Genomic DNA, 172,685 nt, shown 5'->3' on the forward strand with positions numbered 1-172,685 from the left:
CTCGCAGCGCCACACGGCAGCCTCCCAGAACAACGGAGGGACGGGCAGCGCGCGGCGCGCGGCCCGGAAGTGATCCACGAGGAAGTCGGCGAGCCTGTACGTCTGGCCACTTGCGGCAGACGGAGAGCCGACGGAGCCACGAGGGCGTCTCTGGCGGTGCAGCGGGCCGCGCGCTCCCTTCACCGGTCTGGTGAGCTGCGTCAACGCCTGTTCGAGCCAGTCCTCCGGCAGCAGATCCCATTCGGTGTCGGTGAGGTAGGCCTCGGCTGCCGTAGCCAGAAAGGGGAGGGGGAGGCCGAGCGGGTGGCCCAGTCGGCGGGCGTCGATCGCCGCGTCGAGGAGGGCTCTCGGCCCCGGGGAGGCTTCGCTGTGGATGGCGACCAACTCGAATCCCGCGGCCAGGTACTGAGTGACCATGCCGTCGTGGGCGGCCCGTGCGGCTGTGACCAGCCGCGGGTCCTTCGACGTGCTGATCTCCTCGATCTGGGAAGGCGTGAAAGCGGTGGGGACGTGTAGGTCGCGCCCGGCGAGCAGGACTCGGGCCTGTCCGTACGGGTCCTTGTGTCCGGGTGGACGACGAGGGGGTCCGTCTGGGTCCATGCCGCCCGGCTGAGGGGTCTCCCGTAAGTCGTCGAAGTATCCGGGGCCAGGCCAGATGGTGCCCAGGATCAGGACAGGAGCCCGGGTGGAGTCGGCCAGCAGGGTGCGCAGTCCGGCAGAGATCGGCTCGCCATGCTGGGGGTCCAGCAGATAGTGGTGGGCTTCGTTGAGCCAGACAACGGTCTTCGGGCCGACCCTGTGGAGGCCAGCGAGAGCGGCCTGGCGCCGATCAGGGTCGATGGGATGCCACAACCGCCAGCCGTCCGGAAGCTGCCGTATGGCTTCGAAGCAGGCACGCGTCTTCCCCGACGATGACGTGCCGACCAGCATCACCAGCCGGCTGTTGCCCTCGATCGCTTCGGCGACGATGCGCCGCAATTCGATGTCGTGGCCGCGCTCCACATAGGTCGGCAGGCCGGCAGCACCTCGCAGGGTGATCGCGTGATGGACCTCCAGGTCGTACGGATCGATATCGCTCACCGGACGGCCGAGCGGCTCGGCAAGCTGTACCTGCGTCCACAGTGCAGCGGCCTCTCGGCCGGCCTGCTGCCCGTCGCCGCCCACCATGCGCGTCAGCGCGGTGACCAAGGCGACGACATCCGCCTGATCCGCGGGCGCTGTCGGGTCCCCGATCATGCGGCTGATCGTGTCCCGAGCCGGACCAGCGGTGAGTTCGTCCTCGGCGGCGATCGCTTTCGCCATGGCGTCCAGAGCGGGCGCACCAGCCGCGACATAGGCCTCGTAGATCAGCTTCTTGAGCGTCCGCATCGGCCCTGGTGGCACCACCGGCTGGGCAATCAGCCCGCGTGCGCCCACGGGCCTGCCGTCCCCCACCCCCGCTCCGTCGCGTTTCATCGCACCATCGTGCCGCAACTCGTCCTGGACCAACTGCTCGGAGGACGTCGCCGTTCCCGACGAGGACGGAGGCTTCGTCCTGCGCCGGTACGTGCACGTGTTCCTCATGAGCTCGGCCACCCGGCAGAAGATCGAAGAACTCGTGGCGGACCTTGCCCGGGATCCCGCCTTCCAGCCCTCGGCCCCGCCGCCCACCGTCCTCCCGGCGGCCGCCGAGTCCCAGGTCCAGCTGGCCGAGGGCAGCCACTCGCTGTCCGCGCTGCCCGCCACGGGCCGTGGCTTCCAGTAGACCGAGCTGCCTCGCGCAAACGAAGGGCCGCCGCCCGCCATGCCGGTCGGCGGCCCCTCGCAGGCTGGAACGTCGACCAGCAGGCCCTGCTCTGACCGGGTCAGCGGCCCAGCGCGCGCCGGGGCAGGGGAGAGGAGTACACGACGCTGGTGGTCACCGAGCCCAGCGCGCCGATCTTCCCGGAGATCTCCTCCAGGTGTGCCATGGAACGCGCGGCGACCTTGATGACGAAGCAGTCGTCGCCCGTCACATGGTGCGCCTCCAGGATCTCGGGCGTGGCGGCGACCAGGTCATGGAACGGCCTGTAGTTGCCGTTCGGGTAGCGCAGCCGCACGAACGCCAGGATCGGCAGCCCGAGTCGCTCGGGGTCGACGACCGCCGCGTACCCCTGGATCACGCCCGCCTCCTCCAGCCGCCGTACCCGTTCGGTGACGGCGCTCGGTGACATGGAGACGGCACGGGCCAGCTCGGCGTAGCTGGCCCGTCCCTCCCGCTGGAGGACCTCGAGAATGCGCCAGTCGGTGGCGTCCGGGGAATACACGGTCATCCCGGATGGATAGCAGGGAAATCCCGGCCTGAGCAAGGGGAGTGCCGTGGATTCTCCCTTCAGGGGGCGGGCTTCGGGCCGTAGATTTCCAGTCATGATCACCGAGACCGGCACCCGGACCACCGAGACCTCCCCAACCACCCGGACCTCCGCGAATCCCGTCCTGCGTGTCGCGCCCGCCGCGCCCGCCGAAGCCGCCGCCTACTTCCGGGCGAGCCTCGCCTTCCACGCCGACGTCTCCGACGTGGCCGCCGCGCTCGCGGCCGGCGGCGACCCCGGGTTCGTCGTCGTGGACTCCCGCTCGACCGAGTCCTGGGACCAGGGCCACATCCCCGGCGCCGTCCACCTGCCCACCGCGCTCGTCCCCGAGCAGGCCGAGCAGCTCCTGGACAAGTCCGTGCCGGTGGTGACGTACTGCTGGGGCCCCGGCTGCAACGGCGCCACCCGCGCCGCCCTCGCCCTCGCCGAACTCGGCTACCAGGTCAAGGAGATGCTCGGCGGCTTCGAGTACTGGGCGCGCGAGGGCTTCGCCTACGAGACCTGGCAGGGGCGCGAACAGCGCGACGCCGACCCGCTGACCGCGCCCGTCGACGGCGAGTGCGGCTGCTGACCGACTCCCGTGTAGGTTCTCTGCCCATGGCTCGATACGCGGATCCAGGCGCGCTGGAGTGGGTGGAATCGGGCGGCGGCCCACTGATAGCCGTCCCGGAGACGGTGCTGCCGTTCTGGGCGGGCGCCGACAGCGAGGAACTCGACACGGACTACGACCGGGCGTGCGAGGTCGACGGTTACGTCGGCCTGCTGCCCGTCGGCGACAGCGCGGCCCTCGTGTTCGGCGACGAGCCCGCCTCCACCTCGTATCTGCCGGACCACGCCACCTTCGTACGGTGGTCCGCCGCGAACTCCGAGGCGGAACTGCTCGCCACCGTCCCCGCCGCCCTCGACGCGGCCGTGTGGGGGAGCGAGGTGCGCTGGCGGGTGCCCGGGCCGGTGCTGCTGTTCGACTCCGCCTGGCCGGGCCCGGCCGCCGACCGCGCCGAGCACCTCCGGGTGCCGCTGGAGGCGGGCACGTACGCGGTGCGGGCCGCCTACGTACAACCGGGGCCGGAGACCTGGGTCGGACTGGTGCGGCTCAGCAGGATCGCCGCCCCCTGAGCCGTCAGGGGTTCAGGCCGTCGAAGGCAATGTTCAGATGCCGGGGGCCGCGCAGCACCGCGTTCTGCCGGTACGGCGGCGGGTCCTCGACCAGGCGGGGATTCCTCAGCTGCCGGGCCAGTTCCGCGAGCGCGATCTGGGTCTCCAGCCGGGCCAGCGGGGCGCCGAAGCAGCTGTGGATGCCGCTGCCGAAACCGAGGTGCTGGATGTCCTCGCGGTCCGGGTCGAAGCGGTCGGGGTCCTTGAACCGCTCGGGGTCCCGGTTGCCGGCGGCCAGCACCAGCCAGAGGCGCGCGCCCTTCGGGATGGTGACCCCGCGCACCTCGATGTCGGTGATGGTGGTGCGCTGCGGCACGATCTGCACCGGTGGCTCGTACCGCAGCAACTCCTCCACGATCCTGACCGACAGGCCCGGGGCGCCGCGCAGCCGCTCCAGGACCTCAGGGTGGCGCAGCAGTGTGAGCATGCCGTTGGTGATGAGATTGACGGTCGTCTCGTGGCCCGCGATGAGGAGCAGCACCGCTGTGCTGAGTACTTCCATCGTCGTCATGGCGCCGTCCGGACCGTGACTGTTCACCAGGTCGGAGAGCAGGTCGTCGCGGGGTTCCCTGGCGCGCTGCTCCACCAGCCCGTTCAGGTACATGCCGAGCTGCAACCGTGCCTCCTGCGCGGTCCGCTCGGATTCGGCGCTCGTGCGGGTGTCGGGGTCCAGGCCGGCGACGATCGGGTCGACCCAGGCCCGGAAGCGGGGCTCGTCCTCACGGGGCACGCCGAGCAGCCGGCAGATCACGGTCACCGGGAAGGGGTACGCGAACTGGTCCACCAGGTCGATCTGCCGCGCGTCCCCGAAGCCGTCGATCAGCCCGGTGACGATCTCACCCAGCTCGCCCCGCATGTTCTCGATCCGGCGCGGCCTGTGCGGTGGCCCGAAGGAGCGGTTGGCGATCCGCCGCAGTCGGTCGTGCTCCGGAGGGTCGAGTCGGATGAAGCTGGGAGGCAATCCCGTCGCCTCCGGCCCGGACAGCTCGTCGTCCCCGGCGGCGGCGAGATTGGCGGCGTCGGAGCTGACCCGGGGATCGTGCAGCAGGGCCTCGATGTCGTAGTACGAGCTGAAGACGTACGGGCCGCCCTCCTCCTCGTGCAGGACCGGGGTCTTGCGCAGCTCCTCGTACAGCGGATACGGGTTGGCGCGGTTGGCGAAATCGGTGATCTGGCGGAACAGCGAGGCCTGCGTCATGACAAGTCCTTGGAGCGTCGGGCCGGGCGGCGATCAGTGGCGGGCGGGGTGGAAGACCAGCTGCTGGTCGGCCGGTGAGTATCCGCTGAGGGTCACGGTGGGGCCGTGGGTGGGCAGCGACGGGTCGGGGAAGTCGGCCGCCACCGGCTGCCGGTTCTCGGGACGACGGTCCATCGTCGGGAACTCCACCGGGAACGGCGCGCCCCGCTCGATCTGCCGGGCGTAGAACTCCAGCCACCGCGTGTTGTCGAACGTCACGGCGGCGATGACGCGGCCCTGGTAGCCGTACACGCCGACGAAGCGGCGCTCGGCCGGCGACCCCTGCGTGATCATGAGCTGGTCGCCCATGGGCGGCACGCCGACCGACTTGATGTTCACGCCGAACATCGACGACCAGAACGCGGGCATCCACAGGTGCGGGCGCCGGTCGGCGCCGCCGCAGATCATGTTGTGCGCGGCCGTCTCCGCCTGGGCGACGGCGTTGCCCCAGTGCTCCAGCGAGAGGAACTGGTAGCCGAACAGCGCGTGCGGGGAGCGTGCGACGTCACCCGCCACGAAGACGTCGTCGGTGACGATGCCCCGGAAGTCGAAGGCCCGGCAGCCCGCGTCACAGGCGATGCCCCGGGGCCCGGCGCCCAGCCCCGACCCGGCCAGCCAGTCGGTGTTGCGCAGCGAGCCCAGCGAGACCACGACCACGTCCGCCTCGACGACACTCTCGTCGGACAGATGGACGGCCCGCACCCTGCCGACCGCGTCACCCTCCAGCGAGGTCACCGTGACCCGGGTGCGCAGATCCACGCCGTTCTCGGTCTGCAGGTCGGCGGCGACCGCGCCGATGACTCCGCCGAGCGCGCCCACCAGCGGCGCACCCGCCCGCTCCGCCACGGTGACGGCGATACCCATCTCCCGGCAGGCCGAGGCGACCTCCGAACCGGCGAAGCCGGCCCCGATGACGAAGACCCGGCGCGGCCCCGCCTTCAGCCGGTGGTACAGATCGGCCGCGTCGTCCCGCGTCCGCAGCACACAGACGCCATCCAGCCGGGCCTCCTCATCCTTCGGCCAGGGCCGGGCGCGAACGCCGGTCGCGATCAGCAGCCGGTCGTACTCCACCTCGTCCCCGTCGGCCAGCCGGACCCGCTTGGCCGTCAGATCCAGACCGGTCGCCGCGACCCCGAGCCGCCACTTGGCGTCGATCTCCCGGCGGTGCGGCAGCTCCGTGCGGTGCGGGGACGCCATGCCCAGCAGGACGGACTTGGACAGCGGCGGCCGGTCGTACGGCTCGTACGGCTCGTCGCCGATCAGGGTCAGCTCGCCGGCGAAGCCCTCGGCGCGCAGCGTCTCGGCGGCGCGAAGGCCCGCCAGGGAGGCGCCGACGATCACGATCCGGCCCTCGCGCCTGAGCCAGTCCAGGTAATCAGCGGGCATCGGACGCCCCCTGGGCGGAGCCGCCGTGCTGCTCACCCGCGTCGTCCAGCCCGTCCGCCGTGATCGCCTGCACCGGGCACGCGGCGACGGCGCGGGCCAGCCGTTCCCGCTGTTCCTCGGGTGCGAGCGGGTTGTAGACCAGGGACTCCTCGCCGTGCATGGCGAAGACGTCCGGTGCGAGGAACGCGCACTGGGCGTACCCCTGACATTTGTTGAGATCGACGACGAGCCGCATCGATGCTCCGCCCTTCCGGTGGCCAGGTCCGGTGCGCGCCGGCCGTTCCGCGCGGCATTCCCGGACGGCGGTCATGTCCCGTTTGCCAGCATGGGCGCGGCGGTGCGACATCGCCCGTCGAGACCCCCATTCGGGCCGTCGCCGTCCCCCTTCACGGACGGCGTGGGCGTGATGCGTGATCCGTCCGTCACGCACCCGCCGCGGTACGGGACCGGGTGCGGCCGCCCGAACGGAGGATGTAGGCGCCGAGCAGCAGTGACCAGGCGGGGAAGACGAGTTCCACCCAGGGCACCTTGGTGACGGCGAACAGCAGGATGAGGGCGGTGAGGAAGCCCAGGACGGTGAGCGGGCGGGGCAGGATCCCCAGCCGGCGGCCCATCACCGACATGGAGCTCGCGAAGGCGGCGGCCATCCGCGTGGCGTACTCCGTCATCAGCGTGTACACGAGATGGCGGCCGAAGTCCCAGGAGGAGGGCGGCGGCGCCGTGCCGGCGGGGTGCGTGACGGCGAGCACGGCGCTCGCCGCGGCGGCGGCGCCGAACAGTGTGGCGGTGAAGACGAGTCCGCTGCCGAGGAAGACGGTGCCGAGGAACTTGTCCTCGCGCGCACCGATGTGCGCCCGTGCGGCGCCGATGAACCACAGGAAGAAGATGCCGGCGAACGGTACGAGCGCGAGGGCGGCATGCAGCGCGCCGCGGCGCCCGGAGTCCGTGAAACCCTGCGCGGTGGCCGCGCCGGGGCCCTCGGGGATGCCCAGCCTGACCAGGACGATCGCCGCCGCGAGCAGGAGCGCGAACACCACTCCGGCCAGCCCGGCGGCTCGCGGCGTCTCCAGCACCCGCTGCCCCTGCTGCATGCCGCCCGCCTCCTCCACATCGCCGTCGGCACCAGCTAGCCGCCGCCGGGCCGCCCACGCCACCGGGGACGTCCGGACGGCCGAGGGCCTCACGGTCCGGCCGCCCGCCACCGTCTGCGCTGGGAGCGCCGCCTGTGTTCGTGCCCGGAGCCGGGATGGCGCCCGGCGCTGCAGGCCGTGCCCACCCGTCCCGCCCTGCGGGACGACTGCCCACGGCGGGGTGCCGTCTGCGCTGGGAGCGCCGTGCGGGGCGACTGCCCGCGGTGGGGTGTCGTTCGCTGGGAGCGCCCCTCTGTGCCGGGCGGTGGCCCCCGTTCGGGCGTGCCGCTGCCCAGCCTTCAGCTGTGGTGCCCCGCGGCAATGCGCTCGCTCGGTGGTGCGGTGCCCCCTAGGCTGGTCGGCCGTGTCTGATGGAGGGCGTGATGACCGGGACGGGCTGTGTCGTGATCCGTTGCCTCTGCGGGGGCGGGTTGCGCTGGTCACCGGGGCCAGTCGGCGTGGTGGGATCGGGTGTGCCGTGGCGCGGCGGCTGGGGGCGTACGGGGCGAGTGTCTATGTGCATCATCATGTGCCGCACGACCGTGCGATGCCGTGGGGTGCGGACAGTATCGAGGCCGTCGTCGGTTCCGTGCGTGAGGCGCTCGGGGCGCCCGGGGCGCGGGTCGCGGCGGGACCCGGTGACCTGGCCGACCCGGCCGAACCGGGGCGGCTGATCGACGCCGTGGTCGGTGAGTTCGGGCGGTTGGACATCCTCGTCGCCAACCACGCACTCAGCGGCTCGGACGGCGGCCTGGACGAGATCGACGCCGCGATGCTCGACGCGCACTGGGCGGTCGACACCCGCTCGGTCCTGCTGCTCGTCCAGGCCTACGCCCGCTCGCGCGCCCGGCCGGCCGGCGGTACTCCCGGCGGGCGGGTGGTGTTGATGACCTCCGGACAGGACCTCGGCGGTGGCATGCCGGGCGAGATCGCCTACGCCCTCCAGAAGGGAGCCCTCGCCTCGATCACCCGCTCCCTGGCCGGCACGCTCGCCGAGCAGGGCATCACGGTGAACGCCGTCAACCCCGGCCCGGTGGACACCGGTTACGCCACCGGCGAGGTGCACGCGGCCGTCGCCGCCCGGTTCCCCGGCGGACGCTGGGGCCGCCCCGACGACCCGGCCCGACTCATCGCGTGGCTGGCCACCGACGAGGCCGGCTGGATCACCGGGGAGGTCGTCAACTCGGAGGGCGGCTTCCGGCGTTGAGGACGGGTGGCATCAACTCGGGAGAGCTTCCGGCGTTGACGCGGGCGGTCAGAGCGGTCAGAGCCGGGACAGCTCGTCCACCAGGTCGTCCAGGCCCAGCGAGCCCTGCGACAGCGCCGCCATGTGCCAGGCCTTCAGGTCGAACGAGGCACCGTGCCGCTCGCGCGCCCTCTCCCGGCCCAGCAGCCACGCCCGCTCGCCGAGCTTGTAACCGATCGCCTGGCCCGGAATCGTCAGGTACCGGGTCAGCTCGCTCTCCACGAAGTCCGCCGGCCGGCTGCTGTGCGCGCCGAAGAACTCCTGCGCCAGCTCCGGCGTCCACCGCTCACCGGGGTGGAACGGAGAGTCGGCGGGAATCTCCAGCTCCAGGTGCATGCCGATGTCCACGATCACCCGGGCCGCCCGCATCATCTGCGCGTCCAGGTAGCCGAGCCGCTCCTCGGGATCGGTGAGATAGCCCAGTTCGTCCATCAGCCGCTCCGCGTACAGCGCCCAGCCCTCCGCGTTGGCGCTGACGATGCCGACCGTCGCCTGGTAGCGGGAGAGGTTCTTGGCGATGTGCGCCCACTGCGCGAGCTGGAGGTGATGGCCGGGCACTCCCTCGTGGTACCAGGTCGACACCAGGTCGTAGGCCGGGAAACGGGTCTGCCCCATGGTCGGCAGCCAGGTGCGGCCGGGCCGGGAGAAGTCCTCCGACGGGGCCGTGTAGTAGGGAGCGGCGGCACCGCCGGGCGGCGCGATCCGCGACTCCACCTTCCGTACCCGCTCGGCGAGTTCGAAGTGCGTGCCGTCGAGGTCCTCGATGGCCTTGTCCATCAGGCCCTGCAGCCACTCGCGGACCTCTTCCACGCCCTCGATGTGCCGGCCGTGCTCGTCGAGGTGCGCGAGCGCCACCCACGGCGTCCCGGCGCCGGGCAGGATCTTCTCCGCCTCCCGCTTCATCTCGCCCAGGATCCGGTGGAACTCCGACCAGCCGTACGCGTACGCCTCGTCCAGGTCCAGGTCGGTGCCGTTGAAGTAGCGGGACCAGCGCGCGTACCGCTCGCGGCCCACCGTGTTCGGGGTGCCCTCGATCGCCGGCGCGTACACGTCCCGCAGCCAGTCCCGCAGCTCCACCAGGGCGCCGGTGGCCGCGCGGGCCGCCTCGTCCAGCTCGGCACGCAGCGCCTGGGGCCCGGCGGCGACGAAGTCCTCGTACCAGCCGCGGCCCTGGCCGTCCGTGTCCGTCCACCCGGTGAGCTGCCCGATGTACGTCGCGGTCGGCCGGGGCGCCGCGAACAGCTTGCGGTCCAAGCCAAGTTGCAGCGACTCACGGTAGCCGGCGAGCGCGCCCGGCACCGCGCGCAGCCGCTCGGCGATCGCCGCCCAGTCCTCGTCCGTCTGCGACGGGGTGACCGTGAAGACGTCCCGCACCGAGTGGCCCGGCGTGCTCATGTTGCCGACCGCGCGCAGGTGCTCGTCCGCCTCGTGCACGGCGAGTTCGGCGGTCAGCCGCTCCCGCAGCAGCCGCCCGCAGCGCCGCTCCACATCACTGTCCGCACCGGGCTGCCGCTCCGCCTCGTCCAGCTTCGCGAGCGTGGTCCGGGCCAGTTCCGCGAGGGCTGCCTGGCCCGCGGGAGAGTAGTCGGGCAGCCGGCTCGAACTCTCCTTCACACCGAGGTAGGTACCGGTGACCGGATCGAGGGCGATGAGGCCGTCGACGTACGCGTCGGCGACCTCGCGGGGCAGCGGGCTCTTGGTCTCAGACATGCGCCCATCCTCGTACGAGAAGGATCAGTGCGTCACCCACGTTTCCGGATTCAGCTCTGGGCGTGGCCGGGCGGCAGCAGCGGTCCGCACTCCCACTGCTGGAAGATCAACCGGGTCTCCACCCGGGCCACCTCGCGCCGCGCGGTGAACTCGTCGAGAACCAGCCGCTGCAGATCGGCCATGTCCGTGACGGCCACCTGCACCAGATAGTCGTCCGGCCCGGTCAGGTGGAACACCGTCCGGGTCTCCGGCAGGGCCCGGATCCGCTCCACGAACGGCCCCACCAGCTCCCGTCGATGCGGCCTGACCTGCACCGACAGCAGCGCCTGCAGCCCGCGGCCGAGCTTGGCCGGATCGAGCCGCAGCTGATGGCCGAGGATCACGCCCGAGCGGCGCAGCCTCGTCACCCGGTCCAGACAGGTCGACGGCGCCACCCCCACCTGCGCGGCCAGATCCCGGTACGTGGTTCGGGCGTCGTTCTGCAGCAGCCGCAGCAGATGGAGATCCACCGGATCCAGTACGACAGATTCGGCCATGGCCCGAACGTAACACGGTGTGCGCATCCGGAAAACCGTTCACTGTTCACCCTTCCGCGCATGGACACAGCGACCACCGGTGCCTACGACGGCGTACGCACCGCAACGAGAGCCCTGGCCACCGAGGCCGTACACGCCGGCCGCGACGACCTCGCCCGCCAGGGCCTGCACGCCCCACCGATCGACCTGTCCACCACCTACCCCTCCTACGACAGCCGCGGTGAGGCGGCCCGCATCGACGCCTTCGCCACCGACGGCGCCGACCCCGTCGGACCGCCGGTCTACGGCCGCCTCGGCAACCCGACCGTCGCCCGTTTCGAGACCGCCCTGGCCCGCCTGGAGGGCACCGAGTCCGCGGTCGCCTTCGCCAGCGGCATGGCGGCCCTCAGCGCGGTCCTCCTCGCCCGCTCCTCGATGGGCCTGCGGCATGTCGTCGCGGTACGGCCCCTGTACGGCTGCAGCGACCACCTGCTCACCGCAGGGCTGCTCGGCACCGAGGTCACCTGGACCGACCCGGCTGGCATCACCGACGCGCTGCGCGCGGACACCGGCCTGGTGATGGTGGAGTCCCCGGCCAACCCGACCCTCGCCGAACTCGACCTGCGGGCCGTCGCGCACGCCTGCGGTTCGGTCCCGCTGCTCGCCGACAACACCTTCGCCACGCCCGTGCTCCAACGCCCGGCCGAGCACGGCGCCCGCATGGTGCTGCACAGCGCCACCAAGTACCTCGGCGGGCACGGCGACGTGCTGGCCGGAGTGGTCGCCTGCGACGAGGAGCTCGCGGGGCGGCTACGGCAGATACGGTTCGCCACCGGCGGCGTGCTGCATCCGCTGGCCGGCTACCTGCTGCTGAGGGGACTGTCCACGCTGCCGGTGCGGGTCCGTGCCGCCTCCGCGAACGCCGCCGAACTGGCCCGGCGGCTCGCCGGCGACCCGCGCGTGGCCCGCGTCCACTATCCCCGCCTGGGCGGCGCGATGATCGCCTTCGAGGTGCACGGCGACCCGCACGAGGTCATCTCCCGGGTCCGGCTCGTCACCCCGGCCGTGAGCCTCGGCAGCGTCGACACGCTCATCCAGCACCCCGCCTCCATCAGCCACCGGATCGTCGACGCCGACGACCGGCGCGGCGCCGGGGTGAGCGATCGGCTGCTGCGGTTGTCGGTGGGGCTGGAGGACGTCGACGATCTGTGGGCGGACCTCGACCAGGCGCTGGGGGAGCCCGTCCCCACGCCGGTGCCGCTGCGGGAAGCGGTGCGCTGAGGCAGCGGCCGGTGGGTGGCTCCGCTGGTTCGGCACCGCCGGATACCGCTGTCGTGGCCGAGCGCCGTTGCGGCGGATCCGACGTGCTGCCGCTTCGCAAGGGCACCGGCCCGGCTGTGGGGGCCGGGCCGGTGCGTGTGGGTGACCGGTGTCGGTCCCGGCGGGTACGCGTGCGTGACCGGCGTCAGTCCCGCCGGGCCGGGTCGCCCAGGTGCCGCAGGCCGGTGTCGTGCGCCGCCCGGCAGGCGACCGGCGTGGCGTCCAGGCCGGCGGTGATGACCAGCGTGCCCTCCTCGATCTGGTAGTGCAGCGGCAGCCCGAGGCCGCGCATCGCGGCGACCATGCCGGTGTTGGACGCCTGGGTCACGGCGTACACGCTCTCGCAGCCGGCCTCCACCGCCATCGCCACCAGCCGGCCGAGCAGCTCGCCGCCGATGCCGCGCTGCTGCCAGTCGTCCTCGATCAGCAGCGCGACCTCGGTCTCGTCGCCGTCCCAGAGGAGATGACCCAGGCCGACGATGCGGCCGGAGGCCGTCTGCGCGGCCAGCGTCCGGCCGAAGCGTGGGCTGAGCAGGTGTTTCAGATAGCGGTCCGCGTCGCCGACCGGGCCGTGGTAGCGCATGCCGAGGGTGCGCGGTGAGCAGCGCTCGTGCATCGCCTTGGCCGCGGCCAGGTCGCCGGTGCCGACCCGGCGGACGGTGATGTCGTGGCCCTCGGGCAGCGTCAGCACGTCCTGGCCGCTCGGGATCCGGGGGCCGAGCCGGTTGTCCAGCTCGACCAGCGCCCGGGCCCGCGCGAACTCGGTGGGGGTGAACGGCAGATAGGGCCGCTCCACGGTGAGCACCCCGCCCTCCGGTGCCGGCAGCCGCATCACGGTGTCCTCCAGCACGCCCTCGACCGGCACCGGTTCCGGCCCGCGGCCCCCGCCGACCGGTGTCCCGGGCAGCGAGCGGATCGTGCACCGGCCCAGCAACTGGCGCAGCGACAGCGGCAGTTCGGCGGCGTCCAGCGCGGTGCGCGCGGCCAGGCCGAGCACACGCGTGGGGGCGTCGACCAGGTCGTGGGCGTCGGCCCGCTCCATCCAGGTGGACACTCCGCCGGCCAGCGAGACCGCCCGGGTGATCTCGGCCGCGGCCAGCGAGTCCGGCGCCCGCAGCAGGAACTCGTCCACGGTCCCGTCGGCGAGCGGGTGCGTCTGCAGGCTCAGGATGTCGACGCGCCGCTCGGCCAGCGCCGTGCACAGCGCGGCCAGCGAGCCCGGCTCGTCCTTCACCGTCGTCCGCATCCGCCACAGCACACCGGTGCCGGCCACCGGGTCCGCGGTGCCGTCCGGCTGTTCCAGGGGCCCGGCCGGCCGCGTCTCGGCGGCCGGCCGGGCGCCGGTATCGCCGGCCGGCGGTGCGTGTCCGTGGCGCCGTGCCCACCAGGTGTGGAAGCCGGCCGTCGCGGCCAGCACCAGCGCCGAAATCACCAGCAGGGCGGGACCGTCGGGGCTGTGCCCGATCAGATTCGCCACCCCGTCGGCCACGGCGACGGCCGTGAAGAGCGCCGCGAGTTCGACGACGTCCCGTCGCCAGTGGTGCACGGGGCGTCCGTGCTTCGCCCGGGTCACATCAGACATCTCTGGAGTCATGCATCCACTGTGAAGGAACGGTGTTGCGTGATCACGAACTGATTGTGACCGATGGGTAAAGCATGCTCCGTCCGTTTTGTTGGTTTTTCTACGGTCGGTCGGTGCCGTGCCACCAGGCCCCGGATCGCGGCGTTGCCGTCATCCGGTTGACTACTGGCCGACGCGGCCCGGCTGGAGTGTCTGTGTGAACAGCACGGTGCCGTCGTACTCGCGCAGCCGGACCGTCAGCTCGCCGCTGTCGCCGTCGATGTCGACCTCGCCGAAGAACTGGTAGCCCTGGGCCGGAGACACGTTGGCGGCGGGGGGCGCCTTGACGAACACCCGGTCCGGGCCGAGCGTGCCGTCCAGTGCGTTGGCCGGGAAGGCGCCCGCGTTGAGCGGGCCGGAGACGAACTCCCAGAACGGCTCGAAGTCCTTGAACGCGGCCCGCGACGGGTCGTAGTGCTGGGCGGAGGTGTGGTGCACGTCGGCCGTCAGCCACACCGTGCCCGTGACGCGCTGGTGCTTGATGAAGCGCAGCAGCTCGGCGATCTGCAGCTCGCGGCCGAGCGGAGCACCCGGGTCGCCCTGCGCGACGGCCTCGAAGTTCGGCTTGCCCTCGACCGGGTCGGGCACGACGAGGCCGAGCGGCATGTCGTTGGCGATCACCTTCCACACCGCACGGGACTTGGTCAGCTCCCGCTTGAGCCATTCGAGCTGCTCGCGGCCGAGGATCCCCACCGGGTCCGTGGTCTGGTCGTCGGGGGAGTTCGCGTTGCGGTAGGTGCGCATGTCGAGCACGAACACGTCCAGCAGCGGACCGTGGTGGACGACCCGGTAGATCCGGCCGTCCGGGCGCTCGCTGATGGTGGAGATCGGGAAGTACTCGGAGAACGCCTGCCGGGAGCGCAGCGCCAGGTCGTCGAGTCGGGTGCCGGCCGGGTAGGGGGTGCCGGCGCCTATGACCTCGCCCGGGTACCAGTTGTTGCGGACCTCGTGGTCGTCCCACTGGATGATGTTCGGCACCTGGGCGTTGAACCGGCGCAGCGCCGCGTCCAGCAGGTTGTAGCGGAAGTTGCCCCGGTAGTCGTCCAGGGTGATCGCGACGTGCGACTTCTCCTCGGTGGTGACGTTCCGGTAGACGCTGCCGTCCGGCAGGGTGGCGGTCGCGGCGATCGGGCCGTCGGCGTAGATGTTGTCGCCGCTGCACAGGAAGAAGTCCGGGTCGACCTTCGCCATCGCGTCGAAGATGCGGTAGCCGCCGATGGACTCGTTGATGCCCCAGCCCTGTCCGGCCAGGTCGCCGGACCACACGAACCGCACGCCCTGACGTCGCCGGGCGGGCGCGGTACGGAAGGTGCCGGTGACCGGCTCGCTCGTGCGGCGCGGGTCGTCCGGGTCGGCGAGCCGTACCCGGTAATGGATCTGCTCACCCGAGGGCAGGCCGCGCAGCCGGGTGGTGCCGGTGAAGTCGGTGCCGGAGCCCAGCAGCGGACCGTGCCATCTGCGCGGGTTGCGGAAGGACTCGGTGGCCGAGGTCTCCACGATCATCCGGGCCGCCCGGTCCGAACGCACCCACACCAGGCCGGAGTCGGTGGTCACGTCGCCCGCCTGCACGCCCCAGCTCGCCTGGGGGCGCCCGGACCGGGCGAACGCCGGGGCCGCGCCGAGGCCGACGGGCAGGGTGAGGGCCGCCGCCGACGCGGCGAGGGAGCTGCGCAGTACGCTGCGGCGGCCGGGGAACGGACGGTCTGACATGGCTGCGCCTCCAGGGACGGGATCCGGCCAGTGTGCACAGCCACACCTACTGGGACGCTGCGGCGCGCGCGGAAACCCGAAGTGAACAAAGGGCCTTGGGGAGCGCCCGCCGAGGGGAGCGCCCGCCGACGGGGGTGCCGCGGCCGTCGGTCGGCCGGACGGCGGCCACGTGCCGTCGAGGCCCGGTGCACGAAGCCGAGCGCACGCACGCGTGCCGCGGCAGCCGGGGCGGGCCGGGGGGTGCGGTGTGCGGGAGTGTGTCCGACCCGGCGGAAGTACCGGTGACACGCACGCGTGCGTGGCGCGCGGTACCGATGGCCGGGACGAGTCCTTCGGCGCGGGCTTGAACCGGCGTCCGCCCCAGCCCGTGCCCCGAGGCGACGGCGACGTCCGCTCGCTCCGCGTCCGGTGCCGACTGCGGCGCCGCGTTCAGCGGCTGCCGTCCAGGATGACCCGCGCCACCAGCGCCGGGTCGTCGTTCATCGGGCAGTGGCCGCAGCCGGGCAGCCGCACCAGTCGGGCGTGCGGGATCATCTGCTTGGCGCGCACACCCTGACGTCGTAGGAGCAGCCGGTCCCGGGTGCCCCAGGCCACCGTGACCGGCAGGCCCGGCAGCTCGTCGGTGAACCGGACGGTGGAGCCCGCCCGCAGCGTCGCGTCGAACCCGGTGGCGCCCACCAGTGCGAGCGTCTCGGCGACCACGGCCTCCGGGGCACGGCGCGCGGGCCGGGCGTAGATGGTGCTCGTCAGCGCGGTACGGCCCGCCGCGGTGCGCGACAGCCGCTCCACCAGCGGCAGCGGGAGCCGCTGGGCGATGCCCCGCATCGCGAGCAGCACCGCGAAGGCGTACCGGCGCTCGGCCTCCGTCCAGAACCCGGCGGGGGACAGCGTCGTGACGGACCGTACGAGCTTCTCCCGGCCCAGCTCCAGGGCGAGCAGGCCGCCCAGCGAGTTGCCCGCGATGTGCGGGCGGTCCAGCTCCAGCGCCTCGAAGAAGGCGCCGAGCACCGAGTTGGTGGTGGGCAGGTCGTAGGCGAGGCCGTCCGGCAGGCCCGGGGAAGCGCCGAAGCCCGGCAGGTCCACGGCGATGACGTCGCGCTCGGTGGCGAGGATGTCCACGACCGGGTCCCAGGCCTGCCGGTGATGGCCGATACCGTGCAGCAGGACCAGCGGTTCGCCGTGCCCCACGCGCGCGTAGGACACGGTCGCGTCCTTGGGGCCGTGCGGAGTGGGGACCTTGAAGGAGACGGTGGCGGACATGGGGGGTGCTCCTCGTCTGGGTGCTGACGGACGCCGTAGACAGCTTGTCAGCAATTGCTACCTGCCGGTAGTCCCTGCTGGGCGTACGCCCAGCGCTCCCGCGACGGTCAATGCGCCCGGTGCACCTCGATGTTGAAGTCCGCGGTCCCGAACTGCCGCATCATGGTGAGCCACAGCGGCAGATACATCTCCACCGTCCGCGCCGCCCGGATCCCGCCCAGGTCCAGCACCCGCTCCGCCGGCCATCCCAGCTCCCCGAGCATGGCCGTCACCTGCTTCTTGGCCCCGGCGTCCTCGCCGCACACGAACAGGTTGTGCGCGCCCGGCACCCGCCCCGGATCCACCATCACCTGACAGTTGACCGTGTTCAGCGTCTTCACCACGCGCACGTGCGGGAAGGCCCGCTGGATCTGCTCGCCCACGCTGTCCGACTCCACCGGATCCAGGCGTGGTTCCCCGTCCTCGAAGGCCAGGGGATTGCAGACGTCCACCAGGACCTTGCCGTCGAGCTGCTCCGCTCCGGCGGCCCGCAGCGCGTCGAGCGCCACCCGGCCGCTCACCGCGTTGATGACCACCTCGCCCACCGCGGCCGCCTCCGCGAACGTGCCCGCGCGGGCCCGCTCCGCCGCGGCCGTGGCCCACTCCAGCGCCACCGGATTGTCCTTGGTGCGGGACCCGAGGGTCACCTCGTGCCCCAGTTCCACCAGCCTGCCGCCCAGCGTGCGGCCCACCTCGCCCGTGCCCAGCACCGCGTACCGCATCGGCCACCTCCCGCTCACCGGCCGCCGTCCCCCGGCGGTCCGCGGTCATTGTGATCCGGACCGCTGCCGGACGGGCCGATTCCGGGTGGACACACCCGGCGCGTGTCGGCTGGGATGGGGCGGTGACCAGCGAGACCGCCACCGACGTCTTCGAACAGCACCGTCCCCTGCTCATGGGGGTCGCCTACCGGATGCTCGGCCGGGTCGCCGACGCCGAGGACGTGGTCCAGGACGCCTGGCTGCGCTGGTCCCGCGCCGACCGCGCGGAGGTCCGCGAACCGCGCGCCTACCTGGTGCGCGTCACCACCCGGCTGGCCATCGACCGGCTGCGCCAGGTGCAGTCGCGCGGCGAGGCGTATGTCGGGCCGTGGCTGCCCGAGCCGTATCTCACCGAGTTCGGCGAGGCCGTCCCCGACGCGGCGGACCGCGCCGTGCTCGCCGACAGCGTCTCCCTGGCCGTACTGGTCGTCCTGGAGTCGCTGTCGCCGCTGGAGCGGGCCGTCTTCGTGCTCAGGGAGGCGTTCGGCTACCCGTTCGCCGAGATCGCCGCCCTGCTCGACCGCGGTGAGGCGGCGGTACGGCAACTCGCCGGGCGGGCGCGCCGGCACGTCGACGAACGGCGGCCGCGCTACGAGGTCGACCCCGCGCAGCGACGCGAGCTGACCGAACGTTTCCTCGCCGCTGCGGGCGGCGGTGACCTGGACGGACTGATGTCCCTGCTCGCGCCGGACGCCCGCCTGGTCGGCGACAGCGGCGGCAAGGCCAAGGCGCCGCTGCGGATCCTGCACACCGCCGACAAGGTCGGCCGCTTCCTCGTCGGCGTCGCGCGGCAGTCCCCGGCCGCGCTGTCCTACCGCGTCCTGGAGGTCAATGGCGGCCCGGCCGTGCTGATGCTGGCCGGCGGCAAGCCCGACAGCCTGGTCCAGCTGGACATCGCGGGCGGCCGCGTGATGACGGTGTATATCGTCCGGAACCCGGACAAGCTGCGGCGCCTCGTCGACCGCTGAGATACACGTCGCGGAACCACACGCGCCTCGCGAGCCCCTGTCCTGCGACGGGGGCTTTGCCGTCATGTCACACACACCGCCGCGTACGAACGCCTCGTGAACGCTCTGCGGCAGGTCGGCCCCGCGTCGCCCAAGGGGACGAGGATTGGTCTTGACCAAGGGTGAAGGCCGCCCTATGGTCGCAGAGAAGTGCAACAACCTTTAATAAACAAGGGCGCTAAAAACCGCCGGACCACGGCTCTTGCGGAGGACAGGGTGGGGACCACGCAGCTGGAATCGGTACCGGAACCGAAGTACTGGCATCTCAAGACCGTGCTCACCGAGGCACTGGACTCCGAGTTCTCGGTCGGCGAGATCCTGCCCAACGAGCGCGACCTCGCCGCCCGCTTCGGCGTGGCCCGGGCCACGCTCCGCCAGGCCCTCGAACAGCTGGAGCTGGAAGGCCGGCTGCAGCGCCGCCGCGGCGTCGGTACGACCGTCGCGCCTCCGCGCGTGGGCGTGGCCGTCGGCACCGAACAGCACGCCTGGCCGGGCGCCGCGTCGGACGCCTGGCAGCCCGTCGACTCCGACCAGGCGGCGCCGCCCGCGGCCGTCGCCGCGGCCCTGGAGACCGGCGCGGACGAGCCGGTCCACACCGTGCGGCGCTCCCGGATGTCCCAGGGTCAGCCGGTCGCCACCGAACTGCTCTACATCCCGGCGGCCTCGGTGCCCGACCTCACCGCGATCGACGCCCCGTCCGGCCCGGCACGCGCGCGTGCGGTGCTGCGCGAGCTGCAGCACCTGACGCTCGAGGGCCAGGACCGTGCCGTCGAACTGGGCTCCGCACGCGCCGACGACGCCAAGGAGCTGGACCGGCTGCCCGGTTCGCCCGTCCTGGTCGTCACCACCCGCTTCTTCGCCGCGGGCCGCACGGCCGCCCTGTCCATCGCGACCTACCGCGCCGACACCTGCCGCCTGACCTTCGGCGACTCACCGGACGTGGAGATACACCACGACCCGGAGCGCCGGGCTTCCTGAACCCCGGGCACCTCTTGAGCGCCGGGCCGGGGGCAGCCAACCTCGGGGGCGCGGGGCTGTGTCGATGTGCGGCTCGGCCGCGTGGACGCGACCAGCCACGACGGCACCGCAGCGACACGACGACGCCGCGCGCGGTGCGGCCGTGGCTCGGCGCCGCGTCCTGGGCCCGGCATGGCGAAGCTCAGTGCCGGTTCCGTGCCTGGCGCGGCCGAGGCTCAGCTCCGAGCCCCCTGCCCGGCGCGGCCGTAGCTCAGCTCCGAGTTCCGTGCCCGGTGCGGCTGAAGTTCAGCGCCGTTCTGCGCCCGGTCCGGCCGAAGCGCCGCGTCCCGTGCCCGGTGCGGCCGTAGCTCAGCGCCGCGTCCTGCGCCCGGCATGGCGAGGCTCAGCGACGAGTTCCGTGCCCGGTGCGGCTGAAGCTCAGTGCCGCGTCCTGCGCCAGGTGCGGCCGAGGCCCAGCTCCGAGCCCCGTGCCCAGCGCGGCCGTAGCTCAGCGCCGTGCCCCGCACCCGGCCCGGCCGGAGCTCAGCGCCGCGTCCCCGGGCCGTCCACCGTGAACAGCTGTTCCTCCACATGGTCCAAAGCCAGGCGCAGTGCCCCCGTAGCCACCGCCGCCTCTCCCAGCAGGGACAGCTTCACCTGCGGCGGACGCAGGCAGTAGCGGGCCAGTTCGCGGCGCAGGGGTTCCAGGACGCCGTCGAGACCGGCCGCCCAGCCACCGATCACGACCAGCTCGGGATCGAGCGCCAGCACCAGCGCGGCCACGTCGTGCACGAGCCGCTGGATGAACCGCTCCACGGCCGCCCGCGCCCGCTGGTCACCCTCCCGGGCCAGCGCGAACACCTCGGCGACCGCCTGCTCGTCCAGCGGGTGCAACGGCTCGTCGGTGGTGGACAGCAGCGTCTCCGGAGTCGCCTCCCGGCCCAGCAGATGCAGCGCGCCGATCTCCCCGGCCGCCCCGCCGTAGCCGCGGTGCAGCCGCCCGCCGATCAGTGAACCCGCGCCCGGGCTCAGCCCGGCCAGCACGAACACCACGTCGTCCGTCTCGGCCGCCGCGCCCTTCCAGTGCTCGGCGACGGCGGCCGCGTTGGCGTCGTTCTCCACCAGCACCGGGCACTTGAAGGACCGGCTGAGCCGTTCACCCAGCTTCAGGCCCGTCCACTGCGGCAGCGCCGTGCCCAGCCGCACCGTGCCGTCGGCCTCCACGATCCCCGGTGTGCCCACCCCCACCGCCCGCAGCGAGCCGCGCGCGACCCCGGCCCGCCGCAGCAGCTCGGCGACCGCGCCGCGCAGCCGGTCGAGCCGCTCGTCCGCCGTCGCGGTCACGTCGACGTCCTTGGCCTGTGCGCCCAGCACCCGCCCGTCCAGGTCGGACAGCAGCGCCGCGACCCGGTGCGGACCGATCTCCAGGCCCAGCAGATGCCCCGCCTCGGCCCGGAACCGGAACCGGCGCGCGGGCCGCCCCTGCCGGCGTGCGGTGCCCTCGTCGGCCGCCGTCTCCACGACGAGTCCGCCCTCGATGAGCCCTTCCACGACACCCTCGACGGTCGGCCGGGACAGTCCGGTGACCCGGGTGATCTCGGTGAGCGTCGCGCAGTCCGTGGCCCGCAGCGCGTGCAGCACCACCGCGGAATTGATCCTTCGCAGCAGCGAGGGATCGCCGCCGGTCAGCTGCCCCACCGTCCGTCCTTCCAGCTCGCGGGCGTGTTGGCCGGATCGTACTCGGCCCGGGCGCGGCCCGGCGAGTGCCGGGTTCCGCAAGTCCGGCCCGACTCGTCCCGGCCCGACTCGTCCCCCCGACTCACCCCGGCTCGACGAACCCCGACTCGTACGCCGCGATCACCGCCTGGGTACGGTCCCGCGCGCCGAGCTTGGCCAGTACGGCGCTCACATGGGACTTGACCGTCTCCCCGCCCACGACCAGCCGCGCGGCGATCTCCGCGTTCGACAGCCCCCGCGCCATGAGCCGGAGCACCTCCGCCTCCCGCTCCGTCATCCGGGCCCGCTCCAGCACGGCACGTGCCGGCCGGTCCCCGTCGCCGTACCGGGCGGCGAGGCGTCGTACGGAAGCCGGGAACAGCAGTGACTCGCCCTCGGCGACCAGCCGTACCGCGTGCACGATCTCGGCCGGGCGGGCCCGCTTCAGCAGAAACCCGTCGGCACCCGCGCGCAGCGCCTCGTACACGTACTCGTCGTCCTCGAAGGTCGTCACCACGAGGATCTTCGGCGGGTCGGCCACCGTGCGCAGCACCACGCGCGTGGCCTCGATGCCGTCCAGCAACGGCATACGGACGTCCATGGCGACCACGTCCGGCCGCAGTTGCCGCACCAGCGGGACGACCGCGGCCCCGTCGGCCGCCTCACCCACGACCTCGATGTCGGGCTGCGCCTCCAACACGGCCCGCAGACCCGCGCGGACCAGGGGTTCATCGTCGACGAGGAGTACGGTCACCGGCATCCGGCCAGACTAGATCAAGTGATCGGCAGCTCCGCCCGCACCTGCCAGTCGCCCTGGTCGGGGCCGGCCACGGCGCTGCCGCCGAGCAGCGCGGCCCGCTCCCGTATGCCGCGCAGACCGCTGCCCCGCGAGGGGGCGGGTATCGCGCCCGGCAGGGGGTTGCGCACCTCCAGGGCGAGCGTGCCGTCGGCGACCGTGACCCGGACCCGCACCGGGACGGCCCCGGCGTGCCGCAGCACATTGGTGAGCGCCTCCTGCAGGATCCGGTACCCCTCGCGGGACACCGGTCCGGGCACGGCGGCGACCGGACCCGTCACCTCGGCGTCGACGTTCGCGCCGGAGGCCCGCGCCGACTCCAGGAGCCGGTCGGCGTCGGCCAGCGTGGGCCGGGCGCTCACCGGGCGCCCGGTCTCCCGCAGCACGCCCAGTACGCGCTCCAGGTCCTCCAGGGCCGCCCGGCCGGTCTCCTCGATGGCGTCCAGCGCCCGGTTGGTGAACTCCGGATCGCCCGCCGCCCGCGCCGCGCCCGCCTGCACCACCGCCACCGTGAGGGCGTGTCCGATCGAGTCGTGCAACTCCCTTGCTATACGCGTGCGTTCCAGCAGTTGCTCGGTGCGCTCTTCCAGGGCGGCCACCCGCTCGGCCGCGGAGGGTCCCAGCAGCCGGCGTGCGCAGGCGGTGATCAGCTCGCCGAGCCCGACGACCACGCCGTACAGGGCGAGCAGCGCGAGCGGTGTCAGCAGGGCCCAGGCGCGGTGCGGAGGCAGCCGGTCCAGCAGCGCCACCCCGGAGGGCGCCCGCCCCCAGGCACAGCGGGCCAGTTCGAAGGAGGTGCCGAGCAGCCACACCGTGGCGAACATGGCCGCCGCGCCGAGGACCATCCTCAGCTCCAGCCACAGCACCGTGCGCCACCGGTCCCGCCAGGTCGCCGACGGCGCCTCGGAGATGCCCGGCTCCGCCTCGCCGGGTGTGAGCAGCAGCCGCGCCTGCACGCCCTCGCCCATGCGTACCGCGGGCACGAGGCCGAGCGGGACGAGCACCAGCGCCGGCGCCCAGGGAGTCGACATGTCGATGAACAGCCAGATGCTCACCACCAGCATCGGCACCCACAGGTGCAACAGGCGCGTGTACGTCGTCCCGCGCGTCAGCGGGCGCAGGAAGCTGAGCATGCGGGCCATGACGCCATCGTCGCAGGCGGCACCGACAACGAGCCTCCCCCGCACGGGGGAGCCGGTCTCCACCGGCGGGGGAGGACCCGGGGGCCGGCGATCGTCAGTCTGTTGGTCATGACCAGCATCGACGTACGCGACCTCACCAAGGAGTTCGGCGGACGGCGGGCCGTGGACCAGCTCACCTTCAGCGTCCGCCCCGGCCGTGTCACCGGCTTCCTCGGCCCCAACGGCGCCGGCAAGTCCACCACCATGCGCCTCGTCCTCGGCCTCGACCGGCCCACCTCCGGCACCGCCGGGATCGGTGGCCAGGCCTACGCGGACCTGCGCGAACCCCTGCGCCGCGTGGGCGCGTTGCTCGACGCCCGGGCCGCGCACGGCTCCCGCAGTGCCCGCGACCATCTGCGCGCCCTCGCCGCGAGCAACCGCATCCCGCACCGCCGGGTCGACGCCGTCCTGGAGGAGACCGGACTCGCCCAGGTGGCCCGGCGCCGGGTACGGACGTACTCCCTGGGCATGCGCCAGCGCCTCGGTATCGCCGCCGCCCTCCTCGGCGACCCGGAGGTGATCCTGCTCGACGAACCCGCCAACGGCCTGGACCCCGAAGGCATCGTCTGGATCCGCAAGCTGCTGCGCCGGCTCGCCGGGGAGGGCCGTACGGTCCTGGTCTCCAGCCATCTGATGGGCGAGACCGCCGTCTTCGCCGACCACCTCGTGATCCTGGGCCGGGGCCGACTGCTGGCCGACACACCGGTCCGGGAGTTCATCCACGCGCGCGTTCGGCCGCACGTCAGGATCCGCACCACCGAGCCCGCCGCGCTGGACGATCTGCTCGCCCACCACGGCCTCGACGCCTCCCTGGACCCGGACGGCACACGCACCGTGCGGCACGCGCGCGTGGACGACATCGGCCGGCTCATCTCCGAGGCGGGCGTCCCCGTCCTGGAACTCGCCGCGCACGAGGCCACCTTGGAGGAGGCCTATCTCGACCTGACCGCGGCCGAGGCCGAGTTCACCGCACTGCCCCAGGAGGCCTGACCATGCCGTTCGCACCCGTTCTGCACGCCGAGTGGATCAAGATCCGTACCCTGCGCTCGCTCGTCGGCAGCCTGGCCGCCGTCCTCCTCGCCACCACCGCGTTCTCTGTGCCGGCGGCAGCCGACGCCGACGGCTCGGACCCGCTGTACGCGGTGTTCTTCGGCGTCGGTCTCGGCCAGATCGCCGCGGTCGCCTTCGGTACGACGGCCGTCTCGGCAGAGTTCCGGGGCGGCGCGCTGCGGCTGACGCTGTCGGCGGTGCCCGACCGACGGCGGTGGTTCGCCGCCAAGGCCACCGCGATCGCCCTGCCCGTGCTGGCCGTCGGCCTCCTCACCGGGCTGGTCACGCTGCTGGTCGGCAAGACGGTCCTCGGCACCTCCGGCCCGGCCTGGGGCGAGGGCCTGCGCGGCGCCGTCGGCTGCGCACTGCACCTGACGCTCATGGCGCTGTTCGCGGCCGGACTCGCGGCCGTGCTGCGCAGCGGTGTCGCAACCTTGTCGCTGCTGATCCCGTTCCTGCTGATCGTGTCCTTCGTCGTCGGCGACCTCTCCGCCGGCGTCGCCGACTTCCTGCCCGACCGGGCCGGTCAAGTCGCCCTGCACAGCGCCTGGGACGGCGTCCTCGGCCCGTGGAGCGGGCTCGCGGTGACCGCGCTGTGGTCGGCGGCCGCCCTGCTGGCCGGTGCGTGGAGCCTGCACCGCAGGGATGCCTGACGGCCCGCCAATTGTCAGTGCCGCCCGCTTTACTGGATCACATGGACATCGCGAACCATCTCGCTGCGGTCGACCGGCTGTGCGCCCGGGAGTTCCCGGCGGAGCACGGCCGGTCCGAGTCGGGCACGGCAGGCCCCGGTTACGCCACCCTGGCGTTAGAGACGAGCCACGGGATGCGAGCGGGCGAGGCCTCGGTGCGGGAGCGGACCGCTGCGGACTTCCAGGCGTACCGAGAGGCCATAGCGGAGCGGCTGCACGACCGCTGGGGCCGTCAGCCGCCGTGGGGCCAGCTGACGGTGCGGCTGCGGCTGAGCCGGGGCGAGGAGATACCGGAACCCTGGGCCACCCTCAGCCTGCTCACCGACGAGCTGGACGTGTGGCAGCCGGCGGGGACCGGACGCTGGGTCGCCGTCGGCGTCGCCGACCGGGACGGCGCGGACGAGATACGGCTCCTGATCACGGTCACGGAGACACCTCCGCCGTGACCACCGGCCGCACGGCGCCGGCAGCCGGCCCGACTCCGCGCCGGGCCGCCGTCACGCAGGCCCCCGGCCGCCACCGCTAGGCCAGGGCAGCGGCCCGCAGCCGGGTGAACTCCTCCGCCATGGTCGCCGCCGTCCAGTGCGCGTTCAGCCCGCTGGGGTTGGGCAGCACCCACACCCGGCTGTCCCCGATGACCCGCTCCTGGGGTCCCACCTGCGCGCTGCGGTCGCCGAAGGCGGCCCGGTACGCGGTCACCCCGACCACGGCCAGCCACCGCGGCCTCAGCCGTGTCACCTTCTCGGCCAGCAGTCGCCCGCCCTCGACGTACTCCTCGGCCGCCAGCTCGTCGGCCCGCGCGGTCGCCCGTGCCACGACGTTCGTGATGCCCAGTCCGTACGACAGCAGTTCCCGCTGCTCGGCCGGTGCCAGCAGCCTCGGGGTGAAGCCCGACAGGTGCAGCACCGGCCAGAAGCGATTGCCGGGGCGGGCGAAGTGGTGGCCGGTCGCGGCGGTCATCAGTCCCGGGTTGATGCCACAGAACAGCACCCGCAGGCCGTCCGCGACCACGTCCGGGACGAGACGGTCGCGGGCGGCCTCCAGGTCCGCCTTGGTCAAGCGCGGTGAGCGCGGCGAACGGGGCGCGCGGGTCAGAGGATCGCTCCGGGGGTGTAACCGGCGGCCTCCGGGTGCTGCTTGACGATCTCCTCGATCCGGCCCACGACGACACCCACCTGGTCGGCGGCGGCGCCCGTGAAGGACAGCTTGTCGGCCATCAGCGCCGCCAGCTGGTCACGGTCGAGCGGCAGGCGGCCGTCGGCGGCGAGCTTGTCGAGCAGGTCGTTGCGCTCGGCGCCCTGCTCGCGCATCGCGAGCGCGGTGGCCACGGCGTTCTCCTTGATCGCCTCGTGCGCGACCTCACGGCCGACCCCGGCCCGCACGGCGCCCATGAGCACCTTGGTGGTGGCCAGGAACGGCAGGTAGCGGTCCAGCTCGCGGGCGACGACGGCCGGGAAGGCACCGAACTCGTCCAGCACGGTCAGGAAGGTCTCCAGTAGACCGTCGAGCGCGAAGAACGCGTCCGGCAGCGCGACCCGGCGCACCACCGAGCAGGACACGTCGCCCTCGTTCCACTGGTCGCCCGCCAGCTCGCCGGTCATCGAGGCGTAGCCGCGCAGGATGACCATGAGGCCGTTGACGCGCTCGCAGGAGCGGGTGTTCATCTTGTGCGGCATCGCGGACGAGCCGACCTGGCCCGGCTTGAAGCCCTCGGTGACCAGCTCGTGCCCGGCCATCAGCCGGATCGTCTTGGCCAGCGAGGAGGGCGCCGCCGCCAGCTGCACCAGCGCGGTGACGACCTCGTAGTCCAGCGAGCGCGGGTAGACCTGACCGACCGAGGTGAACGCCTGCGAGAAGCCCAGGTGCCGGGCGATCCGGTTCTCCAGCTCGGCGAGCTTCGCCGCGTCGCCGCCGAGCAGGTCCAGCATGTCCTGCGCGGTGCCGACCGGGCCCTTGATGCCACGCAGCGGGTAGCGGCCCAGCAGCTCCTCGACGCGGCCGTAGGCGACCAGCAGCTCGTCGGCGGCGGTCGCGAACCGCTTGCCGAGGGTGGTGGCCTGCGCGGCCACGTTGTGCGAGCGGCCGGCCATGACCAGCTCGGCGTACTCGCCGGCCAGCTTGCCGAGGCGGGCCAGCACGGCCACCGTACGGTCGCGCATCAGCTCCAGCGACAGCCGGACCTGCAGCTGCTCGACGTTCTCGGTGAGGTCGCGGGAGGTCATGCCCTTGTGCACGTGCTCGTGCCCGGCGAGGTCGTTGAACTCCTCGATCCGCGCCTTCACATCGTGCCGGGTGACCTTCTCGCGCTCGGCGATCGAGGCCAGGTCGACGGTGTCGAGGACACGCTCGTAGTCGGCGATCGCCTCGTCGGGCACCTCGATGCCGAGGTCCTTCTGGGCGCGCAGCACGGCGAGCCAGAGCTGCCGCTCCAGCTTCACCTTCTGCTCGGGGGACCAGAGCGTGGCGAGCTCGGCGGAGGCGTAGCGTCCGGCGAGGACGTTCGGGATGCGGGGCTTGGCGGGCACAGAAGTCACGTGTCCAGATTCTACTGGCGGTTCGTGCAGGCCAGCGCCACGCCCCCGCTCGTCTCAAGCTACGAGAGGCCCGTCACGTCGCGCACCGGCGCTACGCCTGCCCCTCGTACGGCAGCAGCTCCGGCCGCTTCGGCGGGCGGCCGTCCCCCGAGGAGCGGCCGGTCAGGCGCCGCCCGATCCACGGCAGCAGGTGCTGCCGGGCGAACCGTACGTCCGCCACCCGGCGCGTCACCCAGTCCGGCGGGGCGGTGGCCGGCATCGGCACATGCCACTCGGTGTCGTCCGGCTCGTACCCGAGCGTCTGCCACACGGCCTCGGCGACCCGGCGATGCCCCTCGGCCGTCAGATGCAGCCGGTCCACGTCCCACAGCCGGGGGTCGCTCAGCGCCGGAGCCCCGTACAGGTCGACGACGACCGCGCCGTGTCTGCCGGCCAGCTCCTCCACGCAGGCGAACAGCTCCTCCATGCGCGGCCGGAACCGCTCCAGCACCGGGCCCTGGCGGCCGGGGCTGCGCATCAGCACCAGCTGCTTGCACGAGGGGGCCAGCCGCTCCACGGCCTCGGTCAGCAGACCCTTCACCCGGCCCATGTCGCACTTGGGCCGCAGGGTGTCGTTCAGCCCGCCGACCAGCGTGATCACGTCGGCGTTCATGGCCGCCGCCACATCCACCTGCTCGTCGACTATCTGCCCGATCAGCTTCCCGCGCACGGCCAGGTTGGCGTACCGGAAGCCCGGCGTGCGGGCGGCCATCCGCGTGGCGAGCAGGTCGGCCCAGCCCCGGTAGGAGCCGTCGGGAAGCAGGTCCGACATGCCCTCGGTGAAGGAGTCGCCGACCGCGACCAGGCTGCCGTAGGGGGGAGGTGTGGGATTCGTCTGCATGGCGTGAGCGATGGTATCCCGGCGCCATACCCGTCGGTCGGTCGCCCCGTGAACGCCCGGCATCAGCCGGGTGCGGGTTGCCCGAACAGCTCCCGCAGCACGTCCTCCATGGTCACCAGGCCGGCCAGCCGGCCGTCGTCGCCGAGCACCGCCGCGAGATGCGTACGGCTGCCCCGCATCGCGGTGAGCACATCGTCCAGCGGGGTCCGCTCCCGTACGCGCGCGATGGGCCGCATGTCCCGCAGCCGGAACGGCACGTCCCGCGGCGAGGCGTCCAGCGCGTCTTTGACGTGCAGATAGCCCACGATCCGGCGGCCCACGTCGACCACCGGGAACCGGGAGAAACCCGAATCGGCCGACAGCCGCTCCAGCTGCTCCGGGGTGACGCCCATGTGCGCGTACACCACCCGACTCAGCGGCACCACGACATCCCGCACGGGCCGGCTGCCCAGCTCCAGGGCGTCGTGCAGCCGCTCCTGCGCCCGGTTGTCGATCAGGCCCGCCTGGCTGGCGTCCTTGACGATCTCGGCGAGTTCGGCGTCCGTGAAGGTCGCCGAGACCTCGTCCTTGGCCTCCACCCTGAGCAGTTTCAGCAGGCCGTTGGCGAAGGCGTTGATCGTGAAGATCACCGGGCGCAGCGCCCGGGACAGCGCGACCAGCGGCGGGCCGAGCAGCAGCGCGCTGCGCACCGGTTCGGCGAGGGCGATGTTCTTCGGGACCATCTCGCCCAGCAGCATGTGCAGATAGGTCGCCAGTGTCAGCGCGATCACGAAGGACACGGCGTGACCGGCGCTCACGGGCACGCCGAGCGCGTGGAACACCGGCTCCAGCAGATGCGCGATCGCGGGCTCGGCGACCACACCCAGGACCAGGGTGCACAGCGTGATGCCCAGCTGGGCGGCGGCCAGCAGCGCGGAGACGTGCTCCAGACCCCACAGCACGGCCTTCGCACGCCGGTCGCCCTCCTGGGCGAGCGGCTCGACCTGCGAGCGGCGCACGGAGATCAGCGCGAACTCGGCGCCGACGAAGAAGGCGTTGACGACCAGCGTCGCCAGGCCGATCAGCAGCTGTACGGCGGTCATCGCGCCCCCTCCGTCCACTCCGGGGCCTGCTCGTCGTCCAGCGGCGCGTGCAGCAGTACCCGAGCCGCCCGGCGGCCGGTGGCGTCCACCACGTCCAGCCGCCAGCCCGTGACCTCGACCGTGTCACCGGTCACCGGTATCCGGCCCAGCAGGGTCGCGACGAGGCCCGCCAGGGTCTCGTACGGCCCCTCGGGCACCCGCAGACCCACGCGCGCCAGCTGGTCGGTGCGGGCGGCGCCGTCGGCCGAGTACAGGGCCCGGCCCTGCTCATCCGCCCCGGCGGGGGCGAGGTCGGGCGTCTCGTGCGGGTCGTGCTCGTCCCGCACCTCGCCGACCACCTCCTCGACGATGTCCTCCAGGGTCGCCACGCCCGCCGTGCCGCCGTACTCGTCGATGACGACGGCCATGGTGCGCTTTCCGCCGAGCCGGTCCAGCAGCCGGTCGACGGTGAGGGACTCGGGGACCAGCAGCGGCTCGCGCATCACCTGGGAGACGCGGCGGTGGCGGCGTTCCTCCGCCGACAAGGCCAGCACGTCCTTGATGTGGGCGACCCCGATGACCGAGTCCAGACCGCCCTGGTAGACCGGGAAGCGGGACAGACCGGTGGCCCGGGTCGCGTTCGCCACGTCCGCGCAGGTCGCCTGGGCTTCGAGGGCGATGACCTGGACGCGCGGGGTCATCACGTTCTCCGCCGTCAGGTCGGCCAGGTTCAGCGTCCGCACGAACAGCTCGGCGGTGTCCGCCTCCAGCGCGCCCGCCTTGGCGGAGTGCCGGGCGAGCGCGGCCAGCTCCTGCGGACCGCGGGCGGAGGCCAGCTCCTCGGCGGGCTCGATGCCGAGGCGGCGCACGACATGGTTGGCCGTGTTGTTCAGGTGCGTGATGAAGGGCCGGAAGGCCGCGCTGAACCAGCGCTGCGGGGTGCCCACCCGTTTGGCCACGGCCAGCGGCGAGGAGATCGCCCAGTTCTTCGGCACCAGCTCGCCGACGACCATCAGGAACACCGTCGACAGGGCCGTACCGAGCACCAGGGCGACCGAACCCGCCGTACCGCCCGACAGGCCCATCGCCCGGAAGGGCCCGGCCAGCAGCTTGGCGATCGACGGCTCGGCGAGCATACCGACGACCAGGTTGGTGACGGTGATGCCGAGCTGGGCGCCGGAGAGCTGGAAGGTCAGGTTCCGCGCGGCCTTCAGGGCACCCGAGGCGCCGCGATCACCGCGCTCGGCGGCTCGCTCCAGCTCGCCGCGCTCCACCGTGGTCAGCGAGAACTCCGCCGCCACGAAGGCACCACAGGTGAGCGACAGCAGGATCGCCACCAGGAGGAGGAGCACTTCGGTCATCGGGTCACCCCCGTCCCATGATCGGACAGGGCGGTACGGGACGCGCGGCGGCGCGGACTGGGAGGCTCGCCCATGGGCGGACGCTCACAACCTTTCATAGAGGACCGGGTGCTCCCTCAATGGTAAAGGATGAGCAAAGACCGTCCGGTGCCTCAGTCGGCGAGCGGCTTCACCCAGCGCCGCCACTGCTCCTCGGCGCCGTAACCGGCCGCACTCCAGGCGTGGTGCGCGCGCTCGTTGCGCACCAGCACCATCGCGTCCGCGCGCCGCCCGCCGAGCCGTACGAACCGCTCCTCGGCGGCGGCCAGCAGCGCCGAGCCGATGCCCCGCCGGCGCCGCCGCGGATGCACCGCGAGCCGGTACAGATGGCAGCGCCAGCCGTCGAAGCCCGCGATCACCGTGCCGACCAGCTCGCCGTCCAGCTCGGCCAGCAGCAGCGCCTCGGGGTCGTGGACGACGAGCCGCTCCACGCCGTCCCGGTCGTCGCTGATGCTGGTGCCTTCGGCGGCCGCCTTCCAGAAGGCGAGCACGGCGTCGAGGTCGGCGTGGGCTGCTGGGCGTATACGCAGGTCAGTCATGTGATCATCGGAACACGCGGGGTGTGTCCCGTGCGGGGATTTCCATCATGCGGACTCTGAGCGAAGCCGCTCCATCACCGGCGCGAAGGCCTCCATGTACGGCTCCAGCACGGTCAGGTAGGAGAACCCGAACCGCTCGCGCTGCGCCCGCACCCGCGCGACGACGTCGTCCAGCGGGCCGGCCAGCACGATGGGCAGGGCCAGCGCGTCGTCCAGGGTGAGCTGCGCCTGCCGTTCCAGCAGCGGCTTCAAGGCGGGCTCGGGGTCGTAGGTGACGGCCACGAGCTGGATGAGCAGGTTCAGTTCGGCCTCCTGCGCCCGGCCCGACGCCAGGTCCCGGTAGCGCGCCACCCGCTCGTCCAGCTCCTCGGCGGTGAGCGGCTCCAGCGTCCCCGGAGCCGACCCCGGGCGGGCTCCGGGGAAGGCCGCGATGTCCGCGTGCTCGGCGGTCAGCCGCAGCATCCGGTCGCCATTGGCGCCGATCAGCAGCGGCACCCGGGACTGTGCGGGCCGGGGCTGCTGCTCGGGTGAGCCGAGCAGCCGGTCCAGTTCCTCGACCGTACGCCGGAGGTGGTCCACCCGCTCGCGCGGCGAGCCGTACGGCAGCCCGGCCGTCTCGTGCTCGGCCCGCACATACCCGGTGCCCAGCCCGAGTTCGAGGCGCCCGCCGGTGAGCGCGTCCGTGGTCGCCACCTCACGGGCCAGCAGCGTCGGATTCCAGAAGCCCGCGTTGAGCACAAAGGTGCCGAGCCGGGGCCGCTCGGTGGCCTCTGCCGCCGCGACCAGCGCGGGGAACGGCGCGACCATGCCCAGGTGATCCGGTACGAGGATCACGTCGTACCCCAGTTCCTCGGCGCGCCGGCACTTCGCGCGCCACTCGGCGGCGGGCGCCGGCGTGAGCAGATTGACCCCGAAGCGGAACGGACGCGGCATGAATTCTCCCCGGTTTGACGTGACTTGAGCCTGCATCATGATCCCTCACGACGACCGGGCACGTCATTCGTGGGCGATGGCCGCCAGCACGTTCATGCGCGACGCCCGCAGCGCGGGCAGCAGAGCCGCCACCACGCCCACCACCGCCGAGCCGATCACGACGGCGACGATCGTGGTCCAGGGGATCGCCAGCGCCGTCAGTCCGCGCAGGGCCAGCACCCGCTGCATGCACACGCCCCACACGAGGCCCAGCGCCAGCCCGAGCACCGCGCCGAACACCGCGATCACCACCGACTCCAGCCGGATCATCCGGCGCAACTGCCGCCGCCCCAGCCCGATCGCGCGCAGCAGCCCGATCTCGCGGGTGCGCTCCACCACCGACAGGGCGAGGGTGTTGACCACACCCAGCACGGCGATCACGATCGCCAGTCCGAGCAGCGCGTACACCAGGTAGAGCAGGACGGCGATCTGGTCGTGGACGAGCTGTTTGTAGTCGGTCTGGTTGCGCACCTGGACCTGCGGGAACGGCTTCAGCGTGTGTTCCAGGCGGGGGCGCAGGTCCTGCGGTTTCGTCCCCGTGGCCGCGTTGACGTAGAGCACGGAGTCCTGCGCGTCCGGCACGTACTTCTCAAGGGTGGCGAGGCCGAAGTACAGCCCGCCCTGGGCGCCGAAACCATCGGCCGTCTCCTGCTTGGTGAGGGCGGCGACGGTCAGCTCGGTGTGCCGCCCGCCCGGGAACTCGACCGGCACGGCACTGCCGACGCGCACGCCGTGGTCCCTGGCGAAGTCGGCGTCCATGGCGAGATGACCGTCCGCCAGCGCCGCCGCCGAGCCGCCCTGGGCGTAACTGATGTGCACGACGTCGTCGAGCCCCGGGCCGTACGCGACGGCGGACGTCCGGGTCCGGTGTCCGTCCGGCAGCCGTACTGCGATCTGGGTGAGCCGCTGCGGTACCACGAGCCCCACGCCGCGCGTGCGGGCCGCGCTGTCCCGCACCTCCTTGGTGAACGGGGTGAAGTTCGTGTTCTGGATGACGAAGTCGGCGCCGAGGTTCTTGTCGATCTGCCGGTCGAAGGAGGCGGACATCGAGGCGCTCGCCACCGACATCCCGCCGACCAGGGCCAGACCCACCATCAGCGCGGCGGCGGTGGCGCCGGTACGACGCGGGTTGCGCAGGGCGTTGCGCTGGCTCATCCGGCCCACCGGGCCGAACAGCGCGGGGAAGGCCGCGCCCAGCACCCGGATCACCGGCCGCACCAGCAGCGGACCGGCGACCACTGCCGCGATCAGCGTCAGGGGCACGCCGACCCCCAGCAGCGAGGCCGCCTGCGCGGTCTTCGTGGCCGCCGCGCACCCGGCCAGCGCCGCGGCACCGGCCGCCCCGACCACCGCACCGACGATCGCCCGCACCTTCAACGGCTTGCCCACACCCGCGACTTCGGCATCGACCAGCGCCGCCATCGGGGAGACGGCCGCAGCGCGCCGGGCGGGCAGATAGGCGGCCACGAAGGTGACGCCGAGACCGACGACGTACGCCGCGACGGGCGTGCCCCAGCCGATGACCATCTCTGTGGCCTTCAGGTTCATCCCGAACGCGCTCATCAGCCGGATCAGGCCCAGCGCCAGCCCGATCCCGGCCGCGAGGCCGAGCGTCGAACCGACCAGGCCGAGCAGCAGCGCCTCCGTGAGCACCGAGCGCCGCACCTGCCTGCGGTCCGCGCCGAGGGCCCGCAGCAGGCCGAGTTCGCGGGTGCGCTGGGCGATCAGCATGGAGAAGGTGTTGACGATGAGGAACACGCCGACGAGGAGGGCGACACCGGCGAAGCCCAGCATCACGTACTTGATCACGTCCAGGAACGTGCCGAGGCCGGCCGCCGCCGACTTGGCCTGCTCGTTCGCGGTCTTCAGGTCGTAGGTGCCGGTGCCGACCGCCTGGCCGACGCGCCGCTTGAGCTCCGCGTCGGGCAGGCCCTTGACCGCGTCCACCGCGATGCTGGTCGCCCGCGCGGAGGAACCGAGCAGTTCGCGGCCCGCGACCGCCGGGTCCAGGAAGACCAGGGCCGCACCGGGGTTGGTGGTGGTGAACGTGGCGATGCCGACGACCCGCACCCGGAACGTGCCCGGCTGTGCCTGCACGGTCAGCGTGTCGCCGATACGCACGTGCTTCTTGCTGGCCGTGTCGGCGTCCAGCAGCGCCTCACCCGCACCGTGCGGCGCATGGCCGGAGGTGAGCTTCACCGGGCTGCGGTGGGTGACGTACCAGGCCATCGCTATGGTCGGGGCGCCGGTGGTGGGCCCGACGGACCTGTTGTGGCTGTCGACCACGACGGCGTTCTGCACCGACACCTCGGCGCGGGCCGCCGCGACGCCGTCGACCCTCGCCACCCGGTCCCGCAGCGCGGCCGGCAGCGTCTGCACCGAACCGCTCACCCGGGCCGACCTCAGGTCCAGCTGTTTCGGCTGGACCGTCACATCGGCGGCGGTGGAGGCGAACAGCCGGTCGAACGTGCGCGTGACGGTGTCGGAGAAGATGAGGCTGCCCGCGACGAAGGCCACGGACAGGATCACGGCCAGCGCGGACAGCGCGAGCCGCCCCTTGTGCGCGAGGAAACTCCTCAGGGTCGCCTTGAGCACCCGGTCAGTCCTCTCGGGTGGTGCCGTCGTCGCTGTCGCCTTCGCCGAGCCGCCCCCGGACCACGTCGAAACGCTTCATACGCTCCAGTACGGCGTCCGCCGTCGGCCGTTCCATGTCGTCCACGATCCGCCCGTCGGCCAGGAACAGCACCAGGTCGGAATGGCCGGCGGCACCGGGGTCGTGGGTGACCATGACCACCGTCTGCCCGAGATCGTCCACCGCCTCGCGCAGAAAGCCGAGCACCTCGAGACCGGACCGCGAGTCGAGGTTGCCGGTCGGCTCGTCCGCGAAGATCAGCTCCGGCCGGGAGGCCAGCGCCCGCGCGCACGCGACCCGCTGCTGCTGACCTCCGGAGAGCTGGGCGGGCCGGTGCGTCAGGCGGTCGCGCAGGCCGAGCGTGTCGATGACCTGGTCCAGCCAGCGCGGGTCGGGCCGACGGCCCGCGATGTCCATGGGCAGGGTGATGTTCTCGGCGGCCGTCAGCGTCGGGATGAGGTTGAACGACTGGAACATGAACCCCACCCGGTCCCGCCTGAGCCGGGTCAGCTCCCGTTCCCTCAGCCCGGTGATCTCGGTGCCGCCCAGCCACACCTGGCCGGCCGACACCGTGTCCAGGCCCGCCAGACAGTGCATGAGCGTGGACTTCCCGGACCCCGAGGGGCCCATCACGGCGGTGAAACGGCCGCGCGCGATGTCCACGTCCACCGAGTCCAGGGCGAGTACGGCCGTCTCGCCGGAGCCGTACGCCTTGGTCAGCCCGCGGGCGCGGGCCGCGACGGCGCCGTCCGGCGCGTGCTGCGCAACAGGTGCAACAGGTGTGGACAAGAGCGCCTCCCGGTCGCCTGAACCGCCCGTCCCGGGCGAGCGTAGGGGACAAGCCGACCCGGCGCACCGATTCTGCGCGCCCTTGCCTTGCTAGCATCCCGGCGCTAGCGTCGAAGCATGGCGAAGACCCAGCTGAACGTGCGCGTGGACGAGGGCACCGCCCGCGCGGCCCGCGAGCGTGCCCTGGCCCGCGGCATCAGCGTCAACCGCTATATCGAAGAGCTGGTCAGACAGGACACCGGGGAGGCCGGCCGTACGTTCGTCGAGGCCGCCGCCGACTTCATGAAGCAGTACGAGTCCGTGTTCGCCGAGGAGTTCGGCGAGACCCGCGGCACCGCCATCGGCACCGGGGACGGCCGCTGATCCCTTGAACGAGTTCAGCATCGACCTCGCCTGGCTCCTCATGCTCGCCGAACAGAGAACGCCCGGGGACCCTCAGGTCACCGACTGGGGTGCGCTGATCGCCGCCGTCGCACGGCACCGCGCCGAGATATTCGGCGTGCCCGTCTACGACGACCCGCACACCCGTGCCGCCTCGCTGCTCCAGTTGCTGATCCACGTGCCGGCGCTGGAGCGGTCCAACGCGCTGTTCGCCTCCGCGGTCGCCTATGCCTACCTTCTCGCCAGCGGCGAGAAGGTGGCCACCACGGCCGAGCAGGTGCGCGACCTCGCCCGGCTGGTGAAGGAGGGCGCGGCGGGCGTCGACGACATCGCGCGCGAGCTGCGGCGCTGGAGCCTGTGATCAGATCAGCGCGCGTTCGGCTCTTGCGGCCGCCAGGCGACGCCGAGCGTGCAGTACGAGGTCGGCAGCGCGGGACCGTTCTCCGGCAACAGCACCTGCCGCTGGGGACCCAGCGTGAACCCGGCACCGCGCAGTGCGGCAACCGGTTGCCGGGCCAGATGGCAGCCGCCGGTCAGCGCGGGCCACAGGGTCCGGTCCAGGGAGCGCTGGGTGAGCGTCATCAGGTGGCCGCCGCCCCGGCCGTGCTCGAAGAACCGCACCTGGCCGCCCGGCCTGAGCACGCGCCGTACCTCGCTCAGCGTCCGTGACACGTCCCGCACGCTGCACAGCACCAGGGAGAGTACGGCCGCGTCGAAGGCCTCGCTCTTGACCGGCAGGGCCTCCGCGGCGCCCGGCACCACGTCGACCGGTACCTGGGCGCGCAGGGCCGACTCCAGCGCCAACTGCCTCAGCAGGGGCTCCGGTTCGATCGCGACGACCTCCGCGACGGTCCCGGGGTAGTGCGCGAAGTTCAGCCCGTTGCCCGCGCCGATCTCGATCACCCGCCCGGACAGCCCGGCGAGCAGCCGCTCCCGGATCCCGGCCATGCCCAGCCGGGTCTCGGCGCTCACGCTGACACGGGCGTAGTAGCGGGCGAACAGCGGGTGGTGAACGGGACTCCGGGCCACCTTGTCGGAGCCGGCGGACAGCAGCCGCATGACGAACCTCCCGGAACTGGACGACCTAGGAGCAGTCTCCCCCGTACGACCCCTCTCCCACCCTCAGCGACAGCCCTGCCCGGCGCGGCAGGTCTGGGGGTTCGGTTGGTTGGAGGGTGGGGTGACCGTCGGCTGGACCGGCGCGGAGGCTGGTCCTTCGGAGGTGCCGCGGTGCCTCTGGAGTCGGGAGGCGTGGGGTCGGCTCGACACGGTGTTTCCCGGCTCCCGCTTTGAACGTGGGTCCGGCGTGGCGTATTCCGGGGCCCTGCCCGCATGCCGATTCGGCTACGGTGCCTCCCGGACCCGGAACGCCTCCGCGTCCCAGGTACCGTCCAGGCGGGGGGCCAGCCAAGTCGGTGCTGATGTGCGGAAGTCGGACGGTGACAGTGACCCCGCCCCGGAGGGGATCGCGCCCAGCAGGGGAGCTCCCGCCACCTCTGGGAGGTCGGTGACGTTGCAGCGGGTGGCCAGGTCGGGGGAGGCGGGCCAGCTGCCGATGACCACACCGGCCAACTCCAGGTTTCGGCGCCGCAGTTCGAGTGCCGTCAGCTCGGTGGTGTTGAGCGTGCCCAGGCCGGCCTGGGCGACGACCAGCACCGGTGCGCCGAGCAGCGCGGCCGCGTCGGCCAGGGTGCCGCCGGCCGCGTCGAAGCGGACCAGCAGCCCGCCCGCCCCCTCGACCAGCACCAGATCGTGCTCGGCGGCCAGCTTGGCCGCCCGGTCGGCCACCTCGTGGGGGTGGACGGGGGCCATGCCAGCGCGGCGGGCCGCCGTGCCCGGCGCCAACGGCTCGGGGTAGCGGGCCAGTTCGGTGGCCGTCAGCGCACCCGCCAGCCGTGCGATCTCCTCGGCGTCCCCGGGCTCGTCCGGCCGCACGCCCGTCTGGGCGGCCTTCAGCACGGCCACCGAGCGTCCGGCCGCGAGCGCGGCCGCGGCGACGGCGGCGGTGGTGACGGTCTTGCCGACCTCCGTGCCCGTCCCCGTGATCACCAGTACCGGCATGTCATCCCTCCCGCGCCGCGGCGCACACCGCGCGCCCGATCCGTGCCACGTCCTCGTCCGAGGTGATGTACGGCGGCATCGTGTAGACCAGATCGCGGAACGGGCGCAACCAGACGCCCTCCCGCACGGCGGCCATGGTGGCCGCGGCCATGTCCACCTCGTGGTCGAGCTGGACGACGCCGATCGCCCCGAGGACGCGGACGTCCCGTACACCGGGCAGCCCGCGAGCGGGTGACAGGCCTTCCCACAGACCCGCTTCGATCCGCTTGACCTGCGCCCGCCAGTCCTGCCCGAGGAGCAGTTCGATGGACGCGCAGGCCACGGCCGCCGCCAGCGGGTTGCCCATGAACGTCGGGCCGTGTGCCAGCACCGGCACCTCGCCCCGCGAGATGCCCTCGGCGATCCGCGCGGTGCACAGCGTCGCCGCCAGCGTCAGATAGCCGCCGGTCAGCGCCTTGCCCACGCACATCACATCCGGGGTGACGCCCGCGTGCTCCGCCGCGAACAGCGCTCCGGTGCGGCCGAATCCGGTGGCGATCTCGTCGAACACCAGCAGCACGTCGTTCGCGTCGCACGCCTCGCGCAGCACCCGGAGGTACGTGGGGGAGTGGAAGCGCATCCCGCCCGCGCCCTGCACCACCGGCTCCACGATCACCGCGGCCAGCTCGTCCGCGTGGCGGGCGATCAGCTCACGCAGATGGTCCGCGTACGACTCCTCGTACTCGACGGGCGGTGCGTCGGCGAAGACCTGGCGCGGCAGCACGCCGGACCACAGTCCGTGCATCCCGCCCTCCGGGTCGCACACCGACATCGGGTGCCAGGTGTCGCCGTGGTAGCCGCCCTGCCAGGTCAGCAGCCGCTGTTTGCCGGGCCGGCCGAGCGAGCGCCAGTACTGCAGGCTCATCTTCACCGCGACCTCGACCGACACGGAGCCGGAGTCGGCGAGGAAGACGTGCTCCAATCCCTCTGGCGACATGTCGACAAGGTGCTTCGCGAGCCGTACGGCCGGCTCGTGTGTCAGGCCGCCGAACATCACATGGCTCATCCGCCCGAGCTGCCGGTGCGCCGCCTCGTTGAGGACCGGGTGGTTGTAGCCGTGGATCGCCGACCACCACGAGGACATGCCGTCCACCAGTTCGCCCGAGCCGTCGCCGAGCCGCAGCCGCACGCCGCTCGCCGACTCCACGACGAGGGGTTCGACGCGTCCGGGCATCGGGCCGTACGGATGCCACACATGCCGTCGGTCCAGCTCCAGCAGCTCGGGCACGCTCAGGCCGGGCAGGTCAGGCATTGGGCGCGACGTCCGTTCCGGCGCCCCGGCGGCGGACGGCGACGAGGTCCGTACGCGCCTCCTGCGCGGTCGGCGCGGCCGTCGTACCGCACGTGTCCGGCGTACTACCGCAGACGTCCGCGCCCTCGTGCGAACCGCAGCCCTCGTGCGAACCGCAGACGGATCCGCAGCCGCCCGCGGCCTCGACCCGGTGCTCCGGCAGTGTCACCTCTCCGGCGCCCTCCACCTCGAACCCGGCGTCCGCGATCATCTCCAGGTCGGCCTTGCCGGCCTGGCCCTCGCTGGTCAGGTAGTCGCCGAGGAAGATGGAGTTGGCCAGGTGCAGGGCGAGCGGCTGCATCGTGCGCAGATGGACCTCACGGCCGCCCGCGATACGGACCTCCACGTCCGGGCAGACGAACCGGACCATCGCGAGGATCCGCAGGCAGCGCTGCGGGGTGAGGTTCCACTCCTTGGCCAGCGGGGTGCCCTCGAACGGGATGAGGAAGTTCACCGGCACCGAGTCCGGGTCCAGGTCGCGCAGCGAGAAGACCACGTCGACCAGGTCCTCGTCGCTCTCGCCCATGCCCGCGATCAGACCGGAGCAGGCGGACAGACCGGCCGCGTGCGCCTTCTGTACCGTGTCCACCCGGTCGGCGTAGGTGTGGGTGGTGGTGATGTCCCCGTACGTGGACTCCGAGGTGTTGAGGTTGTGGTTGTAGGCGTCCGCGCCCGCCTCGCGCAGCCGCTCGGCCTGCCCGTCGGAGAGCAGACCGAGGCAGGCGCACACCTCGACCTGCTCGTTCTGGTCCTTGATCGCCTTGATGGTCTCCGAGACCCGGTCCACGTCCCGGTCCGTCGGGCCGCGCCCGCTGGCCACCAGGCAGACCCGCTTGGCGCCGCCCGCCAGACCCGCGGCGGCCGCCTGGGAGGCCTCGTCCGGCTTCAGCCAGGTGTACTTCAGGATGTCGGCCTTCGAGCCGAGCCGCTGGGAACAGTAGGAGCAGTCCTCCGGGCACAGGCCCGACTTGAGGTTCACCAGATAGTTGAGCTTCACCCGTCGCCCGAACCAGTGCCGGCGCACCTTTCCGGCCGCGGCCACCACATCGAGCACATCGTCGTCGGAGGTGGCCAGAACGGCGAGCGCTTCCTCGCGGGTCGGCAGCTCGCGCCGAAGCCCCTTGTCCACCAGCGTGTTCAGCAGGTCCATGAGATCCGATCCTGTCCTACGGGACCGCCCCGGGCCAAGGAGAGTTTGCACAACGGAGACGGTTCACCGTGTGGGTATTGCCACACCCTGGGCCGCTGGTCGTGCCGCTAGTGTCTGTCCGCTACCTACAAAAGCACCGGAGGGGTCATGGCGTTCGGCTGGATCGAGGAACAGGCGGAGGCGCGCCGCCGCGCCGGACTCGTACGTACCTTGCGCCCGCGCCCCGCCGACTCGCCCCTGCTGGACCTGGCCAGCAACGACTACCTGGGCCTCGCCCATCACCCCGAGGTCACCGAGGGTGCCGCCCGGGCCGCCCGGACCTGGGGCGGCGGCTCGACCGGATCCCGGCTCGTCACCGGCACCACCGAGCTGCACACCGAGCTGGAGCGCGAGCTGGCCGCCTTCTGCGGCTTCGAGGCGGCGCTGGTCTTCTCCTCCGGGTACGCCGCCAATCTGGCCGCGGTCACCGCACTCGGCCCGCACGGCTCGCTGATCGTCTCCGACGCCGGCAACCACGCCTCCCTCATCGACGGCTGCCGGCTGGCCCGGGGTGAGCGCCAGGTCGTCGGGCACGCCGACCCGGAGGCCGTGCGCAAGGCCCTGGCCACGCACGGGGGACCGGCGATCGTCGTGTCCGACACGGTGTTCTCGGTCGACGGCGACCGGGCACCGCTGACCGCGCTGGCCGAGGCGTGCCGGGAGCACGGCGCCGGGCTGGTCGTGGACGACGCGCACGGGCTCGGAGTGCTGGGCGACGGCGGCCGGGGCGCGCCGTACGCGGCCGGTCTCGCGGGCGCCGCCGACGTAGTGGTCACGGCCACCCTGTCCAAGTCGCTGGGCAGTCAGGGCGGGGTGGTGCTCGGCCCGGCGCGGGTGATCGACCATCTGGTCAACGCGGCCCGGACCTTCATCTTTGACACGGGCCTTGCCCCGGCGGCGGCCGGCGCCGCGCTCGCGGCACTGCGGCTGCTCGTCCGTGAACCCGAGCGCGCGGCGCGGGCCCGTGCGGTGGCCGCGGAACTGCACGCACGACTGACCGCCGCGGGTCTGGAAGCGGTGCGTCCGGACGCCGCGGTGGTCTCCGTGCGGGCTCCGTCCCCGGAGCAGGCGGTGCGCTGGGCGGCCGACTGCCGTACCGCGGGGCTGGCCGTCGGCTGCTTCCGCCCTCCTTCCGTGCCCGACGGGATCTCCCGGCTACGGCTGACCGCCCGCGCCGACCTGTCCGGGGCGGAGATCGAACGCGCTGTACGGGTCATCTGCGAAACGCGACCATGAGTCGGCGTGACACGGCCGTGCTTTGCGCGTGGATGGATGGCTTGTGATCGTTTTTGATCAGATGGCGGTGATGAACCCGGTCCAGCTCTCGGTGGAGAAGAGCAGCGCCGGTCCGTCCGGAGCCTTGGAGTCGCGCACGGCGAGCGCTCCGGCCCCGGGGCCGGAGCTCGGCCGGGCCGTCTCCACGCAGTTGTTGGCTCCCGTGCTGTAGCTGCTGCGCAGCCAGTCCACGTCGTGCAGGTCGGTACTGGCAGGGACGTTCCGAGGCGGTGCGGTCATGGTGCCTCCTTACGCGCCGTCACCTATCCCGGCGATGTAGTCCAACGATTCCTCGGGGGAAAGGGCGTGGAACTGAAGGGTGTCGAAGGCCTCGGAGTAGGCCATGAGGTCTTCTTTCCGTTCCAGGTAGAGGCTACTCGTCAACTGGTCTAGAACCACCACATCCAGATCAGAAGTGCTCGGAAATGAGAAGATTACGAAAGCTCCGGTGAGGCCGACATGCGCTCCGGTGCCGAACGGCAGTACCTGGAGCCGGACTTGGGGCAGCCGGGCCGCCTCCACCAGCCGCTCCAGCTGCCGGGCCATCACCCCGGGGCCACCGACCTCGCGTCGCAGCACGGCCTCGTCCAGCACCGCGCTCAGCCTCAGCGGCCGTTCGGTGCGGAGCACGTCCTGCCTGGCCAGCCGCACCTCCACCAGCGTGTCCAAGCGCTCGTCGTCCAGATCCTTCACCGCCGCCCGGGTCACCGCGCGGGCGTACTCGGGCGTCTGCAGCAGGCCGGGTACGACCGTGGTCTCCAGGGTGCGCATCGCGCTCGCCTGCGACTCCAGGCTGATGAAGTCCCGGTACGTGGGGGGCAGGACCCCGCGGTAGGCGTGCCACCAGTGGTGCCGGTCGCCTCGGTCCTCGGAGCCCGCCAGCATCAGCAGCAACTCGCGCAGGTGCCCGTCCTGGACCCCGTAGGCGTCCAGCAGTAATCGCACATCGGCTGGTTTCACGCCGCTGGCACCGGTCTCGATACGGCTCACCTTCGACTGGTGCCAGCCCACCAGCCGGGCCGCCTCGCCGCTCGTGAGCCCAGCACCGGTACGCAGCGTGCGCAGTTCGGCGCCCAGTTTGCGGCGGCGCACTGCCGGCCCGTTCTGCATGGGCTCCTCCTTACTCCTTCCGGGCCGCCCAAATACGGTCTCGCGTCGTAGAGTTCACCGCTTCGGGCGACAGATATATGCATATCTTGGTGGATCGCTCCCCGTGACCGGCCCGGTGGTGGCAGTCTGACGAGCAAGCACCAGTCCGGGACCGTACTCGAACCCATCCGCTCCGTGTCGGACTGCGGTCCCGTGGGAAAGGGACGACGTCGCCATGGCAGACCATCTGGAAGCATCCGTCACTCTGCCGAGCGATCCCGCCTCGGTCTCCGCGGCCCGCACGTATGTCGTGGGTACGCTCGCGGAGTGGGGCCTGCCGTCGGACACCGAGACGGCCGACACCGTGCGGCTCATCGTCTCCGAACTCGCCACGAACGCCGTACAGCACACCTTCGGTCAGTCACCCACCTTCACGGTTGACATCGCCCTGGACCGCGACGAACACCTCCGCATCGGCGTCACGGACAGTCATCCGCGCTTCCCGAAGAGACTGCCCGCCGCCGTCCAGCAGGACAACGGCCGCGGCATGGTCATCATCCGCTGGCTCACCGCGGAGTGCGGCGGCAAACTCCGCGTCCGCCCCACCCGCGAGGGCGGCAAGACGGTCTCCATCGAACTCCCCTGGACCACCCCGGCGGAGCCGGTCCCGGCAGCGGGCCAACAGGAACCGTAGCCCTCCGGGCGGGGCGGGGTACTGGGCCGGCATCCCTCTCCGGGTTGTCTGTTTGCGCGGGGTCCTGGGGCGATGGGTGGGTGCGGCTGGGGCGGGCCGTGGAGCGGATTGGGGCGTGCGGGTGAAGGTGGGGGTTAGGGGCTGGGCGACGTCGAGCGGGGGGTGGTGATGGGTACGGGATATCGGGGCGGCTCGTGGTGGGCGAGGTGCTGGTGGTGCCCGGGCCCGGTAGACGCCGGACGAACTGGACCGTGCTGGTGGCGGTGCCCGCGCTGTTCCGGGCGTTGCAGCTGCTGTGCTGCAGCTCGGGGTGCGCACCCTGTGGCCGCTGTACGGGACCCGAGGAGTCGGCGGGCGAGGCGGCCGCGCACCCGCTCCGGCAGGGCTTCGGCACCAACGTCCTCAACCCGAAGGCGTCGCTGACCTTCCCGAGCCTGCTGCCGCAGTTCGTGCCTGCCACGAGCCCCGCGCTGACCGTGTGCGCACTGGTGTGGTTCCAGGTGGTGGTGGCACTACTGGTGGACCGGCTGGGCCGGTGGTTGCGCCGACCCCGGCCCGCCCGTGGACTCCAGGCGGGCACCGGGGTGGCGCTGACGGTACCGGGAGCGGCTCTGTTGCTGGAGCCGCTCCTGCCCTGACGACGGGTCAGCCGGCCCTGCCGTAGCGGGCCCAGCCAGCCGCAGCCGCCGTAGCGGATCGGGTGGCCGGACCCGCCGTAGCGGGCCCAGTCAACCGCACCCCCATAGCGACTCGGGTCGCCCGAACCCGCCGTAGCGGACGGGGTCGGCCGGCCCCGCCGTAGCGGGTCGGGTCAGGCCCGCCGTAGGAGGGCGGGGCGGCCGAACCCGCCGTAGGAGGCCGGTTCAGCTGACCCGGCCGTACCAGACGCTGTTCGTCCAGATCTTCTGGAGCCGCACCACGTCCCCGGTCCTCGGCGCGTGCCAGATCTTGTTGTGGCCCGCGTAGATGCCGACGTGGTAGACGTACGAACCCGAGTGGAAGAACACCAGGTCACCGGCCTTGCGGCTACCGGCGGAGATGTGGTGCGTCTTGTTGTACTGCTGGGCGGCCGTACGCGGCAGGGTCTTGCCCGCCTTCTTGAACGAGTACAGCGTCAGCCCCGAGCAGTCGAACCTGCGCGGCCCGGTGGCCCCGTACTGGTACGGAGCCCCCTTCTTGGAGGCCGCGACCTGCAGTGCTTTGGTCGCGAGGCTCGCCGCCGAGGCATCGGTGGCGAGACCGGGCACCGCGATCGAGCCGCCGACGGCGGCGAGGGTGAGGGCCGAGGCCGTGCCGGCCCGGGCCATGAGCGACGGGACACGATTGAGCGCAGTCATGCGCAACCCTTCGTCAGCCGCCTGTGAAGGATGACCTGTCGGATTCGGGCTGGCGAAGTTGCCCGGCCGCGTTGCCGCGGCTTCACCCCAAGGGCTGCTCGGAACCTCCGGCCGTCTGTGGCGAGCAGACGAACATCCGTTCCGGCGACCCGTCTTGCCTGGGTCCTCCACTCCTGCCGATCCACTCCTGTCGACCGGTGTCCGGGCGGCGGCAGGACTCGGCGTCCGCCCGGACCGCCCCGCCGCGGTGGCGGGGGCTTGTCGTCAGACAGGGATCTTCACGCATGACTGTCTGAAAATCACAATGGAACCGGGGATTTGTGGCGTTACTCACCACTCACCCATTCGAGTGGACGACGCTGTGTTCGACGCGCCGTCAGGTCCCGGTCGTAGCCTCCGACCTGGGGCGGAGCCCCTTCCTTCCGAGCCTCGGACCCGCGCGATGCGCAAGTCGGGAGGCCCGGAGAGCGATCCGGATGTCCATCGGTCGGGGGTACGCCGTTCGGGTCGTTGCAAGTCCGGTCTGGACGGCGTGTGTCGACACCCGGGTCCGGTCCGGCTGGTCCGGCGCCCGGATCAGCCGACGCCGTCGGGCGGGAGCGCGACGCGCGCGGTCCGGCGTTCACCGTCCAGCACCCGCAAGGCCCGTGCCAGCGTGTCCCCGTGCAGCTCCGTCTCGCCCCGCTGGTGCATCAACGCGAGGGCGTCCCGCAGTTCTGCGGCCTTGCGCACCAGGCCCTGGGCCGCGCGCAGCCCGCGATAAGTGTCCCCGCCGTGCGCGGGATTGACGCGGCCCAGCAGGTCGACCGCCTCCAGATAACGGTCGATCAGATCACCTTCGGCGCGGGTCAGCGCGGGCAGCGGCGGCAGTTCCGGCAGCATCGGCGGCTCACTTCGCGTCCGGTGCGCCGGGCATGCTCCGGCGGCTGGGCACGATGCCGTCCACCAGACCGTAGGCCACGGCCGCGGAGGCGTCCAGGACCAAGTCCCGTTCCAGGTCGCGGTGTACCTGCTCGGCCGTGCGCCCGGTGTGCTGCACGAGCATCTCCTCCGTCACCGCGCGGACCCGGGTCAACTCCTCGGCATGGATGAGCAGATCGCTGGGCTGGCCCCGCACCGGCTCGGGCAGCTGGGGTTGCGCGATCACGATGCGCGCGCCGGGCAGGGCGAACCGCTTGCCCGGTGTGCCGGCCGCGATCAGCAGCGCGGCCTGGGACGCGGCCTGGCCCAGGCAGTAGGTGGCCACGTCGCAACTGACGTAGCGCATCGTGTCGTAGACGGCCGTGAGCGCGCTGAACGAACCGCCCGGCGAGTTGACGTACAGAGTGATGTCCCGCTCCGGGGCCGCGTGTTCGAGGTACATGAACTGGGCCATCACGTCGTTCGCGGCGGCGTCGTCCAGCGGGGTGCCGAGGAAGACGATCCGGTCCTCGAAGAGCTTGCCGTAGGGATCGAGCGTGCGTGCGCCGCTGCTGGTGCGCTCGGTGAACTCGGGCAGGACATGACGGGCGGACGCTCGGGACACGGGCATACCCCTTCTCATTCGCACGGCCTCCGGTGGGCGCGGCTTCTGTAAAAAATGTACAGGACGTACGTGACGTTATGATGGGGGCATGGCCTACGAGATTCCGGTGACGCAAGCCAGGGCTGAGCTCGCCGACCTGATCAACCGGGTGGTGTACGGCGGCGAGCGTGTCGTCGTGACGCGGCATGGAAAGCCGCTGGTCGCGCTGGTGTCGGCCGCCGATCTGGAGCGGCTGGACGCGCTGGACGAACCGGCCGAGGAGCAGGTCGTCAGCTCGGTCTCGGGCGTCCGGGAGGTCGGTTCCGCCGCGCGCGAACAGCAGCGGTTCGGGATCGTCGCCGAGCATCGCGGTCCCGGCGCGTCCTGACCCGCGCCGGTATCGGGGGTCCCATCGCCCGGTCATCGGACGATCAAGGTCCGGTTAACGTCACTGAAACTCCGGCGTTCTAGCCTGCCGATCGACGCCATCAGGGGCTTTTCTGCCCGGATCGAGGACGATCCGGGGATTTTGTCTGCGTGTTACACCTATCCCTGTCGCGATGGCTGTGGCAACCGGACCCCGCACGGTCCGGAGCAAGGACTGTGAGGTGGGACGTGCAACTGACCCCGCACGAGCAAGAGCGGCTGCTCATCCATGTGGCGGCCGACGTGGCCGAGAAGCGCAGGGCCCGCGGGCTCAGGCTCAACCACCCCGAAGCGGTCGCCCTCATCACGTCGCACATCCTCGAGGGCGCGCGCGACGGCCGTACGGTCGCCGAGCTCATGTCCTCCGGCCGCAAGCTGCTCACCAGGGACGACGTCATGGACGGGGTTCCCGAGATGATCCATGACGTGCAGGTGGAGGCCACCTTCCCGGACGGCACCAAGCTCGTCACCGTCCACGAGCCGATCATCTGAGGGGGCGCGATGATTCCCGGAGAGGTTCTTTTCGCGGACGACCCGGTCGTCTGCAACCAGGGCCGTGAGGTCACCCGGCTGACCGTCCTCAACGCCGCCGACCGGCCCGTCCAGGTCGGCTCCCACTACCACTTCGCCGAGGCCAACCCCGGCCTGGACTTCGACCGCGCCGCGGCCCGCGGCAAGCGGCTGAACATCGCCGCCGGCACCGCCGTGCGCTTCGAGCCCGGCATCCCGGTCGACGTCGAACTCGTGGCCCTCGCGGGCGCCCGGATCGTTCCCGGCCTGCGCGGGGAGACCGGAGGTGCCCTCGATGCCTGAGATCTCCCGCGGCGCCTACGCCGACCTGTTCGGGCCCACCACCGGTGACCGCATCCGGCTCGCCGACACCGACCTGCTGATCGAGATCGAGGAGGACCGCTCCGGCGGCCCCGGCACCTCGGGCGACGAGGCGGTCTTCGGCGGCGGCAAGGTCATCCGCGAGTCCATGGGCCAGTCCCGCGCGACCCGCGCCGACGGCACCCCCGACACCGTGATCACCGGTGTCGTCATCGTCGACCACTGGGGCGTCGTCAAGGCCGACGTCGGCATCCGCGACGGCCGGATCGCCGCGATCGGCAAGGCCGGCAACCCCGACACCATGGACGGCGTCCATCCCGACCTGGTCATCGGCCCCGAGACCGAGATCATCGCGGGCAACGGGCGCATCCTCACCGCCGGTGCCATCGACGCGCACGTCCACTTCGTCTGCCCGCAGATCGCCGACGAGGCGCTGGCCTCCGGCATCACCACCCTGGTCGGCGGCGGCACCGGCCCCGCCGAGGGCTCCAAGGCGACCACCGTCACGCCCGGCCCCTGGCACCTCGCCCGGATGTTCGAGGCGATGGAGGCCTACCCGGTCAACGTCGGCTTCCTTGGCAAGGGCAACACCGTCTCCCACGAGGCGATGCTCTCCCAGATCCGGGGCGGTGCGGCCGGTCTGAAGCTGCACGAGGACTGGGGTACCACCCCGGCCGTCATCGACGCCGCGCTGACCGTCGCCGACCGCACCGGCATCCAGGTCGCCATCCACACGGACACCCTCAACGAGGCCGGCTTCGTCGGCGACACCCTCGCCGCGATCGCGGGCCGGGGCATCCACTCGTACCACACCGAGGGCGCCGGCGGCGGGCACGCGCCGGACATCATGACCGTGGTCTCGCAGCCCAATGTGCTGCCCAGCTCCACCAACCCGACCCGGCCCTTCACCGTCAATACCGCCGAGGAACACCTCGACATGCTGATGGTGTGCCACCACCTCAACCCGGCGGTCCCCGAGGACCTCGCCTTCGCCGAATCCCGGATCCGGCCCTCCACCATCGGTGCCGAGGACATCCTCCACGACCTCGGCGCGATCTCGATCATCTCCTCGGACTCCCAGGCGATGGGCCGCGTCGGCGAGGTGATCCTGCGCACCTGGCAGACCGCCCACGTCATGAAGCGCAGGCGCGGGGCACTGCCCGGTGACGGGCGCGCGGACAACCACCGGGTACGGCGCTACGTCGCCAAGTACACGATCAACCCGGCGCTCGCCCAGGGCCTCGCCGCCGAGATCGGCTCCGTCGAGACCGGCAAGCTCGCCGACCTCGTGCTGTGGGAGCCGGCGTTCTTCGGGGTCAAGCCGCTCCTCGTGCTCAAGGGCGGGCAGATCGCCTACGCGCAGATGGGCGACGCCAACGCGTCCATCCCCACCCCGCAGCCGATCCTGCCCCGCCCGATGTACGGCGCGATCGGCCGCGCCCCCGCCGCCAACTCCCTGAACTTCGTGGCCGAGTTGGCGATGGAGGACGGATTGCCGGAGCGGCTGCGGCTCGGCAAGAGGTTCGCGGCGATCGAGTCCACGCGTGCGGTCACCAAGGCCGACATGCGCGAGAACGACGCCCGGCCCGACGTCCGGATCGACCCCGACAGCTTCGCCGTGCACATCGACGGTGAGCTGGTCGAGGCGACACCGGCCGCCGAACTGCCCATGGCCCAGCGCTACTTCCTCTTCTGAGGGCGTCCTGATGTCACGGGCAGCACTTCTCGTCCTGGCCGACGGCCGCTTTCCCGCCGGCGGGCACGCGCACTCCGGCGGGGCGGAGGCCGCCGTCAAGGCGGGCCGGATCACCTCCGCCGCGAGCCTGGAGGACTTCTGCCGGGGCCGGCTGCACACCGCCGGGCTGGTCGCGGGGGCGTTGGCGGCCGCCGCCGTACTCGGCGTGGATCCGGGGGAGTTGGACGCGGCGGCGGACGCCCGTACGCCGTCGCCCGCGCTGCGGGCCGCGGCCCGTCGCCTTGGCCGACAGCTGGTGCGAGCGGCGCGTTCCGCCTGGCCGTCGGCCGAACTCGACGCGCTGGCACGGCAGTTCCCGAAGGGGGCGCACCAGCCCGTGGTCCTCGGTCTCGCCGCGCGGGCGGCCGGGCTGGGGCCGGACGACGCGGCGCACTGCGCGGCGTACGAGAGCGTGAGCGGGCCGGCGACGGCGACCGTACGACTGCTGAGCCTCGACCCGTTCGACGCGACCGGTGTGCTGGCCCGGCTGGCGCCGGAGCTGGATCGCGTCGCGGACGCGGCGGTGGAGGCGGCACGGAGAGTGCTCGACGAGGGTGTCGATGCGCTGCCGGCGTCGTCCGGACCTCTGCTGGAGGTCGGTGCGGAGTGGCATGCGGCCTGGCCGGTACGTCTGTTCGCGTCCTGAGGGAAGTTCGCCCCCACCGCCCCTACCCGTCCCATCCCCAGGGGTCCGCCCCTTAGACCCCGCCAGAGGGCTGCACCCCCTGGACCCCGTCGGCCTGAACGGCCTCGTCCTCAACCGCCGGACGGGCTGACACATGCCGGACCTGGCTGAAAATGGAGCCGCTGTTATGCACCTCGACCACACCCACTCCGGCCCCGCCGCCCTCAGCGCGGACGCGCACCGGCCCGACGGCTCGCGGCGCGCCCTGCGCATCGGGCTCGGCGGGCCCGTCGGGTCCGGGAAGACCGCGACCGTCGCGGCGCTCTGCCGGGCCCTGCGCGACGAGCTGTCGCTCGCCGTCGTCACCAACGACATCTACACCCGTGAGGACGCCGAGTTCCTCCTCCGGGAGGCCGTGCTGCCGCCCGAGCGGATCACGGCCGTGGAGACGGGCGCCTGCCCGCACACCGCGATCCGCGACGACATCTCCGCCAACCTCGAAGCCGTCGAGGACCTGGAGGACGCGGTCGGCCCGCTGGACCTGATCCTCGTCGAGTCCGGCGGCGACAACCTCACCGCGACCTTCTCCAAGGGCCTCGTGGACGCGCAGATCTTCGTGATCGACGTGGCCGGCGGCGACGACATCCCGCGCAAGGGCGGGCCCGGTGTCACCACCGCCGACCTGCTCGTCGTCAACAAGACCGACCTCGCCCCGTACGTCGGCTCCGACCTCGCCCGGATGGCCGCCGACGCCAAGGCCCAGCGGGCCGAACTCCCCGTCGTCTTCCAGTCGTTGCGCGGCGGGACGGGCGTGGCCGACGTGGCCGCCTGGGTGCGCGAGCGGCTCGCCGCATGGACGGCGTGACCGCCACCGGGGTCCGGGCGGACGCGCGGATCGTCGCACGCGCCGACGGCCGCGGCGGCACCGCACTGCCCGTACTGGACGGCGACGGCCCGCTGGCCCTGCGCCGCACCCGCTCCACCGGCGCCGAGGCGAAGGTCATGGTGGTCGGCGCGATGAGCGGTCCGCTCGGCGGCGACCGCTTCTCGCTCACGGCGAGCGTGGCGGAAGGCGCCCGGCTGCACGTCGGCTCGGCCGCCGCCACGATCGCCCTGCCCGGCCAGACCAAGGGCGAGGCCCGCTACGACGTACGGCTCCACGTGGCCGAAGACGCCGAACTGCACTGGCTCCCCGAGCAGTTGATCTCGGCCCGGGGCAGCGACCTGCACGTCACCACCCGCGTCGAACTCGCGGCCGGCGCCCGGCTCGTACTGCGGGAGGAGCAGGTACTCGGCCGGGCCGGAGAGGAACCAGGGCGGCTCGGCAGTCGTCTGACCGTACGGATCGCGGGCCGTGCGGTGCTGGACCAGGAACTGTCCTGCGGGCCGGGGGCCCCGGGGGGCTGGGACGGACCGGCGGTGCTCGCGGGGCACCGGGCCGTGGGCCAACTGGTGGTGGTGCGCCCCGAGTTCGCGGACCATCAGGTCGAGCCCCGGCTGCTGGACGAGTGCGCCGCCCTGGTGCCGCTGGCCGGTCCGGCCGTGCTGGTCAGCGCCGTGGCACCGGACGCACTGCGCCTGCGACGAGTCCTGGACAAGGCGCTGGCCACAATGATCCCGCAGTCGGCCGGCGACAGGACATGATCATCCGGTTATCGGATTGGTAAAGATGGGCTGCACCCCCTGTTCTCAGACGGCTCACAGCCGAGAGGATCCCCCGGACTGACCACTCGCAGTGATCCTGATGTAGGGGGAGGGGCACACTTGAGGGACAACAGACCGAAGAGCCGCCTGCTGGCGCTCGGTTCGGCCGGGGCGCTCGTCACCGCCACGCTGATCGCCGGAGCCGTCTCGGCACCCGCGGCCAGCGCGGCCGGCGCGGCCGGCCAGAGCGGCCAGGACCGGGAGGCCAAGGGCGCCGCGATCGCCGCCGCCCGGGCCGCCAAGGCCGGTATCGACTGGCAGGACTGCCCGGCCGACTGGGGGATGGAGAAGCCCATCCAGTGCGGCTGGGTCAGCGTGCCGCTGAACTACGCCCACCCGTACGGCAAGCAGATCAAGCTCGCCGTGGACCGCATCGGCAACACGGGCACCAAGGAGGAGCGCCAGGGCGCCCTCGTCTACAACCCGGGCGGTCCCGGTGGCTCCGGCCTGCGCTTCCCGCGCCGGGTCACCACCAAGAACCCCGTCTGGGCCAACGTCGCCAAGGCCTACGACTTCGTCGGCTTCGACCCGCGCGGCGTCGGCCACTCCGCGCCCATCTCCTGCGAGGACCCGCAGGAGTTCGTCAAGGCGCCGAAGGCGGACCCGGTCCCCGACTCCGAGGCGGACAAGCAGGCCCAGCGCAAGCTGGCCCGTGAGTACGCCGACGGCTGCCTGGACCGCACCGGCCAGGCGATGCTCCAACAGATGACCACGCCGAACACCGCTCGCGACCTGGACGTCATCCGCGCCGCGCTCGGCGAGAAGAAGCTCAACTACCTCGGCGTCTCCTACGGCACCTACCTCGGCGCCGTCTACGGCACCCTCTTCCCGGGCCACCTGCGCCGCATGATCGTGGACAGCGTGGTCAACCCCGCCCGCGAGAACATCTGGTACCAGGCCAACCTGGGCCAGGACATCGCCTTCGAGGGCCGCTGGAAGGACTGGGAGGACTGGGTCGCCGCCAACGACGCCGCCTTCCACCTCGGCACCACCCGCGACGCCGTCCAGGCCAAGTGGCTCGAGCTGCGCGCCACCGCCAAGAAGAGCCCCATCGGCGGGGTCGTCGGCCCGGCCGAGCTGATCTCCTTCTTCCAGAGCGCGCCGTACTACGACTCCTCGTGGGTGCCGGTCGCCACGGTGTTCGGCAAGTACTTCGCCGGTGACACCAAGGCGCTGGTCGACGCCGCCGCCCCCAACCCGTCGAACACGGCCGGCAACATCACCGCGGAGAACGGCAACGCCGTCTACACGGCGGTCGAGTGCACCGACGCCAAGTGGCCCACCAGCTGGAAGAAGTGGGACCGGGACAACACCGAGCTCAACAAGAACTACCCGTTCATGACCTGGGCCAACGCCTGGATGAACCTGCCCTGCGCCACCTGGCCGGTCAAGCAGCGCACGCCGGTCGACGTGAAGACCCACAAGGGCCTGCCGCAGGTGCTGATCGTGCAGTCCACCCGCGACGCCGCCACCCCGTACGAGGGCGCCGTCGAACTGCACAAGCGGTTCCAGGACTCCCGTCTCATCACCGAGAAGGACGCGGGTTCCCACGGTGTGACCGGCCTGGTCAACCCCTGCATCAACCAGCGCGTCGACGCCTACCTGATCGACGGCAAGCTGGACGACGCGGACGTGACCTGCGACCCGCACGCCACGCCCAAGCCGTAACCGGGTTCCTACGGTGACGAGGGGCGGCCGGACTCTCCGGCCGCCCCTCGGTCGTGCCTCTCGCTCATACCGCGAACCAGGCGTCCTCGGCCGCGTAGTCGAACAGGTCCGGATACACCTGGGCGAGGAGCGGGAACCCTTCCCGCCAGTCCCGCCCGGCGAGCGCGTCCGTCAGCCACTGGACCGTCTCCGGCAGGCTCCCGGCGTACGAGACCACCGGCCGGTAGCCCAACTCCCGCTCCGCGGCGGACATGTCGAAGACGGCCGGCCGGGGAATCGACCACGGCGTCTTCCCGACGGAGCCCTCGGGAGGACCGTCGAGGAACGACGTCTCCGTCTCCACACCCATCACCGCGTCGACCGCCGCCCCGATCGCGGCGACCGTCGGTGCCTCGCCGTCACAGGCGTTCAGCACCCGGGTACCGGGCCGGGCCGCGGCCAGCCGCACCAGTTCGGCGATGTTCCGGGCGCTCGACGGGTGGAACCGGCTCTCGCCGCGGTACGAGAGCGCCCGCCTGCGCCTGCCGTCGAGATTCCGCTTCACGAAATACAGCTCCCGGGGCAGCGGGCTGTACGGCCCGTGCACCGCGCCCGGCCGCAGCACGGTCACCGGCAACTTGTCCGAGACCGCGAGGAGTTCGCGTTCCAGCGCGACCTTGCGGGTGCTGTACGACGCCTCGCCCGCGGCCACCGTGGGCTGGGACTCGGCGACCGGCACCGGGTAGGCCGGAAAGCCGTCCGGCTGGTGCAGCGTGTCGAAGTTGCGGCCGATGCCGTCGTCGTACACGGACACGCTGGAGATCACGACTGCCGAGCCGACGCGACCCGCCAGAGACGTCAACTGCCGTGCGTGCGCGGCGTCGTAGGCGACCATGTCGACCACCAGGTCGCAGCCGTCGCCGACCAGCGCCGTCAGGGCCGCGTCGTCGGAGCGGTCCAGCCGGACCGTCCGTACCCCCTCGTCCCACGCCGTGTCCCGGCCGCCGCCGCGCGAGGCGGCCGTCACCTCCCAGCCGTCCCGTACCAGCGCCTCCACCGTCGGGCGGCCGATCTGCCCGCTCGCCCCGATCACCACAGCCCTTTTCATACGGCGAGCCTAGGGACGTGGACCGCCGGGGACGCGGTTCTTCTGCCGACGGCAGAGGTGTTCAGCCGAGCGGCGCCCGCGGGAACCTGCGCTCCTTCGTGCGCTTCTCCGCGGCCTGCCGCTCCTTGACGACGGCCGCGTACTCGTCGACGTACTCCTGCTCGGACAGGGTCAGGATGGCGTACATGATCTCGTCGGTGATGGCCCGCAGGATCGCCCTCTCCTGCTCCATGCCCGCATAGCGCGAGAAGTCGAGGGCCTTGCCGAAGCGGATGGTGACGGGGTGGACGTTCGGGATGACCTTTCCGGGCGGCTGGGCCTCGAACGTGCCGATCATCGCGCACGGCACGACCGGCACCCCGGCCTTCAGCGCCATCACGGCGACACCGACCTTGCCCTTGTAGAGCCTGCCGTCGTGCGAACGGGTGCCCTCCGGATAGATGCCGAGCAGCTCGCCCCTGCCCAGCACCCCGAGGCCCTCGCGGATCGCCGCCTGTCCCGCCTCCTTGCCCGAGCGGTCCACCGGGATCTGCCCGGCGCTGCGGAAGAAGAACGCGGTGAGCCGGCCCTTGAGCCCCGGGCCGGTGAAGTACTCCGCCTTGGCCAGGAACGTGATCCGGCGCTTGAGTATGGCCGGCATCAGGAAGTGGTCGGAGAAGGACAGATGGTTCCCGGCGACGATCGCGGGACCGGAGGCCGGAACATTCTCCAGGCCCTCGATCCGCGGCCGGAAGACCAGTCTGAGCAGGGGGCCCAGCAGCACGTACTTGAGGAGGTAGTAGAACACGGCTCGCCCCTTACGTCGTCCAGGCCACCCCGCGTGCGCCTGTCGTCCATCTGTAACCGCAACCGGCCACGGTCATGCCGCACCCGTCGACCCCCTCGCCGCGGGGACCCGACCGCATGCCGACATTAAGTCGCACTCCGACCGGCCTGACCAGACCGGCATTCCATGAACTGGCCGATCCCAAACGGGCGTTGGGGTGTCACAGCCGCACGATGACCAGCGCCGTGTCGTCGGTGGCACCCCCGGTGTAGTCCGTGTGCGCCTGGGGTCTGGGGGTCGGGTCGGGGCGGGCGTCGAGCGGCGGATGGCCGGCGCTGCTGTAGGTGATCGTGTGGTCGTCGAAGTCGATGAACGTCGTGACGGCGGTGGCCGATTCGGCCCCGTCGACGACGTGCGCGTACCGCCCGAGGACGTTCAGGGCCTCGGCCGGCCCCGCGGCGACCCGGGAGGCGGCGTTCAGCGCGCTGCGCAGCCGGCCCATCACCCCGGCGGCCTCCAGACCAGGGCCGCCGCGGGCCCGGATCAGCTCGGTGACCTCCTCGACCCGGTGCACCAGCAGCACCACCTTGCCGTCCGGTCCGAACACCGGCGCGTTGACCTCGCCGGTCGCCACCACCCGGGTGGGCGAGGCGGCCAGGTTGCGCGTCCCCGACGCGTCGGCGTCGTTCGGGTTGTCCGGGAAGACGTCGTACACCAGGTCGGGCGTCAGCAGGGCCACTATGCCGGGCCATCAGGCCGGCGGGTTCGTCAGCGGCTGCTCGGCCCAGATGACCTTGCCCCCGGGTACGAAGCGGGTTCCCCACCGCTGGGTGAACTGGGAGACCAGCAGCAGCCCGCGGCCGCCCTCGTCCGTGGCGCGCGGATGACGTAGATGGGGTGCGGTGGCACTGCCGTCGGTGACCTCGCAGATCAGGGCCCGGTCCCTGATCAGCCGCAGCCGGATCTGGCCCTCCGCGTGCCGGATGGCGTTGGTGACCAGCTCGCTCACGACCAGTTCGGTGGTGAACGCCAGGTCCTGCAGCCCCCACTCGGTCAGCTGCCGGGTCGCCTCCTTGCGGGCGTCGGCGACCACGGTCGGGTCGGCGGGCAGGTCCCAGTCCGCGACCCGGTCGGCGCCGAGCAGCCTGGTGCGGGCCAGCAGCAGGGCCACGTCGTCGTGCGGCCGGGCCGGGACCAGGGCGTCGACGACGGACCGGCAGCACACGTCGAGCGAGGCGGCGGGCCGCTCCAGGGCACGGCGCAGCCGCTCGCGGTCCTGGGCGAGGGTCCCGTCGGCGCCGCCGTGGGTCAGCAGCCCGTCGGTGTGCAGGGCCAGCGTGCTGCCCTCGGCCAGGGCCAGCTCGACCGCCTCGAAGGGGCGACCGCCGGCCCCGAGTGGCGGGCCCTGGGGAAGGTCGACGAAGCCCGCGGTGCCGTCGGGCAGGACGACGGCGGGCGCGGGATGGCCCGCCGCGGCCATCGTGCACCGGCCGTCGACGGGGTCGTAGACGACGTACACGCACCCGGAGCCCACGGCCTGTTCACCGGCGGCCTCCGTGGCCCCGGGCCGCTCGCCCTCTTCGCCGACCGTCCGCGCCACCAGGTCGTCGAGGTGCGCGAGGATCTCCTCGGGCGGCAGATCGAGCGCCGCGAGGGTGTGGACGGCGGTCCGCAGCCGCCCCATGGCGGCCGCGGCGTCGATCCCGTGCCCCGGCACCTCGCCCACGACCAGCGCCACCCGCGCGCCGGACAGCGGTATGAGGTCGTACCAGTCGCCGCCGAGGCCGGTCAGTTCGTCGGCCGGCCGGTAGCAGGCGGCCACCTCCACCGCGTCCTGCTCGGGCAGCCGGTGCGGCAGCAGGCTGCGCTGCAGGACCAGGGCCGCGCTGCGCTCGCGGGTGTAGCGGCGGGCGTTGTCCACGCAGACCGCGGCCCGTGACACCAGGTCTTCGGCGAGACTCAGGTCGTCCTCGTCGAACGGGTCCTGACGGCGGCGCCGGAAGAAGGTGGTGACACCCATCGTGACGCCCCGCGCCCGGATGGGCACGATCATCACGCTGTGCAGGCCCAGCTCCAGGAAGGTCGCCGCCCGGCCGCCCGGGAGGTGGGCCGCCCACTCCTTGGCCAGCGGGTCGAGCCGTTCCTCGCGCCACGGCCGGCCCGTGGTCAGACAGCGGACCGGGGGTGATCCGGCGTGGTAGGTGGCCACCTCGCCGATCTCGACGACGGCCTCCGGGACCCCGGGGTTCACCGACTGGTGCCCGGCCCGCCGCAGCGGCACCTGCTCCGTGTCGCTCCGCGGCCCCGGCTCGGGCTCCGCGCCGCGCAGCACGGACTCCAGCAGGTCCACGCTGACGTAGTCGGAGAAGCCCTGCACGGCCACGTCGGCCAGCTCCTGCGCGGTCCGCACGATGTCCAGGCTGCGGCCGATCTGCTCACCGGCCCGGTCGAGCAGGGCCAGGCGTTGCCGGGCGCGGTGCCGCTCGGTGATGTCGACGACCGTGTAGTACACGCCCATCGGGTGGCCCTGGTCGTCGTCCAGGCGGGTGAACGACATCATGTGCGCCGTCTCCCGGTGCGGCGCGGACCGTATCTGGCCCACGTGCTCATACCCGACCACCGGCCGGCCGGTCTCCAGCACGCGTCGCATCTGGGTCTCGATGCCCTCGGAGTCGAGGCCCGGCTGGATCTCCGCGAGCCGCCGCCCCAGCCGCTCCGCCGGGGAGCCGCCGCCGTACCGCTCCAGGGCCGCGTTCGACCAGACACACCGCAGATCGGCATCCACGATGGCGATGCCGACGGGGGACTCGGTCACCATCTGCTCCAGCACCGCGCGGCTCATGTCCCATCCGCGTGCCCCGGATACGTCGGAGAGCAGAACCAGCCAGTGCGGCGCGCCTTCGGGCTCCACCGCCGGAGTGATCCGCACCATCACCCGGACCGGCCGGCCGTCCTTGCACCGTGCGGTCAGCAGCCCCGCCCAGCCGCCGTCCCTGCGGCACCGCTCAGCCAGCTCGGGCACCCGCGCGGCGTCCTCCTCGGACAGCAGCCCGGTCACCTTGGTGCCCACGACCTCGGCGGCCGTGTACGCCAGCAGGCTCTGGGCGCCCTGTGTCCAGCACGTCACCACGCCGTGTGCGTCGAGCAGCAGGGGAGCGGCGTCGGCCACGTCGAACCGCTTCCCGGTGACGTCCTGCTCCTCGTGAGTGCTCACGGCCGACCTCTCTGTAGCTGAGAGTGGTCTACCCCCTCCTGACTCAATCTTCACCCTGCGGGCATCGGCCCAGGCGTGCAAACGAGCGGTGGGGGGCGGCGCGCGGCCACCCCCCACCGAGGTCACGAACCCAGCACCTTCTCCAGCGCCGCCAGCGCGGAGCGCAGTTCCTCCGCGGTGATGGTCAGCGGGGGCGCGAGGCGGATGGTGGAGCCATGGGTGTCCTTCACCAGGATCCCCTCCCGCATCAGCCGCTCGCTGACCTCGCGTCCGGTGCCGATCGCGGGGTCGATGTCGACGCCCGCCCACAGGCCACGCGAGCGGAAGGCGACCACACCCTTGCCGGCCAGCTCGGTCAGCCCGTCCCGCAGGACCACACCCAGCTCGTCGGCCCGCCGCTGGAAGTCACCGCTCTCCAGCAACTCGACCACGGCCGTGCCGACCGCCGCCGCGAGCGGGTTGCCGCCGAACGTCGAGCCGTGCTGGCCCGGGTGCAGCACCCCCAGCACCTCGCGCCGGGCCACCACCGCCGACACCGGCACGATCCCGCCGCCCAGCGCCTTGCCGAGCAGCAGCACGTCCGGTACGACGTCCTCGTGCTCGACGGCGAGTGTGCGGCCGGTGCGGCCGAGACCCGACTGGATCTCGTCGGCGATGAACAGACAGCCCTTGCGGCGGGTCAGCTCCCGCACCCCGGCGAGGTAGCCGTCCTTCGGGATGATCACGCCGGCCTCGCCCTGGATGGGCTCGATCAGCACGGCCGCCGTGGTCTCGTCGACGGCCTCCTCCAGCGCGGCCAGGTCGTCGTAGGGCACGATCCGGAAGCCGGGCGCGAACGGGCCGAAGCCGGTGCGGGCCGTCTCGTCCGTGGAGAAGCCGACGATCGTGGTCGTACGGCCGTGGAAGTTCTCCGCCGCGACCACGATGGTCGCCCGGTCGGCGGGGACGCCCTTCACGTCGTACGCCCACTTGCGGGCCACCTTGATGCCGCTCTCCACCGCCTCGGCGCCGGTGTTCATCGGCAGCACCATGTCCAGGCCGGTCAGCTCCGCGAGCCGCTCGGCGAAGTGGGCGAGCCGGTCGTTGTGGAAGGCGCGGGAGGTCAGCGTCAGCTGGTCGAGCTGGCGGTGCGCGGCCTCGACCAGCGCCGGGTGCCGGTGGCCGAAGTTCAGGGCCGAGTAGCCGGCCAGCATGTCGAGGTAGCGGCGGCCCTCGACGTCCTGGACCCAGGTGCCCTCGGCGCGGGCGACCACCACCGGCAGCGGGTGGTAGTTGTGCGCGAGGACCGGCTCCTCCGCCTTGATCAGGTCGGCGGACGTACGGGCGCGGGCGGGTGCGGTCATCAGCGGATCTCCTGGGTGCAGCACTTGATGCCACCGCCGGCCTTGTGGAACTCCGACAGGTCGACGGGGACGGGGGTGTAACCGTGGCCGGCGAGGTTCTCGGCCAGCGCCTCGGCCTGCGGCGCGATGAAGACGTTGCGGCCGTCGGACACCGAGTTCAGGCCGAAGGCCATGGCGTCCTCACGGGTGGCGAGGACGGCGTCCGGGTACAGGCGCCGCAGCACCTCCCGGCTGCCCGCCGAGAACGCCTCCGGGTAGTAGCAGATGTTGTCGTCGTCGAGCACGAACAGCGCCGTGTCCAGGTGGTAGAAGTACGGGTCCGTCAGCGTCAGGCCGATCACCGGGTGGCCGAGGAACTCCTGCGCCTCCCGGTGCGCCTCGCGGGTGGTGCGGAACCCGGTGCCGGCGAGCACATACCGGCCCGTCCACACCAGGTCGCCCTCGCCCTCGGTCACCGACTCGGGGCGGTACACGTCATAGCCCGCCGTCTTGAACCACGTGTCGTAGTGCAGCGACTCCGGGCGCCGCTCCGGCGCGTGGAACAGGGAGCCGAAGACCCGGCCGCCGACCACGAACGCCGCGTTGGCGGCGAAGACCATGTCGGGCAGGCCCGGGACCGGCTCGACCGACTCGACGGTGTGCCCGTGGGCGCGGTAGGCGCGGATCAGGGCCTGCCACTGTTCCTGGGCGAGGTCGACGTCGACGGGCTTGTCGGGATGCATCCACGGATTGATCGCGTACTGCACGGCGAAATGTCTGGGTTCACAGACGAGAAAGCGCCGAGGGCGCTGCACACGGCTTTCGGACACAGAGGGTTTCCTCCGCTTTGCAAAGTGTCACTGGGGTGGCACCCACGGTAGAAAGGGAGGCTGACGATCGACAAGAAAGAAAAGCTGCGTAGATGCGCAGCATCGCTGCGTCCTTTACGGATCTCGCGCACTGTTCCTGCGCATACTCCGGCTCATTCCGGCGCAGCGTGGGTCGCGCCGGCCTCCGGGCTGTCCGGGAGGAGGTGGGACAGCACCATCACGCTGATCGTCTTGCGGATGAACGGCTCGACGCGGATCCGCTCCAGCACCTCCTCGAAGTGCTCCACGTCCCGCGCCCGCACATGCAGCAGCGCGTCGGCGCCGCCGGTCACCGTCATGGCCGCCGTGATCTCCGGATGGTTGCGGACGACCTCGGCGAGCCGCCGGGGCGGGGCCGCGCCCTCGCAGTACACCTCGACGTACGCCTCGGTGCGCCAGCCGAGCGCCGCGGGCTTCACCGTCGCCGTGAACCCGGTGATCACCCCGGTCTCCCGCAGCCGGTCCACGCGCCGCTTCACCGCCGTCGCGGACAGCCCGATACCCGCGCCGATCTCGGCGAAGCTGGTCCGGGCGTTCGCCATCAGCGCGGTGATGATCTTGCGGTCGAGGTCGTCGAACGAGGTCGTCCTGCTGTTCATGCGGGCACTGTAGTCAGCCCCGCCGGGCAGCGGACCTCACGACTGGGTGACGACCATGGCGAGCGTCAGCAGCCCCAGTACCACCCATCCGAACCACAGCCAGCCGTTGCCGCCGAGCGCGACCGTATAGGCGGTCACGACGACGAGCCCGCCGACCGTGAGAGCCCCCATCGCCTTGGTGGAGCCGTTCGTCGAGCCGTTCGTCGAGCCGTTCGTACCGTTCGTGGAACGGGGCATCGCGACACCCTCCTCATGGTCCGTCCATGACCATGGTGCCCCGAGAGCCGCCCGGACGGGATGGCTCCGCCCAGGTCTGTCCTAGCTCTCGCGTGCGTTCAGCGAGGCGAGATAGGCGTTGTACGCCTCCAGCTCCTTGTCGCCGTCCCGGTCGGCGGCCCGGTCCTTGCGCCTGGCCTGGCGCTGCTCGGAGCCGTACCACTGGAACAGCAGCGCGATCAGCACCAGCACCGACGGGATCTCGCTGAACGCCCAGGCGATGCCGCCGGCCGCGTTCTGGTCGGACAGCGCGTCGATGCCGAGCGAGGCCGGCGGATGCTCGAAGGTGCTCACCATCGGCGACGACGCCATCATCAGCGCGATGCCGAAGAACGCGTGGAACGGCATGCCCGCGAACAGCTCCAGCATCCGCATCAGATGCCCCGGCCGGTGCGGGCCCGGGTCGATGCCGATGATCGGCCAGAAGAACACCACGCCGACCGCGAGGAAGTGCACCATCATCGCGATGTGCCCGGCCCTCGAGCCCATCAGGAAGTCGAACAGCGGGCTGAAGTACAGCGCGTACAGGCTCGCGATGAACAGCGGGATCGTGAACGCCGGGTGGGTGATGATCCGCATGTACCGGCTGTGCAGCAGCGCCAGCAGCAGCTCGCGCGGTCCCGTGCGGCCCTTGCCGGCGGCCGGCAGCGCGCGCAGCGCCAGCGTGACCGGAGCGCCGAGCAGGATCAGGATCGGCGACAGCATGCTGATGACCATGTGCTGCACCATGTGCACGCTGAACATGATCATGCCGTAGTCGTTCAGCTTGGTGCACATCACCAGGGCGACGGTCAGCACACCGACGACGTACGACACCGTACGGCCGACGGGCCATGCGTCCCCGCGCCGCCGCAGCCGTACGACACCCCAGCCGTACAGGGCGAGCCCGGCCAGGCAGGCCACGAGGAAGAAGGGATCCGCCGACCACTGGAGCCCCCGTCCCAGCGTGAACGGCGGCAGATCCATCATCATGCCGTGCCCGCTGTGATCCATCCGGCGGCTCCTGTTTCGTGGGGGTTGTGCGAGTTGTCCGCCCCCAAGAGTAGAACCGCCCCCGGTCACGGCCGTGACCGGGGGCAGGTTGTTCCCGGGTGAACTACAGGACGCACTCCGCCTCGTCGTACCGCTCCACCGGAACGGTCTTCAGCGTCTCCACCGCCTCCGCCAGCGACACCATCACGATGTCCGTGCCCCGCAGCGCCGTCATCTTCCCGAACTCACCGCGATGCACGGCCTCCACCGCATGCCACCCGAACCGCGTGGCGAGCACCCGGTCGTAGGCAGTCGGCGTGCCGCCCCGCTGCACATGCCCGAGGATCACCGGCCGCGCCTCCTTGCCGAGCCGCTGCTCCAGCTCGATCGACAGCTGCCGGGCGATCCCGGCGAAGCGCTCGTGGCCGTAGATGTCCTTGCCGCCCTCGTCGAAGTCCATGGAGCCGGCCTTGGGCTTGGCCCCCTCCGCCGCGACCACGATCGCGAACCGCTTGCCCGCCTCGAAGCGCTCGCCGACCCTCGCCGTCAACTCCTCGATGTCGAAGGGCCGTTCGGGCACGACAATGGCGTGGGCGCCGGCCGCCATGCCGGAGTGCAGCGCGATCCAGCCGGTGTGCCGGCCCATGACCTCCACGATCAGCACGCGCTGGTGCGACTCGGCGGTGGTCTTCAGCCGGTCCAGCGCCTCCGTCGCCACGGTGACGGCGGTGTCGAAGCCGAAGGTGACGTCCGTGACCGCGATGTCGTTGTCGATGGTCTTGGGCACGCCCACGATCGGCAGCCCGTTGTCCGACAGCAGCCGGGCGGCCTTCAGCGTGCCCTCACCGCCGATCGGGATGATCGCGTCCAGACCGAGTTCCGCGACATGGCCCCTGGCCCGCTCCACACCGTCCCGCAGATGCTCCGGGCGGACCCGGGAGGAGCCGAGGATGGTGCCGCCGCGTGCCAGGATGCCGCCCACGGCATCGAGGTCGAGCTTGAGATAGTCGCACTCCAGGAGGCCCTTCCAGCCGTCCCGGAAACCGATGACCTCGTCGCCGTGGTCGGCGACGGCACGGTGCACGACGGACCGGATGACGGCGTTCAGGCCGGGGCAGTCGCCGCCGGACGTGAGGACACCAATGCGCATAGCCCGAAATACCTTCTCAACGTGGGCCGGGAAACCGGACCACGTTGTCCGGCGGATTCCCGGCCACCCTACCGGCGAGAGGGGGTGGCTCCGTAGCGGGCGTCCGCCTGATGGACGCGCCCGCACATGTGAGCGGACGGCCCGTCAGGCGGGCTCACCAGGACGCTGCCGCAGCACGCCGGACCATCGCCTCAGGCACCCTAGGCAGGCTGCTGAGCTGCGGCGATGCGCTCGTCGCGAAGTGCCTCGTACCAGCGGTCGTCGACCGGCGGCAGCGCGTTGACGTCGAGCGCCAGCTTCAGCAGCAGGTCGGCGATCTGCGGGTTGCGGGCGAGGACCGGACCGTGCATGTACGTACCGAAGACGGTGCCGTTGTACGCGCCCTCCGTGCCGTCCCCGGTGCCGTTGCCCTTGCCGATCTTCACCTGGGCGAACGGGCGGGCCGTCGGACCGAGGTGGGTGACGCCCTGGTGGTTCTCGAAGCCGGTCAGCTGGGGCAGGCCGAGCTGCGGGTCGATGTCGGCGAGCACGTCACCGACGCACCGCTCGCCCTCGCCGCGCACCGAGACCACATCGATCAGGCCGAGGCCGGGCTCGCGCTGGCCGAGGTCGTTGATGAACTCGTGGCCGAGGATCTGGTAGCCGGCGCAGACGGAGAACACGATCGCGCCGTTCTGCACCGCCCGCTGCAGATGTCCGTCCCGGCGCAGCCGCTCGGCCGCGAGCCGCTGCGGACGGTCCTCGCCGCCGCCGATCAGATAGATGTCGCCGGAGGTCGGGATCGGCTGGTCGCTGCGCACGTCGAGCCGGGCCACGTCCAGGCCGCGCTGCCGGGCCCGGCGCTCCACGACGAGGGCGTTGCCCTGGTCACCGTAGGTGCTCAGCAGGTCCGGGTAGATCCACACCAGCCGCAGTTGGTTGTCGCTCATGAGGTGATCGCCCTTCGAAGATCAGTTGCCGACGCGGCGGCGCAGGTCCTGGAACGCGGTGTAGTTCGCGATGACCTCGATCCGGCCCGGCGGGCACATCTGTACGGCCTGGTCGAGGTTCTCGCAGACCTGGAAGTGCTGGTTCGCGACCTCCAGACGGACGGCGAGGTCCAGCTTCCGGTCGCCGATCACGAAGATCGGGTGGCCGGTCAGCCGGGTGTAGTCGACGTCCCACAGCCAGGAGGTGTCGGTACCGTCGGCGCCGCGCGCGTTCACGGAAAGGATCACTGGGGCGGGCGGCGGGTCGATCAGGGAGAACGTCTCCAGCCAGCCGGCCGGGTTCTTGGCCAGCAGCAACCGCAGATCACGGTTCTGGAACTGCACGACGTCGTACCGTCCGGCCACGGCCTGCACCTGGTACATCCGCTCCAGGGCGACCTGCGGCGGCACCCCGAAGACGGCCGCGACGGCGGCCGAGGAGGCGGCGTTCGCCTTGTTCGCACGGCCCGGGAGCTGCAGATGAATGGGCCAGGCCGACCCGTGCGGGTCCAGCACGTGGTCCCCGGACAGCGCCCAGGTCGGCTGGGGCCGGCGGAAGCCGCACTCGCCGCAGTACCAGTCGTCGCCGGGGCGCTGCATCACGCCACCGCAGGACGGGCAGGACCAGGCGTCGTCCTTCCACATCTGCCCGGCCGCGACCCAGATCACATTCGGGGAGGAGGAGGCGGCCCACACCACCAGCGGGTCGTCGCAGTTGGCGACGACGACGGACTTGGAGCCCGCCAGACCCTCGCGCCAGTTCTCGGCGAGCATCCGGGTCTCGGCGGCGCGGTCGAGCTGGTCACGGGAGAGGTTGAGCAGGGCGATGCACTTGGGGTCCGTGTCCCGGGCCACTCCCGCCAGGTACTTCTCGTCGACCTCGATGACGCCGAACTTCGCGTCCGAGCCGCCCGCGAGCGCGGAGGTGATACCGGCCGGCATGTTGGCGCCGAGCGCGTTCGACACCACCGGGCCCGCGGCGCGCAGTGCCTCCGCGATGAGCCGGGTGGTCGTGGTCTTGCCGTTGGTCGCCGACACCAGGACGACGTCCAGGTTCTGCGCGAGCCGGGCGAGCAGGTCGGGGTCGAGTTTCAGCGCGACCCGGCCACCGATCACCGACCCGCTGCCGCGCCCAGCGGCACGAGATGCCGCAGCGACCGCCTTGCCGGCGGTCACGGCCAGCTTGGCCCGCGGCGTGAGCGGGTCCGAGTTGCCTGCCATCAGTTCTCGATCCTCCTTGCGTACGCGCCGCGCCTGGGGCCATCCGGCAACGTGGTGTGGTCCTCAGCCTATCGAGATCCATTCGCACACCCGAATCCCGGCCCACGCCTGTGCGGCGGGCATCAGCTGAAGGAACCGTACCCTTGCCGCTATGCGACACGGCACGATCCCGGGCGCCCACGGGCGAGTCCGGCCCCTTTCCCTGCTCGGAGACACCGCTCTGCACGAGCCCTGCGCGGAGGTCACCGACTTCGGCCCCGAAGTGGCAGACCTCGTGGAGGACTTGTTCGCGACCATGTACGCGGCGCAGGGGGTGGGGCTGGCGGCGAATCAGATCGGGGTGCCGCTGCGTGTTTTCGTCTATGACTGTCCGGATGACGACGATGTGCGGCATCTCGGACATGTGGTGAACCCCCGCCTGATGGAGGCGGACGGCGTGGTCATCCGCGGCCCGGAGGGCTGCCTGTCCCTGCCGGGGCTGGAGGCGGGGACGGAGCGCTACGACCATGCGGTGATCGAGGGTGTGACGATGGTGGGGGAGCCGGTCACCGTGCACGGCACGGGATTCTTCGCGAGGTGCTTGCAGCACGAGTACGACCACCTGGAGGGCCGGGTCTACGCGGACCACCTCACGGGGTGGCGCAAGCGCAGACTGGCCGGCCAGGTCAAGCGGGCTTCCTGGCGCCGGGCGACCGGTCCCGCCTGAGGGGGCCGAGCGGAAACCGGCCGTCAGAACCCCGGACCGCCCATTCTGTCCCCCGCGGCCGCGAGACGGCCCCACAGCAGGTCTGCCAGAGACCGCACCAACTCGGCGCGGGAGCAAGGACGTTCGCCCAGCCACCAGTCCCCGGCCGCATGCATCATCCCGACGATCCCATGCCCCCACACCCGCGCGAGCTGCTGACTGCCCGGTCCGAGATCCACCCGCTCCTCGATGACCTGAGCCAGCTCCTCGCCCATCCGCCGAAGCAGCGGAGCCGAGTGCTTGCCGACGTCGAAACCCTGGTCGGCGCCCGCGCTGCCCTCCGCCGGATGCATCAGGAACCGGTACACCTGGGGCCGTGCCTCGATCGCGGCGAGATACGTGTCCAGTGTCGACTCGACCCGCTCCCGCCGATCGGCCGGAGCGTCCAGTGCCGCCCGCAGCGAATCGAGGAGCGCATCCGTGTGCCGCTTGGCCAAAGCGGCGTAAAGGCCGCCCTTGTCGCCGAAGTGGCGGTAGAGGATCGGCTTCGTGATGCCGGCTTCCGCGGCGATCGCGTTCATCGACGCCTGCGGGCCGTCGCGCAGCACCACCCGGTCGGCGGCCTCCAGCAGCTCGCGCCGTCGGCGGTCGGCGGACCGCTGCTGATCGGTCCGCTGTGTGGTGTCCATGTGCTCTCCCCACCCGTGCTGATTCGGTGACGCCTGGGCAAACTAACACTGACTGTGCCCCTGACATCGAACGGGATGCCGGGGCGTCATCGGCGGTTGACTTTTCCTACCCACCGGTAACAGACTCGGGTTACCGCTAGTAACACCGTACCGCCGCCGCTGGAGGGGACATGGCCGAGTTCACCATGGAGCTCAACGACGAACAGAGGGAAGTCCGGGACTGGCTCCATGGCTTCGCCGCCGACGTGATCCGTCCCGCGGCCGCCGAATGGGACGAGCGCGAGGAGACTCCCTGGCCGGTCATCCAGGAGGCCGCGAAGGTCGGCATCTACTCCCTCGATTTCTACGCGCAGCAGTACTTCGACCCCACCGGCCTCGGCATCGCGATGGCCATGGAGGAGCTGTTCTGGGGTGACGCGGGCATCGCCCTGTCCATTGTGGGCACCGGCCTGGCCGCCGTCGGCGTTCTCGCCAACGGAACCGAGGAACAGATCGGCACCTGGATCCCGCAGATGTACGGCGACCAGAACGACGTCAAGGTCGCCGCGTTCTGCTCCTCCGAGCCCGACGCCGGCTCCGACGTCGCCTCCATGCGTACCCGTGCCGTGTACGACGAGGCGAAGGACGAGTGGGTGATCAACGGCACGAAGACCTGGGCGACCAACGGCGGCATCGCGAACGTCCACGTCGTCGTCGCCGCCGTCGACCCGGAGCTGGGCTCCAAGGGGCACGCCTCCTTCATCGTGCCGCCGGGTACGCCGGGCCTGGCCCAGGGCCAGAAGTTCAAGAAGCACGGGATTCGTGCCTCGCACACCGCCGAGGTCATCCTCGACAACGTCCGCGTTCCCGGTTCCTGCCTGCTCGGCGGCAAGGAGAAGCTGGACGAGCGGCTGGCCCGCGCCCGTGAGAAGGCGAAGGCCTCCGCCGGGGACCGGGTGAAGAACGCGGCGATGGCGACGTTCGAGGCCTCGCGGCCGGCGGTCGGTGCGATGGCCGTGGGCACGGCCCGGGCCGCGTACGAGGTCGCCCTCGACTACGCCAAGACCCGCGAGCAGTTCGGGCGGCCGATCATCGACAACCAGGGTGTGGCCTTCCAACTGGCGGACATGCGCACGCAGATCGACGCCGCCCGGCTGCTGGTGTGGCGGGCGTCCTGGATGGCGATCAACGGCAAGCCGTTCACCGCCGCCGAGGGGTCCATGTCGAAGCTGTTCGCCAGCGAGACGGCCAAGCAGGTCACGGCTCAGGCGATCCAGATCCTCGGCGGCAACGGCTACACCAGGGAGTATCCCGTCGAGCGCATGCACCGCGACGCCGCTATCTACACGATCTTCGAGGGAACCAGCGAGATCCAGCGGCTGGTGATCTCCCGCACCCTGTCGGGCATGCCCCTGCGCTAACGATGCTTGAGCGGCGTCAGCTGCTCGATGTCGTACTTGGCCCTCAGCGCCTCGATCGCCTCCTGGTCCGGAGGGCCCCCGCTGCCCAGGATCTCCAGCAGTTCCTCGAAGTAGCGTTCGTGATCCGGCGGCGGACTCGCCTGGAAGAACATCTTCGCGGGCGTGTCCGTCGGGTTCGCGAACGCGTGCGGGCACCCCGGGGGTACGACGATCACCGTGCCCGGGGTGGCCCGGACCACCCTGCTGCCCGAACTCGACTCCCACCTCTGCCAGGTGTCGGGGGTGCGGACGAGCGGCTCGAAGGCGAGTACGTCCAGTTCGCCCTCCAGGACGTAGAACAACTCCTCGCTGCGCGTGTGCACATGGGCGCCCACGTCGAAGCCCGGCGGGACCTCCACCTCGAAGGTGGAGGCCATCCGCGAGTGCGTGCCGGTGACCTTGAACGTCACCCGCTGGGCCGGTGTCTCCACGACACGGCCGTGGCCCGGCGGTACGTACAGTCCCTCGGTCTCCGTCATGGGCCGTTCACCAGGTCACCGGAAGGGCCTCGGGACCCCGGATCAGCGCGCCCTTCTTGAAGGGCACCCGCTCCGGCGGTACGGCCAGACGCAGCCCCGGCACCCGGTCCAGCAGGGCGTCCACCATGAGTTCCTCCTCCAGCCGGGCCAGCATGTTGCCGGGGCAGAAGTGCGGGCCGAAACCGAAGGACACATGGGGGTTCGGGCTGCGGGAGAAGTCGATCGTCTCGGGGTCGGGGAAGACCTCCGGATCGCGGTTGGCGGCCAGGTAGGAGTTGTACACCGCGTCGCCCGCGCGGATCCGCACGCCCCGGATCACCACGTCCTCCAGGGCGATCCGGGACAGGCCGACCGCGCTGCGGTGCGGGATCCAGCGCAGGAGCTCGTCGATCGCCTTCGGGCGGATCTCCGGTTCCGCGCGCAGCCGCTCCACCAGGTCGGGACGGGTCAGCAGCAGATAGAACATCTGCCCGCTGTTGTTGGTGACCGCCTCGCCGCCGATCTGGAGGAGACCGGCCAGTCCGACGGCCTCCTCCAGGGTGACCTCGCCCCGGCCCACCGCGGCGCCGAGCAGCGAGGTGACGTCCTCGGCCGTGCTGTTCTCGCGCAGGGCGATCAGATCGGAGAAGTAGGCGGCCATCTCCCGCTTGGCCTTCTCGCTGACCGCCTTGCCGTTCGAGGAGGACAGGATGAGCTGGGTCCAGGTGTGCATGGTGTGCCGGTCGGCGGCCGGGACGCCCATCATTTCGCAGATCACCGCGATCGGGAACGGGCTCAGGATCGTGGCCGTGAGATCGGCGGGCGGGCCGTCCTGCAGGAGCTCGTCGACCAGCTCGTCCAGCATGGCCCGCGACTTCTCGCGCACCCGCTCCACACCCTTCGCGGTGAACGCGGCCGCCACCGAGCGGCGCAGCCGGGTGTGGTCGGGCGGGTCGAGGAAGCCGACCGCGCCCGGGTCCGGAATGAAGTGCGGGGCCAGCCGGGTGACCGGCTTCTTCATGACCTCCTCCCGGCTGAAGCGCGGGTCGTTGGTCACCATGCGCACGTCGTCCATCCGGGTCACCAGCCAGGCCCAGCCCTCGCCGTTGGGCAGCTGGATGCGGGTGACCGGTCCTTCGCGCATCAGCTCTCTCAGCACCGGGTCGAAGTCCGTCCCGGTCAGGTCGAGCGCCGGCCAGTGCCGGATCGGGGGCAGGGTCTCGGTGAGCGTCTCTTCGGTCATGCGGTACTCAAGCCGTCTCTCGGTCTCAGCTGCGCCAGCGGCCCAGCGCCATTTCCGCGGTGATGCCGGGTCCGAACCCGGCGAGGAGCCCGCGCGCCCGGTGCTCGGCGCCGCCCTCGTCGAACATCCGGCGCAGGGCGTCCAGCACGACGCCGGACGCGATGTTGCCGTACTCGGTGAGGGTGGCCCGGCTGAACCGGAAGGCGTGCGGGTCGACCTGGAGGAACTTGCTCAGGTCGTCGAGGATGCGGGGTCCGCCGGCGTGGACGATGTAGAAGTCCAGGTCGGACGCGTCCCAGCCGTGCATGCCCGCGAGGTCCTGCAGTGCCGGGGCCAGCGGCTCCATGGTGGCGGGCACCCGCTTGTCGAGCAGGAAGTGGAATCCGGTCGCCCGGACGTCGTACATGATCCACTCCTCGGTCTTCGGGATCAGGTACGAGCCGTTGCGTTCCAGCTCGATGCCGGTGCCGCCCTTGCCGCGGACCACGGCGGCGGCTATGCCGTCACCGAACAGGCCGTTGGAGAGCAGCGAGCCGACGCCGAGGTCGGTGGGCTGGTAGCACAGCGAGCAGAACTCGCAGGCCACGATCAGTGCGTTGGCCTCGGGGTAGGCCGTGCAGAAGTCGTGCGCGCGGTTGATCGCCGCTCCACCGGCCGCACAGCCCAGCTGGGCTATGGGGAGTTGCCGGGTCGTGGAGTCGAAGTCCATCTCGTTGATCAGCCACGCCGTGAGCGAGGGCATCATGAAGCCCGTGCACGAGACGTAGATGATCACGTCGATGTCGGTGGTGAGGAGTTCCGCGTCGTCGAGCGCCCGCTGTATGACCGAGGGGACCCGGGCCTTGGCCTCGGCCTCGTAGAGCTTGTTGCGTTCCTCGAAGCCGGGGTGCTCGAGGGTCTCCGCGATGGGCTGCACTATGTGCCTGGTCTTGACGCCCGTGTTCGCGATCAGCCGCAGCGCGAGCGGCAGTTGGGGGTGGTCCGCGTGGCGGGAGCGCGCCAGCTCCAGCGTCTCCTCCATCGTGATCACGTGTTCCGGAACCGATACCGAGGGTCTGCACAAAGTCGCCATGAACCGTGCCTGCTTTCAGCCTTCCGGAAGGCTTGCGCCCACCGGTCAGATGGTCGTTCACCTCAGGAGGTGGTTCACCCACGATCACCCGTCCCGGCGACGATCTCGCGCCGGACTACTCCAGACCGGGGACCCCGTGTCAGGGTCGGAGGAGAAGCCGCACGTCCGCGAGGGAGGACACCATGACGGCCACGGCCGAGGACCTGCTGCAGACGACCACCAGGGCACTCGCCCCGGACCCGGGGGCCAACCCCTTCGTCCCGCTGACGGAAAGCGGCGAGGCGCCCCCTGAGAACCTGGCCCGCCTCGCCCTGGAACAGCAGTGGGTGATCCCCGCCGACCGCCGCGCCTTCCACCACCTGGCCCAGCGCGCCGACCCCGCCCCCGCGGCCTTCTTCACCACGCTCGCCACGGGCGAGGAACTGGCGGCACGGCACCTGACCGCCTTCGCCCGGGCCTGCGGCGTGACCGACGAGCACGCACGGACGTACGTCCCCCTGGCCGGCTGCCAGGCCTACCCCGCCTACGTCTCCTGGCTGGCCCTCAACGCCTCCCCGGCGGACGTCGTCCTGGCCCTCACGGCGAACTTCTCGGCCTGGGGCGGCTACTGCGCCCGCATCGCGACAGCCCTGCGCACCCACTACGGCTTCACGGACGAGTCCTGCGCGTTCTTCGACTTCTTCGCGGAACCCTCCCCCGACCTGGACGAACAGGCGGCGACAGCGGTACAGGCAGCCCTGGACACGGGCACCTTGGACACCAACAACGCACACACCTACGGAAGCCTGCTTCAGACATACGAGGGGATGTTCTGGAGCACGGTCGCGAGGCGGACCTAGGGCGCCCCACTGCTGTGCGCGATACAAGCCACGTCGATACGATCCGCCAGCTTGGCCAGCTCGATGGTCAAAGCCGCGACCGTATCCTCGTCCAACCCCTGCTCCCCGGCCTCGACAAGCCGCAGCCACCGCGCCCCCACGGTCCGCAGCAACTTACTCACATCGGCCGCGGCCACCTGCAAGGACCCACGGTCGTCCACGATCAGAGGCAGAGTCACTTCGCCGTTCACAAACCGGATGCTAGCCGCGCAGCGCTCACGCACCCTGCCAAACCGTGGTGATGTTGCAGAACTCGCGGATTCCGTGCCCGGACAGCTCACGCCCGTACCCGGACCGCTTGACCCCGCCGAACGGGAACGCCGGATGGGAGGCGGTCATCCCGTTGACGTACACGGATCCGGCCTCCAGATCGCGGGCGAACCGCTCCACCTCGCTCTCGTCCCGCGTCCACACATTGGAGCTCAGCCCGAACGGCGAGTCGTTGGCGATGAGCAGCGCCTCGTCCGGGTCGCCGGCCCGGTACATTGTGGCGACCGGCCCGAACGCCTCCTCCCGGTGGATCCGCATCTCCCGGGTGATGCCGGCCAGCACGGTCGGCAGGTAGTACCAGCCCGGCCCGTCCGGCCGACGGCCCCCGCACAGCACCTCGGCGCCGCTGCGCCGCGCGTCGTCGACCAGCTCCTCCAGGTCGCTGCGCCCCTGCTCGCTGGAGAGCGGCCCGACCTCGGTGTCCTCCTCCAGCGGGTCGCCGACCTTGAGCGCCTCCATCCCGGCGACGAACTTCTCGGCGAAGGCGTCGTAGACGTCGGTGTGCACGATGAACCGCTTCGCGGCGATGCAGGACTGCCCGTTGTTCTGCACGCGCGCGGTGACCGCGACCTCGGCCGCCCGGTCCAGGTCGGCGGAGGGCATGACGACGTACGGGTCGCTGCCGCCCAGCTCCAGGACCGTCTTCTTGATCATCTCGCCGCAGGTGGCGGCCACCGCCCGGCCCGCCGGCTCACTGCCGGTGAGCGTCGCCGCCTTCACCCGCTCGTCGCGCAGGATGTCGTCCACCGCGCCCGAGCCGATCAGCAGCGTCTGGAAACAGCCCTCCGTGAAGCCCGCCCGGTGGAACAGATCCTCCAGATACAGGGCCGTCTGGGGGACGTTGGAGGCGTGCTTGAGCAGGCCCACGTTGCCCGCCATCAGTGCGGGCGCGGCGAAGCGGATCACCTGCCAGAGCGGGAAGTTCCACGGCATGACCGCCAGCACGGGGCCGAGCGGCCGGTAGCGCACGCGTACCCGGGAGGCGCCGGAGTCCCGTACGTCCGCCTCGGCGGGCTCCTCGTCGGCCAGCAGTGCCTCCGCGTGCTCGGCGTACCAGCGCATCGCCTTGGCACACTTCGCGGCCTCCGCCCAGGCCTGCTTGATCGGCTTGCCCATCTCCGTGGTCATCACACGGCCGATCTCCCGCCGGTCCTCGTCCAGCAGATCGGCGGCCTTCAGCAGCAGCCGGCCGCGGTCGACGAACGAGGTCGCCCGGTAGGTGCGGAACGTGGCCTCGGCGAGCTGGAGCCGGCGTTCCAGCTCCTCCTCGCCCATGGGCTCGTACGTCTTGAGCGTCTCGCCGTTCGCCGGGTTCACCGTCGCGATGGGCATGGCTGACCTCCCTGGGAGCGGGCTTGATTCGACCTTCGCGCGCGGTACGGCCGTACGCAACGCGTGGCGTCCCTTCAGGCCGAGTGCTCCACCAGCCGGTCGAGAAACGCGGTCTGTGCCGTGATGATCAGCTCACGGGCGCGGTCCAGACCGAGCCACTCCACGCGGTCCAGCTCCGGGAACTCCTGGAGCCGGCCGGACCGCGGCGGCCACTGCATGGTGAAGCTGCCGGGGGCGAATCCCGCCAGATCCAGGTCCGCCTCCACCGCCCACACCGTGACGATCTTGCCGTTCCGCTGCGTGACCTCGCCCAGCGGTACGGCCTCCCCGTCGGGCGGCGCCAGCCCCAGTTCCTCCCGGAACTCGCGCCGCGCCGCCTCCCAGGCGGGCTCGTCGGACTCGTACTCACCCTTGGGGACGGTCCACGCCCCCGCGTCCTTCTTCGCCCAGAGCGGACCACCCATATGGCCGAGCAATACCTCCAGGCCCTCATCGGTGTGCCGGAACACCAGCAGTCCCGCGCTGCGCTTGGTCGCACGCACCGTCACGGCTTGACCTCCGGATGGGCCGCCAGCAGGGCCTCCACCGTATCGGCCTCCTCGGGGCGTTTGTCCTCGCGGTAGCGGACCACGCGGGCGAAACGGAGGGTGACGCCGGCCGGGTAGCGGGAGGAGCGCTGGAGACCGTCGTAGGCGATCTCCACGACGAGTTCGGGCCGGACCCGGACCACCCAGCCGTCGTCCTCGACCGCCAGCTCCTGGAGCCGCTCGGTCTGCCAGGCGAGCATCGCATCGGTCATGCCCTTGAAGGTCTTGCCCAGCATGGCGAAGCCGCCGTCGGGGTCGCGGGCGCCGAGGTGGAGGTTGGAGAGCCTGCCCGTGCGCCGGCCGTGGCCCCACTCGGCGGCCAGCACGACCAGGTCGAGGGTGTGGACGGGCTTGACCTTCAGCCAGGAGGCGCCGCGCCGGCCCGCACTGTAGGGCGCGTCCAGCGCCTTGACCACCACACCCTCGTGCCCGCGGCTCAGGGTCTCGGCGAGGAACCGTTCCGCCTCCGTGAGGTTCCCGGGCCCGGAGACGACCGTCCGGCGCACCCGCATCGGCTCGGGCACCAGCCGGGCCAGCTCCGCGTGCCGCTCCGTGAAGGGCAGGTCGAGCAGATCGGTGCCGTCGACCGACAGGGCGTCGAAGAAGACGGGAGAGACCGGGACCTCCCCGGCGGCCTTCGCCACGTCCGTGCGGGAGCCGACCCGGCCCGCCGTCTCCTGGAAGGACCGGGGCCGCCCGGCCGCGTCGAAGGAGATCACCTCCCCGTCCAGGATGAACCGCTCACCCCTCAACTCCCGTGCGGCACAGGTCACTTCGGGCAGCCGGTCGGTGATGTCGTCCAGCGTGCGGGTGTGTACCCGGACCGTGTCGCCGTCCCGGTGGACCTGCACCCGGATGCCGTCCAGCTTCTCCTCCACCGCGCAGGCGCCCAGCTTCTCCACCGCCTCGGCGACCGAGGACGCGCTGTGCGCCAGCATCGGCAGCACCGGACGGCCCACGGTGAGCCGGAACCGGTCCAGCGCCCCCGGCCCCTCGGCGAGCAGGGCCTGGGCGACCGTCTGGAGCGACCCGGCGAGCATCACCGCCCGTCGTACGGCGGCCGGGTCCGCGCCGGTCGCCCGGGCGAGGCCCTCCACCGCGACCGCGTCCAGCGCGCCCTGTCTGACCTCGCCCGTGAGCAGACCGCGCAGGAAACGCTGCTCCTCCTCGGTGGCGGCGCCCATCAGCTCGCCGACGAGCCGGGCCCGCTCCGCCTGCGAACCCGGCCCGGACACCTTGCCCAGGTCGGTGAGCAGGGCGTCGACCTCCCGGACGGTGAGGGTGGACCCGGTGGCCGGCGGCACCGGGCGGCTCAGCACCTTCCAGCCGACGCCCAGCCGTCCCTGCGGCAGCCGCCCGGCCAGATACGGGATGACGATCGGCACGTCGTCCGCCTCCGCGTCCCGGAACAGCTCCGCGAGCAGCGCCGTCTTGCGGGACCGGGCCGCCGTCGCGGCCACCTCCCGGGACACCTGGGCGAGCCGGGTCAGCAGCATGCGGCCATGGTCCCACGACGACCACTTCGCAGCTGTCGTACTCGGTCATGACGCGACCGTCGCTCGATGGCTGCGGGATTGACAAACCCACTTGCCGATCCTGCAATAGCGGTCATGAGCACAGACGACGTACTGGCGGACGTGGGACCGCGGCTGCGGCGCATCCGCAAGGAGCGGGAGGTGACCCTGGCGGCACTGTCCGAGGCGACCGGGATCTCCGTGAGCACCCTCTCCCGGCTGGAGTCCGGTCTGCGCAAACCCGGCCTCGAACTGCTGCTGCCGATCGCCCAGGCCCATCAGGTGCCGCTGGACGAACTGGTCGGCGCGCCCCCGGTGGGGGACCCGCGGGTGCGGTCCAAGCCGATCGTGCGGGGCGGGCGCACCCACTGGCCGCTGACCCGGCAGCCCGGCGGCCTGCAGGCCTACAAAGTGCTGGAACCGCAGCGCAGGCTCGAACCGGACCCGCGCACCCATGAGGGCTACGAGTGGCTGTACGTGCTCTCGGGCCGGCTGCGGCTGGTCCTCGGCGAGCACGACGTGGTGCTGACGGCGGGGGAGGCCGCCGAGTTCGACACGCGCGTGCCGCACTGGTTCGGCTCGACCGGAGAGGGGCCGGTGGAGTTTCTGAGCCTGTTCGGGCCGCAGGGGGAGCGGATGCACGTACGGGCCCGGCCGAAGCGTGAGTGACGCGCGCGACTGGCACATGACGCGGCCGACTGTTCCCTGATCGGCAAGCGACCGCTTAGTATGCCGTCGGACCCGGTCAGACGAAGCAGTCCCGTGGAGGCCCCGCATGCAGGCATGGCAAGTGCACGAGAACGGCGAGCCGAGCGAGGTGATGCGCCTGGCGGAGGTGGAGCGGCCCACGCCCGGTGACGGCCAGGTGCTGCTGCGGGTGCGCGCCGCCAACATCAACTTCCCGGACGCGCTGCTGTGCCGCGGGCAGTACCAGGTACGCCCGCCGCTGCCGTTCACGCCGGGCGTGGAGATCTGCGGCGAGACCGAGGACGGCCGCCGCGTGATCGCCAACCCCGCGCTCCCGTACGGCGGCTTCGCCGAGTACGCCCTCGCCGACGCCCGCGCCCTGCTGCCCGCGCCCGAGGCGCTGGACGACGCCGAGGCCGCCGCGCTGCACATCGGCTACCAGACCGGCTGGTTCGGCCTGCACCGCCGGGCCCGCCTGGAGGCGGGGGAGACCCTGCTCGTGCACGCCGCCGCCGGCGGGGTCGGCAGCGCCGCCGTCCAGCTCGGCAAGGCGGCCGGCGCCACCGTGATCGGTGTCGTCGGCGGCCCGGACAAGGTCGCCGTGGCCCGCGAGCTGGGCTGTGACGTGGTGGTCGACCGCCGCACCGAGGACGTGATCGCGGCCGTGAAGGAGGCCACCGGCGGACGCGGCGCCGATGTGATCTACGACCCCGTCGGCGGCGAGGCCTACGCCCAGTCCGCCAAGCTCGTCGCCTTCGAGGGCCGGATCGTCGTCGTCGGCTTCGCGAGCGGCACCATCCCCAGCCCGGCCCTCAACCACGCGCTGGTGAAGAACTACTCGATCCTCGGCCTGCACTGGGGCCTGTACGCCACCAAGAACCCGAAGCTCATCCTGCGCTGCCACGAGGAACTGACCGAACTGGCCGCCCGGGGCGCGATCAAGCCGCTGGTGAGCGAGCGGGTGCCGCTCGGCGAGGCCGCCGTGGCCGTGCAGAAGGTGGCGGACGGCCGGTCCACCGGCCGGATCGCCGTCGTGATGGAGGAGGCAGCATGACCGACGCCGAAGAACTGCGCCGCCGCACACGGGAGTTGCTGACCTGGCATCCCCCGGCGAGCACCGACCGCCTGGACTTCCTCAGGGCCCGCTTCGACGCCGGCCTCGCCTGGGTGCACTACCCGGAGGGCCTCGGCGGACTGGGCGCCCCGCGCCACCTCCAGGCCGTCGTGGACGCCGAACTGGAGGCCGCGGGCGCCCCCGACAACGACGCGCGCCGCAACGGCATCGGACTCGGCATGGCCGCGCCGACCATCCTGAAGTACGGCACGGAGGAGCAGAAGCAGTGCTTTCTGCGGCCGCTGTGGACGGGGGAGGAGGTCTGGTGCCAGCTGTTCAGCGAGCCCGGTGCCGGCTCCGACCTCGCCGCGCTCGGCACCCGGGCCGTACGGGAGGGCGACACCTGGCTGGTCAACGGGCAGAAGGTGTGGACGTCCGGCGCCCACAACGCCCGCTGGGCCATCCTCATCGCCCGCACCGACCCGGACGTGCCCAAGCACGCGGGCATCACCTACTTCGTCTGCGACATGACCGACCCGGGCGTCGAGGTCCGGCCACTGCGCCAGATCACCGGCGAGGCCGAGTTCAACGAGGTCTTCCTCACGGACGTCCGCATCCCCGACTCCCGCCGCCTCGGCGAGATCGGTGACGGCTGGCGGGTCGCGCAGACCACGCTCAACAACGAGCGCGTCGCCATCGGCGGCATGCGGCTGCCCCGCGAGGGCGGCATGATCGGCCCGGTCGCCAAGACCTGGCGCGAACGCCCCGAGCTGCGCACCCACGAGCTGCACCAGCGGCTGCTGAAGCTGTGGGTCGAGGCCGAGGTCTCCCGCCTCACCGCCGAACGCCTGCGCCAGCAGCTCGTCGCCGGACAGCCCGGCCCCGAGGGCGCCGGCATGAAGCTCGCCTTCGCCCGCCTGAACCAGGAGATCAGCGGCCTGGAGGTGGAACTCCGCGGCGAGGAGGGCCTGTTGTACGACGACTGGACCATGCGCCGCCCCGAGCTGGTCGACTTCACCGGCCGCGACGCCGGCTACCGCTATCTGCGCTCCAAGGGCAACAGCATCGAGGGCGGGACCACCGAGGTCCTGCTGAACATCGTCGCTGAGCGGGTCCTCGGCCTGCCCGCCGAGCCGCGCACCGACAAGGACGTCGCGTGGAAGGACCTCGCCCGATGACAACGCAGCGCACACAGTCCGACCTGCTGTACTCGGAGGAGGAAGAGGCGCTCCGGGCCGCCGTCCGCGACCTGCTCACGGACCACTGCGACGCGCCCGGTGTCATCGCGCGCGCCGAGTCCGACGCCCCGCACGACCTCGCGGCCTGGAAGGCGCTCGCCGACGGCATGGGCCTCGCGGGCCTGCTGGTGCCCGAGGCGCAGGGCGGCCAGGGGGCCACGCACCGCGAAGTCGCCGTCGTCCTGGAGGAGTTGGGGCGCGCGGTCGCTCCCGTGCCGTACCTCACCAGCGCCGTCGTCGCCACCGAGGCCCTGCTGGCTTGCTCGGACGAGGAGCTGCTGGGCCGGCTGGCCTCCGGCCGGACCATCGGCGCCCTCGCGGTCGGCCTGCACACCGCTCCGGGAGCCGCCTTCAAGGCCGTACGGCACGAGAGCGGTGTTCTCCACGGTGAGTTGACCGGGATCGCGGACGCGGCCGTCGCCGACGTCCTGCTCGTCCCGGCCGACGACGGCGGCCTGTACGCCGTGGCCGCGGACGCCGTGACGGTCACCCCGCAGACCTCACTGGACCTGACCCGGCCGCTGGCGACGGTACGGCTGGAGGGTGCCCCCGGCCGCCGTCTCGGCGACGCGGAACCCGCCGTACGGCGTGCCCTGCGTGCCGCCGCCGGACTGCTCGCCTCCGAGCAACTCGGCGTCGCCGACTGGGCGTTGACCGAGACGGTCCGCTATCTGAAGGAGCGCAAGCAGTTCAACCGCCCGGTCGGCGGCTTCCAGGCGCTCAAGCACCGGCTGGCCCAGCTGTGGCTGGAGGTCGTGAACCTCCGCGCCGCCGCCCGGGCTGCCGCCGACGCGCTGGCCTCCGGCGAGGACACGGACGTCTCGGTCGCCGTCGCGCAGGCCTACGCGGCGCCCGTGGCCGTCCACGCCGCCGAGGAGGCGCTGCAGCTGCACGGCGGCATCGGGATGACCTGGGAACACCCGATCCACCTGTATCTGAAGCGGGCCAAGGCCGACTCGATCGCCTACGGCACGGCGGGCGCCCACCGGGAGGCACTGGCCGAACTGGTCGACCTCCAGGCACCCTGACGCAACCCGGGTGAAGCCCGCCCCACCTGGGGCGGGCTTCGCCGCGTTCCGCCTCCGCAGAAGTGAACAACGCGCCAACTCCCCGCGCGACAAGGTCTCTTCGCTGGTGCGGCCACGCATACTCCCTTCGGTCCCATCCGGCACCCCAAGGGAGGCAGCGCATGGCCCTCACCACCCGTCGCAGAGCCCTCACCACCCTCGGCGCCGCCCTCGCGGGCACGTTCGCCCTGCCCATGAGCCGCGCCCTGGCCGTTGGCCAATCGCGTGGTCCGTGCCCGCTGTGGAACGCGCACGCCCACAACGACTACGAGCACCCCCGGCCCCTGTTCGACGCGCTCGACCACCGCTTCGGCAGCGTCGAGGCCGACATCTTCCTCGTCGCCGACCAGCTCCTCATCGGTCACGACAGCTCCGAGCTCGACCCGTCCCGCACCCTCGAATCCCTCTACCTCGACCCGCTCGCCGCCCTGGTCAGGGCCAACCACGGCGCGGTGTACCGGGGCCGGCGCCGACCGCTGCAGCTCCTGATCGACATCAAGACCGAGGGTTCCTCGACGTACCTCGAACTCGACCGCCATCTGCGCCGCTACCCGCACCTGTTCACCCGGTACGCGCACGGCCGCATCCACCCCGGACCGGTCACCGCCGTCATCTCCGGCGACCGCGCGGCCCGCATCCCCATGGAGGCGCAGGACGAGCGGCGCGCCTTCTACGACGGCCGGCTCACCGATCTCGCCGGCACCGCTCCCGCCTCCTTCATCTCGCTGATCAGCGACAACTGGACGCAGAACTTCACCTGGTCGGGTACGGGCACCTTCCCGGACGCCGAGCGGCAGAAGCTGCGGAGCATCACCGCCGCCGCGCACGCGCGCGGGCAGCAGGTGCGGTTCTGGGCCACCCCGGACGCCGCGGGCCCGGCCCGCGACGCCCTGTGGACGGAACTGCTCGCCGCCGGTGTCGACTACCTCAACACCGACGACCTGGCAGGCCTGGAGGCCTTCCTGGACGCCCACCCCACCGCGTAACACCACACGTTTGGGGGACACGTCAGCCGCCCGGACGAACCCTCCGCTACGCCACACTTGCGGCCGAAACGCCACTCAAGGGGCGTGGCGGAGGAGGTTCCCGGTGGTCATTCCCATCTCTGTGGTGCTGTTGCTCCTGGTCCTGGCCGTGATCTTCATTCGCAACTGCGCGCTGAAGATCTCCCACGCCGTGGTCTGTGTGCTGCTCGGCTTCTTCCTGGCCGGCACGAGCATGGCGCCCACCATCCACAGTGGGATCACCACGACCGCCGACCTGGTGAGCAGCCTGCGGCCCTGAGGTCAGCCCGCCGAGAACACCCCGATGCCGTTGGCGACCGGACGCTCGGCGCCACCGCTCGGATGGTTGCGGACCGTCACGGCGCTCGCCCCGTCGTCGCGGGTCACCAGCTCCGAGGAGCCGCCGCCGTCGAGGTTGAAGGCATTGGAGGCGCCCAGCGAGCGCATGGTGTCCGCCTCCTCCGCCACCGTCATACCGGTCCGGTAGGCGGCGGCCCCGTCCAGCGCCAGGATCAGCAGCTGCCGTCCGCCCTCGTCGAAGCCCACGACCGTGCGCACCGCCGAGGTCGCGTCGTCGAGGCCGGACAGCGCCTTGCCGTCCTTCAGGACCGGGAAGCCGCCGATCGCGAACGCGTACGGCACCGTGGACGAGGCCGCCACCAGGCTGCGCGTCACGCCCACCGTGTCACCGAGGGAGAGCTTGCGCAGCTGCTGCGCGCCCTCCTCGCGGCCCACCAGCACCGTGGTGCCCGCCGGGATCGAGCCGCTGCCCGGGGTGTCGGCGGCGGAGACCACCCGGCCGTCCTGGACCTTCACCTCGTAGGTGTCGGTGCTGCACGGCGCCGACCGCTGGGTGTCGGTGCCGCACACGGCACGCATCCGGGAGGCACTGCCCCACCGTGAGGTGAAGGCGCCGACGGAGTTCTCCGCGAGCGCGTACTGGTTGAGGCCCTTGAGCGGGAGCGTGCCGTCCGGTGTGGTCACGGCGCCGACGAGGGAGAGCCGGTCCAGGCGGGCCCGCCCGTCGGTGCCCACACCGAAGACGTCCTGCGTGCTCGTGCCCGGCGGCAGCGACGGCCCGAACCGCTGGCCGTTCGGCACCGCCGCCTTGAGTACCTCCCCGTCCGCGATCGCCGGTCCGACACTCGCGCCGGTGGCCTCCACGCCCGGGTGCTGGGTCTCGGTGATGTTGAAGAAGTCACCGTTGACCCCCGCGACCGCTCCGGCCGAGTCCGCCATCGCCGAGACGGTGTCCCGGGCCGCCACCGCGCCCGGGTGGAGCAGATCCACGCGAACGTGCGGATTGTCCAGGTCGACCGTGAGCAGATGGGCGTGTGCCGGGCCCGCGGCCGCCTCGACGTCGAACTGCCGGTAGGTGATCCCCGGTGCGATTCGCTTGCCCGCCGGTACGGCACCGGCCGGTGCCGCCCCCGCCAGGGCCGCACCGGCCAGCACACCGAACGCCGTGACGACCGTGAGAACCGCTCTGCCCGCTGCCGAACGCCTGTGACGTCTGGTCACCGTGCCCCCTGATGTCTCGTCAACTGTCCCTGTCGCAAGGGCTGTCGTACGGGTTGTAAGGGGCAGTGGACCAGAACGGGGCGACCGCGGGGCCGACTAGGCGCCGACTACGCGAGAACGGGTGAGGAAACGCACCCCCTCGGGCGCTTCCAGTGAGAACCCGCTGCCTCGTCCGGGGACGACGTCCACGATCAGCTGGGTGTGGCTCCACGCCTCGTACTGGCTCCGGGACATCCAGAAGGTGACGGGCTCGGCCACGCCGTCGACCGTCAGCTCAGCCAGCAGCACGTCCGAGCCGCCGGTGCGGAACTCGCCGTCCGGGTAGCACATGGGTGCGCTGCCGTCGCAGCAGCCGCCGGACTGGTGGAACATCAGCGGACCGTGCTCGGCGTGCAGCCGCCGCACCAGGTCCGCGGCCTGAGGGGTGAGTTCGACGCGCGGAGTTTCCTCATCCATGGGTCACCGTCCTGAAGAGCCGGGGCGCGGAGCGTCGGACGATCCAGTCTCACGGGTCGTCACCGACCCGTCCAGAACGCGTCGTCGCCCGGCCCGGACGGTTCGGCGACGGACGGCCGTCCTGGCGGTGCGCCCGCGGCCCACGCCGACCGGCTCGCCGCGGAACTCCGGCAGGCGTTCGCCGAAACGGCCGTACACGCCGGCCGCAGGCGATCGCTCCCGGCGCGCGCCTTCAGTCGGTGGAGTGACGCCTACGCCGGTTTCGCCGCGCCTCGATCAGCAGGGGCAGGAGCGACACCACGACGACCACGGCCACCAGCGGCAGCAGGTAGTCGTCGATGTGCGGGACGGAGGCCCCCAGGCTGTAGCCGGCGAGGACCAGTGACTGGGACCAGAGCACCCCGCCCACGGTCTGCCAGAGCGTGAAGGTCCGCACGGGTATGCCGAGCGCGCCCGCCACGGGGTGCAGGACCGACCGCAGGAGGGGCACGAACCGGCCGATGACCAGCGCCTTCCCGTAGCCGTACCGGGCGAGCAGTTGCTCGGCCCGGGCGGCCGACGTCTTCACCCGCCGGCTGGAGGTACGGGCCAGCAGCGCCCGGCCGCCGCGCCGCCCGATCAGATACCCGACCTGCCCCCCGGCCACCGCCCCGACGGCCGCGCACAGCAGCACCTGCCACAAGGCCAGCCGGGGCGCCTGGTGCGCAGTGCCGGCGCACAGCACACCGGCCGGGAACAGCAGGGTGTCACCGGGCAGGAAGAAGCCGACGACCAGCAGAGCGGACTCCGCGAAGATCACCACCAGGACGCCGAGCGCACCGAAGGCGGCCAGCACCGAGGCGCTGTTCATCGGGTTGACGGCAATCACCTGGCCGAGCCTCCCCGCCTGCTCGCAGCGGTACTCGCTCACCAGCATCGCCCGCCCGACGCGAATCCGCTGCCCCGAGGCCCTTCGGGGCGGTCCGATCGGCGGGCCGACGGCGGATCGGCGCCCATCAGCTTCCGGCGGGTCGGGCTCAGCCGTGGGCCTTGAGGAATTCGATGAGGGCCGCGTTCACCTCGTCCGGGCGTTCCTGCTGGGTCCAGTGGCCGCAGCCCGTCAGCTTGAGGGGCTCGCGCCACAGGTTGGGCATCAGGTCGGGGAGTTCCTCGATGAGTTCGGGTGTGCCGGGGAAGGCGGGGACGACGTCGCGGTCGCCGTAGACGTACAGGGCGGGCGGGGTGACGCGGGCGCCGTGCCACGCGGCGGTGAGTTCCCAGTTGCGGTCGAGGTTGCGGTACCAGTTGAGGGGCCCGGTGAAGCCCCGCGAGAAGCTCTCGGTGAGCGCGTCGAGGTCGTCCTCGGTGAACCACTGCGGCAGTACCTCGGGGTCCTGCATGTCCGCGAGCCAGCCGCGGTCGGGGTCGACGAGTGGCTGCCGGACCTCACCGGCGTCGGGGGCGTCGCCCGAACCCCAGTAGAAGATCTTCCGCAGGGCGGTGCGCGTGTCCGCCGCGAGCTCGGCGTCGGCGACACCGGGGCGGTTGAAGTAGTTCCAGTAGAAGCGGCCGCCGAACATCTCGTCCATGGCGGCCAGCGGGCGCCGTGTCCCCCGGAACGGGGGCGGCACGCTCAGGCCGGCCACCGCGCGCACCACGTCCGGACGCAGCAGGGCGGTGTGCCAGGCGACCGGCGCGCCCCAGTCGTGCCCGACGACGTACGCCTGCTCCTCGCCCAGAGCCTGGACCAGTGCGACGACATCGCCGACCAGGTGGAGGATGGTGTAGGCGTCGACGGCCTCGGGACGGTCGCTGCGGCCGTATCCACGCTGGTCGGGCGCGACGACTCGGAAGCCCGCGGCGGCCAGTGGGCCGAACTGGTGGTGCCAGGAGTGCCATGACTCGGGGAAGCCGTGCAGGAGCACCACGAGGGGGCCGTCGCCCTGCTCGGCGATGTGCAGCCGAATGCCGTTCACGTCAACCATTCGATGCTCAACCATGTGTCGAGCGTACGTGACGTGATCTTCGGTCAGGCGCCCTCCCGGCTGCCGCTTCCGGGCTCCCCGCCCGGCCGGAGCATCTGGCTCGCGGCCAGTTCGCGATAGAGGGCACTGCCGGCGAGCAACTCCTCGTGGCGTCCGCCGGCGACCGTGCGGCCGTCCTGGAGCACCACGATGTGGTCCGCGTGCTGCACGGTGGACAGGCGGTGGGCGATGACCAGCAGGGCGCACTCCTGGGCGACGTCCTTCATGACGGTGGTGAGCGCCGATTCATTGATCGCGTCGAGGTGGGAGGTGGGCTCGTCCAGCAGGAGCAGCGCGGGACGGGCCAGCAACGCGCGGGCGAGGGCGATGCGTTGGCGCTCGCCGCCGGAGAGGGTGCTGCCGCGTTCGCCGATGACAGCGGCCAGGCCGCCGGGCAGCCGGTCGACGACTTCTTCGAGCCGGGCCAGTTCGACGACGCGCCGGATCTCCGCCTCCGTGGCGCCCGGCACGGCGTAGGCGATGTTGTCGCGCAGGGTGCCGTGGACGACGTGGGTGTTCTGGTCGACCACGGCGATGCCTCGGCGGCATGCGTCACGGGTGAGTTCGGTCGCGGGCCGCCCGTCGAAGAAGACGGTGCCCGCGTCCGGCTCGTAGAACCTCGCCACCAGGGCGAACACCGTGCTCTTGCCGGCTCCGGACCGGCCCACCAGGGCCACCTGTCGGCGGTGCTCGACCGCGAACGACACGCCGCGGAGGACCGGTCGCTGCGGGTCGTAGGCGAAGTGGACGTCGTGCAGGGCGAGCGCGGGCTGTTCGCGGGTGCCGGACGGCCCGGTCGGCCGCGGTGCGGGTGCGCGGTCCCCCGCGATCCGGGGCGCGGGCGCGGTGGGCTCGACAGGCAGGCGGAGTGCCTCGTCGATGCGCTGGTAGGCGCCCATCCCGCGTTGGATGAGGCCCACGGCGTGGAAGACGGAGGACAGCGGCAGGACGAGGTACGAGGCGTACAGCAGGAAGGCGACGAGGTTGCCGAGGGAGCCGGAGTGGCCGCCCACGCGCAGGCCGCCGACGACGAGCACGATGAGGAAGGAGCCCTGGACGGCGAGTTCGACGGCGGAACTCATGACGGAGGCGAGCTTCGCGGTGCGTACCCCCGCGCCGTAGGCGGCATCGACACGGGCGCCGATACCGGCCGCCTCGCGCTCCTCGGCGCGGTGCACGCGGACCATCGGCAGCGCACCGAGGGCACGTTCCAGATCGGCGGCGATGGCACCGACCGAGTCCTGCATGTGTGCGGACGCGGATCTGATGCCCGTGACCAGCGAGGCGACGACCACGGCCGCCGCCGCCACGGTGACGGCGACCAGGAGCAGCAGCAGGGAGTCGAGCCACGCCATCAGGACGAGCGCCCCGGCGGCGACAAGGCTCCCCGTCACCAGATCGACCAGGGCCTGCGACACGACCTCCCGGAGCAAGGTGGTGTCGGCCGTCACCCGGGAGACGAGGTCGCCGCCCCGGTGGCGGTCGTACTCCCGCATCTCCAGCCGGAGCAGCCGGCCCACCAGCCCGTGACGGAGCTGCCGTACGACGCCTTCGCCCATCCGTTCCAGAAGGAAGCGCCCCGCGGCCCCCGTCGCCGCCTCGATGACGAACAGCGCGCCCAGGAGTCCCAGCAGCGGCCAGATGACCTGTCCGCGGCCGCTCGCGTCCACGACCTGCTTGGCGACGAGCGGCTGGGCCAGTCCGAGGGCGGAGCCCACGAGGGTCAGTACGGTGGCCACGGCGATGGCGCTCCGGTGCCCATCGGTGAGCCGGTACATCGTGGCCACCGCGAGGCGGGTGGACGTGTTGCCGGCAGCGACCGCGGCCTGACCGCCCGTCGCGCCGGTCATCGGTGCGTCGGCCGCGGCAGCGCGTCGACGGCCACCAGCCGGGCGAAGTAGCCCTCCGGCACACCCTCACCGACGGGACTGCCTTCCGCCTCGATCCAGGCGTGCGCGGTGAAGGGCGGGACGACGCGTACCCCGGTGCACCAGGTCGGCCAGGTTCCGCCGAGCCGGCAGAGCAGTGCGGCCCCCAGCGAGCGCGGCAGGCACCCCTTCGGTCCGGCGCAGCGCAGGCTGGCGGCGCACATGGCGTCGCGCGCCTTCTGGGCCTGTGCGGTGGTGGCGGGCCTGGCGCCGCGCCGCAGGACGCCGAGAACGGAGCGGAGACGGCGCGGCGGCAGCAGGGCGAGGGCGACGGCGGGGAGCAGGACGAGGCGGGCGGCCAGGCGTCGGGCCAGGGGCACACCGGTGGGCCGCTCCAGCGCGCTGGGCGTCGTCATGAGGCGAGTCCCGAGCTCCGCAGCTGCTGTACGAGGGTCTCGACGTCCCGCAGGGCCTGCGCCTGGTCGATGTCGAACTCCTTGGTCAGGGCGGCGGCCGCGGCCGCCTCGTCGCCGCCGTCGAGCAGCGTCCGCACCACCAGGGCGGCCGTCGGGTTCAACTCCCAGTAGGTGCCCGCCCGTTCGTCCAGCAGCACCGTGCCGTAGTCGGTCTCGGCCGTGGAGACGTCGTCGCCGAACCGCAGGGGCATGTGAGGACCTTTCTGACGTGTCTGACGGGGGATGCGATCAGGGCCGATCAGGGCCGTGGGACGCGGGTGCGGCGGTGGTCGACGGCCCGCAGCCATACCTCGGCGGCGATCGTGGAATAGAGGATCGCGTCGGACAACCCGGGGGAGGCGGGGCGCCGGGCGAGTCGGCGCAGCTCGGCGCCGTCCACCAGTCCCAGCTCCTCCAGCCGTGAGTCCTCCCACAGGGACAGCAGGTCGGCGCGGTGCCGGCGCAGTCCGTCGGAGGCGTCCATGGCGGCCGTGGCCTTGTTGGCCCGCCGCAGGCAGGCGTCCGGCACGATGCCGCGCAGCGCGGCGCTCAGGACGGGCTTGTACCGCCACGGCGTGACCCGCTCGCTCGGACGCACGGCGAGACACGCCTCGATGACGCGGTCGTCGAGGAAGGGAGAGGCCATCGGCAGACCGGCGCGAGCCGCCATCCGGTCCCACTGCCGGATGATGCGGGTGCACGAGCGGATCTGCTCCAGGTCGGCGTGCAGTCCACGGTCCCGGTGCAGCGGCGAGGCCGTCGGCGCGGCGGCGAGCAGGGCCCGGCGTGCCAGGCGTTCGGCCTCGGGCGTCACCCAGGCGAACAGGCGCGGGGCCATGCCCCAGCCGAGACCGGTCGCGACGGACGAAGCCAGCGGGCCGCGCAGATGCCCGGCGGTGTCGGCCAGCCAGGTGCCGTACGGCCGGGAGTCGGCGAGAGCGCGGACCGTGCCGCCCAGCGGCCACTGCCACAGCGCCCGGAACCCGCGCAACTGCCGCACGGCGAACAGTGGCCGGGTGCGCAGCAGCCGGTGGTAGTAGGCCTCGGAGCACCAGGCCACGTGGTCGCCGCCGATGCCGGTCAGGTGCAACCGGCTGCCGCGCGCGACGAGGCCGGGCAGGTGGTGCAGGACCCGGGAGCGGTCCATGACGCCGATGGTGGGCTCGTCGAGGAGGTCGTCGATGCCGAGCAGGTCCTCGTAGACCAGCGGTGAGGCGTCGGCGTCCCAGACCACGTGCTCGACGTCCGGGAGGTACCCCATGGCTCGCTCGGCCCAGGACAGGTCGGTGTCCGCGGGATCGCGCCCCGGCCAGGTACTGGCCACCACGCGGGCGGGGGAGCGGTCGGCCAGGAAGCAGATGGAGGTCGAGTCCAGGCCGCCGGACAGGTCGCAACTCACCACGCCGCCCTGGCGGGTACGCGCGCCGACGGCCTCCTCCAGCGCCTCCCGGATCAGGGGTGCCGCTTCGGCGAGCGGCCGGACCGGCTCCGGCGGCGTCCACCACCGGGTGTGCCGTACGCTGCGGCCGTCCGCGGCGACGACCACGGCGTCCTGCGGGGCAACGGCGGTGATCGCGCGCCACATCGACGTCTCGAACAGTGGATATGGGGTGGGCCAGAGCAGCCGTACGGCCAGTTCCTCCAGGTCCGGGTCGAGGCCGAGGACGGCGGCGAGCGTGTCCGCCCGGGACGCGGCCACCCGCACGCCGTCGATCTCCGCGTGGAAGACGAGCCGCAGCCCGGAGGCGGTGCCCTGCACGCGGATCCGTCCGTCGAGGGCGCCGATGAGGTGGAAGCTGCCGGGCAGGGAACGGGCGAGGGCGTCGAGCTCCGTGAGGTCGCGCAACCGCGCGGTCCGGCGGCGCAGTTCGCCGGCGTCGATCGGGCAGCAGCCGACGACTGCGAGGGAGGCGCCGCCGACGCCGGCGGTGACGACCTCGTCGTCGTGCCAGTGGCCGACCAGCCAGGGCCGGCCCGACGCATGCGCGAGGGTCCGGCTTCCGGGGCGGGCGAAGGAGCGGGCCACGGCGGCCGCGTCCGCACGGTCCGCGAAGACCGTGAAGTGCGCGTCGCCGGGGCCCGTCCCCGCACTTTCGTGCAGTTCAGTCATGACGTCGGTCAGGGACCGTGGTCGTCAGTTCTTGCTGAGGATCAGCCGGTCGTTGCCGTGGCGCCCAAGGAGCCCCGTCACCTTCCGGAAGGTACCGAGCCGGACGAGCGTCGGTGCCTCATATGCCTTCTTCATGACCACCCCTCACATATGGGTTTCCCGACCACTTCCGCCGCTGCAGGGCTCATCGGGAACCCTTGCCTGGAAGTGGGCGCGGCACATAGCTAGCTGCAGAGCGTGAGGCCAAGGCAAGAGGAATAAGGAAGTTCGGATGATATGCACAATTCGAATCCCTTGGGTTGTGCGCCCGCTCTCGTATGGGTTGTCGGCGGCACGGAATTGGTCTGCGGCCCGGTGTTCACATGCTCGAATAAACGATTTCACGTGCGCCCTGGCAGTTGCTCGTTGCATCTGCCGCCGGCCCCTGACAGCGGCCGGGGACGGGTGCCGCCGGGCGCACTCCATACCCCTGGACGTGCTCCCCTTCCAGAAGGAGCCCGGCTTCACGCGCCCAGGCGGGGTCCGCCCCGGATCGCCGCGCAGAACTCGTCGAGCTGTTCGCGGAAGTAGAAGTGGCCGCCGGGCAACGTCCTGTGCGCGAAGTCGCCGGCCGTCCAGGCCTGCCACTCCTTGAGATGGTCGTCGGTCACCCATGGATCGACCGACCCGCCGAGCGCGAGCAGGGGAACCGTGAGAGGGCCGCGCCTCGGCCGGTAGCGGGCGAGCATCAGGTAGTCCGCCCGCATGACCGGAATCACGAGGTTGGTGACCTCGTCCGCCCCGACCGGCGATCCCATCGCGACCGCACCCTCGGCCAGCTCGGCGAGCCAGTCACCGCGCCCCATCGACAGCACCCGCGCGGAGTCGAGACGGACCCGGTCCGGCGGGCGAGCGGCCGAGACGACCACCCACGCCGGCGCCCGGCCCAAGGCCGTCAGCAGCGAGGCGACCTCGTAGCACAGCACGCCGCCCATGCTGTGTCCGGCCAGGACCAGCGGCCCGGTGCTGTGCCGGACGATGTCGCGGGCGGCCTCCTCCGCCAACCCGGACAGGCTGGTGGCGTGCGGCTCGGTGCTGCGGGGACCGCGCCCCGGGTACTGGACCACCAGCGCGGTATCGCCCGGCCGCACCAGCCTGGGCGGCAGGCCGGCAAGCGAGTACGCACTGCCCCCGGCGAAGGGGGCGAGCACGAACGTCACACCCCCCGGGTCACCGTCCTCGCCGAAACGCCACAGCGACGGGGTGAGCGGCCTGCGGCTCACCACCGTCGTTCCACCGCCCGCACCACAACGGTCCGGCCGCCGCCGTCCCAGGTGCGCTCCTGGGCCTCGGCGGCGAACTCGAGCGCGACCCCGTTGCGCCCGGTGGGGGTCAGGACGAGTTCGACCGTGCCGCAACCGTGGCGTCCCGCGATCTCCACGATCCTCTGCAGGACGAGCGGCTCGACGCCACGGCCCATCACGGGGCACGAGACCGAGAACACCTCGACACGGCAGATGTCCGAGGAGAACGCCGGCGCGGCCACCGCGCCCAGACCGTAATCGCCGAACCGGTCGCGCACGTCGGCCGTGACCAGCACCCGGTCGTCCCCGCCGGCCCAGTCGTCCGGGCTGAAATCGTCGGGCACCGGGCCGAGCACGAAATCCTTGGACCGCGCGAGCAACTCGGTCACCTTCGGGGACACGGCGCCGCCCGGCTCGTCGAACGTGACCGACACGTCCAGGCTGTCCACGAACTCCTCCAGCGACAGCGTCCGGGCGGAGCCCCGCAAAGACGCCGGGACGACCGCGTCGTCCGCTCGGGGCCGCCCGCGCAGGGGCCTGTCGAAGACGCCGGCCTCCCGCAGCTGCGCCGGCCAGTTCTCGGGGGCCGAGCCGAGGAGCACCGGCTGAAGTCCGTCGATGGCGTCGGCCGCGCCGGCCAGCCCGGGGTCGGCGGTCAGCAGCAAGCCCGGCCCGAGGCGGTCGGCCACCGCGTGCAAGGGCTCGGCGCCCGCTCCCACCGTCCACTCGCCGACCAGGTAAGGCGCCAGCGCAGCCCCATCGCCGGTCAGCGCCTCCAGGAACGCGTCCGGCTCGTCCGGCGCGGCGACGGCGAGGCGCATTCCGGCCTCGGCGAGCCGGAGCAGCGGGTCGCGGAGGACCTCCGCGTGCGCGGGCGTCAGGATGTCGCCGCCCAGGACCATGGCACGGGGGACGCCGCCGAAGTGCACCCGCAGGAGCCGGGCGACTCCCAGCCCGAGCCGCCAGAACACCTCCTCGGTGTAGGGGATGCGGGCGAACGCGTACAGGCCCGGGTGGTGGGCACGCAACGCCCCGACTTCGCGCACGGCCTCCTCCGCGTCGGCAACCAGCACGTGGGGGCGTCCCGCGAGCCGGTCCCGCAGCCGCTGCCTGGCCGCCGTCGCGGCCGCCGTGATCCCGTCGGGGTGCCCGGCGTCGGCCGCCCCGGCCCTGTCCTGGGGAAGAGCGGGGATCACGAACACCAGGCATGTCTCCCCGCGGCCTGCGGCCTGCAGCGCCGCGTCCGCGACCCGCAGGAGCTCGCCCTCCTCCTCGCCGTCCGGCATCTCCTCCCAGCGAGGGGCGACGACGAGCACGTCGGGGGCGAGCCGGGTCATTCGCCCGCGGTCGTCGAGGCACTCGGGAAGGATCTGGTTGAACGGCCCGACGACGATCTCCGGGACCAGATCCGCGTCCGCGAGCGCCGTGTACAGATACGGCTCGATCGGGTCGATCGTGTAGGAAGCCAGCAGTCCTACGGTCAGGGCTGCCGGGGCGGCCGGCAGGCCCCGGCGGCGGGTCCGCACGGCGGCGGCCGCGGCCGCCAGGTCGTCCCGCTCAGCGGTCGCCGGCATCGGCACCCGCCTCCCCGCCGCGCGTACCGCCGCAGGCGGACGGGTCGCCGAGCCCGGTGGGCGATTCGAGCCCTTCCTTGATCGCCTTCAGGAACTCCACCGCGGTACTGCCGTTGACGAACCGGTGGTCGTAGGCGAGCCCGACGACGGCCACGGAGCGCGGGGTGACGGCGCCGTCGTCGGCGAACATGGCCTCGCGGCGGGTGCCGGCCAGCGCCACCGCGCACGTCTGGCCCGGGAAGACGATGGGCTGGGCGAGCAGGACGTCGTCGTTGTTGTTCAGGGACAGGAGGATGTTGGCGCCGTTGAGGTCGTCCGTCTGGAAGGCATCCCGCATCGCCTTGATGCGGTAGTCCATCAGCAGGCCGGCGATCTCGTCGAGCGTCCGTTCGCCCGCGTTCTTCACCACCGGGGCGAAAAGCCCCCGCCCGACGTCGACGGTGACGCCGACGTGCGCCTCCTCGGGCAGCAGCAGCGTGCCCTCGTCGGTGGGTGTGCCGTAGCAGAGGGGGAACCGGCCGTGCAGGCGGCCGAGCACGGCCACCAGCAGCTCGGGGAGCCCGATGAGCGCGCCCGTCCGCTCCGACAGCTCCCTGGCGGTGGCCAGGGCGGAGTCGACCGTGACGACGACCGCGGTGAAGGCGGCCGGGATCTCCCGATGGGACTGCGAAACCGCTGCGGCCACCGCGCGCTGCGCCCGGTTCGGGGTGTGGATGCGCGTCTTCCGGTCCTGCGATGCCTCGCTCAGCAGCCGGCGTACGTCGGCCTCGCGCACGACCCGCAGACCCAGCCGGGACAGGGCGGCGGGCTCGATCCCGTGCCGCTGGGCCAGGAGACGCGCGGGTTCGGTGAGCGTGGGGAGCGACTCGGCGCTGTCGTCCACGACCGCGGGCGTGGGGTCTGCGGGCCGGGCCGCCAGGAACTCCTGCCGGTCCGCCTCGGAGGCGAAGAGGTGGGCGATGACGTCGCCCTGGCCGCAGTCGGCGGGGGCGGCGACCAGCCGGTGCAGGATCCCGCCGTGCTCACAGCTCAGTTCCTCGGCGGCCTTCGAGGTCTCGATGACGACGAGCGGATCGCCCTCCTTCAGCTCCTGCCCGTCCTCCGCGAGCCATTCGACGAGCACATAGGCGGTGTCGTTGTTGTTGAGCTTCGGCACCTCGATGTCGATCACACCGGGCTCCCTTCGCCACGCAGGTCCGCGAGTACGGCCTCGCGGATCGTGTCGGCCTGCACCAGGACCTCGCGTTCCAGATGGACGGCCGACGGGATGACGCTTCCGGCCGAGTGGACGAGCCGGACGGGCCGGCGAAGCCGCCCCCACAGCTGCTCGTGCAGGACGTGCGCGACCTCCGCACCCCAGGTCCCGCCCGCCGTGCTCTCCTCGACGACGCAGACGTACGCCGCGCGCCGCGCCGCGTCGAGCAGCGCCCCGGCCTCGACCGGGTACAGCCGGGAGGGGACCACGAGCCGGCAGCTGATCTCGTGGCGCAGCAGCAGGTCGCGCATGGCGGCCACAGCGCGCTCCGCCATGCCGCCGGGCGCGATGACGAGGCAGTCCACGTCGCCGTCGGCATCGACGTACACATGCGCCGGGGCGATGTCGTCCGCGCCGAGGAAGCCGTAGTCGAACAGGTCGTCGACCTGGCCGTCCCCGGCCGCCCGGCGGGTGTAGAGCACCTTGTCCTCGATGAAGACGCACGGTTCGCCGAGTTCGAGCATGTGGGCCAGCACCGCCCGGTTGTCGTGGAACGGTGACAGCTCGAACAGGGACAGCCCGGGGATCCCGACGAAGTGCTTCAGCAGGGTCTGGCTGTGCGTCGGCCCGTAGCCGCGATTGCCGCCGGACGGGCAGCGCACGACCAGGCGCATGGAGTGCGGCCGCCCGTACATGGACACGGACTTGCCTGCGAAGTTGAGCAACTGGTCGAACGCGAGACCGGCGAAATCGCCGAACATGATCTCGACGATCGCCGCGTCCCCGGCCAGGGCGAGCCCGGCGGCGACGCCGACGATGCCGTTCTCACTGATCGGTGTGGTGATCACCCGGTCCGGGTGGGCCTGGGACAGCCCGCGGGTCACCTTGAACGCCCCTCCGTACGGATCGGCGATGTCCTCGCCGAGCACGTACAGCCGGGCGTCGGCCCGCATGCGCTCGTGCAGCGCGTGGTTGAGGTTCTCCACCACCCGTACCAGCCGCCCGGTCATGCCGCGCTCCAGACCGCCAGCGGCCTCGCGGCCACCTCGTCCACCACCCGGGCGACCCGTGCCGCCGCGACCGCGTCGGCCTCCGCGAACCGCTCCCCGAGCGCCTTTCGGTACCGCGCGTGCCAGTCGGCCTCGTGCGCCTGCCGCAGCTCCGCGTCCGTCCGGGTGTCGTCGCCCTTGCTGTGCGGCCCGAGCCGGTGCGTGGAGAATTCCAGGACCAGCGGAGCGCCGTCCCGCACCTGCTCGACGAGCGGCCCCGCCGCGGCCCGGATCCCGGCCGGGTCCATGCTCTCGACGCGCAGATGGGCGATGCCGAACGCGGCGGCGCGGGCCCGGATGGTGCCCGCCATGTGCGTACCGGTGGCCGTCGACTGGGCGATGCCGTTGTGCTCGACGACGACGAGGAGCGGCAGCCGCCACAGTGCCGCCATGTTGAGCGCCTCGTAGACCGCGCCCTCACCCCAGGTGCCGTCGCCGATGTAGGTGAGCGCGAGGGCTCCCGGCTCGTGCCGCTTGAGATGCAGGGCGGCCCCGGCGGCGACCGGCAGGCTCTCGCCCTGCACGCCGGTGGACAGGTAACGGTCGCGGAAGATGTGCTGGCTGCCGCCGACGCCGTTGCAGACGGCCCCTTCCCGACCCATGATCTCGGCGAGCAGGCCGGCGGGATCGCCGAACCTGGCGATGTAGTGGCCGTGGCCGCGGTGGTTGCTGAAGACGTAGTCGCGTTCGCCCAGCAACGGCGCCAGTGCGACCGGCACGTATTCCTGGCCCAGACAGGTGTGCGTCGTGCCGTGCAGCTCACCCCGCGCGAAGAGGTCGAGCAGGGCGAGTTCGAAATGGCGGATCAGCAACATCGTCGCCAGGTCGGCGTCCGCCGGTGGCGAGGTGCTGCCGGCGCCGTCCGGCACCGTCGCGACGGTCGTCGTCGCCGTGTAGTCGGTCACTTACTGGTCCTCTCCCGGTGTCTGCGGCGGGCGAGCGGGACGCTTCGGTCAGACGAGGGCGTTCTTCGCCCGCAGCGTCTCCCGGATGGCTGCGACGGAGGTCATGCCGCGGATCTCGGCCTGCGACAGCGAGATGCCGAAGGTGTGCTCCAGCGCCGTGACGAGCTGGATGTGCTTGAGGCTCGTCCAGGCGCCGGACCTGCCCGGCCCGGTCTCGTCGTCGATCTCCGCGGGGTCGGTCTCCAGGATCTCGGCGATGAGCCGGACCAGCGGCGTGGCGTCCGACGCGGCCTCGCGGACGGACCGCGGGCGCATGTCCGTCCACACCTCGTCGATATAGGCGAGGCACTCCTCCTTGCTCGCCGTCTTCCCGGCGTCGTGCCAGCCCGGCGGGTTCTCCTTGTGGTCCGGCCAGACGGAGTACTGGCCCTCGTCGTTCACGACCACCCGGTAGGCGGGGTCGGCCGTGGCGGCGGTGTCGGTCATGGATGGCTCCTTCCAGTGGTCGTTCAGGTGGCGAGTCTGGTGCCGGGAGTCGTCGCGGAGGGCTCGGCCTCCTCGCCGCCGTCCGGCAGGAGGGCCTCTGCGTTCCGGATGGACGGAGTGAGGAAGCCGACGAGGGCGACGACGATCGCGCCCAGGCCGGACACGACGTACAGGACGGCGATTCCGGTGCCCGGCCCGGTGCCGGTGAGGGGTCCGAAGACCGGGGCGAGCCAGCCGTGCGGCCGCATGGCGGGTTCGAGGACGTGGTCGGCGAGCAGACCGGCCGAGAGATAGGCGAGGGGGCTCGCGATGTTCTCGGCCATCTGGACCGCGGCGAACAGGCGTCCCTGGAGGTGGGGTGGGGTTTTCTCCTGCCAGATGCTCTGGTTGTAGCCGTCGATGAAGGGGAGGGCTCCCCAGCCGAGGAACAGGGCGATCGACCAGATCCAGGTGCCGTCGAAGGCGAAGAGGATCCGCCCCGGAATACCCAGGACGAGGATCGCGACGAGCATGCGGAAGATCTTCTTGTCGGTGGGCTTGAGCATGGCGAGCACAACACCCGCCCCCGTGCCGCCGATCGCCCCGATGGCCTGGACGATGCCCACCGCGTTGGCCGACCCGTGCGTGCGGGCGAGGATCAGCGGCGGGAACAGCACCCAGCCCAGCGCGGACAGGAAGCTGATCGAGAGCATGATGGACAGCAGCCCGACCAGGGGTCGTCGGCGCGCGATGTAACCGAAGGCCATGCCGATGTCCTGCCGGAAGCCGGACGCCCCCTTCGCGGTGTGGTCACGCACCGGGTTGGGCGGCAGCTTGACCGCGAACACCGCGGCGATCGCCAGCAGGTACGAGGCGGCGTCGACGGCGAGGATCGAGGAGATCCCGATCTCCGACAGCAGGGGGGCGGCGATGGCGGGGGCGGCCACGTACGGCGCCGCCCTCAGCATGGTCATCATCGCGTTGGCCCGGGTGTACCCACCCTTTTCGATCATCAGGGTGATGGCGGCACCGTACGCGGGTGCCTGAAAGGCCAGGAACGCGCCGGTCAGGAAGTTCACCACGTACAACTGCCAGAGCTGCGCGTCCCCGAACACGTACACGCACAACAGCAGCAGGGTCACGACCCCCGAGCCCACGTCCGAGGCGATGATGGTGGTGCGGCGGCTCCACCGGTCGATCAGCGCCCCCGCGACGGGCGAGAAGACGACGGTCGCGCCGAAGGCGACGAACGTGAGCAGGGTGACGTCGAGGGACGAGTGTGTCTTCTGAAAGACGTGGATGGCGATGGCGAAGTTCGTCATCCGGGTACCGACCTGCGACAGTATCTGACCGGCCCACATCACGGTGAACCCGGAGAAACCCGAAGCGCGCCTCACTGGTGACTCAAATCCTCTCGTCTCGGTTGGTCTTCGGTCAGATGTCGCGCCGGATCCGCGGCGCCCGGTACGAGGGCGGCCTGCGCGGCGATCGTGGGATGGGCGCAGAACTGCCCGGCGGTGATCGCGACACCGGCCTGGTTCGCATGGGAGGCGGCCTGGATGGCGAGCATCGAGTCACCACCGAGGGCGAAGAAGTCGTCGTGGACGCCGATCCGGGCCACCTCCAGGTGCAGCAGGTCGGACCAGACACGCGCCAGCGTCCGTTCCCGGTCGTCGCGGGGCCCTTCACCCCGCTGTTCCGCCAGGGTCAGCGGCACCGCCGGCGACCAGCCGGACGTCACCATCGGCGCGTCCAGCTCCCACCGCCCCGTCACGGCGGCCCGGGGACCGTCTCCGCCGGGAAGCAGCACCGCGCACTCGGCCGCGTCGGTACCGTCCACCCCCGTGAGCGTGCCCGGCGCCGCGTCCACGCCGCCGTCGACCAGCCGGACCCCTTCGTCGTCGCGGAGGCGGGCCGGCGCCTCGGTGTCGGGCGGCACGCAGACGACGAGACGGCGGCCGTAACCGCGCTGCAGCGCGGCAAGCCGTAGCAGGTCGGCCCGGGACCAGCCCGTTGCCGTGGTGACCACCCACTTCACCGGGGGGACGCGGAAAGCCTGGTGCAGTCTCCTTACGGCCGTCTCGCCGATCGATGCCGGGAGCGGGCCGGTGAGCACCTCCGTCGCGGGGAGCGCGGCGAGTTCCACATACAGCCGGGCGTCCATGCGGGCCTCCAGCCGGGGCTCCAGCAGGCCCTCCGAGGCTTGGGTCAGCACCACCAGCGGACGGCTCGACCTGGACCGGTACGCCCTGACCGCCGCCACGACATCGGTCACCGCGTCATCCAGGCGGCGGACGAGCGTGCCCAGGCGTCCGGGCACCGGTGACCCGATCAGATCGGCCCAGCGCAGCACGAGCACATTGATCCCGTCGGGCCCGGCCGCGAAGACTCCGGCGGGGTCGAGCAGGGCGCCGAACACCTGGGAGGTGACGGCCAGACCGGGCGCGACGTCGAAGCGGGCAAGCAGCCGCTCGGCCTCGTGCCGGATCGGCTCGGCCGGGCAGGTCGTGGCGACGGCCAGCCTCGGCACGGCACGCGGCCGGACACGAACGGGCTCCGGCAGCGATGGCCCGGGAACGGCGCCACCGGGCGCGTCGCTCATCCGGACGATGATCGACTCGAAGCGGGAGAGCAGATCGTCCACCACCTCCCCGCCGAGCCTGGTGGTGTCGTACTCGACGTCCGCGTCCAGGACGCCGTCCTGCCAGCGCAGATGGAGGAACAGCTCGAACGACGTGGTCCTCCTCGGCACGTCCAGTGTCCGCACGGACACCCCCGGCAGGTCGAGGCCGGTCGACGGCTCGTCCACCACGTTGAGCGCATGCTGGAAGACCGGGTGGTGCGACCGGTCGCGCGGCGGCCGGACCTCCTCGACGATCCTGCTGAACGGCAGCTCCCGATGCCGCTGTGCGCTCAGCACCGTCTCGTGCACGCGGCGCAGCAGCGCCCGCGACGTCGGCGCCCCTGACACGTCCAGGCGGAGCGGCATCAGGTGGGCGAATCGGCCGACGAGGTCTTGCAGTTCCGGGTGCTCCCGGCCCCCGGACGGCACGCCGAGCACGACATCTCCGCGACCGCTCTCCTCGCCCAGTAACAGGGCGTACGCGGTGAGCAGCACGACGAACGTACTGACGCCGCACACCCGGGCGAGCTCCTCGGCGCGTGCGCCCAGATCGCCGCGGAGCGGCCGAGCCACCGTACCGGCTGTCCCCGCCGCTGACGCGTCGCCGTCGCCGTCGCGGGCGCCGTCGCGGGCGTGGGCGCGGGCGTGGGCGCGGGCCAGGTCCAGCCGTGGCGGCGCGTCGTGGAGGCGGTCGGCCCAGTAGGCCGAGTCGGCCTCGGCAGCCGCGCCGGCCAGCCGGTTTCGTTCCCACACCGCGTAGTCCGCCATCTGGACGGGCAGCCGTGGCAGCGGCTCGCCCAGGCCCGACCGGGCCCGGTAGGAGGCGGCCAGGTCCCTCAGGAAGATGTGCCATGACGCGTCGTCACAGACGATGGGGTGCATGCCGATCAGCAGGTGGTGCCGGTCGGGTCCGTCCCTCAGCAGCCGTACCCGCAGCAGCGGCCCCGCCTCCAGGTCGTAGGGCTGCGTCGCGTGCGCGTCGATCGCCGTGGCCAGTTCGTCCGTCCGGCCCGCGATGTCGTCGATCCGTGCGCTGGGCCACCAGCAGTCGAGCCGGTCGTGGACGATCAGGGTGGGGCGGCCCTGCTCCGCGCCGAAGGTCGTGCGCAGGGCCTCGTGCCGCTGTACGACGTCGTCCACCGCCCCGCACAGCGCCGACTCGTCCAGTGGCCCGGTCAGGGTGGCCGCGAAGGTGACCGCCGCGGAGCCGGTGCCGAGCTGCGCGAGCGCCCACAGCCGCCGCTGGGTCGAGGTCGGCTCGATGGGCCGGTCCCGGGGCACCGGGACGAGTGCCGGGTGACCACCGGGCTCCGGCGCGGCCCCGTCCTGCGAGGCGCGCGCCAGGTCGATCGTGCGGGCGAGTGCCGCGATCACGGGGTCGGCGTAGAACTCGTGGAACGCCACGGGCACCCCGAACTCCTGGTGCACCAGAGACAGGGCCCTGGTGGCCAGCAGCGAGTGCCCGCCCAGCGCGAAGAAGTTGCTCTGCGTGCCGACCTCGTCGGCACCGAGCTGATCGGCCCACAGCGCCGCCAGCCGCTTCTCCGTCTCCGTCCGCGGCGGCACGTACTCCTGCGGATTCGCGTCCGCCGCGGGCTCCGCGGGATTCTTCGCCGCCTTCATGATCTGCGCCGCGGTGGCGAGATGGGCCTCCGCGTACTCCGCGCGTTCCGGCCCCGGTGGCCCCGCCCGCCATGCGGAGTGCATACGCCGTACGGCGAGCGTTCCGAGGGCGGCGAAGAACTCCTCGGTGTACGGGACGTGCCCGAGCGCGTCCGCGGCGGAGTCGGAGATCTCCGTGACGCCCAGCCCGGCGGCGAACTCCGCGGGCCACGTCACCTCGACGCCGGGCACACCGGCCAGTCCCCGGGCGAGCCTCTCGTCGGCCGCGCCGAAGACGCCCCCCGCCTGCGACGGGCAGACCATCACCAGCAGGGGCGCGCTCGTCCGGGCACGGAAGGCGGCGACGGCCGCGAGCAGGTCGTCGACCACTTTGGCGAGCAGGTCGACGGAGGAGTCGCCGGGGCGGTGGCGGGACCAGTCCTCCCAGCGCAGGAGGACGACCTGCCCGTCGCTCGCTTCGCCGGCCAGGAGCTGCTGGAGGACCTGGCCGTAGGGCGCGAACCGTACCTGGAACGGAACCCGTGAGAAGCCGGACCAGAACCGCATCGCCGAGTCCATCGGCTCGGCGGTGAACGACGCGGCGACCTGGACCGTGCGGCGGCGCAGCGGCACCACATCGGCGATCGGCCGGTCGGGCGTCTCGGCGAACCCGGTCAGCACGGCGACCAGGCCGTCGGCGACGTGCCGGGCGGTCTCGTCCAGGTAGAGGTCGGTGCTGTACCCGAGGACGCCGGTCAGCCCTGTGGCCCCGCGGCGCACCGTCAGGAACATGTCGAAATCGGTGGCACCCGTCTCGACGCGCTCCGGCGTGAACGTGACGCCGCCCGCCTCACGCGGCTCCGCCGCGCCGATCTCGCTGACGCTGAGCATGATCTGGAACAGCGGGTTGTACGCGAGCCGCCGGGTAGGCGCGAGCTCCCGCACGAGCCCGGAGAAGGGCACGTCCTGGTGCGCCGCCGCGGCGGCGGCCGACCGCTGGACCCGGCGCATCAGCTCTTCGCCCGACGGGCCGCCGGACAGGTCGACCCGGATCACCAGCGTGTCGGCGATGCTGCCGATCAGCGGCTCGAGCTCCGTCCGCTGCCGGCGCGCGACCGGCGTGCCGAACAGCACGTCGTCCTGGCCGGTGGCCTGCTGGACCAGCGCCGCGAAGGCCGCGGTGACGACGTTGTTGAGGGTGACCCCCGCCCGCCGGGCCACCGCCACCAGACGGTCGGTCACATCGCCGGGGAGGGCGAACTCGGTATGGGCGCCCCGCCCGCTCTGCGCGGGCGGGCGGATGCGGTCCGCCGGAATGGTCGACAGGGCCGGGGCGTCGGCCAGCCGCTCGCGCCAGTAGGAAAGCTGCGACGCGAGCCGGTCGCCGTCGGCCGCTTCCCGCAGGGCCGCGGCATGGTCGGCGAACCGCAGGCGGAGCTCGGGCAGTTCGGCGTCCTCACCGTTGCGGCGCGCGTAGCACGCCACCAGGTCGCCCAGGAAGACCTCGGTGGACCAGCCGTCGATGACGATGTGGTGGACACAGACCAGCAACAGGTGGTCGTGCGGTCCCAGAGCGAACAACGTCACCGCCACCGGAGGGGCGGCGGTCAGGTCGAACCGCGGCCGGGCCCGCTCGGCGATCAGCCGCGCGAGGGCCGGGGAGTGCGGCCCGGCCGGCTCTGCGGCGGCCGCCTCCGCGGCGACCACGGGCATGGGCGGCACGAACACGTCGAGAACGACCTGGCGAGGCCCGTCGGGAGTCTCCCGGAACACCGTTCTCAGTGCCGACTGGCGGGCGACGACGTCCCCCACCGCCGCGTGCAGGACGTCCCGGTTCACCCGACCCGTCAGCCGGACCGCGAACGTCACCGGCACCGCTCGGCCGGGCGAGAGCTGATCGGCGACCCACAGCCGCTCCTGCGCGGGCGACAGGGGCAGCGCCTCCCCGTCGCCGGTCCCGGGGGGCGGTGCGGAGGCGGTGGACCGCTGGGCCAGCCTGGCCTGGAGCAGCCTGCGTTGCTGCGGAGTAAGCCCGTCGAGCAGCTCGCCGAGGTCCTTGCTCATCGCACCGTCCGCCCTTCGAGGTCGGCGACCGCGTCGCTGATCGACGCGAGCACGAGATCGGCCATGCGGCCGGCGAGCCCGTCGCCGACGAGGTCGGGCCGTACCCGGACCATCAACTCCCAGTTCTCCGAGAGCGGCCGGCGCGCGACCGTGACGGTCATCGGGAAGTCGTTCCGGTCGGAGTACCAGAACTCCAGCGGCCGGACGTGCTGGAGGGAGGCGAGGGAATCGTAGGTGTGGAAGTCGGCATAGTTGAACAGGACGTCGAACGGCATCGAGCCGAGGGCGCCGCGCAGCGTGGCCAGGGGCAACCTGCGGTGGGGGGCGAGCGCGCGTTCCGCGGCCCAGGCCGAGGCGACCACGTCGCTCCAGCCCGCCGCGCCCCTGGTGTCGACGCGAAGCGGCACGCTGTTGACGAACATGCCGATCACCCGGTCCGCGCCGTCCGCCTCGACGCGGCCGTTGACGGTCAGACCGGTCACGACATCGGCGGAGCCGCTCAGGGCGGCCAGGGCCCGGACATGCGCGGCGAGGAAGACGCTCTTGACCGGCACGGCCAGCCGCGCGGCCGCCGCCCGCGCGCTCCGCCGCAACGTGGCGTCGAGCACGCGCCGGACGTCGACGTCGGGAGCTGCCGACGGGACCGGGGCGGGGCGCACCCGCGCCGTCACCGGTGCGGGACGGTGCCCCTTCAGCATCGCCGTGAAGTACTCGGCGGCGCCGGGATCGGCCGCCGTCCGCCGTTCGAGCGCCACGAAGTCGCGGTAGGCGCCCGTGCGCGACGGCCCGCCGGGTTCCACACGCCCCCCGGACAACCGGAGGTCGTAGGCCTCCATGATCTCGGTGAGGAGGACCGCGAGGCTCCATCCGTCCATCACCGAGTGGTGCACCGACAGCGCCAGCGTCCACGAGCCGTCGCCGTGGTCCAGCGCGTGACACCGGGCAAGCGGAGGCTCGGCGGGGTCGAACCATTCGTGCCACTGGGGCAGCCACCAGTCCCGCACCACTGCCGCGTGGCCGCCCGCCGGTCCGACCGGGGCCTGGAGCACCGTCAGCGGTAGCGGAGCGTCCCTGTGCACCCGCAGGAGTGGCCCGTCGTCGTCCAGCACGTCGAACGAGGCGCGCAGCAGGTCGTGCCGGGCCGAGACGGCGTTCAGCGCGTCGCCCAGCGCCGCGGGATCGAGCGGTCCGGCAAGGCGGACGGTGCTCAGATCGTGGTACAGGGTCGGGTCGTCGCCGACCTCGTACTCGTAGAGGATCCCGGTCTGCAGCGCCGAGGCGGGGTAGGCGTCCACCAGGCCGTCCGTCGCGCCGTCGGTCAGGCGGTCCGCCGACCCGCCCCTCAACTCCTCGCCGACCCCTGCTCCTTGGTCCTCCGGGCGGCCCGCATCGCCCGCGCCGAGCACCGCCACCAGCTCGGCGACCGTCGGATGGGTGAAGAGGTCCGCGACCGTCAACGGCAGTTCGGCGGCGCGGGCGGCGGCCACGACCTGGACGGCGTGCATGGAATCGCCGCCGAGCACGAAGAAGTCGTCGTCCTCGCCGACCCGCTCGACGCCGAGCACGTCCGCCCAGATGCCGGCCAACCTGGCGGCGGCGGACGCGTCCAGCCGCACGGCCGCGGGCCGCCGCGCCTGCGGGGCGGGCAGCGCGGCACGGTCGAGCTTGCCGTTCACGGTGAGCGGCAGCCGGTCCAGGGCGACCAGCGTGGCGGGCACCATGTGCGCGGGCAGCCGCCCCGCGAGCCGTCGGCGCAGCGCGGCGAGGTCCGGCTCCGCACCCGGCGCCGGCACCAGGTAACCGACGAGCCGTTCCGCGTCGTCGCCGTCGGCCCGCACCACCACGGCCGCCGAACGGACCTCCGGCTCGGCGAGCAGCGTCGCCTCGATCTCACCCGGCTCGATCCGGAAGCCGCGCAGTTGTACCTGCTGGTCGGCGCGCCCGCAGAACACCAGCTCGCCATCGGGGCGGAGGATCGCGAGGTCCCCGGTCCGGTACATCCTGCCGCCCGTGAAGGGATCGGGCAGGAACCGTTCGGCGGTGAGGGCGGGCCGCCCCAGGTAGCCGCGGGAGACGCCCGCGCCCATCACGTACAGCTCGCCCTGCACCCCGACCGGGACCGGTTCGAAGTCGGCGTCGAGCAGGGCCAGCCCGAGGTCGGCGAGCGGGCTGCCGATCGGGCTGCCCGCCGCCTCCGCGTCCGCGGCGGCAAGGGACCGCAGTGTCACGTGGACGGTTGTCTCGGTGATCCCGTACATGTTGACGAGGCGGGGGCACCGATCGCCGTAGTGCGCCAGCCAGTCGCGCAGCATCGCGGGTTCGAGCGCCTCCCCGCCGAACACGACGAGGCGCAGGGCCGTCGCCGGATGGCCGCGGTCGGCGGCGACCGCGGCGAGCTGCCGGAACGCCGACGGGGTCTGACTGAGTACGGTGACGTGCTCGTTCTCCAGCAGCTCCCAGAACGCCTCGGGATCCCGGCTCACGGCGTAGGGGACGATCACGACCCGGCCGCCGTGCAGCAGCGCTCCCCACAGCTCCCACACGGAGAAGTCGAAGGCGAAGGAGTGGAACAGCGACCAGGTGTCCCCGGGCCCGAACCCGAAGTCCTCGGCGGTGACGGTGAACAGCCGGGACACGTTGGCGTGCGTCACCACCACGCCTTTCGGGCGCCCGGTCGAGCCGGAGGTGTAGATGACGTAGGCGGTGTTCTCCGGGCGTACGCCGCTGTCCGACGGCGCGTCCGGCACGGCGGTGTCGTACGCGTCGGCGACGTCGACGAGGTCGGCTCCCGGGAGCAGGTCGGCGAACCGCGCATGTCCCACGACCGAGCGGCAGCCGGAGTCCTCGAGGGTCAGGGCGAGACGGGCCGGCGGGTAGCCGGGGTCGAGCGGCACGTAGCCCGCGCCCGCCTTCAGCACGGCCAGGACCGCGACGGCGAAGTCGACCCCGCGGTCCAGGCAGACTCCGACCAGGGTCTCCGGCCCCGCGCCGCGGGCCCTCAGACGGTGCGCCAGCCGGTTGGACGCCAGGTCCAGCTCCCGGTAGGTGAGCTGCGTCCGGCCGTCGCCGATGGCCACCCGGTCCGGGGCGCGGCCGGCTTGGGCGGAGAACAGTTCGTGCAGGCAGCCGCCCGGGCGGGTCGTCCGCGCGGGCAGGATCACGCCGCGTTCGGCCTCGGCGGTGAACCGCAGAGCGCCCAGCGGGACGTCGGGTGTGGCCACGGCCGTGTCCAGGAGCCGTGTGTACCAGTCCAGGAGCCGCCGGGCCGTGGCGGGTTCGAACAGGTCGGCGCTGAACTCGGCGGTGACCCGCACGCCCTGCGGCAGCTCGTCGAGCTCTAGGGTCAGGTCGAACTTCGCGGTGCCGTTGTCCAGGGCGACCGGCTCGACGTCGAGCCCCGGCAGCGCGGCCTGCGGCCGTAGCGGCCCCTGGTAGGCGAACGCCACCTGCGCGACCGGCTGCCGGGACAGGTCGCGGTCGGGTGCGACCCGTGCCACGACGGCCTCGAGAGGCACGTACTGGTGCTCGTGGGCATCGATCGTGCGGTCCCGGCCCTCCCCGACGAGCGAGCGGAAGGTCTGCCGGGCGTCCGGCCGCAGGCGGAGCAGCACGGTGTTGGTGAAGAAGCCGAGCACTTCCTCGGCTTCCGGGCTCGGCCGCCCGGCCATCGGCGCGGCCACCACCATGTCGTCCCCGCCGCCGACGGCGCGAAGCAGCGCACCGAACGCCGCCAGGTACACGGCGAACGGGGTGGCGTTCTCGGCGGCGGCCAGGCCGGCGACGGCGGCCGCCTGGTCCGCTGACAGCGTCGTGGAGACCCGGCCGCCCGCATGGGTCTGGACCGGCGGACGGGGCCGGTCGGCGGGCAGCTCGATGGTGGCGGGAGCGCCACTCAACTGCTCGCTCCAGTAGGCGAGTCCGGGCTCCAGCGCGTCGGACCGGGCGAGCGCGTCGTGCCAGCCCGCGAAGTCGGCGTAGCGCAGCGCGGGCGGGGACAGGTCCCGGCCCGCCCCGGTCTCCCGCGCGTACAGCAGGGCCAGATCGCGGTCGAAGACGTTCTGCGACCATCCGTCGGTGACCAGATGGTGCATGACGACCACGAACAGGTGGTCGTCCGGCGCGAGCCCGTACAGGGTGGCCCGTATGAGCGGCGCACGGGCGAGGTCGAAGGGGCGCGCGGCCTCGGTCGCGGCCTGCGCCAAGACCTCCTCGAGAGGACGTCCCGCCGAGTCGACCACGGTCAGCAGGGGGCCGTCCTCGACGGCTTCGGACACCACCAGGTTGCCGTCGACGAGCCGGAATGCCGCCCCCAGCGCATCGTGGCGGCCGACGAGCGCGGCGAGCGCCCTGCCGAGGGCGGCCGGGTCCAGCGGGCCACGCAACCGCAGTGCGGACGGCACGTTGTAGGCGGAGCCGGCGGCGGGATTCAGGTGGGACAGGAACCAGAGCCGGCGCTGTCCCGGCGCCGCAACCGGGGGCCCGCCCGCCGGCGTGACCTCGGGCAGGGACGCCCGTTCGTCGACCCCGGCACGGATCAGGGCCGCCAGCTCGGCCAGTGACCCGCTCGCGTTGAACTCGCGCAGGGTCGGCCGGGCCCGCAGGTCGGCCGCGATCCTCGTGAGCACGCGGGCGGCCTGCAGGGAGCTGCCGCCCAGCCGGGTGAAGCCGTCGGCCCGGCCCACGGGCCGCACGCCGAGTACGTCCTCCCAGATGGCGGCCAGGGCGCGCTCGACGGCGTCCGACGGTTCCTCGAAGGGCACACCGTCCGGCCGGGGGCTGAGTTCCAGCGAACGCAGTACCGCACGGTCGACTTTGCCGCCGTGCGTCTGCATGGGCAGCGCCGCGAGGGGCACGAACAGCGAGGGAACCATGGTCGGCGGCAGTGCGGCGGCGGCTTCGCGGCGCAGCTGGGCGGCCGAGAGGTCGGTACCGCAGACGAACGCGACCAGCCGGGCGTCGGCGCCCTCGCCTCGGGAGACCACCGCGCACTGGTGCACGCCGGGAAGGGCGGAGACCACCCGCTCCACCTCGGCGGGTTCGATCCGGACGCCGCGGATCTTGACCTGGTCGTCGGTCCTGCCGGCGAACTCCAGCTGGCCGTCGGGCAGAACGCGCGCGAGATCGCCCGTCCGGTAGAGCCGGGAGCCCGGCTGCTTGGCGAAGGGGTGCGGGCCGAAGAGCTCGGCGGTCAGCGCCGGCCGGCCCAGATAGCCGCGGCTCACCGTCGGGCCGCCCAGGTAGAGCTCGCCCACCGTCCCGGGCGCGACCGGCCAGAGGTCGGCATCGAGGACGTACGCCTCCACACCGGGGAGTGGGTGGCCGATCGGCGGCGGCCGGTCCGGCCGGCGCCGATCGCTGGTGGTGACGATCAAGGTCGACTCGGTGGGGCCGTAGGCGACGTGGAAGTCCCGTTGCCGTTCCCAGCGTTCGACGACCTCCGTGGGGACCACCTCACCGCCGACCACCAGGGTGCGCAGGCCGGGCAGCTCCGCGTCCGGCAGCACCGCGAGCACCGAGGGCGGCAGGAACGCCGTGGTGACGCGCTCCCGTTCGAGGAGCCGCGCCAGCCCGGGACCGATCAGGTCGGCGCCCCGCGGCGGAATCACCACGGCACCCCCGCTGGTCAGCGGCCCGAAGATCTCCCCGACCGTCGCGTCGAACGTGATCCCGGCGAACTGCAGCGTGCGGGTCCCCGGGCCGAAGTCGACACGGCTGCCGATCCCGGCGAGGAACGCGGTCACGCATCGGTGCTCGACCATGACGCCCTTCGGCCGTCCTGTCGACCCGGAGGTGTACATGATGTAGGCCAGGTCCCCGGGACGCGCGGCCGTGGGCGGGAGACCGCCGCCGGGCCGGGAGCCGACGGGTTCATCGACCAGCACCACGGGGCAGGCGTCGGCGGGCAGCCGGCCGACGAGATCCGTCCGGGTCACCACCAGGGCGGCACCGGCGTCGTCGAGCACGACGCCGAGCCGGCGGGACGGATACGCCGGCTCCAGCCCGACGTACGCGGCACCGGACTTCAGCACCGCGAACAGTGCGACGACGAGCTCGGGGGAGCGGTCGAGCAGAACACCTACGTAACCACCCCGACACGCGCCCAGTTCACGCAGCCGCACCGCGAGGCGGCAGGCCGCCTCGTCGAGCTCGGCGTAGGTGAGCGCGGTGCTTGCCTGGACGACCGCGACCGCGTCCGGGGTCGCCGCGACCTGGCGTTCGAACAGGCCGTGGATGGTGTCCGCGCCGTTCAGGTAGTCCTGGGCGCTGGTCATGGCTGGCTGGTCCACCTCCCTGCGGCCCGGCCGTGGACCGCAGCACCCACCTTCGCCTCGGGCTCTGGCGCGCCGCTGACGGCCCGCTGGTCCGTCACTGACGCCCTCACGCGCTGTCGGCGGAATTGCCCGCGAGGGCAGCGGACAACTGCCTCACGTCCCCGGGCTCGGGTGCCAGCTCGGCTGCGACCAGCCGGACCAGCGTGGACATCCGGTACCGCCCGTCCCGCCGCGCAAGAACGAGGTGCACGTCGGCGAGGGTGTTCAGGGCGGAGCGCACGCGAGGGAGGCTGAGCCCGGTGTGCGCGGCGAGCACGGGTGCGGCCACGCCTTCGGAGTCGATCTGCGGCCAGCCACCCAGCAGCCGGAACATCCTCCGCGCGTCCGCCGGCAACAACCGGTCGTAACCCGCCCGGATACGGGCCCGCAGGGTCAGCCCGCCGAAGGCGAGCTCGTCGAGGCGCCGCTGCTCATCGGAGAGCTGATCGGCGAGGTCCTTGAGCCGCAGCTCCGGCCGGGCGGCCAGGCGCGCCGCCACGATACGGATCGCGAGCGGCAGGTTCTCGCACCGGTGGACGACGGTTCGCGCGGACATGAGTTCCGCGTCGACCCGTTTCGGTCCGGCCGTACGGCGCAGCAGTTCCAGCGCCTCCTCGTCGTCCGGCACGTGCAGGGTGAGGTGTGCGGCACCGTCGATCATGGTGAGCGCGCGCTTCCCGGTCACCAGCGCGGCGGAGCTGCCGGCCCCGGGCAGGAGCGGGCTGACGTGGCCCAGGCCGGCGGCGCCCTCCACGACGACGAGCACGCGCCGGGTCGCGAGCGCCGACCGGAACAGCGCGGCCAGCTCCTCGCCACAGCGGGGCAGCGCGGTGACGCCCAGCATGGGCAGCCATCGGCTGAGGATCTCCGCCGGTTTCGGCGTGGTGTCGTCGTCCGCGTGCAGGTTGGCGTAGAACTGGCCGTCGGGGAAGCGCGCGGCGAGCCGGTGGGCCGCGTGCACGGCGAGAGTGGTCTTGCCTGCCCCCGCCGGACCGCTGATCATCCCGACCTGTCCTGCCCCTTCCTCGGCGAACCAGCCGCAGACCTCCGCCAGTTCGGCCCGGCGACCCACGAACGTCGAGGTGTCACGGGGAAGTTCGGCGGCCAGCCGTACCCGTCCGTCGCGGGCGGACCCGGGGCGTGCCGGGGCGGACGGCGTCCCCACGAACCAGAAGCCGTCGGCGTCCCCCGTCCTCCCGACGGTGCGCCCGGACAGGATGTCCCGCTGCAACTGCCGCAGTTGGGGCCCCGGCTCGATACCCAGGTCCTCCCGCAAACGGGCACGGACGCGCCCGTACGCCGCCAGCGCGTCGGCCTGGCGGCCGGTGCCGCACAGTGCCACCATCAGCAGCGCCCACAGCCGCTCACGGTACGGATGGGCACCCACCATGGTCTCCAGCCGGGGCACCATCGCAGCCTGCCGCCCCAGTGCGAGCGCCGCCTCGACCGCGTCCTCCTCGACGGCCATGCGCAGATCCTCCAGGCGCTGGACGTCGTCCTGGATCGCCGTGGCGGACACGTCGGCGAGGGCGTGCCCCCGCCACAGGTCCAGCGCCGCCTGGAGGGCGGCGGCCCCCTCGTCCGCTCGCCCGGTCTTGATCGCCGCGCGCCCACGGTCCGTCAGGTCCTCGAAGCGGTGCAGGTCGAGCGCGCCGTCGGGCAGCATCAGCCGGTAGCCGCCCGCCTCGGTCAGTAACGCGGTGTCCGAGTCGAACTTCAGGACCTGGCGCAGCCGGTAGACATAGGCCTGCAGCGTGTTCCTGGCCTTCGCGGGGGGAGCGTCCCCCCAGACCTGGTCCTCCAGCTCGTGCACGGGCACCGTCTGGCCGGCCCGCAGCAGCAGCACGGCCAGCACGGCTTTCTGCTTGTCGGCGGCGATGTCGATCAGCCGGTCGCCGTCCCATACCTGGAGGCACCCGAGGATCCGGAAATCCATCATGCTTCTCTCGTGTCATACGCGGGTCCGTCCCCGTCGACCGGGCTCGGGGATCAGGAGACGCCGACGTGGCGGGCGTACTCGGTGATGAAGGCGGCCAGCCGTTCGATGCCCTCGACGGCCTGCTGCCGCGTGAGGTAACTCCACGCCAGGCGGATGACGTTCTCGCCGCCGCCGCTCGGATGGAAGTAGCGCATGGGCGTCCAGATGACCCCGAACCGTTCGGCGGAGACGGCCAGCGCCGTGTCGTCGGCGGCGAACGGCACGTTCAACGCGAGGAAGAAGCCGCCCGAGGGACGATTCCAGGAGACGCCGTGCGTCGCCCGCTCGCGCTCGGGGAACAGCCGGCGCAGCGTGTCCAGGACCGCGGTCAGGTTGGCGTCGTAGGCGCAGGCCGCCTCGGCGTTCCGCGCCCGCAGCCCGAAGCCCGACTCCAGGAGCAGGCCCCCGACCACCGCCTGGCTCAGGCTCGGGGTGTTGACGGTGAGCATGCTCTTGAGCTTGGAGATCTCGTCGGCCAGGCGGGTGCGCTCGCCGCCGCGGTCCACGACCTCCTGGTCGGCGACCAGGTAACCGAGCCGGGCACCGGGAAAGGCGGATTTGGCGAAGGACCCGATGTGGATGACGCATCGCGCCGGGTCGAGGGCCTTCAGCGGCGGTAGCGGCTCGGCGGAGCCGACCACCCGGTAGGGGCTGTCCTCCATGATGAGGACGCCGTTCCGGGCGGCGGCCTCCAGCAGTTCGTGGCGCGCCCGGAGGGGCACGGTGCTGCCCGAGGGGTTGGAGTGGTCGGGCACGAGGTAGCACGCGCGCGGCCGGTTCCCCGCGGCCCGTACCTCCGCCACCGCCTGCTCGAACGCCACCGCCGTCAGCCCGTGGGGGCCCTCCGGGATCTCGGCCAGCGCGATGTCGAGCATGCGGGCCGCCCCGGTGATCCCGACGTAGCACGGGCTGGCGACCAGCAATACGTCGCGCGGCGAGGCGAACAGCGCCCGCAGCGTGAGGAACATCGCTTCCTGCGCGCCGACGGTGACCACGATGTCGGCGGGATCGGCGATGATGCCGTCGTCGGCCAGCGTCCGGGCCACCAGGTCCCGGACCGCCCCGGCAGTCGCACCGTACTGGAACAACGCGGTGCGGATCTGCTCCTCGGACCGGCCGAGACCCGCCAGGTGATCGATGTAGCGGTGCAGCCACCGGAACAGCTGCTCGACCTCGAAGAAGTCCTCCAGCGGCCTGCCTGGCGCGAAGGAGATCGCGTCAGGATGACGCATGGTGATCTCGTTGAGGAAGTTCATCGTGTCCATCACCGGCGCGGACGCGCTCGAATGCAGCCCCTCCTTGGACAACACCCCTGCGCCCGGGTCGACCGGACCGCCGGCCACCGGGCTGGAGACGGCGGGCGCTGGGACGGAAACGGGGGGAGCCGGGACGGAAGCGGCGGGCGCCGGGAGGGAAACGGGGGGAGCCGGGAGGGAAACGGGGGGCGCTGGGACGGAAGTGGCGGGCGCCGGGACGGAAGCGGGGGGCGCTGGGACGGAAGTGGCGGGCGCCGGGACGGAAACGGGGGAAGCCGCGGCGGAGACGGGAGAAGCCGCGGTGGAGACCGCGGGCGCCGGGGTGCCGAACAGCAGCGAGGCGTCCACGTCGGCCGGGCTCCGTCGGCCGGTCTGCAGCAGCACGTCGGAGAGTTCGTCGGCGAGGATGCCGAAGACGCCCGCGGCGCCCTCCTCGCCGGCCGCGGCCAGCCCGTACAGCACCGGCCGCCCGACCAGCACGGCGTCCGCACCGCGGGCGACGGCGGCCACGACATCGCGGCCGCGACGCACTCCGCCGTCCAGGAGGACCGGACAGCGGCCGTCGACGGCGTCGGCGACAGCCGGCAGCGCATCGAGGGTGGCGGGGGCCGCGTCCAGCTGGCGGCCGCCGTGGTTGGACACGATGATGCCGTCCGCGCCGGTCCCGACCGCGTGCAGTGCGTCCTCGGGCGTGAGGATGCCCTTGAGCAGCAGCGGCAGCCGGCCGATCGACCGCAGCCACTCCACGACCGACCAGTCCAGCGCCGGGTCGAGATCCGAGCGTGCGTGGACATCGGCCGAGGAGTACGCGGCGCAGGCGGGCAGATTCACCGGCCGCACGTGGTCCGGCAGGCGGAAGGCATTGCGGATGTCGCGGGGACGCCTGCCCAGCCGCGGGCAGTCGACCGTGAGCACCAGCCCGGCGAACCCCGCGGCAGTGGCACGCTCGACCAGGTCGCGCGTCAGCCCACGATCGCGGAAGCAGTACAACTGCAGCCACAGCGGGCTGGTGGCCACGGCCGACAGCTCCTCGAACGCGCGGCCGGCGAAGGTGCTGACCACGACCGGGATGCCGAAGCGGCCGGCGGCCCGTACCGTGGCCACCTCTCCGTCGGGATGAACCATCGTGTGATGAGCCATCGGAGCGACGGCGATCGGCATCGCCCACGACTGGTCGAACAGCCGCACCGAGAGATCGGTCTTGGCCACCCCGGACAGCACCCGCGGCGCGAGCCGTACGGCCTCGAACGCCGCCGTGTTGGCGTCGACCGCCCGCTCGTCGCCCGCGCCCCCGCGGACGAAGTCCCAGATCCCCGGATCGAGCGTGGCGCGAGCCAGCTCCGCGTAGTCGGCCACCATCGCCGGCGGCGTCTCGTAGCGCTGCGGCTCAGCCGGCATCGGCAACCCCGTCGCGGCTCTGCTCCCGCTCGACCGCCTCGTAGAGTCCCTTGATGTTGCCGCTGCCGAAGGTGCGCGCGCCGCGTCGCTCGATCACTTCCAGGAACAGCGTCCTGCGGGTGTACGGGGACCGGGTGAAGATCTGCAGCAGCAGGCCCCATTCATCGATGTCGGCGAGGATGTTCCGCGCGCGCAGGTCGTCGAGCTCGGCGCCGAGGTCACCGACCCGGTCCTCCACCAGGTCGTAGTAGGCATCGGGCGTCCTGAGGAACTCGACGCCCTGGTCGCCGAGACGCCGTACCGCCTCCCTGATGTCCCCCGTCCCGAAGGCGACGTGCTGAACCCCGGCTCCGCCGTGGGACCGCAGGAAGGTGTCGATCTGGCCGGGGTCGTGTGTCGCGTCAGGCTCCAGGATGGTGAGCGTGATGCCGCTGGCCGGGTCGCGCACCACCTTCGAGGACATGGCCTGCCGGCCCACTTCGATGAACTCCGCGAAGACCTCCTCGAAGCCGAAACTCTCCTGGTACCGGCTCACGGTCTTGTCCAGCTCACCGACCGGGACGCACACGGCGAAGTGGTCGATGTCCCTGAGCAGTTCACCCTCGGCGGGCGCGGGTATCGGTTTGTCGACGGGCGAGAGAGTGGGGTGCGGGAGCGGAGCACCCGCCTCGACGAGCGTGTGCACGACGTCGCCGAAGCCGCGGACCGCGGCGTTCACGACGGTGCCGCCCGGGCCGGCGTGGGACGACGGCGCGATGACCGGATCGGCGCCGTTTGCCACCGCCGTCCGATAGGCCTGTGCGACGTCGGGCACCTCGATCGCGATGTCGGCCACACCGTCGCCGTGCGCGGCCACATAGCGGGCGACCGGGTCGGCCGCGTCGGTGGTCGAGGTGAGCAGCAGGCGGATCCGGCCCTGGGCCAGCAGTATCGAGTAGGGCTGCCGGGCCGGGTTCGACTCCGCGATCGAACGGAAGCCGAAGGCCTTGCAGTAGTAGTAGGCCGCTTGGCAGGCGTCGCCGACGTACATGTGGACATGGCTGAGTCGCGAACGATTCATGCTACCCCCGCAGCAATTCCCAGGTGGCCCGCGTGGACCCGGTTGACGTCATCCTCACATCGAGGCCTGTACGGCACGCTGAACACTTTGCTGAACCCGGATCCCCCGCCCGGTGGTTGTCCGGGTGAGCCACCAGATCCAGGACGGGCAGAAATCGACCCCGGGAATTGGCTTCGGGTTAGTTGAATTGCTGGAGTGCGAGTCAGGTTTCCTCGCGCAACCGGTCCTCGACTTCTTCGGGCGACATTTCCGCGATCTCTGCGATGAGCTGAGCCATGACCGCCGGGTCCTCGGGGTTGTCCGCGACGGGCGGGAAGCCGCTCCGGCCGGCGAGCGCAACGAGCTCCCGGGGTGTCGGTGCCGAGTACAGCGCGTCGCCCGGCAGCTCGACACCCGTCGCGTCGGCCACCCTGGCGATGATGCGGGTCGCCAGCAGCGAGTGGCCGCCGAGGTCGAAGAAGTCGTCGTCGAGACCGATGTCGTCGATGCCGAGCAGCTCCCGCCAGATGCGCAGGACGGTACCGGGCAGACCTGCGACCGACTCCGTCGCGCCGGCCGGCTCCGCCCCGGAGACGGACGAGACGTGCTGCGCGCCGTGCGCTTGCTCCGCCGTGACCGCGAGGCCCAGGCCCGCTCCGGGCACCGGCTCCACCCAGTGCCGCCGGCGCCCGAACGGGTACGTCGGCAGCGGTATGCGCGACCACGTCCCCCGGCGCCACCGGTCCCAGTCCACGGATGCGCCAGCTTCCCACAGCCGGCCCACCGTACGGGCCAGGTAGACACCGTCGTCGGCTTCGCGTTCCGGATCGGGCAGCCCGCCGAGCGGCACATGGTCGTCCCCGGCCCTGCCGAGGAGCGTACGAAGGGTGGCCCCCGGACCGACCTCGAGGAACACCGATGCCGGGCCGCTCAGCAGCCGCCCCACCCCCTCGTGGAAGCGGACCGGGCTGAGCAGATGACGGATCCAGTACTGCGGGTCCACGGCCTCCTCGGGACGGATCCAGTCGCCGGTCAGGTTGGACACGAAGGGTATCTCCGGCGGGCGGAGAACGGCCTTGCGCAGCATCGACTCGAACGGCGCGGCCACGGCTTCCATCATCGGGGAGTGGAAGGCGTGCGACGTGCGCAGCCGGCGGCACGTCGCCCCCGCCGCCCGCAGCCGCTTCTCCAGCGCCTCCACGGCCGGTACGGGACCGGATACGACGCACAGGTCCGGGCCGTTGACGGCCGCGACCGTGGTCTCGGCGTCGAGAGCGGGCCGTACCTCGTCCACCGCGAGGGCGACGGTGAGCATCGCGCCGGGCGGCTGATCCTGCATGAGCCGTGCCCGCGCGGCCACCAGATCGAGCGCGGTGGCGAAGTCGAAGCACCCCGCGACGGTCGCCGCCACGTACTCGCCGAGGCTGTGTCCGATCATCGCCCTGGGCGTGAGCCCGAGCTCCATCCACAGGCGGGCGAGGGCGTGTTCGACGGCGAAGAGCGCCGGCTGTGTGCAACCGGTGCGCTCCAGCTGCTGCGCGTTCTCGGCCGGATCTCCCGCGTACAGCAGGCCGCGCAGGTCGAAGTCCAGGCGCTCGTCCGCGGTGTCGATCCAGGTGCGGAAGGTCTCCTCCGTCTCGTACAGGTCCCGCCCCATGCCCACCCGCTGGGCACCCTGTCCGGGGAACATGAAGACCACGCCACGATCGCGGGCGTCCACGGCCGGCGGCCGTACGGCAGCCAGGGCGGCGACTGCCGAGTCGATGTCCGTGCACGCGACCGTGGCTCTGCGGCGCTGGGGTGTGCGGCCGCTCTGCAACGTGGCGGCGACGTCTGCCAGTTCGGCTTCCGGATGAGCCACCAGGTGTTCCCGCAGCCGGGCCGCCAGTTCGAGCAGCCGCTCGTCCTCGCGGGCGGACAGGGTCAGCACCTCGCGCCCCCGTCCCCCGGAGGAGCGGGGAGGCGGGGGCGGGGGCTCCTCCAGGACCATGTGCGCGTTCGTCCCGCCGATGCCGAAGGAGCTGACCGCCGCTCGCCGCAGCCCGCCGTACTCCGGCCACGGCGTCGCCTCGCCGAGCAGGCGGAACCGGCCGGAGTCCAGGTCGATGTCCGGGTTCGGCCGGGTGAAGTGGCGGCTCGGCGGCAGGACGCGGTGCTTGAGCGCCAGCACCGTCTTGACGAGGCCCGCCACTCCGGCCGCGCCGGAGAGATGACCGATCTGCGCCTTCAGGGTGCCGAACGTGCACGGGACACCGTCGGTGCCGAACGCCTCGGTGAGTGCCTCGAACTCGATCGGATCCCCGAGGGACGTGCCCGTCCCGTGCGTCTCCACGTAGCTGATGGTCTGGGGGTCCACGCCCGCGACGCGGTGCGCCGCGCGGACGACGGCGACCTGCCCGTCCACCCCCGGAGCGGTGAAGCCCATACGCCGCGCGCCGTCGTTGTTCACCGCCGACCCGAGGATGACGGCATGGATGGTGTCGCGGTCGGCGAGGGCGTCCGCCAGCGGCTTGAGCACCACCACTCCCACTCCGTTGCCGAAGACCGTCCCGTCGGCCGCGGCGTCGAACGGCAGGCAGTGCCCGCTGGAGGAGAACACCGAGCCGGGGGTGTGCCGGTACCCCTCGTGCTGCGGCACATGGACCGTGACACCGCCGGCCAGGGCCAGTTCGCACTCGCCGGCGACCAGCGCCTGGCAGGCCATGTGCACGGCGACCAGGGACGACGAGCAGGAGGACTGCACGCTCAGGCTCGGCCCGCGCAGGTCGAGGTGATAGGAGACCCGGGCCGCCAGCATGTCCTTCTCGGTGGCCTGCAGCAGCTCCTGCGGACCCACGTCGGCCAACGCCCCGGGGGAGCGCAGCAGGTTGCCGAGCAGGTAGGCGTTCTGGCTGGCACTGGCGTAGACGCCCACGGACGCGCGTTCGGCGCGGGGGGCGTACCCCGCGTCCTCCATCGCGGCCCAGGCGCACTCCAGGAAGATGCGCTGCTGCGGGTCGAGCAGCGCGGAGTCCCGCGGGGTGTACCCAAAGAAGACGTTGTCGAAGTACTCGACGCCGTCGAGTACGCCGTGGACGTGCCGGTAGTCGGGACGCCGGGCCTCGTCCGGCGCCACCCCGGCGGCTATGGCGTCCTCCGCGGTGAACGACGTGAGCTGCTCACCACCGTCGAGTACGTTGTCCCAGAACCGTGCGACCGAGTCCGCGCCGGGGAAACGTCCCGCCATTCCCACGACGGCGATCTCGAGCCCGGTCGGCTCCGCCTGCTGCGCGCTCATCGCTCGTCCCCGCTCATTGCGGCGCGCCGCCGGGCACGGGCGGCTGCGGTCAGCCTGCTGCGTCCTCTGCCGTACTCCGCCTCCGCGCCGGGTGCCGTGGCCGCCTCCATATGACGCACCAGCAGGTGCACGGTCGGGTTGCGGAAGAGCGTGACCATCGAGATCTCCCGTTCGAACAACTTGACCAGTCGGGCCCTGAGCCGCATCAGCAGCAGCGACGTGCCGCCGATGTCGAAGAAGTTGTCGTGCACACCGACGCTCGCGAGGCCGAGCGTCGCGGCCCAGACCGCGGCGACCTGCTCCTCCAGACCGGCCCCCGGCGCGACCTGGTGGTCGGTTCGCTCGGCGACGGGGGCGGGCAGAGCGGCGCGGTCGATCTTGCCGTTCGGGGTCAGCGGCAGGGCGTCGAGCACCACGATGGCCGAGGGCACCATGTGCGGGGGCAACCGATCGACCGCGAAGGCGCGCACGTCCGCCTCGCTGACGCCGGATCCGGTCACATAGCCGGCCAGCCGCAGCTCGTCGGCGGTGCCGTACGGTACGACGACGGCCTGTCCCACGTTCGGGTGGCCGGCCAGGACGCCCGCGACCTCGCCGGGTTCGACGCGGTATCCCAGAACCTTGACCTGGTCGTCGGCGCGCCCGACGAACTCCAGATCCCCGGAGGGAAGGCGCCGGACCAGGTCGCCGGTCTGGTACATGCGCGCCCCGGGCGGCTCGGCGGGGCACGGTGTGAAGGCGGCCGCAGTCGCGGCGGGAGCGTTGAGATAGCCGCGGGCCACGTTCGCCCCCGAGATGTGCAGCTCGCCCGTGACCCCGTTGGGGACGGGCTCCTTGTCGGGCCCGAGGACGTAGGTGCGCACCCCCCGCAACGGGCGGCCGAGGGGGACCGTCGCGGCCTCCGGCACGTCCTCGGGTACCCGGTAGGCGAGCATCGAGACGGTGGTCTCGGTCGGGCCGTAGTGGTTCTCGACGGCCAGGTCCGGCCGGGCGGCACGGACCCGGCGCACCAGGTTCGGCCGCAGCGGCTCTCCGGCGCAGATCAGCAGGCGCCGCGGCAGCACCCCCGCGGCCATGGCGCCGTCCGCGCCCGCCAGGGCCGCGAGATGGCTCGGTACGAGCTTCATCGCGTCGATCCCGTGTTCCGTGAAGTACGCCGCGAAAGCCTCCGGATCGATCGCCTGCTCGCGGGACAGCACGTGCAGCCGGCCGCCGGTGGTCAGCGCCCCGAACACGTTGGTGCTGCCCAGGTCCGCGGAGAACGTGGACACCAATGCCCAGGACCACCCCGGTTCGGTCCGCTCGTACAGGCCGTTCAGGTAGTGGACGTATTGACGGTGCTCGACGGCGACGGCCTTGGGCTCGCCGGTGGAGCCCGAGGTGAACAGCACGTAGCACAGGGCCGAGTCGGGAGTGGGCGGCCGGACCGGACCCGCCTCACCGGGATCCTCCCCCGGCACGACCACGGGGAGCCCGGAGGTCCCGGCGCGTTCCGCCAGCTCCGGAGTCGTCACCAGGGCCGTCGCGCCCGCGGCCGACAGCAGGGCGTTGACGCGGGTGCCGGGATGCTCGGGGTCCAGCGGCAGATAGGCCCCGCCCGCCCGGAGTATGCCGAGCATCCCCACGATCATCGCTGCCGACCGGGGGACCAGCAGGCCCACGGGACGATCCACTCCCACGCCGAGCGCGGCGAGCCGGACGGCCACCCGCTCTGCCCGGCATTCGAGCTCGCCGTAGGTGAGGTCGCCGTCGGGCCCGGTGACCGCGATCCTCGACCGCGCCCTGCGCGTCTGGGCAGCGATCAGTTCGTGCAGGGTGGTTCCTTGAGTGGCTCCCATGAAAGCGATCGTCGTGTCGCACCCTGACTCAGCGCTGAACCGGCGGTGACGCGCCGGGCGGTCGTCCTGCCTTTACGTTCTTGACAAGCCAAAAACAGGCCACAATTGATGGCTCATTGATAAAACATCGAAGTTGAACTGGTCTCAGGTGTGTACAAAACCAAAGACTTTGATAGATGCTCTCATGCTAGTCTCGCGGGATCGGTCCCGTTCGACACATTGGCCGTCCTGCCATACACCGGGGGTAAAGATGAGCAGGTTCGAAGTCGCGGCCCCGTACGACACCGACATACTTTCAGGTGATTACATCCGTATTCTCGGTCCGGTGGACATCCTCGCCAAGGGCGCCCCGGTTCCCCTGGCTCGACGTAAGCAGCGCCTTCTGCTGGCATTGCTCGCATTAGAGGCCAACCGGCCCGTCCCCTTCTCGCGCATCGTCAGCGTGCTGTGGCCGACGAAAGCACCCGCTGCCGTGCGTAATCAGGTTCATGTTCACATATACGCCCTCCGCCGAGCGTTGGCAGCGATAACCTCCACGCAGAAGTGCCTGGAGACGAGGCACGACGGATACGTGCTGAACACTCCGCTTGTCGAGGTGGACCTGCACCGCTTCGAGCTGGCCGCCGCCGACAGCGAACGCGCATGGGCATCCGGTCATCTGGCCGACGCTCACCGGTCCTTGTGCGCAGCGCTCGACCTGTGGCACGGGGTACCCCTGGACGGCCTGGACGGGGTGTTCGCCCAGTCGGAGTCGGCCCGGCTGCAAGAGCGCCGGCTGACGGCCCTCGAACGGCGGTTGGACCTCGATCTGGCGGTGGGCAGACACGCCGACGCCCTGGCCGAACTGGCCAGGCTGGTCGCCGCCAATCCGCTGCACCAGGGCTTCCAGCGCCGCCACGTACTCGCGCTGTACTGCTGCGAGCGCACCAGCCAGGCCTTGTCCGCGTGCCGTGCGGCGCGCCGCCTGGTCGTCGACGAACTGGGCATCGACGCGGGTGAACGGCTCGACTCGCTGGAGATGGCCATCCTGCGCGGCGCGCGGGCGGAGGGGCTGGTGGCCGAGGCCATAGGCTGGGAGAGCCCTCGCATCCGGCCGCCCCGAAGGCCGGCCGGATGCGTGGGGTACGGCAACGGTCTGTGACCGTCCGTGGCCGCCGGCGGGCTAAGCTACTCCGGCTTACGCGCGGAGCAGGTCCACGACAGCGGGAGCGGATCGCCGGGCAGACGCCAGAATCCCGCGTCCTGGTCGTCACGGACCATGGAGCTGAAACGCTGCCGGCAGTCGACCGGCACCTCCGTGAACGTCTCGATCCGCAGCCCCGCCTCGATCAGCGCGGTGATGACGTGGGAGATGGTCCACGGCCAGCTGTACTGCTTGTACGCATCGATCTCCCGCGCACCCTCGTACTCGTCCCCGTAGGTGACGCTGACCTCGTTCTCCTGAGGACCGCTCTTGAACAGCTCCGAGCGGAGCCGCAGTTCACCGTCGACCTCCTCGAACGCGCCGAGGATCGAGTGGATCTCCACGATGTGGAAGACACCACCGGGCTTGAGGAAGTGCGCTATGACCTTGGCCCAGCCGGACAGGTCCGGCAGCAGGTTGAGCACCCCGTAGTCGGTGTAGACGATGTCGAAGGAGCCCGTCAGCACCTTGGGCAGGTCATAGATGTTGGCTTCCACGAACTTGATGTCCACGTTCAGGCCCTTGGCCAGGTCACGGCCGATCTCGAGGGCCTGCCCGGCGAAGTCCACCGCCGTGACGTTGGCGCCCTTCCGGGCCCAGGAGATGGCGTTCAGCCCGATGTGGCACTGTAGGTGCAGGAAGTCCTTACCGGATACATCACCGAGCGCGGCCAGCTCCAGCGAGCGCAGACTGCTCTTCCCCGCCCGGAACGAGTCGAGGTCGTAGTAGCTCGAGTCGACGTGCGCCAGAGCTCGCCGGTTCCAGCCCTCCTGGTTGCTCTCCATGCGCTTGCGGTCGTCGGTGGTGGTGTCCAAGGGAGGCCTCTCTTCGATGTGATGGCCAGTGTCGGTGGAGCGTCCTACCGCCGATCGTCCCCGCGGCCGCTGACTCGGTGCTGAAGTGTGGTAAGCGGCGCGCTGGAGCCCGCTGCCCTAGAAGAAACCGAGCTTCTTCGGTGAGTACGACACCAGCAGGTTCTTCGTCTGCTGGTAGTGCTCCAGCATCATCTTGTGCGTCTCGCGGCCGATCCCGGACTGCTTGTAGCCGCCGAACGCCGCGTGCGCCGGGTAGGCGTGGTAGCAGTTGGTCCACACACGGCCCGCCTGGATCGCGCGTCCCGCCCGGTAGGCGGTGGTGGCGTCCCGGGTCCAGACACCCGCGCCCAGGCCGTACAGCGTGTCGTTGGCGATCTTGATGGCGTCGTCGAAGTCGTCGAAGGAGGTCACCGAGACGACCGGGCCGAAGATCTCCTCCTGGAAGATCCGCATGCGGTTGTCGCCCTCGAAGATGGTGGGCTGGACGTAGTAGCCGCCCTTCAGCTCGCCGTCGTACTCGACGCGTTCACCGCCGGTGAGGACCCTCGCGCCCTCCTGCCGGCCGATGTCGAGGTAGGAGAGGATCTTCTCCAGCTGGTCGTTGGAGGCCTGGGCGCCGATCATCGTGTCGGTGTCGAGGGGGTGCCCAGGCTTGATGCGCCGGGTGCGTTCCACCGCCGCATCGAGGAACTCCGCGTAGTGGCCGCGCTGGATCAGCGCCCGGGACGGGCAGGTGCAGACCTCGCCCTGGTTGAGCGCGAACATGGTGAAGCCCTCGAGCGCCTTGTCCCGGAAGTCGTCGTCGTGGGCCCAGACGTCGTCGAAGAAGATGTTCGGGGACTTGCCGCCGAGTTCGAGGGTGACCGGCTTGATGTTCTCCGAGGCGTACTGCATGATCAGCCGCCCGGTCGTGGTCTCCCCGGTGAACGCGACCTTCGCCACCCGCGGGCTGGACGCCAGCGGCTTGCCCGCCTCCACCCCGAACCCGTTGACGACGTTCAGCACACCCGGCGGCAGCAGGTCCGCGATCAGGCCGACCCAGTAGTGGATGGATGCCGGGGTCTGCTCGGCCGGCTTGAGGACGACCGCGTTGCCCGCGGCGAGCGCCGGCGCCAGCTTCCACGCCGCCATCAGGATCGGGAAGTTCCACGGGATGATCTGCGCGACGACGCCGAGCGGCTCGTGGAAGTGGTACGCCACCGTGTCGTCGTCGATCTCGCCGAGCGACCCCTCCTGCGCCCGGATCGCCCCCGCGAAGTAGCGGAAGTGGTCGATCGCCAGCGGGATGTCGGCCGCCAGGGTCTCGCGGACCGGCTTGCCGTTCTCCCAGCTCTCGGCCACCGCCAGCGGCTCCAGGTGGGCCGCCATGCGGTCGGCGATCCTCAGCAGGATGTCGGACCGCTCCGCCACCGACGTACGGCCCCACCCCGGCGCGGCCTCGTGCGCCGCGTCCAGCGCCCGCTCGACGTCCTCCGCGGTGCCGCGCGCGATCTCGGTGAACGGCTGTCCGTTGACCGGCGACGGATTCTCGAAGTACTGCCCGCGCAGCGGCGGGACGTACTCGCCGCCGATGAAGTGGTCGTAGCGCGCCTGGTAGGAGACGATCGCGCCCTCGGTGCCCGGCGCCGCGTAACGAGTCATCCTGGTCTGCCTCCCGGTGCAGCGCTGCCCGCCGTCGGGCAGCTCTCGGGCGCGAGGCTAGGCGGACGGACGTTGCACGTAGGTTGCGCGGCGCCCGCGTCCCTGCACGCGGCGGGGCGGCGCCGTCAGCTCGGCCTCCAGTGCGGCGAGCCGGGCCCGCACCGGCGCCGTCGGCCGCACCGCGGCCAGCGCCCGCCACACCTCGAGGTCGTCCTCACCCCAGGGCGCGTGCGCCCAGTCCGCCAGCAGATCCGGATCGCGGTGCGCGATCAGGGCCGTCCGCAGCCCGTCGGCGAGACGGTCCCGCAGCCGTACGATCGCCGGAGCCTGCGAAGCGGGCAGCAGCGGACCGGTGTACGCCTGCGCCGCCGCGGTGACCGCCGCCGCCCGCAGCCGCCGCTCGACCACGGTGACGTCCGACTCGACCGCGGCCGTGAGCCGGTACGGCCGCGAGGCGAGCACGTCCGAGCCCAACAGCCTGCGCAGCCGGGCCAGTTCGGCCCGCAGGGTCACCGGGGTCACCGACTCGTCCGCGTACAGCGCGCACAGCAGCTCGTCTCCGCTCAGCCCCTCGGGATGCCGGGCGAGCAGAACCAGGATCTCGCTGTGCCGGCGGCTGAGCCGGATCCGGCGGCCGTCCAGCACGAGGTCGGCCTCGTCCCGCCCCAGAGCGCCGAGCAGCGGTAGGTCCGCGGCGGTCCGGGGCGGTGCGAGCAGCGCGAGCTGTGCCTCCGCGGCCCGCGCCACCGCCTGCACGAACCCGAGGCTGTGCGGATGCGCCAGCCCGTCCCCACCGGTGATGTCCACGGCGCCCAGGACCCGGCCGGTACGCGGATCGTGCACCGGTGCCGCCGCGCACGTCCACGGCTGGACCCGCCGTATGAAGTGCTCCGCGGCGAACACCTGCACCGGCCGGTCCACGGCGACCGCGGTTCCCGGCGCGTTGGTGCCGACCGCGCTCTCCGACCAGCGTGCCCCCGGCACGAAGTTCATCCCGTCCGCCCGGCGCCGGGTCGCCGGATGGCCCTCGACCCACAGCAGCCTGCCGTGCGCGTCGCACACCGCCAGCAGATGCTCGCCGTCGGCGGCGAACGTGCCCATCAGCTCCCGGAACAGCGGCATCACCCGGGCCAGCGGGTGCTCCGCCCGGTACGCGCCGAGGTCGCCGTCGGTCAGTTCCACGCTCGCGGTGCCCTCCGGCCCGACCCCGGCTCGCGCGCTGCGCCGCCACGACTCCGCCACCACCGACCGCACCGGGCGCGGCACCGTGCCCACCGTGGTGAACGTCTCGTGCGCCCTGCGCAGCACACGGACCCGCTCGGCGGGGTCGGCCCCCGGTTCCAGGGCCACCCACGGATCGGTCAACTCGCCCTCCCCGGACGGTGGGACGGTGATGTCGGTACCGGGCCATCGTCGTCCGGTCAGGCGAAGTTGACCAGTCTCAGGTAGCGGACCCAGTCCCAATTCGGGCCAGGGTCGGTGTGGTCGGTGCCGGGCACCTGGTAGTGGCCGATGATGTGCTCCCTGTCCTTCGGGATGTCGTACTTGGCGCAGATCGCGGCCGTGAGCTTCGCCGACTGCTCGTAGAGGGCATTGGTGAAATAGGAGGGCCGGTCCACCCACCCTTCGTGCTCGATACCGATGCTTCGGGTGTTGTAGTCCCAGTTGCCCGCATGCCACGCGATGTCGGCCTCGTGCACGCACTGGGCCACATGCCCGTCCGCCGAGCGGACCAGATAGTGCGCGGACACCTGCTTGTCCGGGTTGCCGAAGATCATCAGCGTTTTGGTGTAGGTCTCCTGCGTGACATGGATGATCACGCGGTCGATGTCGTAGCCGTAGGGCCGGTCGGACGCGGTGTAGTTGGAGGTGCTCGCCGGCTGCCATTCGGCGGGCGGGTAGTCGACGGCCTCGGACTGCGCACCGGCTCGGGGGTCGGGGAGCAGCGCGTAGGGCACGGCGGCGAGCGCCGCGCCCTTCAGCAGCCGTCGCCTGTTCAGGCGCGGCCGCGCCGGGCTCGCTGGTGATGCCGGCTCTCCTGGCTGTGCGGGGCCGACCGGTTCCATGTCCATCGGCGGGTGCCTTTCGGGGGTGTGGGGGATGGGGTGTGGGGAGTGTGGGTGTCGGGTTTCCTGGGATGCCGGGCGCAAGAGGGACGGAGAGGGGAGAGGGGTGGAGGGGAGTGGGGAGGAGCCGGTGAGTCGCCGGTGAGGCACCGGGATCTACGGGGACGCCGTAGGCGTCAGCTCCGCAGTACCCGCGCGGTTTCCCGCAGCCGTGCGTGTATGCCGCGGTACGTCTCGCGCGCCGGCAGCCACTCCTTGCGGAGCTTGGCCACGCACGTGTAGTTCGTGTCGCACACGTTGGCCAACGGCGATTCGACCGCCTGGGTTGCGAATTGGTACGCGTCCGGCTCACTGAACCCGTAATCGCGCACCAGCCACTGCACCAGGTCGAGCTGCGATATCCGGAACGCGTCCTCCAGCGGGCGGGCCGAGCCGGTCGAGACGATGTGAGTGTCCGACTCCAGCCGGGGCCACGGCGTGGCTACGTCCTTGAGAAGGTCGACGACCACCACGGTGTTCATCGCGCACTCCACGGCGACCCCGCAGGTCTCGCCCTCTCCCTGCCGGGCGTGCCCGTCACCGAGGCTGAGCAGGGCACCCTCGGCCTTCACGCCCAGATAGCAGGTGACGCCGGCCCTCATCTCGGGCGTGTCCATGTTCCCGCCGTGCGCGTCCGGGACCAGGGCCGAGCGCACCTCCAGATTCGCGGGGGCCACACCCACCGTGCCGTGCATGGGGTCCAGGGGCAGCTCCACCTCGATGTCACTGTCCTGCGCCTGGAACAGGGCGGTGCGCCGCACGCGGTCCAGCTGCCAGATCCAGACGCGCTCCGGCAGCGGGGGCTGCAGCGTGGCCGTGGTGTGCGTGGAGGTGAGCGCGCCGAACAGCGGGACCGTCGTCGACGCGGCCCAGTCACGGGCCGGTTCGATCGACACGAAGTGCACGGCCACGGTGTCTCCGGGCTCGGCACCCTCGATATGGAAGGGGCCTGTCTGCGGATTGAGGAAGGGGAACTCACAGACCTGGGAGACGAGGTCCTTCTCGGAGCGCACCCGACCGGCGAAGCAGTCCTCAGTGTACAGGTCGAGAATCGTGCCGGGCGCGATCCGCGCGACGGGCGGCGCACCGCCGAACGTCCAGGCGTATTCGTCCGGTTCCGGCCGCACGGTGAGGATCCGGGGGTCGGTCATCGTGGAGGCGTCCCTTCTGACGGGAGGCGGGAGGCGGGAGGTGGAAGACGGGAGACGGGAGACGGGAAGACGGAGACTGGAAGCGGGAGCGGTCGTGGGACGGAATTTCTGCGGGGCGGTGCCACGTCAGCTGGGCACGGTCCCGTCCCGCCGGTGCCCGGCCGGGTCGTACGTGTCGAGGTGCACCCGCGCGGTCTCGGCTATGCGCTCGGGGTGACGCCGTATCAGCAGAAGCAGTACGACCAGACCCACCACCATCCAGACACCGACGACCGGCCCGGCGTAGGACACCGGAGCCGTCAGTGCGGTGACGAAGTCGAAGACCGGGAGGCCCGCGGCCGTCAGCAGGGCCGGGACGAAGGCCACGACGCCGAGCACCGGGAACAGCAGATGCCGCACCGGCTTGAAGGCGGTCCGCCCGGCCCGCAGGAAGTAGCCGGCGCAGGCGAGGTTCACGACGATGTAGACACCGACGACGACCGTGACGATCACCGTGGCGAGCAGCAGGAACGCGGTCACCGGGTCGTAGCCGAAACCGAGCCCCAGCACCGCCCCGACCGCCACGAGGGTCTGCAGCGCGATACCGGCCACGGGGGAGCGGTGCCAGGGGTGGAGCGTGGCGAGCAGGCGGGGCAGCACCCGGATGCGGGCCAGCGCGAAGGCCGTACGGGTCGAGACGTTGGCGCATGCGTTGGCGTTGGCGATCGTGGAGTTGATCACCGCGAGGAAGACCAGCACCCAGAAGAGGCCGAAGGAGGCCCGGGCGACGCCGTCCCAGGAGGCCGCGCCCGAGGCACCGAACTTCGCGAACCGGTCGGGGCCGAAGTAGACGGTCATCGCATAGGTCGTGATCACGTAGAACAGGCCGATGCCCAGCGCCGCTCCGAGGACCGCGCGGTGCATCGTCCGCCGGGGGTCGCGTGTCTCCTCGGCGAGCGGCGCCGCCGCCTCGAACCCCGCGAACGCCAGCACCGTGTACACGGATCCGGCGAACACGCCGCTGATCCCGGCGTAACCGTCGGCGGTGTGCGAAGTACCGAACTCCGAAAGGGTGTTGGCGCCGCCCGCTTTGCCGATGAGCAGGACTGCGAACACCAGGAAGACGAGGATCTCGAAGAAGCCGAGGACGGTGCCGAAGCGGGCCGAGGCGCGGACGCCGAGGTAACCGGTGACGGCGATCACGCCGGCTCCCGCCAGGGACCACGGCCACCACAGATCCGCCGGCCAGGAGGACCACTCCTCGTGCAGCGTGCCCGCCGTGGTGAAGCCCAACTGCAGGAGGAGGAGCGGTGGGACCAGCATCTCCACGAAGACGTAACCCCAGCCGACGAGAAACCCGACGGCGGGATGCAGTCCGCGCGCCGCATACGTGGCCACCGAACCCGCGGCCGGCAACTCCCGGGCCAGCTCGGCCACGCACGACGCCGTGAACAGACAGGCCACCAGCGCGATCAGCACCGCCAGCGGCAGGCTGCCGCCCGCGAAGGCGGCACCGGCCGGAATCGACGCGGCCACCGCGGCCGCCGGTGCCATCGCCGTGACGCTCTGGAACAGCACCTCGCGCAACCCGACGGCGTCGCGTCGCAGCGCCCCGGACGTCTCCTCGTGCATGTGTGTCCCCCGATGTCTGTCAGCCCACTGCCACCCGATGCGTGTGAAATGACGTCAACTACGTGCGGAACTGCTTGGCGCCCGGCGACCTTGACGATCCGTCGGCCGCGCCTCGCGTGAATCACGGTACGTCGCGGTCGGGTTGGGCAGAAGGGCCCGCACCGGTTCCGTGGAGAAGCCCCCACTTGTGGAAAACCCGGCCACCCGATCGGGTGAACACCGGCCGCCATCAGGCCGCTTGCAGCTCGTCAGAGCGGCAGTCCACCCGGGTGTCGTCCGTCAGGTGCCGCCGTCGAAGAAGCAGTCGTCGGTCTCCCCACGGCATCCGGTCCGTCACCCGACCTCCCCTCACCACCCACGGGGGATGTCAGGATCGTTCCGCCACCACCGCCGGATCGTCCAGCACACCCCGGACGACCGAGTGCGCCGCGCCCAGCAGGGGGCCCTCCGGACCCAGCCGGGACACCGTCACCGGGCAGGGCGGGCCGGCTGTTCGGCTCGTCAGCTCCGTTTCCAGGGACGGCAGCAGCCAGGGGGACAGGCCGGCCAGCGCGCCGCCGAGCACCACCGTCTCGGGGTCGAGGAGGTTCACCGCACCGGTCAGGGCGATGCCGAGCGCCGTACCGGCGTCCCGCAGGGCAGCCCGTACGCTCTCGTCTCCCTGCTCGGCGCGTCCCGCGAGCAGGCCCACCAGATCCTCGCCCGGCTCCAGCCCGGCCGCGCGCAGCACCGCCTCCTCGCCCGCGTACTGCTCCAGGCAGCCCCGGCCGCCGCACGGACAGGGCGGCCCGTCCGGCCGTACGGGTATGTGGCCCAGCTCGCCCGCGAAGCCGCGGGTGCCGCGCAGCAGACCGCCGTCCACGACGACCGCGGCGCCGATGCCGATCTCGGCCGACACGTGCAGGAAGTCACCCGGGGTGCCGTCACCGAGCCACAGTTCCGCGAGCGCGCCGAAGTTGGCCTCGTTGTCCGCAGCGAGCGGCCACCCGCCGGGCATCAGGGTGCCGAGGTCGGTGTCGTGCCAGTCGAGGTTGGGAGCGCGCACGACCGTACGGCCGTCCCGTGCCACGAGTCCGGGCACGGCGACCGCGAGCCCGGCGGGCCACAGCCCCTCCCGCTCCGCCTCCGCGACGACCCGGCGCACCAGTTCCGTCAGCTCCTCGACCACCGCTCCGGGAGTGCGCCCTCGGTTCGCTCCATGCAGCACGGCCCGGGCGCGGACCGCGCCGCGCAGGTCGACCGCGCACACCGCCAGGTGGTCGACGCCGATCTCGGCCCCGATCCCGGCCGGGCCACGGCCGCTGACCGCGAGCGCCGACCCGGGCCGGCCCACCCGGCCCGGCCGCTCCGGGCCCAGCTCCTCCAGCAGTCCCCACCGGATCAGCTCGTCCACCAGCGTCGACACGGCCGCCCGGGTCAGCCCGATGCGTGAGGCGACCGCGGCCCGCGACAGCGAACCCTCGGCGCTGACGGCGTGCATCACGCGAGCCAGGTTGCGTCGGCGCATGCCCTGCTGGGTGTCCGGCAGGGCGCGGCCGGCGCCCGGCGGGCGGGCCTCGTGCAGCGGTGCGGTCATGCCTGAAGTCGATCCTCGGTCTCTGCCGCCCGGCTTCATGCGTGCGGCGTGGTCTCCGTCGCCCGCGCCAGCAGCGGGGCCGCGTCGGAGAGTACCCCGGTGATCCGGTCCAGCGTCTCCCGGTCCCGTTCCACGGCCTCCAGCACCGGTCCCGCTGCCGTGTTCCAGCGGCGGGCCACCGCGGCCGGGTCCTCTCCGGTCAGCAGCCCGGCGGCCTGTGCCGCGGCCCCGAGGGCGACCAGTTCCCTGGCCTCGGGGACCTGGACCGGCCGCCCCGACAGCCGCCGTACCGTCTGCTGCCAGGTCGTCCCCCGGGCTCCGCCGCCGATCAGCAGCAGCGGGGTGCTGCGGTCAGCGTCCTCGTCCAGGACCAGGTCGAGCGCGCCGAGCAGCGCGTGCACGGCGCCGTCGTATGCGGCCTGCAGCAGCTGCCCGGCGGTCGTGTCGTGGCGCAGACCGTGCAACAGGCCGGAGGCGTTCGGCAGATTCGGGGTGCGCTCGCCGTCCAGGTACGGCAGCAGGGTCACGGAGCCGCCGGGCTCCACCGCATCGCGGTCCAGGCCGAGCAGCGCCGCGACACGGTCCACGGCGAGGGTGCAGTTCAGGGTGCAGGCCAGGGGCAGCCAGTCCCCGTGGGCGTCGGCGAACCCCGCCACCGTGCCGGTCGGATCGGTCGGGCGGTGCCGAGAGACGGCGTACACCGTGCCAGAGGTGCCGAGGCTGAGCACCGGGGTGCCGGGCCGCAGGCCGAGACCGAGTGCCGCCGCCGCGTTGTCGCCGGTGCCGGGGGCGACCAGGGTGCCCTTGGAGAACGGCAGGTCGTGGCTGTCGCGCACGGTGCCGGCCACTTCTCCCGGGCGTACCACCCGGGGCAGCAGCGCCGGGTCGAGTCCGACGTGCGCGAGGGTCTCCGCGTCGTACGCCTCCGTCCCGGACGCCCACCAGCCGGTGCCGGACGCATCACCACGGTCGGTCGTACCCTGCCCGGTCAGCCGCTCGGTGAGGTAGTCGTGGGGGAGCCGTACCGCCTTCGTCGCGCGGACCGACTCCGGCTCGTGCTCTGCCAGCCACGCCCACTTCGTGACCGTGAACGAGGCGCCGGGCACGCTGCCGGTGCGCTCAGCCCAGGCCTTCGGCCCGCCCAGCTCCTCCACCAGCCGGAGTGCCTGCGGTGCCGAGCGGACGTCGTTCCACAGCAGCGCCGGACGCACCGGCTCGCCCCGTTCGTCCAGCGTGACCAGGCCGTGCTGCTGGCCGCCGATCGACACCGCCGCCGCCTCGTGCGCCGCGTCACCGCACTGGTCGAGTGCCTCGCACAACGCGTCCCACCACTGGCGTGGATCGCTCTCGCGGCCCGCGCCGGAGGAGACGGTGTGCGGCGCCTGGCCGCTCGCCACCACCTGGCCGGTGGCCGCGTCGACGACCAGTGCCTTCGTGGACTGGGTTGATGTGTCCACGCCGACGACGAGCGGACCCTCGGCTGCTGACATCGGGCTCTCCCTCTTTCCGCGACTCTCCGCAACTCCGCGGGACAAAGACATCTTGTCTCTTCCCAGGGGTGCGAGCGCATACTAATTTGTAAACGGCCATGACGAAATAGTCGTACGCAAGGAGCCGGCATGAGCTACCAGCCCACCCCCGAGGACAGGTTCACCTTCGGCCTGTGGACCGTCGGCTGGCAGGGAAGGGATCCGTTCGGCGATGCCACCCGCCGCGCCCTCGACCCGGTCGAGACGGTGCGGCGCCTGGCCGAGCTCGGCGCCTACGGGGTGACCTTCCACGACGACGACCTGATCCCTTTCGGCTCCTCGGACACCGAGCGCGAGTCGCACGTCAAGCGCTTCCGCCAGGCCCTGGACGCCACCGGCATGACCGTCCCGATGGCCACCACGAACCTGTTCACGCACCCCGTCTTCAAGGACGGCGCCTTCACCGCCAACGACCGTGACGTGCGCCGCTACGCGCTGCGCAAGACCATCCGCAACATCGACCTGGCGGTCGAGCTGGGCGCGAGGACGTACGTCGCCTGGGGCGGCCGCGAAGGAGCGGAGTCCGGCGCCGCCAAGGACGTACGCGCCGCTCTGGACCGCATGAAGGAGGCCTTCGACCTCCTCGGCGAGTACGTGACCTCCCAGGGCTACGACCTTCGCTTCGCCATCGAGCCCAAGCCGAACGAGCCGCGCGGCGACATCCTGCTGCCCACCGTCGGCCACGCGCTGGCCTTCATCGAGCGCCTGGAGCGCCCGGAACTGTACGGCGTGAACCCGGAGGTGGGTCATGAACAGATGGCGGGCCTGAACTTCCCGCACGGCATCGCGCAGGCCCTGTGGGCGGGCAAGCTGTTCCACATCGACCTCAACGGCCAGTCCGGCATCAAGTACGACCAGGACCTGCGGTTCGGCGCCGGCGACCTGCGGGCGGCGTTCTGGTTGGTCGACCTGCTGGAGAGCGCGGGCTACGACGGGCCGCGTCACTTCGACTTCAAGCCGCCGCGGACCGAGGACCTCGACGGCGTGTGGGCGTCGGCCGCGGGCTGCATGCGCAACTACCTGATCCTCAAGGAGCGTTCGGCGGCCTTCCGGGCCGACCCGGAGGTCCAGGAGGCGCTGCGTGCCTCGCGCCTGGACCAGCTGGCCCAGCCGACCGCGGCCGACGGCCTGCAGGCCCTGCTCGCCGACCGCGCGGCCTTCGAGGACTTCGACATGGCGGCGGCCGCCGCGCGCGGCATGGCCTTCGAGCAGCTTGACCAGCTCGCCATGGACCACCTGCTCGGCGCACGCGGCTGAACACAAGGAGGGCCGGGTGGTGCGGCACGCGCCGCAGTCCCGGCCCTCCTTCAGTCCGCTTTCCGGACTGTCCGGTTCAGGAACGTCACAGGTCCTCGGGTAGCCGGACGTACGCGACGGTCGTCTTGATCCCGCTGTCGACCAGTCGGCCCTGCGCGTCGAAGGCGCCCGGGCCGTCGGTCATCCCGAAGTCGTTGTCGTTGATGAGAGCGAGCGTGTCGTGGTCCACGCGCGCGATGCCCTCGATCTTCTGCTGCACCCCGTCGACCTTGTTCAGGTCGACCACGAGCCGCTTGTCCAGGACCGGCACACCGGCCGCCGCCGGATCGTCCAGCTGCTCCAGGGACGGCGAGGTCGTGTCGTCGTCCCAGGGCTCGCCCAGTATGTTCGACCTGCGCCCCAGCTCGACCAGCTGCAGCCGGGCCGCCTTGTCCGTGCGCTCCTCGACGAGCAGCCGGTCACCGCCCACGGCCACCACGGAGGAGATCTTCAGCTCGGAGGTGTCGTCCTCGCTCGGGTCGACCACGTTCACCGGGTCGAACCGGTAGGCGTACTCGGCGGTGACGGCCTTCTCGCGCGGCGAGAAGCGCAGCAGCCGCGTGGTGCGCGAGGCGTTCCCGGAGTCCGTGTCCGGCAATGACAGCGGGCTCTGCAGGGCCAGCACCAGGTCACCGCCGGGCAGCTGCGCCAGCCCCTCGAAACCACGGTTGATCTTGCGGTGCAGGTAGATCGACGGCAGCGCCTCCACCACCGGGTAGTCCGTCCCCGTCAGGCCGAGCCCCTTGGGTACGTACCGGGTGAGCACCTCCCCGCGCGCGGAGACGTGGACGAGCGACGGGCCGTACTCGTCGACGAGCCAGAACGTCCCGTCCTCGGCCCGCACGATGCCCTCGGTGTCCAGCCCGTTCGGGTTGTACGAGAGCGGCGTCCTCGCGTCGTAGGTGTACGGCGCCTCGTCGCGGCTCTGCTGGTCGGGCAGCCCGGTGACGGCCTTCCCGGAGGAAGTGGTCAGCGGGATCGCGTCCACAACCCGGACCGTGTCTCCGCAGACCCGGATCTTCACGATCGCGGGATCGAATCCCGGCACCGGGAACGTACGGCGCTTCTTGCCGTCCACCTTGATCTGCCCGTTGGGCCCGCGGTCGGTCACCGTCCAGTACTCGCCCTTGTGGCCGGCCGGGTACATGTCGCTGCCGATGCCGCCCAGGTTCACCCCGTGGTCGTCGTCGACGCTTCCGGGCAGCAGCGCGTTGCTGAAGGGACCGAGGGGGATCTCGCCGAGCGTCGCCGTGCGGATGACACGGGCGTCCCGGGACGGCGCCGCCGTGGCCGTTCCGGCGGCCACGAGGACGGCGGCCAATGCCAGGGGCAGCCCCGTGGCGACGGAACGGTGGACGCGGCGCCGGCCGGCGGCGTACGGGGACATCGGGCCTCCTGGGGACAAGTTCAGTGACAGCGGCCAGCGTTGGGTCCCATGAGGAACGTCGTACGTCGATGGAGTGAACAGCTGGCGTCGGCCGCTCATCGGATCGTGGTGATTCCGTGGTGACGGCTTGTCAGGGACCGTCTTCCGCGCCCGACTCGGCGTCGAGCCGTGCCGCGGCTAGTGCCGTCGCCGGATCCGGGCCCGGCCCGCCCGCGGGGAGCCAGCCGCCGGCATCGTCGCGATACGGCCACCAGCGCCCGTCCCGGCCGAGGCGCAGCTGGATCCCCTCATCCGGGATGTTCCACCGATTCCCGCTGCTGTGAACGGCGGCCGCTCGTCAGCCTCCCAGGCCGCTTCGAGCGCCGCACGCGCGCGTGCCACGCCCTCCACCTGCCAGTCCGCGTCCAGCACGGCCAGGGCCGCCACACCCCCGGCATGCCAGGCCCGGACAGCCGTCGCCGGCTCCTCGCGGGCGCGGCCCGACACCTCGGCGAGCCGCTCGGTGACGGCGTCGGGGGTCCTCCGCACGCGAGTCGCACGGCATCCTGAGCAGTGGTCACAGCCGTGCCGCCGCACGGCTTCCCGCCGAGCCTGTCAGCGCGGCGGCCAGCGCCTCGACGGGGGCGAGGGTGCGACCCTGACGGGTTCGGGCCCGGTGTGCCTGCCGTGGGTCGACCAGGACCCACCCGTCGTGCAGTCGCACCAGGGGACGCTTGGCCTCCGCGAGCCGGTCGAGCTCCTCCGGGGACAGCTCCCGCCCATCCAGAGCGAATCACCAGTTGAAGCCGACCGTGGTGTCCGACGAGAGCAGCGACGGCGGCGCCGTGGCATCCCGCGATGCGGCCGTGCCATCGTCCGGTGGGCCGACGGTGGCGTGCAGCGCGAGGTCGCGCCACAGGCCCTTCGGCCAGTGCACGTCGACTCCCGCCGCGCCCAGCGCCCGGGTGCCCTCGCCCAGCAGCTCGGTGATCTCGTCGTCGGCGAGGTCTACGGCGTCGGGTACGGCGGCGGACAGCAGTGGGGTCAACGGCGGCCAGGTGTGGGCGGCGCGGCGGCGCGGCGCAGCGCCAGCAACACATCGGCACGCGCGCGTGGCCCGACCGCTTCGTGCACTGTTCCCGCACCGGTCCACAGGGCGGCGGCGTCGAGGACGTCCGGCGCTCCATTGACGCCGTGCACCTGCAGCACCGCAGGGAACCGGATCGGAGTGTCGTCCAGCTGCCCGGTGTCGTCGAGACCGGAGGGCCGACGGTGATGCCGTCCGCCCATGCCCGCAGGGCGGGCAACCGCTGCGGTTCGAACGCCGCGTACGCGGGGCCACCGGTCACCAGCGAGGCCGGGGGGAGCGTGGAAGTACGTCGGCGACCGAGTCCAGGAAGGAGCCCAGCAGCCGCTCCCGCTCCGGCAGCCGGGGCGGTCCATCGGCCGCGAGCGGTACCGCGTGGGCCTCCGGAGGCATGGCGGCGGCGAGTTCGCGGATCAGCTCCTGGTCCCGCCCGGACAGCGGACCGACCCGCCAGGCATCGTGATCGCCAGGGGAGAGACCCGGCAGAAGGAGGCCACGCGCCAGGAAGTGCAGGGCCAGTTGGCAGGCAGCACTCCAGAAGCCGGCCGAGCGATGTCCTTCCCGCAGCGCACGCGCGCGTGACGGCAGGGCCCGGTGCACGGGCAGCAGGAGCGCGGGCGTACGGACCGGCTCGAGGCCGCCCTGCGCCGCCGGCAGCACGACGTCCAGCTCCGCCGGGGAGCCGTCGGCGACGACCGCAGGGGCCTCGCCTTCCGGTCGCCAGAAGGCGAGTCGGCCCGTGCGTGCGGGGACAGACGGCGGGAACACCGTGCAGCATCGGGTCAGTTCGGAGGGTTCGGAGGGGGTGCCATGGGGAGGTCATGCGCAGCTCTGCGGCACTCCTCAAATTTGACTACTTGGCGTCGAAGTCGCCGAGGGTACAGCGCGTAGAGGCCGAGCCCGGGATGTCGGCGTTGTGATCCGGGCCACTTCACACGCTGTTCGAATGGCGGCCAAGCGTGATGGAACGTGGAGTGCTATTACGGTCTTGTCCGGCGCGGGCGAGGCCGTGCGTCTATCCACGATGGGGAGCGAGTCTCATCCACTAGGGGATGGGTCTCAGGGATCTCTCAGGGCCGGGGTTCGGAACCGCGCGCAGCGGGCGGCCGTTCTCAGAGCAGAGAGCGGCATTGGCCGCGAAGGAGGCGACGCTCATGTCCAACAACGCGAAGATCGCCGTCGGGGGTGTGGCGGTCGGGCTGATCCTGCTGATCTGGCTGCCGTGGTGGGTGGCGTTCCTGGTCGTGGTCGGGGTTCCGGTGGCCGGGTATCTGGCACTGGACCCCTCACAGCGGCGCAGGCTCCGCAGGGTCACCCGCAAGGAAGTCGGCCGCTGAGAGAACGGTGAACGGCCCAGGGAGGCTCGGGGCGACGGCGGGAGCGGGCCGGCCTCACAGCGGGGGCGTAGTGGCCTCCAGGGGCCGCCCAGCTCTCAGGGCGAGCTTGGTGTGGGGCGAGTGCGGTTCGGGGCCCAACCCTGGGCAGGGCCCCGGCACGGCACACGGTTCCCGGGGCCGCACGGGCCACTTGGCCGTCGCGGCCCCGCGGAACCCGACGGCGGTGTCAGCCACGGATGCCGCGGGGCGTGAGGTCGGCCGTCCCGCCTCGGGCAGCGGGTCTGCGGTGATCCGGCGCCGGTCGGCAGCGTGGGGATGTACGGCCTCATGCGGCAGGCACTGAAGCCGCCCGGCCTCGGTCCTGGGGTAGGGGCCGTACGCCCTCAGAGAGGCCGTACGGCCATCTTGTCGAGTGCCTCCAGCAGACCCGGCAGCTCGGGGCCCCGGCCCACCGGCAGGACCTCGCCCGGCTCCTCGTCGAGCAGCACGAAGGCGATGTCGTCCGTGCGGGCCACGATCGACCAGCCGGGGCCGTCGGCGCGCAGCGTACGGGCGTCACCCGGGGCGAACGACGAGCGTACCCGGCCGAGCGGCGGCGGCGAGTCGACGTAGGCGCGCGCCTCCGTGAGCACCCGCCTGACTCCCAGGTGGCCGCTCTGGGGCGCGTGCGGCTCGCCGTCCGGCGACGACTCCTCGGCCTTCTCCTGCCCGTCGGCCTTCTCCGGTGCGTCGGTGTTCTCCTGCCCGGCGGGCCTGGAGAATTCCTCGTCGTTGATCTGGTCCCGCCATGCTGCCCACTGCAGCGCGATCTCGTCCGCACCCAGGCGGCGCTGCGCCGGCCCCCAGGAGCTGGTGTCCGGCGGGCTCAGCGCGGGCCGGTCCGCCACCTCGGGAGCGGGATCGTGCGGGGCGGGGACGCCGGGAGCCGAGACGGCGACCGCCAGCGGCCAGCCCGGCAGGGCGGCCACGACCGCGCGCTCGTCCGGAGACAGCTCGTACTCCATGCCGCAGTCCCAGGACGCGATCGCCACGGCGACCAGCGAGACGTCGTCGATGACGACCGTCCAGCGGGCGCCGTGGCCGTCCTGGCCCAGTACCAGGCCGTATCCGTCGGCGAGGGGCGCGAGTCCCAGCGCTGCGCACGCCTCCGGATAGTCGTCGCCCAGAACGCTCGGAAACTGCGCCGGCGTCAGCAGCACCGCCGTCAGTACGTACAGCGCATCGTCCGCGGCGGCGACGGCCTCGTCGTCGGTTCCGGCCATCCCTGCCTCCCAGTGGTTCGTCGGTCCGGCGCGCACCCTAGTGCGAGCGGAAGCCCCTTGTCACGACTCCTCACACCACGCGGAGCTGCAGGTTTCCGCCTGGACAGGGGCGAAACGACCACGGTGGAAGGGAGGCTTCCTCAGTCCGTGGGCAGCCCGAGGAGGTCACGGGCGACCGCCGCGGGTGACTCGTCGCGCTCGCGGGCCAACGCGACGACCGCGCGGCAGGCGAGTTCGCTCACCCCGAAGGACAGCGCCTCCGGCGACACCCAGGCCGCGGCCTCCTCGATCCGGTCCTGATCGTCCTCCGCACGGGCCACGACATAAGTGGCCGCCGCTTCGAACAAGTTGTGTGCACGCCTCTCCCGAGCGCCTGCCGGTTGCGCGGGCGTGGAGGTGCGGAGTCGCGCGGCGTACGTCCGTATGAGGCTGAACACGCGGATCACCTTCCCCGAACGGATCATCGTCAATCGCTCGTCTGCTGCCCTTCAACGTAGAGTTGGACTTTTCGTGGCAGAAGAGGGACGACGCGGTGAAGCGCTTCGCGCCTCAGTGGCCGGCTGCCTCGAGTGACGCGAGGGTGTCGCGCAGCCAGGCCAGTTCGGCCCGGCTCGTGGCGCGCGCGATGGTGAGGACACCGCGCCGGAACGGGTCGTCCACCTCCTCGGCGCTCAGCGGTCGGTCGCCCTCGTAGAAGAAGCTCGCCGGCTCCTCCAGGAAGGCCAGCCGGCGTCGTAGTACGACCGCCTGGGCGGCGGGGTCGTCCAGGTGCCGCAGGAACGCGAGCAGCGTGAACCAGTTGTTCTCGTCGGTGATCCCGCGCTGCGCGGGCTCGGCGAGCCGGCGCTTCAGCTCGCGCCCACCCTCCTCGGTGAGCCTCAGTACGTGGCGCGGCGCCGCCACCGTACCGGGCTCGGTGGCCCGGACCAGCAGGCCCGCCTTCTCCAGCCGTTTGATCGCCGGGTACAGCGTGCTCTCGGCCACGGGCCGCACATGGCCGGTGAGGGCCGCGATGTGCCGGCGCAGGACGTAGCCGTGCAGAGGGGCGTCGTAGAGGAAACCGAGGATGGCCAGTTCGAGCACGGCCGCATTCTTGCGCAGGGCGCCGTACCTCGCCAGCTGGATATTCCTTTGCCGCTATACATCGATACCGATGTATAGTCCTGGCCAGCTGTCGGAGGGCTCCGGGGAGGGCATCGTGAAGCAGGCCGTGTTCGACAACGAGGGAAGCCGGATCCGCTGGACCGAGGTGCCGGGGGAGGAGCCCGCGCGGGTGTATCTGCACGGACTCGGCTCGATGTCCGCCGTCTACCACGCGCACATCGCGGCCCGCCCCGAACTCGTCGGCCGCCGCAGCCTGTTCGTGGACCTGCCGGGACACGGCATCAGCGACCGGCCCGGCACATTCGGATACTCGCTTGAGGAGCACGCCGATGCGGTGGCGGCCGCGCTGGACGAAGGCGGGGTCCGTGGCGCCGAGTTGATCGCGCACAGCATGGGCGGCGCGGTGGCCATCGTGCTCGCCCACCGGCGGCCCGACCTGGTCTCCCGGCTGGTCCTCACGGAGGCCAACCTGGACGCTTTCCCGCCGCTCACGGCCGCCAGCAGCGGAATCGCCTCCTATGAAGAGGACGATTTCGTCGACAAGCAGCACGCGCGCGTGCTGGAGACCGTCGGCCCGCTGTGGGCGGCCACCATGCGGCTGGCCGACCCGCGCGCCCTGCACCGCAGCGCCGTCGGCCTGCGCCGGGGCTCGGATCCTGTGATGCGCACGATCCTGGAAAAGTTGCCCGTCGAGCGGGTCTATCTGCAAGGCGAACACAGCGGCGAACTGACGGGCCGGGAAGGCCTGGATGCCGCCGGGGTGCGGGTGCTGACGGTGCCCGGAGCCGGGCACAACGTCATGTTCGACAACCCCGACGCCTTCACGGCGGCGGTCGCCGGAACGGACTGACCGACCCGGCCCGCAGCGACACGACGCTCACGCCTCACGCCTCGCGCATCGCGAGCGCGAGGAAACGGGCGTCCTCGTCGACGTACGACGTCATGCTCCATCCTGAACGCGCCAGCAACGGACCGAGGTTCATCCGGGCTCGCAGGTCGTCGGGCGTGATCTGCCGGCCCTGGCGTGCCGCCAGGGCCGCGCGCCCGATGGGATGGAACAGCGCGAGCGTGCCGCCGGGCCGGGCCACGCGGGCCAGCTCCCGCAGGTTCTCCTCCGGGCGTGGCAGATGGGCGATCAGACCGGCCGCGAACACGGCGTCCAGGGATCCGGACCGCAGCGGCAACGCGGCGACGTCCGCGAGCACCAGCCGCCCGTCCCGGTCCCGGCCCGCCCGCACGGCGGCCTCGAGCATCGCCGGCGTCAGATCGGCACCCAGCACCACCCCGGAGGGGCCCACGGCGGCCCGCAGCGGGGGCAGGGCGCGCCCGGTGCCACAGCCCGCGTCCAGCACCCGGTCCCCGGGTCGCAGTGCGAGATCGGAGACTGCGTCCGCGTAGGCGGGACCGTCGTCGGGGAACCGGCTGTCCCAGTCGGCCGCACGGGCGGTGAAGAACTCCTGGACATGTGTGTGGTCGTCGCTCATGTTCCGCATGATTCCTCACCGTCGCGGGGGACATGTAGGTGCACATGTTCGGGCCGGACTCGATCGTTCCGTCGCATCCGCGTGTCATATTCCAACAGCTTTCGAAATGCGCCCCCTTTGTGCGCCCGTGCCCCCCTAGCGTCCCTTGGCCATGGGACACCTGGACCACGCCGCCTTCGGCTGGCTGACCCCCGTACTGTCGTACGTCATGGCCTGTACGGGCGCCGCGCTCGGACTGCGCTGCACCGTCCGCGCGCTCGCCACCAGCGGCCGCGCGCGACGCAATTGGCTCGTCACCGCGGCCTCCGCCATCGGAACGGGCATCTGGACCATGCACTTCGTGGCCATGCTCGGCTTCCGCGTCGGCGGCACGGACATCCGCTACGACGTGCCGCTGACCATCCTCAGCCTCCTCGTCGCCATGGTCGTCGTCTGCGCCGGCGTCTTCGCGGTCGGCTACAGCCGCGACCGCAACCGGGCGCTCCTCCTCGGCGGACTCACCACCGGGCTGGGCGTCGCCAGCATGCACTACCTGGGTATGGCGGCGGTCCGGCTGCACGGCGACATCACGTACGACCCTGTCCTCGTCGGAGTGTCGGTGCTGATCGCCGTCGTGGCGGCGACCGCGGCCCTGTGGGCCGGCCTCAACATCAAGTCGCCCCTCGCGGTCACCGTCGCCTCCCTCGTCATGGGAGCCGCCGTCAGCAGCATGCACTACACCGCGATGTTCGCGGTGAGCGTGCGGGTGGACCCCTCCGGCGAGCCCCTGCCCGGGGCCACGGCGATGCAGTTCATCTTCCCCCTCGCCGTCGGCCTCGGGTCCTACCTGTTCATCACCTCGGCCTTCGTCGCCCTCTCACCCACGGCCGACGAGCGAGCGGCGTCCGCCTCCGCCCAGCGGCCTGTCGAGAGCATCGCCCGCTAGCGGGAGCCCGGCCCGCGCGCCCCGACCCACGTCCCGAGCGAGGAGGCCATGCGCCCACCCCGTAAGACCCCGAAAGCCGGCACCCCGGCGCACCCGCCGCGCGGCCGCCGCGCCCACGCCGCACAGCCCGCCGACGAGGACACCGGGAGCCCGCCCGGCACAGCACCGGCCAAGGCACGCGCGCGTGCGAACCGCCGGCACATGCGCCCACGCACCGTGCGCGCCAAGGTGGTCAGCCTGCTGATGGTCCCCGTCGTCTCGCTGCTCGCCCTGTGGGCGTACGCCACCGTCACCACCGCCCAGGACGTCGCCCGGCTGCGGCAGTCCCAGCGGGTCGACGTCGAACTGCGCACCCCGGTGGCCGCCGCCGTCACCGCCCTCCAGGCCGAACGCACCGCAGCCGTACGCTATGCCACCGCCCCGGGCACGGGCGACGGCGGCGACCTCCAGAGCCTGGCCGCCCGCACCGACGGGGCCGTGGCCAAGCTGCGGCTCGGCCGCAACAACACCGTCGCCGACAGCGAGGAACTGCCCGCCGGAGTCTCCCGACGCCTCGGCGCCTTCGTCACCGGCGCCGAACACCTCCGTGCACTGCGCACGGCCGTACTCGACCACAAGGCGGGCTGGGACACGGCGTACGCGCAGTACACGAAGACCATCGGCGCGGCCTTCGCCGTGTACGGGGCCCTCACCGGCATCCAGCAGGCCGACGTCGGCTCCGACGCGCGCGTGCTGCTCGAATTCAGCCGGGCCGCCGAGTCGCTGGCCCAGGAGGACACCCTCCTCGGCAGCGCACGCACCGCGGGGCAACCGCAAGGCGAGCGGCTACGGTTGTTCGGTGCCGCCGTCGCCGCGCGCCGTACCCTCACCGAGGCGGCCGTCGCCGACCTGCCCGCCGCCCAGCGCGCCGCCTGGCGGAACCTGGCCGACAGCGACTCCTACACCACTCTGGGGGCCGCCGAGGACAAGATCCTCGCTGCCGGACCCGGCGCCAAGCCGGCCGACGCGGCAGCGCAGGCCGCCTGGAACGCCGCCCACGCGCGCGTGCAGGACGGAATGAAGGGCATCGCGACGGACACGGGCCGGGCCGTCGCGGGCCGCGCCGACCCCGTTACACGCGGCCTGCTCAGCCCCGCGGGCGCCGCCGTGCTCCTGGGCCTCGCAGCGGTCGCCGCCTCGCTCGTCATCTCCGTCCGCATCGGACGCGGCCTGGTGGTCGAACTCGTCAGCCTGCGCAACGACGCCCTGGAGATCGCGCGCCGCAAACTCCCCGAAGCGATGCGCAGGCTGCGCACGGGCGAGGAGTTCGACATCGAGGCGGAGGCGCCCGCCGGACCGCCCGCCGAGGACGAGACGGGGCAGGTCTCGGAAGCCCTGACCACGGTCCACCGCGCCGCCCTGCGCGCCGCCGTGGAACGCGCCGAACTCGCCAGCGGAATCTCCGGCGTCTTCGTCAACCTGGCCCGCCGCAGCCAGGTACTGGTCCACCGTCAGCTCAGCCTCCTGGACAGCATGGAACGCCGCTCGGACGACCCCAACGAGCTGAGCGACCTGTTCCGCCTGGACCACCTCACCACGCGCATGCGGCGGCACGCCGAGAGCCTCATCATCCTCTCCGGCGCCGCACCCGGCCGGGCCTGGCGCATGCCGGTGTCCCTGACCAACGTCGTACGGGCCGCCGTCTCGGAAGTCGAGGACTACGCGCGCGTGGAGGTGCGCCAGCTCCCCGAGGCCCATGTCATCGGTACCGCCGTCGCCGACCTCACCCACCTGCTCGCCGAACTCGTCGAGAACGCCGCGCAGTTCTCTCCGCCGCACACGCGCGTGCGCGTCACCGGCGAACCCGTCGGCAACGGCTATGCCCTGGAGATCGAGGACCGGGGTCTCGGCATGGGCGCCGAGACTCTCGCGGAGGCCAACCGCCGCATCGAGCAGTCCGAGGCCCTCGACCTGTTCGACAGCGACCGGCTCGGACTCTTCGTGGTCAGCCGGCTCGCCGTCCGGCACGAGGTCAAGGTGCACCTGCGTACGTCCCCCTACGGAGGCACCACAGCCGTCGTCCTGCTGCCCACCGCCCTGCTGCACAGCGGCGCTGCGGAACGCACCCCCCATCAAGGTGCGCAGCCCCATCACGAGCAGGAGCGCGAGTACGCGCGCGTGCCCGCCACGAACCCGCGCCAGGAAGTCGTCGCCGTTCGCCCGGACCGGCCCGCTCTCGCAGTCACCGCTCCTGGCCCGCAGGGCGCCGACGACGAGCCCGGCCCGCACGGCGGCATCGACGAAACACCCCCCGGAGTCACCACCTTGAGGCTGCACCGACCGCCCCAGGAATCCGAGACCTCCGACGACCTCCCCCGCCGGGTGCGCCAGGCGAGCCTTGCGCCGCAGCTCCGCCTGCAGCGCCCTGAAGAGACGGCGGCGGACACCGCACGGCAAGGCGACGAACGACGTACCCCCGAACTGGTACGGGACCGTATGACGGCCTACCGCGACGGCTGGGCTCGCGGCGGCGGAAGACAGCCCGGCCGCCGCGCCGCCCCGCGGGCCGAAACGGGCAGTGACAGCAGCGAAGGAGACCCGGCATGATCCAGGAACCCAACACGAGGACCGGCCAGCGCTCCGGCGAACTGGACTGGTTGCTCGACGACCTGGTGATGCGTGTGAGCGAGGTGCGGCACGCCGTCGTGCTCTCCAACGACGGGCTGGCCGTCGGCGCCTCGACCGGCCTCGCGCGCGAGGACGCCGAACACCTCGCCGCCGTCGCCTCCGGCTTCAACAGCCTCGCCAAGGGCGCGGGACGGCACTTCGGAGCGGGCGGGGTGCGGCAGACCATGGTCGAGATGGACGACGCGTTCCTCTTCGTGGCCGCTGCCGGCGACGGTTCCTGTCTCGCCGTCCTCACCGCCGTCACCGCCGACATCGGGCTGGTCGCCTACGAGATGGCTCGACTGGTCAAGCGGGTCGGCGAGCACCTCTACACAGCACCGCGTGTCGCCGCGCAGCCGCCTGCGGCCGGATGACGTCGAAGAGGCGGCACCGATGACGGAGAACCAGAACGGCGGCCCGTGGGAGCCGGGCAGCCAGTGGTACGACGGCGAGGCCGGACCACTGGTACGCCCCTACGCGATGACGGGCGGGCGCACCCAGCCGGGGCCCACCAACGTGCGCTTCGACCTGATCGCCCTCGTCACCCTCGACCCCGCCGCACCGGCGCTCGACGCCGCCCCGCTCGGCCCCGAACACCGGACCCTGATCGAGCTGTGCCGCACGGAGACACAGTCGGTCGCCGAACTCGCGGCCGACGCCGACCTTCCCGTCGGCGTCGTCAGGGTGCTCCTCGGCGACCTTCTGGAACTCGGCTGTGTGGTCATCAGCCGCCCCGTGCCCCCGGCGCACCTGCCCGACGAACGGATTCTGCGCGAGGTCATCGAGGGATTGCGAGCGCTGTAGATGAACGTTCCGAACGCGCCGTACACCGCGTCGCATCCCGATCCGTGCGCATGGCCCTCCGATCCGTGCGAGTTGCGCCTCCGACCGGACGCAAGCCGGTCACATCAGGTGCACTTCGGTCCAACCGCCCGCAAGCGTGGCTCCGTTGTCATGATGCTGACTTCACCCCGTAGCAGGCGGACGCCGACCCGCAGCAGGCCCTCCCGAGAGAAGTGATCATGGTCACCGAGCACTCCGACGCCGGCGGCGACACCTCCGCCCTGGCGCTGAAGATACTGGTCGCCGGCGGGTTCGGCGTCGGCAAGACGACCCTGGTCGGGGCCGTCAGCGAGATCCGGCCGCTGCGCACCGAGGAACTGCTCAGCGAGGCGGGGCAGCTGGTGGACGACACCGACGGTGTGGACCAGAAGGTCACCACCACCGTCGCCATGGACTTCGGGCGCATCACCATCCGCTCCGGCCTGTCCCTCTACCTCTTCGGCACCCCGGGACAGGACCGCTTCTGGTTCCTCTGGGACGAGTTGTCCCAGGGCGCCCTCGGCGCCGTCGTCCTCGCGGACACGCGGAGGCTGGAGGACTGTTTCCCCGCGGTCGACTACTTCGAGCACCGGCGCATCCCGTTCGTGGTCGCCGTCAACTGCTTCTCGGGAGCCCGCACCTACGGCGCCCACGACGTCTGCCGCGCCCTCGACCTCGACCGTGGCACACCCGTGGTGCTGTGCGACGCGCGCGACCGGGACTCCGGCAAGGAAGTCCTCATCCGGCTCGTCGAGTACGCCGGGCGGATGCACACTGCCCGGCTCCTGGACTCGGTCGGCTGAACCCGCCGCTCAGGCCGCCAGATCCTTCACGGCCACCACCTGGTCGATGGGGACGCGGACCAGCAGTTCCCCCGGAACGCCGTTGCGGGCGCCGTACTCCTCGGCGCGGTCCTCGCCCATGTACCGGGCGGCGATCCGGGTGGCCCAATGACGCACCTGGTCCAGATCCTCCGACAGCCGGGCGCGGCCGTTCAGCACCACGAAGTGGAACGGGGGTCGATCGTCGTCCACACATAGGGCGATCCGTCCGTCACGGGCGAGATTGCGCCCCTTCACCGTTTCCTTACCGGTGTTGAAGACCAGCTCGTCCCCGTCCAGCAGAAACCAGATCGGGGCCACATGGGGGCTCCCATCGGCGCGAACGGTGGACAGCTTGCCGGTCCGGGTGCCGTCCGAGACGAACGCCCGCCATTCCTCGTCGGTCATCTTCTGTGCCATGGGCCCATCCTGCTTGCCCGGACGCCGGTCGTGGGGAAGGCTGGCGGGGAGTTCCTCCAGCCAGGGGGAGACATCACACGGGGAGACGGAGATGGCGCAGAACCAGGGACTCGGCTGGCTCCTGGACGATCTGACCGAGCGGGTGGACCATGTGCGGCATGCGCTGGTCCTGTCCAACGACGGCCTCGTCACGGGCGCGAGCACGGGCCTACGCCGTGAGGACGCCGAGCATCTGGCCGCCGTGGCCTCCGGGCTGCACAGCCTGGCCAAGGGATCGGGACGCCACTTCGGCGCGGGCAGGGTACGCCAGACCATGATCGAGTACGACGACGCCGTGCTGTTCGTGACAGCGGCCGGCACCGGCAGCTGTCTGTGCGTGCTCAGCGGCGCGGAGAGCGACATCGGTCAGATCGCCTACGAGATGACCCTGCTCGTCAACCGGGTCGGCGAACACCTCGCCGTCGACGCGCGGCAACCCGAGCGAGCCCCCATCGCAGACCTCTGACCTGCGACTTTTCCTTCCTCCCGCGGAGTTATCCACAGGCTCACCACGGCCTGCGGCAGATTGGCTACGGTGTGTGCACGGCGAACGCACAGGGCGTGAGCCAACGACTCCACGGGGGAGTACGACCATGTCGGCAAGCACCTTCAGCCCGCCCCGGCCCGCGACCTGCACTCCGAGCCACGCCGCTCGGGAACTGGGCCTCAAACGAGGCGAGTTCGACCTCGCCGCACACCTCGGCCACATCCGGACCGTGCCCGACGAGGGCGGCGGCGGAGGTCGGAGGGTGGAGCGCGCCGAGATCGACCGACTGCGTGCCCAGGAGGGCTACGCGGAGGCGCTGCGTGATCGCGTGCGAGTGGTGGGCACCACCGAGGGCGCGGCACTCATGGAGATCCCGGCCGGCAGGTTCACCCGGCTCGCCCGACTGGGCCTGCTCGTGCCGGTGACGTGGTACCTGAACCGCTACCGCGCCGTGGTCTGGCTCTATCTGGCGGAAGAGCTGCGGACTTTCGCCTCGAAGACCGAGAATGCGCACCTGCTCAAGGGGCGTACGCCAGACAATCTGCGCGGTCAGCTGGAGGCCGGGGTGGACTTGCGCGCCCGAAACTGGCGGGGACGTCACCTCGGGTTCCTGCTGCGCCAGGCCGAGGAGCCATGGGCCCGCGCCGGAGCCGTGGCCGCTTTCCTCTCGTCCGTCGAGATCGCCGACGTCGTCAAGAATCCGTACGAGCGCGCCTTTCTCAACCGGTTCCGCCCCGCGTCTCCTGCGCACCCCACCCCGGGATCGCCTGCCGCGCACCTCGCCGAGCGGATCATGACCGCGCAGGATGCGGACGAGATCGAGTGGCTGCGCAGCGAACTGGCCCATGTGATCGAGGAGGCCCGCACTCTCGTGCCGGCCCCGCGCCCGGCCGCTGGCCGTGTCGCACCGGCTCTGCGCCCCCTCGCCCGGCCCATCCCGCCGATGGCCCGCACGGTCACGCACCCCATGGAGCCGTCGGCGCCCGCGTCGTCGGAAACCCGCGAAGAGCCGGCTGCGGCCCGGGCACTCGAGCCGCGGCCGGGAGGGCCCCAGCCGGAGATCGGGCCGTTGGCCGAGGCGTCCGGTCCCGACGGTGGATCGCCGCCGGAACCGCCCGAGGCGAAGGACGAGCCCGTGGTCCGAGCATTCGAGTGGCACGGCCCGCCGGTGACGCGGTCGGCTGCGCCGACGGCAGGCCGCCGAGGTCACCGCCGGACCGAGCCGGCCCCGACGCGGCCTCGCCGCGGCCTGCGCGCGTGGCTGCGGCGGAGAAGCTCTCGGCCCGCGCAGGCCTGAAGCACACGCCCCCAGGCCCTCGCCGTCGGCCCGCTACAGCGACCTGAACAGGCCTTCCTGGACGACCGAGACCAGCAGACGCCCCTGCAGGTCGTAGATGCGTCCGCGGGCCAGCCCACGCCCGCCGGTGGCGATCGGCGACTCCTGGTCGTACAGGAACCACTCGTCCGCGCGGAACGGCCGGTGGAACCACATCGCGTGGTCCAGCGAGGCCATGTCGAAGTTCCGCGGACCCCACAGGGGCTCGACCGGGATGCGGACGGCGTCCAGGAGGGTCATGTCACTGGCGTAGGTCAGCGCGCACGTGTGGACCAGCGGGTCGTCACCGAGCGGACCGACCGCGCGCATCCACACGGCGCTGCGCGGCTCGGCGCCCTCGATTTCCTCGGCGTTCCAGCGCAGCCGGTCGACATACCGGATGTCGAAGGGCTGGCGGCGCGCCATCCGCTCCAACTGCTCCGGAAGCGCGCCCAGGTGCTTGCGGATCTCCTCGGTGACCGTCGGCAGCGACTCCGGGTCCGGCACCTCGCGGGCCGGCGGCAGCTGGTGCTCGAACGGTCCTTCCTCAGGCTTGTGAAAGGAGGCGGTCAGATTGAAGATCGTGCGGCCTTGCTGCACGGCCGTGACCCGGCGCGTGGTGAACGACCGGCCGTCGCGGACCCGCTCCACCTGGTACACGATCGGCACCCCGGGGCGGCCAGGGCGCAGGAAGTACGCGTGCAGCGAGTGCACCGGGCGGTCGCCCTCCGTGGTGCGGCCGGCGGCGACCAGCGCCTGGCCCGCCACCTGGCCGCCGAAGACCCGCTGCAACGACTCCTGCGGGCTGCGGCCACGGAAGATGTTGACCTCAATCTGCTCCAGGTCGAGCAGGTCGACCAGTCTCTCGGCCGGGTTCGTCATCGGTGGGAATCTCCTTGGCTCACTACTGGTCGAAAACAGCTCAGAGCTGACCGACATCGGTGACACGGACGACCGCACGGCCCTCGGCGTCCGAGGCCGCGAGGTCGATCTCCGCGCTGATGCCCCAGTCGTGGTCGCCGTTCGGGTCGTCGAAGATCTGGCGGACCCGCCAGAGACCGTTCTCCGGCTCCTCCTTGATGACCAGCAGCTTGGGGCCGCGGGCGTCGGGACCGGTGCCGAGGTCGTCGTACTCGTCCCAGTACTTGTCCATCGCCTCGCCCCAGGCATCGGCGTCCCAGCCGGACTCGGCGTCCATCTCGCCGAGTTCCTCGACCTGGTCCAGGGCGGCCAGCTCCACCCGGCGGAACATGGCGTTGCGCACCAGGACCCGGAAGGCGCGCGCATTGGTGGTGACCGGCTTGACCTCGTCGGCCTTTTCCTGGGCCTCCTCGGCGGTCATCTCCTCTGGGTTCGCCAGCTGCTCCCACTCGTCCAGCAGGCTGGAGTCCACCTGGCGCACCATCTCGCCCAGCCACTCGATCAGATCCTGCAGGTCCTCGGACTTCAGGTCGTCCGGGATGGTGTGGTCGAGGGTCTTGTAGGCGCTGGCGAGGTAGCGCAGGACGATGCCCTCGGTGCGGGCCAGCTCGTAGAAGGACACCAACTCGGTGAAGGACAGCGCCCGTTCGTACATGTCCCGGATCACGGACTTCGGCGACAGCGGGTGGTCGCCGACCCACGGGTGGCTCTTGCGGTAGGTGTTGTACGCGTGGAAGAGCAGCTCCTCCAGCGGCTTCGGGTAGGTGATGTCCTGGAGGCGCTCCATGCGCTCCTCGTACTCGACACCGTCCGCCTTCATCGCGGCCACGGCCTCACCGCGCGCCTTGTTCTGCTGGGCGACGAGGATCTGCCGCGGATCGTCCAGGGTGGACTCGACGACGGACACCATGTCGAGGGCGTAGGACGGCGACTCGGGGTCGAGGAGTTCGAACGCGGCGAGCGCGAACGTGGACAGCGGCTGGTTGAGCGCGAAGTCCTGCTGCAGGTCGACCGTGAGCCGGACGATCCGGCCCTCGGCGTCGGGTTTGTCGAGCTTCTCCACGATCCCGCCGTCGAGCAGCGAGCGGTAGATCGCGATCGCCCGGCGGATGTGCCTCAGCTGCTGCCTGCGCGGCTCGTGGTTGTCCTCCAGAAGGTGACGCATCGCCTCGAACGCGTTGCCCGGGCGGGCGATCACCGACAGCAGCATCGTGTGCGTCACACGGAAACGCGAGGTCAGCGGTTCCGGCTCCGACTCGATCAGCTTCTGGAAGGTGTTCTCCGTCCATCCGACAAATCCCTCCGGCGCCTTCTTGCGCACCACCTTGCGCCGCTTCTTCGGGTCGTCGCCGGCCTTCGCCAGCGCCTTCTCGTTCTCGATGACGTGCTCCGGCCCCTGCGCCACGACGAGCCCCGCCGTGTCGAAGCCGGCCCGTCCGGCCCGGCCCGCGATCTGGTGGAACTCCCGGGCCCGCAGCGTGCGTACGCGGCTGCCGTCGTACTTCGTGAGGGCGGTGAACAGCACCGTGCGGATGGGCACGTTGACGCCCACGCCGAGCGTGTCCGTGCCGCAGATGACCTTCAGCAGGCCGGCCTGGGCGAGCTTCTCCACCAGGCGCCGGTACTTGGGCAGCATGCCGGCGTGGTGGACGCCGATGCCGTGCCGGACGTAACGGGAGAGATTGCGGCCGAACTTGGTGGTGAAGCGGAAGTTGCCGATCAGCTCGGCGATCTGGTCCTTCTCCTCGCGCGAGCACATGTTGATACTCATCAGCGCCTGCGCCCGCTCCACGGCCTGCGCCTGCGTGAAGTGCACGATGTACACCGGGGCCTGCTTGCTCTCCAGCAGGTCGGTGAGCGTCTCGGTGAGCGGGGTGAGCTTGTACTCGTAGGAGAGCGGCACCGGGCGGGTCGCCGAGCGGACCACCGAAGTGGGGCGGCCGGTGCGGCGGGTGAGGTCCTTCTCGAAGAAGGACACATCACCCAAAGTGGCCGACATCAGGATGAACTGCGCCTGGGGGAGCTCCAGCAACGGGATCTGCCAGGCCCAGCCTCGGTCGCCCTCGGCGTAGAAGTGGAACTCGTCCATGACGACCTGGCCGACGTCGGCGTCCTTGCCGTCGCGCAGCGCGATCGACGCCAGCACCTCGGCGGTGCAGCAGATCACGGGGGCGTCGGCGTTCACGGAGGCGTCGCCGGTGAGCATGCCGACGTTCTCGGTGCCGAACAGCTTGCACAGTTCGAAGAACTTCTCCGACACCAGCGCCTTGATCGGGGCCGTGTAGAAGGTGACCTCGTCCCGGGCCAGCGCGGCGAAGTGCGCGCCAGCGGCGATCATGCTCTTTCCGGAGCCGGTGGGCGTCGAGACGATCACGTTCGCCCCGGAGACCGCCTCGATCAGCGCCTCCTCCTGATGGGGGTAGAGGGTGAGGCCGCGTTCCTGCACCCACGACTCGAAGGCTTCGTACAGGGCGTCGGGGTCGGCGGTCGGCGGCAGCTGAGCGATGAGGGTCACGCACCCATCTTGCCTGGCCTTGGCCCAGAGAGGGGAATCGGCTGCGGGCGCGAAGATCACGGCCGCTACGCTGTGTCGCCGATGCAGCGTCAGCGCACCAGGTCAACTGGACAGCGGCACACGAGGAATGGGGCGGGAAGCGGCCATGATGGGACCAGCACACTCACTGTCGGGGGCCGCGGCCTGGCTCGGGGTCGGAGCGGCCGCCGCCGCGGCCGGGCATCCGATGCCCTGGCCGGTGCTCCTCTGCGGAGCCCTGATCTGCGCCGGCGCCGCGCTCGCCCCGGACCTCGACCACAAGGCGGCCACGATCTCCCGCGCCTTCGGACCGGTCTCCCGCTGGATCTGCGAGATCGTCGACAAGCTGTCGTACGCCGTCTACAAGGCGACCAGGAAGAAGAGCGACCCGCGTCGCTCCGGAGGTCACCGCACGCTGACACACACCTGGCTGTGGGCGGTGCTGCTCGGCGCAGGCTGCTCGGCGGCGGCGGTCGTAGGGGGCCGCTGGGCGGTGCTGGCGATCCTGTTCGTGCACATGGTGCTGGCGATCGAGGGCCTGCTGTGGCGGGCCGCCCGTGGCTCCAGCAGCGATGTCCTGGTCTGGTTGCTGGCGGCGACCAGCGCGTGGATTCTCGCGGGCGTCCTGGACAAGCCGGGCAATGGCTCGGACTGGCTGTTCACCGCACCGGGCCAGGAGTACCTGTGGCTCGGGCTGCCGATCGTGCTCGGCGCGCTGGTGCACGACATCGGGGACGCGCTCACGGTGTCCGGCTGCCCGATCCTGTGGCCGATCCCCGTGGGCCGCAAGCGCTGGTACCCCGTGGGTCCGCCGAAGGTCATGCGGTTCCGCGCCGGAAGCTGGGTGGAGCTGAAGGTGCTGATGCCCGTGTTCATGCTGCTCGGCGGGGTGGGCTGCGCGGCGGCTCTCAACGTGATCTGAGGCGCCCGTCCCGGACCGGCCGGCCGAGCTGTGGCTCAGGTGGCCTCCCCGGCCCCCGCCCCGCCGTACCGGCGCTCGAAGCGGGCGATGCGGCCTTCGGTGTCGACCGTGCGGGCCTTGCCCGTGTAGAAGGGGTGGCTCTCCGAGGAGATCTCCACGTCGATCACCGGGTAGGTCCGGCCGTCGTCCCACTCGATGGTCTGCTCGCTCTGGGCGGTGGACCGGGTCAGGAACGCATAGCCGGCGGCCCGGTCACGGAAGACCACGGCGTGGTAGTCGGGGTGCTTGTCCTGCTGCATGGCGGCTCCTCGTGCGGGGCGGTCGGGCCGGGGGCGTGCGAGTCAGCCGGACAGGGAGTCCTCGTCGACGATGTGCATCGCGGCCTCCTCGGCGGAGGCGGCGGCGCCGTCGATGCCGACGTCGGTCGCGACGAGGGCGGCCTCATCGTCCTCGTGCGCTCCCTCGTCCGGGGCCACCAGCCGGCCGGAGCGCAGGTTGCCGACCTCGTTGTCCAGAAGCTCGCCGTCGGTGTCATGGTCGCCGATTCCGTCGCCGTCGCCCGCTTCGACGTCTGGCTGCTCCTCGGCAAGCCGTTGGTCGAGGGTCTCGCCCGCCTGGCGTTCGGCCGCCGTCACGCCGATGTGCTCCACCGCCCAGGGACGCTCGGGAGGGGACCAGCCGCGGTCGAGCGGGTCGTCGACCCCGTCGAAGTCCAGTGTGTCCTCGACGTCGAGCACCCCCGAATCCTCCCGGATCTCCGAGGGATCGGGCTGGTAGACGTCGTCCCCCCAGCCGTCGGCGCTGTCCACGAGTACCTCCAGGTGGTGAGGACGGCCGTGTGCCACCCCAGGGGGCGGCGGGCCGCCGGCACGCGTGGCACGGATGTCACACACCGCGAACCGGGTGGTTTTGGGGTGTTCCCCGCGCCGGTGCCGTTTTCCAGACTTCCACCCCTGCTCGGCACCGCGCAACGGCACGGGCGCGGGTCATGGCCCGCGCCCGTCAATCGGGGCTCGGTGGGCCCCGCCGTGCACCGGCCTGCCGTGGTCCGGCTGCCACGAACGCCGGCAGACCTCACGGCGCGATCGCCCGCCACGGCCCGGCTGCCACAAGCGCCGCCGGACCGCAGTGCGCACCGGCCCGCCGCGACGTGGCTGCTCCCGGCCCCCGCCGGGCCCACCGCGAGTTGGTCCGCCGTATTCCGGCCCACCGCGAGTCGGCCCGCCGTGTCCCGGCTGCGCCAATCGCCGACAGGCTTCACCGCGCGTCCCCTCGCCGCGACCCGGCCGCCGCAAGGACCGGCAGCCGTGGCCATGACGCCCGGCGGTGCGGACCCGGTCACTGTCCGCAACGCTGGTGCGGTGATCGCGGTGGCCGGCGCCCTCGGCGGTCGCTGCGCCGCGGTGATCGGAGGGACGCGCACCGCCGGCCGGCACCGCGCCGCAGTACCCGTCCCCCCAGCGTCGGCCGGATCCTCACCCGTGCCAGGACCGCCACAGCGCCGCGTACGCGCCGTCCGCCGCGACCAGCTCGTCATGGCTGCCCAGCTCGCTGATGCGGCCGTTCTCGACGACGGCGATCACGTCGGCGTCATGGGCGGTGTGCAGGCGGTGGGCGATGGCGACCACGGTGCGGCCGTCCAGGACCCGGGCCAGGGAGCGCTCCAGGTGCCGGGCCGCGCGCGGATCGAGCAGCGAGGTCGCCTCGTCCAGGACCAGCGTGTGCGGATCGGCGAGCACCAGCCGGGCCAGCGCGATCTGCTGGGCCTGCGCCGGGGTGAGGGCAAGACCGCCGGAGCCGACCTCGGTGTCAAGGCCCTCGTCCAGTGCCCGCGCCCAGCCGTCCGCGTCGACCGCGCCCAGCGCCGCCCAGAGCTCGGCGTCCGCCGCACCGGCTCGGGCGAGCAGCAGGTTGTCGCGCAGGGAGCCGACGAAGACGTGGTGCTCCTGGTTGACGAGGGCGACGTGCGAGCGGACGCGTTCCGCCGGCATCCGGGACAGCTCCGCACCGCCCAGGGTGATCCGGCCGTCGCGGGGCGCGTAGATCCCGGCGAGCAGCCTGCCCAGGGTGGACTTGCCCGCGCCCGAGGGGCCGACCAGGGCCAGCCGGGTGCCCGGGGCGACCTCCAGGGACACCTTGCGCAGCACGTCGACACCCTCGTGGTAGCCGAAATGCACCCGGTCGGCGTGCACGTCCCGCCCGTCCGGCGCCAGCGAGGCGTCCCCGGCGTCCGGCTCGACGTCCCGCACACCGACCAGGCGGGCCAGCGAGACCTGGGCGACCTGTACCTCGTCGTACCAGCGCAGGATCAGGTTCACAGGGTCGACGAGCATCTGCGCGATGAGGGCGCCCGTGGTCAGCCGGCCCACCCCGATCCAGCCCTCCAGTACGAACACCCCGCCGACCATGAGGACCGAGCCGAGCACGATGACGTGTACGGCGTTGATGACCGGGAAGAGCACGGACCGCAGCCAGAGCGTGTATCGCTCCCAGGCCGTCCATTCCTTGATCCGCTGCTCCGACAGGGAGACGCGGCGGGCGCCGAGCCGGTGTGCCTCGATGGTGTGGCCCGCGTCCACCGTCTCGGCGAGTGCGGCGGCGACGGCTGCGTACCCGGCGGCCTCGGAGCGGTAGCCGGAGGGCGCCCGCTTGAAATACCAGCGGCACCCGGCCACTAGCACCGGTACGGCGAGCAGCACCGCGGCCGCCAGCGGCGGAGCCGTCACCACGAGCCCGCCGAGCAGCAGCAGGGCCCACACGACACCGATCGCCAGCTGCGGCACGGCCTCACGCATCGCGTTGGCCAGGCGGTCGATGTCGGTGGTGATACGGGAGAGCAGATCGCCGGTGCCCGCCCGTTCCAGCACGCCCGGCGGCAGCCCGACCGACCGGATGAGGAAGTCCTCGCGCAGGTCGGCCAGCATCCGCTCGCCCAGCATCGCGCCCCGCAGCCGCACCTGCCGTACGAACACGGCCTGCACGGCCAGCGCGAGCACGAACAGCCCGGCGGTCAGACCCAGATGAAGCTCCCGGGACCGGTCGGTCACCCGCTCGACCAGGCCGCCGAGCAGGTACGGACCCACCATGGAGGCGATCACGGCCACCGTGTTGACACCGATGAGCAGCAGGAACGCCCGGCGGTGCCGGCTAAACAGCTCGGCGACGTAGGCGCGCACGGTCGTGGCCGCGCCGACGGGCAGGGTGGTGGCGGTCGTCGGGGCCGCCGGGTCGTACGCCGGCGGCGCAACGCCGATCATGCGCTCTCCTCGATCTCTTCCCGTTCCTGGCGCGCGCCCACCAGGGCACCCTCGTCGGCCGCGGCCAGTTCGTCATCTGTCTCCCGGGTGATCACAGCCCGGTACCGCGGCTCGCTGTCGATCAGTTCGCGGTGTACTCCGACCGCCACGACCTCGCTCTCGTGGACCAGGACGACCCGGTCCGCGCGGTCGAGCAGCAGCGGCGAGGAGGTGAACACCACGGTCGTGCGTCCCGAACGCAGTCGGTGCAGTCCGTCCGCGATCCGGGCCTCGGTGTGCGAGTCGACGGCGGAGGTCGGCTCGTCCAGCACCAGTACCTCGGGGTCGGTGATCAGCGACCGGGCCAGCGCGAGCCGCTGGCGCTGGCCGCCGGACAGGGACCGTCCGCGCTCGGTGATGCGGGCGTCCATCGGATCGGCGGCGCCCAGCGATCCCTGGACGAGCGCTTCCAGCACGTCGTCGCACTGCGCCGCGGCCAGCGCGTCCGCGGCCCGTACGGTTCCGGAGGCGGGCACGTCGAGCAGTTCGCGCAGCGTGCCGGACAGCAGCACCGGGTCCTTGTCCTGGACGAGGACGGCGGTGCGGGCGCTGTCCAGAGGGAGTTCGTCCAGGGCGACCCCGCCGAGCAGCACCGAGCGGCCCGGGTCGGTCGGATGGCCGCCCAGCCGTTCCGCGAGCCTGCCCGCCGCGTCCGGGTCGCCGCAGACCACGGCGGTGAGACGGCCTGCGGGAGCCAGCAGACCGGTGCCGGGGTCGTACAGGTCCCCGCCCGGCACCTCCGCCTCGCGGGTGCCCTCGGTGGCCGTGGACCGCGCCAGCGACAGTACGCGGGCCGCCCGTTTGGCCGACGGGCGCGAGAAGGAGTACGCCATGGCGATCTCCTCGAAGTGCCGCAGCGGATAGTTGAGAACCATGACCGCGCTGTAGACGGTGACGAGTTCGCCGACGGAGATCCGCCCCTGACGGGCCAGGTGGACGCCGTGCCAGACGACGGCGATGAGCAGCAGCCCGGGCAGCAGCACCTGAATGGCGGAGATCAGCGACCACATCCGGGCGCTGCGCACCGCGGCGCGCCGCACTTCCTGGGAGGCGCGGCGGTAGCGGTCGAGGAACAGTTCCTCGCCGCCGATGCCGCGCAGCACACGCAGTCCGGCGACCGTGTCCGAGGCCAGCTCGGTGGCCCGGCCCGCCTCTTCGCGTTGCGCGTCGGCGCGGCGTGTCGCCCGGGGCAGCAGCGGCAGCACCGCGAGCGCCACCACGGGCAGTCCGACGGCGACGATCACGCCCAGGGCGGGCTGGTAGACGACGAGGCCGACGCAGACCACGACGACTGTCAGCGCGGCCGCCGTGAACCGGGAGACCGCCTCGACGAACCAGCCGATCTTCTCGACGTCGCCGGTGGAGACGGCCACTACCTCGCCCGCCGCGACCCGCCGGGTGAGGGCCGAGCCCAGCTGGGCGGCCTTGCGCGCCAGCAGTTGCTGGACGCGGGCGGCAGCCGTGATCCAGTTGGTGACCGCGGCTCGGTGCAGGAAGGTGTCACCGACGGCGATACCCGTGCCGCACAGCAGCATCAGACCGCCCGTCAGGGCGAGCCGGGTGCCGGAGCGGTCGACGACGGACTGGACGGCGAGACCGACACAGAAGGGCAGGGCGGAGACGGACACGAAGTGCAGCAGGCCCCAGACGAGCGACTTCAGCTGTCCGCCCAGCTGGTTCCGCCAGAGCCACCACAGGAATCGGGGGCCCGAACGTGCGTCCGGGACGCCCGGATCGGGGTACGGAAGGTCTTGAATCTGCATGACGTCCCAGTGGCTCGTGTCAGGGAGGAAGGGGAGGGGAGGGGAGGGGAGGGGAGGGGAGGGGAAGTGGCGAGAAGCGGTAACAGGCCGTGAAAGGTTCGCGTCGCCGCGTGGTGAATTTCAAACGGTTTTCCTGACGGAGCGGCGAAATCCACCGGCTTCCGGCCACCGGCCGTGGGACCGGGCATAGGCCGGGGCATGTCGGCCGACTCGCACGGGTCAGGCGCCCCGCCCGTCGACCTCGCGCAGGATGGCATCACCCGAATGTCCAGAAGATAGGACTATTAACCGGTATGTGATGCCACGATGGTCGGGTGCGGATCCACAGCGTGCGGCGAATGACGGTCGCGGTGACGGCTTTTGGAACACTCCTGGCGACTCTGTCGGCGTGCGGCACCGACGTGTCCGGCCCGGCCCATGCCGACGGTGTGCAGGGTCCTCGCGGACCGGCCGCGCGGAGCCCGGCCGTGTCGGCCATCCCCGCGACCGACCCGACCCGTATCCCCGGCATCGGCAGCCGCCTGTACGGGGAGATCCCCGACGATTCCGGTCAGGTCCTGGTGGTGTACGGCGAGGGCTGGGATTCGGCCGACTCCACGGTCGTGCTGTACACGAAGGAGGGTCCCGAGTGGCGGCCGGTGGGCCGGTGGGCCGCCCACAATGGCCGGAACGGCTGGACCACCGACCACCACTCGGGCGACGAGCGCAGCCCCATCGGCGTGTTCGGTCTCTCCGACGCGGGCGGCGTGCTCGACGACCCCGGCACCATGCTGCCGTACGACCAGGACGGGGAAGCCTACGCGCCAACGGTCGACGACGAGGCCTACGACCATGTCTTCGACTATGTCATCGCCATCGACTACAACCGCCTGCCGGGCACCCCGCCGCACGACCCCACGCGCCCCGAGGGTGACGACAAGGGTGGTGGCATCTGGCTGCACCTCGATCACGGCGACGGTACGAACGGGTGTGTCAGCGTGCCCGAGGAGGCGATGGAGTTCCTGCTGCGCACGCTCGATCCGGCCCGGCACCCGGTGATGGTGATGGGGGACAGGGGGGAACTGAGCGTCTGACGCGCCTCTGAGCCCGGCTGCGGCTTGGGTGGGGTTGGGTCGCCCGCCCCCTCTGGCAGGGTCCCTCTGCCGGAGGGGGTGCCCCCAGCGCCCATCCGTGCCGCCTGGGGGTCCTCAGGCTTTTGAGGCACTGGCGGAGACACGGCTGCCCGCAGCTGCGCGTGCCCGAAGCCTGATCGCGCCGTTTCCTCGAGGCCTCATTGCGAGCCGTCCCCCGCTCCCGTAGAACACCGGCCATGAGAAGACGGATAGTCATGTCCATGCTCGCCGGGGCGACTCTCTTGGTGAGCGCGCTCTTCGGTACTGGAGCCGCTGCCGCCCAAGCGGCCGACGTCCCGGCCGAGTTCGGTACCGACTGGCACGACCCGGTCACCGCGGCGCCGCCCGTCGACCGGCCGGACACGAAGTCGTGCCAGGTCACCCTCGCCGACGCTCAGTTCCGCGACTTCACGCCCTACCGAGGCGCGTACGCCCCGCCCCAGGGCTGCGGCGACCACTGGGGCAAGGTGGTCCTGCGGCTCGACGGCAAGGTGAAGGGCCGTCAGTACGACCGCCTCGGCTATCTGCACGTCGGTGGGGTCGAGATCCTGCGCACATCCACCCCGGAACCCTCGCCCGACGGCATCGAATGGCATGTCCAGAAGGACGTCACCCGCTACAGCGACACCTTCCGCAGCCCGCAGGACGTCGAGATGCTGATCGGCAACGTCGTGGACGACACCTACACCGGCGTCATCGACGTCCACGTCACTCTGACCTTCTACGCCGGCCGACCCGCGGAGCGGACCCCCGACCGCGTGCTCACCCTGGCCGACACGCCCGACGGCGCGACCCTCACCACCCCGCGCAACAGCGAGCGGATCGTCGCCGAGGTGTATGCGACCGGTTCGGGCGGCGGCTGCGAGGAGTTCTGGTATCTGACCGTGGCCGACCCGGCGTCGTACTCCTGCAAGGCCGATCACGGCCCCTACCGCGAGGTGCAGATCAAGGTCGACGGTCAACTCGCCGGTATCGCGGCGCCGTTCCCGAACGTCTGGACCGGCGGCTGGTCCAACCCCTTCCTGTGGTACGTCGTTCCGGCGCCGGGCGCCTTCGACGTCCGGCCGATCGAATACGATCTCACGCCCTTCGCCGGCCTGCTCGACGACGGGCGTCCGCACCGCGTCGAGGTCTCCGTCGTCGGTGTGCCCGCGGGCCAGTCGGGCTGGAGTGCGCCGGTGAACGTCCTGGTCTGGCAGGACGCACACCGTGCCCAGGTCACGGGAGCGCTGACCGCGGACAAGGCGACGGACATCGCCAACTCCTCCACCTACACGCCCGGTTCGGAGAACCGCGTGAACACCGAGGCCGGACACCGGCTCACCGTGTCCGGATACCTCGACACCTCGCACGGCCGGGTGACCACCACCGTCACCCGGACACTCGCCAACACCTCCGTCCATCGCTGGACCGACGGCGAGAACACGGACGGACTGGACGCGACCTGGTCCGACGACGAGACGGTCACCGCCGGCGGCCACGGTCCCGCGCGCACGACGCAGACGCATCGGACGTACACCATGAACGGCGCCACGACCGTCGGCACGGACAACCGGCTGCGCACCGTGCTGACGCTCGGCGACCGCGCGTCGCTCGTGGAACTGCGTGACGGCCGGCGCACCGCCTGGTCACGGCTCGACGACACCTACAGCGGCGACGCGGCGTACACGATCAACGTCCCGCGCGACCAGCGGCACGCGGTCGGCACGTCGAGCGAGCGGTATCGGCTGTACGGCTCCGGCGGCTGCTACGACCGTTCGCTGACCACGGTTCAGGGGATGCTGACGGAGGATCGTCGGCACTGTTGAGCGCGGCGATGTGCGACGACGTGGAGTGCGCCACGCGCAGGGTGATTTACCTCGCTGTGACACGGGCGTCTCCGTGGGGATCGACAACGCCCCGCCTGCGCTTTCGTGCTCGGCATCGTCGTCGGGAAGCCGTGGCCGGAGTCGGCCACGGCTTTCCAGCCGCTCGGCGACGGTGCTGACGGTATGCCGACGGGCCGTGCACCGAAGCCGGTGCGCGGCCCTCGTTCCTGTGAGTCGGGCTCGGTTTGCGGGCCTTGCTGCGCATCGGAGTCGGTGCGCCCTGCTCAGCAGCGCTGGCCGCCGTCCCCCTCGATCAGGGTGTCCAGCAGTACGCCGAGCACCTGGCGCTCCTTCTCCGTCAGCGGGGCGAGGATCTCCTCGGCCGCCGAGCGGCGGGCGCCGCGCAGCTCGCCCAGGGTCGTACGCCCCTCGTCCGTCAGCTCGATCCGGGTCACGCGCCGGTTCGCCGGATCTGCCACCCGCCGCACCTTCCCGTTCGCCTCCAGCCCGTCGACCAGGGTCGTCACCGCGCGCGGCACCACTTCGAGGCGCGCGGCGAGGTCCGCCATGCGCGGGGGCGAGGCGTAGTGCGCGAGGGTGCGCAGCAGCCTGGACTGAGCCGGGGTGACGCCCAGGTCGTGCTGTTCCAGATGGCGCTTCTGGATGCGGTGCACCCGGCGGGTCAGCCTCAGCAACTGCTCGGCGAGCAGGCCGTCGGGATCGGGGGTGGTCATGCGGGAACAATATCAGGATGCCGTTCATTGTGAGTATAGGTAACAATGAGCTACGATCCGTTCGTCATCGTCGGCCGACCTCCGGTCGACGCCCGTTCACCTCCGTAGGAGCCCATGCATCCCGACCGTGAAACGTCATGGACACCACCTGCCGACGCCAAGGAACAGCCCCGGCAGGTGCGTCGCATCCTGAAGCTCTTCCGTCCCTACCGCGGGCGGCTCGCGATCGTCGGCCTGCTGGTCGGCGCCTCCTCACTGGTCTCCGTGGCCACGCCTTTCCTGCTCAAGGAGACCCTGGACGTCGCGATCCCCCAGGGCCGCACCGGCCTGCTGAGCCTGCTCGCGCTCGGCATGATCCTCAGCGCGGTCCTCTCCAGCGTCTTCGGCGTGCTCCAGACGCTGATCTCGACCACCGTCGGCCAGCGCGTCATGCACGACCTGCGCACCTCCGTCTACGGCCGCCTGCAGCGCATGTCGCTCGCCTTCTTCACGCGCACGCGTACCGGCGAGGTGCAGTCCCGGATCGCCAACGACATCGGCGGTATGCAGGCCACCGTCACCTCCACCGCCACCTCCCTGGTCTCCAACACCACCAGCGTCGTCGCCACGATCGTCGCGATGGTCGCCCTCGACTGGCGGCTCACGGTCGTCTCACTGCTTCTGCTGCCGGTGTTCGTGTGGATCAGCCGCCGTGTCGGCAACGAACGCAAGAAGATCACCACACAGCGGCAGAAGCAGATGGCGGCGATGGCGGCCACCGTCACCGAGTCGCTCTCGGTCAGCGGCATCCTGCTCGGCCGCACCATGGGCCGCTCCGACTCGCTCACCACGTCCTTCGCCGAGGAGTCCGAGCGCCTGGTCGACCTGGAAGTGAAAGCGAACATGGCCGGGCGCTGGCGCATGGCCGTGATCACGATCGTCATGGCCGCGATGCCCGCCGTCATCTACTGGACGGCCGGCGTGGCCCTGCAACTCGGCGGCCCCAAGGTCTCGCTCGGCACCATCGTCGCCTTCGTCTCGCTCCAGCAGGGGCTGTTCCGCCCGGCCGTGAGCCTCCTGGCGACCGGCGTCCAGATCCAGACCTCCCTCGCCCTCTTCCAGCGCATCTTCGAGTACCTGGACCTGCCGATCGACATCACCGAGCGCGAGCGCCCGGTCCACCTCGACCAGATCAAGGGCGAAGTCCGCTTCGAGGAAGTCGAGTTCCGCTACGACGACAAGGGCGGGCCCGTCCTCGACGGCATCGACGTCACCGTTCCCGCGGGCGGCAGTCTCGCCGTCGTCGGCCCGACCGGTGCCGGCAAGTCCACGCTCGGCTATCTGGTGCCCCGTCTCTACGACGTCACCGGCGGTCGCGTCACTCTGGACGGGGTCGACGTCCGGGACCTCGACTTCGACACCCTCGCCCGCGCGGTCGGCGTCGTCTCGCAGGAGACGTACCTCTTCCACGCCTCCGTCGCCGACAACCTCCGCTTCGCCAAGCCGGACGCCACCGACGAGGAACTGCGCGCGGCGGCCAGGGCGGCGCAGATACACGACCACATAGCCGCACTGCCCGACGGCTACGACACCATCGTCGGCGAACGCGGCCACCGCTTCTCCGGTGGCGAGAAGCAGCGGCTCGCGATAGCCCGCACCATCCTGCGCGATCCGCCGGTCCTCATCCTCGACGAGGCGACGAGTGCGCTCGACACGCGTACGGAGGCCGCCGTCCAGGAGGCGATCGACGCCCTGTCGGCCGACCGGACGACGATCACCATCGCCCATCGTCTGTCCACGATCCGCGGCGCCGACCAGATCGTGGTCCTCGACTCCGGACGGGCCGCCGAACGCGGCAGCCACGAGGAACTGCTGGAACTGGACAGGCGGTACGCGGCCCTGGTGCGCCGGGACGCGCAGCTGGAACCGACGAGCTGAACGCGACCGCACCGCGCGAGCGGAAGGCGGCCGGACCGGACCAGCTGACGCAGCGATCGACAAACTGAACATATGCCGGGTTCAGGGTGATTTGCGTATTACCGTGCCCGCATGCAGACGAAAATTCCGCCGCGGAGCAGGATGCGACTGACACGCCGGGGCAGACTGGTCCTCGTCGTGGCCGGCGCCGTCGTGGCCGGCACTGCCGTGGTGGTGCCGCTGCTGACGCTGGACACCGGCCCCGAGGAGACACGGCCCGCCGCGCTGGTCGTGCCGGAGGGCTGGCGCGCGACTCAGGTGTACGACGCGATCGACAAGGCCCTCAAGCTGCCTCCGGGCAGCACGCGCAAGTCCATCGGAAGGGCCGGTCTGAAGTTGCCGAGCGAAGCCGGGGGCAATCCGGAGGGCTATCTCTTCCCGGCGACGTATGCCGTCCAGAAGGGAGCGACTCCCGAGTCCCTGCTGCGCTCCATGGTCGACACCGCCAACAGCATGATGAACGCGGCGCCGATCTCGGCCGGGGCGCAGCGCAACGCGATGAACGTCTACCAGGCCGTCACCGTCGCCAGCATCATCCAGGCCGAGGCTCCGACGCGGGAGGACATGGGCAAGGTCGCCCGGGTCGTGTTCAACCGGCTGGAGCGCGGGATGCCCCTGCAGATGGACTCGACGATCAACTACGCGCTCAACCGCAGCACCGTTCGCAACCGCCAGGACGACACCCGCATCGAGAGCCCGTACAACTCCTACCAGCGCATGGGTCTGCCGCCGACGCCGATCGACAACCCCGGCGAGGAGGCGCTGCGTGCCGCGCTCAACCCGACGCCGGGCGACTGGCTGTACTTCGTCGCGGTCAAGCCGGGGGACACCCGCTTCACCTCCGACTACGCGACGCACATGCGCAATGTGGCGGACTTCAACGCCCTGCACCAGCACACGGGCCAGGGGCAGGGGCAGAGTCCGAGCCAGGGCCCGACCGGGTCTGCGGTCCCTTCTCAGGGCCCGGCCGGGCCCGCGGTTCCCCCTCAGAGTCCGGGCGGGTCCACGGTCTCCTCGCCGGGTTCGGTCCGCTGAGCCGGCGGGACGTCACGCGGCGACCGGCTGGTCCTCGGCCAGCAGTCGCCTGATGTCCCGGACGGCTGCGCGGCCGGCCCGGTTGGCGCCGATGGTGCTGGCCGAGGGGCCGTAGCCGACGAGGTGGACGCGTGGATCGGCCACCGCCCTGGTGCCTTCCACCCGGATTCCGCCCCCCGGCTCGCGCAGCCGCAGCGGACGGAGATGGTCCATTGCGGCCCGGAATCCGGTCGCCCAGAGGATCACATCGGCGGCCACCTGCCGTCCGTCGTTCCATGCCACCCCGTCGGGGGTGATCCGGTCGAACATCGGCTGCCGGTCCAGGACTCCGTCCGCGAGTCCCTGCCGGACGGCGTCGTTGAGGGGCAGCCCGGTGACCGAGACCACGCTGCGCGGCGGCAGCCCCTGACGTACGCGCTCCTCCACCAGCGCCACCGCCCCGCGGCCCGCCTCCTGGTCGAACGGCCCCTCGCGGAACACCGGAGGCCGCCGGGTGACCCAGGTGGTGGCGGCCGCGTACGGGGCCAGCTCCAGCAGATGCTGGGTGCCCGAGGCGCCGCCGCCGACGACCACGACCCGCTGCCCGGCGAACTCCTCCGGCCCGGCGTACTGCGCCGTGTGCAACTGGCGCCCGCGGAAGGTCTCCTGACCGGGATAGCGCGGCCAGAAAGGCCGGTCCCAGGTGCCGGTCGCGTTGATCAGCGCCCGTGTCGACCACGTGCCGTCCGAGGACTCCACGAGCAGCCGCCCGCCGTCCCCTTCCCGTACGGCCCGTACGTCGACGGGGCGTCGCACGCGCAGGTCGAAGGTGCGCTCGTACCGGTCGAAGTACGCACCGATCACCTCCGCCGAGGGCCGCGCGGGATCCGCGTCGGTGAGCTCCATGCCGGGCAGCGCGTGCATCCCGTGGACCTTGCCGTACGTCAGGGATGGCCACCGGAACTGCCAGGCGCCGCCCGGCGCGGGGGAGTGGTCGAGGACCACGAAGTCGCGGGCCGGCGCAAAGCCGGTGCGTCGCAGATGATAGGCGCTGGACAGGCCGGCCTGACCAGCGCCGATGACGACAACCTCGACGTCCCGCAATTCGTTCACGCTTCTACTAACGGTGATCCGGGCGTGGATCTTCCCGAGGGTGGCGCGTGCGGTCCCCGCGCAGGTTGGGGTGGATCTCCAGCCGGCCGCGGGAGGCGCCGTGCGGCTCCAGCATCCGCCCCTGCCTCACCGACTCACTGGGCCGCCCCAGGACGGCCCGCGTCGCGGCGATCGTGTCCGCGTCGAGGTCGTCGAGCAGCCCGTTCGCCGTCGCCCAGGCCTCGGCTGAGGAGTCCCGGGGGATCGTGTGCAGCCGGATCCCGAAGTGGACCGTGCGGCCCCCACGCGCGGACAGCGCCCGGACCCAGTCGATCTGCCCCTGCACCTGGACCGGCGGTTCGCCCCACGTCAGATACACATCCGCGTGCCGAGCGGCCGCCTTCCCGGCCGCCGCCGGTGACCACATTGAGCAGCAGCCGCCCCCGCGTCACCCGCTGATACGCGGCCGCCGTCTTTGCGGCCGGCGTCGGCGAGAGCCGCCCGGGCCGGAACGCCACCAGGATCTGCGTCGGATGCTCGATGTCCGGGGCCCGTACCCCGGCGGCCGGGCGGGCGCCGTTCGGGCCGTAGGCGTGCCGGTCCACCAGGGTGCGGCCGTCGTACCGTCATGCCGATCTCCTCCCTCCTCAGTCCTTGGCCGGGGTGGTCGACGGCGGCAGGTTGCCGTTGAACCGCGTGTCTACGAAGTCGCCGAAGTCGACCTTCTTCGGGATGAGCTTCAACTCGGCGGCAGGTGTCGACGATCTGCTGTGCGGGGTGTGCAGGAGTTCCAAGGGGCTCAGGCAGCCTCGGCGGCCGTGTCGACGCCGAGCCGTTCCAGCAGGCCGGCACAAAGGGCAGAGAAGCGCGGGTCGGTGATCCCGCGCGGCCGGTCGAGGTCGATCCGCTGCTTGTAGGCGATCCGGCCGCCGTCCATGACCAGGACGCGGTCGGCGAGCAGTACGGCCTCCTCGACGTCGTGTGTGACCAGCAGCACGGCGCAGCCACGGCGCTGCCACAACTCGCCCAGCAGCCGCTGAGCCTCGATCCGGGTGAACGCGTCGAGGGCGCCGAACGGCTCGTCGAGCAGCAGCAGATCGGGTTCGCGCACCAGAGCCCGGGTGAGTGAGGCGCGCTGAGCCTCGCCGCCGGAGAGGGTCTTCGGCCAGGCGCCGGTCCGGTGACCGAGGCCCACCTCGTCCAACGCCCGCTCGGCTACGGCGCGTTCGGGCCTGCCGGGCAGACCCAGCAGGACGTTGCGCCAGACCCTCTTCCAGGGCATCAGCCGGGGTGCCTGGAAGGCGACGGCCCTGCGGCGCGGGACCAGCGCGGTGCCCTTGATGTCGCGGTCGAGCCCGGCGAGGATGCGCAGCAGCGTCGACTTGCCGCAACCGCTGCGGCCCAGCAGGGCGACGAACTCGCCGGGGGCGATGTCGAGTCGGAGGTCGTCGATGACGGCACGGCCGTCGAAGGAGCGGGTCAGCCCCTCGACGTGGACCGCGTGCCCGGTCACCGGCCGGTGAACGTCGGTCGCCATTGCATCAGCAGCCTTTCGAGGGAGTGGACGATGAAGTCGGCGAGCAGGCCGAGGAAGGCGTAGACGATCAGGCAGACCACGATCACGTCGGTCTGCAGGAAGTTGCGCGCCTGCACCATCAGGAAGCCGATGCCGGCGTCTGCGTTGACCTGCTCGGCGAAGACCAGCGCGAGCCAGGCGATGCCGAGCGGGATGAGACCGACGAACGACACCGTCCGCAGCATCTGCACCGGCGCGTCCATCAGGTCCTCACCGATCCGGAACAGCCCCGGGACCAGGGCGAGTCCGGTGCCGAAGGGCGAGCAGCAGGATGGGGCCCGCGGTACGGCGCAGCCAACCGGGGGATGCGGGGGATGCGGCTCGGCTGCCGACACGTCATGCTCGCCTCAAAGGCGGGTCACGGACGCGACGGCAGAACCCGATAGAAAAGGAGAGAAGAACGGAGAAGGGCGTCAGCGGCCGGGGCGACACGCGGCGGAGGCCACCCGCAACAGGTCGATATGACCGCGCGTGGTGAGCAGGGCTGAACGCAACATGCCGCAGAACGTAGCCAGGTGGCCGCGCCACGGTCAACGCCGTCTCGGCTCGTGGACCGCCCGTCTCAGGTCGAGCTCGTGCCACAGAGTGTGAGACCCGGCGAATGGGTCAGGATGGGGGCATGCCAGATGCCTTCACCACCCGAATCCTGAATGTCTCCACCGGCTCCCGGGAACGCGTCGTCGACCTCACCGCCGACTGTGAGGACTTCCTGCGCGAGGCGGCGGCCGGCCGCGACGGACTGCTCAACATCTACGTCCCGCACGCGACCGCCGGGATCGCTGTCATCGAGACGGGCGCCGGCAGCGACGACGACCTCCTCGCTGCCCTGCACATCTTGCTCCCCGCCGACGACCGCTGGCAGCACCGCCACGGCAGCCCCGGCCACGGCCGCGACCACGTCCTCCCGGCGATTGTCCCGCCCCACGCGACCCTCCCGGTCATCGGCGGTCACTTGGAACTGGGCACCTGGCAGTCGGTCTGCCTGGTCGACACGAACAGGGATAATCCCAACCGCCAGGTACGGCTGAGCTTCCTCGGTTGATGCATGTGAGCTGCGCAAACCGCAGATCATCACCCTTGTGCGTGCCTAGACTTCACGGCTTGCGCGATGCGCTGGAGTGTCTGGAGGGGGACGTCGGCACCTTGCCCCGGTTCCGGGCACTGACCGGACGCAACCTCAACGTCCACCCCCAACACCAACTGCCCACCCCCGCCGACCGATCAACCTCGGACTCACCCGAACCGACACCACCTGACACCGCACACCCGCCACCGCATAGCGAAGAGGGCCGCCCGGCCCACGACCGGGCGGCCCTCGACAAGATCTTCAGCAGCCTTCTAGCCCATCAGCTTGCGGATCTCGGTGATGAGACCGACGAGGGCCTCACGCTCGGGGACAGTCGTTTCCGGGTGCCACAGGTCTACGAGGAGACAGGTGCGCGGCCTGACGCCGTTGTTCCACGCCTCGTGCACGAAGGAGTAGTCGAATAGCAGGCACTCGCCCTCCTGCCAGCGCCGAGTCTCGCCGGCGACCGTAATGCCACACCCCTCGGGGATGTCGACCGCGAGGTGCAGATTGATGCTGAAGTTCCACAGGTCGCAGTGCGGGGCGATCGAGGCACCGGGAAGCAGCGTCGAGAAGTGGCTCTCCAGGAGAGGGCAGAGCTTGCCCTGCTCGATGACCTCGCGGGTGAGGATGGTGTACGCGGTGGGCACCAGAGCGGCCGAGGACTCGACCGGCCCGCCGTCGCGGAAGAGGTACAGCGCCTGCCAGTTCTCCTGGCGGGTCAGATAGTGCTCGTAGTCGGAGAAGGCGCTCTTGCGATCGGACCACGCGTTCGCGAGCTCCTGCTTGATGGCGCCGTGTCCGGCTTCGAAGGCGCGGACAACGGGTTCGATCTCGGGGTGCTCGTAGGGGTCGTGCCAGGGCGTCTGGGAGATCCCGGGCATGATCCACTTGGCGTCCTTCTGCAGCGGATGGCGCTCCTGCCGCTTGGCGTACACCATCTCCTCGACGCGTGTGATGGAGCCGGCTCCGTGCCGGTCCTTCACGTCCTGGAAGATCTGATCTATTTCGGGTGTCATGTCTCGCTCCTTCTGGCCACGCAATCGCGGTGCGGAGGCCGAGTGCTCCAGAAGACGGCGGAGGCACCGGTGTCGTGCTTCACGCCGACTCCTCCGTCACCATGACGGTCATTTGGCTACGACTTCTCGTTGCTTTACGGGAGTTGCTCGCTGCTGGGCGGCAAAGCGGTCGATCAGGGTGAGTCCGGGTGCCGTCAGCACCGTGGTGACCAGCGTCATCACCACCAGCATGGCGAACACAGTGGGGGTGATGATCTTGAGCTCCAGTCCGACGCCGAGCACCACGAGCTCGGTCAGCCCCCGGCAGTTCATCAGGGCGCCGAGTGAGATCGACTCCTGCCAGCCAAGCCCGGTCAGCCGGGCCGCACCAGTGCTCCCTGCCCATTTGGTGACGGTCGCGACGGCGATGATGAGGGCGCACCAGCCCCACAGGGCGGGGTCCGCGCCGATCAGTCGGAAGTCGGTCTGCAATCCGGAGTAGGCGAAGAACAACGGCAGCAGAAGCACCACGGTGACGCCCCGCACCTGTTCCACGGCTGCCGTCTGTGCCGCGCCGCGCGGAACGATGACGCCGAACAGGAAGGCCCCGAAGATCGGGTGGATGCCGATCCAGTCAGTGGCGAACGATGCCAGCAAGATCCCTGCGAGGAGCACGAGCAGGAGTGCTGATTCTCCGCCCAGCCGATCCGCGTGACGCTCGGCCAGCCGGGCCAGCAAGGGACGCAGCCCGTACAGCATCACGGAGACGAACACAGCGGTCAGGGCGACAGTGGTGAGCACTGAGGTCCAGGAGGTGCCCCGTCCCAGCGCTGTCGCCAGGGCGAGCAGACACCAGGCGGTGATGTCGTCGACGGCTGCGCACGTGAGGGCGAGTGCACCTACGGGAGTTCGGTCGATCTTCCGGTCCGTGAGGATCCGTGCGAGCACCGGGAACGCGGTGATGCTCATGGACACGGCGATGAAGAGCGCGAATGCCGGGAACCCGATACCGGGGTCGGCGAATCGCCCATACATCACGAATGCGAGGAGAATCCCGCCGATCATGGGCACGGCCACGCTTACGTGGCTGACCAACGCCGCGACTTTGGCGCGACCACGGACGTGGCCCACGTTCAACTCGTACCCGACCAGGAACATGAAGAGGGCCAGGCCGACCTGAGCCAGTGCGTTGATCACAGGCAGCAGGTCCCCGGGAAAGAGCCACCGTTGCCCTGAGGGCCAGACGGCTCCGAGCAGTGAAGGGCCCAGCGCTATACCGGTCAAGATCTCACCGATCACCGGAGGCTGCCCCAGCCGCTGGCAGAGACGGCCCGCGACATGGCCGCCGACCATGATCAGGGCAAGCATCAAGAAGAGATGGGACATTCGAGATACGGCCGGCAGACCAATAGCGAGCTCAGTCATCATCGGCTGCCCACCCGAGCGATGCCCTGCCATATTTCGGCTAGCGAGTCCGGGCGAGCCATCTCCGCATGACTGCAAGCGATGCGCGCGACTTCGAGTCGGCCTGATATGTGTTCCTTCCACACAGTCGCAGCGCACACGTCAGTGGGCTTTCCATGTTCCGCCTCGTAGAATTGGACATCCCCATCGAATTCCCCGGGAATGTGCTCCGTCATGATCCGGTGATTGTTCCTGTATATCGCGGCGATTTCTGCGAGATGCCGCTCGGCGAGTTCGGTGAACAGGCTGCGGTCCCGGCGCAGTGCCGCCACGATCCCTGTCATCGTGAGTGGCTCCTCGCCGTTCTCGGCCTGCACTCCAAAGAATTCGGCCAGTCCCGCCGCTACGTCCTCCTCTGTGATCGGGAGCGGCGTCGCGGTCTCGTGCGCGGGGTAGGAGTCCAGCAACGCGAGGGTCTCTACCTGCTCGCCTTGTGCCCGTAGCTGGACGGACATCTCATGGGCGACGACACCGCCGAAGGACCAACCCATCAGGTGGTACGGACCCGATTCCTGTACAGCACGGATCTGCCGGACGTAGTCAGCTGCCATCTCCTGTATCGAATCCGGGAGCGCGTCCTTGCCGTCCAGACCTCGCGCCTGGAGGGCATAAACGGAGTGTTCCGGGGAGGCGATTCCAGCCAATGGCGCATAGCACCAGCCGATACCGCTCACGGGGTGGACGCAGAAGATTGCCGAGCTGCCTCCCTGGCTCTTGATGGGCAGGAGGACGTCGAACGCCTCACCGGCCGAAGATCGGCCCAGCTGTTCAGTAAGAGTGGCAACGGTGGGCGCGGCGAAGAGAGCTCGAATGGCGAGCTCGTCGCCAAGGACATCCCGGATGCGGCTGATCAGCTGAACTGCCAGCAGGGAGTGGCCGCCCAACTCGAAGAAGTTGTCGTCGATTCCGACCGCGGGCACGCCCAGGACCTCCGCGAACAGCCCGCACAGGATTTCCTCCCGTGGGTTCCGCGGACCGCGCCCGGCCGCGTCCGCTTCGTACACGGGCGCCGGCAGAGCCCGCCGGTCCAGCTTGCCGTTGGCGGTCAGCGGGAGCCGGTCGAGCACCACGAACGCGGAGGGAACCATGTACTCCGGCAGCAGACCGGCCGTATACGCGCGCAGCGCCTCGGTGTCCACTGTGTCGGTGCCGGCCTCGGCGACCACATAGGCCACCAGGCGCTTGTCGCCCGGCTGGTCCTCGCGGGCCACGACCGCGACCTGCGCCAGCCCCGCAAAACGCCCCAGTACGGCTTCGATCTCGCCGAGTTCGATGCGGAAGCCGCGGATCTTGACCTGGTCGTCGACCCGGCCCACGAACTCCAGCAGCCCCTTATCGGACCAGCGAGCCAGGTCGCCGGTGCGGTACATGCGGCTGCCGGCCGGGCCGAAGGGGTCGGCCACGAACCGCTCCGCCGTCAGACCCGCACGCCCGAAGTACCCCCGGGCCAACCCCGCACCCGCGATGTACAGCTCCCCGGCGACCCCTGCCGGAACCGGCTGCAGATTGCCGTCCAGGATGTAGGTCTGCGTGTTGTGCAGCGGGCGGCCGATCGACGGCGCTCCCGTGATGGGGGCGTCCGTGGACCAAACAGTGGCGTACACCGTTGCCTCGGTCGGGCCGTAAATGTTGTAGACGCGGCCGGCTCGGAGTTCGTCCTTGACCTCGGCGGCGGCCTGGGCGGTCAGGGCCTCGCCGCAGAACACCACGGTTTCCGCCGTGGTGCGTACGTCGTCCCGGGACACGATCCGGGTAAGCGCGGACGGAACCCCACTCACCAGGACCGGCGAACGGTCGTCAGCGTTGCGGTCGCCCAGGGCCAGCAGGTCACGCAGCACCTCGATGCGACCACCGGTCAGCAGCGGGCCGAACATCTCGAACACGGAGACGTCGAAATTGAGTGACGTGGTGAACAGGACGTGGGCCAGGGGCCGTTCACCGAACTCGTCACGGGCCCAGGCGACCAGGTTGGCCACGTTGGCATGGGTGACGACGACGCCCTTGGGGCGGCCGGTGGAGCCCGAGGTGTAGATGATGTACGCCGGGTGCAGCGGTTGCAGCACGCTGATCCGGTCACGGTCGGTCGGATCGGTGGCAGGCCGGCTTTCCAGGGCGGCGACAACCTCGGGAGCGTCCAGGACCAGGCGCGGAGTCCGGGAGCCGTCCGGGAGCATCCGCTCGGTCTCCTCGACGGTGAGGACGAGCGCTGGATCGGCATCCTGCAGCAGGTAGGCGATCCGGTCCGCCGGGTACGTGGGGTCGACGGGCAGATAGGCAGCTCCCGCCTTGAGTACGGCGAGCAGCGCCACCATGGTCTGCGCGGTACGCGGCAGAGCGAGAGCGACGAACTGTTCGGGGCCGACCCCGTGCGCGATCAGGTGGTGGGCCAGGCGGTTGGCCCGCTCGTTCAGTTCGCCGTAGCTCAGATCGGTGTCCGAGGCCAGGACTGCCGGGCGCTCTGGTGTCAGGGCAACCTGCGACTGGAAGAGCGTGGGAAGAGTCGCGTCGGTCGGCTCGGCCCCGGTGTCGTTCCACTCCCTCAGGATCTGCCGTTGCTCCCGCGCGGAAAGGATCTCGATCCGGCCGAGCGGCCCGTCCGGATCCGCGACCGCCGCTTCCACCACTCGCACCAGCCGGGTCACGAGGGCTTCGACGCTCTCCTGGTCGAACAGGTCGGTGCTGTAGTGCAGCAGGCCGCCGATTCCGGCCGGACGGCTGTCGATCCCGTACTGCTCGGTGAAGTTGAAGCCCAGGTCGAACCTGCTGAACTCGAACGGGACCGACTCCTGAGCCACTGTCAGGCCGGGCAGTTTCAGCGCACTGCCGCCGGTGGCGTCCACGCCGAAGATGACCTGGAACAAGGGGTGGCGGGCCAGCGACCGCTGGGGGTTGATCGCCTCCACCAGCCGTTCGAACGGTACGTCCTGGTGGGAGTACGCGGCCAGGTCGGTCTCCCGGGTCCGGGCGAGCAGTTCCCGGAACGTCGGGTTGCCCGAGGTGTC

Annotated in this window: 155 protein-coding genes, 5 pseudogenes and 1 riboswitch (1 of these 161 cut by a window edge); of the genes and pseudogenes, 50 read left to right on the plus strand and 110 right to left on the minus strand. The window is 71.8% G+C overall.

Annotated features, from left to right (window positions below):
• Positions 1–1,368 carry the 5' portion of a tetratricopeptide repeat protein gene (locus ACWC0C_RS16405; RefSeq protein ID WP_450864581.1) on the minus strand. It extends 1,065 nt beyond the left edge of the window, so the window shows 1,368 of its 2,433 coding nt (coding positions 1–1,368); its start codon is at positions 1,366–1,368; its stop codon lies beyond the left edge, outside the window.
• Here ACWC0C_RS16405 and ACWC0C_RS16410 point away from each other — a divergent pair.
• Positions 1,355–1,744, plus strand: a complete 390-nt coding sequence (locus tag ACWC0C_RS16410; protein WP_450864582.1) for a hypothetical protein — start codon at positions 1,355–1,357, stop codon at positions 1,742–1,744. The two genes, ACWC0C_RS16405 and ACWC0C_RS16410, sit on opposite strands and share 14 nt — an antisense overlap.
• A 100-nt stretch (positions 1,745–1,844) precedes the next feature.
• On the opposite strand, the gene ACWC0C_RS16415 is transcribed toward ACWC0C_RS16410, so the two are convergent.
• Positions 1,845–2,291: an Lrp/AsnC family transcriptional regulator gene (locus ACWC0C_RS16415; protein WP_450864583.1), complete on the minus strand. Its 447-nt coding sequence runs from the start codon at positions 2,289–2,291 to the stop codon at positions 1,845–1,847.
• A gap of 94 nt (positions 2,292–2,385) precedes the next feature.
• Here ACWC0C_RS16415 and ACWC0C_RS16420 point away from each other — a divergent pair, with 94 nt between their 5' ends.
• Both ACWC0C_RS16420 and ACWC0C_RS16425 read left to right on the plus strand, forming a co-directional pair.
• On the plus strand, positions 2,386–2,901 hold the full coding sequence (locus ACWC0C_RS16420; RefSeq protein ID WP_450864584.1) for a rhodanese-like domain-containing protein: 516 nt from the start codon (positions 2,386–2,388) through the stop codon (positions 2,899–2,901).
• Positions 2,902–2,927: 26 nt separating this feature from the next.
• Positions 2,928–3,446 (plus strand): immunity 21 family protein, encoded by a 519-nt coding sequence (locus ACWC0C_RS16425; protein WP_449195416.1) that lies wholly within the window; start codon positions 2,928–2,930, stop codon positions 3,444–3,446.
• A gap of 4 nt (positions 3,447–3,450) precedes the next feature.
• On the opposite strand, the gene ACWC0C_RS16430 is transcribed toward ACWC0C_RS16425, so the two are convergent.
• From ACWC0C_RS16430 to ACWC0C_RS16445, 4 genes are all read right to left on the minus strand, one after another.
• A complete protein-coding gene (locus ACWC0C_RS16430; RefSeq protein WP_450864585.1) occupies positions 3,451–4,683 on the minus strand; it encodes a cytochrome P450 in 1,233 nt (410 codons plus the stop codon).
• Positions 4,684–4,716: 33 nt separating this feature from the next.
• A complete protein-coding gene (locus tag ACWC0C_RS16435) occupies positions 4,717–6,108 on the minus strand; it encodes an NAD(P)/FAD-dependent oxidoreductase (protein WP_449195418.1) in 1,392 nt (463 codons plus the stop codon).
• Positions 6,098–6,343, minus strand: coding sequence for a ferredoxin (locus tag ACWC0C_RS16440; protein ID WP_449195419.1), 246 nt, complete (start codon positions 6,341–6,343; stop codon positions 6,098–6,100). The genes ACWC0C_RS16435 and ACWC0C_RS16440 overlap by 11 nt, the downstream gene beginning before the upstream one ends.
• A gap of 187 nt (positions 6,344–6,530) precedes the next feature.
• A complete protein-coding gene (locus ACWC0C_RS16445; RefSeq protein ID WP_450864586.1) occupies positions 6,531–7,199 on the minus strand; it encodes a hypothetical protein in 669 nt (222 codons plus the stop codon).
• A gap of 403 nt (positions 7,200–7,602) precedes the next feature.
• On the opposite strand from ACWC0C_RS16445, the gene ACWC0C_RS16450 reads away from it, so the two are divergent.
• Positions 7,603–8,445, plus strand: a complete 843-nt coding sequence (locus ACWC0C_RS16450) for an SDR family oxidoreductase (RefSeq protein WP_450864587.1) — start codon at positions 7,603–7,605, stop codon at positions 8,443–8,445.
• Positions 8,446–8,502: 57 nt separating this feature from the next.
• Here the strand turns inward: ACWC0C_RS16450 and ACWC0C_RS16455 are convergent, their stop codons facing one another.
• Positions 8,503–10,194: a DUF885 domain-containing protein gene (locus tag ACWC0C_RS16455; protein ID WP_450864588.1), complete on the minus strand. Its 1,692-nt coding sequence runs from the start codon at positions 10,192–10,194 to the stop codon at positions 8,503–8,505.
• A 50-nt stretch (positions 10,195–10,244) separates the two neighbouring features.
• Positions 10,245–10,730, minus strand: a complete 486-nt coding sequence (locus ACWC0C_RS16460) for an Lrp/AsnC family transcriptional regulator (protein ID WP_449195423.1) — start codon at positions 10,728–10,730, stop codon at positions 10,245–10,247.
• A gap of 60 nt (positions 10,731–10,790) precedes the next feature.
• Here ACWC0C_RS16460 and ACWC0C_RS16465 point away from each other — a divergent pair, with 60 nt between their 5' ends.
• Positions 10,791–11,990, plus strand: coding sequence for a trans-sulfuration enzyme family protein (locus tag ACWC0C_RS16465; protein ID WP_449195424.1), 1,200 nt, complete (start codon positions 10,791–10,793; stop codon positions 11,988–11,990).
• A 184-nt stretch (positions 11,991–12,174) separates the two neighbouring features.
• On the opposite strand, the gene ACWC0C_RS16470 is transcribed toward ACWC0C_RS16465, so the two are convergent.
• From ACWC0C_RS16470 to ACWC0C_RS16485, 4 genes are all read right to left on the minus strand, one after another.
• Complete coding sequence (locus ACWC0C_RS16470; protein WP_450864589.1) at positions 12,175–13,623, minus strand: GNAT family N-acetyltransferase; 1,449 nt, start codon at positions 13,621–13,623, stop codon at positions 12,175–12,177.
• Between the two features lie 150 nt (positions 13,624–13,773).
• Entirely contained in the window at positions 13,774–15,360 is a 1,587-nt protein-coding gene (locus tag ACWC0C_RS16475; protein WP_450864590.1) for an alkaline phosphatase D family protein, read from the minus strand.
• Positions 15,361–15,789: 429 nt separating this feature from the next.
• On the minus strand, positions 15,790–16,620 hold the full coding sequence (locus ACWC0C_RS16480) for an alpha/beta fold hydrolase (RefSeq protein WP_450864591.1): 831 nt from the start codon (positions 16,618–16,620) through the stop codon (positions 15,790–15,792).
• Positions 16,621–16,727: 107 nt separating this feature from the next.
• On the minus strand, positions 16,728–17,381 hold the full coding sequence (locus ACWC0C_RS16485) for an NADPH-dependent F420 reductase (RefSeq protein ID WP_450864592.1): 654 nt from the start codon (positions 17,379–17,381) through the stop codon (positions 16,728–16,730).
• 122 nt (positions 17,382–17,503) lie between these two features.
• Between ACWC0C_RS16485 and ACWC0C_RS16490 the strand changes: the two genes are divergently transcribed.
• Both ACWC0C_RS16490 and ACWC0C_RS16495 read left to right on the plus strand, forming a co-directional pair.
• Positions 17,504–18,388 carry an RNA polymerase sigma-70 factor gene (locus ACWC0C_RS16490; RefSeq protein ID WP_450864593.1) on the plus strand — a complete coding sequence of 295 codons (885 nt, stop codon included), beginning with the start codon at positions 17,504–17,506 and terminating at the stop codon, positions 18,386–18,388.
• A gap of 255 nt (positions 18,389–18,643) precedes the next feature.
• Positions 18,644–19,405, plus strand: coding sequence for a GntR family transcriptional regulator (locus ACWC0C_RS16495; protein WP_450864594.1), 762 nt, complete (start codon positions 18,644–18,646; stop codon positions 19,403–19,405).
• 522 nt (positions 19,406–19,927) lie between these two features.
• On the opposite strand, the gene ACWC0C_RS16500 is transcribed toward ACWC0C_RS16495, so the two are convergent.
• The 3 genes from ACWC0C_RS16500 to ACWC0C_RS16510 form a co-directional block, all read right to left on the minus strand.
• Positions 19,928–21,082: an ROK family transcriptional regulator gene (locus ACWC0C_RS16500; protein WP_449195431.1), complete on the minus strand. Its 1,155-nt coding sequence runs from the start codon at positions 21,080–21,082 to the stop codon at positions 19,928–19,930.
• Between the two features lie 121 nt (positions 21,083–21,203).
• Positions 21,204–21,860, minus strand: a complete 657-nt coding sequence (locus ACWC0C_RS16505) for a response regulator (RefSeq protein ID WP_450864595.1) — start codon at positions 21,858–21,860, stop codon at positions 21,204–21,206.
• Between the two features lie 14 nt (positions 21,861–21,874).
• Complete coding sequence (locus tag ACWC0C_RS16510; protein WP_450864685.1) at positions 21,875–23,029, minus strand: sensor histidine kinase; 1,155 nt, start codon at positions 23,027–23,029, stop codon at positions 21,875–21,877.
• Between the two features lie 117 nt (positions 23,030–23,146).
• Between ACWC0C_RS16510 and ACWC0C_RS16515 the strand changes: the two genes are divergently transcribed.
• From ACWC0C_RS16515 to ACWC0C_RS16525, 3 genes are read left to right on the plus strand one after another with little or no spacing between them, the layout of a single operon-like run.
• Entirely contained in the window at positions 23,147–24,067 is a 921-nt protein-coding gene (locus ACWC0C_RS16515; protein ID WP_450864596.1) for an ABC transporter ATP-binding protein, read from the plus strand.
• 2 nt (positions 24,068–24,069) lie between these two features.
• Positions 24,070–24,780, plus strand: a complete 711-nt coding sequence (locus ACWC0C_RS16520; RefSeq protein WP_449195434.1) for an ABC transporter permease — start codon at positions 24,070–24,072, stop codon at positions 24,778–24,780.
• Between the two features lie 41 nt (positions 24,781–24,821).
• Complete coding sequence (locus ACWC0C_RS16525) at positions 24,822–25,265, plus strand: hypothetical protein (protein ID WP_450864597.1); 444 nt, start codon at positions 24,822–24,824, stop codon at positions 25,263–25,265.
• Positions 25,266–25,341: 76 nt separating this feature from the next.
• On the opposite strand, the gene mug is transcribed toward ACWC0C_RS16525, so the two are convergent.
• The 9 genes from mug to ACWC0C_RS16570 form a co-directional block, all read right to left on the minus strand.
• On the minus strand, positions 25,342–25,878 hold the full coding sequence (gene mug, locus ACWC0C_RS16530; RefSeq protein WP_450864598.1) for a G/U mismatch-specific DNA glycosylase: 537 nt from the start codon (positions 25,876–25,878) through the stop codon (positions 25,342–25,344).
• Positions 25,879–25,910: 32 nt separating this feature from the next.
• On the minus strand, positions 25,911–27,353 hold the full coding sequence (gene purB, locus ACWC0C_RS16535; RefSeq protein ID WP_450864599.1) for an adenylosuccinate lyase: 1,443 nt from the start codon (positions 27,351–27,353) through the stop codon (positions 25,911–25,913).
• Between the two features lie 91 nt (positions 27,354–27,444).
• A complete protein-coding gene (locus ACWC0C_RS16540) occupies positions 27,445–28,233 on the minus strand; it encodes an SGNH/GDSL hydrolase family protein (protein ID WP_450864600.1) in 789 nt (262 codons plus the stop codon).
• 62 nt (positions 28,234–28,295) lie between these two features.
• Positions 28,296–29,315 (minus strand): hemolysin family protein, encoded by a 1,020-nt coding sequence (locus tag ACWC0C_RS16545; protein ID WP_450864601.1) that lies wholly within the window; start codon positions 29,313–29,315, stop codon positions 28,296–28,298.
• Positions 29,312–30,655, minus strand: coding sequence for a hemolysin family protein (locus ACWC0C_RS16550; RefSeq protein ID WP_450864602.1), 1,344 nt, complete (start codon positions 30,653–30,655; stop codon positions 29,312–29,314). Before ACWC0C_RS16550 ends, ACWC0C_RS16545 begins: the two co-directional genes overlap by 4 nt.
• A 152-nt stretch (positions 30,656–30,807) precedes the next feature.
• The gene (locus tag ACWC0C_RS16555; protein ID WP_450864603.1) at positions 30,808–31,233 is read right to left on the minus strand and encodes a GNAT family N-acetyltransferase; all 426 of its coding nucleotides are present in this window, start codon (positions 31,231–31,233) and stop codon (positions 30,808–30,810) included.
• A 45-nt stretch (positions 31,234–31,278) separates the two neighbouring features.
• Positions 31,279–32,166, minus strand: a complete 888-nt coding sequence (locus ACWC0C_RS16560) for an LLM class F420-dependent oxidoreductase (RefSeq protein WP_450864604.1) — start codon at positions 32,164–32,166, stop codon at positions 31,279–31,281.
• A gap of 63 nt (positions 32,167–32,229) precedes the next feature.
• Positions 32,230–34,800, minus strand: a complete 2,571-nt coding sequence (locus ACWC0C_RS16565; protein ID WP_450864605.1) for an ABC transporter permease — start codon at positions 34,798–34,800, stop codon at positions 32,230–32,232.
• A 4-nt stretch (positions 34,801–34,804) separates the two neighbouring features.
• The gene (locus ACWC0C_RS16570) at positions 34,805–35,626 is read right to left on the minus strand and encodes an ABC transporter ATP-binding protein (RefSeq protein ID WP_450864606.1); all 822 of its coding nucleotides are present in this window, start codon (positions 35,624–35,626) and stop codon (positions 34,805–34,807) included.
• Positions 35,627–35,743: 117 nt separating this feature from the next.
• Between ACWC0C_RS16570 and ACWC0C_RS16575 the strand changes: the two genes are divergently transcribed.
• Together ACWC0C_RS16575 and ACWC0C_RS16580 are read left to right on the plus strand one after the other, a co-directional pair.
• On the plus strand, positions 35,744–35,989 hold the full coding sequence (locus tag ACWC0C_RS16575; protein WP_449195445.1) for a toxin-antitoxin system HicB family antitoxin: 246 nt from the start codon (positions 35,744–35,746) through the stop codon (positions 35,987–35,989).
• A 4-nt stretch (positions 35,990–35,993) separates the two neighbouring features.
• Positions 35,994–36,368 (plus strand): fic family toxin-antitoxin system, toxin component, encoded by a 375-nt coding sequence (locus ACWC0C_RS16580; RefSeq protein ID WP_449195446.1) that lies wholly within the window; start codon positions 35,994–35,996, stop codon positions 36,366–36,368.
• 5 nt (positions 36,369–36,373) lie between these two features.
• Here the strand turns inward: ACWC0C_RS16580 and ACWC0C_RS16585 are convergent, their stop codons facing one another.
• The 4 genes from ACWC0C_RS16585 to bioB all read right to left on the minus strand — a co-directional run bounded on the left by ACWC0C_RS16585 (position 36,374) and on the right by bioB (position 40,548).
• On the minus strand, positions 36,374–37,066 hold the full coding sequence (locus ACWC0C_RS16585; protein ID WP_450864607.1) for a class I SAM-dependent methyltransferase: 693 nt from the start codon (positions 37,064–37,066) through the stop codon (positions 36,374–36,376).
• A gap of 285 nt (positions 37,067–37,351) precedes the next feature.
• A complete protein-coding gene (bioD, locus tag ACWC0C_RS16590) occupies positions 37,352–38,068 on the minus strand; it encodes a dethiobiotin synthase (protein WP_450864608.1) in 717 nt (238 codons plus the stop codon).
• A 1-nt stretch (position 38,069) separates the two neighbouring features.
• Positions 38,070–39,359: an adenosylmethionine--8-amino-7-oxononanoate transaminase gene (locus ACWC0C_RS16595; RefSeq protein WP_450864609.1), complete on the minus strand. Its 1,290-nt coding sequence runs from the start codon at positions 39,357–39,359 to the stop codon at positions 38,070–38,072.
• Positions 39,352–40,548: a biotin synthase BioB gene (bioB, locus tag ACWC0C_RS16600; RefSeq protein ID WP_450864610.1), complete on the minus strand. Its 1,197-nt coding sequence runs from the start codon at positions 40,546–40,548 to the stop codon at positions 39,352–39,354. Before bioB ends, ACWC0C_RS16595 begins: the two co-directional genes overlap by 8 nt.
• A 147-nt stretch (positions 40,549–40,695) precedes the next feature.
• On the opposite strand from bioB, the gene ACWC0C_RS16605 reads away from it, so the two are divergent.
• Positions 40,696–41,823: an 8-amino-7-oxononanoate synthase gene (locus ACWC0C_RS16605; RefSeq protein WP_450864611.1), complete on the plus strand. Its 1,128-nt coding sequence runs from the start codon at positions 40,696–40,698 to the stop codon at positions 41,821–41,823.
• A gap of 57 nt (positions 41,824–41,880) precedes the next feature.
• Here ACWC0C_RS16605 and ACWC0C_RS16610 read toward each other — a convergent pair whose 3' ends face one another.
• Positions 41,881–42,102 (minus strand): DUF397 domain-containing protein, encoded by a 222-nt coding sequence (locus tag ACWC0C_RS16610; RefSeq protein WP_450864612.1) that lies wholly within the window; start codon positions 42,100–42,102, stop codon positions 41,881–41,883.
• A gap of 9 nt (positions 42,103–42,111) precedes the next feature.
• Positions 42,112–42,972 (minus strand): helix-turn-helix domain-containing protein, encoded by an 861-nt coding sequence (locus tag ACWC0C_RS16615; RefSeq protein WP_449195453.1) that lies wholly within the window; start codon positions 42,970–42,972, stop codon positions 42,112–42,114.
• A 214-nt stretch (positions 42,973–43,186) separates the two neighbouring features.
• Here ACWC0C_RS16615 and ACWC0C_RS16620 point away from each other — a divergent pair, with 214 nt between their 5' ends.
• Positions 43,187–43,645 (plus strand): ATP-binding protein, encoded by a 459-nt coding sequence (locus tag ACWC0C_RS16620; RefSeq protein ID WP_449195454.1) that lies wholly within the window; start codon positions 43,187–43,189, stop codon positions 43,643–43,645.
• Between the two features lie 194 nt (positions 43,646–43,839).
• A complete protein-coding gene (locus ACWC0C_RS16625) occupies positions 43,840–44,283 on the plus strand; it encodes a LysE family translocator (protein WP_450864613.1) in 444 nt (147 codons plus the stop codon).
• 225 nt (positions 44,284–44,508) lie between these two features.
• On the opposite strand, the gene ACWC0C_RS16630 is transcribed toward ACWC0C_RS16625, so the two are convergent.
• From ACWC0C_RS16630 to ACWC0C_RS16640, 3 genes are all read right to left on the minus strand, one after another.
• Positions 44,509–44,982 carry a C40 family peptidase gene (locus tag ACWC0C_RS16630; protein WP_449195456.1) on the minus strand — a complete coding sequence of 158 codons (474 nt, stop codon included), beginning with the start codon at positions 44,980–44,982 and terminating at the stop codon, positions 44,509–44,511.
• A 3-nt stretch (positions 44,983–44,985) separates the two neighbouring features.
• A riboswitch (cyclic di-AMP (ydaO/yuaA leader) is annotated at positions 44,986–45,123 on the minus strand.
• Positions 45,124–45,558: 435 nt separating this feature from the next.
• Positions 45,559–45,864, minus strand: a complete 306-nt coding sequence (locus ACWC0C_RS16635) for a hypothetical protein (RefSeq protein WP_449195457.1) — start codon at positions 45,862–45,864, stop codon at positions 45,559–45,561.
• Between the two features lie 7 nt (positions 45,865–45,871).
• Positions 45,872–46,507 carry an ATP-dependent Clp protease proteolytic subunit gene (locus ACWC0C_RS16640; RefSeq protein ID WP_450864614.1) on the minus strand — a complete coding sequence of 212 codons (636 nt, stop codon included), beginning with the start codon at positions 46,505–46,507 and terminating at the stop codon, positions 45,872–45,874.
• 88 nt (positions 46,508–46,595) lie between these two features.
• Here ACWC0C_RS16640 and ACWC0C_RS16645 point away from each other — a divergent pair, with 88 nt between their 5' ends.
• The 8 genes from ACWC0C_RS16645 to ACWC0C_RS16680 all read left to right on the plus strand — a co-directional run bounded on the left by ACWC0C_RS16645 (position 46,596) and on the right by ACWC0C_RS16680 (position 53,475).
• Positions 46,596–46,874 carry a type II toxin-antitoxin system Phd/YefM family antitoxin gene (locus tag ACWC0C_RS16645; protein WP_449195459.1) on the plus strand — a complete coding sequence of 93 codons (279 nt, stop codon included), beginning with the start codon at positions 46,596–46,598 and terminating at the stop codon, positions 46,872–46,874.
• A 227-nt stretch (positions 46,875–47,101) separates the two neighbouring features.
• Complete coding sequence (locus ACWC0C_RS16650; RefSeq protein WP_093479411.1) at positions 47,102–47,404, plus strand: urease subunit gamma; 303 nt, start codon at positions 47,102–47,104, stop codon at positions 47,402–47,404.
• A 9-nt stretch (positions 47,405–47,413) separates the two neighbouring features.
• The gene (locus ACWC0C_RS16655; RefSeq protein WP_450864615.1) at positions 47,414–47,725 is read left to right on the plus strand and encodes an urease subunit beta; all 312 of its coding nucleotides are present in this window, start codon (positions 47,414–47,416) and stop codon (positions 47,723–47,725) included.
• A complete protein-coding gene (locus ACWC0C_RS16660) occupies positions 47,718–49,439 on the plus strand; it encodes an urease subunit alpha (RefSeq protein ID WP_450864616.1) in 1,722 nt (573 codons plus the stop codon). The genes ACWC0C_RS16655 and ACWC0C_RS16660 overlap by 8 nt, the downstream gene beginning before the upstream one ends.
• A gap of 10 nt (positions 49,440–49,449) precedes the next feature.
• Positions 49,450–50,124 carry an urease accessory protein UreF gene (locus ACWC0C_RS16665; protein WP_449195462.1) on the plus strand — a complete coding sequence of 225 codons (675 nt, stop codon included), beginning with the start codon at positions 49,450–49,452 and terminating at the stop codon, positions 50,122–50,124.
• A gap of 166 nt (positions 50,125–50,290) precedes the next feature.
• Positions 50,291–50,968, plus strand: coding sequence for an urease accessory protein UreG (gene ureG, locus ACWC0C_RS16670; RefSeq protein WP_450864617.1), 678 nt, complete (start codon positions 50,291–50,293; stop codon positions 50,966–50,968).
• Entirely contained in the window at positions 50,956–51,747 is a 792-nt protein-coding gene (locus ACWC0C_RS16675) for an urease accessory protein UreD (RefSeq protein WP_450864618.1), read from the plus strand. The genes ureG and ACWC0C_RS16675 overlap by 13 nt, the downstream gene beginning before the upstream one ends.
• A 120-nt stretch (positions 51,748–51,867) precedes the next feature.
• Complete coding sequence (locus ACWC0C_RS16680; RefSeq protein ID WP_450864619.1) at positions 51,868–53,475, plus strand: alpha/beta hydrolase; 1,608 nt, start codon at positions 51,868–51,870, stop codon at positions 53,473–53,475.
• 64 nt (positions 53,476–53,539) lie between these two features.
• On the opposite strand, the gene ACWC0C_RS16685 is transcribed toward ACWC0C_RS16680, so the two are convergent.
• From ACWC0C_RS16685 to ACWC0C_RS16740, 12 genes and pseudogenes are all read right to left on the minus strand, one after another.
• Positions 53,540–54,562 carry an NAD-dependent epimerase/dehydratase family protein gene (locus ACWC0C_RS16685; protein WP_450864620.1) on the minus strand — a complete coding sequence of 341 codons (1,023 nt, stop codon included), beginning with the start codon at positions 54,560–54,562 and terminating at the stop codon, positions 53,540–53,542.
• A gap of 61 nt (positions 54,563–54,623) precedes the next feature.
• Positions 54,624–55,349 carry a lysophospholipid acyltransferase family protein gene (locus ACWC0C_RS16690; protein WP_450864621.1) on the minus strand — a complete coding sequence of 242 codons (726 nt, stop codon included), beginning with the start codon at positions 55,347–55,349 and terminating at the stop codon, positions 54,624–54,626.
• 232 nt (positions 55,350–55,581) lie between these two features.
• A pseudogene (locus ACWC0C_RS16695) lies at positions 55,582–56,070 on the minus strand (SpoIIE family protein phosphatase); the annotation flags it as partial.
• A gap of 9 nt (positions 56,071–56,079) precedes the next feature.
• A complete protein-coding gene (locus tag ACWC0C_RS16700; RefSeq protein WP_450864622.1) occupies positions 56,080–58,542 on the minus strand; it encodes a SpoIIE family protein phosphatase in 2,463 nt (820 codons plus the stop codon).
• A gap of 122 nt (positions 58,543–58,664) precedes the next feature.
• Positions 58,665–59,885 carry an ornithine--oxo-acid transaminase gene (rocD, locus tag ACWC0C_RS16705; RefSeq protein ID WP_450864623.1) on the minus strand — a complete coding sequence of 407 codons (1,221 nt, stop codon included), beginning with the start codon at positions 59,883–59,885 and terminating at the stop codon, positions 58,665–58,667.
• Positions 59,885–60,694 (minus strand): dimethylargininase, encoded by an 810-nt coding sequence (gene ddaH, locus ACWC0C_RS16710; RefSeq protein WP_450864624.1) that lies wholly within the window; start codon positions 60,692–60,694, stop codon positions 59,885–59,887. Before ddaH ends, rocD begins: the two co-directional genes overlap by 1 nt.
• 152 nt (positions 60,695–60,846) lie before the next feature.
• Positions 60,847–61,332 (minus strand): Lrp/AsnC family transcriptional regulator, encoded by a 486-nt coding sequence (locus ACWC0C_RS16715; protein ID WP_449195471.1) that lies wholly within the window; start codon positions 61,330–61,332, stop codon positions 60,847–60,849.
• A 36-nt stretch (positions 61,333–61,368) separates the two neighbouring features.
• The gene (locus tag ACWC0C_RS16720) at positions 61,369–61,569 is read right to left on the minus strand and encodes a hypothetical protein (protein WP_450864625.1); all 201 of its coding nucleotides are present in this window, start codon (positions 61,567–61,569) and stop codon (positions 61,369–61,371) included.
• 81 nt (positions 61,570–61,650) lie between these two features.
• The gene (locus tag ACWC0C_RS16725; RefSeq protein WP_450864626.1) at positions 61,651–62,601 is read right to left on the minus strand and encodes a cytochrome c oxidase assembly protein; all 951 of its coding nucleotides are present in this window, start codon (positions 62,599–62,601) and stop codon (positions 61,651–61,653) included.
• A 103-nt stretch (positions 62,602–62,704) separates the two neighbouring features.
• Positions 62,705–63,730, minus strand: a complete 1,026-nt coding sequence (locus tag ACWC0C_RS16730) for a 6-phosphofructokinase (RefSeq protein ID WP_450864627.1) — start codon at positions 63,728–63,730, stop codon at positions 62,705–62,707.
• 200 nt (positions 63,731–63,930) lie between these two features.
• Positions 63,931–64,659 carry a type 1 glutamine amidotransferase gene (locus tag ACWC0C_RS16735; RefSeq protein WP_449195475.1) on the minus strand — a complete coding sequence of 243 codons (729 nt, stop codon included), beginning with the start codon at positions 64,657–64,659 and terminating at the stop codon, positions 63,931–63,933.
• 21 nt (positions 64,660–64,680) lie between these two features.
• Entirely contained in the window at positions 64,681–65,919 is a 1,239-nt protein-coding gene (locus tag ACWC0C_RS16740; protein WP_449195476.1) for a MurT ligase domain-containing protein, read from the minus strand.
• A gap of 151 nt (positions 65,920–66,070) precedes the next feature.
• On the opposite strand from ACWC0C_RS16740, the gene def reads away from it, so the two are divergent.
• Positions 66,071–66,625: a peptide deformylase gene (def, locus tag ACWC0C_RS16745; protein WP_450864628.1), complete on the plus strand. Its 555-nt coding sequence runs from the start codon at positions 66,071–66,073 to the stop codon at positions 66,623–66,625.
• 23 nt (positions 66,626–66,648) lie between these two features.
• On the opposite strand, the gene ACWC0C_RS16750 is transcribed toward def, so the two are convergent.
• Positions 66,649–67,293: a TetR family transcriptional regulator gene (locus ACWC0C_RS16750; protein ID WP_449195478.1), complete on the minus strand. Its 645-nt coding sequence runs from the start codon at positions 67,291–67,293 to the stop codon at positions 66,649–66,651.
• A gap of 170 nt (positions 67,294–67,463) precedes the next feature.
• On the opposite strand from ACWC0C_RS16750, the gene ACWC0C_RS16755 reads away from it, so the two are divergent.
• Positions 67,464–68,693, plus strand: coding sequence for an acyl-CoA dehydrogenase family protein (locus ACWC0C_RS16755; protein WP_450864629.1), 1,230 nt, complete (start codon positions 67,464–67,466; stop codon positions 68,691–68,693).
• Here the strand turns inward: ACWC0C_RS16755 and ACWC0C_RS16760 are convergent.
• Genes ACWC0C_RS16760 through ACWC0C_RS16770 form a run of 3 tightly spaced genes read right to left on the minus strand, consistent with a single transcriptional unit; the run spans position 68,690 to position 71,505 of the window.
• Positions 68,690–69,211 carry a cupin domain-containing protein gene (locus ACWC0C_RS16760; protein WP_449195480.1) on the minus strand — a complete coding sequence of 174 codons (522 nt, stop codon included), beginning with the start codon at positions 69,209–69,211 and terminating at the stop codon, positions 68,690–68,692. The genes ACWC0C_RS16755 and ACWC0C_RS16760 overlap by 4 nt on opposite strands.
• A 7-nt stretch (positions 69,212–69,218) precedes the next feature.
• Positions 69,219–70,433, minus strand: coding sequence for a cytochrome P450 (locus ACWC0C_RS16765; protein ID WP_449195481.1), 1,215 nt, complete (start codon positions 70,431–70,433; stop codon positions 69,219–69,221).
• A gap of 25 nt (positions 70,434–70,458) precedes the next feature.
• A complete protein-coding gene (locus ACWC0C_RS16770; protein ID WP_449195482.1) occupies positions 70,459–71,505 on the minus strand; it encodes a type III polyketide synthase in 1,047 nt (348 codons plus the stop codon).
• 182 nt (positions 71,506–71,687) lie between these two features.
• On the opposite strand from ACWC0C_RS16770, the gene ACWC0C_RS16775 reads away from it, so the two are divergent.
• The gene (locus ACWC0C_RS16775) at positions 71,688–72,344 is read left to right on the plus strand and encodes a thiaminase II/PqqC family protein (protein WP_450864630.1); all 657 of its coding nucleotides are present in this window, start codon (positions 71,688–71,690) and stop codon (positions 72,342–72,344) included.
• Here ACWC0C_RS16775 and ACWC0C_RS16780 read toward each other — a convergent pair.
• From ACWC0C_RS16780 to ACWC0C_RS16795, 4 genes are all read right to left on the minus strand, one after another.
• Positions 72,341–72,574 carry a DUF6213 family protein gene (locus ACWC0C_RS16780; RefSeq protein ID WP_449195484.1) on the minus strand — a complete coding sequence of 78 codons (234 nt, stop codon included), beginning with the start codon at positions 72,572–72,574 and terminating at the stop codon, positions 72,341–72,343. The genes ACWC0C_RS16775 and ACWC0C_RS16780 overlap by 4 nt on opposite strands.
• A 25-nt stretch (positions 72,575–72,599) precedes the next feature.
• Positions 72,600–73,985 carry an NADP-dependent succinic semialdehyde dehydrogenase gene (locus tag ACWC0C_RS16785; RefSeq protein ID WP_450864631.1) on the minus strand — a complete coding sequence of 462 codons (1,386 nt, stop codon included), beginning with the start codon at positions 73,983–73,985 and terminating at the stop codon, positions 72,600–72,602.
• Between the two features lie 74 nt (positions 73,986–74,059).
• On the minus strand, positions 74,060–74,533 hold the full coding sequence (locus ACWC0C_RS16790) for an NUDIX domain-containing protein (protein WP_449195486.1): 474 nt from the start codon (positions 74,531–74,533) through the stop codon (positions 74,060–74,062).
• Positions 74,530–76,068, minus strand: a complete 1,539-nt coding sequence (locus tag ACWC0C_RS16795) for an ATP-dependent DNA ligase (protein WP_450864632.1) — start codon at positions 76,066–76,068, stop codon at positions 74,530–74,532. Before ACWC0C_RS16795 ends, ACWC0C_RS16790 begins: the two co-directional genes overlap by 4 nt.
• 114 nt (positions 76,069–76,182) lie before the next feature.
• Here ACWC0C_RS16795 and ACWC0C_RS16800 point away from each other — a divergent pair, with 114 nt between their 5' ends.
• From ACWC0C_RS16800 to ACWC0C_RS16825, 6 genes are all read left to right on the plus strand, one after another.
• Positions 76,183–76,755, plus strand: coding sequence for a helix-turn-helix domain-containing protein (locus tag ACWC0C_RS16800; protein ID WP_449195488.1), 573 nt, complete (start codon positions 76,183–76,185; stop codon positions 76,753–76,755).
• A 106-nt stretch (positions 76,756–76,861) separates the two neighbouring features.
• Complete coding sequence (locus ACWC0C_RS16805; protein WP_450864633.1) at positions 76,862–77,827, plus strand: NADPH:quinone oxidoreductase family protein; 966 nt, start codon at positions 76,862–76,864, stop codon at positions 77,825–77,827.
• Complete coding sequence (locus ACWC0C_RS16810; RefSeq protein ID WP_450864634.1) at positions 77,824–79,005, plus strand: acyl-CoA dehydrogenase family protein; 1,182 nt, start codon at positions 77,824–77,826, stop codon at positions 79,003–79,005. Before ACWC0C_RS16805 ends, ACWC0C_RS16810 begins: the two co-directional genes overlap by 4 nt.
• Entirely contained in the window at positions 79,002–80,093 is a 1,092-nt protein-coding gene (locus ACWC0C_RS16815) for an acyl-CoA dehydrogenase family protein (protein WP_450864635.1), read from the plus strand. The genes ACWC0C_RS16810 and ACWC0C_RS16815 overlap by 4 nt, the downstream gene beginning before the upstream one ends.
• Positions 80,094–80,254: 161 nt before the next feature.
• Complete coding sequence (locus ACWC0C_RS16820; RefSeq protein ID WP_449195492.1) at positions 80,255–81,118, plus strand: phosphatidylinositol-specific phospholipase C/glycerophosphodiester phosphodiesterase family protein; 864 nt, start codon at positions 80,255–80,257, stop codon at positions 81,116–81,118.
• Positions 81,119–81,221: 103 nt separating this feature from the next.
• Entirely contained in the window at positions 81,222–81,416 is a 195-nt protein-coding gene (locus tag ACWC0C_RS16825) for a hypothetical protein (RefSeq protein ID WP_449195493.1), read from the plus strand.
• 2 nt (positions 81,417–81,418) lie between these two features.
• Here ACWC0C_RS16825 and ACWC0C_RS16830 read toward each other — a convergent pair whose 3' ends face one another.
• From ACWC0C_RS16830 to ACWC0C_RS16940, 23 genes are all read right to left on the minus strand, one after another.
• Positions 81,419–82,657 (minus strand): phosphodiester glycosidase family protein, encoded by a 1,239-nt coding sequence (locus ACWC0C_RS16830; protein ID WP_450864636.1) that lies wholly within the window; start codon positions 82,655–82,657, stop codon positions 81,419–81,421.
• A 96-nt stretch (positions 82,658–82,753) separates the two neighbouring features.
• Complete coding sequence (locus ACWC0C_RS16835) at positions 82,754–83,113, minus strand: DUF779 domain-containing protein (RefSeq protein WP_450864637.1); 360 nt, start codon at positions 83,111–83,113, stop codon at positions 82,754–82,756.
• A gap of 232 nt (positions 83,114–83,345) precedes the next feature.
• Entirely contained in the window at positions 83,346–83,981 is a 636-nt protein-coding gene (locus ACWC0C_RS16840) for a DedA family protein (protein ID WP_449195563.1), read from the minus strand.
• Between the two features lie 148 nt (positions 83,982–84,129).
• Positions 84,130–85,092, minus strand: coding sequence for an alpha/beta fold hydrolase (locus tag ACWC0C_RS16845; RefSeq protein ID WP_450864638.1), 963 nt, complete (start codon positions 85,090–85,092; stop codon positions 84,130–84,132).
• Positions 85,093–85,121: 29 nt separating this feature from the next.
• Entirely contained in the window at positions 85,122–86,966 is a 1,845-nt protein-coding gene (locus ACWC0C_RS16850) for an ABC transporter ATP-binding protein (protein WP_450864639.1), read from the minus strand.
• Entirely contained in the window at positions 86,963–87,400 is a 438-nt protein-coding gene (locus tag ACWC0C_RS16855; protein WP_450864640.1) for a lasso peptide biosynthesis B2 protein, read from the minus strand. The genes ACWC0C_RS16850 and ACWC0C_RS16855 overlap by 4 nt, the downstream gene beginning before the upstream one ends.
• On the minus strand, positions 87,397–87,651 hold the full coding sequence (locus tag ACWC0C_RS16860) for a lasso peptide biosynthesis PqqD family chaperone (RefSeq protein ID WP_449195499.1): 255 nt from the start codon (positions 87,649–87,651) through the stop codon (positions 87,397–87,399). Before ACWC0C_RS16860 ends, ACWC0C_RS16855 begins: the two co-directional genes overlap by 4 nt.
• A gap of 47 nt (positions 87,652–87,698) precedes the next feature.
• On the minus strand, positions 87,699–89,549 hold the full coding sequence (locus ACWC0C_RS16865; RefSeq protein ID WP_450864641.1) for a lasso peptide isopeptide bond-forming cyclase: 1,851 nt from the start codon (positions 89,547–89,549) through the stop codon (positions 87,699–87,701).
• 24 nt (positions 89,550–89,573) lie between these two features.
• A complete protein-coding gene (locus tag ACWC0C_RS16870) occupies positions 89,574–89,684 on the minus strand; it encodes a keywimysin-related RiPP (RefSeq protein ID WP_449195501.1) in 111 nt (36 codons plus the stop codon).
• A 368-nt stretch (positions 89,685–90,052) separates the two neighbouring features.
• Positions 90,053–90,811 carry a thioesterase II family protein gene (locus ACWC0C_RS16875; RefSeq protein ID WP_450864642.1) on the minus strand — a complete coding sequence of 253 codons (759 nt, stop codon included), beginning with the start codon at positions 90,809–90,811 and terminating at the stop codon, positions 90,053–90,055.
• Complete coding sequence (locus ACWC0C_RS16880; protein ID WP_450864643.1) at positions 90,808–92,406, minus strand: hypothetical protein; 1,599 nt, start codon at positions 92,404–92,406, stop codon at positions 90,808–90,810. Before ACWC0C_RS16880 ends, ACWC0C_RS16875 begins: the two co-directional genes overlap by 4 nt.
• Positions 92,390–93,577, minus strand: coding sequence for a 2-oxo acid dehydrogenase subunit E2 (locus tag ACWC0C_RS16885; RefSeq protein WP_450864644.1), 1,188 nt, complete (start codon positions 93,575–93,577; stop codon positions 92,390–92,392). Before ACWC0C_RS16885 ends, ACWC0C_RS16880 begins: the two co-directional genes overlap by 17 nt.
• Complete coding sequence (locus ACWC0C_RS16890; RefSeq protein WP_450864645.1) at positions 93,574–94,611, minus strand: alpha-ketoacid dehydrogenase subunit beta; 1,038 nt, start codon at positions 94,609–94,611, stop codon at positions 93,574–93,576. The genes ACWC0C_RS16885 and ACWC0C_RS16890 overlap by 4 nt, the downstream gene beginning before the upstream one ends.
• Positions 94,608–95,555 carry a thiamine pyrophosphate-dependent dehydrogenase E1 component subunit alpha gene (locus ACWC0C_RS16895; protein ID WP_450864646.1) on the minus strand — a complete coding sequence of 316 codons (948 nt, stop codon included), beginning with the start codon at positions 95,553–95,555 and terminating at the stop codon, positions 94,608–94,610. Before ACWC0C_RS16895 ends, ACWC0C_RS16890 begins: the two co-directional genes overlap by 4 nt.
• A 48-nt stretch (positions 95,556–95,603) precedes the next feature.
• Positions 95,604–96,041, minus strand: a complete 438-nt coding sequence (locus ACWC0C_RS16900) for an MbtH family NRPS accessory protein (protein WP_449195507.1) — start codon at positions 96,039–96,041, stop codon at positions 95,604–95,606.
• 23 nt (positions 96,042–96,064) lie between these two features.
• A complete protein-coding gene (locus ACWC0C_RS16905) occupies positions 96,065–97,381 on the minus strand; it encodes an MFS transporter (RefSeq protein WP_450864686.1) in 1,317 nt (438 codons plus the stop codon).
• Between the two features lie 32 nt (positions 97,382–97,413).
• Complete coding sequence (locus ACWC0C_RS16910; RefSeq protein ID WP_450864647.1) at positions 97,414–102,309, minus strand: condensation domain-containing protein; 4,896 nt, start codon at positions 102,307–102,309, stop codon at positions 97,414–97,416.
• A complete protein-coding gene (locus ACWC0C_RS16915) occupies positions 102,306–108,581 on the minus strand; it encodes an amino acid adenylation domain-containing protein (protein ID WP_450864648.1) in 6,276 nt (2,091 codons plus the stop codon). The genes ACWC0C_RS16910 and ACWC0C_RS16915 overlap by 4 nt, the downstream gene beginning before the upstream one ends.
• A 106-nt stretch (positions 108,582–108,687) precedes the next feature.
• The gene (locus tag ACWC0C_RS16920; RefSeq protein WP_450864649.1) at positions 108,688–110,559 is read right to left on the minus strand and encodes a BTAD domain-containing putative transcriptional regulator; all 1,872 of its coding nucleotides are present in this window, start codon (positions 110,557–110,559) and stop codon (positions 108,688–108,690) included.
• Between the two features lie 50 nt (positions 110,560–110,609).
• Positions 110,610–113,252 (minus strand): aminotransferase class I/II-fold pyridoxal phosphate-dependent enzyme, encoded by a 2,643-nt coding sequence (locus tag ACWC0C_RS16925; RefSeq protein WP_450864650.1) that lies wholly within the window; start codon positions 113,250–113,252, stop codon positions 110,610–110,612.
• Positions 113,242–114,312, minus strand: a complete 1,071-nt coding sequence (hppD, locus tag ACWC0C_RS16930) for a 4-hydroxyphenylpyruvate dioxygenase (protein WP_450864651.1) — start codon at positions 114,310–114,312, stop codon at positions 113,242–113,244. Before hppD ends, ACWC0C_RS16925 begins: the two co-directional genes overlap by 11 nt.
• 202 nt (positions 114,313–114,514) lie before the next feature.
• Positions 114,515–117,568, minus strand: a complete 3,054-nt coding sequence (locus ACWC0C_RS16935; protein WP_450864652.1) for a type I polyketide synthase — start codon at positions 117,566–117,568, stop codon at positions 114,515–114,517.
• Positions 117,565–119,406 (minus strand): non-ribosomal peptide synthetase, encoded by a 1,842-nt coding sequence (locus ACWC0C_RS16940; RefSeq protein ID WP_450864653.1) that lies wholly within the window; start codon positions 119,404–119,406, stop codon positions 117,565–117,567. Before ACWC0C_RS16940 ends, ACWC0C_RS16935 begins: the two co-directional genes overlap by 4 nt.
• Before the next feature lie 250 nt (positions 119,407–119,656).
• Between ACWC0C_RS16940 and ACWC0C_RS16945 the strand changes: the two are divergent.
• Together ACWC0C_RS16945 and ACWC0C_RS16950 are read left to right on the plus strand one after the other, a co-directional pair.
• Positions 119,657–119,968: pseudogene (locus ACWC0C_RS16945) on the plus strand (AfsR/SARP family transcriptional regulator); the annotation flags it as partial.
• Positions 119,969–119,977: 9 nt separating this feature from the next.
• Entirely contained in the window at positions 119,978–120,547 is a 570-nt protein-coding gene (locus ACWC0C_RS16950) for an AfsR/SARP family transcriptional regulator (protein ID WP_450864687.1), read from the plus strand.
• A 26-nt stretch (positions 120,548–120,573) separates the two neighbouring features.
• Here the strand turns inward: ACWC0C_RS16950 and ACWC0C_RS16955 are convergent, their stop codons facing one another.
• From ACWC0C_RS16955 to xylB, 8 genes are all read right to left on the minus strand, one after another.
• Positions 120,574–121,404, minus strand: a complete 831-nt coding sequence (locus ACWC0C_RS16955) for a class I SAM-dependent methyltransferase (RefSeq protein ID WP_449195516.1) — start codon at positions 121,402–121,404, stop codon at positions 120,574–120,576.
• A gap of 117 nt (positions 121,405–121,521) precedes the next feature.
• Positions 121,522–123,045, minus strand: a complete 1,524-nt coding sequence (gene adh, locus ACWC0C_RS16960) for an aldehyde dehydrogenase (RefSeq protein ID WP_450864654.1) — start codon at positions 123,043–123,045, stop codon at positions 121,522–121,524.
• Between the two features lie 57 nt (positions 123,046–123,102).
• Positions 123,103–124,410 (minus strand): GAF domain-containing protein, encoded by a 1,308-nt coding sequence (locus ACWC0C_RS16965; protein ID WP_450864655.1) that lies wholly within the window; start codon positions 124,408–124,410, stop codon positions 123,103–123,105.
• 56 nt (positions 124,411–124,466) lie between these two features.
• Positions 124,467–125,111, minus strand: coding sequence for an N-acetylmuramoyl-L-alanine amidase (locus ACWC0C_RS16970; protein WP_450864688.1), 645 nt, complete (start codon positions 125,109–125,111; stop codon positions 124,467–124,469).
• Positions 125,112–125,287: 176 nt separating this feature from the next.
• Positions 125,288–126,301, minus strand: coding sequence for an acetamidase/formamidase family protein (locus ACWC0C_RS16975; RefSeq protein ID WP_450864656.1), 1,014 nt, complete (start codon positions 126,299–126,301; stop codon positions 125,288–125,290).
• A gap of 126 nt (positions 126,302–126,427) precedes the next feature.
• Positions 126,428–127,912: an APC family permease gene (locus ACWC0C_RS16980; protein WP_450864657.1), complete on the minus strand. Its 1,485-nt coding sequence runs from the start codon at positions 127,910–127,912 to the stop codon at positions 126,428–126,430.
• A 367-nt stretch (positions 127,913–128,279) separates the two neighbouring features.
• Complete coding sequence (locus ACWC0C_RS16985) at positions 128,280–129,488, minus strand: ROK family protein (protein ID WP_450864658.1); 1,209 nt, start codon at positions 129,486–129,488, stop codon at positions 128,280–128,282.
• Between the two features lie 35 nt (positions 129,489–129,523).
• On the minus strand, positions 129,524–130,978 hold the full coding sequence (xylB, locus tag ACWC0C_RS16990) for a xylulokinase (RefSeq protein WP_449195522.1): 1,455 nt from the start codon (positions 130,976–130,978) through the stop codon (positions 129,524–129,526).
• Between the two features lie 129 nt (positions 130,979–131,107).
• On the opposite strand from xylB, the gene xylA reads away from it, so the two are divergent.
• Entirely contained in the window at positions 131,108–132,274 is a 1,167-nt protein-coding gene (gene xylA / locus ACWC0C_RS16995) for a xylose isomerase (protein WP_450864659.1), read from the plus strand.
• Positions 132,275–132,359: 85 nt separating this feature from the next.
• Here the strand turns inward: xylA and ACWC0C_RS17000 are convergent, their stop codons facing one another.
• The 5 genes and pseudogenes from ACWC0C_RS17000 to ACWC0C_RS17020 all read right to left on the minus strand — a co-directional run bounded on the left by ACWC0C_RS17000 (position 132,360) and on the right by ACWC0C_RS17020 (position 135,534).
• Positions 132,360–133,700: an esterase-like activity of phytase family protein gene (locus ACWC0C_RS17000; protein ID WP_450864660.1), complete on the minus strand. Its 1,341-nt coding sequence runs from the start codon at positions 133,698–133,700 to the stop codon at positions 132,360–132,362.
• 177 nt (positions 133,701–133,877) lie between these two features.
• Positions 133,878–134,228 (minus strand): hypothetical protein, encoded by a 351-nt coding sequence (locus tag ACWC0C_RS17005; protein ID WP_450864661.1) that lies wholly within the window; start codon positions 134,226–134,228, stop codon positions 133,878–133,880.
• 28 nt (positions 134,229–134,256) lie between these two features.
• A pseudogene (locus ACWC0C_RS17010) lies at positions 134,257–134,832 on the minus strand (SNF2 helicase-associated domain-containing protein).
• Positions 134,724–134,969: a hypothetical protein gene (locus ACWC0C_RS17015; protein ID WP_450864690.1), complete on the minus strand. Its 246-nt coding sequence runs from the start codon at positions 134,967–134,969 to the stop codon at positions 134,724–134,726. The pseudogene ACWC0C_RS17010 and the gene ACWC0C_RS17015 overlap by 109 nt, the downstream one beginning before the upstream one ends.
• A gap of 55 nt (positions 134,970–135,024) precedes the next feature.
• Positions 135,025–135,534, minus strand: a complete 510-nt coding sequence (locus tag ACWC0C_RS17020; RefSeq protein WP_450864662.1) for a hypothetical protein — start codon at positions 135,532–135,534, stop codon at positions 135,025–135,027.
• Positions 135,535–135,920: 386 nt separating this feature from the next.
• Here ACWC0C_RS17020 and ACWC0C_RS17025 point away from each other — a divergent pair, with 386 nt between their 5' ends.
• Positions 135,921–136,103 carry a hypothetical protein gene (locus ACWC0C_RS17025; protein WP_449195527.1) on the plus strand — a complete coding sequence of 61 codons (183 nt, stop codon included), beginning with the start codon at positions 135,921–135,923 and terminating at the stop codon, positions 136,101–136,103.
• 383 nt (positions 136,104–136,486) lie between these two features.
• Here ACWC0C_RS17025 and ACWC0C_RS17030 read toward each other — a convergent pair whose 3' ends face one another.
• The 3 genes from ACWC0C_RS17030 to ACWC0C_RS17040 all read right to left on the minus strand — a co-directional run bounded on the left by ACWC0C_RS17030 (position 136,487) and on the right by ACWC0C_RS17040 (position 138,448).
• Complete coding sequence (locus tag ACWC0C_RS17030) at positions 136,487–137,365, minus strand: hypothetical protein (protein WP_450864663.1); 879 nt, start codon at positions 137,363–137,365, stop codon at positions 136,487–136,489.
• A gap of 140 nt (positions 137,366–137,505) precedes the next feature.
• A complete protein-coding gene (locus ACWC0C_RS17035) occupies positions 137,506–137,829 on the minus strand; it encodes a hypothetical protein (RefSeq protein WP_449195530.1) in 324 nt (107 codons plus the stop codon).
• Positions 137,830–137,914: 85 nt separating this feature from the next.
• Positions 137,915–138,448: a PadR family transcriptional regulator gene (locus tag ACWC0C_RS17040; protein WP_450864664.1), complete on the minus strand. Its 534-nt coding sequence runs from the start codon at positions 138,446–138,448 to the stop codon at positions 137,915–137,917.
• Between the two features lie 115 nt (positions 138,449–138,563).
• Between ACWC0C_RS17040 and ACWC0C_RS17045 the strand changes: the two genes are divergently transcribed.
• Complete coding sequence (locus ACWC0C_RS17045; protein WP_450864665.1) at positions 138,564–139,319, plus strand: alpha/beta fold hydrolase; 756 nt, start codon at positions 138,564–138,566, stop codon at positions 139,317–139,319.
• 34 nt (positions 139,320–139,353) lie between these two features.
• On the opposite strand, the gene ACWC0C_RS17050 is transcribed toward ACWC0C_RS17045, so the two are convergent.
• A complete protein-coding gene (locus tag ACWC0C_RS17050) occupies positions 139,354–139,953 on the minus strand; it encodes a class I SAM-dependent methyltransferase (RefSeq protein WP_449195531.1) in 600 nt (199 codons plus the stop codon).
• Between the two features lie 151 nt (positions 139,954–140,104).
• Between ACWC0C_RS17050 and ACWC0C_RS17055 the strand changes: the two genes are divergently transcribed.
• The 5 genes from ACWC0C_RS17055 (at position 140,105) to ACWC0C_RS17075 (ending at position 145,149) form a co-directional block, all read left to right on the plus strand.
• The gene (locus ACWC0C_RS17055; protein ID WP_449195532.1) at positions 140,105–140,878 is read left to right on the plus strand and encodes an MHYT domain-containing protein; all 774 of its coding nucleotides are present in this window, start codon (positions 140,105–140,107) and stop codon (positions 140,876–140,878) included.
• Positions 140,879–140,926: 48 nt separating this feature from the next.
• The gene (locus ACWC0C_RS17060) at positions 140,927–143,464 is read left to right on the plus strand and encodes a nitrate- and nitrite sensing domain-containing protein (RefSeq protein WP_450864666.1); all 2,538 of its coding nucleotides are present in this window, start codon (positions 140,927–140,929) and stop codon (positions 143,462–143,464) included.
• Positions 143,461–143,898: a roadblock/LC7 domain-containing protein gene (locus ACWC0C_RS17065; RefSeq protein WP_449195534.1), complete on the plus strand. Its 438-nt coding sequence runs from the start codon at positions 143,461–143,463 to the stop codon at positions 143,896–143,898. The genes ACWC0C_RS17060 and ACWC0C_RS17065 overlap by 4 nt, the downstream gene beginning before the upstream one ends.
• A gap of 19 nt (positions 143,899–143,917) precedes the next feature.
• The gene (locus ACWC0C_RS17070) at positions 143,918–144,328 is read left to right on the plus strand and encodes a DUF742 domain-containing protein (protein ID WP_449195535.1); all 411 of its coding nucleotides are present in this window, start codon (positions 143,918–143,920) and stop codon (positions 144,326–144,328) included.
• Positions 144,329–144,546: 218 nt separating this feature from the next.
• A complete protein-coding gene (locus ACWC0C_RS17075) occupies positions 144,547–145,149 on the plus strand; it encodes a GTP-binding protein (RefSeq protein ID WP_450864667.1) in 603 nt (200 codons plus the stop codon).
• Between the two features lie 9 nt (positions 145,150–145,158).
• On the opposite strand, the gene ACWC0C_RS17080 is transcribed toward ACWC0C_RS17075, so the two are convergent.
• Positions 145,159–145,587 (minus strand): PPOX class F420-dependent oxidoreductase, encoded by a 429-nt coding sequence (locus ACWC0C_RS17080; protein WP_449195537.1) that lies wholly within the window; start codon positions 145,585–145,587, stop codon positions 145,159–145,161.
• 91 nt (positions 145,588–145,678) lie between these two features.
• Here ACWC0C_RS17080 and ACWC0C_RS17085 point away from each other — a divergent pair, with 91 nt between their 5' ends.
• Positions 145,679–146,092, plus strand: coding sequence for a roadblock/LC7 domain-containing protein (locus tag ACWC0C_RS17085; RefSeq protein WP_450864668.1), 414 nt, complete (start codon positions 145,679–145,681; stop codon positions 146,090–146,092).
• 127 nt (positions 146,093–146,219) lie between these two features.
• Positions 146,220–147,410, plus strand: coding sequence for a DUF6397 family protein (locus tag ACWC0C_RS17090; protein ID WP_450864669.1), 1,191 nt, complete (start codon positions 146,220–146,222; stop codon positions 147,408–147,410).
• A 33-nt stretch (positions 147,411–147,443) separates the two neighbouring features.
• Here ACWC0C_RS17090 and ACWC0C_RS17095 read toward each other — a convergent pair whose 3' ends face one another.
• A complete protein-coding gene (locus tag ACWC0C_RS17095; protein ID WP_449195540.1) occupies positions 147,444–148,310 on the minus strand; it encodes an acyl-CoA thioesterase in 867 nt (288 codons plus the stop codon).
• 40 nt (positions 148,311–148,350) lie between these two features.
• On the minus strand, positions 148,351–150,864 hold the full coding sequence (locus ACWC0C_RS17100; RefSeq protein WP_449195541.1) for a DEAD/DEAH box helicase: 2,514 nt from the start codon (positions 150,862–150,864) through the stop codon (positions 148,351–148,353).
• A 145-nt stretch (positions 150,865–151,009) separates the two neighbouring features.
• On the opposite strand from ACWC0C_RS17100, the gene ACWC0C_RS17105 reads away from it, so the two are divergent.
• Positions 151,010–151,804 (plus strand): metal-dependent hydrolase, encoded by a 795-nt coding sequence (locus tag ACWC0C_RS17105; RefSeq protein WP_449195542.1) that lies wholly within the window; start codon positions 151,010–151,012, stop codon positions 151,802–151,804.
• A gap of 35 nt (positions 151,805–151,839) precedes the next feature.
• On the opposite strand, the gene ACWC0C_RS17110 is transcribed toward ACWC0C_RS17105, so the two are convergent.
• The 4 genes from ACWC0C_RS17110 to ACWC0C_RS17125 all read right to left on the minus strand — a co-directional run bounded on the left by ACWC0C_RS17110 (position 151,840) and on the right by ACWC0C_RS17125 (position 156,863).
• The gene (locus ACWC0C_RS17110) at positions 151,840–152,103 is read right to left on the minus strand and encodes a type B 50S ribosomal protein L31 (RefSeq protein ID WP_450864670.1); all 264 of its coding nucleotides are present in this window, start codon (positions 152,101–152,103) and stop codon (positions 151,840–151,842) included.
• A gap of 42 nt (positions 152,104–152,145) precedes the next feature.
• A complete protein-coding gene (locus tag ACWC0C_RS17115) occupies positions 152,146–152,613 on the minus strand; it encodes a DUF5709 domain-containing protein (protein ID WP_449195544.1) in 468 nt (155 codons plus the stop codon).
• A gap of 666 nt (positions 152,614–153,279) precedes the next feature.
• Complete coding sequence (locus ACWC0C_RS17120) at positions 153,280–155,061, minus strand: ABC transporter ATP-binding protein (RefSeq protein ID WP_450864671.1); 1,782 nt, start codon at positions 155,059–155,061, stop codon at positions 153,280–153,282.
• Entirely contained in the window at positions 155,058–156,863 is a 1,806-nt protein-coding gene (locus ACWC0C_RS17125; RefSeq protein WP_450864672.1) for an ABC transporter transmembrane domain-containing protein, read from the minus strand. The genes ACWC0C_RS17120 and ACWC0C_RS17125 overlap by 4 nt, the downstream gene beginning before the upstream one ends.
• Positions 156,864–157,201: 338 nt before the next feature.
• On the opposite strand from ACWC0C_RS17125, the gene ACWC0C_RS17130 reads away from it, so the two are divergent.
• Both ACWC0C_RS17130 and ACWC0C_RS17135 read left to right on the plus strand, forming a co-directional pair.
• A complete protein-coding gene (locus ACWC0C_RS17130; protein ID WP_450864673.1) occupies positions 157,202–157,936 on the plus strand; it encodes a L,D-transpeptidase family protein in 735 nt (244 codons plus the stop codon).
• Positions 157,937–158,172: 236 nt separating this feature from the next.
• On the plus strand, positions 158,173–159,783 hold the full coding sequence (locus ACWC0C_RS17135) for a peptide-N4-asparagine amidase (RefSeq protein ID WP_450864674.1): 1,611 nt from the start codon (positions 158,173–158,175) through the stop codon (positions 159,781–159,783).
• Positions 159,784–160,067: 284 nt separating this feature from the next.
• Here the strand turns inward: ACWC0C_RS17135 and ACWC0C_RS17140 are convergent, their stop codons facing one another.
• A complete protein-coding gene (locus ACWC0C_RS17140) occupies positions 160,068–160,517 on the minus strand; it encodes a MarR family winged helix-turn-helix transcriptional regulator (protein ID WP_449195549.1) in 450 nt (149 codons plus the stop codon).
• 114 nt (positions 160,518–160,631) lie between these two features.
• On the opposite strand from ACWC0C_RS17140, the gene ACWC0C_RS17145 reads away from it, so the two are divergent.
• Together ACWC0C_RS17145 and mltG are read left to right on the plus strand one after the other, a co-directional pair.
• Positions 160,632–162,434, plus strand: a complete 1,803-nt coding sequence (locus ACWC0C_RS17145; protein WP_449195550.1) for an ABC transporter ATP-binding protein — start codon at positions 160,632–160,634, stop codon at positions 162,432–162,434.
• Between the two features lie 111 nt (positions 162,435–162,545).
• Positions 162,546–163,508 carry an endolytic transglycosylase MltG gene (gene mltG / locus ACWC0C_RS17150; RefSeq protein ID WP_450864675.1) on the plus strand — a complete coding sequence of 321 codons (963 nt, stop codon included), beginning with the start codon at positions 162,546–162,548 and terminating at the stop codon, positions 163,506–163,508.
• 12 nt (positions 163,509–163,520) lie between these two features.
• Here the strand turns inward: mltG and ACWC0C_RS17155 are convergent, their stop codons facing one another.
• The 6 genes and pseudogenes from ACWC0C_RS17155 to ACWC0C_RS17180 all read right to left on the minus strand — a co-directional run bounded on the left by ACWC0C_RS17155 (position 163,521) and on the right by ACWC0C_RS17180 (position 166,652).
• Positions 163,521–164,600, minus strand: a complete 1,080-nt coding sequence (locus ACWC0C_RS17155; protein ID WP_450864676.1) for an NAD(P)-binding domain-containing protein — start codon at positions 164,598–164,600, stop codon at positions 163,521–163,523.
• A gap of 7 nt (positions 164,601–164,607) precedes the next feature.
• A pseudogene (locus ACWC0C_RS17160) lies at positions 164,608–165,187 on the minus strand (LLM class flavin-dependent oxidoreductase).
• 39 nt (positions 165,188–165,226) lie between these two features.
• A complete protein-coding gene (locus tag ACWC0C_RS17165; RefSeq protein ID WP_450864691.1) occupies positions 165,227–165,373 on the minus strand; it encodes a hypothetical protein in 147 nt (48 codons plus the stop codon).
• A 5-nt stretch (positions 165,374–165,378) separates the two neighbouring features.
• Complete coding sequence (locus ACWC0C_RS17170) at positions 165,379–166,116, minus strand: ABC transporter ATP-binding protein (protein ID WP_450864677.1); 738 nt, start codon at positions 166,114–166,116, stop codon at positions 165,379–165,381.
• A pseudogene (locus tag ACWC0C_RS17175) lies at positions 166,089–166,409 on the minus strand (ABC transporter permease); the annotation flags it as partial. The pseudogene ACWC0C_RS17175 and the gene ACWC0C_RS17170, both read right to left, overlap by 28 nt.
• A gap of 159 nt (positions 166,410–166,568) precedes the next feature.
• Entirely contained in the window at positions 166,569–166,652 is an 84-nt protein-coding gene (locus ACWC0C_RS17180) for a putative leader peptide (RefSeq protein WP_449195568.1), read from the minus strand.
• Between the two features lie 122 nt (positions 166,653–166,774).
• On the opposite strand from ACWC0C_RS17180, the gene ACWC0C_RS17185 reads away from it, so the two are divergent.
• Complete coding sequence (locus tag ACWC0C_RS17185; RefSeq protein WP_450864678.1) at positions 166,775–167,197, plus strand: YjbQ family protein; 423 nt, start codon at positions 166,775–166,777, stop codon at positions 167,195–167,197.
• 296 nt (positions 167,198–167,493) lie between these two features.
• Here ACWC0C_RS17185 and ACWC0C_RS17190 read toward each other — a convergent pair whose 3' ends face one another.
• The 3 genes from ACWC0C_RS17190 to ACWC0C_RS17200 all read right to left on the minus strand — a co-directional run.
• Positions 167,494–168,240, minus strand: coding sequence for an aspartyl/asparaginyl beta-hydroxylase domain-containing protein (locus tag ACWC0C_RS17190; RefSeq protein ID WP_450864679.1), 747 nt, complete (start codon positions 168,238–168,240; stop codon positions 167,494–167,496).
• Between the two features lie 108 nt (positions 168,241–168,348).
• The gene (locus tag ACWC0C_RS17195; protein ID WP_450864680.1) at positions 168,349–169,647 is read right to left on the minus strand and encodes a cation:proton antiporter; all 1,299 of its coding nucleotides are present in this window, start codon (positions 169,645–169,647) and stop codon (positions 168,349–168,351) included.
• On the minus strand, positions 169,644–172,685 hold a 3,042-nt coding region (locus ACWC0C_RS17200; protein ID WP_450864681.1), incomplete at its 5' end, for a non-ribosomal peptide synthetase. The genes ACWC0C_RS17200 and ACWC0C_RS17195, both read right to left, overlap by 4 nt.

The sequence above is a fragment of the Streptomyces sp. NPDC001709 genome, from assembly GCF_053596375.1.

Coding starts and splice junctions, on each gene's coding strand:
- ACWC0C_RS16595 (WP_450864609.1), bottom strand. CDS start 39,359: ATGCCTGACCTGCCCGGCCTGAGCGTGCCCGAGCTGCTGGAGCTGGAC.
- xylA (WP_450864659.1), top strand. CDS start 131,108: ATGAGCTACCAGCCCACCCCCGAGGACAGGTTCACCTTCGGCCTGTGG.
- ureG (WP_450864617.1), top strand. CDS start 50,291: ATGCACCTCGACCACACCCACTCCGGCCCCGCCGCCCTCAGCGCGGAC.
- ACWC0C_RS16585 (WP_450864607.1), bottom strand. CDS start 37,066: ATGCGGCTGCTGTCCGCCGGCTCCGACAAGGTGGCCCGGAGTCCCGTT.
- ACWC0C_RS16510 (WP_450864685.1), bottom strand. CDS start 23,029: ATGCTCAGCTTCCTGCGCCCGCTGACGCGCGGGACGACGTACACGCGC.
- hppD (WP_450864651.1), bottom strand. CDS start 114,312: ATGAATCGTTCGCGACTCAGCCATGTCCACATGTACGTCGGCGACGCC.
- ACWC0C_RS17085 (WP_450864668.1), top strand. CDS start 145,679: ATGGCGCAGAACCAGGGACTCGGCTGGCTCCTGGACGATCTGACCGAG.
- ACWC0C_RS17050 (WP_449195531.1), bottom strand. CDS start 139,953: ATGAGCGACGACCACACACATGTCCAGGAGTTCTTCACCGCCCGTGCG.
- ACWC0C_RS17065 (WP_449195534.1), top strand. CDS start 143,461: ATGATCCAGGAACCCAACACGAGGACCGGCCAGCGCTCCGGCGAACTG.
- ACWC0C_RS16455 (WP_450864588.1), bottom strand. CDS start 10,194: ATGTCTGAGACCAAGAGCCCGCTGCCCCGCGAGGTCGCCGACGCGTAC.
- ACWC0C_RS16910 (WP_450864647.1), bottom strand. CDS start 102,309: ATGAGCAAGGACCTCGGCGAGCTGCTCGACGGGCTTACTCCGCAGCAA.
- ACWC0C_RS16815 (WP_450864635.1), top strand. CDS start 79,002: ATGACAACGCAGCGCACACAGTCCGACCTGCTGTACTCGGAGGAGGAA.
- bioB (WP_450864610.1), bottom strand. CDS start 40,548: ATGGACCTGCTGAACACGCTGGTGGACAAGGGGCTTCGGCGCGAGCTG.
- ACWC0C_RS16440 (WP_449195419.1), bottom strand. CDS start 6,343: ATGCGGCTCGTCGTCGATCTCAACAAATGTCAGGGGTACGCCCAGTGC.
- ACWC0C_RS17145 (WP_449195550.1), top strand. CDS start 160,632: ATGCATCCCGACCGTGAAACGTCATGGACACCACCTGCCGACGCCAAG.
- ACWC0C_RS17015 (WP_450864690.1), bottom strand. CDS start 134,969: ATGGGCGGACGGCATCACCGTCGGCCCTCCGGTCTCGACGACACCGGG.
- ACWC0C_RS16540 (WP_450864600.1), bottom strand. CDS start 28,233: ATGCAGACGAATCCCACACCTCCCCCCTACGGCAGCCTGGTCGCGGTC.
- ACWC0C_RS16610 (WP_450864612.1), bottom strand. CDS start 42,102: ATGACCGCACCGCCTCGGAACGTCCCTGCCAGTACCGACCTGCACGAC.
- ACWC0C_RS17090 (WP_450864669.1), top strand. CDS start 146,220: ATGTCGGCAAGCACCTTCAGCCCGCCCCGGCCCGCGACCTGCACTCCG.
- ACWC0C_RS17105 (WP_449195542.1), top strand. CDS start 151,010: ATGATGGGACCAGCACACTCACTGTCGGGGGCCGCGGCCTGGCTCGGG.
- ACWC0C_RS16870 (WP_449195501.1), bottom strand. CDS start 89,684: ATGAAGAAGGCATATGAGGCACCGACGCTCGTCCGGCTCGGTACCTTC.
- ACWC0C_RS17130 (WP_450864673.1), top strand. CDS start 157,202: ATGACGGTCGCGGTGACGGCTTTTGGAACACTCCTGGCGACTCTGTCG.
- ACWC0C_RS16615 (WP_449195453.1), bottom strand. CDS start 42,972: ATGCAGAACGGGCCGGCAGTGCGCCGCCGCAAACTGGGCGCCGAACTG.
- ACWC0C_RS17080 (WP_449195537.1), bottom strand. CDS start 145,587: ATGGCACAGAAGATGACCGACGAGGAATGGCGGGCGTTCGTCTCGGAC.
- ACWC0C_RS16555 (WP_450864603.1), bottom strand. CDS start 31,233: ATGACTGACCTGCGTATACGCCCAGCAGCCCACGCCGACCTCGACGCC.
- ACWC0C_RS16775 (WP_450864630.1), top strand. CDS start 71,688: ATGACGGCCACGGCCGAGGACCTGCTGCAGACGACCACCAGGGCACTC.
- ACWC0C_RS16425 (WP_449195416.1), top strand. CDS start 2,928: ATGGCTCGATACGCGGATCCAGGCGCGCTGGAGTGGGTGGAATCGGGC.
- ACWC0C_RS16480 (WP_450864591.1), bottom strand. CDS start 16,620: ATGTCCGCCACCGTCTCCTTCAAGGTCCCCACTCCGCACGGCCCCAAG.
- ACWC0C_RS16755 (WP_450864629.1), top strand. CDS start 67,464: ATGGCCGAGTTCACCATGGAGCTCAACGACGAACAGAGGGAAGTCCGG.
- ACWC0C_RS16545 (WP_450864601.1), bottom strand. CDS start 29,315: ATGACCGCCGTACAGCTGCTGATCGGCCTGGCGACGCTGGTCGTCAAC.
- ACWC0C_RS16630 (WP_449195456.1), bottom strand. CDS start 44,982: ATGACTGCGCTCAATCGTGTCCCGTCGCTCATGGCCCGGGCCGGCACG.
- ACWC0C_RS16520 (WP_449195434.1), top strand. CDS start 24,070: ATGCCGTTCGCACCCGTTCTGCACGCCGAGTGGATCAAGATCCGTACC.
- ACWC0C_RS17070 (WP_449195535.1), top strand. CDS start 143,918: ATGACGGAGAACCAGAACGGCGGCCCGTGGGAGCCGGGCAGCCAGTGG.
- ACWC0C_RS16620 (WP_449195454.1), top strand. CDS start 43,187: ATGGCAGACCATCTGGAAGCATCCGTCACTCTGCCGAGCGATCCCGCC.
- ACWC0C_RS16445 (WP_450864586.1), bottom strand. CDS start 7,199: ATGCAGCAGGGGCAGCGGGTGCTGGAGACGCCGCGAGCCGCCGGGCTG.
- adh (WP_450864654.1), bottom strand. CDS start 123,045: ATGACTCGTTACGCGGCGCCGGGCACCGAGGGCGCGATCGTCTCCTAC.
- ACWC0C_RS16525 (WP_450864597.1), top strand. CDS start 24,822: ATGGACATCGCGAACCATCTCGCTGCGGTCGACCGGCTGTGCGCCCGG.
- ACWC0C_RS16785 (WP_450864631.1), bottom strand. CDS start 73,985: ATGCCCATCGCGACGGTGAACCCGGCGAACGGCGAGACGCTCAAGACG.
- ACWC0C_RS16835 (WP_450864637.1), bottom strand. CDS start 83,113: ATGGATGAGGAAACTCCGCGCGTCGAACTCACCCCTCAGGCCGCGGAC.
- ACWC0C_RS16770 (WP_449195482.1), bottom strand. CDS start 71,505: ATGGCGACTTTGTGCAGACCCTCGGTATCGGTTCCGGAACACGTGATC.
- ACWC0C_RS16905 (WP_450864686.1), bottom strand. CDS start 97,381: ATGTGGGCCGGTCAGATACTGTCGCAGGTCGGTACCCGGATGACGAAC.
- ACWC0C_RS16660 (WP_450864616.1), top strand. CDS start 47,718: ATGCCTGAGATCTCCCGCGGCGCCTACGCCGACCTGTTCGGGCCCACC.
- ACWC0C_RS16925 (WP_450864650.1), bottom strand. CDS start 113,252: ATGCCGGCTGAGCCGCAGCGCTACGAGACGCCGCCGGCGATGGTGGCC.
- ACWC0C_RS16485 (WP_450864592.1), bottom strand. CDS start 17,381: ATGCGGTACGCGGTGCTGGGCACGGGCGAGGTGGGCCGCACGCTGGGC.
- ACWC0C_RS17190 (WP_450864679.1), bottom strand. CDS start 168,240: ATGACACCCGAAATAGATCAGATCTTCCAGGACGTGAAGGACCGGCAC.
- ACWC0C_RS16605 (WP_450864611.1), top strand. CDS start 40,696: ATGGCGTTCGGCTGGATCGAGGAACAGGCGGAGGCGCGCCGCCGCGCC.
- ACWC0C_RS16575 (WP_449195445.1), top strand. CDS start 35,744: ATGGCGAAGACCCAGCTGAACGTGCGCGTGGACGAGGGCACCGCCCGC.
- ACWC0C_RS16635 (WP_449195457.1), bottom strand. CDS start 45,864: ATGCTGCCGGAACTGCCGCCGCTGCCCGCGCTGACCCGCGCCGAAGGT.
- ACWC0C_RS17035 (WP_449195530.1), bottom strand. CDS start 137,829: ATGATCCGTTCGGGGAAGGTGATCCGCGTGTTCAGCCTCATACGGACG.
- ACWC0C_RS16475 (WP_450864590.1), bottom strand. CDS start 15,360: ATGTCAGACCGTCCGTTCCCCGGCCGCCGCAGCGTACTGCGCAGCTCC.
- ACWC0C_RS16715 (WP_449195471.1), bottom strand. CDS start 61,332: ATGAACAGCAGGACGACCTCGTTCGACGACCTCGACCGCAAGATCATC.
- ACWC0C_RS16465 (WP_449195424.1), top strand. CDS start 10,791: ATGGACACAGCGACCACCGGTGCCTACGACGGCGTACGCACCGCAACG.
- ACWC0C_RS17055 (WP_449195532.1), top strand. CDS start 140,105: ATGGGACACCTGGACCACGCCGCCTTCGGCTGGCTGACCCCCGTACTG.
- ACWC0C_RS16675 (WP_450864618.1), top strand. CDS start 50,956: ATGGACGGCGTGACCGCCACCGGGGTCCGGGCGGACGCGCGGATCGTC.
- ACWC0C_RS17125 (WP_450864672.1), bottom strand. CDS start 156,863: ATGCAGATTCAAGACCTTCCGTACCCCGATCCGGGCGTCCCGGACGCA.
- ACWC0C_RS16435 (WP_449195418.1), bottom strand. CDS start 6,108: ATGCCCGCTGATTACCTGGACTGGCTCAGGCGCGAGGGCCGGATCGTG.
- ACWC0C_RS16935 (WP_450864652.1), bottom strand. CDS start 117,568: ATGAGCGCGCAGCAGGCGGAGCCGACCGGGCTCGAGATCGCCGTCGTG.
- ACWC0C_RS16890 (WP_450864645.1), bottom strand. CDS start 94,611: ATGACCGGGCGGCTGGTACGGGTGGTGGAGAACCTCAACCACGCGCTG.
- xylB (WP_449195522.1), bottom strand. CDS start 130,978: ATGTCAGCAGCCGAGGGTCCGCTCGTCGTCGGCGTGGACACATCAACC.
- rocD (WP_450864623.1), bottom strand. CDS start 59,885: ATGACCGCACCCGCCCGCGCCCGTACGTCCGCCGACCTGATCAAGGCG.
- ACWC0C_RS16985 (WP_450864658.1), bottom strand. CDS start 129,488: ATGACCGCACCGCTGCACGAGGCCCGCCCGCCGGGCGCCGGCCGCGCC.
- ACWC0C_RS16800 (WP_449195488.1), top strand. CDS start 76,183: ATGAGCACAGACGACGTACTGGCGGACGTGGGACCGCGGCTGCGGCGC.
- ACWC0C_RS17195 (WP_450864680.1), bottom strand. CDS start 169,647: ATGATGACTGAGCTCGCTATTGGTCTGCCGGCCGTATCTCGAATGTCC.
- ACWC0C_RS16795 (WP_450864632.1), bottom strand. CDS start 76,068: ATGCTGCTGACCCGGCTCGCCCAGGTGTCCCGGGAGGTGGCCGCGACG.
- ACWC0C_RS16720 (WP_450864625.1), bottom strand. CDS start 61,569: ATGCCCCGTTCCACGAACGGTACGAACGGCTCGACGAACGGCTCGACG.
- ACWC0C_RS17140 (WP_449195549.1), bottom strand. CDS start 160,517: ATGACCACCCCCGATCCCGACGGCCTGCTCGCCGAGCAGTTGCTGAGG.
- ACWC0C_RS17025 (WP_449195527.1), top strand. CDS start 135,921: ATGTCCAACAACGCGAAGATCGCCGTCGGGGGTGTGGCGGTCGGGCTG.
- ACWC0C_RS16740 (WP_449195476.1), bottom strand. CDS start 65,919: ATGGCAGGCAACTCGGACCCGCTCACGCCGCGGGCCAAGCTGGCCGTG.
- ACWC0C_RS16900 (WP_449195507.1), bottom strand. CDS start 96,041: ATGACCGACACCGCCGCCACGGCCGACCCCGCCTACCGGGTGGTCGTG.
- mltG (WP_450864675.1), top strand. CDS start 162,546: ATGCAGACGAAAATTCCGCCGCGGAGCAGGATGCGACTGACACGCCGG.
- ACWC0C_RS16505 (WP_450864595.1), bottom strand. CDS start 21,860: ATGCCGGTGACCGTACTCCTCGTCGACGATGAACCCCTGGTCCGCGCG.
- ACWC0C_RS16940 (WP_450864653.1), bottom strand. CDS start 119,406: ATGGGAGCCACTCAAGGAACCACCCTGCACGAACTGATCGCTGCCCAG.
- ACWC0C_RS16920 (WP_450864649.1), bottom strand. CDS start 110,559: ATGATGGATTTCCGGATCCTCGGGTGCCTCCAGGTATGGGACGGCGAC.
- ACWC0C_RS16970 (WP_450864688.1), bottom strand. CDS start 125,111: ATGGAACCGGTCGGCCCCGCACAGCCAGGAGAGCCGGCATCACCAGCG.
- ACWC0C_RS17135 (WP_450864674.1), top strand. CDS start 158,173: ATGAGAAGACGGATAGTCATGTCCATGCTCGCCGGGGCGACTCTCTTG.
- ACWC0C_RS17110 (WP_450864670.1), bottom strand. CDS start 152,103: ATGCAGCAGGACAAGCACCCCGACTACCACGCCGTGGTCTTCCGTGAC.
- ACWC0C_RS16665 (WP_449195462.1), top strand. CDS start 49,450: ATGTCACGGGCAGCACTTCTCGTCCTGGCCGACGGCCGCTTTCCCGCC.
- ACWC0C_RS16850 (WP_450864639.1), bottom strand. CDS start 86,966: ATGACCGGCGCGACGGGCGGTCAGGCCGCGGTCGCTGCCGGCAACACG.
- ACWC0C_RS16865 (WP_450864641.1), bottom strand. CDS start 89,549: ATGACTGAACTGCACGAAAGTGCGGGGACGGGCCCCGGCGACGCGCAC.
- ACWC0C_RS17030 (WP_450864663.1), bottom strand. CDS start 137,365: ATGGCCGGAACCGACGACGAGGCCGTCGCCGCCGCGGACGATGCGCTG.
- ACWC0C_RS16730 (WP_450864627.1), bottom strand. CDS start 63,730: ATGCGCATTGGTGTCCTCACGTCCGGCGGCGACTGCCCCGGCCTGAAC.
- bioD (WP_450864608.1), bottom strand. CDS start 38,068: ATGCCGGTACTGGTGATCACGGGGACGGGCACGGAGGTCGGCAAGACC.
- ACWC0C_RS16980 (WP_450864657.1), bottom strand. CDS start 127,912: ATGCACGAGGAGACGTCCGGGGCGCTGCGACGCGACGCCGTCGGGTTG.
- ACWC0C_RS16860 (WP_449195499.1), bottom strand. CDS start 87,651: ATGCCCCTGCGGTTCGGCGACGACGTCTCCACGGCCGAGACCGACTAC.
- ACWC0C_RS16975 (WP_450864656.1), bottom strand. CDS start 126,301: ATGACCGACCCCCGGATCCTCACCGTGCGGCCGGAACCGGACGAATAC.
- ACWC0C_RS17120 (WP_450864671.1), bottom strand. CDS start 155,061: ATGATCGGCGTTGCGCCGCCGGCGTACGACCCGGCGGCCCCGACGACC.
- ACWC0C_RS16685 (WP_450864620.1), bottom strand. CDS start 54,562: ATGAAAAGGGCTGTGGTGATCGGGGCGAGCGGGCAGATCGGCCGCCCG.
- ACWC0C_RS17170 (WP_450864677.1), bottom strand. CDS start 166,116: ATGGCGACCGACGTTCACCGGCCGGTGACCGGGCACGCGGTCCACGTC.
- ACWC0C_RS16415 (WP_450864583.1), bottom strand. CDS start 2,291: ATGACCGTGTATTCCCCGGACGCCACCGACTGGCGCATTCTCGAGGTC.
- ACWC0C_RS16430 (WP_450864585.1), bottom strand. CDS start 4,683: ATGACGCAGGCCTCGCTGTTCCGCCAGATCACCGATTTCGCCAACCGC.
- ACWC0C_RS16915 (WP_450864648.1), bottom strand. CDS start 108,581: ATGACCAGCGCCCAGGACTACCTGAACGGCGCGGACACCATCCACGGC.
- ACWC0C_RS16750 (WP_449195478.1), bottom strand. CDS start 67,293: ATGGACACCACACAGCGGACCGATCAGCAGCGGTCCGCCGACCGCCGA.
- def (WP_450864628.1), top strand. CDS start 66,071: ATGCGACACGGCACGATCCCGGGCGCCCACGGGCGAGTCCGGCCCCTT.
- ACWC0C_RS16880 (WP_450864643.1), bottom strand. CDS start 92,406: ATGCCGGCGACCGCTGAGCGGGACGACCTGGCGGCCGCGGCCGCCGCC.
- ACWC0C_RS16460 (WP_449195423.1), bottom strand. CDS start 10,730: ATGGCCGAATCTGTCGTACTGGATCCGGTGGATCTCCATCTGCTGCGG.
- ACWC0C_RS17180 (WP_449195568.1), bottom strand. CDS start 166,652: ATGTTGCGTTCAGCCCTGCTCACCACGCGCGGTCATATCGACCTGTTG.
- ACWC0C_RS17185 (WP_450864678.1), top strand. CDS start 166,775: ATGCCAGATGCCTTCACCACCCGAATCCTGAATGTCTCCACCGGCTCC.
- ACWC0C_RS16655 (WP_450864615.1), top strand. CDS start 47,414: ATGATTCCCGGAGAGGTTCTTTTCGCGGACGACCCGGTCGTCTGCAAC.
- ACWC0C_RS17060 (WP_450864666.1), top strand. CDS start 140,927: ATGCGCCCACCCCGTAAGACCCCGAAAGCCGGCACCCCGGCGCACCCG.
- ACWC0C_RS16725 (WP_450864626.1), bottom strand. CDS start 62,601: ATGGATCACAGCGGGCACGGCATGATGATGGATCTGCCGCCGTTCACG.
- ACWC0C_RS16760 (WP_449195480.1), bottom strand. CDS start 69,211: ATGACGGAGACCGAGGGACTGTACGTACCGCCGGGCCACGGCCGTGTC.
- ACWC0C_RS17000 (WP_450864660.1), bottom strand. CDS start 133,700: ATGTCCCCGTACGCCGCCGGCCGGCGCCGCGTCCACCGTTCCGTCGCC.
- ACWC0C_RS16735 (WP_449195475.1), bottom strand. CDS start 64,659: ATGAGCGACAACCAACTGCGGCTGGTGTGGATCTACCCGGACCTGCTG.
- ACWC0C_RS17095 (WP_449195540.1), bottom strand. CDS start 148,310: ATGACGAACCCGGCCGAGAGACTGGTCGACCTGCTCGACCTGGAGCAG.
- ACWC0C_RS16845 (WP_450864638.1), bottom strand. CDS start 85,092: ATGGTTGAGCATCGAATGGTTGACGTGAACGGCATTCGGCTGCACATC.
- ACWC0C_RS16805 (WP_450864633.1), top strand. CDS start 76,862: ATGCAGGCATGGCAAGTGCACGAGAACGGCGAGCCGAGCGAGGTGATG.
- ACWC0C_RS16765 (WP_449195481.1), bottom strand. CDS start 70,433: ATGACCGAAGAGACGCTCACCGAGACCCTGCCCCCGATCCGGCACTGG.
- ACWC0C_RS16420 (WP_450864584.1), top strand. CDS start 2,386: ATGATCACCGAGACCGGCACCCGGACCACCGAGACCTCCCCAACCACC.
- ACWC0C_RS16810 (WP_450864634.1), top strand. CDS start 77,824: ATGACCGACGCCGAAGAACTGCGCCGCCGCACACGGGAGTTGCTGACC.
- ACWC0C_RS16515 (WP_450864596.1), top strand. CDS start 23,147: ATGACCAGCATCGACGTACGCGACCTCACCAAGGAGTTCGGCGGACGG.
- ACWC0C_RS16560 (WP_450864604.1), bottom strand. CDS start 32,166: ATGCCGCGTCCGTTCCGCTTCGGGGTCAATCTGCTCACGCCGGCGCCC.
- ACWC0C_RS16470 (WP_450864589.1), bottom strand. CDS start 13,623: ATGACTCCAGAGATGTCTGATGTGACCCGGGCGAAGCACGGACGCCCC.
- ACWC0C_RS16550 (WP_450864602.1), bottom strand. CDS start 30,655: ATGACCGAAGTGCTCCTCCTCCTGGTGGCGATCCTGCTGTCGCTCACC.
- ACWC0C_RS16645 (WP_449195459.1), top strand. CDS start 46,596: ATGGCCTACGAGATTCCGGTGACGCAAGCCAGGGCTGAGCTCGCCGAC.
- ACWC0C_RS16820 (WP_449195492.1), top strand. CDS start 80,255: ATGGCCCTCACCACCCGTCGCAGAGCCCTCACCACCCTCGGCGCCGCC.
- ACWC0C_RS16855 (WP_450864640.1), bottom strand. CDS start 87,400: ATGACGACGCCCAGCGCGCTGGAGCGGCCCACCGGTGTGCCCCTGGCC.
- ACWC0C_RS17075 (WP_450864667.1), top strand. CDS start 144,547: ATGGTCACCGAGCACTCCGACGCCGGCGGCGACACCTCCGCCCTGGCG.